The sequence below is a fragment of the Plantactinospora soyae genome (assembly GCF_014874095.1).
In the GTDB taxonomy this organism is placed as follows: domain Bacteria; phylum Actinomycetota; class Actinomycetes; order Mycobacteriales; family Micromonosporaceae; genus Plantactinospora; species Plantactinospora soyae.
In genome coordinates, this window is the sequence record NZ_JADBEB010000001.1 from 1,839,023 (window position 1) to 2,069,708 (window position 230,686).

Annotated in this window: 202 protein-coding genes, 3 tRNA genes and 7 pseudogenes (1 of these 212 only partly in view); 122 read left to right on the plus strand and 90 right to left on the minus strand. The window is 70.6% G+C overall.

The window, feature by feature from the left end:
- Positions 1-179 precede the first annotated feature (179 nt).
- From H4W31_RS08175 to pheA, 4 genes are all read left to right on the plus strand, one after another.
- Complete coding sequence (locus H4W31_RS08175) at positions 180-671, plus strand: hypothetical protein (RefSeq protein ID WP_192766106.1); 492 nt, start codon at positions 180-182, stop codon at positions 669-671.
- Between the two features lie 112 nt (positions 672-783).
- Positions 784-1,173 carry an ACT domain-containing protein gene (locus tag H4W31_RS08180; protein WP_192766107.1) on the plus strand — a complete coding sequence of 130 codons (390 nt, stop codon included), beginning with the start codon at positions 784-786 and terminating at the stop codon, positions 1,171-1,173.
- A gap of 89 nt (positions 1,174-1,262) precedes the next feature.
- On the plus strand, positions 1,263-1,811 hold the full coding sequence (locus H4W31_RS08185; RefSeq protein WP_318783087.1) for a hypothetical protein: 549 nt from the start codon (positions 1,263-1,265) through the stop codon (positions 1,809-1,811).
- A 10-nt stretch (positions 1,812-1,821) separates the two neighbouring features.
- On the plus strand, positions 1,822-2,778 hold the full coding sequence (pheA, locus tag H4W31_RS08190; RefSeq protein WP_192766108.1) for a prephenate dehydratase: 957 nt from the start codon (positions 1,822-1,824) through the stop codon (positions 2,776-2,778).
- Between the two features lie 76 nt (positions 2,779-2,854).
- Here pheA and H4W31_RS08195 read toward each other — a convergent pair whose 3' ends face one another.
- From H4W31_RS08195 to H4W31_RS08205, 3 genes are all read right to left on the minus strand, one after another.
- A complete protein-coding gene (locus H4W31_RS08195) occupies positions 2,855-3,580 on the minus strand; it encodes an AIM24 family protein (protein ID WP_192766109.1) in 726 nt (241 codons plus the stop codon).
- 79 nt (positions 3,581-3,659) lie between these two features.
- Positions 3,660-4,022: a metallopeptidase family protein gene (locus H4W31_RS08200; protein WP_192766110.1), complete on the minus strand. Its 363-nt coding sequence runs from the start codon at positions 4,020-4,022 to the stop codon at positions 3,660-3,662.
- 188 nt (positions 4,023-4,210) lie between these two features.
- Positions 4,211-4,642 carry an OsmC family protein gene (locus H4W31_RS08205; protein WP_192766111.1) on the minus strand — a complete coding sequence of 144 codons (432 nt, stop codon included), beginning with the start codon at positions 4,640-4,642 and terminating at the stop codon, positions 4,211-4,213.
- Between the two features lie 162 nt (positions 4,643-4,804).
- On the opposite strand from H4W31_RS08205, the gene H4W31_RS08210 reads away from it, so the two are divergent.
- The 4 genes from H4W31_RS08210 to H4W31_RS08225 all read left to right on the plus strand — a co-directional run bounded on the left by H4W31_RS08210 (position 4,805) and on the right by H4W31_RS08225 (position 8,762).
- Entirely contained in the window at positions 4,805-5,623 is an 819-nt protein-coding gene (locus tag H4W31_RS08210) for a hypothetical protein (RefSeq protein ID WP_192766112.1), read from the plus strand.
- Between the two features lie 69 nt (positions 5,624-5,692).
- Positions 5,693-6,949, plus strand: a complete 1,257-nt coding sequence (gene serS, locus H4W31_RS08215) for a serine--tRNA ligase (protein ID WP_192766113.1) — start codon at positions 5,693-5,695, stop codon at positions 6,947-6,949.
- A 149-nt stretch (positions 6,950-7,098) separates the two neighbouring features.
- Positions 7,099-7,920: an HAD-IIB family hydrolase gene (locus tag H4W31_RS08220; protein ID WP_192766114.1), complete on the plus strand. Its 822-nt coding sequence runs from the start codon at positions 7,099-7,101 to the stop codon at positions 7,918-7,920.
- Positions 7,920-8,762: an HAD family hydrolase gene (locus tag H4W31_RS08225; RefSeq protein ID WP_192766115.1), complete on the plus strand. Its 843-nt coding sequence runs from the start codon at positions 7,920-7,922 to the stop codon at positions 8,760-8,762. The genes H4W31_RS08220 and H4W31_RS08225 overlap by 1 nt, the downstream gene beginning before the upstream one ends.
- A 22-nt stretch (positions 8,763-8,784) precedes the next feature.
- Here the strand turns inward: H4W31_RS08225 and H4W31_RS08230 are convergent, their stop codons facing one another.
- The gene (locus H4W31_RS08230; RefSeq protein ID WP_192766116.1) at positions 8,785-9,390 is read right to left on the minus strand and encodes a bacterial proteasome activator family protein; all 606 of its coding nucleotides are present in this window, start codon (positions 9,388-9,390) and stop codon (positions 8,785-8,787) included.
- 87 nt (positions 9,391-9,477) lie between these two features.
- Between H4W31_RS08230 and H4W31_RS08235 the strand changes: the two genes are divergently transcribed.
- Positions 9,478-10,386 carry an alpha/beta hydrolase family protein gene (locus tag H4W31_RS08235; protein WP_192766117.1) on the plus strand — a complete coding sequence of 303 codons (909 nt, stop codon included), beginning with the start codon at positions 9,478-9,480 and terminating at the stop codon, positions 10,384-10,386.
- Positions 10,387-10,469: 83 nt separating this feature from the next.
- Positions 10,470-11,675, plus strand: coding sequence for an ABC transporter substrate-binding protein (locus H4W31_RS08240; RefSeq protein ID WP_192766118.1), 1,206 nt, complete (start codon positions 10,470-10,472; stop codon positions 11,673-11,675).
- A gap of 114 nt (positions 11,676-11,789) precedes the next feature.
- Here H4W31_RS08240 and ddaH read toward each other — a convergent pair whose 3' ends face one another.
- Positions 11,790-12,614 carry a dimethylargininase gene (gene ddaH / locus H4W31_RS08245; protein WP_404825567.1) on the minus strand — a complete coding sequence of 275 codons (825 nt, stop codon included), beginning with the start codon at positions 12,612-12,614 and terminating at the stop codon, positions 11,790-11,792.
- Positions 12,615-12,681: 67 nt separating this feature from the next.
- Between ddaH and H4W31_RS08250 the strand changes: the two genes are divergently transcribed.
- From H4W31_RS08250 to H4W31_RS08260, 3 genes are all read left to right on the plus strand, one after another.
- On the plus strand, positions 12,682-13,140 hold the full coding sequence (locus tag H4W31_RS08250; protein WP_192766119.1) for an Lrp/AsnC family transcriptional regulator: 459 nt from the start codon (positions 12,682-12,684) through the stop codon (positions 13,138-13,140).
- 409 nt (positions 13,141-13,549) lie between these two features.
- Positions 13,550-14,914 carry a glycoside hydrolase family 6 protein gene (locus tag H4W31_RS08255; RefSeq protein ID WP_192766120.1) on the plus strand — a complete coding sequence of 455 codons (1,365 nt, stop codon included), beginning with the start codon at positions 13,550-13,552 and terminating at the stop codon, positions 14,912-14,914.
- A gap of 253 nt (positions 14,915-15,167) precedes the next feature.
- The gene (locus H4W31_RS08260) at positions 15,168-17,198 is read left to right on the plus strand and encodes a beta-propeller domain-containing protein (protein WP_192766121.1); all 2,031 of its coding nucleotides are present in this window, start codon (positions 15,168-15,170) and stop codon (positions 17,196-17,198) included.
- 35 nt (positions 17,199-17,233) lie between these two features.
- Here H4W31_RS08260 and H4W31_RS08265 read toward each other — a convergent pair whose 3' ends face one another.
- Together H4W31_RS08265 and H4W31_RS08270 are read right to left on the minus strand one after the other, a co-directional pair.
- The gene (locus tag H4W31_RS08265; RefSeq protein ID WP_192766122.1) at positions 17,234-18,340 is read right to left on the minus strand and encodes a T3SS (YopN, CesT) and YbjN peptide-binding chaperone 1; all 1,107 of its coding nucleotides are present in this window, start codon (positions 18,338-18,340) and stop codon (positions 17,234-17,236) included.
- A 98-nt stretch (positions 18,341-18,438) separates the two neighbouring features.
- The gene (locus H4W31_RS08270; RefSeq protein WP_192766123.1) at positions 18,439-19,329 is read right to left on the minus strand and encodes an extracellular catalytic domain type 1 short-chain-length polyhydroxyalkanoate depolymerase; all 891 of its coding nucleotides are present in this window, start codon (positions 19,327-19,329) and stop codon (positions 18,439-18,441) included.
- A gap of 93 nt (positions 19,330-19,422) precedes the next feature.
- Between H4W31_RS08270 and H4W31_RS08275 the strand changes: the two genes are divergently transcribed.
- Entirely contained in the window at positions 19,423-20,016 is a 594-nt protein-coding gene (locus H4W31_RS08275; protein WP_192766124.1) for a PadR family transcriptional regulator, read from the plus strand.
- 90 nt (positions 20,017-20,106) lie between these two features.
- On the opposite strand, the gene H4W31_RS08280 is transcribed toward H4W31_RS08275, so the two are convergent.
- On the minus strand, positions 20,107-20,352 hold the full coding sequence (locus H4W31_RS08280; protein ID WP_192766125.1) for a DUF6457 domain-containing protein: 246 nt from the start codon (positions 20,350-20,352) through the stop codon (positions 20,107-20,109).
- Positions 20,349-21,038: a molybdenum cofactor guanylyltransferase gene (gene mobA, locus H4W31_RS08285; protein ID WP_192771933.1), complete on the minus strand. Its 690-nt coding sequence runs from the start codon at positions 21,036-21,038 to the stop codon at positions 20,349-20,351. Before mobA ends, H4W31_RS08280 begins: the two co-directional genes overlap by 4 nt.
- A gap of 222 nt (positions 21,039-21,260) precedes the next feature.
- Here mobA and fdhD point away from each other — a divergent pair, with 222 nt between their 5' ends.
- From fdhD to H4W31_RS08300, 3 genes are all read left to right on the plus strand, one after another.
- On the plus strand, positions 21,261-22,118 hold the full coding sequence (fdhD, locus tag H4W31_RS08290; RefSeq protein ID WP_192766126.1) for a formate dehydrogenase accessory sulfurtransferase FdhD: 858 nt from the start codon (positions 21,261-21,263) through the stop codon (positions 22,116-22,118).
- A gap of 112 nt (positions 22,119-22,230) precedes the next feature.
- On the plus strand, positions 22,231-22,662 hold the full coding sequence (locus tag H4W31_RS08295) for a nuclear transport factor 2 family protein (RefSeq protein WP_192766127.1): 432 nt from the start codon (positions 22,231-22,233) through the stop codon (positions 22,660-22,662).
- A gap of 59 nt (positions 22,663-22,721) precedes the next feature.
- Positions 22,722-24,362: an amidase gene (locus H4W31_RS08300; protein ID WP_192766128.1), complete on the plus strand. Its 1,641-nt coding sequence runs from the start codon at positions 22,722-22,724 to the stop codon at positions 24,360-24,362.
- A 62-nt stretch (positions 24,363-24,424) separates the two neighbouring features.
- On the opposite strand, the gene H4W31_RS08305 is transcribed toward H4W31_RS08300, so the two are convergent.
- The gene (locus tag H4W31_RS08305; protein ID WP_404825568.1) at positions 24,425-25,504 is read right to left on the minus strand and encodes a DUF4192 domain-containing protein; all 1,080 of its coding nucleotides are present in this window, start codon (positions 25,502-25,504) and stop codon (positions 24,425-24,427) included.
- Positions 25,505-25,991: 487 nt separating this feature from the next.
- Here H4W31_RS08305 and H4W31_RS08310 point away from each other — a divergent pair, with 487 nt between their 5' ends.
- Both H4W31_RS08310 and H4W31_RS08315 read left to right on the plus strand, forming a co-directional pair.
- On the plus strand, positions 25,992-26,771 hold the full coding sequence (locus H4W31_RS08310; RefSeq protein ID WP_192766129.1) for a helix-turn-helix domain-containing protein: 780 nt from the start codon (positions 25,992-25,994) through the stop codon (positions 26,769-26,771).
- Positions 26,768-26,953: a DUF397 domain-containing protein gene (locus tag H4W31_RS08315; RefSeq protein ID WP_192771935.1), complete on the plus strand. Its 186-nt coding sequence runs from the start codon at positions 26,768-26,770 to the stop codon at positions 26,951-26,953. Before H4W31_RS08310 ends, H4W31_RS08315 begins: the two co-directional genes overlap by 4 nt.
- 28 nt (positions 26,954-26,981) lie before the next feature.
- Here H4W31_RS08315 and H4W31_RS08320 read toward each other — a convergent pair whose 3' ends face one another.
- The 3 genes from H4W31_RS08320 to H4W31_RS08330 all read right to left on the minus strand — a co-directional run bounded on the left by H4W31_RS08320 (position 26,982) and on the right by H4W31_RS08330 (position 28,396).
- Positions 26,982-27,383 carry a hypothetical protein gene (locus H4W31_RS08320; RefSeq protein ID WP_192766130.1) on the minus strand — a complete coding sequence of 134 codons (402 nt, stop codon included), beginning with the start codon at positions 27,381-27,383 and terminating at the stop codon, positions 26,982-26,984.
- A 60-nt stretch (positions 27,384-27,443) separates the two neighbouring features.
- The gene (locus tag H4W31_RS08325; RefSeq protein ID WP_192766131.1) at positions 27,444-27,818 is read right to left on the minus strand and encodes a hypothetical protein; all 375 of its coding nucleotides are present in this window, start codon (positions 27,816-27,818) and stop codon (positions 27,444-27,446) included.
- 68 nt (positions 27,819-27,886) lie between these two features.
- Positions 27,887-28,396 carry a GNAT family N-acetyltransferase gene (locus tag H4W31_RS08330; protein ID WP_225945440.1) on the minus strand — a complete coding sequence of 170 codons (510 nt, stop codon included), beginning with the start codon at positions 28,394-28,396 and terminating at the stop codon, positions 27,887-27,889.
- 68 nt (positions 28,397-28,464) lie between these two features.
- Between H4W31_RS08330 and H4W31_RS08335 the strand changes: the two genes are divergently transcribed.
- The 6 genes and pseudogenes from H4W31_RS08335 to H4W31_RS08355 all read left to right on the plus strand — a co-directional run bounded on the left by H4W31_RS08335 (position 28,465) and on the right by H4W31_RS08355 (position 35,470).
- Positions 28,465-29,355 carry a fructosamine kinase family protein gene (locus H4W31_RS08335; protein WP_192766132.1) on the plus strand — a complete coding sequence of 297 codons (891 nt, stop codon included), beginning with the start codon at positions 28,465-28,467 and terminating at the stop codon, positions 29,353-29,355.
- 23 nt (positions 29,356-29,378) lie between these two features.
- Positions 29,379-30,410 (plus strand): GTP 3',8-cyclase MoaA, encoded by a 1,032-nt coding sequence (gene moaA, locus H4W31_RS08340; protein WP_192771937.1) that lies wholly within the window; start codon positions 29,379-29,381, stop codon positions 30,408-30,410.
- 1 nt (position 30,411) lies between these two features.
- Positions 30,412-30,678: a MoaD/ThiS family protein gene (locus tag H4W31_RS08345; protein WP_192766133.1), complete on the plus strand. Its 267-nt coding sequence runs from the start codon at positions 30,412-30,414 to the stop codon at positions 30,676-30,678.
- An 11-nt stretch (positions 30,679-30,689) separates the two neighbouring features.
- Positions 30,690-31,007, plus strand: a pseudogene (locus tag H4W31_RS44705) (metallophosphoesterase); the annotation flags it as partial.
- A 198-nt stretch (positions 31,008-31,205) separates the two neighbouring features.
- Positions 31,206-32,099, plus strand: a pseudogene (locus tag H4W31_RS44710) (metallophosphoesterase); the annotation flags it as partial.
- Positions 32,100-32,227: 128 nt separating this feature from the next.
- Positions 32,228-35,470 (plus strand): UvrD-helicase domain-containing protein, encoded by a 3,243-nt coding sequence (locus H4W31_RS08355; protein WP_404825569.1) that lies wholly within the window; start codon positions 32,228-32,230, stop codon positions 35,468-35,470.
- A gap of 52 nt (positions 35,471-35,522) precedes the next feature.
- Here the strand turns inward: H4W31_RS08355 and H4W31_RS08360 are convergent, their stop codons facing one another.
- Positions 35,523-36,533 carry an EamA family transporter gene (locus H4W31_RS08360; protein ID WP_192766136.1) on the minus strand — a complete coding sequence of 337 codons (1,011 nt, stop codon included), beginning with the start codon at positions 36,531-36,533 and terminating at the stop codon, positions 35,523-35,525.
- 85 nt (positions 36,534-36,618) lie between these two features.
- Between H4W31_RS08360 and H4W31_RS42585 the strand changes: the two genes are divergently transcribed.
- The 3 genes from H4W31_RS42585 (at position 36,619) to H4W31_RS08375 (ending at position 40,151) form a co-directional block, all read left to right on the plus strand.
- Positions 36,619-37,425, plus strand: a complete 807-nt coding sequence (locus H4W31_RS42585) for an LppU/SCO3897 family protein (RefSeq protein ID WP_225945442.1) — start codon at positions 36,619-36,621, stop codon at positions 37,423-37,425.
- A 152-nt stretch (positions 37,426-37,577) separates the two neighbouring features.
- Positions 37,578-38,639, plus strand: a complete 1,062-nt coding sequence (locus H4W31_RS42590) for an LppU/SCO3897 family protein (RefSeq protein ID WP_225945443.1) — start codon at positions 37,578-37,580, stop codon at positions 38,637-38,639.
- A 240-nt stretch (positions 38,640-38,879) separates the two neighbouring features.
- On the plus strand, positions 38,880-40,151 hold the full coding sequence (locus H4W31_RS08375; RefSeq protein WP_192766137.1) for an ATP-binding protein: 1,272 nt from the start codon (positions 38,880-38,882) through the stop codon (positions 40,149-40,151).
- A gap of 26 nt (positions 40,152-40,177) precedes the next feature.
- Here H4W31_RS08375 and H4W31_RS08380 read toward each other — a convergent pair whose 3' ends face one another.
- Positions 40,178-40,729 carry a GNAT family N-acetyltransferase gene (locus H4W31_RS08380; protein ID WP_192766138.1) on the minus strand — a complete coding sequence of 184 codons (552 nt, stop codon included), beginning with the start codon at positions 40,727-40,729 and terminating at the stop codon, positions 40,178-40,180.
- Between the two features lie 83 nt (positions 40,730-40,812).
- Between H4W31_RS08380 and H4W31_RS08385 the strand changes: the two genes are divergently transcribed.
- Both H4W31_RS08385 and H4W31_RS08390 read left to right on the plus strand, forming a co-directional pair.
- A complete protein-coding gene (locus tag H4W31_RS08385; RefSeq protein WP_192766139.1) occupies positions 40,813-41,358 on the plus strand; it encodes a DoxX family protein in 546 nt (181 codons plus the stop codon).
- Positions 41,359-41,621: 263 nt separating this feature from the next.
- Entirely contained in the window at positions 41,622-43,070 is a 1,449-nt protein-coding gene (locus H4W31_RS08390) for a glycosyltransferase 87 family protein (RefSeq protein ID WP_192766140.1), read from the plus strand.
- Positions 43,071-43,095: 25 nt separating this feature from the next.
- Here the strand turns inward: H4W31_RS08390 and H4W31_RS08395 are convergent, their stop codons facing one another.
- From H4W31_RS08395 to H4W31_RS08415, 5 genes are all read right to left on the minus strand, one after another.
- On the minus strand, positions 43,096-43,563 hold the full coding sequence (locus tag H4W31_RS08395) for a molybdenum cofactor biosynthesis protein MoaE (RefSeq protein ID WP_192766141.1): 468 nt from the start codon (positions 43,561-43,563) through the stop codon (positions 43,096-43,098).
- Positions 43,560-44,780 (minus strand): molybdopterin molybdotransferase MoeA, encoded by a 1,221-nt coding sequence (locus H4W31_RS08400; protein WP_192771939.1) that lies wholly within the window; start codon positions 44,778-44,780, stop codon positions 43,560-43,562. Before H4W31_RS08400 ends, H4W31_RS08395 begins: the two co-directional genes overlap by 4 nt.
- A gap of 156 nt (positions 44,781-44,936) precedes the next feature.
- A complete protein-coding gene (locus tag H4W31_RS08405; protein WP_192766142.1) occupies positions 44,937-45,419 on the minus strand; it encodes a MogA/MoaB family molybdenum cofactor biosynthesis protein in 483 nt (160 codons plus the stop codon).
- A complete protein-coding gene (gene moaC, locus H4W31_RS08410) occupies positions 45,416-45,907 on the minus strand; it encodes a cyclic pyranopterin monophosphate synthase MoaC (RefSeq protein WP_192766143.1) in 492 nt (163 codons plus the stop codon). Before moaC ends, H4W31_RS08405 begins: the two co-directional genes overlap by 4 nt.
- A gap of 76 nt (positions 45,908-45,983) precedes the next feature.
- A complete protein-coding gene (locus tag H4W31_RS08415; RefSeq protein ID WP_192766144.1) occupies positions 45,984-46,163 on the minus strand; it encodes a hypothetical protein in 180 nt (59 codons plus the stop codon).
- A gap of 238 nt (positions 46,164-46,401) precedes the next feature.
- On the opposite strand from H4W31_RS08415, the gene H4W31_RS08420 reads away from it, so the two are divergent.
- A complete protein-coding gene (locus H4W31_RS08420; protein WP_192766145.1) occupies positions 46,402-47,370 on the plus strand; it encodes a hypothetical protein in 969 nt (322 codons plus the stop codon).
- Between the two features lie 891 nt (positions 47,371-48,261).
- On the opposite strand, the gene H4W31_RS08425 is transcribed toward H4W31_RS08420, so the two are convergent.
- Positions 48,262-51,390 (minus strand): AfsR/SARP family transcriptional regulator, encoded by a 3,129-nt coding sequence (locus H4W31_RS08425; RefSeq protein WP_192766146.1) that lies wholly within the window; start codon positions 51,388-51,390, stop codon positions 48,262-48,264.
- A gap of 730 nt (positions 51,391-52,120) precedes the next feature.
- Between H4W31_RS08425 and H4W31_RS08430 the strand changes: the two genes are divergently transcribed.
- The 7 genes from H4W31_RS08430 (at position 52,121) to H4W31_RS08460 (ending at position 59,072) form a co-directional block, all read left to right on the plus strand.
- The gene (locus tag H4W31_RS08430; protein ID WP_192766147.1) at positions 52,121-54,640 is read left to right on the plus strand and encodes a putative bifunctional diguanylate cyclase/phosphodiesterase; all 2,520 of its coding nucleotides are present in this window, start codon (positions 52,121-52,123) and stop codon (positions 54,638-54,640) included.
- The gene (locus H4W31_RS08435) at positions 54,637-56,064 is read left to right on the plus strand and encodes a glycosyltransferase 87 family protein (RefSeq protein WP_192766148.1); all 1,428 of its coding nucleotides are present in this window, start codon (positions 54,637-54,639) and stop codon (positions 56,062-56,064) included. Before H4W31_RS08430 ends, H4W31_RS08435 begins: the two co-directional genes overlap by 4 nt.
- The gene (locus H4W31_RS08440) at positions 56,061-56,558 is read left to right on the plus strand and encodes a fluoride efflux transporter FluC (protein WP_192766149.1); all 498 of its coding nucleotides are present in this window, start codon (positions 56,061-56,063) and stop codon (positions 56,556-56,558) included. Before H4W31_RS08435 ends, H4W31_RS08440 begins: the two co-directional genes overlap by 4 nt.
- 22 nt (positions 56,559-56,580) lie before the next feature.
- Positions 56,581-56,946 carry a fluoride efflux transporter FluC gene (locus H4W31_RS08445; protein WP_192771940.1) on the plus strand — a complete coding sequence of 122 codons (366 nt, stop codon included), beginning with the start codon at positions 56,581-56,583 and terminating at the stop codon, positions 56,944-56,946.
- 125 nt (positions 56,947-57,071) lie between these two features.
- Positions 57,072-57,707: a phosphoribosyltransferase gene (locus H4W31_RS08450; protein WP_192766150.1), complete on the plus strand. Its 636-nt coding sequence runs from the start codon at positions 57,072-57,074 to the stop codon at positions 57,705-57,707.
- A 19-nt stretch (positions 57,708-57,726) separates the two neighbouring features.
- Complete coding sequence (locus H4W31_RS08455; protein ID WP_192766151.1) at positions 57,727-58,119, plus strand: TFIIB-type zinc ribbon-containing protein; 393 nt, start codon at positions 57,727-57,729, stop codon at positions 58,117-58,119.
- 236 nt (positions 58,120-58,355) lie between these two features.
- The gene (locus H4W31_RS08460; RefSeq protein WP_318783091.1) at positions 58,356-59,072 is read left to right on the plus strand and encodes a maleylpyruvate isomerase N-terminal domain-containing protein; all 717 of its coding nucleotides are present in this window, start codon (positions 58,356-58,358) and stop codon (positions 59,070-59,072) included.
- A 30-nt stretch (positions 59,073-59,102) separates the two neighbouring features.
- Here H4W31_RS08460 and dnaB read toward each other — a convergent pair whose 3' ends face one another.
- Complete coding sequence (gene dnaB / locus H4W31_RS08465; protein ID WP_225945447.1) at positions 59,103-60,470, minus strand: replicative DNA helicase; 1,368 nt, start codon at positions 60,468-60,470, stop codon at positions 59,103-59,105.
- A 480-nt stretch (positions 60,471-60,950) separates the two neighbouring features.
- On the opposite strand from dnaB, the gene H4W31_RS08470 reads away from it, so the two are divergent.
- Positions 60,951-63,497 carry a hypothetical protein gene (locus H4W31_RS08470; RefSeq protein ID WP_192766152.1) on the plus strand — a complete coding sequence of 849 codons (2,547 nt, stop codon included), beginning with the start codon at positions 60,951-60,953 and terminating at the stop codon, positions 63,495-63,497.
- Positions 63,498-63,762: 265 nt separating this feature from the next.
- On the opposite strand, the gene rplI is transcribed toward H4W31_RS08470, so the two are convergent.
- From rplI to H4W31_RS08495, 5 genes are all read right to left on the minus strand, one after another.
- Complete coding sequence (gene rplI, locus H4W31_RS08475; protein WP_192766153.1) at positions 63,763-64,212, minus strand: 50S ribosomal protein L9; 450 nt, start codon at positions 64,210-64,212, stop codon at positions 63,763-63,765.
- A 14-nt stretch (positions 64,213-64,226) separates the two neighbouring features.
- Complete coding sequence (rpsR, locus tag H4W31_RS08480; RefSeq protein ID WP_007073789.1) at positions 64,227-64,466, minus strand: 30S ribosomal protein S18; 240 nt, start codon at positions 64,464-64,466, stop codon at positions 64,227-64,229.
- Positions 64,467-64,511: 45 nt separating this feature from the next.
- Positions 64,512-65,072 carry a single-stranded DNA-binding protein gene (locus tag H4W31_RS08485; RefSeq protein ID WP_192766154.1) on the minus strand — a complete coding sequence of 187 codons (561 nt, stop codon included), beginning with the start codon at positions 65,070-65,072 and terminating at the stop codon, positions 64,512-64,514.
- A gap of 82 nt (positions 65,073-65,154) precedes the next feature.
- Positions 65,155-65,445 (minus strand): 30S ribosomal protein S6, encoded by a 291-nt coding sequence (gene rpsF / locus H4W31_RS08490; protein WP_192766155.1) that lies wholly within the window; start codon positions 65,443-65,445, stop codon positions 65,155-65,157.
- A gap of 337 nt (positions 65,446-65,782) precedes the next feature.
- Positions 65,783-66,442, minus strand: a complete 660-nt coding sequence (locus H4W31_RS08495; RefSeq protein ID WP_192766156.1) for a hypothetical protein — start codon at positions 66,440-66,442, stop codon at positions 65,783-65,785.
- A gap of 186 nt (positions 66,443-66,628) precedes the next feature.
- Here H4W31_RS08495 and H4W31_RS08500 point away from each other — a divergent pair, with 186 nt between their 5' ends.
- Positions 66,629-67,405, plus strand: coding sequence for a deoxyribonuclease IV (locus H4W31_RS08500; protein ID WP_192766157.1), 777 nt, complete (start codon positions 66,629-66,631; stop codon positions 67,403-67,405).
- 9 nt (positions 67,406-67,414) lie between these two features.
- Positions 67,415-69,883 carry a hypothetical protein gene (locus H4W31_RS08505; protein WP_225945449.1) on the plus strand — a complete coding sequence of 823 codons (2,469 nt, stop codon included), beginning with the start codon at positions 67,415-67,417 and terminating at the stop codon, positions 69,881-69,883.
- 124 nt (positions 69,884-70,007) lie between these two features.
- On the opposite strand, the gene H4W31_RS08510 is transcribed toward H4W31_RS08505, so the two are convergent.
- The 3 genes from H4W31_RS08510 to H4W31_RS08520 all read right to left on the minus strand — a co-directional run bounded on the left by H4W31_RS08510 (position 70,008) and on the right by H4W31_RS08520 (position 75,339).
- Positions 70,008-71,507 (minus strand): glycosyltransferase family 87 protein, encoded by a 1,500-nt coding sequence (locus H4W31_RS08510; RefSeq protein ID WP_192766158.1) that lies wholly within the window; start codon positions 71,505-71,507, stop codon positions 70,008-70,010.
- Positions 71,508-71,695: 188 nt separating this feature from the next.
- Entirely contained in the window at positions 71,696-74,659 is a 2,964-nt protein-coding gene (locus H4W31_RS08515; RefSeq protein WP_192766159.1) for a transglycosylase domain-containing protein, read from the minus strand.
- Between the two features lie 200 nt (positions 74,660-74,859).
- A complete protein-coding gene (locus tag H4W31_RS08520) occupies positions 74,860-75,339 on the minus strand; it encodes a DUF5318 domain-containing protein (RefSeq protein WP_192766160.1) in 480 nt (159 codons plus the stop codon).
- Positions 75,340-75,536: 197 nt separating this feature from the next.
- On the opposite strand from H4W31_RS08520, the gene H4W31_RS08525 reads away from it, so the two are divergent.
- Together H4W31_RS08525 and H4W31_RS08530 are read left to right on the plus strand one after the other, a co-directional pair.
- Positions 75,537-76,187: a PadR family transcriptional regulator gene (locus H4W31_RS08525; protein WP_192766161.1), complete on the plus strand. Its 651-nt coding sequence runs from the start codon at positions 75,537-75,539 to the stop codon at positions 76,185-76,187.
- A 40-nt stretch (positions 76,188-76,227) separates the two neighbouring features.
- Complete coding sequence (locus H4W31_RS08530) at positions 76,228-77,307, plus strand: inositol-3-phosphate synthase (RefSeq protein ID WP_192766162.1); 1,080 nt, start codon at positions 76,228-76,230, stop codon at positions 77,305-77,307.
- Positions 77,308-77,445: 138 nt separating this feature from the next.
- Here H4W31_RS08530 and H4W31_RS08535 read toward each other — a convergent pair whose 3' ends face one another.
- Complete coding sequence (locus H4W31_RS08535) at positions 77,446-77,922, minus strand: methylated-DNA--[protein]-cysteine S-methyltransferase (RefSeq protein WP_192766163.1); 477 nt, start codon at positions 77,920-77,922, stop codon at positions 77,446-77,448.
- 103 nt (positions 77,923-78,025) lie between these two features.
- Between H4W31_RS08535 and H4W31_RS08540 the strand changes: the two genes are divergently transcribed.
- From H4W31_RS08540 to H4W31_RS08565, 6 genes are all read left to right on the plus strand, one after another.
- Positions 78,026-78,379 (plus strand): ArsR/SmtB family transcription factor, encoded by a 354-nt coding sequence (locus H4W31_RS08540; RefSeq protein ID WP_192766164.1) that lies wholly within the window; start codon positions 78,026-78,028, stop codon positions 78,377-78,379.
- Positions 78,376-78,645, plus strand: coding sequence for a hypothetical protein (locus H4W31_RS08545; RefSeq protein ID WP_192766165.1), 270 nt, complete (start codon positions 78,376-78,378; stop codon positions 78,643-78,645). The genes H4W31_RS08540 and H4W31_RS08545 overlap by 4 nt, the downstream gene beginning before the upstream one ends.
- A 209-nt stretch (positions 78,646-78,854) precedes the next feature.
- On the plus strand, positions 78,855-80,366 hold the full coding sequence (locus tag H4W31_RS08550) for an alpha/beta fold hydrolase (protein ID WP_192766166.1): 1,512 nt from the start codon (positions 78,855-78,857) through the stop codon (positions 80,364-80,366).
- Positions 80,367-80,588: 222 nt separating this feature from the next.
- Positions 80,589-81,125 (plus strand): TetR/AcrR family transcriptional regulator, encoded by a 537-nt coding sequence (locus tag H4W31_RS08555; RefSeq protein WP_192766167.1) that lies wholly within the window; start codon positions 80,589-80,591, stop codon positions 81,123-81,125.
- Positions 81,126-81,251: 126 nt separating this feature from the next.
- The gene (locus tag H4W31_RS08560; RefSeq protein WP_192766168.1) at positions 81,252-83,459 is read left to right on the plus strand and encodes an MMPL family transporter; all 2,208 of its coding nucleotides are present in this window, start codon (positions 81,252-81,254) and stop codon (positions 83,457-83,459) included.
- Between the two features lie 124 nt (positions 83,460-83,583).
- Positions 83,584-84,510 (plus strand): aminoglycoside phosphotransferase family protein, encoded by a 927-nt coding sequence (locus tag H4W31_RS08565; protein ID WP_192766169.1) that lies wholly within the window; start codon positions 83,584-83,586, stop codon positions 84,508-84,510.
- Positions 84,511-84,556: 46 nt separating this feature from the next.
- Here the strand turns inward: H4W31_RS08565 and H4W31_RS08570 are convergent, their stop codons facing one another.
- Positions 84,557-85,483: a CPBP family intramembrane glutamic endopeptidase gene (locus tag H4W31_RS08570; protein ID WP_192766170.1), complete on the minus strand. Its 927-nt coding sequence runs from the start codon at positions 85,481-85,483 to the stop codon at positions 84,557-84,559.
- A gap of 99 nt (positions 85,484-85,582) precedes the next feature.
- Positions 85,583-86,554, minus strand: coding sequence for an alpha/beta hydrolase (locus H4W31_RS08575; RefSeq protein WP_192766171.1), 972 nt, complete (start codon positions 86,552-86,554; stop codon positions 85,583-85,585).
- Between the two features lie 77 nt (positions 86,555-86,631).
- Between H4W31_RS08575 and H4W31_RS08580 the strand changes: the two genes are divergently transcribed.
- Positions 86,632-87,186 (plus strand): helix-turn-helix domain-containing protein, encoded by a 555-nt coding sequence (locus H4W31_RS08580; RefSeq protein ID WP_192766172.1) that lies wholly within the window; start codon positions 86,632-86,634, stop codon positions 87,184-87,186.
- 75 nt (positions 87,187-87,261) lie between these two features.
- Here the strand turns inward: H4W31_RS08580 and H4W31_RS08585 are convergent, their stop codons facing one another.
- On the minus strand, positions 87,262-88,263 hold the full coding sequence (locus H4W31_RS08585) for a phosphotransferase (RefSeq protein WP_192766173.1): 1,002 nt from the start codon (positions 88,261-88,263) through the stop codon (positions 87,262-87,264).
- Between the two features lie 213 nt (positions 88,264-88,476).
- Between H4W31_RS08585 and H4W31_RS08590 the strand changes: the two genes are divergently transcribed.
- The 4 genes from H4W31_RS08590 (at position 88,477) to H4W31_RS08605 (ending at position 92,479) form a co-directional block, all read left to right on the plus strand.
- Entirely contained in the window at positions 88,477-89,001 is a 525-nt protein-coding gene (locus H4W31_RS08590; RefSeq protein ID WP_192766174.1) for a SigE family RNA polymerase sigma factor, read from the plus strand.
- Entirely contained in the window at positions 88,998-90,176 is a 1,179-nt protein-coding gene (locus H4W31_RS08595) for a TolB-like translocation protein (RefSeq protein WP_192766175.1), read from the plus strand. Before H4W31_RS08590 ends, H4W31_RS08595 begins: the two co-directional genes overlap by 4 nt.
- A gap of 192 nt (positions 90,177-90,368) precedes the next feature.
- Positions 90,369-90,881 (plus strand): hypothetical protein, encoded by a 513-nt coding sequence (locus H4W31_RS08600; RefSeq protein ID WP_318783093.1) that lies wholly within the window; start codon positions 90,369-90,371, stop codon positions 90,879-90,881.
- Between the two features lie 68 nt (positions 90,882-90,949).
- The gene (locus H4W31_RS08605) at positions 90,950-92,479 is read left to right on the plus strand and encodes a flotillin family protein (protein WP_192766177.1); all 1,530 of its coding nucleotides are present in this window, start codon (positions 90,950-90,952) and stop codon (positions 92,477-92,479) included.
- A 57-nt stretch (positions 92,480-92,536) separates the two neighbouring features.
- Here the strand turns inward: H4W31_RS08605 and H4W31_RS08610 are convergent, their stop codons facing one another.
- The 3 genes from H4W31_RS08610 to H4W31_RS08620 all read right to left on the minus strand — a co-directional run bounded on the left by H4W31_RS08610 (position 92,537) and on the right by H4W31_RS08620 (position 95,858).
- On the minus strand, positions 92,537-93,655 hold the full coding sequence (locus H4W31_RS08610; protein ID WP_192766178.1) for a hypothetical protein: 1,119 nt from the start codon (positions 93,653-93,655) through the stop codon (positions 92,537-92,539).
- Between the two features lie 12 nt (positions 93,656-93,667).
- Positions 93,668-94,273 (minus strand): hypothetical protein, encoded by a 606-nt coding sequence (locus tag H4W31_RS08615; protein ID WP_192766179.1) that lies wholly within the window; start codon positions 94,271-94,273, stop codon positions 93,668-93,670.
- A 157-nt stretch (positions 94,274-94,430) separates the two neighbouring features.
- Positions 94,431-95,858 (minus strand): CCA tRNA nucleotidyltransferase, encoded by a 1,428-nt coding sequence (locus tag H4W31_RS08620; RefSeq protein ID WP_192766180.1) that lies wholly within the window; start codon positions 95,856-95,858, stop codon positions 94,431-94,433.
- Positions 95,859-96,192: 334 nt separating this feature from the next.
- On the opposite strand from H4W31_RS08620, the gene murJ reads away from it, so the two are divergent.
- The 7 genes from murJ (at position 96,193) to H4W31_RS08655 (ending at position 105,227) form a co-directional block, all read left to right on the plus strand.
- Positions 96,193-97,911 (plus strand): murein biosynthesis integral membrane protein MurJ, encoded by a 1,719-nt coding sequence (murJ, locus tag H4W31_RS08625; protein ID WP_192766181.1) that lies wholly within the window; start codon positions 96,193-96,195, stop codon positions 97,909-97,911.
- Positions 97,912-98,414: 503 nt separating this feature from the next.
- Positions 98,415-100,034: a protein kinase family protein gene (locus H4W31_RS08630; RefSeq protein WP_192766182.1), complete on the plus strand. Its 1,620-nt coding sequence runs from the start codon at positions 98,415-98,417 to the stop codon at positions 100,032-100,034.
- 223 nt (positions 100,035-100,257) lie between these two features.
- The gene (gene sigM, locus H4W31_RS08635; RefSeq protein WP_404825699.1) at positions 100,258-101,058 is read left to right on the plus strand and encodes an RNA polymerase sigma factor SigM; all 801 of its coding nucleotides are present in this window, start codon (positions 100,258-100,260) and stop codon (positions 101,056-101,058) included.
- A complete protein-coding gene (locus tag H4W31_RS08640; protein WP_192766183.1) occupies positions 101,055-102,140 on the plus strand; it encodes a hypothetical protein in 1,086 nt (361 codons plus the stop codon). The genes sigM and H4W31_RS08640 overlap by 4 nt, the downstream gene beginning before the upstream one ends.
- Before the next feature lie 183 nt (positions 102,141-102,323).
- Complete coding sequence (trxB, locus tag H4W31_RS08645) at positions 102,324-103,280, plus strand: thioredoxin-disulfide reductase (protein ID WP_192766184.1); 957 nt, start codon at positions 102,324-102,326, stop codon at positions 103,278-103,280.
- A 36-nt stretch (positions 103,281-103,316) separates the two neighbouring features.
- A complete protein-coding gene (trxA, locus tag H4W31_RS08650; RefSeq protein ID WP_192766185.1) occupies positions 103,317-103,640 on the plus strand; it encodes a thioredoxin in 324 nt (107 codons plus the stop codon).
- A 420-nt stretch (positions 103,641-104,060) separates the two neighbouring features.
- A complete protein-coding gene (locus H4W31_RS08655; RefSeq protein WP_192766186.1) occupies positions 104,061-105,227 on the plus strand; it encodes an N-acetylmuramoyl-L-alanine amidase in 1,167 nt (388 codons plus the stop codon).
- A gap of 32 nt (positions 105,228-105,259) precedes the next feature.
- On the opposite strand, the gene H4W31_RS08660 is transcribed toward H4W31_RS08655, so the two are convergent.
- On the minus strand, positions 105,260-105,919 hold the full coding sequence (locus tag H4W31_RS08660) for a GNAT family N-acetyltransferase (RefSeq protein ID WP_192766187.1): 660 nt from the start codon (positions 105,917-105,919) through the stop codon (positions 105,260-105,262).
- A 420-nt stretch (positions 105,920-106,339) separates the two neighbouring features.
- On the opposite strand from H4W31_RS08660, the gene H4W31_RS08665 reads away from it, so the two are divergent.
- A complete protein-coding gene (locus tag H4W31_RS08665; protein WP_192766188.1) occupies positions 106,340-107,656 on the plus strand; it encodes an aminotransferase-like domain-containing protein in 1,317 nt (438 codons plus the stop codon).
- An 8-nt stretch (positions 107,657-107,664) separates the two neighbouring features.
- The gene (locus H4W31_RS08670; protein WP_192766189.1) at positions 107,665-108,696 is read left to right on the plus strand and encodes a D-alanine--D-alanine ligase family protein; all 1,032 of its coding nucleotides are present in this window, start codon (positions 107,665-107,667) and stop codon (positions 108,694-108,696) included.
- A 93-nt stretch (positions 108,697-108,789) separates the two neighbouring features.
- Here H4W31_RS08670 and H4W31_RS42595 read toward each other — a convergent pair whose 3' ends face one another.
- The 9 genes from H4W31_RS42595 to rpmH all read right to left on the minus strand — a co-directional run bounded on the left by H4W31_RS42595 (position 108,790) and on the right by rpmH (position 117,860).
- Positions 108,790-109,635, minus strand: coding sequence for a hypothetical protein (locus tag H4W31_RS42595; protein ID WP_318783095.1), 846 nt, complete (start codon positions 109,633-109,635; stop codon positions 108,790-108,792).
- A 1,230-nt stretch (positions 109,636-110,865) separates the two neighbouring features.
- Positions 110,866-111,903 carry a ParB/RepB/Spo0J family partition protein gene (locus tag H4W31_RS08680; RefSeq protein ID WP_192766190.1) on the minus strand — a complete coding sequence of 346 codons (1,038 nt, stop codon included), beginning with the start codon at positions 111,901-111,903 and terminating at the stop codon, positions 110,866-110,868.
- Between the two features lie 27 nt (positions 111,904-111,930).
- Positions 111,931-113,004, minus strand: a complete 1,074-nt coding sequence (locus H4W31_RS08685; protein WP_404825570.1) for a ParA family protein — start codon at positions 113,002-113,004, stop codon at positions 111,931-111,933.
- Positions 113,005-113,944: 940 nt separating this feature from the next.
- Positions 113,945-114,916, minus strand: coding sequence for a 16S rRNA (guanine(527)-N(7))-methyltransferase RsmG (locus H4W31_RS08690; protein WP_192766191.1), 972 nt, complete (start codon positions 114,914-114,916; stop codon positions 113,945-113,947).
- An 8-nt stretch (positions 114,917-114,924) separates the two neighbouring features.
- Complete coding sequence (locus tag H4W31_RS08695; protein ID WP_404825571.1) at positions 114,925-115,698, minus strand: Jag family protein; 774 nt, start codon at positions 115,696-115,698, stop codon at positions 114,925-114,927.
- A gap of 221 nt (positions 115,699-115,919) precedes the next feature.
- Positions 115,920-116,966 (minus strand): membrane protein insertase YidC, encoded by a 1,047-nt coding sequence (gene yidC, locus H4W31_RS08700; RefSeq protein WP_192766192.1) that lies wholly within the window; start codon positions 116,964-116,966, stop codon positions 115,920-115,922.
- Positions 116,963-117,226 carry a membrane protein insertion efficiency factor YidD gene (yidD, locus tag H4W31_RS08705; RefSeq protein WP_192771946.1) on the minus strand — a complete coding sequence of 88 codons (264 nt, stop codon included), beginning with the start codon at positions 117,224-117,226 and terminating at the stop codon, positions 116,963-116,965. The genes yidC and yidD overlap by 4 nt, the downstream gene beginning before the upstream one ends.
- 26 nt (positions 117,227-117,252) lie before the next feature.
- The gene (rnpA, locus tag H4W31_RS08710; RefSeq protein WP_192766193.1) at positions 117,253-117,687 is read right to left on the minus strand and encodes a ribonuclease P protein component; all 435 of its coding nucleotides are present in this window, start codon (positions 117,685-117,687) and stop codon (positions 117,253-117,255) included.
- 35 nt (positions 117,688-117,722) lie between these two features.
- Complete coding sequence (rpmH, locus tag H4W31_RS08715; protein WP_192766194.1) at positions 117,723-117,860, minus strand: 50S ribosomal protein L34; 138 nt, start codon at positions 117,858-117,860, stop codon at positions 117,723-117,725.
- 875 nt (positions 117,861-118,735) lie between these two features.
- Between rpmH and dnaA the strand changes: the two genes are divergently transcribed.
- The 5 genes from dnaA (at position 118,736) to H4W31_RS08740 (ending at position 125,424) form a co-directional block, all read left to right on the plus strand.
- Entirely contained in the window at positions 118,736-120,787 is a 2,052-nt protein-coding gene (gene dnaA, locus H4W31_RS08720) for a chromosomal replication initiator protein DnaA (protein WP_264084144.1), read from the plus strand.
- Between the two features lie 739 nt (positions 120,788-121,526).
- Positions 121,527-122,660: a DNA polymerase III subunit beta gene (dnaN, locus tag H4W31_RS08725; RefSeq protein WP_192766196.1), complete on the plus strand. Its 1,134-nt coding sequence runs from the start codon at positions 121,527-121,529 to the stop codon at positions 122,658-122,660.
- Between the two features lie 25 nt (positions 122,661-122,685).
- Positions 122,686-123,558, plus strand: a complete 873-nt coding sequence (gnd, locus tag H4W31_RS08730) for a phosphogluconate dehydrogenase (NAD(+)-dependent, decarboxylating) (RefSeq protein WP_192766197.1) — start codon at positions 122,686-122,688, stop codon at positions 123,556-123,558.
- 5 nt (positions 123,559-123,563) lie between these two features.
- Positions 123,564-124,739 carry a DNA replication/repair protein RecF gene (gene recF, locus H4W31_RS08735; protein WP_192766198.1) on the plus strand — a complete coding sequence of 392 codons (1,176 nt, stop codon included), beginning with the start codon at positions 123,564-123,566 and terminating at the stop codon, positions 124,737-124,739.
- Between the two features lie 7 nt (positions 124,740-124,746).
- Positions 124,747-125,424: a DUF721 domain-containing protein gene (locus H4W31_RS08740; protein WP_450091431.1), complete on the plus strand. Its 678-nt coding sequence runs from the start codon at positions 124,747-124,749 to the stop codon at positions 125,422-125,424.
- A 178-nt stretch (positions 125,425-125,602) separates the two neighbouring features.
- Here the strand turns inward: H4W31_RS08740 and H4W31_RS08745 are convergent.
- A pseudogene (locus H4W31_RS08745) lies at positions 125,603-126,826 on the minus strand (MFS transporter); the annotation flags it as partial.
- Positions 126,827-127,178: 352 nt separating this feature from the next.
- Entirely contained in the window at positions 127,179-127,733 is a 555-nt protein-coding gene (locus tag H4W31_RS08750; RefSeq protein ID WP_192766199.1) for a hypothetical protein, read from the minus strand.
- 585 nt (positions 127,734-128,318) lie between these two features.
- Between H4W31_RS08750 and gyrB the strand changes: the two genes are divergently transcribed.
- The 9 genes and pseudogenes from gyrB to H4W31_RS08790 all read left to right on the plus strand — a co-directional run bounded on the left by gyrB (position 128,319) and on the right by H4W31_RS08790 (position 136,354).
- Entirely contained in the window at positions 128,319-130,262 is a 1,944-nt protein-coding gene (gene gyrB / locus H4W31_RS08755) for a DNA topoisomerase (ATP-hydrolyzing) subunit B (RefSeq protein WP_192766200.1), read from the plus strand.
- A 170-nt stretch (positions 130,263-130,432) separates the two neighbouring features.
- Positions 130,433-132,961, plus strand: a complete 2,529-nt coding sequence (gene gyrA / locus H4W31_RS08760) for a DNA gyrase subunit A (RefSeq protein WP_192766201.1) — start codon at positions 130,433-130,435, stop codon at positions 132,959-132,961.
- Positions 132,962-132,964: 3 nt separating this feature from the next.
- A complete protein-coding gene (locus H4W31_RS08765; protein ID WP_192766202.1) occupies positions 132,965-134,065 on the plus strand; it encodes a DUF3566 domain-containing protein in 1,101 nt (366 codons plus the stop codon).
- A 171-nt stretch (positions 134,066-134,236) separates the two neighbouring features.
- A tRNA-Ile gene (locus tag H4W31_RS08770) sits at positions 134,237-134,310 on the plus strand.
- A 42-nt stretch (positions 134,311-134,352) separates the two neighbouring features.
- Entirely contained in the window at positions 134,353-134,481 is a 129-nt protein-coding gene (locus H4W31_RS42600) for a DLW-39 family protein (protein ID WP_225945452.1), read from the plus strand.
- A 42-nt stretch (positions 134,482-134,523) separates the two neighbouring features.
- Positions 134,524-134,599: transfer RNA gene (locus tag H4W31_RS08775), tRNA-Ala, on the plus strand.
- 242 nt (positions 134,600-134,841) lie between these two features.
- On the plus strand, positions 134,842-135,252 hold the full coding sequence (locus tag H4W31_RS08780) for a VOC family protein (RefSeq protein ID WP_192766203.1): 411 nt from the start codon (positions 134,842-134,844) through the stop codon (positions 135,250-135,252).
- A 140-nt stretch (positions 135,253-135,392) separates the two neighbouring features.
- A pseudogene (locus H4W31_RS08785) lies at positions 135,393-135,638 on the plus strand (AraC family transcriptional regulator); the annotation flags it as partial.
- Between the two features lie 89 nt (positions 135,639-135,727).
- Positions 135,728-136,354 (plus strand): VOC family protein, encoded by a 627-nt coding sequence (locus tag H4W31_RS08790; RefSeq protein ID WP_192766205.1) that lies wholly within the window; start codon positions 135,728-135,730, stop codon positions 136,352-136,354.
- Between the two features lie 85 nt (positions 136,355-136,439).
- On the opposite strand, the gene H4W31_RS08795 is transcribed toward H4W31_RS08790, so the two are convergent.
- Both H4W31_RS08795 and H4W31_RS08800 read right to left on the minus strand, forming a co-directional pair.
- Positions 136,440-136,898 (minus strand): hypothetical protein, encoded by a 459-nt coding sequence (locus H4W31_RS08795; RefSeq protein WP_192766206.1) that lies wholly within the window; start codon positions 136,896-136,898, stop codon positions 136,440-136,442.
- 43 nt (positions 136,899-136,941) lie between these two features.
- Positions 136,942-138,231 carry a D-alanyl-D-alanine carboxypeptidase family protein gene (locus H4W31_RS08800; RefSeq protein ID WP_192766207.1) on the minus strand — a complete coding sequence of 430 codons (1,290 nt, stop codon included), beginning with the start codon at positions 138,229-138,231 and terminating at the stop codon, positions 136,942-136,944.
- Positions 138,232-138,424: 193 nt separating this feature from the next.
- Here H4W31_RS08800 and H4W31_RS08805 point away from each other — a divergent pair, with 193 nt between their 5' ends.
- Positions 138,425-138,997, plus strand: a complete 573-nt coding sequence (locus tag H4W31_RS08805; protein ID WP_192766208.1) for a YcxB family protein — start codon at positions 138,425-138,427, stop codon at positions 138,995-138,997.
- Positions 138,998-139,968: 971 nt separating this feature from the next.
- Here the strand turns inward: H4W31_RS08805 and H4W31_RS45005 are convergent.
- The 3 genes and pseudogenes from H4W31_RS45005 to H4W31_RS08820 form a co-directional block, all read right to left on the minus strand.
- Positions 139,969-140,823: pseudogene (locus H4W31_RS45005) on the minus strand (serine/threonine-protein kinase); the annotation flags it as partial.
- 72 nt (positions 140,824-140,895) lie between these two features.
- Complete coding sequence (locus H4W31_RS08815; RefSeq protein WP_192766210.1) at positions 140,896-141,873, minus strand: aldo/keto reductase; 978 nt, start codon at positions 141,871-141,873, stop codon at positions 140,896-140,898.
- Between the two features lie 173 nt (positions 141,874-142,046).
- Entirely contained in the window at positions 142,047-143,954 is a 1,908-nt protein-coding gene (locus H4W31_RS08820) for a PPC domain-containing protein (protein WP_192766211.1), read from the minus strand.
- A gap of 190 nt (positions 143,955-144,144) precedes the next feature.
- Here H4W31_RS08820 and H4W31_RS08825 point away from each other — a divergent pair, with 190 nt between their 5' ends.
- On the plus strand, positions 144,145-144,705 hold the full coding sequence (locus H4W31_RS08825; RefSeq protein ID WP_318783096.1) for a SigE family RNA polymerase sigma factor: 561 nt from the start codon (positions 144,145-144,147) through the stop codon (positions 144,703-144,705).
- Positions 144,677-145,888 (plus strand): TolB family protein, encoded by a 1,212-nt coding sequence (locus H4W31_RS08830; protein ID WP_192766212.1) that lies wholly within the window; start codon positions 144,677-144,679, stop codon positions 145,886-145,888. Before H4W31_RS08825 ends, H4W31_RS08830 begins: the two co-directional genes overlap by 29 nt.
- 72 nt (positions 145,889-145,960) lie before the next feature.
- On the opposite strand, the gene H4W31_RS08835 is transcribed toward H4W31_RS08830, so the two are convergent.
- The 3 genes and pseudogenes from H4W31_RS08835 to H4W31_RS08845 form a co-directional block, all read right to left on the minus strand.
- Complete coding sequence (locus tag H4W31_RS08835) at positions 145,961-150,478, minus strand: cation-translocating P-type ATPase (RefSeq protein WP_192766213.1); 4,518 nt, start codon at positions 150,476-150,478, stop codon at positions 145,961-145,963.
- A 276-nt stretch (positions 150,479-150,754) separates the two neighbouring features.
- A pseudogene (soxR, locus tag H4W31_RS08840) lies at positions 150,755-151,192 on the minus strand (redox-sensitive transcriptional activator SoxR); the annotation flags it as partial.
- 190 nt (positions 151,193-151,382) lie between these two features.
- Positions 151,383-152,207 carry an alpha/beta fold hydrolase gene (locus H4W31_RS08845; RefSeq protein ID WP_192766215.1) on the minus strand — a complete coding sequence of 275 codons (825 nt, stop codon included), beginning with the start codon at positions 152,205-152,207 and terminating at the stop codon, positions 151,383-151,385.
- A gap of 247 nt (positions 152,208-152,454) precedes the next feature.
- Between H4W31_RS08845 and H4W31_RS08850 the strand changes: the two genes are divergently transcribed.
- The 3 genes from H4W31_RS08850 (at position 152,455) to H4W31_RS08860 (ending at position 155,262) form a co-directional block, all read left to right on the plus strand.
- Positions 152,455-152,649: a hypothetical protein gene (locus H4W31_RS08850; protein WP_192766216.1), complete on the plus strand. Its 195-nt coding sequence runs from the start codon at positions 152,455-152,457 to the stop codon at positions 152,647-152,649.
- Between the two features lie 122 nt (positions 152,650-152,771).
- Entirely contained in the window at positions 152,772-153,326 is a 555-nt protein-coding gene (locus tag H4W31_RS08855) for a YbaK/EbsC family protein (protein ID WP_192771949.1), read from the plus strand.
- An 853-nt stretch (positions 153,327-154,179) separates the two neighbouring features.
- On the plus strand, positions 154,180-155,262 hold the full coding sequence (locus tag H4W31_RS08860) for a helix-turn-helix domain-containing protein (protein ID WP_192766217.1): 1,083 nt from the start codon (positions 154,180-154,182) through the stop codon (positions 155,260-155,262).
- 40 nt (positions 155,263-155,302) lie between these two features.
- Here H4W31_RS08860 and H4W31_RS08865 read toward each other — a convergent pair whose 3' ends face one another.
- The 4 genes from H4W31_RS08865 to H4W31_RS08880 all read right to left on the minus strand — a co-directional run bounded on the left by H4W31_RS08865 (position 155,303) and on the right by H4W31_RS08880 (position 159,419).
- Positions 155,303-156,682, minus strand: a complete 1,380-nt coding sequence (locus tag H4W31_RS08865) for a serine hydrolase domain-containing protein (RefSeq protein WP_192766218.1) — start codon at positions 156,680-156,682, stop codon at positions 155,303-155,305.
- A gap of 47 nt (positions 156,683-156,729) precedes the next feature.
- Positions 156,730-158,268, minus strand: coding sequence for an MFS transporter (locus H4W31_RS08870; RefSeq protein ID WP_192766219.1), 1,539 nt, complete (start codon positions 158,266-158,268; stop codon positions 156,730-156,732).
- A gap of 195 nt (positions 158,269-158,463) precedes the next feature.
- Entirely contained in the window at positions 158,464-158,883 is a 420-nt protein-coding gene (locus H4W31_RS08875; protein ID WP_377425216.1) for a SufE family protein, read from the minus strand.
- A gap of 110 nt (positions 158,884-158,993) precedes the next feature.
- Positions 158,994-159,419: a CBS domain-containing protein gene (locus H4W31_RS08880; RefSeq protein WP_192766221.1), complete on the minus strand. Its 426-nt coding sequence runs from the start codon at positions 159,417-159,419 to the stop codon at positions 158,994-158,996.
- Positions 159,420-159,595: 176 nt separating this feature from the next.
- Between H4W31_RS08880 and H4W31_RS08885 the strand changes: the two genes are divergently transcribed.
- Positions 159,596-160,216: a dTDP-4-dehydrorhamnose 3,5-epimerase family protein gene (locus H4W31_RS08885; protein ID WP_192766222.1), complete on the plus strand. Its 621-nt coding sequence runs from the start codon at positions 159,596-159,598 to the stop codon at positions 160,214-160,216.
- A 57-nt stretch (positions 160,217-160,273) separates the two neighbouring features.
- Here H4W31_RS08885 and H4W31_RS08890 read toward each other — a convergent pair whose 3' ends face one another.
- Positions 160,274-162,016 carry a proline--tRNA ligase gene (locus H4W31_RS08890; RefSeq protein WP_192766223.1) on the minus strand — a complete coding sequence of 581 codons (1,743 nt, stop codon included), beginning with the start codon at positions 162,014-162,016 and terminating at the stop codon, positions 160,274-160,276.
- A gap of 205 nt (positions 162,017-162,221) precedes the next feature.
- On the opposite strand from H4W31_RS08890, the gene H4W31_RS08895 reads away from it, so the two are divergent.
- Entirely contained in the window at positions 162,222-163,004 is a 783-nt protein-coding gene (locus tag H4W31_RS08895) for an SGNH/GDSL hydrolase family protein (protein ID WP_192766224.1), read from the plus strand.
- 146 nt (positions 163,005-163,150) lie between these two features.
- On the opposite strand, the gene H4W31_RS08900 is transcribed toward H4W31_RS08895, so the two are convergent.
- Complete coding sequence (locus H4W31_RS08900; RefSeq protein WP_192766225.1) at positions 163,151-163,774, minus strand: pentapeptide repeat-containing protein; 624 nt, start codon at positions 163,772-163,774, stop codon at positions 163,151-163,153.
- A 63-nt stretch (positions 163,775-163,837) separates the two neighbouring features.
- Here H4W31_RS08900 and H4W31_RS08905 point away from each other — a divergent pair, with 63 nt between their 5' ends.
- Positions 163,838-164,743, plus strand: a complete 906-nt coding sequence (locus tag H4W31_RS08905; protein ID WP_192766226.1) for a sulfurtransferase — start codon at positions 163,838-163,840, stop codon at positions 164,741-164,743.
- A 37-nt stretch (positions 164,744-164,780) separates the two neighbouring features.
- Here the strand turns inward: H4W31_RS08905 and H4W31_RS08910 are convergent, their stop codons facing one another.
- The 3 genes from H4W31_RS08910 to H4W31_RS08920 form a co-directional block, all read right to left on the minus strand.
- Positions 164,781-165,269: an isochorismatase family protein gene (locus tag H4W31_RS08910; RefSeq protein WP_192766227.1), complete on the minus strand. Its 489-nt coding sequence runs from the start codon at positions 165,267-165,269 to the stop codon at positions 164,781-164,783.
- 30 nt (positions 165,270-165,299) lie between these two features.
- Positions 165,300-166,661 carry a YncE family protein gene (locus H4W31_RS08915; protein WP_192766228.1) on the minus strand — a complete coding sequence of 454 codons (1,362 nt, stop codon included), beginning with the start codon at positions 166,659-166,661 and terminating at the stop codon, positions 165,300-165,302.
- A gap of 138 nt (positions 166,662-166,799) precedes the next feature.
- On the minus strand, positions 166,800-167,054 hold the full coding sequence (locus H4W31_RS08920; protein WP_192766229.1) for a hypothetical protein: 255 nt from the start codon (positions 167,052-167,054) through the stop codon (positions 166,800-166,802).
- A 572-nt stretch (positions 167,055-167,626) separates the two neighbouring features.
- Between H4W31_RS08920 and H4W31_RS08925 the strand changes: the two genes are divergently transcribed.
- The 3 genes from H4W31_RS08925 to H4W31_RS08935 are packed head-to-tail and all read left to right on the plus strand — an operon-like array spanning position 167,627 to position 168,803.
- Positions 167,627-168,415, plus strand: a complete 789-nt coding sequence (locus H4W31_RS08925; protein WP_192766230.1) for a helix-turn-helix domain-containing protein — start codon at positions 167,627-167,629, stop codon at positions 168,413-168,415.
- Positions 168,406-168,594 (plus strand): DUF397 domain-containing protein, encoded by a 189-nt coding sequence (locus H4W31_RS08930; protein ID WP_192766231.1) that lies wholly within the window; start codon positions 168,406-168,408, stop codon positions 168,592-168,594. The genes H4W31_RS08925 and H4W31_RS08930 overlap by 10 nt, the downstream gene beginning before the upstream one ends.
- 20 nt (positions 168,595-168,614) lie before the next feature.
- Complete coding sequence (locus H4W31_RS08935) at positions 168,615-168,803, plus strand: DUF397 domain-containing protein (protein WP_192766232.1); 189 nt, start codon at positions 168,615-168,617, stop codon at positions 168,801-168,803.
- 20 nt (positions 168,804-168,823) lie between these two features.
- On the opposite strand, the gene H4W31_RS08940 is transcribed toward H4W31_RS08935, so the two are convergent.
- On the minus strand, positions 168,824-169,393 hold the full coding sequence (locus H4W31_RS08940; RefSeq protein ID WP_192766233.1) for an NUDIX hydrolase: 570 nt from the start codon (positions 169,391-169,393) through the stop codon (positions 168,824-168,826).
- 156 nt (positions 169,394-169,549) lie between these two features.
- Positions 169,550-170,854 carry an MFS transporter gene (locus H4W31_RS08945; protein WP_192766234.1) on the minus strand — a complete coding sequence of 435 codons (1,305 nt, stop codon included), beginning with the start codon at positions 170,852-170,854 and terminating at the stop codon, positions 169,550-169,552.
- A gap of 233 nt (positions 170,855-171,087) precedes the next feature.
- On the opposite strand from H4W31_RS08945, the gene H4W31_RS08950 reads away from it, so the two are divergent.
- From H4W31_RS08950 to H4W31_RS08970, 5 genes are all read left to right on the plus strand, one after another.
- On the plus strand, positions 171,088-172,881 hold the full coding sequence (locus H4W31_RS08950; protein ID WP_192766235.1) for an HSP90 family protein: 1,794 nt from the start codon (positions 171,088-171,090) through the stop codon (positions 172,879-172,881).
- Positions 172,882-172,886: 5 nt separating this feature from the next.
- The gene (locus H4W31_RS08955) at positions 172,887-175,946 is read left to right on the plus strand and encodes a hypothetical protein (RefSeq protein WP_192766236.1); all 3,060 of its coding nucleotides are present in this window, start codon (positions 172,887-172,889) and stop codon (positions 175,944-175,946) included.
- A 261-nt stretch (positions 175,947-176,207) separates the two neighbouring features.
- Positions 176,208-176,816 (plus strand): TetR/AcrR family transcriptional regulator, encoded by a 609-nt coding sequence (locus H4W31_RS08960; protein WP_192771950.1) that lies wholly within the window; start codon positions 176,208-176,210, stop codon positions 176,814-176,816.
- Between the two features lie 128 nt (positions 176,817-176,944).
- Positions 176,945-178,291 (plus strand): acetyl-CoA carboxylase biotin carboxylase subunit, encoded by a 1,347-nt coding sequence (locus tag H4W31_RS08965; protein WP_192766237.1) that lies wholly within the window; start codon positions 176,945-176,947, stop codon positions 178,289-178,291.
- A gap of 14 nt (positions 178,292-178,305) precedes the next feature.
- On the plus strand, positions 178,306-179,211 hold the full coding sequence (locus tag H4W31_RS08970) for a hydroxymethylglutaryl-CoA lyase (RefSeq protein WP_192771951.1): 906 nt from the start codon (positions 178,306-178,308) through the stop codon (positions 179,209-179,211).
- 141 nt (positions 179,212-179,352) lie between these two features.
- On the opposite strand, the gene H4W31_RS08975 is transcribed toward H4W31_RS08970, so the two are convergent.
- Positions 179,353-179,925, minus strand: a complete 573-nt coding sequence (locus H4W31_RS08975; RefSeq protein WP_192766238.1) for a snapalysin family zinc-dependent metalloprotease — start codon at positions 179,923-179,925, stop codon at positions 179,353-179,355.
- Between the two features lie 243 nt (positions 179,926-180,168).
- Between H4W31_RS08975 and H4W31_RS08980 the strand changes: the two genes are divergently transcribed.
- Both H4W31_RS08980 and H4W31_RS08985 read left to right on the plus strand, forming a co-directional pair.
- Positions 180,169-181,725, plus strand: coding sequence for an acyl-CoA carboxylase subunit beta (locus tag H4W31_RS08980; RefSeq protein ID WP_404825573.1), 1,557 nt, complete (start codon positions 180,169-180,171; stop codon positions 181,723-181,725).
- Between the two features lie 93 nt (positions 181,726-181,818).
- On the plus strand, positions 181,819-182,967 hold the full coding sequence (locus tag H4W31_RS08985; protein ID WP_192766239.1) for an acyl-CoA dehydrogenase family protein: 1,149 nt from the start codon (positions 181,819-181,821) through the stop codon (positions 182,965-182,967).
- 48 nt (positions 182,968-183,015) lie between these two features.
- Here the strand turns inward: H4W31_RS08985 and H4W31_RS08990 are convergent, their stop codons facing one another.
- The 4 genes from H4W31_RS08990 to H4W31_RS09005 all read right to left on the minus strand — a co-directional run bounded on the left by H4W31_RS08990 (position 183,016) and on the right by H4W31_RS09005 (position 185,556).
- Positions 183,016-183,576, minus strand: coding sequence for a DUF1697 domain-containing protein (locus tag H4W31_RS08990; protein WP_192766240.1), 561 nt, complete (start codon positions 183,574-183,576; stop codon positions 183,016-183,018).
- Between the two features lie 10 nt (positions 183,577-183,586).
- Positions 183,587-183,796 (minus strand): DUF5708 family protein, encoded by a 210-nt coding sequence (locus tag H4W31_RS08995; protein WP_192766241.1) that lies wholly within the window; start codon positions 183,794-183,796, stop codon positions 183,587-183,589.
- Between the two features lie 127 nt (positions 183,797-183,923).
- Positions 183,924-185,195 (minus strand): D-alanyl-D-alanine carboxypeptidase family protein, encoded by a 1,272-nt coding sequence (locus H4W31_RS09000; protein WP_192766242.1) that lies wholly within the window; start codon positions 185,193-185,195, stop codon positions 183,924-183,926.
- A 91-nt stretch (positions 185,196-185,286) separates the two neighbouring features.
- Entirely contained in the window at positions 185,287-185,556 is a 270-nt protein-coding gene (locus H4W31_RS09005; protein WP_192766243.1) for a hypothetical protein, read from the minus strand.
- 451 nt (positions 185,557-186,007) lie between these two features.
- Between H4W31_RS09005 and H4W31_RS09010 the strand changes: the two genes are divergently transcribed.
- The 6 genes from H4W31_RS09010 to H4W31_RS09035 are packed head-to-tail and all read left to right on the plus strand — an operon-like array spanning position 186,008 to position 189,977.
- Positions 186,008-186,805: a helix-turn-helix domain-containing protein gene (locus H4W31_RS09010; RefSeq protein WP_318783097.1), complete on the plus strand. Its 798-nt coding sequence runs from the start codon at positions 186,008-186,010 to the stop codon at positions 186,803-186,805.
- Positions 186,802-186,990: a DUF397 domain-containing protein gene (locus tag H4W31_RS09015; RefSeq protein WP_192766244.1), complete on the plus strand. Its 189-nt coding sequence runs from the start codon at positions 186,802-186,804 to the stop codon at positions 186,988-186,990. The genes H4W31_RS09010 and H4W31_RS09015 overlap by 4 nt, the downstream gene beginning before the upstream one ends.
- Before the next feature lie 58 nt (positions 186,991-187,048).
- A complete protein-coding gene (locus H4W31_RS09020) occupies positions 187,049-187,507 on the plus strand; it encodes an AraC family transcriptional regulator (RefSeq protein WP_318783099.1) in 459 nt (152 codons plus the stop codon).
- Between the two features lie 9 nt (positions 187,508-187,516).
- On the plus strand, positions 187,517-187,951 hold the full coding sequence (locus H4W31_RS09025) for a VOC family protein (protein WP_192766245.1): 435 nt from the start codon (positions 187,517-187,519) through the stop codon (positions 187,949-187,951).
- Positions 187,948-189,447 carry an MFS transporter gene (locus H4W31_RS09030; protein ID WP_318783100.1) on the plus strand — a complete coding sequence of 500 codons (1,500 nt, stop codon included), beginning with the start codon at positions 187,948-187,950 and terminating at the stop codon, positions 189,445-189,447. Before H4W31_RS09025 ends, H4W31_RS09030 begins: the two co-directional genes overlap by 4 nt.
- 11 nt (positions 189,448-189,458) lie before the next feature.
- Positions 189,459-189,977 (plus strand): YfbM family protein, encoded by a 519-nt coding sequence (locus H4W31_RS09035; protein ID WP_192766246.1) that lies wholly within the window; start codon positions 189,459-189,461, stop codon positions 189,975-189,977.
- Positions 189,978-190,007: 30 nt separating this feature from the next.
- Here H4W31_RS09035 and H4W31_RS09040 read toward each other — a convergent pair whose 3' ends face one another.
- Positions 190,008-190,469 carry a GNAT family N-acetyltransferase gene (locus H4W31_RS09040; protein WP_318783101.1) on the minus strand — a complete coding sequence of 154 codons (462 nt, stop codon included), beginning with the start codon at positions 190,467-190,469 and terminating at the stop codon, positions 190,008-190,010.
- 172 nt (positions 190,470-190,641) lie between these two features.
- Between H4W31_RS09040 and H4W31_RS09045 the strand changes: the two genes are divergently transcribed.
- On the plus strand, positions 190,642-191,019 hold the full coding sequence (locus H4W31_RS09045) for a VOC family protein (RefSeq protein WP_192766248.1): 378 nt from the start codon (positions 190,642-190,644) through the stop codon (positions 191,017-191,019).
- A gap of 30 nt (positions 191,020-191,049) precedes the next feature.
- Positions 191,050-191,688, plus strand: coding sequence for an HAD family hydrolase (locus H4W31_RS09050; protein WP_318783722.1), 639 nt, complete (start codon positions 191,050-191,052; stop codon positions 191,686-191,688).
- Positions 191,689-191,769: 81 nt separating this feature from the next.
- Here the strand turns inward: H4W31_RS09050 and H4W31_RS09055 are convergent, their stop codons facing one another.
- Positions 191,770-192,672 (minus strand): MerR family transcriptional regulator, encoded by a 903-nt coding sequence (locus tag H4W31_RS09055; protein WP_192766250.1) that lies wholly within the window; start codon positions 192,670-192,672, stop codon positions 191,770-191,772.
- Positions 192,673-192,760: 88 nt separating this feature from the next.
- Positions 192,761-194,146: a multidrug effflux MFS transporter gene (locus H4W31_RS09060; RefSeq protein WP_318783102.1), complete on the minus strand. Its 1,386-nt coding sequence runs from the start codon at positions 194,144-194,146 to the stop codon at positions 192,761-192,763.
- 51 nt (positions 194,147-194,197) lie between these two features.
- On the opposite strand from H4W31_RS09060, the gene H4W31_RS09065 reads away from it, so the two are divergent.
- The 3 genes from H4W31_RS09065 to H4W31_RS09075 all read left to right on the plus strand — a co-directional run bounded on the left by H4W31_RS09065 (position 194,198) and on the right by H4W31_RS09075 (position 199,892).
- Entirely contained in the window at positions 194,198-194,683 is a 486-nt protein-coding gene (locus H4W31_RS09065) for a MarR family winged helix-turn-helix transcriptional regulator (RefSeq protein WP_318783103.1), read from the plus strand.
- A gap of 87 nt (positions 194,684-194,770) precedes the next feature.
- On the plus strand, positions 194,771-197,065 hold the full coding sequence (locus tag H4W31_RS09070; protein WP_225945454.1) for an MMPL family transporter: 2,295 nt from the start codon (positions 194,771-194,773) through the stop codon (positions 197,063-197,065).
- 154 nt (positions 197,066-197,219) lie between these two features.
- Complete coding sequence (locus H4W31_RS09075; RefSeq protein WP_192766251.1) at positions 197,220-199,892, plus strand: ATP-binding protein; 2,673 nt, start codon at positions 197,220-197,222, stop codon at positions 199,890-199,892.
- Positions 199,893-200,163: 271 nt separating this feature from the next.
- Here H4W31_RS09075 and H4W31_RS09080 read toward each other — a convergent pair whose 3' ends face one another.
- Complete coding sequence (locus H4W31_RS09080; protein ID WP_225946333.1) at positions 200,164-200,613, minus strand: MarR family winged helix-turn-helix transcriptional regulator; 450 nt, start codon at positions 200,611-200,613, stop codon at positions 200,164-200,166.
- A gap of 141 nt (positions 200,614-200,754) precedes the next feature.
- Here H4W31_RS09080 and H4W31_RS09085 point away from each other — a divergent pair, with 141 nt between their 5' ends.
- Both H4W31_RS09085 and H4W31_RS09090 read left to right on the plus strand, forming a co-directional pair.
- Positions 200,755-201,336, plus strand: coding sequence for a YceI family protein (locus H4W31_RS09085; protein WP_192766253.1), 582 nt, complete (start codon positions 200,755-200,757; stop codon positions 201,334-201,336).
- Between the two features lie 291 nt (positions 201,337-201,627).
- On the plus strand, positions 201,628-203,109 hold the full coding sequence (locus tag H4W31_RS09090) for a glutamate-cysteine ligase family protein (protein ID WP_192766254.1): 1,482 nt from the start codon (positions 201,628-201,630) through the stop codon (positions 203,107-203,109).
- A gap of 9 nt (positions 203,110-203,118) precedes the next feature.
- Here H4W31_RS09090 and H4W31_RS43680 read toward each other — a convergent pair whose 3' ends face one another.
- A complete protein-coding gene (locus tag H4W31_RS43680) occupies positions 203,119-204,525 on the minus strand; it encodes a hypothetical protein (protein WP_192766255.1) in 1,407 nt (468 codons plus the stop codon).
- 180 nt (positions 204,526-204,705) lie between these two features.
- Here H4W31_RS43680 and H4W31_RS09100 point away from each other — a divergent pair, with 180 nt between their 5' ends.
- Positions 204,706-205,389: a PASTA domain-containing protein gene (locus tag H4W31_RS09100; RefSeq protein ID WP_192766256.1), complete on the plus strand. Its 684-nt coding sequence runs from the start codon at positions 204,706-204,708 to the stop codon at positions 205,387-205,389.
- A gap of 129 nt (positions 205,390-205,518) precedes the next feature.
- Positions 205,519-206,199, plus strand: coding sequence for a Stk1 family PASTA domain-containing Ser/Thr kinase (locus H4W31_RS09105; RefSeq protein ID WP_192766257.1), 681 nt, complete (start codon positions 205,519-205,521; stop codon positions 206,197-206,199).
- Positions 206,200-206,288: 89 nt separating this feature from the next.
- On the opposite strand, the gene H4W31_RS09110 is transcribed toward H4W31_RS09105, so the two are convergent.
- Positions 206,289-206,891, minus strand: a complete 603-nt coding sequence (locus H4W31_RS09110) for a hypothetical protein (RefSeq protein WP_192766258.1) — start codon at positions 206,889-206,891, stop codon at positions 206,289-206,291.
- Between the two features lie 116 nt (positions 206,892-207,007).
- Positions 207,008-207,307: a hypothetical protein gene (locus H4W31_RS09115; RefSeq protein ID WP_318783106.1), complete on the minus strand. Its 300-nt coding sequence runs from the start codon at positions 207,305-207,307 to the stop codon at positions 207,008-207,010.
- Positions 207,308-207,896: 589 nt separating this feature from the next.
- Here H4W31_RS09115 and H4W31_RS09120 point away from each other — a divergent pair.
- The 3 genes from H4W31_RS09120 (at position 207,897) to H4W31_RS09130 (ending at position 209,702) form a co-directional block, all read left to right on the plus strand.
- Positions 207,897-208,778, plus strand: coding sequence for a helix-turn-helix domain-containing protein (locus H4W31_RS09120; protein WP_192766259.1), 882 nt, complete (start codon positions 207,897-207,899; stop codon positions 208,776-208,778).
- Positions 208,748-208,969, plus strand: coding sequence for a DUF397 domain-containing protein (locus H4W31_RS09125; RefSeq protein WP_192771959.1), 222 nt, complete (start codon positions 208,748-208,750; stop codon positions 208,967-208,969). Before H4W31_RS09120 ends, H4W31_RS09125 begins: the two co-directional genes overlap by 31 nt.
- 280 nt (positions 208,970-209,249) lie before the next feature.
- Positions 209,250-209,702 (plus strand): hypothetical protein, encoded by a 453-nt coding sequence (locus H4W31_RS09130; protein WP_192766260.1) that lies wholly within the window; start codon positions 209,250-209,252, stop codon positions 209,700-209,702.
- On the opposite strand, the gene H4W31_RS09135 is transcribed toward H4W31_RS09130, so the two are convergent.
- Positions 209,670-210,269: a hypothetical protein gene (locus H4W31_RS09135; RefSeq protein ID WP_192766261.1), complete on the minus strand. Its 600-nt coding sequence runs from the start codon at positions 210,267-210,269 to the stop codon at positions 209,670-209,672. The two genes, H4W31_RS09130 and H4W31_RS09135, sit on opposite strands and share 33 nt — an antisense overlap.
- Positions 210,270-210,488: 219 nt before the next feature.
- On the opposite strand from H4W31_RS09135, the gene H4W31_RS44160 reads away from it, so the two are divergent.
- The gene (locus tag H4W31_RS44160; protein WP_192766262.1) at positions 210,489-212,372 is read left to right on the plus strand and encodes a S8 family peptidase; all 1,884 of its coding nucleotides are present in this window, start codon (positions 210,489-210,491) and stop codon (positions 212,370-212,372) included.
- A 68-nt stretch (positions 212,373-212,440) separates the two neighbouring features.
- Here H4W31_RS44160 and H4W31_RS09145 read toward each other — a convergent pair whose 3' ends face one another.
- The 6 genes from H4W31_RS09145 to H4W31_RS09170 form a co-directional block, all read right to left on the minus strand.
- Positions 212,441-213,232: a 3-ketoacyl-ACP reductase gene (locus tag H4W31_RS09145; protein ID WP_192766263.1), complete on the minus strand. Its 792-nt coding sequence runs from the start codon at positions 213,230-213,232 to the stop codon at positions 212,441-212,443.
- Positions 213,229-214,629 (minus strand): glycosyl hydrolase, encoded by a 1,401-nt coding sequence (locus H4W31_RS09150; protein ID WP_192766264.1) that lies wholly within the window; start codon positions 214,627-214,629, stop codon positions 213,229-213,231. Before H4W31_RS09150 ends, H4W31_RS09145 begins: the two co-directional genes overlap by 4 nt.
- A gap of 112 nt (positions 214,630-214,741) precedes the next feature.
- Positions 214,742-217,231: an ABC transporter permease gene (locus H4W31_RS09155; protein ID WP_192766265.1), complete on the minus strand. Its 2,490-nt coding sequence runs from the start codon at positions 217,229-217,231 to the stop codon at positions 214,742-214,744.
- Between the two features lie 154 nt (positions 217,232-217,385).
- Positions 217,386-218,192: a WecB/TagA/CpsF family glycosyltransferase gene (locus tag H4W31_RS09160; RefSeq protein WP_192766266.1), complete on the minus strand. Its 807-nt coding sequence runs from the start codon at positions 218,190-218,192 to the stop codon at positions 217,386-217,388.
- Positions 218,193-218,333: 141 nt separating this feature from the next.
- The gene (locus H4W31_RS09165) at positions 218,334-219,407 is read right to left on the minus strand and encodes an NAD-dependent epimerase/dehydratase family protein (protein ID WP_192766267.1); all 1,074 of its coding nucleotides are present in this window, start codon (positions 219,405-219,407) and stop codon (positions 218,334-218,336) included.
- A gap of 112 nt (positions 219,408-219,519) precedes the next feature.
- Positions 219,520-219,602, minus strand: a tRNA-Leu gene (locus H4W31_RS09170).
- 269 nt (positions 219,603-219,871) lie between these two features.
- Here H4W31_RS09170 and H4W31_RS09175 point away from each other — a divergent pair.
- From H4W31_RS09175 to pknB, 7 genes and pseudogenes are all read left to right on the plus strand, one after another.
- Positions 219,872-220,675: an FhaA domain-containing protein gene (locus H4W31_RS09175; protein WP_192766268.1), complete on the plus strand. Its 804-nt coding sequence runs from the start codon at positions 219,872-219,874 to the stop codon at positions 220,673-220,675.
- A 4-nt stretch (positions 220,676-220,679) separates the two neighbouring features.
- Positions 220,680-221,162, plus strand: coding sequence for an FHA domain-containing protein FhaB/FipA (locus H4W31_RS09180; protein ID WP_192766269.1), 483 nt, complete (start codon positions 220,680-220,682; stop codon positions 221,160-221,162).
- Positions 221,159-222,577 carry a PP2C family protein-serine/threonine phosphatase gene (locus tag H4W31_RS09185; RefSeq protein ID WP_192766270.1) on the plus strand — a complete coding sequence of 473 codons (1,419 nt, stop codon included), beginning with the start codon at positions 221,159-221,161 and terminating at the stop codon, positions 222,575-222,577. Before H4W31_RS09180 ends, H4W31_RS09185 begins: the two co-directional genes overlap by 4 nt.
- A 79-nt stretch (positions 222,578-222,656) precedes the next feature.
- Entirely contained in the window at positions 222,657-224,114 is a 1,458-nt protein-coding gene (locus H4W31_RS09190; protein ID WP_192771960.1) for an FtsW/RodA/SpoVE family cell cycle protein, read from the plus strand.
- Complete coding sequence (locus tag H4W31_RS09195) at positions 224,111-225,616, plus strand: peptidoglycan D,D-transpeptidase FtsI family protein (protein ID WP_192766271.1); 1,506 nt, start codon at positions 224,111-224,113, stop codon at positions 225,614-225,616. The genes H4W31_RS09190 and H4W31_RS09195 overlap by 4 nt, the downstream gene beginning before the upstream one ends.
- A gap of 1 nt (position 225,617) precedes the next feature.
- Positions 225,618-226,993: pseudogene (locus H4W31_RS09200) on the plus strand (protein kinase domain-containing protein).
- Positions 226,990-228,789, plus strand: coding sequence for a Stk1 family PASTA domain-containing Ser/Thr kinase (gene pknB, locus H4W31_RS09205; RefSeq protein WP_192766273.1), 1,800 nt, complete (start codon positions 226,990-226,992; stop codon positions 228,787-228,789). Before H4W31_RS09200 ends, pknB begins: the two are co-directional and overlap by 4 nt.
- 208 nt (positions 228,790-228,997) lie before the next feature.
- On the opposite strand, the gene H4W31_RS09210 is transcribed toward pknB, so the two are convergent.
- The 3 genes in view from H4W31_RS09210 to H4W31_RS09220 are tightly spaced (at most 6 nt apart) and all read right to left on the minus strand, a layout consistent with a single transcriptional unit that may run on beyond the window.
- On the minus strand, positions 228,998-229,648 hold the full coding sequence (locus H4W31_RS09210) for an aminodeoxychorismate/anthranilate synthase component II (protein ID WP_192766274.1): 651 nt from the start codon (positions 229,646-229,648) through the stop codon (positions 228,998-229,000).
- Between the two features lie 5 nt (positions 229,649-229,653).
- Complete coding sequence (locus H4W31_RS09215; protein WP_192766275.1) at positions 229,654-229,950, minus strand: hypothetical protein; 297 nt, start codon at positions 229,948-229,950, stop codon at positions 229,654-229,656.
- Positions 229,951-229,956: 6 nt separating this feature from the next.
- Positions 229,957-230,686, minus strand: the final stretch of a protein-coding gene (locus H4W31_RS09220; protein ID WP_318783107.1) for a class E sortase. The gene runs 1,073 nt beyond the window's last position; only the last 730 of its 1,803 coding nucleotides appear in the window; its start codon lies off the right edge, out of view; its stop codon occupies positions 229,957-229,959.

The following is a 230,686-nucleotide window of genomic DNA, read 5'->3' on the forward strand; positions in this document are numbered from 1 at the left end:
GTCACCAGCCGACGCCACCCGCTCCGGCGGCGCCCGGCCATCGCCCTCCGGGGCGGGGGTGCGGGGTGCACCGGCGGGGGGCTGCGGGATGGCCCAACTGGCCGGTGGTGTCCCGGGGGTCGCGGCTCCCGGGTGACACCGGCTAGCGTGGGCAAGTGGTGAGGTAAATAGGAGGCGCGGTGGCCCACGTCGAGCTCTCGATCTCGGAGGCGTTCGTGTCGCCAGCGACCTCGTCGCTGGATCAGGAGTCCGAGGGCTTCGCCGACGCCGATCGCCGGATCGACCCGGACGGCTTCGCCCGATGGTCGGACACGGTGTCGACCGCCGCGGAACCATGCCTGCTCATCGATCGCAGCACCACCATCGCGGCCGTCTCGTCCTCCTGCTGCCATCTGCTCGGGCTCGGCACCCCGCTCGACGCCATCGGCCGGGCGCTGCTGGACAGCGAGTTGCGGCTGCTCGACTTCACGGCCGCGCGCGGCGAGCTGACGGAGCAGGACGTCGAGAAGATCCCGCCGCTGCTCGCCCTCGCCTCGGGCCGGCTCGCCCGCGGCCTACTGCGGGTGCGCTGCGGCGCGGAGGGCTCGGACACCACCTTCGACGCGATCACCACCCCGATCCTGGCGCACGGCGCCGTGGCCGGCTCATTGACCTTCTTCGCCGAGGTCTGAGCCTCGACCCGCCCGGCCGCCACCGGCCCCCTCCGCCGGGTCGCCACGCCGACGCGCTGGTCAATGGGCCGGCGGTGTTGGGCTGATGTCCGACTCACCGTAAGGTCTCCTCATGCTGGATATCGCTCTGCTGCCGGAGGAGTACGCCGTGTGCCGGCTGCCCGCCGACTCACCGGTACCCGCCGGCCTGCTGAGCGACCCGGCGTCCTCCGGGCTCCTCTCCGTCACCTGGACCGCGGACGAGGTGTCGATCATCTGCCGGACCGACCGGGTGCCGGACGCCGCCACGGTCGAGACCCCGTGGCGCTGCCTGCGCGTGGTGGGGCCGCTCGACCTGGCGTTGACCGGGATCCTCGCCTCCCTGGTGGTGCCCATGGCCGACGCCCGGGTCAACATCGTGGCGTTCTCGACGTACGACACCGACTACCTGCTGGTGCCCTCGGTACGCCTCGCCGAGGCGCTCGCCGCGCTCACCCAGTTCGGACACCGGGTCGCCACCTGAGGGGCGGCCGGCCGGTACCACGGCCTAGCATTGGCCGGGCCACCCCGCCGAATGCACCATGGCAGCCACCTATGCCCGAGGACCCGGCCGTGTTCCGTCCCCCCTCGCCCGACTTCCCAGCGGGCCGCTCCCGTGCCGTCGGCGCCCTGATCGCCGGCAGCCTCGCCCTGATCGGCTGTGTCGCGACCGCGGCCTGTGGGGTGCCGCCCGAGTTGCAACAATCCTCCCCGTCGGCCGGGCCCACGCCCACCCCGACGGCCACCGCCACCCCGACCCCCGTCCCGACCCCGACGCCGCCGACGACGGTCTCCCCGACGAGCCCGAGCGGGCTCGTCCCCTGTGCCGGCAACCCGACCCAGGCGCAGGTGACGGCCCTGCTCCGACGCTCGGCCAACCTGCCGGGCAGCGCCCGGGTCAGCTATTCGGTGGGCCCACTGTGCGCGGCGAACTGGCAGTTCAGCGTCGTCACGGTCGCCGGCCGCGAGCCGTTGCAGGCGGTGACGACCGGTCGGGGAAGCGCCCTGCGGCTGGTCACGGCCGGGACCGAGGTCTGCACGATCCGGGTACGTACCGAGGCGCCGACCCCGATCCGCACCGCGGCCTGCGACGCGGCGCCGTCGACCGTCGGAGGTTTGTAGGCTGGGTGTCATGCCCGGAACTCCACCGACCCGCTTCGTCTACCTCGGCCCCGCGGGAACCTTCGCCGAACAGGCGCTGCGCACCATCCCCGCGGCCGAACGCGGTGCCCGTACGCCGGCACGCAGCGTTCCGGAGGCGTTGGACGCGGTCCGGACCGGGGACGCCGACTCGGCCCTGGTGCCGTTGGAGAACTCCGTCGGTGGTGCCGTCGCGATCACCCTCGACGAGATGGTCGACGGCGCTCCCCTGGTGATCACGCGTGAGGTGGTGCTGCCGGTCGAGTTCGTCCTCACCGCCCGCCCGGGGCAGCCGCTCGCCGGGGTACGCACGGTGGCGGCGCACCCGCAGGCGTCGACCCAGTGCCGGCGGTGGCTCCGGGACCACCTGCCGGACGCTGCCGTGGTGGACGTCCTGTCCAACGCCGCGGCGGCAGCGGCGGCGGCCGACGGCCAACAGGACGCCGCGATCTGCGCGCCGTTCAGCATCGGGCGGCACCGGTTGGACGTACTGGCGGACAAGATCGCCGACCATGACGACGCGGTCACCCGGTTCGTGCTGCTCAGCCGGCCCGGCCCGCCGCCGCCACGGACCGGCGACGACCTGACCTCGCTGGCCGTGTACATCGCCCATGACCGGGTCGGCGCGCTGCTCGCCGTGCTGATGGAACTCGCGGTACGCGGGGTCAACCTGACCCGCATCGAGTCCCGGCCCACCGGTGAGGCGCTCGGCCGGTACGCCTTCTTCCTGGACTGCACCGGGCACGTCGCCGAGGACCGGGTCGGTGAGGCGTTGCAGGGGCTGCGCCGGATCTGCGCCGAGGTGCGCTTCCTGGGGTCGTACCCGAGGCATCGCTGGACCGCCTCGGGGCCGGACCGGCCGGTCCCGGCGCCCGCCGGGCTCTCCGACGTCGACTACGCCGACGCGGCGGCCTGGCTGTCCCGGCTGCGCTCGGGCGAACTCTCCTGATCCCGCGGGCCGCCCCGAGCTGACGCCGGTCCCGGCCGCGAGGGAGCCCCGAGGAGGGCGCCCCGGCCCGGCTCGCTCAGTCGAGCAGACCGCCGAGCAGTCCGCCGCTCTGTTGCTCCTGCTGGCCGCTGCCCTGGATCGGCGGCTCCTCGGACGGCTGGACGACCACGAAACCCTGGCCGGCGAAGCTCATCGTGTACGCCTCCCCGGTCCGGCGCCCGAGCAGCGTGCCGAGGCCGAGCTGCTCGGCCCGGTGGTAGCCGGTCTGGAGGCTGGCCGACCAGCAGACCGCCGCCTGCGGGTCGACGTACGTCGGTTGGTCGACGTTGAGCACCACCGGAGTGCCCTTGGTGGTGACGGCGATCCGGCCGTACCCGGTGAAGACGCAGTTGAACAGGCCGGACGACGACATCATGCCGGCACCGCCGACCATCTTGATGTCGTACTGGAGGCTGGAGTCGAAGGCCAGCACGCTGGAGCCGTTGATCGACAGCGCGTCACCGGGTTCGAGGTCGATCAGGTGTACGTCCGCCGCGTAGTCGGCGAGGAAGACGTCCCCCCGACCGGTGACCTTCATCAGCGGGACACCCTCGCCGGTGAGCTTCTGCTTGAGGAACTTGCCGATCCCGCCGGAGCCCAACGCCTGGAACTGCACCTGTCCCTGGTACGCGACCATCGAGCCGACCCGGGCCATCGCCTCGCCGTTGAGTTCGATCTTCAGCATCTTGGAGTTCTGTAGCCGCATCCCTGGCTGGGCGGACTCCTTCTCCAGGTTCTCTGCGGAAAACAGCTCGCTGCGCATGACGTGCCTCCTGACGGGTGGATGACCGAGGGTAGGCAACCGGCGCAAGCCGTCCGGTCCGGCGGCCGGCAGGCCCGGGTCAGCCCCAGCCGAGTTCGTGCAGACGGTGGTCGTCGATTCCGAAGTGATGGGCGATCTCGTGTACGACCGTGATCGCCACCTCGTCGACGACGTCGTCGTCGTTGTCGCAGATCCGCAGGATCGGGTTCCGGTAGATGAGAATCCGGTCCGGCAGCACCCCGCCGTAGTCCCAGCCACGGCTGGTCAGCGCGTGCCCCTCGTAGAGGCCGAGCAGCTCCGGCCCGTCCTCGGGCGACTCGTCCTCGACCAGGATGACGACGTTGCTCATCAGGCCGAGGAGTTCCTCCGGCACCTCGTCGAGGGCCTCGGCGACCAGTTCCTCGAAGCGCTCGCGGCTCATCTCGACTGGCACGGCACCCATTGTGCCGCACCCGTTCGTCCGGCATGGGGGCTCGCGACCCGAGGGTCCGGCCGGCACCGGTCGGGTCGGGCACCGCCCGCCCGCCGGCCCGAACCTGAAAGGATCGCGATGACCAGGGACTTGTCACCCCCGCCGGAGCGTCGGCCCGGCGCGGTTGTGCCCCGATCATCGCGATCTGGCGTGTCAGGTCAGGCGGAGAGACGGGCGTTGAGCGAGATGTCGGCGCCCGGCGAGAGGAGTCGGGAGATCGGGCAGTTCGCCTTCGCCCCCTCGGCCAGCTTGGCGAACTGAGCCTCGTCGATCCCGGGTACCGCGCCGACGGTGTCGAGGTCGATCCGGGTCACGGTCATGCCGGCGTCGGTCTTGTCCAGGTGCACCTGGGCGGTGGTCTCGACCGAGGTGGGCGTGAACCCGGCGTCGGCCAGTGCCTTGGAGAACGCCATCGAGAAGCATCCGGCGTGGGCCGCGCCGATCAGCTCCTCGGGGTTGGTGCCCTCACCCTCCTCGAAGCGGGACTTGAACGAATAGGCTCCTTCGAATCCGCCCTTGCCGGTGCGGATCGTGCCGGAACCCTCGGTGAGATTGCCCTGCCAGCGGGCGGAAGCGGTGCGGATAGGCATGGTCCCGACGCTAGCTCAAAGCGCCCGGCGGCGCGACGACCCCGTGGAAGACACCGGCCACGACCGGACGCGCGGCGGCGGATCGGCGCGGAGCGGCGGGGGTGGCACCGGCGGATGCTGTGACATCATCGACCCAAGAGCGCGCCGTGGAAGGGGCCAGCGATGTCTTCCGACCTCCCGATCCCCCGACAGGACCGGTCGGCCGGACGCCAGGAATCCGCTCCGGACGATCCTCCGCAGCCGCGTGACGAGATCGACACCACAACCGACACCCCCAGCATCGTGTCGTGGGGCGAGCGCCCCCGTGGCGGCCGGCTCGCCAACCTGGCCATCTCCCGGCTCGGCGGGGACGCCCGGCTGGTGCCGGTGGTCGGAATCCTCGGCGCGGGGGCGGTCTTCGCCTCGCTGCTCGGTGACTGGACGGTCACCATCATGCCGACCGAGGGGACCTCGTCCGACAGCCCGGTCGAACTGGCCAGCGGCGTAGGCGAGCTGGCCACGTTCGGCACCGCGTACCTGTTCGGTGTGCTCGGGATGATCGGCTGTCTCGCACTGGTCTTCTTCGGATCCCCGGGAATCCGGCACAACGCGCGGGTACTCGGCCTGACGTTCAGCGCCGTGGTGCTCGGGGTGCTGGTCGCCGTCACCGGCTCGCTGGACTCGCTGACCAACGGCTGGCAGGTGTACGGCGAGTTGGAGGGACTGACCATCGAGTACGGCCAGGGCCTCGTCATGGCGTACGTCGGCACCGGTGGACTCGGCCTGGCCCTGCTGCTCGCGGGGCGTTTCGTCCGGCGCACCGGCACCGCCACCGGGCCGGGCGACGGCGGAGGTACCCCGACCGGCCCGGCAACACCGGAGGAGAGCGACTGGCCGTGGCGCCGCCCCCGGTCGGCCTCGGAGCCGGAGCCGGACGACGGCGACGACCGCTCGGCGCCGATCGACCTGACCGTCACTCCGACCAAGCCGTTCACCCACTGACCGCACCGCGTCCCACGGAGGCGTATCTCGATACACCCTCGGCGGCGCCCACCGGTAGGCTCGGTTCCCGTGATTGACCTGCGTCTGCTCCGCGACGATCCGGAAACCGTACGACTCAGCCAGCGGGCCCGTGGCGAGTCCGAGTCCGTGGTCGACGACCTGCTCCGGGCCGATGAGCAGCGGCGCTCGGCGGTCGGTCGGTTCGAGGCGCTCCGGGCCGAGCAGAAGCAGCTCGGCAAGCGGATGCCCCGGGCCGAGGCCGACGAGAAGGCCGAGCTGCTGCGCCGGACCAAGGAACTCTCCACCGAGGTGAAGGCGGCCGAGGCGGCGGTCACCGAGGCCGACGCGACCCTGCGCCGGGCGCAGTACGCGATCCCCAACGTGGTCGAGGAAGGCGCCCCGCCCGGCGGCGAGGACGACTACGTGGTGCTGCGCGAGGTCGGCGCCAAGCCCGAGATCGAGAACCCGCGCGACCACCTGGAGCTGGGCGAGGGGCTGCGGGCGATCGACGTCGAACGGGGCGCCAAGACGTCCGGCAGCCGGTTCTACTACCTCACCGGCGTCGGCGCGCTGCTCCAGCTCGGCCTGCTGCAACTCGCCATCGCCCAGGCGGTGGAGTACGGCTTCATCCCCACCATCACGCCGGCGCTGGTCAAGCCCGAGTCGATGGAGGGCACCGGGTTCCTCGGTTCACACGCGAGCGAGGTCTACCGGCTCGAAGCCGACGACCTGTTCCTGGTCGGCACGAGTGAGGTGCCGCTTGCCGCGTACCACTCGGGGGAGATCCTGGACCTCGCCGGACCGGTCCGGTACGCCGGTTGGTCGTCGTGTTTCCGCCGCGAGGCCGGGTCGTACGGCCGGGACACCCGGGGCATCATGCGGGTACACCAGTTCGACAAGGTCGAGATGTTCTCCTACTGCCGGCCCGAGGAGGCGCACGCCGAGCACCTCCGGCTGTTGGCCTGGGAGGAGGAGATGCTGGCCAAGGTCGAGGTGCCGTACCGGGTGATCGACGTGGCAGCCGGCGACCTGGGCACCAGCGCGGCCCGCAAGTACGACTGCGAGGCCTGGGTGCCGTCGCAGGGCCGCTACCGCGAGGTCACCTCCACCTCCAACTGCACCACCTTCCAGGGCCGCCGGCTGAACGTGCGGTACCGGGACGAGCAGGGCCGGCCGCAGGTGGCCGCCACCCTCAACGGCACCCTGGCCACCACCCGCTGGCTGGTGCCGATCCTGGAGAACCACCAGCAGCCGGACGGCTCGGTACGGGTCCCCAAGGCCCTCCAGCCGTACCTCGGCGGCCGGGACGTACTCGAACCGAACTGATCTCCAATAGGTGAGGATCACTTCACACAAAAGTCATGGAGCGACCCCACAAGGTGAGATACGGTTGCTGCCCCGTCACCGCCGGCTGACCCGGTAGGAGCGCGTTCCGGCAGTTCACCGGGGCCGGCGGGCGGGGCGAAGGAGGAGTCATGCCCCGACCCGGACTGCCGAAGCTGATCGCCACCGATCTCGACGGAACGCTGGTACGCACCGACGAGACAGTGTCGGCGTACACCCACGAGGTGCTGGACCGGGTGCGTTCCGCCGGCATCCCGGTGGTGGGTGCGACCGGCCGCGGACCGCGGCTGGCCGAGCTGACCCGCAACGACATCCGGGCGGCCGACTTCCTGGTGATGGCGGGCGGCGGTCGGGTGGTCGACCAGACCGATCCGGCCGGACCGGTGGTGCTCCGGGACGTACGCCTGCCCGGCGCCGACCTGGCCGAGCTGCTGCTCGCGATCGAGGCCGAGGTGGGCCCGATGACCGTGATGGTCGAGGCGCTGGACGGTCCGGACGACCCGCTCTGGGGCGACTTCGACCCGGCCTGGCCGTACCAGGACCGGTTCGAGGTACGGACCCGGCTCGACTGCCTGAACACGGACGTGATCAAGGCGTTCGCCCGTACCCCGGACCATGACGTGGACGCCCTGCTCGACACGGCACGCCGGGTCGTACCGCCGGAGCAGGCGTCGATCACCCAGGCCGGGCTCGGGTTCATCGAGATCTGCCCGCCCGGCGTGGACAAGGCCAGTGGGCTCGCCGTGGTCGCCCAGACGCTCGGGGTCGACCCCGCCGAGGTCCTGGTTTTCGGCGACATGCCCAACGACCTGCCGATGTTCGAGTGGGCCGGCTGGGGCCGGGTGGCCGTCTCGAACGCCCACCCACTGGTACGACGGGCCGCCGACGAGGTCACGCTCCGCAACGACGACGACGGGGTAGCGGTCTACCTCGATCGACTACTCTCCCGTTGATGGGACGACTACCCCGGCTGGTGGCCACGGATCTGGACGGCACGCTGCTGCACAAGGACAAGACGCTCAGCGCGCGTACCGTCGAGACGCTCTCCCGGATCTGTGCCGAGGGCATCGGGGTGGTCCTGGTCACCGGCCGCCCCATCCGCTGGCTGCACCTCGTGTACGAGCAGCTCGGCGCACCGCTGCCGACGATCTGCGCCAACGGCGCGGTGGTGTACGACCCGATCGCCGACCGGGTGCTCCGGGCCGACCCGCTCGCCCCCGACCTGCTCGCCGAGGTGGTACGACGGCTCCGGGCCGAGGTGCCGGGGGTGAACTTCGCCGTGGAGGTCACCGACGGGCGGGAGCTGCGGCACGAGGCCGAGTACCTGTTGAACTGGGACCGGGGCTACCCCGGAATCCAGGCCATCGAGACGGCGGAGGACCTGCTCTCGGCCCCGGCGGTGAAGCTGCTGGCCCGGGCCGGTACCCAGGATCCGGACGTCTTCGTGAAGGTGGTGGCCGGCGCGCTGGCCGGGCTGGCCGAGGCGACCCACTCGTCGTACACCGGGTTGATCGAGATCTCGGCGGCCGGAGTCACCAAGGCGGCCGGACTGGCCTGGTACTGCGCCCAGCTGGGGGTGGACGCCGATGACGTGATCGCCTTCGGGGACATGCCGAACGACGTACCGATGCTCACCTGGGTCGGCCGGGCGGTCGCGGTGGCCAACGCCCATCCGGCGGTACTGGAGATCGCCGGGGAGGTGACGGCGAGCAACGAGGAGGACGGCGTCGCCGCGTACCTGGAGGCGCTGCTCGCGACCGCCGACCAGCCGGATCCCGCCCCGGAGAACGCCTGAGCGGGATCCCGCCGGGCGCCGGTCAGAGGTACTGGCCGGGGCCCGGGACGTCGCCGGGCTGACCCGGGCCGGGAGCGCCGCCGGGCATGCCGGGGATCGCCGAACCGGGGCCCACCGGTAGCGCCGGGCGCCCGCCGGAGCGCATCTGCTCCAACTGCATCCTGGCCGCCATCTGCTGGGCGACCAGCGCGGCCTGGATGCCGTGGAACAGCCCCTCCAGCCAGCCGACCAGCTGCGCCTGGGCGACCCGCAGCTCCGCCTCGCTCGGCGTGCCCTCACCGAACGGCAGGGACAGCCGCTCCAGCTCGTCGCGGAGTTCCGGCGCGAGCCCGTCCTCGAGCTCGACGATCGAGCGCTGGTGGATCTCGCGGAGCCGCTGCCGGCTGGCGTCGTCCAGCGGGGCGGCCTTGACCTCCTCCAGCAACTGCTTGATCATGCTGCCGATCCGCATCACCTTGGCCGGCTGCTCGATCAGCCGCGCGGGGTCCTCGTCGGCCGATTCGCCGTCGGTCGCGACGGTGCCGACGGGACGGCCGTCCGGGCCGACCACCAGCACGGTGCTGCCGGGTCGGTTCTCCGCCGTGGCCGACTCGTCGCTGTCTTTCTGGGAACGTGGCACGTCGGTCATGCTCCCATCTTCGCGCAAGCCACCCACCCGGCGTGCGCCGGGACCACGGCGGCCCCCGCCGGAGCCGGGCCCGGTACGGTCACCGCCATGGCCGAGAGCTTCCGCACCAGGTCACCGGGTCCGGACCGCCCCGGGGGCGAGGGCCCGACGGACCCGATCGCGGGTCCGTCGGTCGTGCCGTCGACCGAAGCCGCCGGGTCGACCGGTGATCCGCGCGCGGTGCTCGACCGGCCGGCGCCGCCACCGGACGCCCGGGTCGGGTACGGGCCGGATCCGGAGCAGATCGCCGACCTGAGGTGGCCCGGCACCGCCGCCGGGCCGCCCCGCCCGCTGGTGGTGGTCGTACACGGAGGCTTCTGGCGGGCCGAGTACGACCGCCGGCACACCGGACCGCTCGCCGCCGACCTCGCCGCCCGGGGCTATCCGGTGGCCCAGTTGGAGTACCGCCGGACCGGCCAGCCGGGCGGCGGATGGCCGGGCACCTTCGACGACGTCGCCGCCGGAGTGGACGCCGTCCCGGCGTTGGCCGAGGCCGCGATGCCGACCGGTCGGATGGCACCGGGCCCGCCGATCCTGCTCGGGCACTCCGCGGGCGGGCACCTCGCACTCTGGTACGCCCTGCGGAACCCGGCCGGCGTACGCGGGGTGCTCGCCCTCGCGCCCGTCGTCGACCTCGGGCAGGCGTACCGGCTCGACCTGGACGGTGGGGCGGTCGGCGCCCTGCTCGGCGGCGGTCCCGACGACGTCCCGGAGCGGTACGCCGCTACGGACCCGGCGCGGAACGCTCCGCCGCAGGTCCGTACGGTGATCCTGCACGGAACACTGGACCGGCAGGTACCCGTGGAGATGAGCCGCCGGTACGCTGCCGAGGCCCGTCGATGCGGCGCGGAGTTACGAATGGTCGAGTTGCCGGACTCCGAGCATTTCGGGCTCGTAGATCCGGAATCGGGCGTCTGGTCTGCGGTGATAGCCGGGTTACATTCGATGCCAGGATGATCAGATTCCATTGACGCAGCTTCCCGTAGCCGGTAGAACCCCGGAGGGGCTGCGAACCCTAGCGCCGCTCTGGGAGGAAATCCGTGTCGCAAATGGACCGCCGACAAGCGCTCAAACTTCTGGGCGCGCTAGGCGCTACGGGACTGGCTGCCGCATGCAGCCGGCCGGCCACCACCAACGAGTCGGGCGAAGTGGTCAGCGACGTACCCGTTCGAATCGGCATGATTACCGCACAGTCCGGTAGCTACAAGCCGGTTGGCGACGAAATGGTGCGAGGGTTCCAGCTCTATCTCGACCTGAACGACCAGCGGCTGGGCGGCCACCCCGTCGAGCTGGTCATCGCCGACGAGGGCGAGACGGTCGCGACCGCCAACGCCGCGCTGGACGGACTGCTCAAACAGCGCGTCCTCGCCCTCACCGGCGTGGTCAACTCCTCGGTCATGCTGGGCCTGCGGGATGCGGTGGAACAGGCCAAGGTGCCCCTGATCGGGTCCAACGCCTCGCCGTCGACCCTGCAGAGCGTCGTATACATCTGGCGTACCTCGTACGTTAACGACGAGGCGGGCCGGGCGCTGGCGCCGTACATGAAGGACCGGATTCCGGCTGGCGGCCGGGTGGCGATCATCGCTCCGCAGTACGACGCCGGGCAGGACGCCGTCCAGGGCTTCCGGCAGAGCTTCGGGGAGTCCGACGACCGGATCGCCGACCCCGTCATCTGGGCCCGGCACATCGCCGGCAAGCCGGCCCGGAACGCGTACGCCAACGAAATCGACCAGTTGATGGACCGGAATCCCGACGCGATCTACTGCTACTTCTACGGCGACTCCGCCGTCGAGTTCCTCAAGCGGCTGTACGGGGCGGGCTACCGCAAGGAGATCTACGGCCCGGGCTTCCTCACCGAGGGAACGGTGCTCGGCCAGTTGAAGGAGAACGAGGCCAGGAACATCATGACCTCGCTCAACTACTCGGCCGACCTCAACAACGCCGCCAACCGGCGGTTCGCCTCGGCCTTCCGCAAGGCGCACGGCTCGCCGCCGACGACGTACGCGATGGCCTCGTACGACGCCGCGCAGGTGTTGGACAAGGGGATCCGGATCGCCGGATCCGACCTCGACCCGCTACAGCTCAACCTGGCGCTCGGCAAGGTGGGGCAGGTCGCCAGCCCGCGCGGCCCGTGGCAGTTCAACCAGCCGCGTACGCCACAGCAGAAGTGGTACCTGCGTCGGGTGCAGCTCGACGGGCGGGTGCTCTCCAACGTCATGATCAACGAGCTGGCGACGCTCGGCTGACGCGCGATCCGCGGAGTCCGGGCCCGACGCGATGTCGGGCCCGGCTTCGAAGAGGGAGAGCCGGGCCCACCTCAGGGGGGCGGAGGCAGGCCCGGCTCGGGAACAGAGTTCGGGTCAGGGGCGGAGTTCGGCGACGCAGCACTTGACGCTGCCGCCGCCCTTCTTCAGCTCGGAGAGTTCGACCTGTACGGGCGTGTAGCCGGCCGCCGCGACCTTGGCCGCCATCCCGGTTGCCTCGCTGTTGAGGATCACGTGCCGGCCGTCGCTGACCAGGTTCAGGCCGAAGGCGAAGGCGTCGGTCTCGTCGGCCAGGATCGCGTCCGGAAAGAGCTGGGCCAGCACCCGCTGGGCGGCGACCGAGAACGCCCCCGGGAAGTAGGCGATGTTCCGGTCGTCCAGCGGGGCCAGCGCGGTGTCCAGGTGGTAGAAGCGCGGGTCCACCAGCCGTAGTGAGACGACCGGACGGCCGAGCACCTCCTGCGCCTCGGCGTGCGCGGTGGACTCGGTCCGGAAGCCGTACCCGGCCAGGATCAGTCCGCCGTACGCGTCCGGCAGGTACGTGAAGTCGCCCTCGCCCTCGTTGGTCTCGGCGGGCGCGACGAACCGCCAGCCGTACGCGTCGTAGAACGCCCGGTGTGCCGTCGCCTCGGCGGCCCGCTGCCGGTGCCGGAACCGGGCGCCGTAGCTGGTGCCGTCCACCACGAAGGCGCCGTTGGCCGCGTAGACCATGTCGGGCAGGCCGGGTTCCGGAGTCAGTTCGTGCACCGTGTGGCCGAGGTCCAGGAGCGTCTCCCGCAGTTGGTGCCACTGCTTGCCCGCCAGCTCCGGGTCGACCGGCGTGGCGGTGTCCATCCACGGGTTGATCGCGTACTCCACGGTGAAGTACTCCGGCGGACACAGGAGATATGTCCGCTTTCTTGGGATCCTCGGCTGGTTCACGAATCCAAGGGTAGGTACGGTACAGGTTAACTAACAGCCGAATTTGTTGTCTACGAGAGGCAGAACGTTGCAGATCGACGAGGTAGACCAGCGAATCATTGCGTCACTGGTGGCCGACGCCCGGTCGTCGTACGCGGAGATCGGTTCCCGGGTCTCGCTCTCGGCCCCGGCCGTGAAGCGGCGGGTCGATCGGTTGCGGGCGGCCGGGGTCATCCGGGGATTCACCACCGTCATCGACCCGGCGGCGGTCGGCTGGAACACCGAGGCGTTCGTGGAGCTCTTCTGCACCGGCCGGACCACCCCGACCCAGATCACCGTGGCGACCCGGCGGCATCCGGAGGTGGTCGCCGCCTACACCGTCTCGGGCGAGGCCGACGCGCTGGTCCACCTCCGGGCGGCCGACATCGCACATCTGGAGCAGGCGCTGGAGCGGCTCCGCGCCGAGCCCTTCGTCACCTCGTCCCGCAGCATGATCGTGCTGTCCCGGCTGGTCGACTCACCGACCGTAGTTCCCGCGCCGTCCTGACCGCCGCCCCGCACCGCCACCGCCGGTACGCCACCACCGCCGTCTTCAGGGCCGCCGCGACGCGGCTTTGAGCGGACTTGATCCCTATCGATTTGGGCTCCGCCACTTTGGGCCTGACCGGCGTAGATGCGGCATTCGATCACGATGATATTTCTGTCCCGTTTCCCACTGGTTGCAGTGGGAGCGTTCCCATGTAATGATGGGCATCAATTGGTACTTGTAGTCGCGGAGCCGGGCAAGAACATTACGTCGCCCAGGGCAACCGATATCCGGAAATGGGCGACCGCGACGCCGAATCCCGCCGACCGCGGACGCGGGTGATCGGCCAGCGCAGAACCGACCTGAAAAGTCCGTCGCGTGGTCCCGACCGGACCGCGACGGCGGTCGAGACCGTCACAAGGAGTATTCGATGGAAACCAATCCCTTACCTCGGGGTAAGTGGACACCGGTACGTCGAGGACTAGCCGCCGCCGCGGCCCTGACCCTCGTCTCCGGCATGCTCGCCGGCAACGCCGGTCCGGCCAGCGCGGCGCCCCGGGTGGACAACCCGTACGAGGGCGCCACGGTCTACGTGAACCCGGACTGGGCCGCGAAGGCCACCGCCAGCGGTGGTGCCGCGATCGCCGACCAGCCCACCGGCGTCTGGATGGACCGCCGCGCCGCGATCGAGGGCACCCAGGGCGCCCGCGGCCTGCGGGAGCACCTGGACGGTGCCGTCGAGCAGGGTGCCGACCTGATCCAGGTCGTCATCTACAACCTGCCCGGCCGGGACTGCGCCGCACTGGCCAGCAACGGCGAACTGGGCCCGGAAGAAATCGACATCTACCAGTCCGAGTACATCGACCCGATCGTCGACATCATGAGCGATCCGGCCTATGCCAGCCTGCGGATCGTCAACATCATCGAGATCGACTCGCTGCCCAACCTGATCACCAACGTCGGATCCCGGGAAACCGCGACCCCCGAGTGCGACGTAATGCTCGCCAACGGCAACTACGTGGCCGGAGTCGGTTACGCGCTGGCCCAGCTCGGTGCGCTGGAGAACACCTACAACTACATCGACATCGGGCACCACGGCTGGCTCGGCTGGGACGACAACTTCGGCCCGGCCGCGGAACTGTTCCACGAGGCGGCGACCGCCAACGGCAGCAGCGTCGACAACGTACACGGCTTCATCAGCAACACCGCCAACTACGGCGTGCTGCGCGAGGAGTTCTTCGACGCCAACACCGTCGTCGGCGGACGGCCGGTCCGGGAGAGCACCACCTGGGTCGACTGGAACAACTACGTCGACGAACTGTCGTACGCCCAGGCGTACCGGGACGAACTCGTCTCGGTCGGCTTCAACTCCGACATCGGCATGCTGATCGACACCTCCCGCAACGGCTGGGGTGGCTCGGAGCGGCCGACCAGCGCCAGCACCTCGTCCGACCCGAACACCTTCGTCAACGACTCCCGCATCGACCGCCGGATCCACCTCGGCAACTGGTGCAACCAGTCCGGTGCCGGCATCGGCGAACGGCCGACCGCCGCCCCGGAGGACGGCATCGACGCGTACGTCTGGATCAAGCCCCCGGGCGAGTCGGACGGCGCCAGCCGGGAGATCGACAACGAAGAGGGCAAGGGCTTCGACCGGATGTGCGACCCGACGTACACCGGCAACCCGCGTAACCAGAACAACATGTCGGGCGCCCTGCCGGACGCCCCGCTCTCCGGGCACTGGTTCGAGGCCCAGTTCCAGGAGCTGCTCGCCAATGCCTACCCGCCGCTGTGATCCTCCCGGTCCCTGCCCAGGACTGAGGATCTATCCGGCAGCAGCACGGTAGGGGACCTGGTGCGGTCGACACCGACCGCACCAGGTCCGTGTCCGTACCCGGCACCGGCGGACCGACCGTCGACGCGGCCGGGGCGGCGCGACCGGCGGACCGACGTCGACGCGGCCGGTTCGGCGGGACCGTCGGGGCGGCCGGCCCCGAACCCGGGCATCGACCGGGAACGCGAACGCGGGGCGGCGCGTCGAACCCGGCATGAGACGCGTACGGGGAACCCGAGCCGCCAGCGTGGGTACCGCGCTGGTCGCCAGCCTGGCCCTGCTGTCCGGCACCCTGCTCGCCGGGTGCACGGCCGATCCGGAGCCGACCCCGCCACCGGCCGATCCCGGCGTACCGGCCAGCGGGTTCCGGCTCGTCGCCTTCGACTCGTGTGCGGACGCGCTGGCGCAGCTCAGGTCCGCCGCGAAGGCGTACGTCGGGCCGTACGGCTTCGGCGACGGCGGCCGGCAGCGGGGTGGCCCGGAGTTCCAGGGCAGCGATGCCGGCGGGACCGACCGGGCCGCCGCCGCCGACAGCGCCGGCGCGAAGGGCGCGGTCGCCCCCTCGTACTCGGGAACCAACACCCACGAGGCCGGGGTGGACGAGCCGGACCTGGTGAAGACGGACGGCCGGCGGATCGTCACGGTCAGCCGGGGGACGCTGCGGGTGGTCGATCCGGCGAGTCGCCAGTTGACCGGCACCCTGAAGCTGGACTCCGGCCCGGAGGGCGGATGGTCCGACGCCAACCTGCTGCTGCACGGGGACCGGGCACTGGTGCTGATCCGGGGCCAGAACATGGGCGTGTTCGACGGAATCCGCCGGGATGGCGAGGTGCCGCCGATCGACCGGGACGCGATCACCGGTCCCCGGCTGGTCCTGGTCGACCTCGCCGGCCCACCGAAGATCCTCGGCGAGTACCGCTTCGACGGCGACCTGGTCGACGCCCGGCAGGTCGGCGCGACCGCCCGGGTGGTGGTCCGGTCCGGACCCCGGCTGGAGTTCCCGCTCAACAAGAACGACGGGCCGGTCAACGAGAAGAAGAACCTGGCCGCCAACCGGAAGATCGTGGACGGGGCCGGAATCGACGCCTGGTTGCCCCGCTACCAGACCGTCACCCCCGACGGCCGAACCAGCACCGGCCGGGTCGGCTGTGACCGGCTGAGCCGGCCGGCGGTCTACTCCGGCACCTCGCTGGTCTCCATCCTCAGCTTCGATCTCGGCACGGCCAGCCTCGGGGACGGCGACCCGGTGACGGTCGCCGCCGACGGCGACACCGTCTACAGCAACGGGCCACGGCTCTACATCACCAGCGACCAACGCTGGCGGGTCCTGCCGACCCTGGACCGGAGCAATCTGGCACCCGAGGCGAAGGACGAGCAGACCGAGATCTACCAGTTCGACACCTCGGGTCCCGGCCGCCCCCGGTATATCACCGCCGCGACCGTCCGAGGCTGGGTCATCAACCAGTACGCGCTCTCCGAGTTCGACGGGCACCTGCGGGTCGCCACCACGAGCGGTCGCACCTGGGGGGACAACCCGAAGTCCAGCTCCACCGTGTACGTGCTGCGCGCGGACGGCCGGACGCTGACCGAGACGGGCCGGGTCACCGGGCTGGGCAAGGGTGAACGCATCTACAGCGTACGGTTCGCCGAGGGCATCGGTTACGTGGTGACGTTCCGGCAGACCGACCCGCTCTACACGGTGGATCTGCGGAACCCGAAGGCGCCGAAGGTCACCGGAGAACTGAAGATCACCGGGTACTCGGCGTACCTGCATCCGGTCGGCGCGGGGCGGTTGATCGGGATCGGCCAGGAGGCGAACTCCCAGGGACGCACCCAGGGCACCCAGATCTCGCTGTTCGACGTCTCGGACCTCACCAAGCCGACCCGGATCGCCCAGCACCACGTCCGGTTCGGCCACTCCGAGGCCGAGTTCGACCCGCACGCCTTCCTGTACTGGCCGGCGACGAACTCGCTGGTGGTACCGCTGAACTCGCCCGGCGCGGCGTCGACGGCCGGCAGGGCCCAACCGAATTCCGGGGCGCTGGTGCTGCGGGTGACCGACGGTGGCTTCACCGAGTCGGGCCGGGTCGACCACGCCGAGGTGCAGCCGGATCAGACCGGGCAGCGGGACGGAACGATCCGCCGTTCGCTCATGATCGACGGCGTGCTCTGGACGGTCTCCGACGGTGCCGTCAAGGCCACCGACCTCGCCACCCTGGGCACGCTCGGCGTGATCCGCATCTGATCCGGCGGGCTGCCCGCCGGATCAGATCCGACCGGCTACAGGTACATCCCGGTGCGGTGCTCGCCCGGATCGCGGTGCTGCGGCTTGTCGCCCTCGCCGAAGAACCGCCGGCCACCGAACTCACCATGCAGCCGGTCGTCCAGTTCGTCGGCGAGACCGGTCATCACCTGCACCGCGAGCATCAGGTGGGTGGCCTGGAAGTTGCGGCCGAAGACCGGGATGGAGGCCCAGACGGTGTCGTTGGTGCAGTAGAGCCGGCCGATCGGCATCCGGTTCGTCAGCTCGGAGAGCTTGACGTAGAGCTGCTCGGTCGGCTCGATCTCGGTGAGTACCGGCGAGAAGACGTCGACCAGCGGAGGATTGTCCCGGACCCGGACGAAGACCATCGCCGAGCCGGCCCGGATGCCGATGTCACCGTCCGAGTCGACCTGGAGCTGTTCCGCCGACGACTTCAGCATCGCGGAGACCACGGTCCGGACCCGGTCCTCCAGGGCCAGAGTCTCCTCCCCGCCCTGGGCGGCCCGGGCGGCGGCGAGCGCCTCGTCGAGATCGAGGTCGAGGTTCTGGTCGGCGGCGACCTCGGGCCGGGCGGTGCCGAGCGGTTCGACCGCGATCGGCTCGTCGGACTCGTCGTGGACCAGGAAGACGAGGAACGCCGGGTGCGGTGCGCCGTACACGTCACGCAGGGTTCGCGAGACGGTGGTGGCGAGGCGGGCCGCGTCGGCCGTACCGACCCGGATCCCGAAGTGGCCACCGGAACCCTCGACCACCCCGGGTGGCGACCAGCCGAGCGCGATCATGTCGGCGACCGCGGCCCGATCCAGCCGGTACCCCTGGGGCAGCGCGGCGTTACCCACCGCCCGTACGTCGATCCGATCGTCGTCGCCCACCTCGATGCTCACCGAGTAGACCGCGTCGCCGGTGCCGGACGCGGTGGGATCGAGGGTCAACGCGACCTGCGCCCCCGGCGGCAGGCTGCGGATCTGCTCGGCGAGCGCCCGAGCGAACTCCTGCCACGCCTCCGTCACCTTCACCCGCAGGTCCGCGGTGGTGGGTTCGTCGAGCAGGATCGACTCGTAATGATCGGCCGGGTTCCCCTCGGTCACGTCGTCCCCCGGCGCCTCAGGGTGGTCCGCCGCCATAATCGCCTCCGTCCGTCAGGGCACCGCACACCCTACCCAGCGGACCGGGCGGTAGGGATAGTGCGGACCCCGATCGGACACCACAGGAGTGTGGACCGTCACGAACGACGGGGATGCGACGCGAAGAATTCCCACATCGCGGAAGTGGCATCGACGGCCGCCTTGTAGCCGGTCGCGGCCGGCCAGGCGTGCCCCATCCCGTTCACCGTGTAGTCGACGACCTCGCTGCCGTCGGAGCAGTTGCTGGCCGTACGGTTCACGGTCCTGGCCTGATCGACCCAGACCGGTTTTCCGACCTCGCAGCCGAGGTTGCGCTGCCACCGGGCCAGGCCGCCGTACATCCGGGAGGAGTTGCGGTCGTTCCGGCCGATGAAGGTGATCATCGAGACGGGCCGGGACGGCTTGTAGTTCGGGTCACTCGCGGCCGGCCCTCCGGTGAAGGCCCCGCTGACCGGCGCGATCGCGGCGAAGACCTCGGCGGCCTCGACACCCAGCGAGTACGTCAGCTCGGCGCCGGAGGAGAAGCCCGTCGCGTACACCCGGGCGGGGTCGACCGACCAGGTCCGGACCAGCTGGTCGACGATGGCCCGGACGAGGTTGACGTCGTCGCCCTGCTCGGCCAGCCGGCTGAACTCCTGGTTGAGTGCCTGGGGATAGGCGACGAGGAAGCCCTCCTTGTCGGCCAGGGCGTTCAGTCCGCTGGTACTGCCCAGCCCCTCGACGCTCTGCCCGGTGCCGTGCAGGGCGACCACCAACGGCGTCGGCGTACCGGGGCGGTATCCGGGTGGGGCGTGCAGCGACCAGGTCCGCTCCTTGCCGGTCCGGTCGAGCGCCATGCTGTGGTCGCCGGGCGCCGGGGCGATCTCCGGACGGGCCGAACGTGTCGGGCTCGGGGCGGTGTCCGGGCCGGCGCCGTCGTCCGCGCCGCACCCCGTGCCGGTGCCGATGACCGCCGCCAACGCGACCGTGGCCAGGATCGATCGTCCCACTCTGCGCATCGGGTCCCCCGTCTCAACATGGACTTGTTGTCGTGGGACTATGTCAAAATTGACATAGCAATGCCGCAACCGGGAGATAACAGTTTGGCTACCGTCAGTGCGCTGGGGTACGCCCTGCTCTGCGCCCTCCACCGGGGCCCGCTCACCGGATACGACCTGGTCCAGCGGATGGCGAAGCCGATCGGCTACTACTGGACCGCACGACAGAGCCAGATCTATCCCGAGTTGGCCCGGTTGTCGGCCACCGGCCTGATCGAGCACGAGTCCGAGGACGGTCCGGGGCCGAGGCAGCGCAAGACCCACCGGCTCACCGCCGCCGGGCGGGAGACCCTCGCCGCCTGGCTGGTCGAACCACCCGCACCCCGGGCACCCCGCGACGAGGCGGTGCTCAAGACGTACGCCCTCGCGGCGGCCGATCCGGACCGGATGCGGGAGTTCTATCTCGCCGAGGCCGAGGCGTACCAGCGACGACTCGACGACTTCCGGACCCAGCACGCCGACCTGGTCAGCCGGCACGGGGACGACCCCCGGCACCCGCAGTTCGGCGCGTACGCCACCCTGGAACTGGCGCTGGTCAGCACGCCGGCCCGGATCCAGTGGTGCCGTTGGATGGCCGAACGGATGACCGAACTCGGCCGACTGCGACGCGACGGGTCGACGGGGACGGTCGACGGTTGACCCGGTAGCGGCCGAGACCGGCTGTCGTTCAGAGGGCCGGATGGATCAGGGCGTGCGCCGAACCCACCTACCTCGGCAGAATCGTCGCGTTCAGTCGGCGCTCGCGTCCGAGGGCCAGTTCTGGGCCAGGCCGGCGAGCCCGGCCGCGGCGACCGCCGGGTCCGCGCCCCGGCCGACCGCGATCCCGAGCAGGTACGCGGTGACCGGCGCACCGGGCCGGAGCACGTTGTGGGCGACGTCGCGGGCCAGATCGAGCACCTGCGACACGTCCACCTCGGCCGGATCGAGGTCGAGTTCGGCGCACGCCGCCACCAGCCAGCGGTCCATCGTCGTCATCGGATCCACTCCTCTGCCCGGTGCAGGTCGTTCTCAGTGTCGCAGTCGAACCAGGGTGGCGGCCCCACCCCGCTCCAGGCAACCTCGGCCACGGTCAGCTCCCTCATCAGTGCCCGCATCGACGTACCGGTGAGGACGCCGTCGTGTTGGACAGCCAGCCGGGCCAGCGCGGCCCGCAGGGCCGACAGCCGCCAGACCCCGCACAGCCACTGTGGGCGGCCGGTGTCGTCGACGTACACCGCGCCGTCCATGGATGCGGCGCGGGCCAGGGCGGTACGGAGGCCGTACACCGCTTCCGCCGTCAGCAGCGGAAGGTCGGCGGCGAGCAGCGCGACCGTCGACTCGGCGCGGTCGGCCGGGGCCGGGGCCGGGGCGGCGACCGCACCGGCGGCGGTCTCCCCGTCGGCGGCGGTGCCGGCGGCATCGGCGGATGTTCCGGCACCGGCTGCCGGGGCGGCGATCAGGGACAGCCCGGCTGCCGTCGCGGCGACCGGTCCACCTCCGGGTGGCTGCTCCCGGGTGCCGTGCACACCGGCCGGAAGGTCACCGGTCGCACCGACGACGATCCGGGGCGCGGCATCGACGACCGCCGCCAGCACCCGGTCCCGCATGGGGGTTCCACCGACCGGCAGCGCCGGCTTGTCCACCCCGCCCATCCGGCGCCCGGCCCCACCCGCCAGCACCACCGCCGCGAAGGCCGCCGGTACGACGGCAACGGCGCTGTCCTCGCCGGCCGCCGTCGCGGCTCCGATGGCGCCGAACTCGGTCGGGGTGTGCTCGGCCGGGATGTACTCGGGCGAGGTGCGTCCGGTCGTGGTGTGCTCGGCCGATGGTCCAGACCCGGTCATCCGGTAACGGTAGCCGGGGCTTCCACCCGTACGCCGCGCGCGGCGAGAGAGGATGGCGGAATGGGACGAGCCAGTGAGCGACGGACGGTGCTGCGGATAGACCTGGAATCCGGTGCCGCGAATGGGCGAACTGCGGTACGCCGGCCGGACAACCTGGCCGCCGAGGAACCGCTGGAGATCCGGGTGGGACCGGCCGGACCGGGCCGACGCGCTCCGCTCGCGGTCACCATGCGTACCCCGGGCGACGATCTCGACCTGGCGATCGGTTTCCTGCTCACCGAGGGTGTCATCCGGTCCACCGATGACGTGCGTACCGCCCAGTTGTGTGCCGGCACCGACACTCCGAACACCTACAACGTGGTCGACGTCGTGCTCGCCGACGACGTACCCGCGCCGGCCACCGACCCGTCCCGCAACTTCTACACCACCAGCTCGTGCGGGGTGTGTGGCAAGGCCAGCATCGACGCGATCCGGACCCGTTCCCAGTACGACGTCGCGACCGACCCGGTCACCGTGCCGGCGCGTACCCTCGCCGACCTGCCGGACCGGCTGCGTGCCGCCCAGCGTGGCTTCGACCGCACGGGCGGACTGCACGCCGCCGGGCTCTTCACCTCCGACGGGGAGCTTGTGGTGCTCCGCGAGGACGTCGGCCGGCACAACGCGGTGGACAAGGTGATCGGCTGGGCGGTCCGGGAGCGGCGGCTGCCCCTGGCCGGGCACCTGCTGCTGGTCTCCGGACGGGCCAGTTTCGAGCTGACCCAGAAGGCGTGGATGGCCGGCATTCCGCTGCTCGCCGCCGTCTCCGCACCGAGCACGCTCGCCGCCGAACTCGCGACCGAGGCCGGGATGACCCTGGTCGGCTTCCTCCGGGGCGCCACCATGAACGTCTACGCCGGAGACACCCGGATCAAGCTCTGACGCCTCCGATGTCTGACGCCTCGGGTGCCGCTTTACCCGTCGGGTAATCGCCGGATCGCATCTCGGCTGACAAGCTCGACAGGTGAACGCGACCAGCACCGGAAGGCCCGCCATGGACACCAGAGCCACCGTCGAGGAGTTTCTGCGCCGAATCGGCGAGGGAGACCCGGAGCACACCGCCGCGCTCTACGCGGAGAAGATCGACTGGCAGGTCAACTGGCCGGAGCCGCGCCACGAGGCGGTGCCGTGGATTCGTCCCCGGTCCAGCCGGGCGGACGTCGTCGACCATCACCGGACCCTCGCCGCGAGCAGCGTTCCCGGGCAGGGGTCCGCGACGATCGACAGGATCCTGGTGGACGGTCCGGACGCGGTGGTGATCGGCGAGACCGCGCAGACCGTACGCGCCACCGGCAAGCGGTTCAGCACCCGGTTCGCGCTGCACCTCACCGTCGAGAACGGGCTGATCGTCCGGCACCACGTCTACGAGGACAGTCTCTCCGTCGCACTGGCCTGTGAGGCGGTCGCCCCTACGGGATCCGATTAAGGGATCTTGTAGGGCTGGCCGGATGTTCCACGGGTCAGGACGCGACCAGGCTCGATGTCATGAACAGCTATCTCAGCGGCCGGGCCGGACGTCGTCGACTACTCCTACCGGCTCTACTCGCGTTGGGTCTGGCCACGGGTGCGATGGTGGCCCCGAGTCCCTCGTCGGCGACTCCGTACTCCGCGACCCGGCCCGGCCTCTCCGCCGACGTGGTCAACATGGGTGTCGACGAGCTGCGTCAACTGCTCCGGGACCGGCGGGTCAGCTCGACCGACCTGGTCCGGGAGTACCTGCGGCGCATCGCCGCCTACGAGAACGCGTACGGCGACCAACCCGGGATCAACGCGATCATCGCGGTCAACCCCCGGGCTCTGGAGGAGGCCGGCCGGCTCGACGCCGAACGCCGAAGCGGCCGGGTACGCGGCCCACTGCACGGCATCCCGATCCTGGTCAAGGACAACTACGACACCCACGACCTGCCGACCACCAACGCCTCCGAGGCGCTCGCCGGGCTGCGCCCACCCGACGACGCCACCCAGATCGCGAAGCTCCGCGCCGCCGGGGCGATCATCATTGCCAAGACGAACCTGCACGAGTACGCCTCCGGCCTCACCACCGTCAGCTCGCTCGGTGGCCAGACCCGCAACCCGTACGACCAGACCCGCAACCCGGGTGGCTCCAGCGGCGGTACCGGCGCCGGGATCGCGGCGAGTTTCGCCCCGGTCGGGATGGGCTCGGACACCTGTGGCTCGATCCGGATCCCCGCCGCGCACAACAGTCTGGTCGGGCTGCGGCCCAGCCTCGGCCTGTCCAGCCGGGACGGCATCGCGCCGATGTCGGCGACCCAGGACGTCGGCGGGCCGATCGGCCGGTCGGTCAGGGACGTGGCACTGGTGTTGGACGCCACCGTCGGCTACGACTACAAAGACCAGGTCACCGCCGCTTCGATCGGCCAGATTCCGGGAAGCTACACCGCCGGCCTGAGCACCACCGCACTAACCGGTAAGCGGATCGGAATCCTCACCGACACGCTGGGCACGAGCCCGGCGGAGCAGCCGGCCACAGACCTGATCCGGCAGGCCGCCACCGACCTGGCCGCGCAGGGCGCGACGATGATCGAGATAGGTCACCAGGGACGAATCCTCGAACTCGTCGCCGGGTCCGACGTGGTCAACGACGAGTTCGAGCGGGACCTGAACCGCTACCTCGCCCAGCCCGGGATCAGGTTTCCGAAGGGCCTGGCCGCGCTGGAGGAGCCGAGGAACGTCGTCACCCTGGCCGACATCGTCACCTCCGGCAAGGTCACCCCGGCCGTGCTCGACTCGCTCCGGAACCGGCTCGGCCGCAGCCAGCCCACCGACGCGTACGTCCAACGGTTGGCGACGCGTACCGAGTTGCAGAACACGATGCGTGAGCTGATCACGGGCCTCGACCTCGACGCGGTGCTCTACCCGACCGTCTCGCAACAGGCCACCAGGATCCCCGACCCCCAGCCGGGAAGCACCTGTCCACTGGCCGCCAACACCGGCTTCCCGGCGTTGACCGTGCCGGCCGGCTTCACCCCCGACGGCATGCCGATCGGCGCCGAACTACTCGGCCTGCCGTTCACCGAACCCACCCTGCTCGCGATGGGCTACGACTACGAACAGGCCACCCGACACCGCAGGCCGCCGACCAGTACCCCGCCGTTGGAGCACTGACTCCACCGGCAGCTCGACCGCCGATTTCACGGGCGAACGGGGTCGGCTTGTCCCGCTCGGGATCAGCGCCGTCGTCCTTCGCGGCGTGTCGGTCGACCGGGATCGGGCCAGTCGTCGAGCGCGGACGGCCCGATCCCGGCCTGTAACGCCTCGGTCAGGAGCAGCGCGAAGGAGTAGTCGGGCTGGGCTTCAAGGGCACGCTCCAGCGCCACGGTGGCCAGCGCGCCCTGCCCGGCCCGCCAGGCGGCGAATGCGAGCAGACTCGCCGGTGCGGGAAGCACGTCAGGTTCGGCCCGGCGCAGGACGTCCGTCCAGAGGGTGAGGTGCCAGTCCTCGCCGCCGGTCCGCTGCCAGGCGTCGTCCCGGATCGGCAGGTGCACCAGGAGCAGGCTGAGCCAGGCCAACTCGTCGTCGGTGAGCTGGCCACCCCGGCGGTACCGGTCGAACGCACCGCGTACCGCCGCGCGGCCGGCGCGTCGCAGTGCCCGGCGGCCGAGCAGATCCGTCACCGGGGCCTTGTCCAGCAACGCGCTCAGGCGTACCTCCGCTCGTCTGGTCGCCCACCGCATCGCGTCCCGGGCGGGACCCTGGACCGAGGCGATCTGCCGGACCAGGGCGTCCCGGTCCGGCAGGGCCACCTGGCCGGCGAAGGTGGCCGCCGCGGCGAGTTGGCTCGCCGAGGGGTCGAACGGGGTGCCTTCGGCCGGACAGCACTCCAGCTCGGTGCAGACGTACGACCAGTAGCGGTCGCCGGTCACCCGGATCGCGTCGACGACCGACAGGCCGACCCGGCCCAGGGCAGCGGTCACCACGTCGACGATCGGGGTGACCCGCTCCGGTGGGCCGTACCCGATGATGGTCGTGGTCTCGACGTCCTGCCGGGCGACGACCGCCGCGAGGTATTCGGCGGCCTCGCCGGTCTCCGGAACGTTCTCGGCGCCGGGCAGGTCACCCCGGGCGACGAAGACGACCCGGTTGCCGCGCATCGCGATCACCACCACGCTGTCGGCGGGGTGGAACCCCAGCAGGTACGGAACGGCGGCGAGCAGGTCTGCGGTCGAACGCACGGTCAGGGTGGCCCGGTCGTTCGAGTTCCTGCCGGTCGAGTTCATGCCGGTCGAATTCCGGTCGGTCGAGTTCATGCCGGCGAGCGTGGCCGGACGCGCCGATGATCGGAAGCGTCTCGTTACGGACTGTGGACGACACGCCGACTCATCCACAGCCACTCTCCGTAGTTCTCCTGCTCAGCCGCGACCCGCGTTCCGCCGCCTTAGCGACAGCGCGCCACCGCAGACCGCAAGCCGCAAGCCGCAAGCCGAGTGCCGGCAGAGTCGACGCCAGTCCCGACGATGGCGGAGCGCTGTCCGGCGTCGCCATTTCATGTTGCCTCCATCCGCCGTCTTGACGTGGGACGGCGCCGAGGTCGTAGACTCCCGTGCCACCCACGAACATCCGCCCGCTCATCCGCCTCCACGCATGGATCCGGGCAAATGTGCTCGACTTCCACTCTGGACTCCCGATGGTCCGCCCCGGAAGATAGGCAAGGGACGGGTAGCCCGGTCGGACCAGACGTGTCCGGAAGTAGGAAATCTGCTGCCGCACGTAGAGAGACGGAGAACGAGAATGGGGATGTCAGCGAGCGAGTTTCTGTTATGGGAGTTGCGCCGCCGACGGGAGGCTGAGGGGCTCAGCCAGGACGAGTGGGGTTCTCGCGTCTACTTCTCTCCGCAGCACGTCAGCGCCGTCGAGCGCGGCACCCGGCCAGCGAAGGCGGACTATCTCGGTGCCGTCGACAAAGAGTTCGGCACGTCGCTGGCGGTCTTCTACGAGACCTTCGTCAAGAACGAACTCGCACCAGCCTGGTTGCGCCCCTGGCTGGAGTACGAAGAGAAGGCCGTCGCCCTTCGGCTGTACGGCACCCTGGTCATCCCCGGACTGTTCCAGACCGAGCGGTACGCACGGATGGTCCTGTCGTCCGGGCCGCTCCAGCCCGACGAGGTGGAGCGCAGCGTACAACTTCGAATGAGTCGCCAGTCTATTCTTGACCGGAAAGACCCACCGCAGTTCTCGTGTCTCGTCGAGGAACTGACACTCCGGCGCGGAGAGTCGGACGTTCTGCCGGAGCAACTGCGACACCTCGTCGCGCTGGCCGAACGACCGAACATCACCATCCAGGTCATTCCGGTGGACGCCCCGGCACACCTCGGCTGGGGCGGCCCTCTGGAACTCGCGAGTTTCATCGACGGTGAGGATGTCGGCTACCTGGACAACCATCTCGAAGGGCAGACGGTGACCAGTCCGAACCAGATCGCCACGCTGGGTACGGTCTGGGACAGTGTCGGCGCGGTCGCACTGCCCGCCCGCCAATCCCTGAACCTCATCAAGGAAGTGGCAAACTCATGGAGCTGACCGACGCCGCCTGGCACAAGAGCACCCGTTCCACTCCGAATGGCGGAAGTTGTGTCGAGGTCGCGGGCAACCTGCCCGGCCGGGTGCTGGTCCGCGACACCAAGGACCGCGACGGCGGCACCCTGACCTTCACCCCCACCGCCTGGCACACCTTCGTCACCGAGATCGGACAGCGGCCGTAACACCAATCGAGGACCCGACGGGTACGAGCTACCAATCCCGCCAGTCGTCGGTGATCTCCGAGACGTGGATGCCCCGTCGAGAGGCGAGCGCGTCGACATCGACCCGGGCCTCCCGGAGCGAGGCTTCGATGTAGGCGCAGAGCATTTCCCGCTCATCGGTCTCGTACGCCGCGCCTTCGTACCTGTCGTTGACCTCGTTCAGCGCCAACACGGTCCGCTCGATGACGCCGAACACCTCCTCGTCCACCGGTGGTTCGGCCCAGCGGATCTCGGCCTCGAAGGCGGCGAGGACCTCGTCCGTCTCCGAAAGCATCGGCTCCGGGAACAGCTGGGTGGCGTACGCCTTCTCGGGATCGAGCCTCCCGGCGGCAAGCTCAGCCGCCTCCTCCGCGACTTGTTGCCGCCAGTTGTCAGATGGTCGCTCAGCCATCGGGCGATGGTAGTTCGGCCCTCCGACACCCATCCCGACGGTTGTGTAACTGAACCAGCACTAGTCGAGGCAGGGGCGGGCAAAGGCCGTGGCCTGCGGTCGTACCCGGAACAGGACGACGTGTCCGGCCGCGTCACGGAACTCCGCCTCGGTGGCCGAGACGGCCTGCATGGTGCCGATCTGATTGGGATTGCTCCAACCTGCCGGCGGGTTCCCCTGGCCGTCGGAAAGCGGCTTGAGCGCCTCGTAGTAGCGGCCCTCGAAGGTCGTCTCGTCGATTCCGCAGTGCGTGCGTAAGGAGAACGTCACGGCCTCGGATGTCCCGCCCTGGCCCGCCGTTGCCGCGGGCGCTCCGGCTGACTCGCCGGAAGGCGCGCATCCGGCCGTCGCCAACAACATCACCACGGCCGTCACCAGCGCGCTGTCTCGTCTCATCCCGCCCCCTTGGTCGAAGACCGATGGGACGCGGGCAGCCCGCCCCCGGTTCCTCCGTCTACCCGCTCTCAGGTGTGGAACTGCTGTCCGTGCAGTTCGATGGGACCCTCGCGGGTGCCGGGCGAGGACCGGAGTTCGACGGTCAACTCGATCGCGGAGAGTACGTCGTAGCCGGCGCCGCGCAGGCAGCGCAGCGCCTCCACGTTGCGGGACTGCGGCTTGACGGTGAGCCGGGCGAGGCCGCGTCGGCGGGCCTGACCCGCGACCTCGTCGAGCAGTGCCCGGCCGATCCCCTGGCCCCGGAGGCGGGCGGTGACGACCACGGGTTCGATCCGGCCGACCCGACCATCCATGATCAGCCCGATCAGCCCGACCACTCCGGCGTCTGGCTGCTCGGCGACCCAGACTCCGGAGAGGTCGAGCCGGGTCAGGTACTCCTCGAATCCGGCACCGGGATCGGCACCGCCGAAGTTCGGGTCGTCGTACAGCTCGCGGTGCTGCTCGGCCAGTTCCACCCAGAGTTGCCGGCCGGCCCGATGGTCGGACGGCCGGTACGGTCGGATCGCCGTAGCGGTCATAGGCTCATATCTACTCCGGATCGCCTCCGCGCGACACCCGCTTGCCCAAGAACAGCTACCTTGCGCAGATGGACCTGGCGTATCTCCGGGCGCATCCCGCGCAGCTCCCCCTGTTTCTCACCCATCAGCGGATCCGGGAGACGCCGGTCTCGGGCGGGAACATCTGCACCGCCAGCCGGCTGACCCTCGACGACGGCAACTCGGTGTTCGCCAAATCCTGGCCGGAAAAGGCCGCGAGCGGCGTACCCGAGAGTTTTTTCAGCACCGAGGCCGCCGGGCTGCGCTGGCTGCGGGAGGCGGACGCCGTTGCGGTCCCGGAGGTGATCGTGGCGCTGCCCGACCTGCTGGCGCTGGAGTGGGTGGAGCCGGGCGCGGCGACCCCGGAGGCGGCGCGGCGGTTCGGTACCGACCTGGCGGCGCTGCACCGGGCCGGTGCCCCGGCCTTCGGCGCGGACCGGCCGGGCTTCATCGGGATGCTGCCGCAGGACAACACCCCGTCCGACGGCCCCTGGCCGGGCTGGTTCGCGCAGCGCCGGCTCGCGCCCTACCTGCGGCGGTCGGTCGACGCCACCGCGCTCTCCGCGACCGAGGTCACCCTGGTGGAGCAGGTCATCGCCCGGATAGACGAGTACGGCGGTGCCGAGCCGCCGGCCCGGATCCACGGCGACCTGTGGCCGGGCAACGTGCTCTGGGGCGCCGACGGACGGGCCTGGCTGGTCGACCCGGCGGCACACGGCGGACACCGGGAGACCGACCTCGCCCAGCTCGCCCTCTTCGGCGGCGCACCCCACCTGGCGGAGATCCTGGCGACGTACCAGGAGGTGTGGCCGCTCGCCGACGGATGGCGGGAGCGGGTCCCGGTACACCAGTTGCACCTGCTGCTCGTGCACACCGCGTTGTTCGGCGCCGGATATCGAGATGCGGTAGGTAGGGCGGCTCGCGCCGCACTGTCGGTGTGACGCGCTACGGTCGAGCGATGACCATTCCGGCTTCCCGGCCGGACGTCGGAGGCCTGATCGACCGCTACGGTCGGGCGGCCACCGACCTCCGCGTCTCGCTCACCGACCGGTGCAACCTGCGGTGCACGTACTGCATGCCGGCCGAAGGGCTGCCCTGGCTGCCGAGTTCCGAGGTGCTCACCGACGACGAGATCGTCCGCCTGGTCGGCGTGGCGGTACGCCTGCTCGGGGTGCACGAGGTCCGGTTCACCGGCGGCGAGCCGCTGATCCGCCCCGGCCTGGTCGGGATCGTCGCCGCCGTCGCCGCACTCTCGCCACGGCCGGTGCTCTCGCTGACCACCAACGGCATCGGGCTCGACCGGCTCGCCGCGCCACTGCGGGCGGCCGGTCTGGACCGGGTCAACGTCTCGCTGGACACCCTCGATCCGACCCGGTTCACCGAGCTGACCCGGCGTCCCCGGCTGCCCGCCGTACTGGCCGGGCTCCAGGGGGCGGTGGCGGCCGGGCTCACCCCGGTCAAAATCAACTCGGTGCTGATGCGCGGGGTCAACGACGGCGAGGCACCGGCGCTGCTGCGCTTCGCGCTCGACCACGGCTACCAGCTGCGCTTCATCGAACAGATGCCGCTGGACGCCCAGCACGGCTGGGACCGGTCCACGATGATCACCGCCGAGGAGATCCTGGCCGCCCTGCAATCCGAGTTCGCCCTGCTGCCCGATCCGGTGGAGCGGGGCGGGGCGCCGGCCGAAACCTGGCTGGTGGACGGTTGGACCGATGCCGCCGGCCGGCCGGCCCGGGTCGGGGTGATCGGCAGCGTGACCCGGCCGTTCTGCGGCGACTGCGACCGGACCCGGCTCACCGCCGACGGTCAGGTCCGGGCCTGCCTGTTCGCGACGGAGGAGTCGGATCTGCGTACCGCGCTGCGGTCCGGCGCCGACGACGAGGAACTGGCCCGTCGGTGGCGGATCGCGATGTGGGGCAAGCGGGCCGGACACGGCATCGACGATCCCTCCTTCCTCCAGCCGGTACGCCCGATGTCGGCGATCGGCGGCTGACATGGACTCGACATCCACCGGAAGGCCCCTGGTCGTACGCTATTTCGCGGCCGCCCGCGCCGCCGCCGGAGTTCCCGAGGAGACGGCGCCCGGCGGGGGCAGCCTCGACCAGCTCGCCGAGGAGCTGGCCGGTCGGCACGGTGTCCGGCTGGCCACCGTGCTGGAGATGGCGAGTTTCCTGGTCGACGGCGTCGCTTGGCATGATCGTCGGGCGCCGCTGCCGCCGGGGGCGACGGTCGACGTACTGCCGCCCTTCGCCGGCGGCTGAGAGGGGCGGAGTTGTCCGGGCTGCTGGGCTTCGCTGGCACGTTGGCGCTGGTCACCGGACTGATCCATCTCTACCTCTGGAAGCGACTGGTCCGGGACACCACCCGCCCCGGGCGCTGGCGCCGGGCCGGCGGGGTGACGATCCTGGTGCTGGCCCTGCTCACCCCGGCCACCCTGGTCGGCACCCGGGAGGGCTTCTACTGGCTGGCCTGGCCGGGCTACCTCTGGCTCGCCGTCATGTTCTACCTGCTCGTCCTGATGGTGACGCTGGAGCTGCCGATGCTGGTGGTCCGGCTGACGCTCGGCCGACGGACCCGGGCGGCCGTACCCGCCGTACCCGTGTTGGCGGCCCCGACCGGCACCGAGACCAGCGGCACGGAGACCGGCGGCACGCCGGCCACGGCCGGCGAAGTGACGGGTGCGGCCGGCGAAGTGACGGGTGCGGCCGGCGAAGCGACGGTGGCGGGCCGCGACGCGACGGGTGCGGGCCGCGACGCGACGGTGGCGGCCGGCCCCGCGAGCGCGGCGGCGGCGGAGCCGCCGGTGCCGACCACGCCGGCCACGCCCGGGATGCCGGACCATGACCCCGGTCGACGGCTGCTGCTCGCCCGGGGAGCGGCGATCTTCTCCGGACTCACCGCCACCGGGCTCGTCGGGTACGGGGTCCGGACCGCGCTCGGCCCGCCACAGATCGACCGGGTCCAGATCCCGCTGGCCAAGCTCCCCCGGAGCATGGACGGGCTGCGGATCGCCACCGTCTCGGACATCCACATCGGACCACTGGCCGGTCGGGCGCACACCGAGCGGGTCGTGGCGACCATCAACCGGCTCGACGCCGACGTGGTGGCGGTGGTCGGTGACCTCGTCGACGGCACGGTGGGCGAACTCGGCGACGCCGCCGCACCCCTGCGCGACCTGCGCGCCCGGTACGGCAGTTTCTTCGTCACCGGCAACCACGAGTACTACTCCGGGGTCGAGGAGTGGGTGGTCGAGATCGACCGGCTCGGGCTGCGGGTGCTCCAGAACCGGCGCCAGGAGATCCTGGCCCGGGGCGGCGTCCTCGACCTGGCCGGCGTGAACGACCCGGCCGGCGAGGGCCTCGGCGTCGCGGCCGGCCCCGACTTCGACGCGGCGCTGGGCGGCCGGGATCCGGGGCGGCCGGTAGTGCTTCTCGCGCACCAGCCGATCAACGTGTACGAGGCGGCGAAGCACGGCGTCGACCTCCAGCTCTCCGGGCACACCCACGGCGGGCAGATCGTGCCGTTCAGTTACCTGGTCGGATTGCAGCAGCCGGTCGTCTCCGGGCACGCCACCATCGACGGCACCCAGCTCTACGTCACCAACGGCGCCGGCTTCTGGGGCCCACCGGTCCGGGTCGGCGCACCACCGCAGGTGACCCTGGTCGAGCTGCGCTCGGGGTAAGGAAGGGCCCCTTCCTATCGCTTTCCGTATAGGAAGGGCCCCCTGTTAACACCCCAGGCCGGCGGGTGCGGAATCACACTCTCGCGTGGCGACACGCGCTCGCGTACCGGCCCATGACAGGATGCGGCGTGTCTCCGTTGCGCGCCGCACCCGCTGACGGCTCCCTTTCCGGCGCCGTGCCCTTCGTCGCGGACCTGCACATCCACTCGAAATACTCGCGAGCCTGCAGCCGTGACCTCACGATGCCGAACCTCGCCTGGTGGGCCCGGCGCAAGGGGATCAGCCTGCTCGGTACCGGTGACTTCACCCATCCCGCCTGGTACGAGCACCTGCGCGAGTCGCTGCGTCCGGCCGAGCCCGGCCTGTACCGGCTCGATCCGGAGGTCGAGCGGGACATCGCCCGCCGGCTGCCACCCCGGCTGGCCAGCGTGGCCGAGGCCAATCCGGTGCGGTACGCGCTCAGTGTGGAAATCTCCACCATCTACAAGCGAGACGACCGGACCCGCAAGGTGCACCACCTGATCTACCTACCCGACCTGGACGCGGTGGCCCGGTTCAACGCCGTACTCGGCCGGATCGGCAACATCGGTTCCGACGGCCGGCCGATCCTCGGACTGGATTCCCGGGACCTGCTGGAAATCGTCCTGGAGGCGAGCCCGGACGGCTACCTGGTGCCGGCGCACATCTGGACCCCGTGGTTCTCCGCGCTCGGCTCGAAGTCCGGCTTCGACGCGATCGCGGACTGCTACGCCGACCTCGCCGAGCACATCTTCGCGGTCGAGACCGGGCTCTCCTCCGACCCCGCGATGAACTGGCGGGTATCCAGCCTGGACCGCTACCGGCTGGTCTCCAACTCCGACGCACACTCGCCGCCGGCACTGGCCCGGGAGGCGACGGTCTTCGCCACCGAACTGGACTACTTCGCGGTACGGGAGGCGCTGCGTACCGGGGACGGGCTGCGGGGCACGATCGAGTTCTTCCCGGAGGAGGGCAAGTACCACGCCGACGGGCACCGGCTGTGCGGCGTCAACTGGGCGCCGGAGCGTACCCGGCAGGCGGGCGGGCGCTGCCCCGAGTGCGGCAAGCCGCTCACGGTCGGCGTACTGAGTCGGGTCGAGGACCTGGCCGACCGGCCGGACGGGCACGTGCCGACCGGCGCCCCCGGGGTGACCCACCTGATCCAGCTCGCCGAGATCCTGGGCGAGATCAACAGCGTCGGGCCGAAGTCGAAGACGGTCGAGGGACAGCTCAACACCCTGGTCGCCGGGCTCGGCTCCGAGCTGGACATCCTCACCGTCACCCCGGTCGACGAGATCCGGCGGGTCGGCGGCGAACTGATCGCCGAGGCGGTCGAGCGGCTGCGTCGGGGACAGGTCCGCCGGACACCCGGCTACGACGGCGAGTACGGCGTGATCACCCTCTTCGAGCCCGGTGAGCTTCCCGGCTCGGGGGGCGGGCACCAGGCCGACACGCTCTTCGCCGACGCGCTGTTCGACGTACCGGTGCCCCGGCCGCGCGCGTCGACGGAGCCGAAGACGCCCGCGAAGGCGCGTACCGCCCCGGCGCCGGCCACCCCGCCGGAGCCTCGCCGCCGGTCCCGGGCCAGTGCACCGGCGGCCGAGCCCGCGCCGCCGCTCGCCCCGCCACCGTCGCCGCACGAGCCGTTCGAGCCGATGCTCGCCGGGATGGAGGAGGTCGGCACCGGGCTGCTCGACCGGCTCGACGCGATGCAGCGGGTCGCCGCCTCCGCGCCGGGCGGGCCGCTGCTGATCGTCGCCGGCCCGGGTACGGGCAAGACCCGCACCCTGACCCACCGGATCGCGTACCTCTGCGCCGAGCTGAACGTCTATCCGGAGCACTGCCTCGCGATTACCTTCACCCGGCGGGCCGCCGAGGAGCTGCGTACCCGGTTGGACGGGCTGCTCGGGCCGGTCGCCGAGGACGTCACGGTCGGCACCTTCCACTCGCTCGGCCTTGGCATCCTGCGGGAGAACACCCGCGCCGCCGGCCTGCCGGACGACTTCCGGATCGCCGACGACCTCGAACGGGCGACCGCCCGGGCGGAGGCCGGCGACGACGACGCGACGTACGTCAAGCTGCTCCGCGCCGCCGACCTGGTCGACCTGGACGAGTTGGTGACCCTGCCGGTGGCGCTGCTGCGCGACGATCCGGCGCTGGTCGAGCGGTACCGGGACCGCTGGCGGTGGATCTTCGTCGACGAGTACCAGGACGTGGACGCCACCCAGTACGAACTGCTCCGGCTGCTCAGCCCGGCGGACGGCAACCTCTGCGCGATCGGCGACCCGGACCAGGCGATCTACTCGTTCCGGGGCGCCGACGTCGCGTACTTCCTGCGCTTCTCGGCGGACTTCGTCGACGCCCGGCTGGTCCGACTGACCCGCAACTACCGGTCGTCCGCGCCGATCCTGGCCGCCGCCGTGCAGGCCATCGCGCCGACCACGCTGGTCCGCGGCCGGCGGCTCGACCCGGCCCGGCTGGACCCGGAGGCGCCGCTGGTCGGCCGCTATCCCGCCGCCTCCGTCGCGGACGAGGCCGACTTCGTGGTACGCACCGTCGACGAACTCGTCGGCGGGTTGTCGCACCGGTCCCTGGACTCGGGGCGGATCGACGGCCGGTCGACCGAGGTGTCGTTCTCCGACATCGCGGTGCTGTACCGGACCGACGCCCAGGCGGCGCCGATCCTGGACGCGCTGGCCCGGGCGAACATCCCGGTGCAGAAGCGCTCGCACAACCGGCTGCGGGACCGGCCCGGCGTATCGGTGATCACCCGGGAGCTCCGGCACGCCGACGGGCTCGGTGGCTCGGTCGCCGCCCGGGTACGGCTGGCCGGGCAGGTACTCGCCGAGCGGCACGCCGCGCCCACCCTGGACGCGACCGGCGGCGTCGGCCCGGACGACATCTGGGCGGCGGCGGAGGTGCTCACCCCGCTGGCCTGGCGCTGCGGCGACGACCTGACGCTGTTCCTCTCCCAGGTGTCGACCGGGGCCGAGGTCGACGCGCTCGACCCCCGGGCGGAGGCGGTCACCCTGCTCACCCTGCACGCCGCCAAGGGCCTGGAGTTCCCGGTGGTCTTCCTGCCGGGGTGCGAGGACGGGCTGCTGCCACTGCGGTTCCCCGGCTCGACCCCGAGCGAGGACGACGTGGCGGAGGAGCGCCGGCTGTTCTTCGTGGGGCTGACCCGGGCGCAGGACCGGCTCTATCTCAGCCACGTGGGCCGACGACTGCGGTACGGCCAGGAGCGGGACTGCGTACCGTCGCCGTTCCTGACCTCGATCGACGCCGGGCTGTTCGAGCGGCTCGGCGACACCGCCCCACGCCGTCCGAAGGACCGCCAGCTACGGCTGATGTGACCGGCCGGCTGCCGGTCGCTCGTTCATGACCGCCCGGCTACCGGTCGCTCGTTCATGACCGGGCGGCTCGCGGTCGCTCGGTCGACACGACCAGCGCCACGCCGACCACGATCACCGCTCCGCCGAGCAGCACCTGCCCGGAGACCGGCTCGGCGAGCAGCAACGCGCCGAGCGTGACCGCGACCACGGGGTTCACGTAGGCGTACGTCGCCACCAGCGAGATCGGCGCATGGTGCAGCAGCCAGACGTACGCGGTGAAGGCGACGAGTGAGCCGGCCACGGTGAGGTAGCCGAGCGCCAGCCACGATCGGGTGGAGACGCCGGCCAGGTCGAGGCCGCGCGACTCGCCCCGGGCCACACCGAGTACGGCCAGCGCGGCGGAGCCGGCGAGCATCTCGTACACGGTGGCGACGAACGGGTCCGCCGGCATGCTGAGCCGGCCGGAGAGGAACGACCCGACGGACCAGGAGACGGACCCGCCGACCACGATCAGCGCCCCGACGATCGGCGCCGCACCGTCGCCACCGGTCGGCAGCACCAGCAGGACCAGCCCGACGAAGCCCACGCTGACGCCGAGCAGGGTGGGCAGGCGCGGCCGGTCGCCGGTGCCCGCCCGGAGCAGCACCACCAGGAGGGGCACGATGGCGACGAAGAGGGCCGCCACCCCGGAGGAGACCGCGATCGAGGGCGGTAGCGATTCGGCCAGCACCACTCCGCCGTTACCACCGGCGAGCAGGAGGACTCCGACCAGCGCGGCCGAACCCAACTGGCGCCGGTTCACCCGCAGCCCGCCCGGACCACGCCGGAGTCGGAGCACCAGCGCGAGCAGCGCGGCGGCGACCGCGAACCGGGCCGCCGCCGAGAGCAGCGACGGAAGGGTCTCCACCGTGATCCGGATTCCGAGGTAGGTGGAGCCCCAGACGACGTACACGATGGCCAGGGCGACCCAGATCAGCGCCGCCCGGTTCGGCGCCCCGGCGACGGAACCGGTCGACCCCGCCGGCTGGCCGACCGGGGCGGCGCGAGCAGGCAGGATTGGCGCGGTTCCGGGAGGTGAGCTCATTGGGGGCTCAGGCTACGGTGGCCAGAGCAACCCCGTCGAAGGCGAGTGGCGAGCCTCTCACCGCTCTGTACCAGGAGGACAGTCGATGGCCAACTACGGACCGCCCGGCGGGCCGTATCCCGGCCCTGGGTCGGAGCCGTGGCCGGACCGGAACCGACAGGCCGATGACGAGTACGGCCAGCCGGCCGACCCCTGGGGCGAGCACGACCAGCCTGGCGGCCACGGCCAGTGGGGTGGTGGGCAGCCGTCGGCACCGCCGGCAGGCTCCGGGTCCCCGGTCGGCTACCCCGCCGATCCGGCGGCACCGCACCATCCGGGTGGGTCCATCCCCTTCGCCGCGCCACCGGCGGGCTGGACGCCGCCGGTCGGTTCCGACCCGGTCTGGGCGCCCCCGGCTGGGGATCCGAACTGGTCCACCTCCGCGCCCGAACCGCCCCCCAAGGGTCGGGGAGGCCGGGTGTTCGTCGGAGTCGTCGTCGCGCTGGCCCTGCTGGTGGTCGGTGGCGCGGCCATCGGCGTCTACCTGTTCGGACCGGACCAGCCGACTCCGGCCGCCGAGCCGACCAGCGGGCCGACCGCCGGACCGGCCGACCCGCCCACTGCGGCGACCCAGCCGGTACCGACCAGCGCGGCACCCAATCCGTCCACCGACGCCCGGTTCGTCAAGGCCGGGCAGTGTGTGGCGAACGAGGGCACCGAGGCCGCGCCCAAGCTGGCCATCACCATCTGCGCGCCGCAGACCTTCGAGGTGCTGGCCCGGTACAACGGCGCCACGACCGGCGCCACGGATGCCAAGGCCAAGTGCGCGAAGGTGCAGAACTACACGAACTTCTACTTCTTCAACAGCGAGTTGGACGAACTGGACTTCGTGCTCTGCCTCAGGAAGCGATAGCTTTCGAGGCGGTTCCGTCCGTTATCCCGAGAATGCAGCGGAGGTTCCACCACCCGCCGCCGAGTACGACTCCGCGCCCACCCCGCGGCTGTGCCGGCCATCCCAGGTTCCGTACGACCACCCGGAACGCGCGGCCCCGACCCTGGAGAACGATGTCGATCTACGGATCACCTGCTCCCCGTCAGCCCGACGAGCCCGACGAGACCCCCTCGTCCAGCCCACCCGCCAGCGGCTACCCGCCACCACCGGGGAGCCATCCACCGCCGCCGGATCCCGGCTATCCACCGTCGCCGGATCCCGGCTATCCACCGTCGCCGGATCCCGGCTATCCACCGCCGCCGGATCCCGGCTACTCACCGCCGCCCAACACCGGCTATCCGCCGCCACCGCCGAACCCGGAGTGGGCCCAGCAGCAGCCGCCGCCGAACCCGTCGCCGAACCCCGAGTGGGGCCAGCCACAGCCACCACCGAATCCGCAGTGGGGCCAACAGCCGCAGTCATCGCCCCCGAGTCCGGAGTGGGGCCAGCAGCCGCAGTCATCGCCGCCGAATCCGGCCTGGGGCCAGCAGCCGCCACCGCCGAACCCCGAGTGGGGTCAGCCGCCGTCCAGTGGCGGACCGCAGCAGCCCGGGTACCCGGGCGTGCAGGACCAACCGCAGTCCGGTGCGCCGGGCGCGCCGTACGGGCCGTACGGCACCCCGCAGGCGCAGTACGGTCCGCCCGGTGCCCCGTACGGCCCGCCGGGCGCTCCGCTCGGACCGCCGAGCGCCGCACCGAAGAAGAAGGGCGGCCTGAAGCTCGCTCTGATCATCGGCGGCGTGGTGCTGCTGCTGCTCTGCGCCTGCGTCGGTGGTGGCATCTGGTGGCTGGTCGACCAGGGGTCCGACGACTCCGGCACGACTCCGGTCGGCGGCGCGCCGAGTTCGACCGCCGGCCCGACGACGTCCAGCCCGCGTACCACTCCGTCGTCGAGTACGGACCGGTACGCCAAGGGCGACTGCCTGGTCAACGACGGTACGGACAGCGCGCCGAAGCTGCGCAAGGTGACCTGCGGGCCGGACACCTTCGAGGTGTTGTCCCGGATTCCGTTCACCACCGACCCGAAGCAGTGCAAGGAGGACGTCATCTTCGGCGCACCGGAGGCGGACGCCCACTACGTGCAGGACGACCCGCTGGATCTCGGGGACTTCGTGCTCTGCCTGAAGTCGCGCTGACCCGACGCCGCGTCGACCCGCACCGGGGCCGTTGGAACGACCGGCGACAGCACCGATAGCGCCGACAGCGGCGACAGCATCGATAGCGCCGATAGCCAAAACTAGGACCGTCTAGCACACACGCTAGACGGTCCTAGTTTTTCCTCGACCGCGCCGACGGCCGGTACGACGGCGCGACACGCCTACCCCGATCTACGTATGTCTAGCGGTGCGGCTAGACGGCCCGATACCGTGCGATACGTGGATCCGGTCCGCAACCCGTACGCGCCGGGCGCCGGCCAGCGCCCGCCCGAACTCGCCGGGCGGGGTCGGGAGCTCGAGGTCTTCGACATCGTGCTGGAACGCATAGCCCGAGGTCGCCCCGAACGCAGCCTGATGCTCACCGGCCTGCGTGGGGTCGGCAAGACCGTGCTGCTCAACACGCTCCGGTCCCAGGCCATCAACCGGCTGTGGGGCACCGGCAAGATCGAGGCACGACCGGACCAGTCGATTCGCCGACCGGTGGCCGCCGCACTGCACATGGCGATCCGGGAACTGGCCCCCCGGCACCGTGCCCCGGACCGGATCGACGCGTTCCTCGGCGTACTCAAGGCCTTCGCGCTGCGCTCCGCACCCGCCGGACCGGGTACGGCCGCCCGGGGCGCCGCCGGCAGCCGGCTCCGTGACCGCTGGCAGCCGGGCATCGACGTACCGGCGACGAGTGGCCGGGCCGACTCCGGCGACATCGAGATCGACCTGGTCGAACTCTTCACCGACGCGGCCGACGTCGCCGCCGACGTCGGCACCGGCGTCGCGGTCTTCATCGACGAGATGCAGGACCTCGGTCCCGAGGACGTCTCTGGGCTCTGCGCCGCCTGCCACGAGCTGTCCCAACTCGGCGCCCCGCTGATCGTGGTCGGCGCCGGGCTGCCGCACCTGCCGGCGGTGCTCTCCGCGGCGAAGTCCTACTCGGAACGCCTCTTCCGGTACCAGCGGATCGACCGGCTCGACCGGATCGCCGCCGACCAGGCGCTCTGCGCACCGGCCGCCCGGGAGGAGGTCGAGTACGAGCAGAAGGCGCTCGACCTGCTCTACGAGAAGTCCGGCGGCTACCCGTACTTCGTCCAGGCGTACGGCAAGGCCACCTGGGACCACGCGCCCCGTACCCCGGTGACGGCGGCCGACGTCCGGGTCGCCGCCCCCGAGGCGGAGGCCGAACTCGCGGTCGGGTTCTTCGGCTCCCGGTTCGAGCGGGCGACTCCGGCGGAGCGCGAGTACATGCGGGCGATGGCCGGGCTCTCCCTGGTCGAGGGCGCGACCCCGCCCGACGTCGCCGACGGTGGACCCCGCGACGACATGGACGCCGCCGTCTCGACCGCCGAGATCGCCCGGTCACTGGGGCGTAAGCCGGCCAGCCTGTCACCGGCCCGGGACGCTCTGATCAAGAAGGGGCTGATCTACTCCGGTGAGCGCGGCACGGTGGCGTTCACGGTGCCGCACTTCGGCCGCTACCTGCGTACCCAGCCGGCCTGACGCCGCCGGCCAGGCCGGGTGGCGGGCTAGACCTGGGACCAGGGTGCCGGGAAGGTCACCTCGCCGCTGGGCACCGGCAACTGCGTCGACCCCGTCGCGCCGTCCATCGACGGCAGCACCAGTACCTGCCACGGATCGCCGAGCCCGGACCACGGACTGGTCAGCTTGAACCGGGCCGCCGGCTCGAATCCGAACCGGCGGTAGTAGGCCGGGTTCCCGAGGACCAGCACGAGTCGCTCGCCAAGTTCGGCGGCGGCGTCGAGCGCGGCCTGTACGACGTCCCGTCCGTAGCCCCGGCGCTGCCGGTCCGGGCGGACGGCCACCGGGCCGAGGGCCAGCGCGGGGGTGCCGCCCGGTTGCACCAGGACCCGGGTCAGCAGGGCGTAGCCGACCAGCTCCCCGTCGACCTCGGCCACCATGGACAGCTCGGGCAGCCAGGCGTCGCTGTCCCGCAACGCCTCCACGAGTTGCACCTCGGGGGGCCGTCGGGTGTCCGGGCTCGCGAACGCCTGGGCGACCAGTCGGCGGATCGGCGCGATGTCAGCCAGATCCTCGGGGCGCAGCCGCACAGTCGTCACAGCTCGCGACGGTACCGCCACAGCGCCGTCCAGTCTCCCACTTCGGCGGGTGAAACTCGGAGGGAACGGGTAAGACTTGACGCATGAGACCCGTACGCACCGTGGCCCGTACCCTGTTGAGCACGATCTTCGTGGTCAGCGGCGCCCGCGCCGTGGCCAACCCCGGACCGCACCTGGACCGGGCGAAGACCGTGACGGACCGGGTGGCCCCGGTGCTGCGCGGCGTGCATCCGGGTATCCCGACCGATCCGACGAGCATGGTCCGGGCCAACGGCGCCGCCCAGGTCGTCGGCGGACTGCTGCTCGCCACCGGGCACCTCACCCGGCCGGCCGCCGCGCTGCTGGCCGGCACGCTGGTGCCGACCACGATCGCCGGGCACCCGTTCTGGAACCACGACGACCCGGCGGAACGACGGCTCCACCAGGTCCAGTTCATGAAGAACCTCGGCCTGTTCGGCGGGCTGCTGCTCGCGATGGCCGACACCCAGGGCCGGCCTGGCCTCGGCTGGCGGACCAGCCACGCCGTGGACGACGGGCGTCGACGGGTACGCCGCGCGGTGCGTACGGCACGCCGGGACGCCCGGATCGCGGTACGGTCAGCGGCGGCGGCCCGAAGGTTCCCGGGCTGACCCGCGCCCTCGTCATCGGGATGCGGTCTGGTTGGATTGGCGATCGAGCCACGGTCCATGCCGGACATATGCTAGTTTCACCTGACTGAGCGGCCGTGAATCACCTGAACCGCACTCCCTGCGTTAACGCGGTGGAAATGTCGCGAACCAGTGTGGGATCGGACACGGTCGCATAACGCAGGAGGCATTCCAGTGACTCACCGTTCTAGGCTCCCTGGAGGACCTGGGCGGAACACCGACATCGGTACGGGGGTGGCCACGCCATGCCGGCGACCGTCGAAAGACGGCTAAGCCGCCTCGCCCCAGTCCGCCGCTTGGCTCGTGGAATCGACCGTCGGGCAGTCGTACGGATCGGCATCGTCGCCGTCGTCTGCTACGCCGCGTGGCTCGCCATTGTCACGTTCGGACGGTCGTACAACTTCTTCGACATGAAGATTTACCACGGCGCGGTGGTCTGGTGGGCGGGCGGCAATGAGCTCTACGACTTCATCGCACCCAGGACCACCCTCGGCTTCACCTATCCACCCTTCGCGGGCCTGGTCATGCTGCCGATGGCGAAGATCCCACTCGGCCTGGCCGGCTGGCTCAACATCCTCGCCAGCGTCGGCACGCTCACGGTCGTGCTGGCCGCGCTGCTCAAGCCGATCGTGGACCGGCTGGGCTGGTCGCTCTGGTTCACCCTCGGCATCGCCGTACCGCTCGCGGTGGCGATCGAGCCGACCCGGGAGACGCTGGGATTCGGGCAGGTCAACCTGCTGCTGTTCGGCCTCATCATGGCCGACCTGGTGGCGCTGCGCTGGCGGGCCCGGCGCGGGGCCCGGGTCAACCCGACCGACGGCCCGATGCGCCGGCTGTGGTTCAGCGGCGTCTGGGCCGGCGTCGGCATCGGGCTGGCCACCTCGATCAAGCTCACCCCGGCGCTGTTCATCGTCTACCTGCTGTTGACCCGGCAGTGGCGGGCCGCGATGACCGCCGTCGGCACCGCCATCGCCGTCACCGTCGGCACCTTCGCGGTCGCGGGCCGCGAGTCGACCAGCTACTGGATGTCGGTGCTCTGGCAGACCGAGCGGGTCGGCGCGGCGGACATGACGCCGAACCAGTCCCTGGCCGGGGTTCTGGCCCGGCTCTACGACTCGATCGAGACGCCGACCCTGCTCTGGCTCTCGTTCGCGCTGCTGGTCCTCGCGCTCGGCCTCTCCCGTGCCTCCAACTCGCACGCCGACGGTGACGAGCTGACCGCCTTCACCCTGATCGGGCTCACCACCAACGTGATCAGCCCGATCTCCTGGTCGCACCACCTGGTCTGGGTCATCCCGGCGATGGTGGTACTCGGCGACGCCGCGATCCGGCGCCGGGCCGCCAGCCGGGGCCCGGCGTACCGGAGCACCCTGGCAGTGGCGGGTTCCGGACCGGCCGGGATGAACGGGCTGCGGTCACCGATCTGGTTCCCCACCCTGACCGGACTCCGGCACGGGGTCGCCGCGCTCGGCCTCTACCTGCTGTTCCTGATCGCGCCCATCTGGCCGTACGAGCACCAGCTGCCCGAGGTCTCGCACTACCACGACGGCTTCTTCGGCGCCCTGATGGAGAACTCGCTGGCCCTCGCGTTGATCGTGCTCGTCGCGGCGCTGCCGTGGCGGCCGGGCGCGGAGCCCGCCTTCTACCCGGAGCACAGCCGGTTCGACCGGCGATCCACCACCAGCCACCGCTGACCGCCACCGGTGGAGGGGAATCAGGTCACGGACAGTTGACCCATTCCTCGGTACCGTCGGCGAACACCTGCCGCTTCCACACCGGCAGCCGGGACTTGACCTCGTCGACCAGCCGGGCGCAGGCCGCGAACGCCGCCGCCCGGTGCGCGGTGCTGACCGCCGCCACCAGGGCCACGTCGCCGATCGCCAACGGCCCGAGCCGGTGCGAGACCGCGATCGCGTGTACGGCCGGATCGGCGGCGATCTCGGCGGCCACCTCCCGCAACACGTCGGCGGCGCTCGGATGGCCCTCGTACTCCAGCCGGACGACCGCACGCCCGTGATCGTGGTCGCGTACCACGCCCTGGAAGCAGACCACCGCTCCGGCGCCGGAGTCGGCGACCACGGCCTCGTGGAAGGCCGTGTCCAGCGGCTCCGCCCCGACCGAGGTGTGCACCGTCGGGCCGGGCGTCGCCGGCACCGTGTCGATGGCCGGCTCACTCGAAACGCTCATGCCGTTCCTCCCAGAACACGTTCGCCCGGCAGCAGCGGTAGCGGTACGACCGGCACCCGGTCTCCCGGCTCGCCCCGGGTGCCGGGTGCGATCACGGCGAAGCCGTCCGCCTGGGCCAGCCCGCGCAGCATCGCCGAACCGACGTGCCGGACCGGATGGGCGGTGTTCCGGGCGGGGTCGACCCGGACCAGCGCCAGATGGGTGTGGTCGCCCCGGCCGGTTACCGGCTCGGCCAGGGTCACCTGGGGCAGCGTCGGCATGGCCCGGCCCTGGAGCCCGGCAAGCAGCGGTGCGACCAGCGACACGGTCGCGACGATCGCCGACTGTGGATTGCCGGGCAGCCCGGCGACGAACCTGGCCCGGCCGTCCGCCCCGACGACCCGGGCGAGCAGCATCGGAAACCCGGGGCGTACGGCCACGGTGTTGACGACGTACTCCGCGCCGAGTTCACGCAGTGCCGGGTGCAGGTGGTCGACCGGCCCGTTCATGGTGCCGCCGGTGGTGCAGACCAGGTCGGCTTCGGCCAGACCCCGGCGGAGCGCGTCGACGTGCGCCTCCAGGGTGTCGGCCACCGGTCCGACGAGGTCGGTGGCGGTGATGGCGCAGCCGTACCGGCGTAGCCAGCCGGGGACGGCCGGACCGAGCGAGTCGCGTACCCGTCCGGCGCCCGGCCGTCCGGAGGTCAGCAGCTCGTCGCCGAAGATGATCAGAGCGGCCCGGGGTGCGCGGCGGACCGGCAGAGTGTCGTAGCCGCACGAGGCGGCCAGGCCGATCACCCCGGGGTCGACCGGGGTACCGGCCGGCAGGAGTTCCTCCCCGGCCCGCGCCTCCTCGCCCGGGGCGCGCCACTCCGGCGCCGGCCGTAACGTGCCGGCGACCAACCCCTCGGCGGTACGCGTCGACTCCTCGATCCGGAGCACCCCGGCCGCACCGTCCGGCAGCATCGCGCCGGTGGCGATCTCCACTGCGGTGTCGTCCCCGGTCAACGGCGGCGGCGTACCGCCGGCGAGGACCCGTCCGACGATCCGCCACGGCCCGGCACCGCGTACCGCCCAGCCGTCCACGCTCGACGTCGGAAAGGCCGGCAGGTCGGTGAGGGTACTCAGTGGTGCGGCGAGAGTCTGTCCGTCCGCCTCGGCCAACGGCAGGTCAACCGGCTCGGGCATGGCGGCCCGCCCAGCCTCGTAGACCCGGGAGCGCGCCTGCGCCCAGTCCAGCGTGGGCAGCGCGACAGCGGCCTCGGCGCTCACTCGGCCCTCTCCCGCCCGGTCTTCACGGTCACCCGGTCCTCACGTTCACCGTCCGAGCCTATCGCCGCCCGGTGACCGACCGCCGGAGAGTTCAGTCGGGCGTTGCGATCGATCGTCGGAAAGTCAGTCGGTACGCGGGTGGTCGCCGCCCCGGAGCTGGTCGACCGCGTGCGCCAGGATCGGCCCGAGTACGGCGAGCCCGTCCCGGGCCCCACCGGTCGAGCCGGGCAGGTTGACCACGAGCATCCGGCCGATCACTCCGGCAAGCCCCCGGGACAGCGCCGCCGTCGGCACCTTGTCCCGGCTGTGTGCCCGGATCGCCTCGGCGATGCCGGGAATCTCGTAGTCGAGCATCGCCCGGGTCACGTCCGGGGTCCGGTCGGTCGGGTTGATTCCGGTACCGCCACTGGTCAGTACCACGTCGACCCCGTCCGCAGCCGCGCGGCGCAACTCCTCGGCCACCGGATCGCCGTCCGGCACCACGATCGGCTCGTCAACCTGGGCGCCGAGTTCGGTCAGGCCGTTGGCCAGCAGCGGGCCGCTGGTGTCCGCGTACACCCCGGAGGCCGCACGGTTGGAGGCGACCACGACCCGGGCCCGGATCACGGCCGGTCCACCGGTCGGGTCCAGTCGCCGGTCTTGCCGCCCTCCTTGCGCAGCACCCGTACCCCCTCGATCGAGGCGGCCGGGTCGACGGCCTTGACCATGTCGATCAGCGCGAGCCCGGCGGTGGCGACGGCGGTCAGCGCCTCCATCTCGACGCCGGTCCGGTCCGCGGTCCGGACCGTGGCGGTGATCTCCACGGTCTCCTCGCCGGGCTCCAGGTCGACCGTCACGCCGTGCAGCGCGATCGGATGGCAGAGCGGAATCAGGTCCGGGGTGCGCTTCGCGCCCATGATGCCGGCCAGCCGGCCGACCGCCAGCGCGTCGCCCTTGGGCAGGCCGTCCCGGCGCAGCAACTCGATCACCTCGGCGGTGGTACGCAACCGGCCGGCGGCGACGGCACGGCGTACCGACACGTCCTTGGCGGAGACGTCGACCATCCGGGCCGCCCCGGCAGAGTCGACGTGGGTCAGGTGCACGGGCTCGGTCACGTCCGCGAGCCTACCGAGGCGCGGCTCTCGATCAGGGCGCGGCTCTCGTTCAGCAGGCATGGGCGCCGCGGGGTGGTCAACTGGCCTCGCGCCCCTTCCGCCGCGACGAGATCACCCAGTCAGCGACCGCGATGGGAAGCATCGCAAGTACGCCGATAAGCAACCCGGTCCAGACCGGGATTTTAAACGCCAACCCGATTCCCAGCATCACGAAATATACGACGAGGTAGGCAATACGTAGCAACCTGGTAGCCATATAGATGATCGTAGACGCGAGTGGCGCACATGTCGACCCTGGCAATCGAGCTCGCCCAGCCACACCTGGCACGGCCCCGGCGGAAGTGACTTGATCACCACACTCAATTCCTCGATCATCATTTCGCTCATCGACGCCGTATCGAAATCTTGTCGACCAGGGCCTTAGGCTGCCGAATAGAGCCCAATCGATGAGCCCGGATAGATATCGGGCAAGTAGCGCCCCTAGGAGAGGATGTATGAAAAGAACAACGGCAAGCCAGCAGCTCATACGTAGCGCCACAGTTGCCGTGGCTGCGGTCGCCATGTTGTCCACCATGAATGCGAGCGCAACTGCTACCGAATCGGCGTCGCCTACGGAGCGAGTCGACCAGGCGTTAGCTCAGGCGGGGGTCTCTCGGGAAACTCCCGGTGCTCTCGTCAGCAGCGACGGGGCCATCGACATCAACCACGATCACCCGTCCGCGTCGATCGCGATCGGAGGCCGCCTCGCAGGTATCAGTCTAATAAAAGCTGGCGTCCACGTCACTAAAACTGAACATGCGCGATCAAACGACTCAGAACGTTCGTACGGTGACGTTGGGCCTAGTACCGATGCGCTCGTCCGCGCCAACGATGGAGGGGTCCAGATAATCACGGTTATGCGCGGACCCAGGGCATCAAATATACAGCGATACGACCTCGAGCTGCCGGACGGCGCTCGACTGGTGCCCAATGGACGTGGATTTGCGCTGGTCGAATCAGACGGAGCAGTCAGTGGCGCCATCGACGCTCCTTGGGCCAAAGATGCGACCGGACGAGAGCTACCTACTCGATACACCCTTGACGACAATGTTTTGATGCAGGAAACAGACATGACCGGCGCGCAATACCCTGTCGTGGCGGACCCGAGGATCACTTTTGGCCTCGGTGTTTACCTCAACATGTGGGGTTGGGAGGTGAGATCCACGGCAGTCGCCGTCATCGCCTTATTTGGGACAGGAGTCGTGGTTTCGTGCACCCAAACAGGCAGCATCCCCAACGCGGCGCTGAGGACGCTTGCCGTACTTGTATGTGGAGCTGCAGCAGTCAACCTTCGATCCATTTTCCAGGCGGTTGTTGACGTTTATCGCAACGGAGTAAGCGATGGTCAATGTTACCAGGACAAGATCTTCGGTCCAGGCAATGCTGGCGGCTTCAGAACTGTCAGCGCCACAAATTGCGGCTAACTCCATGCTCCCGATGAGATCTCATTTGGGCGGGGCGCAAGCTAATCAGTAAAAGGCCGGACTTCCACCCTGAGGTGACGAACTAAGTTCGGACCTCACTGGTTCATCATGTAAGGAAGTTGACGGGGCAGGCCGAAAAGGCCTGCCCCGTCCTGTCGGGCTTAGTCAATATTGGATCGTTGGTTCGCGCTAACCGGTAGTGCGGCCGGAAGGATTCCAACCTTGCCTGTCCCTACTCAACAAGCCCCGACATAATAGACTGGATTCTCGACCGGGGAAACATCCGCCGCAGGTTCGCCGCACAGCTGCGCAGGTTCGCTACCGCCGACGGGCGAGCCACCCGTGGTTCAGCTAGGCGGCTACGACACCCATCGAGCGAGCAACCGGCAGCCAGATAAACCCAGAGACCGAGCGCGTACCCGTCTTACTAACGGCGGAATCGGACGAGCCAGCCGTCCATAAGGTATCCCCGAGGATGTCCTGAGGGTTCCCACAAGCGGCGGTGGGCGGTGGGCGCTTGTGGCTGGTAGGGGATCCTGTCGCAGAGCAATGCGAAGTAGCCGCCGCAGTGGCGGCGGACGAGGCAGGGGCTGAGTCCACCAACGATATTGGAGTTCGACGCGGGTGGGTGAGGAAGCGGTCGTCAAGTCCGTACGCCTTATCGTGGGTGCTGCACGATAGTTGTACGACGCCGCCCGCTTCCTCACCCCTGTCCCGTTGGCGATGATCGGGGGACGGTCATCGCCAACGGCCCCCTGCCAACCGATCGAGCGATCCCCCCGTAGCTGACGAAGAGAACCTACGCCGACGAGCGATAAGAGACCGATACGCGGTCGATATTTGTCGAACCCGCCAAGGCCGCGATCCCGATCAGTCGCGGATACCGGCGGATCAGCGATCACCAACGGAGAACGTTCTCGCGGCTCTCGTGCCGTCATCCACCGATGGAGTGACCAACCTGGCCAGGCGACGCTCGACCTCGAAGCGCTCGGGCACGCCCATCCTGCGAAAGATGGCCAGCGCCCGCTCCCAGTGCCGATGGGCCTCGATCAGGTCAGTCGGCTCCAGGTGGCTGGCCATCGCAGCCAATGCCCGACCCTGCTCGTATGGGTGACTGATTCGGGTTGCCAACTCAAGAGCTTGCCGATGCATCTCCATTGCGGATTTGTGATCTTCAAGCAGGTTCAGGGTGAGACCTAGACCGTTGAGGGCCCCCGATTCGGCGTGTCGCTCTCCTGCTTCCACGGCGAGACGCAACGCGACTCGGTCCTGCCCCTCAGCGTTATGCAGCTCGCCAAGTCGTCGGTAGGCCGTAGCCAGATCACTGCATACCTCCGCTTCACCGTAGTGAGTTCCTATCCGCTTTCTGAGCATGATTGACGCCTTGAGTAACCGAATCGCCTCTCGTTCGTACCCCATACGCAAACGGGCCCCGCCAATCATCCCCAACGAGTTTGCGATCTGAAACTGTTCCTTGTCTTCACATGCCTGCTGCAAGCCTAGCCGGTGAATTCGCAATGCCTCCGCGTACCGGCCAAGACGGATAAGAAATAGGCCATGATTGAAAGAGGCCGTGGTTATCGGTTTTTCGTCGGGACGCCCGAGGGAAATTGCCTGACGATTTTCATCGATTGCCTCATCTAGCCTGCCAAGCAACCAGTAGGCCACGGCAAGGTTACTCTTACTAACGGCTACGCCACCGGTGTCGCCTATCGTGTGGCGGATCTTGATCGCCATCTTTAGCTGCGCGACCGCCTTATGATAACTGCCAGTTCGCACGTAAGCAGACGCCAGATAGTTGTACATGGTGGCGATAGCCGAGGTGTCCTTCAGTCGCTCCGCCGCACGGAGCCCGTGTCCGTGAGTTTCTAGGATGTCGTCAAAATATCCACGCGTGTAGTAGAAGCGCCAGGCTGACCGGGCAAGCCGCCACGCATATCCGTCGTGACCCGAATCCTCAGCAAGGCGTACGAGCGATCGGATATTTGATCGCTGCTTTTCTATCCAACTGCCGTCTATGGGCCGGAGTACGGCAATCAGATCTGAACGAAGCGCTTGTCGCAGCTTGACCGCGGTTGCCAACGAGATGGCCTCGAGGGGATCGGTCACGGACGACGTGGCGTGGAGGTAGTGGTCCAGGACCCCATCGATCGCCGCCTGCCGTTGATCTGGAGGGTCGATGGTGGCGGCCAGACCGCCGGCGTACTGGCGTAGCAGGTCGTGGAGGCGAAACCTGTCCGCGACCGGCTCCTCGACCAGATGGGAGTCGACCAGCTCCCGGATGGCCATCTCGGCCTCTGACAGCGGTAGGCCGGTCAGCGCCGCAGCGGTGGTCCCCTGGAAGAACTCGCCCGGATAGAGGCCGAGCAGTCGGAAGACTCGCTGCACTGACTTTCTGAGCGGCTTGTACGACAGGGCGAAGGCGCTGGCGATGTTCTGGTCCTCGGCGGAGATTTCGCCGAGCACCGTCGTGTCCCGGCCGAGCCGCCGGGCCAAATCCGCCACCCGCCAGCCGGTTCTGTGCGCGAGGCGGGCACCGACCAGCCGGATCGCTAGCGGAAGGTAGCCGCACCGCTCTACCACCGCGGCGGCGGCCTCCGGCTCGGCATACACCCTGTCCCGGCCAGCAACCGTCGCCAGCATGTCGATCGCCTCGTCCCGGCCGAGGCCCGATAAGGAGTTGGGCGGGATGCCATCGCCAGCGAGCAGCCGACGACGGCTGGTCACCAGAACGAGCGTGCCCGGCGCGGACGGCAGCAATGGGCCTACCTGCTCACTACTGCCCGCGTTGTCCAGCAACAGGATCGACCGCCGGGCAGCGAGTTCCGAGCGCCACAGGGCAACTCGATGGTCGAACTCGGGTGGAATCCGGCCCGCCGGTACTCCGAGTTGCCGGAGGAGTGTCACCAATGCCGTGGACGGCTCCACCTGGCCGTTCACGCTGTGGCCCCGCAAGTCGATGAATAGCTGCGCGTCGGGGTAACGGCTGGCCAGCCGGGTTGCCATGTGCACCGCCAGCGCGGTCTTTCCGATTCCGGCCATTCCGTCGATGACCTGCACCACCGCCGTGGTTGCCTCCACACCTTCCACTGCCTCTACTAACCGACGTACGGTCTCCGCGCGGCCTGTGAAGTCGGCGAGCGGTCGGGGCAGCCAGCATGGCGGAACCGATGCCGCTTCACCGCGACCGTCCGGATGGGCGGGTGCAACGGCCGACGGCAACGGCCGGTCGGAAGCCTGCGGCCGGTCGGACTGATCAGCATTGTCCAGCGCGGGGTCGCGGTGGAGTATCGCCTGGTGTAGCCGCTGCAGCTCGGCACCGGGCTCAATCCCAAGATGCTTGACCAATGCCGACCGGGCGGTGGTGAAGGCGGTCAAAGCGCCGGACACGTCCCCTTTCTGGTACAGGGCTCGCATCAGTAGCGTGTGGCCGTGCTCCCGCAGTGGGTAGGTCCGAAGGTGCTCACGGAGGAGCGCGATGACGGGCTGAGGCTGCCGCAAGGCCAGGTACACCTCGGCCCGTTGATCGACCAGCCCGAGCCGTTGCTCCGCTACGGCGTCACGACGTGCCGAGAGCACTGGTCCGAGTGGCGCCCCAGCCAGCATCGGCCCCCGCCACAGCCCTTCCGTTCGGGCAAGCAGATCCTCGGCGGCGGGTAGGTCCCCACGCGCAAGCGCCTCGCCCGTGTGCCGGCAGCCGTCCGCGAACCGGATCAGATCGACATCATCCGGTCGGATCCGAAACTCGTACCCGGATCCACGGCGGACGAGAAGTCCCCTGGTCGTGCCGATCCCGTCAAGCATCCGCCGCAGGTTCGCCGCGTAGCTGCGCGTGTTCGCGACCGCAGACGCCGGCGGGTCCTCGGGCCACAACTCGTCGACCAACTCCTCCAGTGCGACCAACCGACCCGGTCGTACCGCCAACGTTGCCAGCACCGTCTGCTGCTTCGGCGTGCCGAGCGGCAGGGACACACCGTCGGCGACCACCTCCAACGGTCCGAGAAGCCGAACCTCGATCATCGCAGCCCCAAGTCAGGCAAAAAGGACGAGGTGAGTTGTCACCCGGTGCAGCCTATCGAACACCAGGGTCATACATTCACTAGCATCATTTTCTTCACACGAGTGCTGGGCGTCGCTGATTTGCATGCATTGAGGGCATCCTCCGGAATAACGTATTTTGCCTCGCCATCCGCAGACACAGGGTCAGCGAGTGGACACGAAGCGAGTTCTACCAGGTCACCCGATGGAGGACGGCCCTCGCCGCGACGACACTCGACGCCAACCGAGTGGAGTCCACGACACCACAAGTCCCACCGCCACCCTAGGTATGGATCGAGCCGGAATCCTGTGACTCCGGCTTAGATCTTCCAATGCACCGGCAGAGCGGGTATCCCGGAGGGAAGCACCGGGCTACTCCCAGGCGGTAGCACAAGCAGGGCCGATCGGGCGCGCTGAGTTCCCATATATGGACAGAGCGTGACGAATGTGGTGCCACTTGACTAATACTGAGCATAGCGACATTTATTGTCGCTAACTATGCCCTACTCCCTTAAGCTTCGCTCATTGCTTGAGGACGTCTGCAACAGGGACCATTTCCGGCAATTCGGGGGTAGACGGATACCTTCCAACGAGGGGAGAAGCGGCCATGCGCGCGAACGACTGGCTGTAAGCACGACACGATCCGTCACAGGAGACGTTCGAGTTGCTACCGTTACAGACCACAAGGGTTCGGTGACGTTCAGGAACCGGTGTGAGTCGAGGACAGCGAAACGACAACGGGACCGATCAGCGGCTGCTGCCGCTCCTCGGTCTCGTCGCTGTTTCCGCAGGTCTAGCGACGGTCCTGTCTCTGTTGGCTGCCCCCACGCCCCCCAGGTCCGTCAACGATCTGGTGATGGTTCTGGCGCTCATCCTAACGATCACGGTAAGCGCCAGCGTGAAGGCACCAGTTCGGATTCGCTCCACCACCCATGCCATCACCTGGAACGAAACAGCGATCGTGATCGGCGTCGCCGTAGCCCCAACCTCATGGGTGGTGCTGTGCACCGGAGTCAGCCTGATCATCTCAAGTCGCATTCATCGTTCACCCTTGGTTAAGGCGATTTTCAACATCAGTAAGAACATGCTCGTAGCCGCCGCGGCCGGCACGACCCTGGCACTGATCCACTGGGAATGGTCCTCCACCGGTTTGGACCAGATGATCGTTCCGGTGGCTCTGGCGTACGCCGTCGCGGCACTCGTCGACGAGATTGTCGCCATGCCGGTGATCGCGCTCGCGACCCGGCGGAAGATCCTTCGGCAGTTCACCGCGAATTGGGATCTCAGACTCGTCGGCTACGCGGTGCGCTTCGTGGTCGCCCTGCTGACGCTGATACTCCTTCGGGCCGACGTTCGGCTGCTCGTCGCGGTACCACCGCTGGCCCTCAGTCTGCACCTCGCCTATTCGACGCGGGTTCGGTCCCGAGCCGAACGCCAGGCCTGGCAGCGGCTGGCCCATACCACCGACGCACTCAACGTGGTCGACATCAACGCCGTACTGCACACCGCCGTCGCACAGGCCGCCAACCTCTTCTCCGCCGACGAGGTGGAGGTGGAGCTGCAGGCCGATCAACGCACGGTACGGGGCAACAACGAGACGATCACGTACGACGGCTTCGGCACCCAGCCCTCGTTCATCAACGGGTCAGTCATCCCGATGGAGATGAAGGGGTACGACGGCAGCGCGGTCGGGATGCTGCGGCTGCGGTTCCACGGGCCGGTGAAGCTCTCCGAGCGGGAGCAGTACACCCTCCGTACCTTCGCCTCCGCGCTCTGCACGGCGGTACGCAACGCCTCGGCGTACGCCGAACTGAACCGGGTGGCCGAGGAGCACGCGCACGCAGCCGCCCACGACGCGCTGACCGGCCTGGCCAACCGCCGGCACCTGCTCGACCGTGGCGCGGAACAACTCGGCCAGCGCCGCTCCGAGGGGGTCATCGCGCTCCTGCTGATCGACCTGAACCACTTCAAGGAGGTCAACGACACGCTCGGGCACGCCGCCGGGGACCGGGTGTTGATCCAGGTCGCCGAGCGGTTGCGTACCGCCGTCCAGGGTGACGACCTGGTCGCCCGGCTGGGTGGGGACGAGTTCGCCGTACTCTTCCACGGCCTGCCCGCCCCGGCGGTCGCCGCGCACCGGGCCGAGTCCCTGCTCACCGCGCTGCACGAGCCGATCGAGCTGGACGGGATGCGGATCAGTGTCGAGGCCAGCGGCGGCATCGCGGTCGCACCCAGCACCGGCGGGATGACCGAACTGCTGCGCCGCGCCGACGTGGCGATGTACCAGGCCAAGCGGGCCGGGCGACGAATCTCCACGTACGCCCCGGCCCGGGACACCGCCGACCTCGGCCGGCTCGCACTCGGCGGCGACCTGCCCCGGGCGGTGGCCGACCACGAGTTCACCGTCAACTTCCAGCCGATCGTCGACCTCGGCAGCGGCGAGGTGGTGGCCGCCGAGGCGCTCGCCCGGTGGCGGCACCCGGCCCGGGGCACCATCGACCCGCTCCGGTTCCTGGAGACGGTGGAACGCTCCGGCCTGCTGCCGGCGTTCGCCGAAGCGGTCCTCGACCAGTCCCTGATCGCCGCCCAGTCCTGGCGGGAGGCCGGCTTCGACCTACCGGTGGCGGTCAACGTCTCGCCGCGCAGCCTGCTCGACGCCCGGTTCCCCGGCGCCGTGCTGGCCCGGCTACGGGCCCACGACCTGCCGCCCGACCGGCTGGTGCTGGAACTGACCGAGACGCTGACGCTCAGTCAACTGGAGGTGGTCGACCAGGTCCTCGGCCAGCTCCGGGACGCCGGGATCCGGCTCGCCCTCGACGACTTCGGCACCGGCTACTCCTCACTGTCGATGCTGTCCCGGATCCCGGTGCACGAGTTGAAGATCGACCGCGCGTTCGTCACCGCGATGGAGACCTCGGCCGAGGCCACCGCGGTGATCCGGTCCACCGTCGACCTCGGCCGCAGCCTCAATCTGGTGGTTGTGGCGGAGGGCGTGGAGAGCGAGCCGCAACGGATGGCGCTCTGGGAACTGGGCTGCTCCGCCGGGCAGGGCCACCTCTTCGCCCGACCGATGCCGGCCGCCCGACTCCTCGCCGCCCTGCACCAGGGCGCGGGTGGTCGCCCCGGCACGCTCGCGCCCGCGCTGCACGACGAGGGTGCCGTGGTCCGGCTGTCACCCGGCCGGCGATCCGGTCCACGCCGAGTGGAGCGTCTGCCACACTTGCCGGCGTGAAAGCAGCGGACCATCAGGCGGACGGAACGGAGCTCCCGCCGCCGTCGTCGGACGGCCGCCGGTACTGGAACCGGGCCGACCGGGCTGCCGGAGGGCTCGCCGCCGACCTGGTGCTCTACGCCCTCTCGGCCGCCTTCGCCGCCGTCACCGCCGCCACCTCCACGCTGCTGCCGCACCGGGCCTGGGGCGCCGTGGCCGGGTTCGGCTACCTCGCCGCCACGCTCGCCGTCCTCGGCCAACTCCTGGCCCGGCACCGGCATCCCGGCTCCCGGCTCGCCGGTACCGCCGCCAGGGGCGTACTGACCACGGTCGTCTGGACGGCGACCGCGCTGGTGCCGATGGTCTGGCAGGCCGTCGAGCGGGCCGGTGGTCGGCCGGGCCGGGCCCAGGAGGAGGTGCTGGTGATCGAGCGCTCCGGCGCGCGGCTGCTCGACCACGGCACCCCGTACCTCGGGCGGGACGCGATCGCCGCGCTGCCGGGCGGGGACCAGCTACTCGGCTACACCCCGTACCAGCCCGGGATGGCGATCTTCGGCCTGCCCCGGGCTCTCGCCGGCGCCGCCTGGTGGACCGACGCGCGGATCTGGTTCGCCGTCGCCACCGCCGCCGCGCTCGGCGTCGCCGTGGCACTGCTGCGCCGCAAGGTCCGGACCATCGCCGCCGGACCGTCCGAGGCGTCGAGGACGGCGCATCCGGCCCGGTCCGCCGCCGCACCGGTACGCGCCGGGCTCCGCGATTCCGCCCTCGTCCGGGCGGTGCAGCTCGCGACCGTACTGCCGGTCTGCGCGTTGACCCTGGCGACCGGGGGCGACGACCTTCCGGTACTCGCGCTCTGCCTGCTCGCCCTGGCCTGTGCCGCCCGGGACCGGTACCTGGGCGCCGGGCTCGCGGTGGGGCTGGCCGCGGCGCTGAAGCTCTTCGCCTGGCCGGTCGCGCTGGTCCTGCTCGTGCACGCCGTGATCCGGAGCCGCCGGGCCGGTGCCCGGCTGGCGCTCGGCGCGATCGGGCTGCCGATCGCCGCACTCGTCCCGGCCCAACTGGTCGACTCGGCGGCGCTGGTCGAGAACGTCCTGCGGTTTCCGCTCGGCCACGGCCTGGTGACCAGCCCCGCCCAGTCGCCCTTCCCCGGTTACCTGATCGCCGAGGCGCTGCCCGGCGGCCGGGTGATCGCGGCCGGGCTGCTCGTCGGGGCCGGGCTGCTGATCGCCGTCCTGCTCGTCCGCCGCCCGCCCCGCACCGCCGCCTCCACCGCCCTGTTCTGCGGGTACGGCCTGCTCGCCGCGATCCTGCTGATGCCCTCGACCCGGTTCGGGTACCTGCTCTACCCGGTCGCCTTCCTGGCCTGGGTACCCGCGCTCCGGCTGGCCGCAACGCCGGCCGAGGCGTCCTCCGCCCCGACCCCCGTGGCGGCGTCCACGTCGTGAGTCCGTCCCGTCCCCGTCCCACCGAACCGACCGGAGCGACCGGAGCGGCCGAGCCCGACGTCCCGGACGAGCCGGTCCCGCCGCGCCGGCCCAGTCCACCGGTGGGTCGGCCCCGCTGGGACGTGATCGCCGTGGTCGCGCTCGGCGGGGCGCTGGGTTCGGCCGGCCGGTACGGGCTTCTCCTGCTCTGGCCGCACACCCCCGACGGCTTCCCCTGGGCGACCCTGGGTACCAACCTCTCCGGCTGCGCGCTGATCGGACTGCTGATGCGGCTGGTCAGCACCCAACTCGCCGCGCACCGGCTGGTTCAGCCGTTCTTCGTCACCGGGCTGCTCGGCGGGTTCACCACCTTCTCCACGTACGCGGTCGAGACTCGCGGCCTGTTCGCCGCGGACCGGCCCGGCCTCGCCCTCGGCTACCTGGTCGGAACGCTGGCCGGAGCGCTCGTCGCCGTACGCGTCGGAATCTGGGCGGCGGACCGGGTGCGGTCATGAGCGGGCGGGTGGGGCGCCCGTGCTGACCTGGGCGGCGGTGCTGCTCGGCGGCGCGGTCGGCGCGGTCGCCCGGTTCGGCGTCAACTGGCTGGCCGCGCGGGCGTCCCGACCGCCGCCCTGGGCCACCTTCACCGTCAACGTCGTCGGCTCGCTGGTGCTGGGCCTGCTGGCCGGTGTCGGAACCGCCCTTCCGGGCTGGGTCGGCGCACTCGTCGGCACCGGCTTCTGCGGCGCCCTGACCACCTACTCGACCTTCGGCTACGAGACGGTGCAACTTGCCGGCAGCGGACCGGCCGGCCGGGGTCGGGCCCTGCTGAACGTGGTGGCCACCCTCACGGTGGGACTCGGCGTCGCCGCCCTTGGCTGGTACCTCGGAAGCCGGCTCTGACCCGTCCGGACCTGGGGCTGCCGGGCTGGACGGTCGACGGCCACTGGATCGACGATCGGCGCCCGGGGCCGGACTTTCTGTGCCGTCCGCCGGCAGGGCGCGCCGACGGGGCGTAGACCTGAGACATGAACGCGACCTATCGGGATCGGACGGCCGCCGGGACGGTACTGGCCGACCTGCTGGCCCCGGTCGCCGGCCAGCCGGACGTCGTCGTCCTCGGCCTGGTCCGGGGCGGCGTGCCGGTGGCGGCCGCCGTGGCGGAACGCCTCCGGGCGCCGCTCGACGTCCTGGTGGTCCGGAAGCTCGGGCTGCCGCAGGCGCCGGAGGTGGCCTTCGGCGCCGTCGGCCCAGGCGGGCTGCGGGTGCTCAACGAGGAGATCGCCGGCCGGCTGGACCCGGCGGAGATCGACACGGTGGTCCGGGTGGAGACGGCGGAACTGGAACGTCGCGAGCGGCGTTACCGGGCCGGCCGGCCCCCGCTGCGCCTCGACGACCGGATCGCGGTGATCGTCGACGACGGCCTGGCCACCGGCGCCACCGCCCGGGCGGCCGTGGGGGTGGCCCGGCAGCTCGGCGCCCGCCGGGTGGTGCTGGCGGTCCCGGTCGGCGCCCCGGAGGCGTACGCGGTGCTGAGCCGAACCGCCGACGAGCTGGTCTGCCCGGCACGCCCGGCGGACTTCGGCGCGGTCAGCCGCTATTACGCGGACTTTCACGAAGTGTCGGACGAGGAAGTGGTGGCGCTGCTGACGGGCTCTGGGTGATTCGACCGGGTACCGTCGAGTGATGCAGATGACCTGTCCGAAGTGTCGTGGCGACATGCGTCAGTACGAGCGCAGCGGCGTCACGGTCGACCAGTGCACCGAATGTCGTGGACTCTTCCTTGACCGGGGCGAGTTGGAGAAGCTGTTCGAGGCCGAGGCCAACTGGAGCCAGAAGCAGGCGCCGGCGCCGCAGCAGCCGTCACACGCCCCTGGTGGTGCGTACCCGCCGCCGGCACCGCACCAGCCGGGTTACGCGGTGCCGAGCCACGTACCGCCGCCACCACCGCCGGCTCACGGCTACCCGCAGGCCCCCGCTCCGGCCTACGGGCAGCACCAGCAGCAGCACCACGGCTACCACGGCCACTACAAGCACAAGAAGCGTAAGGGCTTCCTCGACGACTTCTTCGGCTGACCGGCCCGCCGGCCGGCCGGATCCGATCCGGTCCCGCCGGCTGGCAGCCTCTGGGGATCCCCGTGCTCAGGTGTCAACTCCCGCGCGTCGCCGACGGGTGGGTGCACATCCCTGAGCATGGGGGTCTTGTGCTTTAGGTCCGGTTCCGCGTCAGCGGCACCGTGATTGGCTAGGCTCGACGGTTGACCGGGGCGGGCGGACCGGTCGGCCCTCCACCGAGGGAGAAACCGGGCGGGGTGAGCGCGCTGGACGGGTTGGCTGAGGGAGATACTTCGCGGTCGGCGGTTCCGGTGCCGAGCTGGTTCGCGCTCGCGACGGCGTACGACGGGATCACCGCGACGGTCGACGGCCTCGCCGACCCGGACCTGCTCCGGCCGACACGCTGCCGGGGTTGGTTCGCCGTCGATCTGCTCTTCCATCTCGTCTGCGACGCCCAGCGGGCGCTGGTCGCGCTGGCGAGCCCGGCGGACGGACCGGCCGACGTCGACGGTGTCAGCTACTGGCGGTCCCCGGATGATCCGGACGAGGGCCGGCACGCCTCCTGGGTACGCCGGTGCGCCGCCGCGTTCGACCGACCACGCGGAGTGGTCCGGCTCTGGACGGACACCGCGCCGGCGGCGGTCCGGGCCGCCCGAGCTGCCGACCCGCGCGGGTACGTCGCCACCCAGGGACACGTGCTGGCGGTCCCGGAGTTCCTCGCCACCCTGGTCACCGAGGCGGTGGTGCACCACCTCGACCTGATACTGGATCTTCCTGACGCTCCGGAGCCGGATCCGGGCAGCGTCGCCGTCGCGGTCACGACCCTGGACGGACTGCTCAGCGACGAGGCCGTACGCCCCGCCGACTGGTCCGACGTCGACTACGTCCTGAAGGCGACGGGGCGGGTTCCGCTCAGCGAGCACGACCGGTTGTTGCTGGGCGAGGCGGCCGGCTGGATTCCGCTGCTCGGCTGAGCCCGGCACGTCGCCCGGTGGACCGGCGGCTCAGACGATCGCCATGTCCACGAAACGCGAGAGGTGGAGCTGCGCCGCGACGGTGACGGTGTCGGTGGGCCCGTTCCGGTGCTTGGCGACGATGAAGTCGGCCTCGCCGGCCCGGGGCGACTCCTTGTCGTAGTAGTCGTCCCGGTGCAGCAGGATGACAACGTCGGCATCTTGCTCAATTGACCCAGATTCTCGCAAATCGGACAACTGCGGACGCTTGTCGGTACGCTGCTCCGGCCCACGGTTCAGCTGGCTGACCGCGATCACCGGGCACTCGACCTCCTTGGCCAGCAGCTTCAGTCCTCGGGACAGCTCCGCGACCTCCTGCTGACGACTCTCGGTGCGCTTGGGCGAACTCATCAGCTGGAGATAGTCGACCACGATCATCTTGAGGTCGTTCCGCTGCTTGAGCCGCCGCGCCTTTGCCCGGATCTCCATCAGGTTCATGTTCGGGGTGTCGTCGACGAAGAGCGGCGCCTCGCTGATCTCGCCCATCCGGCGGGCCAGCTTGGTCCAGTCGTCGTCCGAGAGCTGCCCGCTCCGCAGTACGTGCAGCGGCACCCGCGCCTCGGCCGAGAGGAGTCGCATGACGATCTCGACCTTGCTCATTTCCAGCGAGAAGATGGCGCTGGCGCAGTTATGACGGATCGCCGCATTTCGGGCAAAATCCATCGAAGCGGTACTTTTGCCCAAGCCTGGACGGCCGGCCACAATGATCAACTGGCCGGGGTGCAACCCGTTGAGCAGCCGGTCAAGGTCGGTGAAGCCGGTCGGCACCCCGGTCATCACGCCGCCCTGCGCACCGACCGCCTCGATCTCGTCGAGCGTCGGCTGGAGCATGTCGGCGAGCACCGCGAAGTCCTCGTTCACCCGCCGCTCGGTCACGTCGTAGACCGCCTGCTGGGCCAGGTCGACCACGTCGTCGACGTCGCGTCCGCCGCCGTTGGCGGACCCGTAGCCGAGCTGGACGATCCGGGTGCCGGCCTCGACCAGGCGCCGCAGCACCGCCCGCTCGCCGACGATCCGGGCGTAGTAGGCCGCGTTGGCGGCGGTCGGCACGCTGGCGATCAGCGTGTGCAGGTACGGGGCTCCGCCAACCCGGCCCAGGTCACCTGCGTCGGCGAGGGCGGCGGCAACCGTGATCGCGTCGGCCGGCTCACCACGGCCGTAGAGGTCCAGGACCGCGTCGAAGATGGTCGCGTGCACCGGTCGGTAGAAGTCGTTGGACTTGAGGATCTCGACGACGTCGGCGATGGCGTCCTTGGACAGCAGCATGCCGCCCAGTACGCACTGCTCGGCGGCGATGTCCTGCGGCGGTGTCTTGTCGAACTGCCCGTCGCGGGGGGCGGGACCGTCGGTCGACGGCATGGAGGACCTCGCCTCTCCACGCACGTCGTCGGTGACCGACACTGGCATCCCCCTCCGCCACCCCGGCTGTCCTAGCGAACCGCCGACGTACGACAGTTTTCCGACCGACCCGTGGATCGGCCCCGCCTGTCCGGGCCGGTCCGGCCAGCCGGCACGACCGGGGGAAGTCGGTACGACGTGGCGAGGTCAGGGCGCAACCATACGGAAGACGAGCTCAACGGCTCAACCACGTCGGTGGACGGACCTCGGGACAACCTGTGGACGGCTGGCTGCGGGGTGTGCGCAGCCCTGTGCACAGGCTGTGGAAACTGACTGGGGAAGATAACCTGTACCGGCTCTGACCTGCACAGACTCGGTCCCCACCTTGTGGAGGAAAGAAACAGGTCGAATTAGGGTCAGCGGGACGGCGTATCATCGGGCGACGGCAATCTTGTGTACGACTCCTCGCGATCGATCTACCAGAAAGGTCACGCTCCGGCCGTGGACCATCGGGACCGGGGGCGGGGTGAGCTCGCCCCACACGAGCGGCAAGACAGCGACGGCTGGGGCGACCCAGCGAGCCCTTGGCCGGGGGATCCGTACTCGCGTCCGGACGGCAGCCACCGCACCCCCAGCCGTCGGCGCGCCCGCCACCGTGGCGCACCGGATCCCGTCGACAGCTACACGCCGCCGTGGGCGCTGGAGTCCACCCCGCCTAGTCAGGCGGACGCCGCAGCCGGCGGCGGGGACGGCGGACGGCACCATCAGCCGGATCCGGCGGGCGAACGCGGCGCCGGGCGGCGACGCGCCGAGCCGGACGTCGGCTGGGAGGGCATGGACGAGTACTGGCGTGCCCCGCGCCGTACGAGCGACGAGCCGGTCGCCGACGGCGCCACGGACAACCGCTGGCGCGGTACCGGCGAAACCGTCGGTTGGCGACGGGCGCCCGACACCGGGGCCGACGATGCCGGGACCGGCGACGTCGGGGCCACCGGCAGGCACGGTAGGAATCGCGAGGACGCCGGACGGCACGCGGACGACACGACCGGCGGCTGGCCAAGGTCCGCCCCGGTCTCCGGTGCCGCCCCGATCTCCGGAGCCGGCGAGCGCGGCAGTTATCCCGGTGAGTCCCCCGAGCGACCCGGCCGCGGCCGGCGGCGCCGGGCCGACCCGGAGGTGGACGGATCCGTCGCGCCCACGTCGGGCTGGGGCGGCGGGGCATCCGCCGGCTCCTGGACCGAACGTGGCGGCCTGGACGATTCGGTACGGAGCGACGACGGTCCCCGACGGCACCGGACCGGTACCCCCGGTGCTGGTTGGCGGGACAGCCCCGAGACCGACACCCGGGGCAGTTGGCACGGCCGCACGGGTGAGCCCGACGGTGGTTGGCGGGACCACACGATGGAACTCGGCGCGGGGAGCCGGGGGCGGGTCGAGCCGGATCGGACGGACGGCCGCCCTGCGGTAGGCCGGCGGCGGGCCCGACCCGAGAGCTGGGACCGCGACGACCCGAGCCTGCCGGACCGTCCCGCCGCCAGCGGCACCTATCCGCGCGACCGGGCCGGTGAGGATGCGCCCACGGCCGCCCCGCGTCCGGGCACCGCCGCGTCGGCCGAACCACCTCCGGCGGATCCGGCCCCGGAAGACGGCATGACGAAGCCGACCGCCCGCTGGGTGCGGTCGGCGACCGAGGCCGATCCCCGGGCCGGCACCGACGTCCCGCCCCGGCGCTCCGAACGTCGAGCGGGCCGGGCCGACGGCGGCGCCCGCCCGTGGGAGCGGGAGCCGGACGCCGAGCCGGTACGCCGGGATCGGGACACCGGGCCGGTACGCCGGGGCCGGGACACCGGTGCCGCACGCCGGTCGGACGACGACCCCGGGGTAGCGGGTCGGCCGGGCGACGAGCGTGGCCTACCCCGGTGGCAGGGGCCGGCCGACAGCGGTGGTGGCTCGGGTCGGCACGCCAATCCCGCCCCGGATCGCCGCCGCCTCGACACCACCCGCCGGAGCCGGCACACCGACCCCGGTCCCTGGGACCAGTTCACCGACACCGGCATGCTGGAACCGGTGACCGACGCCGGACCGGTGAGCAGCCCCAGCGTCGGCCGACGACGCGACCGGAGCACCGACAGCAGCCGGTGGGACCAGCTCACCGACACCGGCATGCTGGAACCGGTGACCGACGCCGGACCGGTGAGCAGCCCCAGCGTCGGCCGACGACGCGACCGGAGCACCGAGACCAGCCGGTGGGACCGGTTCACCGACACGACCGAATGGCGAAACGGCGAGCTCGCCGGACTGGCCGGCGACGCCCAGGCCGAGGAGGCCGGGCGTACCGGAGTCGATCGAGACGACGCCTTCTGGTCCGGTACCAGACTGGCCGGCGACGACCCGCGCTGGATGGGCATCCCCGACTCGGCGCCCCGGTCCCCGGCCGTCGCCTATCCTCCGCCGGCCCGGCCCGCGGCGCCGGCACGGCGGCGGCAGGACGAAGCCACGACACCGACACGGCGGCGGTCCGAGCCGGTGAGTAGTCGGGCCCGCGCCGGTACGGCAACCTCCCCGCGTCGCGCCGGTGGGCCAGACCCGGTGTCGACCGGGCGACGTTCGGCCACTGGCCGCCGGCCGACGTCGAGCAGCGCTCGGCGTCAGGCCAGCCCGTTGAGTCGACGGCTCGAGGATGACCTGCTCGACCCTCGACCCAGCGGCCCACTGACCGCCGTCCTCTACACCGCCGCCTGGTATGGCGTAGCGGTGCTGGCCGTGTTCGTCTGGGTGCTGACGCTCGACGCCAGCGTTCCGGTGGACTGCGTGCCCGGCGCGGTGGGCGGGTGTGAGTCCGAGCGGGGGCAGGCGACGGCCGCGCTGCTGGACGGGGTGCCCCGGTTCGCCGCCGCGCTGGCCACCGGTCTCGTGGTCGCCGCCCTGATGCGCTGGTTGAACCGCACCTGGCGGGCCGTGACCGTGGGCCTCGCCGCCTCGGTCGTCGGCGGAGGTCTCTCCACGGTGCTGTTCAGCGTGATCAGCGGACGGCCCCTCGGCGGCTGAGTTGCCCCTCGGCGGCTGAGTTCGCCTCCGGCCATCGCCGGAACCCTCCGGCCATCGCCCCCAGACCCCTCGGGCCAACGCCCGGAACCCTCGGGTCACCGCCCGGCGGGGCCCCTGTTCGACTAAACCGGCACGCCCACCGTCCCAGCCAGCAGCCGGACCTCGCCCGGCCGGAACCGCGGATGGCGGCGGCCGGGCCGTCACCGGGCCGTGGAAACGGTTCAGGGGGTGCCGTCCGATCGGACGGCACCCCCTGAACGTGTCGTTACTTGCCCGGTACGACCTTCAGGTCGAATCGAGCGGTCACCTCGGGGTGCAGTTTGACCCGCACCTGGTGGCTACCGATCGCCTTGATGGCGCCCGGCAACTCCAGCCGACGCCGGTCGAGGGACGGCCCACCGGCCGCCTTGACCGCGTCCACCACGTCGCCGGGGGTCACCGAACCGAAGAGCCGCCCGCCGTTGCCGGCACGCGCGGTCAGGTTGACCTTGAGGCCCTCAAGCTGGGCCTTGACCTCGTTGGCGTGGCCGAGGTCCCGGATCTCCCGAGCCGCGCGGGCCCGCTGAATAACCGTGACCTGCTTTTCCGCGCCCTTGGTCCAGGCGATCGCGAAGCCCTGCGGCAGCAGGTAGTTACGGCCGTAGCCGTCCTTAACCTCGACGATGTCGCCCGGGGCACCGAGACCGGATACCTCCTGGGTAAGGATGATCTTCATATCGGCGCCTCCTCTCAGCGGGCCGTGGCCGTGTACGGCAGGAGCGCCATCTCGCGGGCGTTCTTGACCGCACGGGCGATCTGCCGCTGCTGCTGCGAGGTAACCCCGGTCACCCGCCGAGCGCGGATCTTGCCGCGGTCGGAGATGAACTTGCGCAGCAGCGCGGTGTCCTTGTAGTCGATGTAGGTGATCCCGTCCTTGTCGAGCGGGTTCACCTTCTTCTTTGGCTTGCGCAGTGCCGCAGCCTTCGCCATTGCTCTTGCTCCTGGTTTGCGATCTCGAGTGTTAGGCACCCGATATCAGAACGGGGGCTCGTCGTCGAAGTTTCCGCCGCCGCCCGAACCAGCAGGGCGCGAGGCAGAAGCAGCTGGTGCCGCCGTGGCCCACGGGTCGTCGAAGTTTCCTCCGCCGCCCTGGCCACCACCAGCACCGCCGCCACCACCGCCGCCGGAGGCGCCGAAGCCACCACCGCCGGAGCGCGACATCTTCTGCACCTTCGCCGTGGCGTACCGCAGCGACGGGCCGATCTCGTCGACCTCCAGCTCGATGACGGTGCGCTTCTCACCCTCGCGGGTCTCGTAGGACCGCTGCCGCAGCCGGCCCGACACGATCACGCGAGCGCCACGCTGCAACGACTCGGCTACGTGCTCGGCGGCCTGCCGCCAGACGGTGCACGCAAGGAACAGCGGCTCGCCGTCCTTCCACTCACCGGATGCCTTGTCCATGAACCGGGGCGTCGAGGCGACCCGGAACTTGGCAACCGCGGCACCAGACGGGGTGAAACGCAACTCGGGGTCGTCGGTCAGGTTGCCGATGACCGTGATGGTGGTATCTCCTGCCATGACCATCTCCTCGCGCACTCATCAGTCTCCGCCAGTGAAAGGCTGCCAGAGCAGTACGACAGGACTGATGAGGCTGATCCGGGCGTGCCGGGAAAACGCGTCAGCGCGTTTCCGGCCGGATGACCTTGGTGCGTAGCACGGACTCGTTGAGTCGCAGCTGCCGATCCAGCTCGGCCACCGCCGCAGGCGACGCCTGCAGATCGATGACGGCGTAGATCCCCTCGGCCTTCTTGTCGATCTCGAACGCGAGGCGCCTACGGCCCCACACGTCGAGCTTCTCCACCGAGCCACCCGCGGTCCGGATCACGTTCAGGTACGTGTCGAGCGACGGGGCGACGGTGCGCTCCTCGAGGCTTGGATCGAGGATGACCATGATTTCGTAATGACGCAAGACGTTCCTACCTCCTCTGGGCTAGCGGCCACGGTCCATCCGTGGCAGGAGGTCATGCGTTTGTTGCCGCACGTGTCGGGAGGGATCCCGGAGCGTCACGGACAACCTGAGCAGAATACCCGGTGTGCCGGTACCGGGCACCGCCGGTACCCCCGGTGGTCAGTGCCACCAGGGCGGCAGCAGGAACCCCTCCCGGTCGTGGTGACCCGGGAAGGGCTCTTCCGTGCAAAGCCGCGGGGCGCATCCCGTCCGCATTCTTTGGGTGGGACCTGGGGAGGAACGACCACACCGATGAGTTGGACGAGAGGCGCCCCGCGGAGCCTATTCTATTGTCATCTTACGCGACAACAGTCCGTGTTGCACGTTGAGCGAGAATAGCCCGAATTGCGCCTGCTGAGACGCCGACCACACAGACGGTCGCGATGAGCGCCAGCAGGCCGACCGGCCCGGCTGGCCGTACCGGATCGACCGGGCGGACCAGTTCGGCCGGAGCCCCGCCGAGTCGGTCGGGCGGTGGGTGAGCGCCGGGCATCGCGTTCAGCGGCGCATCGGTGCTCATGAGGCCGGCCGCATCGGGACCATGCGACGGCGACCCCACCTCGACCCGTACGGCCGACTCGGCGGGGAAGACACAGATCGGTCGCAGCGCCAGCGACACCGGACCGTGGTGGAAGAGCAGATCCGCCGACGATCCGGCGGGCAGTTCCCCACGCGCCACGCCGTCCAGCAGCAGCCGGGCACGCCGGCCCGTGTCGTTGACGACCCGCACCGTGCTCTCCGGCGGAACGGTGATGCTGGTCGCCTCCGACGAGGAGACGCAGCGCAGCGCACCCGGGCCCGAACTGCCGAACGTGACCACCCGATCGGTCTCCCGTACGCCCATGCCGGGCGGCGGGGCCGGTTCGGCCATCGCGACGCCAGACACCAGCGGTGGCGTACCCGCGACGAGCGCGGCGACCGCGACGGAGGCACGACGACGTCGGAGCGACAGGGTCACGTCTTTCCTTTCTCGGCAACACGACCCGACCCGGCCGGAGTGCCGGGCGCATGGATCTCACCTGGAGAAACGATCCACCGATCGATAGGTGACGCGGGTTACGCCCTGCTTTTGGCAGACCCTGGCGAGGGGTGGTGGGGCCTGCCCCTCCCCGCCAGGTCACCGGCGCGACGTAGGCTCGCCTTCATGCGTATCGGAGCCCATGTCGATGCCACGGATCCGTTGGACGAGGCGGCCCTCAGGAAGGCGGACGCGGTCCAGTTCTTCCTCGCCGATCCGCAGGGCTGGAAAGCCCCACAACCACGGGCGGACGCGGCACTGCTGCGCGGCTCCGAGGTGGACGTCTACATCCACGCGCCGTACGTCATCAACCTCGCCACCACCAACAACCGGATCCGGATCCCGAGCCGCAAGCTCCTGCTCGGCCACGCCGGTGCCGCCGCGGAGGTCGGCGCCAAGGGCCTGATCGTGCACGGCGGACACGTGAACGCCGGCGACGACCTCACGGTCGGGTTCGACAACTGGCGCAAGGCGTTCGCCCAGGTCGCGGAGTCCGGTGGACACGGCGTACCGGTGTTCATCGAGAACACCGCCGGTGGCGACAACGCCTGTGCCCGACGGTTCGACAACCTGGCCCGGCTCTGGGACGCCGTCGGCGAGTACGGCGTCGGTTTCTGCCTGGACACCTGCCACGCCCATGCCGGCGGGGAGGACCTGCTCGACATCGTCGACCGGGTCAAGGCCATCACCGGCCGGATCGACCTGATCCACGCCAACGGTTCGAAGGACTCCTTCGACTCCGGCCGGGACCGGCACGACAATCTCGCCAACGGCACGATCGACCCCGACCTGGTGGTCGAGGTGGTCCGCACTGCCGGTGCCCCGGTCATCGTCGAGACGCCGGGCGGGGTCGACGGCCAGGCCACCGACATCGCCTACCTGCGCGACCGCGTGGGCCGGTAGGGCGGGCCGATGTCGACGGACCAGTCCAACGTCGCCGACGGGACAACCGAGTCCACCGAGTTGCGCGGCACGGCCGGAGCCGGCACCGCCAGCGCCGGGACCTCGGCAGACAGCGCCACCACCTCCGGTATCGCCGAGACCCCGACCGAAGCCGGTACCGCCAAGGCCGCAGCCGCGCCCGGTACCACCGCCGAGGCATCGAACGCGGAGCCCGGCACGGACCCGGACGAGAAGCCCGGCACGGACCCCGACAGGAAGTCGGACCCGGACAAGAAGACGGAGCCGGGCGAGAAGACGGCGCCGGACGAGACCGAGCCAGGCGAGAAGGACGAGACCGAGCCAGGCGAGAAGGACGAGACCGAGCCAGGCGAGAAGGACGAGACCGAGCCAGGCGAGAAGGACGAGACCGAGCCAGGCGAGAAGGACGAGACCGAGCCAGGCGAGAAGGCCGAGACCGAGCCAGGCGAGAAGGCCGAGACCGAGCCAGGCGAGAAGGCCGAGACCGAGCCGGGCGAGAAGGCCGGGGCGGAAGCGGCGGAGAAGTCCGAGAAGGACGCCGGCACCCCGGCCGCCGAAACCGGGAAGAGCGCCGAGAAGGAGAAGTCGAGCAGCCCGGAGGAGAAGAAGCCGGAGGAGAAGAAGGACGGGAAGGCGGAGGAGAAGGACGGGACGAAGGCCGAGTCGGACAAGCCGGATAAGCCTGACGACCCGTTCACCGCGTTCGCGCCGGCCCCCGAGCTGGTACCGGGCCGGCTCCGACGGATCGGCCGTGGCATCGGCCGCCGACTCGTACACGAGTGGACCCTCGCCGGGCTCGGCGGACTGGCCCTGGCCGTCCTGATGACCTGGCCCACCCTGCGCTACCCGCGACACACCCTGCCGCAGGACTACTGGGATCCCACCCTGCAGGCGTGGCAGGTCGCCTGGTCCGGACACATCCTGCTGACCAAACCAGCGCAGCTCTGGCAGAGCAACAGCTTCTTCCCGGAAAACTGGACCTTCGCCTTCTCGGACACCCTGCTCGGCTACGCGCCGGCCGGCATGATCGGCCAGGGTCCGGAGGCGGCGATCCTCCGCTACAACATCCTGTTCGTACTCGCCCACGCGCTCGCGGTGGTCGGGGCGTACGCGCTCGTCCGGCAGCTCGGCTCGGGACGGATCGGCGCCGCGGTGGCGGGCGTCGGTTTCGCGTACGCGCCCTGGCTGCTGTCGCAGGCCGGTCACCTGCACGTCATCTCCAACGGAGGAATCCCGCTGGCCCTGGCGATGCTGGCCCGGGGACACGGCTGGTCGCTGCGGCACGGTTACCGGCCCGAGCGTCGACGTTCCGGCTGGGCCTTCGCGGGTTGGCTGGTCGCCGCCTGGCAGCTCAGCCTCGGTTTCGGCATCGGCCTCGTCTTCGCGTACGTCCTGGGGCTGATCGCAGCCGTGGTGTTGCTGAGCTGGCTGGTACGCCGGGTCATGCGCCGGCCACGGCAGCCGTTCGGGTTCCGGATGCTGCTGGCCGACTTCTGGGGTGGCGCGATCTTCGCCGCTACCGGTGCCCTGCTGGCGATCCCGTACTTCAAGGTTGCGCAGGAGCACCCGAACGCCCGGCGGACCGCCGAGGAACTGCACAACTACTCCCCGCCGCCGGGCGGGTTCCTGACCTCCCCGACCGAGTCCCTCGTCTGGGGTGACCTGCACGAGCGGGCCCGCGACGGGCTGCCCGGGCTTCCGGAAACCACCCTGCTGCCGGGGTACGTGCTCCTCGCGCTCGCCATCGCCGGCCTGTTCTTCTCGATCTGGACGGTACGGCAGCGACTGCTGCTGCTGGCCGCCCTGCTCGGCAGCGCGGTGCTGACGATGGGCAGCCGGTTCTTCGGCGGTACCTATACCTACCTGCCCCTCTTCGAGCACCTGCCCGGCTGGGACGGCCTGCGTACGCCCGGTCGGCTGATGATCTGGACCACCCTGGTGCTGGGCGTCCTCGCGGCCGGCTCGGTCGGCGCCTTCGCCGAACGGGCACGGCAGATCTCGGCCGTGGAGCGGGTACCACCCCGACCCGGCCCGTTCCTGCGCCTGGTCACCCTGCTACCGCTGCTGCTCGTACTGGTCGAGGGGCTCAACGTCACGCCGCACCCGATCGTGCCGCAGCAGCCGGCGGCGATGCGGGTGTCGAACGGGCCGATCCTGGTGCTGCCGTCCGACCAGAAGACCGACCAGCACGTCATGCTCTGGTCGACCAGCCGGTTCCAGGACATCGTGAACGGCGGAAGCGGCTTCACCCCGGGCCGGCTGGAGGAGGTCCGCAAGGTGACGGCCAACTTCCCGGACTCGGCCAGCATCGACTATCTGCGTGAGCTGGGTGTGCGGACCGTCGTGGTACTGAAGGACCGGGTGGCCGGCACTCCGTTGCAGACGACGATCGACCTACCGGTCGACACCCTCGGCATCAGCCGGGAGGACGTCGGGGAGACCGTGGTCTACCGGCTCTGACGGTGCACGCCGAGGCCGGTTCCGGAGGCGACGCCCGTACACCGGCGGGGTTCTCTCGAAGACGCTCCCCACCGATTCCGGTGGGGAGCGTCGCCGGTCTCCGGGGGTCGGCCCGGCGGTGTCGTCAGGCCGGGGCCGGTTCGCGTTCCGGTTCGGGGACGCGGCGCAGCCGGCGCAGCCATCCCGCATCCGGTGCGCCGTCGTAGTCGCCGCCGTCGGGGTCGTCCGGATACGTGGCCCGGACCGGGTCGTGCTCCGGGTGCAGGATGTCCCGGATGATCAGTCCGCAGAGCACGGCGACGGTGGTCAGCCGGAACGTGGCGGCGAGCACGAAGACGCCCTCCGGAAAGACCTGCTTGCCGGCGGCGCCGAGCAGTTCGCCGTAGAACGCGAGGAAGTAGCCGACCTCGGCAAGCTGCCACGCGAGGAAGGCTCCCCAACGCGGCCGGGCCAGCACCGCCAACGGCAGCAGCCAGAGCGTGAACTGCTGGGACCACACCTTGCTGAAGATCAGGAACGCCGCCACCATCAGGAAGACCAGGGCTGCCAGCCGAGGACGCCGGGGCGCGAACAGCGCCAACGCGCCGATGCCCAGGAAGGCCAGGGTGATCAGGGCGTACGACAGGGTGTTCAGCGTCGGTATGTGTTCGCTGAGCCACTGGAAGGGACCCTGGTCGCCGGGGCTGCCGCTGTTCCACTTGCCGTCGAGGTAGCGACCGATGTACCACAGCGTGCCCCAGTCGATGGCACGCTCACTGTTCAACTGGAAGAAGCGGCTCCAGCCGTCGTGGTAGAGGACCGCCACCGGCAGGTTCACCGCCACGATGGTCGTGATCGCCGAGCCGATCGTCACCACCATCGCCCGGACCCGTGCCGTACGCAGGGCGAAGAGGAACAGTGGCCAGAGTATGAACAGTGGCCAGAGCTTCGCGGAGGTGGCCAGGCCGAGCAGGATGCCGGCGGCCAGGGGTTGTCGTCTGGCCCAGGCGTACAGGCCGATGGCGGCGAGCCCGATCGCGAGCAGGTCCCAGTTCACGGTAGCGGTGACCAGTAACGCGGGGGAGAGCGCGAACATCGCGGCGTCCCAGGGCCGGCGCCGTCGTAGCGCGAGGATCATCGCAACGGTGGCCACCCCGAGGGCACCGAGCACCAGGGCGTTCAGGTTGTAGAACCACTCCGCCTGGTTGATCTCGGGCCGGTTCTCGCCGATGCTGTGCACCGGGAGGCCGAGCGCCCCCATGAAGAACCCGGTGACGACCGGGTACTCGACCGGGTGGTCCCGGTAGGGCACCTTGCCCTCGTTGAGGCCCTCGGCGTAGTAGAGCGCGAGCACGTCGGTGTAGCAGAACTTGGTGTACTGCGAGTTGTTCTGCCAGGCGCCGGTCTGGCAGGGCGATTTCTGTACCCAGTGCAGGGCCAGGGTCAGGCAGGTCAACGCCAGCACGATCCGGGCCGCGGTCCAGAACCGGCCGCTCCACTGGGTGCCCCGCCGGTCGACGCCGCTCGCGTGCTCTCCGATCGGGCCACCGATGGCCTCGGAGAGCCCGCGGACGAACCCGTCGGACCGGGACGGGTGGTCAGCCTTTTCAGGTTCGTCGATGCCAGCCGGCGACTGCGCGCTCATGGGTAAGCATCCTGCCGTATCGGAGCCGCCGCCACGAGCAGGAGGGGCGTACGGAACCGAGCCGGCGAGGCGGGATGGGCGGCCATCGACAGATTCATCCGAATCGATGTGGAGAAAGGCGGACGGCCCCGACCACCTCGGCAGGTGGTCGGGGCCGTCATCGTGATTGCCGGCGCGGTTCTTCGAACTCAGTCGCGCAGACCGGTCGTCGTGTTGGGCAGGACCGCGACCCCGCCGCCACCGCCGCCGCCACCGCGACCGTCGTCAGGATCGTCGCCATCGCCCGGATCGTCGCCGGGACCCGGAGGGTTACCAGGGTTCGGGTTGGTCGGGAAGAAGGGCGGGTTGGTGTTGTCGGGGTTCTGGTTCTGGTTCTGCGGCGGGCAGACCCCGTTCACCGGATTCGAGCACGGTGGTGGCGGCGGCGGTTTGACGCCGTTGCCCCGGTCAGGATCGCCGATGCCCTTGGAATCCGGTAGCGGCTTCTTGGGATCGCCCTTGAGTGCGTCGCTCATGTACTGCTGCCAGATCTCGCCCGGCAGGCTGGCGCCGCTGACAGGGTTATTGTCAGATTTGCGAATCTGAGGTTTCCTCGGATTGTCGCTGCCGACCCAGACCGCCGTGGCCAACTGCGGGGTGTAGCCGACCATCCAGGCGTGCGCGTTGTCCTTCGTGTTGCCGTACTGCCACGTGCCGGTCTTGCCGGCCGCGGCCCGGCCACCCTCCAGACTTCGACTGTTCGCGCCCGGGATCTTCTTCAGCACCGAGGTGACCTCGTCGGCGACCTCCGGCTTGATCCGCTGCGAAGACTTGAGCTGCTCGCTGCCGGCGCTGATCTTCTTCCACGCGCCGGTCTGCTTGTCCTGCTGCTCGATCGTCAGGATGAAGTGCGGCTTGTTGTACTTGCCCCGGTTGGCGAGGGTCGCCAGCCCGGTCGCGTGGTCGAGAACGGTGATCGGGTACTGCCCGTACGCGGCGACGTGGAAGAACGGCTCGGTGTCCTTGTCATCGATCTGCGTCTTGGCCAGGTTGATCGGCTTCGACGCACCCTTGGGAGGAGTGGTCCACATCGTGGTGATGCCGGCCTGCTTCGCCATGTTGACGATCTTGCCCGGGCCGATCTCCTCGCTGATGTGGTAGAAGGGCACGTTGTAGGACCTCACCGTCGATTGTTCGAGGGTGCAGTACTTGTGGCAGGTGGTCTTCTCCGCGCCGGCGTTGCCGATCTCGTCCTTGATGCCCTCGGCCTTGAACGGCTCGGAATTCCAGTGCGACTCGAGTGAGATGCCCGCGTCGATCGCGGCGGCCAGGGTGTAGACCTTGAACGACGAGCCCGGCGGGTGACCGCCGACCAGTTCGCCACCGAGGGTGTTCTTTCCGGCGTAGTCGATCCCGGTGCCGTCGTTGCCGCCGTAGTAGGCGAGCACCCGGCCGGTTGCCGGCTCGATCGAGACCAGCGCCGCCTGGAGGTTCTTCGGCTGGTCGTTCAGCGGGGATTCCTTCTTCTCCTGCTGAGCCGCCAACTCCGCCGCATTCTGCATCTTCATGTTGATGCTGGTCTTGATCTTGTAGCCATCCATGGCCAGCGTCGCCTGACAGGTCGGCTTCGTGCTGCCCGCCGGCACCGGGCCGTCGTGGCAGATCCCCTTCTCCGCCATCTCGGCCCGGACGTAGTTGACGACGTTGCCCTTGGGCGTCTTCACACCGCTGGACGCGCTGGCGTCTGTCCTATCCTTCACCGCCGGGTACTCGGTCGGTCGCTCGGCCTCGGTGATCCACTTCTCCTCGAGCATGCCGTTGATCACGTAGGTCCAGCGATCCTTGGCAAGCTCCGGGTTGTCCTCGGGATCGAAGCCCTTAACCCCGGTCTGGGGATCGTTGACCGGCTGCTTGATCACCCCGGCCAGCACCGCGGACTCGGCCACGGTCAGTTTGTCCGCGCCCTTGCCGAAGTACGTCCGCGCCGCCATCTCGATGCCGTACGCGCCCCGGCCGAAGTAGATGGTGTTCAGGTAGTGCTGCATGATCTCGGCTTTGGTGAACTCGTCGTTCAGCTTCGAGGCGAGGATCGCTTCCTTGACCTTGCGCTGGTAGCTGTCGTCGTTCAGGTTCTCGTAGGCGTTCCGGGCGTACTGCTGGGTGATCGTGGACGCACCCTGCTTCGTGCCGCCGGTGAAGTTGTTCCAGGCGGCACGGGCGATGCCGAGGTAGTCGACGCCCTTGTGCTTGTAGAACTTCCGGTCCTCGGCGGCGGCCACCGCCTTCTGCACGTAGTCCGGGATCTTGTCGAGCGACACGATCACCCGGGCCTCTTCGCCCAGCTTCACGATCTGGGACCGGTTGTCGTCCGCGAAGATGGTGGTCCCGACCGGCAGCGGAATCTCGTCCGGCAGCACCACGTTGGTGGAGTAGTAGGTCACTCCGACCACGCCGCCGCCGGTCAGCATGATCAGCACGGCGAAGGCGGCGATGACCAGGTTCATCCGCTTGCGCTTCTTGGCCCGCTTCAGCGCCGCAGCGTCCGGCTCACCACCCCTGCGGCCACGACGGCCACCGGAACCCCCCGCGCCGCCGGGCCCGTCCGGATCGTCGGGTCCACCGGGACCCGCCGGAGAGACCGGAACGACCGCCCGGCCGACCCGGGCCCGACCGGCGGTGCCGTTCGCCCCCGCACCACTCACGGACGCGGCTCCGACACTCGCCCGTCCCGCGGACGCTCGGCCGGCCGCGGGGGCGTCGCCGTATCCGCCACCCGAGCCGGGTGCGCCGGGGACCGCCGCGCTGCCGACTCCGGCCCGGCCGACCCGGGCCCGACCCGGCGAGGCCGAACCGACGGACGCCGAACCGACGGACGCCGAACCGGAGGCCGGTGAGACCGGTGCGGCCCAGCCGCCGCCGGCCGGAGGCCGACCCGGTGGCGCGGCCCGGCCGGACGGGGCCCGCCCGCTGACGCTCGCCCGGGCCGACGCACCGTCGGCCCGGCCGTTCGCGGGCCAGCCGCCGCGATCGCCCTCCGCCGAGCGCCGATCGGCGTCGGCCTGGTCGTCGCGGGACGTGCGGCGGTATGGATCGTCCGCTGGTCCGTGGTCGCCGTTCGCGCCCGGGAACTGCGCCCGACCGCGCGCGGAACTAGGATCGCCGTACGAGTTCATTCGTCACACCCTGCCGGTCGCGGTGATGGGCGTTCGCGCCACCACCGGGTTGCCGTGAGCTGGAACACGCCGCATCCAGAGTCGGACGCGCCGAGCTACAGATGCCGCAACATGGGAAATAACCGGACTTATCCGGTTTGCTGAGTGATACTCGCCCCGCCAATGTCGGAAGATCCCCGAATCGGGAAGACGAGTCACGATCACCGCCGCGCCTCGCGCCTTCGTCTGACCGCGGTGCCGTTCGCGGTCGCCGTCGCGGCCACCGCCGCTCCGCCGGACGACACGCCCGCACCATTGGCGGCATCGTCGCCGGACACGCCATCCCGGCCGAGCAGGTACTGCTCGACGAGATGGTTCCAGTCGCAAGCGCGGCACACCTCCACCACGTACACCTGGAACTCACGCAGGGTCATCGCCAGCACCGACAACTCCGCCTGGGTGCGGGCCTGTCCGGCCGACTGCTTGAGTTCATCGCCGTAAATGTAGTGGACGTGGGTCAGATTTTCCCGCCGGCAGACCGGACAGAGTGCCTCGGTCGGCTCGCCGTGGAAGCGGGCGGCGTTCTTCAGGTAGGGCGAGGCGTCGCAGACCTCATAGGTGCCGACCCGACCCGAATGCACCTCACGCAGCACCGCTCGCTTCTGAAGCGAGTAGTCGACGACCTGGCGCTGCGAACGCATGCGCAAGAGAGTACGCGGTCCGGCCGGACGAGGCGACCACCGTCACTGAGCGTAGTGGAATCTGTGCTCAGCGGGGGTTTGCCACGCCGAGCCGGAGGGTCTACGGTGCGATGTATCGGCCCGATACATCGAGTCGGTCACGGGCTCCTGACAGGGAGGCCACGCCGGTCCTGACGGAGACGCGGAGAGGGGTGCTCATGTTCGAGCTCGCCATCCTCGGCCTTCTTCAGGAGTCCCCGATGCACGGCTACGAGCTCCGCAAGGAACTCACGGCCAAGCTCGGGGCGATCCGGGCGGCGATCAGTTACGGCTCGCTCTATCCGACCCTGCGTCGGCTACAGGCGGCCGGCTGGATCACCGAGGCGGCCGAGACCCCGGCCACCGCCGAGGAGATCCCGGCCCTGACCAGCCGTCGCGGCCGAGTCGTCTACAAAATCACCGCCGAGGGCAAGGAACGATTCGCCGAGCTGATCGCCCAGACCGGTCCGGAGACCTACGAGGACGCCGGGTTCGGTGTCCACTTCGCGTTCTTCTCCCGTACCGACCGGGCCACCCGGCTCCGGATCCTGGAGGGCCGCCGGCGCAAGGTCGAGGAGCGTCGCGAGGGTCTGCGCGACGTGTTGAGCCGGGCAGCCGTTCGCCTCGACGCCTACACGCTCGAACTTCAACGCCATGGCCTGGACGCCTGCGAGCGCGAAGTCCGCTGGCTGGAGGAGCTCATCGCCAACGAGCGCTCCGGCCGGACCCCGGCGGGGTCCACCCCGGGCACCGTCCCGGACACCCCGGGCACCGCCCAGGGGCAGTCAGAAGAACACATTCCGCCTCCGCCTGGGCAAGTCCAGGAATGAGACCGGAGCGGCCGTGATGAACACAAAGGAGGCAAACGCGATGGGCTCCGTCCGCGTCGCCATCGTCGGTGTGGGTAACTGCGCCTCGTCCCTGATCCAGGGCGTCGAGTACTACCGCAATGCCGACCCCAACGACCGCGTCCCGGGTCTCATGCACGTCACCTTCGGCGATTACCACGTCTCCGACGTGGAGTTCGTCGCGGCGTTCGACGTCGACGCCAAAAAGGTGGGCATGGACCTCGCAGAGGCGATCGTCGCCAGCGAGAACAACACCATCAAGCTGTGCGACGTGGCGCCGACCGGCGTACTCGTGCAGCGCGGTCCGACCATGGACGGGTTGGGTCAGTACTACCGGGAGATCGTCGAGGAATCCGACCGCCAGCCGGCCGACGTCGTCGCGGCGCTGCGCGAGGCTCGGGTCGACGTGGTCGTCTGCTACCTCCCGGTCGGTTCCGAGCAGGCCGCCAAGTTCTACGCCACCGCGGCGATCGAGGCCGGTTGCGGCTTTGTGAACGCGCTGCCGGTCTTCATCGCCTCCGACCCGGAGTGGGCGCAGAAGTTCACCGACGCGGGGCTGCCGATCGTCGGCGACGACATCAAGAGCCAGGTCGGCGCGACCATCGTGCACCGGGCGCTGGCCAAGCTCTTCGAGGACCGCGGTGTCGAGCTGCTGCGCACGTACCAGCTCAACTTCGGCGGCAACATGGACTTCATGAACATGTTGGAGCGCACCCGACTGGTCTCGAAGAAGATCTCGAAGACCCAGTCGGTCACCTCCCAGATCCCGCACGAGATGACCAAGGGCGACGTGCACATCGGGCCGTCGGACCACGTGCCGTGGTTGGACGACCGCAAGTGGGCGTACATCCGGCTGGAGGGTCGCTCGTTCGGCGACACCCCGCTCAACGCCGAGCTGAAGCTCGAGGTCTGGGACTCGCCCAACTCGGCCGGCGTCATCATCGACGCGCTCCGGGCCGCGAAGATCGCCCTCGACCGGGGCATCGGTGGCCCGATCCTCTCCGCGTCGAGTTACTTCATGAAGTCTCCGCCCCAGCAGTACGCCGACCACGACGCCCACCAGGCCGTCGAGGACTTCATCGCCGGCACGATCGAGCGCTGAGTGTGACGTACGACAGGAGCGGGGTCGGACCGAACATGGTCCGGCCCCGCTCCTTATTCTCTCCTGTTGCCGTACCCGGCTCCTGAGGACGTACGGGTCGACACGGGTACCGCGGTCCACGGATCGAGCGGTCGAGGATCAGGCCCAGGCGCGCTGGAACGCGACTCCGGCCTCCAGTTCGAGCAGGTGGCGCTTGCGCGGCAGGCCGCCACCGAACCCGACCAGCTTGCCGCCGGCCCCGATGATCCGGTGGCAGGGCACGATCACCGGGATGGAATTCCGGTTGCAGGCCACCCCGACCGCGCGGGCCGCCCCGGGGTCGCCGACCGTCGCCGCCACCTCGCCGTAGGTTCGGGTCTCGCCGTACGGGATCTTCGACATCTCGGCCCAGACGGCGCGCTCGAACTCCGACCCCCGGCGTACGTGCAGCGGCACCGTGAACTGGGTCAGTTCCCCGGCGAAGTACGCCCGCAGCTCGGCCACGGCCGGCGCCAGCCCCGGGTCGGGTGCCTCGGCAACCCCCTCGACCGGCCCGAAGCGCACGCCGCAGATGCCGACGTCGTCGATTCCGACGGACAGCTCACCGATCGGGGTGTCGAGCACGGTCCAGCGCATCCGCCCATTGTTCACCCGGCCGCTGCGGTCGGTCCCGGACGAACCGACTGGCAAAGGATTGCCGGCACCTGCTAACTTCTGTTGGCATGTGCAGGGTTTCGTTATGAGCAGGCCCGGCCCGACCGGCGACGAGCTGGTCCGGGTGCTGGCCACGCTGGCCAACCCACACCGGTTCCGGGTCGTCGCGGCACTGGTCCGGGAACGCAACTACGTCAGCCGGCTCGCCCGCCAGTTGGGGATCAGCCGGGCACTGCTCCAGGTCCATCTACGGAAGCTGGAGGCGGCCGGCCTGGTGTCGGCGCAACTAGAGGTGTCAGAGGACGGGAAGGCAATGAAGTTCTACGAGGTCAACCAGTTCGACTTCCGGCTGACGCCGGACGCCGTCGAGGCGGCGGCGCAGACGCTGAGCCTCCCGGACCCGGGCGACCAGGACGTCGAGAAGGGATCACGGTCATGAGCGAGCACGACTGGACCGAAGTTGTCGGAGCCTTTGGGGTCTTCGTCCTGCTCACCACGGTGGTCACGACGATCATCGTGCAGCTGGCCCGGACCTTGCGGGCCAGGGCGATCCTCGCCCGCGAGGACAAGTACAAGACGCTCGCCGAGACGGCGGTGCGGACCCAGGAGGGCACCGAGCGCCAACTGGCCGAGCTTGGCAGCCGCCTCGCGGCGATGGAAACCAGGATGACGTCCCTGGAGCGGGTGCTCAAGGACGTCGAATAGCCGACCGCGCGGACCCGGGCGAACCACGGACCGAGCGACCACGGATCGCGCAGACCCGGGGCAAACCTCCGACCGCACGAACCGCAAACCGGGCAGAACCGGACCCTGGGCCGCCGAGCGCCAACTCGGCGGCCCAGGAAGAAGCAGCACCACCTCGCCCATGGGCGAGTCCTCGACGCGACGCTCCTCCATCGAAAGGACAGCACTCCATGCTATGGAAAGGCAACTCGACCTGGCGTCGAGTCACCACCTGGGGTACGGCCATCGCCGGCGCCACCGCGCTGCTCGGGGCCGGCGCCACCGGGCCGAGCGGGGCGGCGCCGCAGCGCACGGCGCCGACGATCATCTGGAGTTCGTGCGCCGAGGACGCCACGGCGCAGTGCGGCACCCTGTCGGTGCCGGTCGACTGGAACCACCCGACCGGACCGAGATTCGAACTGGCGCTGGCCCGGCGTACCGCCACCGAACCCGCCGCCCGGGTGGGCACGCTCGTGTTCGGTCCCGGCGGCCCCGGGGACTCCGGGGTGGAGCGGGTGGTGGAGGGCATCAGCCGATTCAGCGCCGACCTCCGGCGCCGGTTCGACATCGTCAGTTTCGACCCGCGGGGCGTGGGGCAGAGCAGCCCGGTGCGGTGCTCGACGGACCTGCTCAACCAGCGGCCCGCACCGGTGTTGACCAGCCAGGCCGACTTCGACGCCACGGTGGCGTACAACCGGCGGCTGTGGGCGGACTGCCGGAAGCAGACCGGACCGGTCTTCGACCACGCCGACACGCCCAGCATGGCCCGGGACCTGGACGCGATCCGGGCCGCGCTCGGCGAGGCGACGCTGACGTACCACGGCAGTTCGTACGGCACCCTGCTCGGTCAGGAGTACGCCGAGCAGTTCCCGCACCGGGTCCGGGCGATGGTGCTGGAGAGCGTCATGGACCACAGCCTGGACACCCGGGCCTTCCTGAACACCCAGACCGCCGCCGCCCAGGACTCGTTCGACGCGTTCGTGGCGTGGTGCGACCGTACCGAGAGTTGCGCCCTGCACGGGCAGGACGTCAGGGCGGTCTGGGCCGACCTGCTCGACCGGGCCGGTCGTGGGGAGGTGCCGGACCCGGAGAACCCGTCGGCGACGCTGAGCCCGTACGCCCTCAGCGGTTTCCTCGCACCACGGGCGTTCTACGAGCCCGACTACGCGACGTTCGCCCAGACGATCAGCGCGCTGAGCACGCGGACTCCCGGCAAGGCGGCCCCGGCGAAGGCCGGCGCGACCGAGGAGGCGGCGCCGACCAGCTCGAACTACCTGGCGATCTTCTGCCAGGACTGGAGTCTGCCGGTCCGGGACTACCGGGAGTACGCCGCCCGGATCCGCCAGATGGCCCGGATCGGCACCGACCTGCCGTACCCGCAGGCGCTGGCGGTGCTGGAGTCCTGCCTCGGTACGCCACCGGTCGACAGCCCGCAGCACCGGTTGCGGGTAGGCACCGACCGGCCGCTCCTGCTGATCAACGCGCTGCACGATCCCGCCGCCGGCCACAACTGGGCCAGCAACGTGGCTCGGCAGCTCGGTGAGGATGGTGTGCTGCTCACCTACGAGGGCGCGGGGCACGGCAGCTACAACGCCGGTCCGTGCATGACCGGAGCCGTCGACCGGTACCTGATCTCGCTGACCCCGCCGGCCCGGGGCTCCCGTTGCCCGGCCGTCGACCCGGCACCGGCCGACGCCGGGTAGTCAACGGACGCCGAAGCTGGTCGGGGCCTGAGCGCCCCGGCCAGCTTCTGGCGTTTCCGGGCGGCGCATCGACCCGCTCGGCCCGGCGCCGCCCGAACACGATGTTGGCCAGGACCTTCCGCAGTCCGGCACCACCTCACGTTAGCCAGCTCACATCCTGACCGATCGGCCAGCTTCTGACCGATCGGTCAGGCATGCTGGGTGGCCGGAGGTGATGGGGCGATGGCGCGCAGCAAGACCCGGGACGAGATCCTGGCAGCGGCTGCCCGGCAGTTCGCCCGGGTGGGCTTCAAGGGCACGTCCCTGCACGACATCGCGGTCGAGGTGGGCTGTTCCAAGGCCACCCTGCTCTACCACTTCGACAGCAAGGAAGCGATCCTCCTGGCGCTGGTCGCCCCCGCCGCGCGGGACCTGGTCGACCTCGACGGCCGGATCGCCGGGCTCGACGCCGCCGCCGCCCAGGAAGCCGCGATCGAGGGCTTCGTCGACCTGGTCCTCGCGTACCGCCGGGAGATCGCGCTGATCTACGACGACCTTCCGCACCTGCTCGAACAGCCGGCGTTCGCGAGCCTGCAACCCGTCACCGCCCGGTTGATCGACACCTTCGCCGGGCGGTCGACGGACCCGGCGGCCCGGATCGCCGCCGAGGTGATGCTCGGCGGAATCGCCGCGATCGCCATCGACCACACCGAGGACAACGCCGCCGACCTCCGGCCGGCCCTGGTCCGGGTGGCCCGACGCGCCCTCCTGCCCGACTGAGCAGACCCGCACCTGAACAACCCCCGCACCTGCACGACCCGCACCTGAACAACCCCCGCACCTGCACGACCCTGCACCCGAACAACCCGGAAACGAACGCCCCACCCCTCGACCGAAGGAAGCGACATGGCGACCCTCCTCTACCGACTAGGCCGGGCCTCGTTCCGGCGCCGCCGGCTCGTGGTGGTCATCTGGCTCGTCCTGCTGGCCGCACTCGGCGGGGCGGCGGTGGCCTTCATGGGCCCGTCGTCGTCGAACTTCTCCATCCCCGGCACCGAATCGCAGCGCGCGATCGACGCGCTGGCCCGGGAGTTCCCCGAGGCTAGCGGCGCGACCGGCACCATCGTGGTGGCCGCCCCCGAGGGCCAGCAGCTCATCGCGCCGGACCGGCAGCCGGTCGTCGCCGACCTGGTACGGGAGGCGTCGGCGCTGCCCGGGGCGATCGGCGCACTGGACCCGTTCGCCACCGGCGCGGTGTCCCCGGACCGTCGGTACGCGCTGATCCAGGTCCAGTTCGCCGCGCAGGCTGACGACATCACCGAGGCGCAGCGGCACGCGTACGAGAACAGTGGCTCGGCCGCGACGGCCGCCGGCCTACAGGTGGAGCACGGCGGCGAGGTGATGTCCGGCGTACCCGAGTTCGGCGGCACCGAGGCGATCGGCGTGGTCATCGCCCTGGTCGTGCTGATCGTGACGTTGGGTTCACTGGTCGCCGCCGGAATGACGATGCTCAACGCGCTGATCGGAGTCGGCGCCGGCATGGCCGGGCTGTACGCGCTGAGCAGCACCGTCGAGCTGACCAGCACCGCACCGGTACTCGCGCTGATGCTCGGACTGGCGGTCGGGATCGACTACTCGCTCTTCATCACCTCGCGCCACCGGCAGAACCTGTTGGAGGGGCTGGCACCCGAGGAGGCGGCCGGCCGGGCGATCGGTACCGCCGGTTCCGCCGTCCTGTTCGCCGGGGTCACCGTCGTCATCGCGCTGGCCGGACTGGCCGTGGTCGACATCCCGTTCCTGACCGCCATGGGTCTGGCCGCCGCCGGCACCGTCGCGGTCGCCGTACTCGTGGCGTTGACGTTGCTTCCCGCGCTGCTCGGCTTCGCCGGCCGGCGCATCCTGCCGCGTCGGCTCCGCAACGCCGAGAACGGCGCCGCACAGGCCGGTACCGACGCGGTCCGGTCCGAGGGCTTCGGATTCCGCTGGGCGCGGATGGTCATCCGGCTGCGCGTACCGGTGATCCTGGTTGCCGTGCTCGGCCTGGGCGCGCTGGCGCTCCCGGCCGCCGACATGCGGGTCGCGCTCCCCGACCCCGGCGCCGGCCCGGCGGGTACGCCCGCCCGTGAGGCCGCCGACCTGATCACCGCCGGGTTCGGGCCCGGGTTCAACAACCGCCTGGTGCTGGTGGTGTCGGGCGATTCGGCGGAGCGCACCACCAACGCCGCCCAGCAGGTCACCGCGGCGGTGCAGGGTACGGAGAACCTGCTCGCGCTCAGCCCGCCGAACCCGAGCCGCGACCAGCGGACCGCCCTGCTGGCCGTCATTCCGACCACCGGGCCGACGGACCCGGCGACGGAGACCCTGGTGCACGACCTCCGGGCGAAGGTCGCCGGCATCGACGGCACGGACGGCGTCGAGGTGGCGCTCACCGGCCAGACGGCGGTCGGGATCGACGTGTCGGAGAAGCTCGCCGACGCGATGCCCTGGTACCTGCTGCTCGTGGTGGGCCTGTCGGTACTGCTGCTGATGCTGGTCTTCCGGTCCGTGCTGGTGCCGCTGAAGGCGGCGCTCGGCTTCCTGCTCACCGTCGGCGCCACCTTCGGGCTCACCGTGCTGGTCTTCCAGCAGGGCCACCTGAGCGGCCTGGTCGGGTTGGACACGGCCGGTCCGCTGGTCAGCTTCCTGCCGATCCTGCTGATCGGCATCCTGTTCGGGCTGGCGATGGACTACGAGGTGTTCCTGGTCTCCCGGATGCGGGAGGACTTCGTGCACGGCGACACCCCGACCCAGGCCACCATCAACGGCATGGGACACGGTGCCCGGGTGGTGACCGCCGCCGCGCTCATCATGACCTCGGTTTTCGCCGGCTTCGTCCTGCTCGACGATCCGGTGATCAAGTCGATGGGCTTCGCCCTGGCCATCGGGGTGGCGATCGACGCGTTCGTGGTCCGGATGACGATCGTGCCGGCGGTCATCTCGCTGCTCGGCCGCAGTGCGTGGTGGCTGCCTGGCTGGCTGTCGAAGATCCTGCCCAATGTCGACATCGAGGGCGAGCGGCTGCGCCGGCATCTGGCCGAGGAGCCGGAGCCGGAGCGGGTACCCGCCGGAGTCTGAGCAGCCCCATCCGGACGCGCCCGACCATCGTGGTCGGGCGCGTCCGGCGTTTGTCGGGTGATGCCGGCCACCCGGACCCGGTAATTTGCTGGCCGGAACCGGGCCCGGAGGTCAGGATCGCGGCATGGCATCGACTTCCGCGGACGGCCGTGCCGGCATCGACACCGCCCTGGTACGCCGGCTGCTCGCCGCGCAGTTCCCACAGTGGAGCGCCCTGCCGGTGACGCCGGTGGAGGTCGACGGTTGGGACAACCGGACGTACCGGCTGGGCGAGAAGATGACCGTACGGCTGCCCACCGCCGCCGGCTACGTCCCCGCGATAGCCAAGGAGAACGAGTGGCTGCCCCGACTCGCGCCGGCGCTGCCGGTCGCGGTGCCGCCGGTCCTGGCCATGGGCGCGCCGGACGCCGGGTACCCCTTCCCGTGGTCGGTGCGCGGCTGGTTGCCCGGCCAGCGGGCTGATCGGGGGCGCATCGACGACATGCCTGGGTTCGCGGTCTCGGTGGCCGGGTTTCTCCGTGCCCTCCAACGCTGCGACACCGCCGGTGGCCCGCCGGCCGGCGAGCACAGTTTCTACCGGGGAGCCTCGCCCGCCCACTACGACCAGGAGACTCGACGCTGCCTTGCCGCGCTGGCCGGCCGGGTCGACACCGCCCGCGCCGCCGCCGTCTGGGACGCCGCCCTGGCCGCCGAGTGGCGGGGCGAGGCCGTGTGGTTCCACGGCGACGTCGCCTCGGGGAACCTTCTGGTCCGGGACGGCGAGCTGGCGGCGGTCATCGATTTCGGCACCTCGGGCGTCGGGGATCCGGCGTGCGATCTCGTGATCGCGTGGACGATGTTCTCCGGCGACAGCCGGGACGCCTTCCGACGGGCGGTCGGCCAGGACGAGGGCACCTGGGCCCGAGCCCGAGGCTGGGCCGTGTGGAAGGAACTCCTGGTCCTGTCCGGCCGCATCGACACCGATCCGGAGCAGGCCGCCGTCAACCAGCGCGTGATCGGCGAGATCCTCGCCGACCACGACCGCTTCGGCCAGGCCACCGTTACGGCCTAGCCGAAGCGTCCCGCTCCCGGCGGCCCGGTCAGGCCGCCCGAACCGATCAACCGTGGGTTCGACCCATCCGGTACGTCGCGTCGGGGTCGACCTGGCCGGCGGGGCCGACCGGGTACGGATTGGCGTCCACCCGGTACGGGTCGGCGTCCACCTGAACCGGCAACTCCGGCCGGCGATCGCGGTACGACGCGAGCAGCGTGAGCGCGACGATGACCTGCACCGCCACGATGAATGCCAGCGTCATGGGCGACTTGACGCCCAACAGCGCGATCGTCGTGTTGACGCCGAAGTGGACCGCGATCGCCGCCAGCACCCCGGCCCGCTCGTAGGCGTACCCGATGAGCAGTGCCATCGGGATGACGTTGACCGAGAACAGCAGCCCGTTCCAGCTGATCAGACCGAACTCGGCGTGAATCGTTCCGGGGATGAAGAACAGCGGCAGGTGCCACACCGCCCAGGCGGCACCCATCAGCAGGCCGACCTGGAGGCGGCTCATCGACGCCCGCAGTCGTGGGTACGCCGTGCCACGCCAACCGGGCTCCTCGGCCAGCGGACCACCGATCAGCATGCTGATGAAGAACGGCACAGGTCCGCCGACAGTCGCGATCAGACTCTGCCCCGACGTGAGACTCAGCTCCGGACCACCCAGGAGGTACGCGAGCAGCGCGCCCGCCAGCACGGTCGCCGACGCCATCGCCAGCAGGGGCAGTACCCAGAACAGTCGCATGCCCAGCCGGAGTCTCACCGTACGGGCAGGTACGGGTTGGCGGAGCCGGGCGCGGCGTGCCCGGACCACGATCGCTCCGATCGTCGGGCCGAAGCCACCGAGCAGGAAGAAGATGGCGGTGGGGAAACTCGTCGTCGATCCGCCGAGTGCGATCGCGGTGAACCAGAAGACTCCGGTCCACGCGAACGTGACAGCGAAGAAGAGGGCAAGACCACTTTGCCGGCTGGCGGGGGTTGCGATAGTCACGCCTTTTCCCTTTCCGGGGGTGTCGCACGAAGGGACCACGATCGCCTCGTGCGGGAAGCGAGCGGAACTGCACAAAAGGGGTCGGACCAGGGGCTCTGACTAGGGGGTTGCCCGTTCCGTCCGGGGAGTTCCGTCCGCGTGCGCGGCGCGAATCTCCTGAGGCCTGTCCTGGAGTCGCTGGGCGAGCCAGCCGGCCACCTGCGCGAGCAGGTCGGCGTCGACCGGCTGGCGCAGCAGCCGGGGATAGGAGCGCACCGACGGACGGCCGGGGTCCCGGCGCAACACGTGGGTGAGGTCGGGGATCCGGTGGACCTCGACGGCGCCGGGCACCAGCCTGCTGATCTCGTCCAGGTCCGCGGGATCGACCTGGATGTCCTTGTCGCCGGTGATCGCCAGGACGGGGACCTGGATTTTCGCCAGTTCCGGGCGCGGGTCGTGGTGGAGCATCTCCCGCATCCAGCGGGCGTTCATCCGCATCCCGGCAACCCGTACGACGTCCGTGCTGCTCCTCTTGATCCGAGCCAGTTGCCGGGCGGCCAGGGTACGCAGGAGTGGCAGCAGCGGCCGTACCGGCGCAGGAAGATCACGGGCGATCATCCGGGCCTGCCAGCGCAGGGCGTCCTCGCCCAGCCGGGCGAACCCGGCCAGCAGCACCACCGCGCCGATCCCCGGGTGCGTGCCGAGGGAGATGGCGTGCAGGGCACCCTCGCTGTGCCCGACGACGCCGATGGCGTCGGCCCGGATCTCGGGTCGCCCGGCCAGGGCGCGTAGCGCGGCGGCGGCATCGTGCCGGTTCTCGGCGAATCCGGTCGCGAGCCAGTCGCCGGCCGTGGCGCCCACGCCGCGCCGGTCATAGCGCAGCGTGGCGATTCCCACCCTCGCCAGCGCGGCGGCCAGCGGCGGTCCGAGTTCCATCCGGAGCCGAGGGCCGGTGTTGGCGTCGCGGTCCAGCCGCCCCGACGCGTGCAACAGCAGGACCGCCGGGTGCGGCCCGGGGCCCGCGGGCAGGGTCAACGTGCCGACCAGGGGCAGTCGGTCATCCGCGATGACCGACATGTCGACATCCTGCATGTCCCACCTTCCATTATTCTCGATACTGCGAACATTCCCGTCTGTGGGAACATTATCGTATGTGGGAACATGGGGTCATGGCAACCGCAGACCTTTTCCTCCACCCCGTACGGATGCGCATCCTGCAAGCGCTGTTCGACGCCGACCCGCTGACCACCGCACAGCTGCGCGATCGCCTGCCCGACATCCCGGCCGCGACGATGTACCGGCAGATCGCCGTCCTGGCCGACGCGGGCGTACTGGAGGTGGTGGACGAGAAACGGGTACGCGGCACGGTGGAACGCAGCTACCGGGTACGCGACGAGCACGCGGTGATCGACCCCGCCGCACGATCGGCGATGACCCGGGAGGACCACCAGCGGGCGTTCACCACCTTCTCGGCATCGCTGATGGGTGACTTCCACCGCTACCTCGCCCATGAGGACGCCGATCCGACCTACGACGGGGTGGCCTACCGACAGGCCGCGGTATGGCTGACCAGGGAGGAGTTCGCCGCGATGGTCGAGGAGATCGAGCACGCGGTCGTCTCACGGATCGGCGGCACCCGGGACGGCGACCGGATACGTCACGTCGTCAGCCTCGTCGTCGTACCGGACAACCCCGCGCCGAAGCCGGCGCCCGGCGCCAGCTGAGCGTGCCCGCCAGGTGCACGAGGTGTTAGGAAGGGGCCCTTCTTCTACAGAAAACGATAAGAAGGGGCCCTTCCTTCACGGGGTGAACGACAGCGCGCACTCGGTGTGATGCGCCGCGATCTGCAGCATGAAGGCCCGGTCGGAGAAGTCGCCGTCGAGCAGCCGCAGCGGTCCCGCGACCAACGACAGGTGCCGGGCGAGTCGGTAGAAGCGCAGTCGCCGCTCGTCGAGTTCGTCGGCGGGCCGCAGCAGGCGGTAGTGCTCGCCGAAGCGCATCCACAGGAAGACGTGCTCCCACTCGACGTCGAAGAACATCAGCCCCTCGATGTCGATCAGCACCGGAGCACCGTCGCCGTCCACCAGCACGTGATCCGGCCCGAGCTCGCCGTGGATCAGCCCGTACGTCGTCCGGGGTGCGATCACGTCGGCCAACTGGTGGAGCAGTTCGGTCAGCCGTACCCGGTCCCGGGCGATCCGCTCGTCCCGGCCGGCGGCCTCGGCGAGGTCGGCGAGCGCCCCGTCCAGCACCAACCGCACCGACGACCGGTGCTCGGGCGCCGAATCGACCGCCCTGGCGACGGCCGCGACCTTGCCTATCCGCGACGTCCGGTGCTGACGCATCGCCGTCAGGGCCTCGCCGAGCCGGGCGACGGTGCCGGCCATCGCCGCCGGGTCGGCCGCGAGTCGCCGCTCCAGGTTCGCGCCCCGAACGTCCTCGACCAACGCCACGTCCGCCGGATACAGGTTCCGGCTCCGATCGAGGAACAGGACCGTCGGCGTACGGACTCCGATCGCGGACAACGTGTCGCTCGCCGCCTCGAACAACTCGCTGCCGGAGGCGTCCGAGAACGGGTCGTCGAGCGGGTCGCCGTCGGTCTCGCGTCCCGCCGGCCAGAAGTTCTCCTCGGCGCTCCAGACGTAGACGACCACTGTGGACCGATCGTCCAGGGTCAGTCGGTAGACGCCCTTCTTCGTACCGCCGCGCAGCCGGTCCACCGCGTCGATCCGGCGTACGGGTCCGAGGCCGGCCCGGACCACCCCGGCCAGCCGCTCCCGGTCGGCGAACTCCCGCCGCATCTCGCACCTCCCACTGACGCCGCCGGACAGTATGGCGGCCACGAGACGGATGGGTGCGGCGGGTTGGCCACCCGGGTCCGACCAGCACCTTCCCGAACCGGTACGGCTACCGTTGCGGCGGCGACCGGACCCGACGAAGTCTCCGATCGAGATGCCCGCCGACCGAGGCAAACTTTCCCCGGTCCTCGACGTCTGAGGAAGGGGAGGTGCGTTGTGGGCCGGACGTCCGAGCGGGAGTTCACCGCTTTTGTCCATGAGCGTGGCGATGTGCTGCTGCGTGTCGCCCAGGCGCTCGCCGGTGACCGGTACTCCGCCGAGGACCTGCTTCAGAACGCCCTGGCCAAGGCGTACGCCCGATGGCCACGGATCCGGGGCGACGCCGAGCCGTACGTCCGGCAGATCCTCTACCACGACCAGGTCTCGGCCTGGCGCCGTCGCGGTCGGCGCCCGGAGGTGCCGCACGCCGAGGTGCCGGAGCCACCGGCCGCCGACACCCAGCACGACCACGAGACGGCGGTACGGATTCTGCTCCGGGACGCGCTGCTGATGCTGCCACCCCGGCAACGGGCCGTACTGGTGCTCCGATATCTGGAGGACCAGTCGGTCGAGCAGACCGCCACCGCACTGGGCTGCCGACCGGGCACCGTCGCCAGCCAGGCGTCCCGGGCGCTGACCAAACTGCGGCAGTTGGTGCCGGAGTTCGCCGAGATGACGGACCGAGAGGAGGCGATCCGATGAGTGGGGACAACGCGGAGCGACTGCTGCGTGGGGCCGTACGCGATCTGGCGGGTGACCCGCACCAGACGCCGGACCTGGCCACCGTCGCGGTGAGCCGTGGTCGGCGGATCCGGCGACGCCGTCAGGTGGGTACGGTCGCCGCCGCGTTCGTCGCCGTCGCGGCCATCGCCGCGCCGTACGTGCTGCTGCGGCCGGACCCGGGGCCGCCGGGCTATCCGATCGCCGGACAGCCGGCCACCTCCGCCACGGCCGCCTCCGCCACGACCGGCACCGCCGGACCGGCGCCGACCGCGGCCCCGGAGCCCACCATCTGGCGGGACTGGGAGAGCAGCCCGGTGAAGGTGCCCGGTGGGTGGATCGTGACCGGTGCGACCACCACCGGTACCCCGGTCAGCAACTGGGCGTACGACCGCACCCGTGGCCGCTACGTCGACACCTCGCAGGACTACTCCTCGGTCTGGACGGCGCCACAGGGCAGGCTGGCGGCCGTACGCAAGACCAGCCGGCCCGGCGAGACCGGCCTGCTCGACATCCCCACCGGCAAGGTCAGGTGGATCCGGACCACCTCCGAGATTCTCACTCCACAGTGGTCGCCGGACGGAACCCGACTGTTGATGACCCTGATGGAAGGGGGCACCGGAGATTTCTCCTTCGGCGTGCTGACCGTCGCGAACAGCTCCTTCCGCCGGCACGCGGTACGGCCCGACAGGTTCGAGTGCACGGACCTGTGCCGCTTCACCTGGGTACCGAGCGGCAAGGAGGTGGCGTTGCCGATGACGGACCCCGCCGCGCCCCGCTCGGAGTCGGCACCGCACCTGCGGCGCGGGTTGCAGCTCTTCTCCGCCGCCGATGGCACGCCCACCCGGCTCCTACCGGTCCGGGGCAACGTCTCCGGTCCGTCGGCGTGGTCCCCGGACGGTCGGCTGATGGTGGTCGCGGGGCAGGAGACGACGCAGCTCGTTTCGGTCGACAAGGGGACGGTGATGCACGAGATGCCGTCGGCCGACGTCACCTGGATCGACGAAAAGCGGCTGCTCTACCTGGACCGGAAACTCAACCCCGGCAGCTCGATCGACGTCGCGGCGGTGCTCGTCGACCTGAAGGGCACCGAGATCGCGCGGACCGTACTACCGGCGGAACTCGCCGGGACCGACGTCCTGATCGCGCGACGGTGATCGGCGGGTAACGATCCGGTACGCACAACGCCGGGCCTGGTAAGTTTTCCACCCATTCGGTACCGGAAGCGGTTACTGTCGCACGGACGTCCGGCCGAGGTGGGTGTGCGGTGACCAGGCCCCGATCCGCTACCCACCGGCCGGCGTCCGAGTCCGCCCGCTGATTTGCCACTACCAGCTACCTTCCAGGTTGTGGCAACGGGGACTCTGATCTTCCTCATCATCGGCGGTTCCGGCGTCGCGCTGCTCCTGCTCGCCTTACTCGGCACGGAACTCGCCCACCTCGGTAACCCCGACATCGACGGCCCGATCAGCCTGGAGGCGATCGCCGGATTCGCCGGTGTGCTCGGCTTCGGCGGGGCGATCGCCTCCGAACTACTGAACGCCCGCAGTTTCAACCAGCTCGTCGTGGCCGGCGGCATCGGCGCGATGGCGGCGGTGCCCGCCGGGTGGCTCGCGAGCCGGCTGTCCCGGGCCGCCCGCAACATGCACACCGACGCCACCCCCACCCGCAACGACCTGGTCGGGTCGCTCGGGGTGGTGGTCACCCCCATCCCCAACGGCGGCTACGGCGAGGTGCGGGTACGCGTCAGCGGCCAGCCGGTGAAACTCAACGCCAAGTCGGAACGTCCGATCGCGATCGGCGCCCAGATCTTCGTCGTCGAGGCGTTGAGCGAGACCAGCGTCCTGGTCGAGACCTACTGACCTCGGTAAGCCCCCCGCAATTCCGCCTCCGTCACCACGCCCAATCGCGATCCGAAATGGACGGTGTCATGCTGATTCTCATCGCCATCGGCGGAGCAGTGCTCCTCGTTCTCATCCTCGTCATGTTCGTGCTCTCCCGGATCAAGGTCGCCGGCCCGAACGAGGCGTTCATCGTCACCGGCCGCAAGGGGCGTACCACCCAGACCGCCGACGGCAGCCGGTCCACCGACATGTCGGGGCAGAAGGTCGTACTCGGGGCGTCGGTCTTCGTACTGCCGGTGGTGCAGAAGTTGCAGTCGCTCGACCTGTCCAGCCGGCGCATCGACGTCAGCATCAAGGGTGCGGTCAGCAAGCAGGGCATCCGGGCCGAGCTGCACGGCGTCGCGATCGTCAAGGTCGGTGGGACCGAGGACGCGATCCGGGCCGCCGCGCAGCGGTTCCTGCACCAGCAGGACGAGATCGAGAGCTTCACCCGCGAGGTGCTCGCCGGTGCGCTGCGCTCGATCGTCGGCCGACTGACCGTCGAGGAGATCATCCGGGACCGGGCGGCGTTCGCCAGCGCGGTGGCCGAGGAGGCCGAGCACTCGATGACCAACCAGGGTCTGGTGCTCGACACGTTCCAGCTCCAGGACATCCTGGCCGAGGGCTCCTACCTCCAGGACCTCGGACGGCCGGAGGCGGCCCGGGTGCTCAAGGACGCGGCCATCGCCGAGGCCCGCGCCCGGCAGCACGCCGAGACGGAGCGGCTGCTCGCCGAGGAGGCCATCGCCGAGGCGAACCGAAACCTGTCGCTGAAGCAGGCCGGGATCCAGGCCGAGATCGACGCGGCGAAGGCCCGGTCGGCCGCCGCCGGTCCGCTCGCCCAGGCCGAACGGGACCAGGCGATCCTCTCCGAGCAGCAGAAGGTCGCCGAGCGCAACGCCGAACTCAAGCAGCGGCAGCTCGACACCGAGGTCCGCAAGCCGGCCGACGCCGCGCGGTACAAGGTGGAGCAGGAGGCCGAGGCGTCCCGCAACGCGGCGGTGCTGCACGCCGACGCCCAGCGGCAGTCCACCATCGCCGCCGCACAGGCCGTCGCCGAGCAGTCCCGGCTGACCGGTGAGGGCGAGCGGGCCCGCCGGGCGGCGCTGGCCGAGGCCAACGCGATCGAGGGTGCCAAGGAGGGTGAGGCCGAGCAGCGGCGTCGTACCGCCATCGCCGAGGCCGTCGAGCGCGAGGGGCAGGCGGAGGCAACGGCGATCCTGGCCAAGGGCCAGGCCGAGGCCGAGGCGATGTCCCGCAAGGCCGAGGCGTTCGCGACGTACGGCGAGGCGGCCGTGCTCGACCTGCTGGTGAAGGTGCTGCCGAAGGTCGTCGAGGCGGCCAGCGCGCCGGTGAGCGCGATCGACAAGATCACGGTCATCTCCACCGACGGCGCCTCGTCGCTGACCAAGGCGGTCGCGTCCAACGTCGCCCAGGGGTTGCAGCTCGGCACCGACCTGACCGGGGTCGACCTGACCGGGCTGCTGGCCCGGCTCGGCGCGGCACGGGTCGGCGACGACCAGGTCGTCGACGGCACGCTGACCAACGGCGGCAAGTCGGTCGAGTCGAAGAGCTGACCCGCGCCGTCCCACCCGCGGCCCGGTACCGGAGCACCTCCGGTACCGGGCCGGTCGCTACTGCACGTCGAGCCGGAACGGCAGGTCGGGGCAGCTCTCGCAGACGAAGATCCGCATCGCACCCCAGCGCCCGACGACTACTCCGGTCGGCATCGCCTCCGACCCCTCCAGCCCAGCCTCCTCGACCGGGCGCCACCGCTCGCGGGTACCGCCGTCGTACTCGGACGAATCGATCACCAGCGCCAGGGTGGTCGGGCCGGCACAGCTGCGACAGGGAGTCGGAGACAGGTCGGTGACGTTCCACTTGGCGTACCCGCCGACCTTCCAGCCGGGCACCATGAAGGTGGTGACGTAGTCGACGCCGTGGTCGCCATCGCCATCGCCATCGGCGTCGTCGTCGCCGTCGCCGTCGCCGTCGTCGTCGTCATCGTCGTCGTCGGACTCCCACTCGTCGATCCGCTCGGCCAGCTCGGCCGGCAGCTCCTCCGGGTACGGGTACTCGACGACCTGCTCCGGATGCAGCCGGCACGGCCGGGGCAGGTAGCCCTTGTTCCCGACGTCGCCCCGGGGCGGCGGGGCGTCGGGTCCGGTCACGTCCGCCTCCCGCCGCCACCGCAGCCGTACCGCCGGACCCCACAGGTTCGCCTGGACGTGCTCGAAGGGACACCACAGCACCTGCAACAGGTCCGCGCCGCCGGGCCGGAGCAGATCCGGGATGTCCTCGGCCCGCAACTGCGCCACCGCCACCATCGGATTGGGCCGGGGATGTGGACGGGGAACGTACCGGTAGCCGACCACCGGTCCGTCGTTCACCGACCCGAAGCCGGTGTAGCCGGGACCGACCAGACGCGCGATCTCGTCGTACAGCTCCGTCTCGCCCTCGGCCATCACGTGCCGCGGCCGGGTACGGCGGGACCCGACCGCCCGGAGCCGGTCCAGCAGTTCGAGTGGAATCGGCACCTCCTCCCGGACCTGGTGTGGCAGCTCGCAGGTGGGCCAGGGCTCGTCCGCCGGCCAGCGCAGCGGCCCGCCGACATGGCTCTGGGTCGCCTCGACCGGACCCGGACGGGGATGCAGCCGGGTGGTGGTCCGGCCGAACCTCTCCAGCCCGGGAAGGCGGGTCAGCGCGTCCGCCGGCGGTGGTGGGGTGCTCAGCACGTCGTCGGGTTCTCCCATCAAGCGTTCTGGTCAGCCTGACCGGACGTACGACGTGTCGAAGATCAGAGACTTCTGCGTCAGTGAGTTCCCGGCACAGGTGTAGCTGGACGGTTCGGTGGAGGCGGTGAAATCCTGCCACGGTCCCGGCGTACCACCGCCGACCAGGAGCCGGACGTTGGCCTGGGAGCGTACGTCCGACAGCTCGATCCGATCGGCGGCGAGCAGGTAGCGGTAGCTGACCGTACCCCGCAACTCCAGGACGACGTCCTGCCCCGCGTAGTCGCCCCGGTAGACGGTGCCGGTGCCGTAGTCGACGATCCCGCTTCCCTCGGCGCTGAGCGAGAGCGTGGAACCGACCCCGCCGGTGAATCTCAACCGGCCCACCCCGGGTACGTCGACCTGTTCGCTGTGCGAGGTCACCCGCCAGGCCCCGACCAGACAGTCGACCCCGCCGCCGGGTGCGGCGGCCACGGTCGGGGTGGGCGGGGGTGATCCGGTGCCGTCCGCGCCGCCGTCCGCGCCGTGCCGGAGCACGAGTACGACCACGATCGCGACCACCAGGCCGACCAGCGTCGACGCCAACGCCACCATCGGAACCAGGAAGGACCGGTTGCCCGGCCCGCCCGAGACCGCCACGGTCACCTCCCCGGCCGTTGCACGTCATCGGGAACGGTAGCGGATATTTCGGACGGTCGATGACCCGGGTGTGCCGGCACCCTTGTGGCAGGGAAGGCGTCCGCACTGCGCGGAACCGGCCCGCTCGGCCGCTGGAAGTGGTACGACAGTTCGGGCGTCAGCCGGTGACGCCCTGGTCGCGGGCCCAGCGCTGCAACTCGGCCTCCGCCTCGTCCCGGGTCAGCGGCCCGCGTTCCATGCGCTGCTCCTTCAGGTGCCGCCAGGCCCGACCGACGATCGGCCCCGGGGGTACGCCGAGCAGTTCCATGATCGCGTTGCCGTCGAGGTCGGGGCGTACCCGGGCCAGGTCCTCCTCCGCCGCGAGCCGGGAGATCCGGTCCTCCAGGGCGTCGTAGTCGGCGGCCAGCGCGGCAGCCTTGCGGCGGTTCCGGGTGGTGCAGTCGGACCGGGTCAACTTGTGCAGCCGGGGCAGCAGGGCACCGGCGTCGGTGACGTACCGCCGGACCGCGGAGTCGGTCCACTCGCCCCGGCCGTACCCGTAGAACCGCAGGTGCAGCCCGACCAGCCCGACCACCTGGCTGATCACGTCCTTGGGATAGCGCAGCGCCTTCATCCGCTGCTTGGTCAGCCGGGCCCCGACCACCTCGTGGTGGTGGAAGCTGACCCGACTGTCCGGGCCGACCGCCTTGGTCGCCGGCTTGCCCACGTCGTGCATGAGCGCGGCCATCCGCAGCACGAAGTCGCAGCCGTCCTCCTCCAGCCCGACGGCGTTGCTCACCACGGTCAGGGTGTGCTCGTAGACGTCCTTGTGCTGGGCGTGCTCGTCGATCTCCAGCTTCAGCCCGGACAGCTCCGGCAGGAACCGGTCGGCCAGGCCGGTGTCGACAAGCAACCGCAGCCCGGTGATCGGGTCCGCCCCGCAGAGCAGCTTGGTGAACTCGTCCCGGATCCGCTCGGCGGTGATCCGGTCCAGGTCCGTCGCCATCGCCCGCATCGCCGCCCGGACCGGCGGATGCACGGCGAACCGGAGCTGCGCGGCGAACCGGGCGGCCCGGAGCATCCGCAGCGGATCGTCGCCGAACGACTCCTCGGGGGTACCCGGGGTCCGGATCACCTGGTCGGCGAGGTCGTCCAGTCCGCCGTGCGGGTCGGTGAACTCGTGGTCGGGCAGGCTGACCGCCATCGCGTTGATGGTGAAGTCGCGCCGCCGCAGGTCGTCGCCGAGGTTGGTGCCGTACTCGACGACGGGGTTCCGGCTCACCTGGTCGTACGACTCGGCCCGGAAGGTGGTGATCTCCAGGCGCAGTCCGTCGCGCTGCGCGCCGATCGTGCCGAACTCGCGCCCGGTCTCCCAGGTCGCCTCGGCCCAGCCCTTCAGCAGCCGCAGCGTCTCGTCCGGATGCGCGTCGGTAGCGAAGTCGAGGTCCTCGCCGAGCCGGCCGAGCAACGCGTCCCGGACCGACCCGCCAACCAGGTGCAGTTCGTGGCCGGCGGCGGCGAACCTGCGGCCCACTTCGTCGGCGACGGGAGACACCCGCAACAGCTCCGCGACGGCGTTGCGCTGGGCGGTGGTCAACCGGGTCATTCGGGGCGCCGATCCTGCGGAGTCCGGCCCGGGGACGACCGACTCCGTACCCTCCGGACCGGGTGGCCGGGTCGACTCCGGTCCGCCGGACCGGAAACCGGTCGGGGCGGACGCGCCGGGACCGGGCGACCTGGTGCGCGACGGTGTGGAACGGTCAGCGTTCGGGGCGGATGTTTCGGACATGGGATCGCCAGCGTAGCGGGCCGACCGGTGCCGCGTGGCGGCGGGCACACCGGGCGGAAGCGACGCGCCCCGGCAGAACGGTGACCGGGTTGACTAAGGTTCCAACAGTGCCGGCGGGTGCCCTGCCCGCCGTACCCCTTGGGAGGCTGACATGGCTGGCGGGCTGTACCGCAGCGCGAATGCCATGCCGGAGGGGGTTCCGCCGCCCCCGGACGGAGCGACGCTGATCTCGGCCACCCCGGCGATCGAGGGCACCAACCCGCCGCCCGAACCGGGCGGCAACGCCGCCGGCAACAGCGCGATGATGGCGGCCTTCAGTCTGATCAGCCGGGGTACGGGCTTCCTCCGGCAACTGATGATCGTGGCGACGCTGGGCCTGAGCCTGGTAGGCAACGCCTACACCACCGCCCAGATCATTCCCGGCATGGTCTACGAGTTCCTGCTCGGCGGCATCCTGAGCAGCGTCCTGATCCCGGTGCTGGTACGCCGCCGCAAGGCCGATCCGGACGGCGGGCAGGCGTACACCCAGCGACTGCTCAGCCTGGCGGTGCTCATCCTCGGTGGCGCCGCGCTGCTGGCGGTGCTCGGCGCCTCGGTGCTGACGACCATCTACGCCGGACGGCAGGGCCAGGACTACCGGGAGCTGGTCACCAACCTGTCCCGGCTGCTGTTGCCTATCCTCTTCTTCTCCGGAGTGAGCGCCCTGCTCACCGCGGTGCTCAACACCCGGGGCCACTTCGCCGCGCCGGCGTGGGCGCCGATCCTGAACAACGTGGTGGTGATCGCCACCTGCGGCCTCTACATCGCCATCTTCGGCGCCAAGACCGTCCAGCCGGAGGAGATGGGCCTCGGCCGGGTACTGGTGCTCGGCGGGGGCACCCTGCTGGGCCTCGTGGTGCAGACCGCCGGCATGCTGCCGGCGCTGCGCAAGGTCGGGTTCCGCTGGCGCTGGCGGTTCGACTTCCGGGCGCTCGGGCTGCGCGAGCTGGGCCGGCTCGGCGGCTGGATGTTCTGCTACGTCGCGGTGAACTCGTTCGGCCTGATCGTGCTCTTCAACCTGCTCAACGAGGTGAAGGACAAATCCGCCGGCCCGCTGGTCTACAACAACGTCTTCCTGCTGCTGATGATGGCGCACGGCATCATCGCCGTCTCGATCATCACCGCGCTGCTGCCGAGGATGAGCGCCGCCGCCGCCGACGGCCGGTACGCCGACATAGCGGCCGACCTGAGCCGGGGCACCCGTACGGTGACCGCGGCGCTCGCCCCGATCGCGGTCTGCTACGCGGTTCTCGCCGACCCGATCGCGAAGGCCCTGTTCGACTACGGCGCCGCCCAGGGCGGGTCCGGCACCACCGGTCCGGTACTGCTGGTCGCCGCGCTCGCGCTGATCCCGTTCGCGGTCAGCCAGCTCTTCACGTTCGCCTTCTGGGCGATGCCCGACACCCGGATGCCGGCGCTGATCAACGTGCCGGTGGTGGCCGTACGGGTGCTGGTCCAGGTGATCGTCTTCGCCGCCTTCTCCACCTCGTTCCTGGCCGCCGGGATGATGATCGGGAACGCCGTCTCGTACATCGCGGCGGCGGCGATCTCCGCCTGGTTCCTGCGCCCCCACATCGGTCAGATCGGAGTCGCCGCGATCATGCGGACGTTCGGCCGGGTCCTGATCGCCGCCGTCGGCGCGACCCTGGTCGGGCTGCTCGTGGTGGCGTTGCTGCCCGGCGAGGCCGCGTCGAACCGGTGGCTGGCGTTCGTCGAGGTGGCCGTCGGCGGTGCGGTGATCGGCGGGACGTACCTCGGGCTCGCGATGCTGCTGCGAATCCGGGAGATAACGGACCTGGTCACCATGGTCCGGCGCCGACTCGGCCGGTGAAAGGGGTCGGTTGGGCTCCGGGGCGTACCTGGGGAAGCGGTTGTGGATAACTCGTCCTATCCGGGCCGCAGCAAGGTGAATCGCCTGTGGATAACGGCGGGTCAGGATCGACTCACTCGGCGTCAACCTATTGGTGGCGGACCCGGATACCCCGGCCCCGCTCGATCCGGCATACTTCCGGCGCGCGGGGGAAGGTGCCGGGTGCACGGCGGTACTCCGGACGACCGGAGTGCCGGGACCGACTGCGACCGGCACACCGACCCGGTAGCAAACTGTTGAAATTAACCTATAGATTGCTAAACGCACGAGCCATCAGGCGGACCCAGCGGGCGATCCGGCGCGCTTCCCGACACTTCCGGCAGCTGGTCGGCCTACGGCCGCAAGATGACGTGTCGGGGATTAGTCAGACCCGGGTAAGGTCGCTCTCGACGGGTGCGGCTAGCGCCTAGGCTAGGAGAGCCGGTGGCCGTCCGATTCCTTCGAAGGCGGAGCGGGAAAGCCAGATGCCTAGCAGCACGGGTCCATCGATCGACACGATCACCGAGGGAGGACGGGTGACCCAGGTCGGCGAAGGTCAGGAGGCGGACGAGGTAGCTCCCTCTGTGATGACCTTCGGTGCGCCCGCCGTCGGTGAGGTCCTGGCCGAGCGGTACGAGCTTGCGGAGCACATCAACGACGACAGCGCCGGCCGCCAGGTGTGGCGTGGCGTGGACGTGATCCTGCGGCGGCCGGTGGCCGTCGTACTGCGCTACCCCGGCGGCGACTCCGCGAAGGAGATGCTCCAGGCCGCCGTGGCGGCGAGCCGGGTGATCCACCCCAACCTCGTCGGCGTCTACGACGCGATCGACGAGGAGGACCGGGCGTACGTCGTCCGCGAGTGGGTGGACGGGCACTCGTTGCGCGAACTGGTCGCCGACGGAGTCCTCGACCCGGCCCGGGCCACCAGCATCGCCCACGCCATCGCCGGTGCGATCTCGGCCATCCACGCCACCGGCATGGTGCACGGCAACCTGCACCCCGGCACCGTGATGGTCGGCGACGACGGTCGGGTGGTGCTCGCCGACGCCCGCACCGACGGCGCAGACACTCCCGAGACCGACGTACGCGCGGTCGGCGGCGTCCTCTACTACGCGCTCACCGGCCATTGGCCGCACGCCGAGGCGTCCCTGACCAGTGGCGAGGGCCGCCGGGCCCGCACCGCCCTGGCGGACGCCGTCCGCGACGCCAGCGGCACCATCGCGGCGCCCCGACAGGTCCGTGCCGGCGTACCCGCGTACCTCGACGACCTCACCATGGACCTGCTCGACTCCCAGCTTCCGGTGCCGTCCTCCGACATCCTGGCCGCCGAGTTGAGCCGGCTGGACGCCGCCGCGGAGGAGCAGTACCTCGACAGCGGCCCGCTGCGTTTCACCTCCGGCGACGACGGCGGCCCCGACCTACCGGCGACCGGTGGCCGGAGAATGCTGATCGGCGTGGCCGCGCTGTTGGTGGTCGCCCTGGTCGGCCTGATCCTCGGCATCAACGCGCTGGTCGGCGGGAGCCCGGCCGACGACCAGGCTGGGCCGACGCCGACCGCCGGGACCAGCAACGAGCCCGCCGCCGCGGGTGATCCGGATCCGCCGCTGGCCAAGCCGCAGAAGGTCGCCCTCAAGGGCAGCCAGGTACGGGTCATCGACCCGGGCGGCACCCGCACCGAGCTGGACGGTGTGGAGAAGGTGGTCGACGGCAATCCCAACGAGGCGTGGGAGACCGAGACCTACAAGACCGACTCCAAGTTCGGTAGGAACAAGCCCGGCATGGGGATCCTGATCGACCTCGGCGAGCTCCGGTCGGTCACCAGCGTGCAGGTGCAGCTCTCCGAGGGTGGCGCCTCCGCCGAGCTGCGCTCGGGAGACAAGAACTACGACGCCAACAGCGCCGGAGACAAGGACCTCGTCGAGGCGTACAAGAGGGTCGGTCTTCCGATCGACAAGTCCGACGGCTCCGGTGCCACCATGACCTTCAGCTCGTTCGAGCCGGACCAGAAGTACCGCTACCTGCTGCTCTGGATCACCGACCTGCCGGAAATCGACGCCGGCAAGTACAAGCTCGGCGTGCAGGAGATCACGGTCAATAGCCGGTGACGGGGCGGTCACCCCGACGACTGATGCGCCCTTCGGTTATCGTGCGGCCATGACCGGTGCGTTGGGTTCCGACGCCGCCGGCCAGACCAGCTCGCCGTCCGCCCATCCGTGGCCGTCGACCGAGCCGGTCCGGCCGGCAGGTCAGGCCGTCGACCATCTGGACGACGGTGACCCGCCCGGCCGGCCCGAGACGTACCCGCCGCACGCCCATCCCGCACGCGAGCTGCCCACCCAGCCGGCGCACGACCTTCCGGTCCAGCCGGACGGCTCAGAGCCTCCGGCCGGCACGGTGTACCCGGATGACGCGGGACGCAGCGACGTCGAACTGCTCCAGGCTCACGTGGCCGGCGACCGGGACGCGTTCGCGGTGCTGTTCCACCGGCACCGGGACCGGCTCTGGGCGGTCGCACTGCGCACCGTCGCCGATCGGGAGGAGGCGGCGGACGCCCTCCAGGACGCGCTGCTCTCCGCACACCGGGCGGCGGCCCGCTTCCGTGGCGAGGCCGCCGTCACCACCTGGCTGCACCGGATCGTCGTCAACGCCTGCCTGGACCGGATCCGACGACGCCAGGCCCATCCGACCGTGCCGCTGCCCGACAGCACCCGGCCGACCGGTACCAGCCGCTGGGCCGGCGGCGTGGAACCGGCCGCGCCGGCCACCGATCACGACACCACGCTCGTCGTACGGCAGGCGCTCGCGGAACTGCCGATGGAGCAGCGGGCCGCCCTCGTCCTGGTCGACCTACAGGGCTATCCGGTCGCCGAGGTCGCCGAAATCCTCGGCGTCGCCGAGGGCACCGTGAAGAGCCGCTGTGCGCGCGGCCGGGCCCGGCTCGCCGTACTCCTCGGTCATCTGCGGTCCGGAGGTGACCCTGAGCCCGACGCCGGGGTGCCGTCGGTCACCAGCGGGAACCTCGGACCCGGCAACCGCGTCCGATCGGGGCCGAGCCGGCTCGGGGCGGACCGGCGGCAGGCGCAGGACCGGAGCCAGCGCCAGCGCGACCAGGACCAGGAGGAATCGTGACCGGGGGCCCGTTCAGGGAGGTCGATCCCGACCTGCTGGCCGACTATGTCGGCGGCGCGCTGGACGGCACCCCGGAGGAGGCTGAACTCGCCTGGCTGATCGACGAGGACCCCATCTGGGCGGAGGCGTACGCCAGCCTGAGCGCCGGCATCGACGCGGTACGACTCGACCTGGGCGCCTGGGCCACTGAGCCGATCTCGATGCCGTCCGCGGTGACCGAGCGGCTCGCCGCCGTGATCACCCGGGCATCGCTGCCTACCGAAACCAGGCCAGCCGCGCCCGAAACCGGATCAGCCGCGCCCGACACCTCGGCCGGGCCGACCGATGCCCCGGACGAGGACGACGCCGATCCGGACGATTCGGTACCCGTCGTCCGCCGGCCCCGGCGCTCCGGCGTACCGGTTCAGGCTGGTGGCGCCGCTCCGCACGGTTCCCGGGGACCCGGCCGGCAGCGGCGGTGGATGCGACGGATCGCCGGTCCGATCCTGGTCGCCACCGTCGTGGCCGGCTTCGCCGGGTTCGCGGTCAGTCGTCTCCTCCTCGACAGCGGCGCCCAGGACGGCGCCACGAGTACGGCGCTGAGTTCGGCGGACAACGGAGCCGAGCAACCCGCCCCGGCGCTGGGCTCGGGCCCGCCCCGGGCGGTAACCGAACCGTCCGCCGAACGGGTGCTGACCACCGGAACCGACTACAACCCCACCTCGCTCCCCGACACCGCCTCCGCGTTGACCAAGCGGGTCACCTCGAACGAGCGGGCCGGCGCGACCACACCGGTCACCGAAGCGCCGGGAACGATGATTGACGGCGGACCGACCTCCGCCACGCCGTCGCGGAGCGTCTCCGGGCTGGAGCGGTTGACGGACCGGACCGTCCTCGCCGCCTGCCTGGACGCGATCGCGGCGAGACACGCACAGGGACCGATCGCGGTCGAGTTCGTGGACTACGCCACGTTCCAGGGCACGGCCGCCCTGGTCGTCGTCTTCACCGACCGGTCCGGGGCCCGCTATACCTGGGCCACCGGGCCGAACTGTGGAACGTCGGCCTCTGGCGCGGACGTCACATATCAGACCCGGGTAGGCTGAAACAACGCCTCATCGGCCGTTTCGTCGACGCAGTGACATGACCCACCGGATGACCGGCTCGGGAATCCCCGGTTAATACGATGACGTTCAGGCTTGCAGGTGCCGGTGCAGTTCAGGGCCGGCGCTCGGACAGCCGTCGGCGCCAGGCGCCGGTGGCGCAGAGACATACATCGGGAGACGGCAGTGGACGAGGTCCGCAACCTGATCATCATCGGCTCTGGGCCGGCCGGCTACACGGCTGCGGTCTACGCCGCGCGCGCCAACTTGAAACCGCTGGTCATCGAGGGTGTGCAGTCGGGCGGTGCCCTGATGACCACCACCGAGGTGGAGAACTTCCCCGGCTTCGCGGACGGCATCATGGGCCCGGAGCTGATGGACTCGATGCGCAAGCAGGCCGAGCGGTTCGGCGCCGAGTTCCTCACCGACGACGTCACCCGGGTCGAACTTGTCGACACGGGCGTTCCCGGTTCCGGGGCGGTGAGCACGGCGTACGTCGGCGAGACGGCGTACCGGGCGAAGGCGATCATCCTGACCACCGGCTCCGCGTGGCGCCCGCTGGGTGTGCGGGGTGAGCAGGAGTACCTCGGACACGGTGTCTCCTCCTGTGCGACGTGTGACGGGTTCTTCTTCCGTGGCCAGGAGATCGTGGTCGTCGGCGGCGGCGACTCGGCGATGGAGGAGGCGACGTTCCTCACCAAGTTCGCCAGCAAGGTGACGATCATCCACCGCCGTGACGAGTTCCGGGCCAGCAAGATCATGGCCGACCGCGCCCTGGCCAACGACAAGATCCGGGTCGAGTGGAACAGCGTGGTCGAAGAGGTGCTCGGCGACGACGGCAAGGTCTCCGGAGTCCGGCTGCGCAACGCGCACACCGGCGAGGCCAAGACGCTGGACGTCAGCGGGGTGTTCGTGGCGATCGGTCACGACCCGCGCAGCGAGCTCTTCCGGGACCAGGTGGAGCTGGACGCGGAGGGCTACGTGCAGGTCCAGGCCCCGACCACCCGGACGAACATCCCGGGCGTCTTCGCGGCCGGTGACCTCGTCGACCACACCTACCGCCAGGCGATCACCGCAGCGGGTACCGGATGCGCCGCCGCGCTCGACGCGGAGCGGTTCCTCTCGACGTTGGAAGAAGACTGAACTCACCGCAGGAAGCAACACCCCGAGGAGGGTCTAGTGGGAGCAACAAGCGCCGTCACCGACGCCAACTTCGCCAGTGACGTGCTGCAGTCCGACACGCCGGTACTGGTGGACTTCTGGGCCGAGTGGTGCGGACCGTGCCGCAAGGTCGACATGATGCTGGAGGAGATCGCCAGCGAACTGGGGGACAAGGTCCGGATCGTCAAGCTCAACATTGACGAGAACCCGGAGACCGCCCGGGCCTACCGGGTGCTCTCCGTACCGACCCTCACGATGTTCAAGGGTGGCGAGCCGGTCCAGTCCGTCGCCGGCGCCCGCCCCAAGGGCGACCTGATCAAGCTCATCGAAACGGCGATGTAAGGCCGCTCAGCCCGGCTCTCGTTCCGCGCCCGCATCCGGATCCCGGATGCGGGCGCGTTCGTTTCCAGGGCCGGGACCGCACCGGGCCGGGACACCCCTTCCGGTACGTCCGGCGCACCCAGCCGCGCCATGGCACGTCCGGCGCCCAGCCGCCTTCCGGTACGCATTTCCGCAGCTCGGCGGTGGTGTAGTCGGCATCGCGTACCGTCAACGACGGGCGCTGACCAGGGCGCCACGGTACGCTCCGGAAGCGTTCTTTCGCCCGAGGGTGACCGGCAGCGTGGGTCGGACCCCTTGGCGATCGGTCCGCCGATCTCGGCGGAGGGAACGCCAGCCGTCCACCGGACCGGTCGGCAGGATCGGCCCGGCACTGCCCCGTAGGCGGGCAACCAGCCACCGGCACGCAGAGGGAGGTCGTCTGTGCGTCCAATCCGACGTGGTGATCGCGGACCCGCGGTGACCGAGATCCGTGCCGTCCTGGTCGGTCTGAGCCTGCTCCCCGCCGGTGGCCCGCCCGGGGCCGACGAGTTCGAGGCGGAGACCGAACGCGCGGTCCGGACCTTCCAGCAGGACCGTGGCCTGAGCGTCGACGGACAGGTCGGCCCGGAGACCTGGCGGGCCCTGGACGCGGCCCGCTGGCGGCTCGGTGCGCGCACGCTCTACCAGGCGATTCCCGATCCACTCATCGGCGAGGACGTCCGGACGCTCCAGGAACGCCTGCTGGAGATGGGGTACGACGTCGGGCGCGCGGACGGCGTGTACGGCGCCCGTACGTCCCGTGCGGTCGCCCAGTTCCAACGCGAGGTCGGCCTGGGACCGGACGGCGCCTGTGGACCGCAGACCATGAACGCGCTGCGGCGGCTGGGCCGGAAGGTGGTCGGTGGCCGCCCGCAGTGGCTACGTGAGTCCGACGCGTTCCGGCAGTCCGGCCCGAACCTGGTCGGCAAGGTCATCGTGATCGACCCGGGACACGATCCCTTCGATCCGGGATTCGTCGTCCAGGAGGGTCCGCTGCGCTGGACCGAGGCGGATCTCGCCTACGACCTCGCCGCCCGGCTGGAGGGCCGGCTCGCCGCCGCCGGCATGCGGGTCCACCTCACCCGGGGTCCCGCGCCGGCCGCGCCGCTGACCGACCTGACCCGTGCCGACCTGGCGAACGAACTCGGCGGTGACCTGCTGATCTCGCTGCACATCGACGGGCACGCCAACCCGGAGGCGGACGGGGTCGCGACCTACCACTACGGCACCTCCAACGGCGTGACCTCGACCGTCGGGGAGCGGCTCGCCGGCCTGGTCCAGCGGGAGATCGTGGCCCGGACCGGCCTGCGCGACTGCCACACCCACGCGAAGACCTGGGAGCTGCTCCGGCTGACCCGGATGCCGGCCGTACGGGTCGACGTCGGCTACCTCACCTCGCCCGGCGACCTGGCCAAGCTGACCGATCCCCGCTTCCGGGACGGGGCCGTGGACGCCATCGTCGCGGCGGTACAGCGGATGTACTTCCCGGTCGAGGAGGACGTGCCGACCGGCTCGATCGACGTCAGCGAACTGCGTGCGGTGGTCGCCGCGGGAGCCGCGCTCGACTGATCCGGTACCCGTCGTCCTCCGTCCGCGTCCGGTCAGCCGGCGGCCGAGCGGGTGGCCGGTCGTACGGGGCGGAGCAGGCCCTCGGGGCTCATCGAGCCGAGCAGCTTCTCCAGCGCGTACTCGACGTCGGACTTCCAGGAGAGTGCCGTCCGCAGTTCCAGGCGCAGCCGGGGAAAGCGCGGATGTGGACGTACCGTCTTGAACCCGACGGAGAGGAAGTAGTCGGCCGGAGCGACGCATCCGCCGGCACCCTCACCGGCGTCGCCGAACTTCGCGTCGCCGAAGGCCTCGATCGCCTTGATCCCCCGCTTCGTCAGGTCCCGCGCGACGCCCTGGACGAGCATCCGGCCCAGTCCGCCACCCGCGAAGGCGGTCACGATGTGGGCCGTGGTCAGCAGCGCGGCGTCGGCGGAGACCGGTGAGGTCGGGAACGCCATCGACCGGGGAACGTAGGCCGGTGGGGCATACATCACGAATCCGGCGGGCATACCGTCGACGTATGCCAACTTTCCGCAGGAACCCCACTCCAGCAGGGTCTGCGAGACCCAGGCCTCCTTCTCCAGACCCGGATCACCCGCCTCGCGGGCTCGCTCGGCCGCCACCGGGTCCAGCTCCCAGTAGACGCACTGGCGACAGGGCCGGGGCAGGTCTTCAAGTGTGTCGAGGGTCAGACTGACCAGACGTCGCGACATCGGCGCATCCCCAAAAGTCCTACTCGGGGGCCCAAAGGCCGCAAATATCGCCATCTCCGGTCCCTACCCCCAACGAGCGATCGTACGCCGGAACGCTCCGACTCGGGAGAGGATCGGGGCAGTGATGCCCGGACCGCCCGGTCAGGTACCGCGAAGGGCAGCTCAACCGGTCCGACATGTGGACCAGCCGCTGGGGCGAGGGCCAGATCCGGCCGATCGGATTAGGATCGACCGACGAGCGCCGACCGGCGGAGCTGCCGGCCGACCCACCCGAACCGTCCCCGGCCCACCGGGGCTCCGGAAGACGGACACGTGGCGGGCGCGGCGATCGAGGTGCCGACGGCGCACTGTTGGGGATGCGTTCGGTGACCGACCCGGCCATCATGAGCCACGATGGGGCGAACGCGGCGAGGAGATGTCATGACCGGCACGACGCTCGACGACTACACGGATCGCTATGCCCGGCGGGTACGCGGGATGACAGCGTCGGAGATCCGCGCGCTGTTCGCCGTGGCCAGCCGGCCCGAGGTCGTCTCGCTCGCCGGAGGTGCACCCTACATCGCCGCACTGCCGCTCGACGCGGTCGGCGAGATGCTCAACAAGCTCGCCGCCGAGCAGGGGACCACGACCCTCCAGTACGGCATCGGTCAGGGCACGCTGGAGCTGCGTGAACGGATCTGCGAGGTGATGGCGCTCTCCGGCATCGACGTCGGCTGCGGCGCCTCCCCGGAGGACGTGGTGGTCACCGTCGGCGGCCAGCAGGCGCTGGACCTGATCGCCCGGCTGTTCCTCGATCCCGGCGACGTCGTCCTGGCCGAGGGACCGACCTACGTGGGCGCGCTCGGCGTCTTCCAGAGTGCGCAGGCGCAGGTGGTGCACGTACCGATGGACGCCGACGGCCTGATCCCCGAGGCGCTGGAGCTGGCCATCGCCGACGTCGCCCGGTCGGGTCGACGGGCCAAGTTCCTCTACACCATCCCGACCTTCCAGAACCCGGCCGGCGTGACGCTGAGCGAGGAGCGGCGGGAACGGGTACTCGACATCTGCGAACGTGCCGGCCTGCTGGTGGTCGAGGACGACCCGTACGGCCAGCTCGGGTTCGACTGCGAGGCGCCGGCACCGCTGCGGGCGCGTCGCCGGGACGGCGTCTTCTATCTCAGCACCTTCTCCAAGACCTTCGCCCCAGGGCTACGGGTGGGTTGGATCCTGGCCCCGCACGCCGTACGGGACAAGCTGGTCATCGCCAGCGAGGCGCAGATCCTCTGCCCCAGTGCCTTCGCCCAGGCCGCCGTCACCACGTACCTCTCCACGATGCCCTGGCGCCAGCAGCTCAAGATCTACCGCGAGGTCTACCGGGAACGCCGCGACGCGCTGCTCGACGCGCTCGCGGACTACATGCCGGCCGGCACCAGCTGGACGGAGCCGGGCGGTGGCCTCTTCGTCTGGACGACGCTGCCGGAGGGCCTCGACGCCAAGGCCATGATGCCGCGGGCCATCGCGGCCCGGGTCGCCTACGTGCCCGGAACCGGCTTCTACGCCGACGGCACCGGCGCCGGGCACATGCGGCTCAACTTCTCCTTCCCCCCGCCGGAGCGGATCCGCGAGGGTGTCCGCCGGTTGGCGACCGTGATGGAGCAGGAGACCGCCATGCGCGAGGTGTTCGGCACGGTGGTCGGACCGGCCCGGGGCCGTCGGGGGCAGGCCGGCTCGGACGTGCCGGGTCCCGACTTGGCATGATCTCCGGCATGGGTACGAACTCCCCCGCCGAACCTTCCCGTTCCGCCGACTGGCCCCTCCCGCTGCCTCGGGAGGCAACCGCCGATCTACGGGTACTCGTGCTCGCCGGCGGGCTGTCGTACGAGCGGGACGTGTCGTTGAAGTCCGGTCGCCGGGTACTCGACGCGCTCCGTTCAGCGGGGGTGGAGGCCGATCTCCGGGACGCCGACGTCGCCCTCCTTCCGCTCCTACGGGACGATCCGCCGGACGCGGTCGTGGTCGCACTGCACGGGGCGACCGGCGAGGACGGCTCGCTCCGAGGCGTACTCGACCTCTGCGACGTGCCGTACGTCGGTTGCGACGCCCGCTCGTCCAGGCTGGCCTGGGACAAGCCGTCGGCGAAGGCGGTGCTTCGGGAGGCGGGCATCCCGACACCGGACTGGGTGGCTCTGCCGCACGACCGGTTCTCCGAGCTCGGGGCGGTGGCCGTACTGGACCGGATCGTCGAGCGGCTCGGGCTGCCACTGATGATCAAGCCGACCCAGGGCGGCTCGGGCCTCGGTGCCGCGGTCGTCCGGGACCCGGCCGCGCTACCGGCGGCGATGGTCGGCTGCTTCGCCTACGACAGCACCGCCCTCGTCGAGCGCTACGTTCCCGGCATGGACGTGGCGGTCTCCGTGGTGGACCTGGGCAACGGCCCGCAGGCGCTGCCCGCCGTCGAGATCGTCCCCCGCAACGGCGTGTACGACTACGCCGCCCGGTACACCGCCGGCCTGACCACCTGGCACGCCCCGGCGCGGCTGTCGGCCGTCGCGGCGGCCAGGGTCGCGGAAACCGCTCTCGCGGCCCACGCCGCGCTCGGGCTCCGGGACCTGTCCCGGGTGGACCTGATCGTCGACGAGGACAACCGCCCGCACGTGCTGGAAGTGAACGTCTCACCCGGGATGACGGAGACCTCGCTGATGCCGCTCGCCGTCGCGGCCGCCGGACTCGACTTCGGCGAGCTGTTGCGTACCCTCGTGGTCCGCGCCTCCCAGCGCCGGAGCCTCGGCCAATCCTGACGGCAGTCGCCCTCGGCCCCCCGCGACCGCACAGCCCCGCCCCGCCCTGCCGCCCCTCGCCCCGCTGACGCCCTTCCGGTACGCCGGGGTCGTCTAGTACGCCCTGGTCGCCGGATCACCGGAGGATTGGCGCTCAGGGGCGGGCCGGAGGGGTTGCGCCGGCACCTCTGCCGTCTTCGCCTCCGCTGCCGCTGCCGCCTCCGCTGCCGCTGCCCCCTTCGTGGTCTCTGCCGCCACCGGTCCATCCGGTGCATCCGATGCCGGTACCGCCGATGGCGCGGCAGGCGTCACCGACGACCTCTCGGCCGCCAGCGCGGCCTCACGTCCCGAAGCCGCCTGCTGCGTCAGGTTCGACGGCGCCTGCCACTGGATGCGGGGTGGCTCGGCCAGGGGACGTCCACCGAACTCGGCGAGCCAGGCGGCCACCATCGCCAGGTTCTCCCGCCACTGCGACTCGGGAATCGCCGGCAGGATGTCGTCCCAGAGGGACAGGAACGTGCCGCGCAACTGGAGTCGGCCGTACGGCCGGGCGAGGAACCACAGATGCAGGTGCTCCGCGCCGTCACCCCAGCGGTTGACGTGCACCCGGGCCACCCCGTCGAGTGAACGGACCGCGCGTTCCAGCCGTACCGTCATCACGCCGAGTTCGGCGGCGAGCAGGTTGGGCAGGTCGCCCAGGTCCAGATGAGAGCGGGATTCGAGGATCAGCACCATCGGCAGGCCGGTGGGCCGGTCCATGGCACGCACCCGCCAACGCTCACTGACCCAGATGTACGCATCGTCGGGCGCGTTGCAGGAATGACACTCACCGGAGCCTTCGCCCTTGCGCGGGGGTTCGACCGCGACCGGCTCGTCGAGTTGCTTGACCCGGAAGTCGCCTTCGAAGGGAAAGGAGGGCCACCTGGTGAAGTCCGGTACGGCAGGAGGGGTGTGGGACACGAGGCTGACCCTAACCGAGTTTGACACCGCTGTCCCTACCCCGTTTCGGCTGCCGACGATCGGGACTCCGGGGAGCCTTCCGGGCGGCGGAAGTTGGCGGCACGCGAGGCTCCGGAAGCGTCGGCAACGACCCCGAAACGGCACGATCGGCGTCGGTTGGGCTCCGTTGTCCACAGGCCGGTACCCCGTTCCACGCGCGGTTTCACGTGAAACGGGGGCAGCCTGTGGACAACGCCTGTGGATGACCGCGCACCGTCCTCGGTCGACGTCGTCGCGGCCAAACCGGAGACCAGCCGGCCTACCCCGTTGAGCGGATGTCGGCCACCTCCCAGCGTCGGTCTCCGTCGCTCGATGACCCGGCGCGCAGCCGTTCCGATCGTGAATGCCGACCGGGCACAGGTGTCCGGCATCCGGCCGGTAATCGCTCGCAGCGTGCGCACGGGCGGGACGACGACGGACGACGGCGGTCCGATCCGTCGCAGCGCCAGGTCGAGCCTGGGGAACTGCCTGGATGTATACGGGGGATGGATGTCCCCACGCGCCGGAGAGGCTCGACGTCGCGGCCCGATGATTTCCCGAGGGCAGCCTCGGCGAGCACGCCCCAAGGTCACTGTCGGAGTACGACCACGCCCGTGCCCCGGCGGGTTGTGGCCGGCGTGGAAGGTCCGGTCCTTCGGATCGCCGTCCCCGGGTATCAGGCGGTGGCGGAGCGGGCTGGTTTCACGTGAAACGCGACGCCGTCCCCTCGGCGGGGCGCGTGGTGGATTGGGTCCACCCTGGCGATCACCCTGGACCGGCGCAGGGAACACCCGGACGGACCGGCGCACGGGGACGCCCGGACGGACCGGCACCGAGGTAGACCGGGCGGCGGGTGGTCGCCGGTCTCCATCGGACGGGGGGCCGCACGGACAGACCTATGAGAAACCGAATCTACGGACGGCTGGGCAGGCGGTCGATCGGATTCAGGAAGGGGCGGTGGGACGGGGCGGCGTGGACGGGCCGGATCCAAGAGAGGACGGACGACCAAGGACCCACGGCTGGACGACCGGTCGGACGCGGAGGCGGTCGGCCAACCCGGCTGCTCGATCGGAGACACACGGATGGCGACGTTCCCGGGTGAGGGATCGTGGCCATCTCAGCGTCGATACGTCGGCTCCGAAGGCCGGGGCGACACCGACCCCGGCTCGGGGTGTACGCCGGGAGCCCCCGGCGTACACGGGGCAGCAGCAGTCAGTCCGAGTCGTCGTCGTTCTGGCCCTCGGCGTCCACCATGCCGATGACACCGACGATTCGCTCAAGGTCGTCGACCGTGGCGAACTCGATCGTAATCTTGCCTTTGTTCCGACCGATGTCGACCTTGACCCTGGTGTCGAACCGATCCGACAGCCGATCCGCCAGATCGGTCAGGCCCGGGGCGTGCACCTTGGCGCGCCGCTTCGCCGGGCTGGGCCGGGTAGGCGAAATCTCGGCCAGCTTCACGACCTCCTCCGTGGCCCGTACGGAGAGCCCTTCGGCCACGATCCGACGCGCCAACTCCTCCTGCGCGGTCGAATCCTCCAGACCCAGCAGCGCACGGGCGTGGCCTGCGGAGAGCACCCCGGCAGCCACCCGCTTCTGCACCTCGGGCGGAAGGTTCAGCAGCCGGATGGTGTTGGAGATCTGCGGCCGGCTCCGGCCGATCCGTCGGGCCAGCTCCTCGTGCGTCGCGCCGAACTCCTCCAGCAGCTGCTGGTACGCCGCCGCCTCTTCCAGCGGGTTCAGGTTGGCGCGGTGGATGTTCTCCAGCAGCGCGTCCCGGAGCATCGCGTCGTCGCGGGTGTCCCGGACGATGGCCGGAATGGACTCCCGGCCGACAGCCTGCGCCGCTCGCCAGCGCCGCTCGCCCATGACGAGTTCGAACTGATCGTCCGGGAGCTGCCGCACCACGATCGGCTGGAGGAACCCGACCTCCTGGATCGAGAGCTTGAGTTCCTCGAGAGCGTCCTCGTCGAAAATCTGCCGAGGCTGCTTGGGGTTGGGCACGATCGAATCCAGCGGGATCTCGGCGAACCGAGCTCCGGGGACCGGCGCCAGCTCCGGACCGGCCGGCTGTGCCGGGGCGACGGGCGCCGGCGCCACCCAGGTGGTCTCGCCGGCGGCCGCCGGCGCTACGGCCTCAGGCCGATCGGCTGGAGGCTCGGCCGTCACCACTCCGGAGACTGGTTCCGCTGTGGTGGGAATCAGCGCGCCCAGACCTCGACCGAGCCCGCCCCGCGGACGGTTCTTCATGCCACGCCTCCCGACGAATCAACCGAGCTACACATTGCGGCCAACAGACTCTTTGACCCCTCGCATCGCAATCTCCTGAGCGGCCTCGAAGTAACTGGTGGCGCCCCGCGATCCGGGATCGTAGGTCATGACGGACTGGCCGTAGCTCGGAGCCTCCGATACCCGCACGTTCCGCGGGATCACGGACTGCAGGACCTTGTCGCCGAAGTGGTTCCGGACGTCCTGCTCGACCGCGTCCGCCAGTCGGGTGCGCCGGTCGTACATGGTGAGCAGGATGGTCGAGACCTCGAGGGTGGGGTTCAGGTGCTGCCGTACCAGGTTGATGTTGTTGATCAGCTGGTTGAGCCCCTCCAGCGCGTAGTACTCGCACTGGATGGGGATCAGTACCTCCTGCGCGGCGCAGAGGGCGTTGACCGTGAGCAGCCCGAGGGAGGGCGGGCAGTCGATGAAGACGTAGTCGAACTCGGCGGGGTGGCCGGCGATCGCTCGGGCCAGCCGTGACTCCCGGGCCACCACCGAGACGAGTTCGATCTCCGCGCCGGCCAGGTCGATGGTGGCGGGTACGCACCAGAGATCGGGGATCCCCTCGACGCTCTGGGCCACCTCGGCGAGGGGGACGTTGTCGATCAGGCAGTCGTAGACGTCCGGGACACCGGCGTGGTGGGGCACGTTGAGTCCGGTGGAGGCGTTCCCCTGCGGATCAAGGTCAACGACGAGGACACGATTTCCGTGCAGCGCCAGGGCTACGGCCAGGTTGACCGTCGTGGTGGTCTTGCCAACCCCTCCCTTCTGGTTCGCAACACACATGATCCGTGGCCGGTCCGGACGCGGCATCGTCACCTCGCCGCTCGGGTTCAGGATTTGCACAGCGCGCATTGCCTCCATTGCCAACGGGGGATCGTCCTGGTCACGCGACGGCGTTTCACGTGAAACGTACGCGTCGGGCGCGGCTTCCTCGGTCAGGGGTTGCGGTACAACTGTCGACGAATCGGCTCTCGGGCCGGAATCGGCGATCGGGTGGAGATCGGGGCCTTGGCCGTCCGCCGTCGGTACCGGAGTACCGGCCGGCCCCGACGACTGCGGCTCGAAGTGCTGGGTCACCGGCTGGACCGGAACTGGTGGTCCGGTTGGCGTCGGGTCGGGGAGGCGCGCCGACCGCCGTCCCGGCTCCGCAGCCCGACGCCCCGCCGGCCGCTGCGGCTCCGGAGCACGCTCCCGTCGCCGAGGCGGTTCCGGCGTACGCCCGGCAGGCCGTACCGGAGCCGGCACCGACGCCGAGGCGGAGGCGGCCGCCGGATAGGACACCTCCGGCACTGGCACCGAGGCGGAGGCAACCGCCGGATAGGGCGCCTCCGGGCGCGGAACCGGATACCCCGGCTCCGGTGGCGAGTCGTGCCCCGGCGGCGTCACCCGCGCGGTACCGCGGCTCGGCCCCGGGGGTGCCGCAGAGTCGTACCCGTCGGACTCGTCAGGCCCGCCAGCTCGGGCCGGCGGCCGAGCCCGCCCGCTGGCAGACCAGCCCTCGTAGTCGGTTTCACGTGAAACATCGGCGTCGCCGGAGTGGTATCCCCCGGAGTCCGTCATCTCTGAATCGTCATACCTACCGTTGTCATGCACCGTGTCATCCCTGCCAGCTTCGGATGGTGTCGGCCCCGTGAGCGCTCATGCCCGCGCCTTCGGGCGTAGCGTGCGGTCCGGCAAGAAGCAGCGAAGGCCTGAGGCGCCACCCGCTGCCCGGTCTACACTATCGACGCGCGGTCAGCCTACGGCCGCTGGGCAAAATGAGCCACGGCTGTCCGCAGGGTGAATCGTCGTGGCGTGGATAACGGAGCCCCGCCAAGCGGATCCGGCACTCACTCGGGGTTCCCCGCCCGCCACCGGACCCGTGCTCCCCGGCGTGCTCCGTACGGAGCGGTACCGCCAGGCGCGCTCCCTACGGACCGGGTTACCGCCAGGTGCGCCCCCTACCGGCCGGCGCGGATCCACGGTCGGCTCGGTCCGACCATCCATTGAGGACCTGATCTGGGCCGGAGTCGATGCGCTAGCGGCGCGGCTTGGAACGACGGCCGGCTGCCGAGCGTGCTGCCGACTCCCGCGCCGCTCCGATTACCCGCTCCCGGACGATCTCGACCACGGTCGTCGACGGCTCGACGATCCCCGTCCCGCACTGCTGGACAACCGGGTGCGCACCACCCAGCCGCCGTACCGCCGCCGCGGTGTTCGCCACCTCTTCCTCGGCCGTGGCGCCCTTGAGTGCGAGAACTCGCCCGCCCGGTGCGGTGAGCGGAAGACACCAGCCGGCCAGCCGATCAAGCGGTGCGACGGCCCGAGCCGTCACGATGTCCGCCGGCCCGCTCAGCTCGGCCGGAAGATCGGACAGCTCGATCAGACCCCTCTCCGACCCGCCGGAACTCTCCGGGGAGCCCGACTCGGACCGGAGCGGAGCGGACGCCTGACGGTCCGACGCCGTACGCCGGTCCAAACTCCGGCCGGTGCGGCGCCAGGCCGAGGGAATCTCCTCCGCCCGGGCCCGGAGCACGGTGACCGAGTCCCCGAGGGCGAGTGCCGTGACCACCTCGGCCAGAAACACGGCGCGCCGGGCCAGCGGTTCGACCAACATGATCGACAGGTCGGGCCGGGCGATCGCGAGCACGATACCGGGCAGGCCCGCTCCGGAGCCGACGTCCACCACCGAGGAACCGGCCGGGATCAGCTCCGCCACCACGGCGCAGTTGAGCAGGTGGCGGTCCCAGATTCGCGGCGTCTCGCGAGGACCGATCAGCCCACGCACCACACCCGGACCGGCGAGGAGTTCCGCGTACGCCGCCGCGAGCGGCAGCCGATCGCCGAACAGCGTACGGGCGGGGCCGGCCAGTTCGGTGGGCAGTGGTGCCGCCGGAACGGCGCCCGCACCGGCCTCCGCGTCGCGGCCGGCTCCGCTGTCCGACGGGGGCACAGGGAACGGCCCGGGCGGCGGTTCGCCACCCGGGCCGGAAATCGGACGGTACGTCATTGATTCGCTCAGTCGACCGGACGTACGACGATCCGGCGGTTCGGCTCGACGCCCTCCGACTCGCTCTCCACCCCGGCGATGGCGTTGACCACGTCGTGGACGCACTTGCGCTCGAAGGCGGACATCGGCTCCAGCCGGACGGCCTCGCCGTGCTGCTTGACCTTCTCCACGGCGTTCTTGGCGACCGCCGAGAGTTCCTTGCGCCGGGTCGCCCGGTAACCGCCCACGTCGAGCAGGAGCCGGCTGGGCGAGCCCGTCTGCCGGAACACGGCGAGCCGGGTCAGCTCCTGCAACGCCTCCAGTGTCGCGCCGCGCTGGCCCACCAGCGCCTGCAACCGGCCACCCACGACCTCGACGACCGGGCGGCCGGCCGAGACCAGCTCGTCGATGTCGCCGTCGTAGTCGAGGATGTCCAGCAGTCCTTCGACGTAGTCCGCGGCGATCTCGCTCTGCCGGAACAGGTCCGCGTCGGTGGTCGGCGCCGCCGGCTTCGCACCGTTGTTGCTCGCGGCGACGTCCCCCTCGGCGGCGTCCTCGTCGTCCGCCTCTTCGTCGTCCTCCGCGTCTTCTTCCTCCGCGTCCTCTTCGTCCGCGTCGTCGTCATCCGCGTCGGCTTCGCGATCCGGACCACCCCGGCCGTCGGCCACCTCGTCGACGTCCGCGCTGTCCCCGGCTACCGAAACGGCCTCGGTGGTTTCGGCCTGCGTGGCCGAGGCTCCTGCCACAACAGGATCGGTGTCGCCGATGGGCTCGTCAGCGCGCGGAATACTGGTGTCGGTCACGGTTCATCTCCGTACTCTCTCGGCCGGACCGTACGGTCGGCGCTGGTTTCCCGGGTCCGGCGGGAGATCGCCGAATGCCACGGGCACGTCTGTCGCGGGCAGCACTGCCCGTCCGCGCGCGGGGAGCGGCGGACTTCGGGCCGGCGCCAGCGCTGGCGGCAGCACGGCCCAGAGTCCTACCGGGCCGCCGGCGCGACTGACGCTGCCGGCGGCCCGTCGCGTCAACCCTGACGCTTAGCCGGACGCCCCTTCTTGGGGTTGACCGGCTTGGCGCCCGGCTTCGGGGCCAGCGCCTTGGTATCCACCACCGGCTTGCTCTCCGGCTGCGCGCCGTTGGCCTTCGACCGACCGAACCGACCGGCCGGCTTGGCCGGCTTGGCCGGCTGCACCGGGTTACGGGAATCGGTGGTGGTCCGACGAGGCCCGGTCGTACGCCGAGGAGCCGACTCGCCCGGCTTGGGCAGCCGGGCGGCGGTGGGCGGCGGCGGGTACTTGCGGAGCACCCACTGCTGCTGGCCGAGGGTGAAGAGGTTGTTCGTGACCCAGTAGATGACCACACCGATCGGGAAGATCGCACCGGAGACCAGCAGCGAGGCCGGGATGCCGTACAGCATCAGCCGCTGGATCATCCGCTGCTGCGGGTCCTCGGCCCAACCGGTCTTCAGGATCATCTGACGGCTGGTCAGGTACGTGGTGGCGATCATGATGGCGACCAGTACGCCGGCCAGGACCTTGACCGAGGCGCCGCTGGCGTTCAACCGGGCCAGCTCGGCCGCGCTGGAGCCGAACTTACCGGCGATCGGTACGTCGAAGAGCCGGGCGTGGGTGGCGCTCTCGAACTGGTCGACGGTCCAGCCGTACTTGGTCTTGCCCTGGTTGATCGGGTCGAGCCGGCGCAGGACGTGGAAGAGGCCGATGAAGACGGGAGCCTGGAGGAAGATCGGAAGGCAGCCCATCAGCGGGTTGGCCTTCTCCTTCCGGTAGAGCTCCATCATCTCTTTCTGGAGCGTCTCCCGGTCACCCTTGTGCTTCTCCTGCAATGCCTTCAGCTGGGGCTGGATCGCCTGCATCGCCCGCTGCGACTTGATCTGCTTGACGAAGATCGGGAAGAGGATCACCCGGAGGGTGACCACCAGGAAGATGATCGCCAGGATCCAGGACCAGTTCGTGCCCAGGACTGCGCCCGTCGACACTCCGATGGCGTCCCAGGCGGAGTGCCACAGCAGCAGGATCCACGAGATCGCCCAGTAGATCCAGTCGAGACTCAATTCGGGGCTCCAGTCACATCGGCATGGCGGCGTCCGCCCGGCTCCGGTACCGGGTCATATCCACCGGGGTGGAAGGGGTGGCAGCGCAACAGCCGTCGGACCGCCAGGAAGGCTCCCCGAAGCGCGCCATGTCCCGCGACCGCCTCCAGGGCGTACGCGCTGCACGACGGGTGGAACCGACAGCGGGCCGGCAGCGCCGGGCTTATCCAACGACGGTACGCGACGATGGGTCCCGCCAGCACTCGGGCACCGAGTGTCATCCCGGACGACGTGTCGATCGGGTTGCTCACCGGGACCGCCGAGCGGATTTTCTGGGCGCCCGGGCCGCGGCGAGGGCGGCGTCGAGGTCGGCTCCGAGCCGGGCGTACGAGGCCTCGGCGGCGTCGGGTAGCGCACGTACCACGAGGGTGGTGCCGGCCGGCAGCCCGGCGAGCCGCTCCCGGACGAGGTGCCGGAGCCGACGGCGGACCCGGTTTCGGATCACGGCGCCGCCCACGGCCTTGGAAACGACGAAGCCGGCCCGGACCGGCGCGGATTCCTGCTCCGCGCCGGCATTCCGGGCCGGCTTCGACGCTGTTCTGGTCAATGGGGATCGGGACGGTTCCGGGGTGCCGGTCGGATGGAGATGGACGACAAGGACGCCACGATTGGCTCGTCGCCCACCCCGGATCGCTGCGGCGAAGTCACTGCTGCGCCGCAGTCGCTGTGCGGCCGCCAGCACGACTGCCTACATCCCCGGACCGGCCTTGCCAGCCGTCAGGCCGACAGGCGGGTACGACCCTTGCCACGGCGGGCAGAGAGGATGGCGCGGCCCGCCCGGGTGCGCATGCGCAGCCGGAAGCCGTGGGTCTTCGCGCGGCGGCGGGTGTTCGGCTGGTAGGTGCGCTTGCTCACGTCAGGCTCTCCGTCGTCGTACGCCCCGGCCGTGTGACATCGGGGTCGTGTGATGGTCTGGCGTTGGCCGCCTGGGCGGCCGGGTTCGATGCCGTCCGGGTTCGATGCCGTCTGGCGATTCGATGCCGTCCGGCGGTTCAATGCCGTCTGGCATCGGCCGCTGCCCACAGCACGGGCGGCGGTCAGGCAGTCTTCCATCACCCTAGCAGAGGGCGACAGAGCAACCGTTGGAGCCTACGCAGGCCGGCAGTGAGCGTCAAACAGGAGTGGGCGGGTGCTGATCCTCCTGGTCCGGCCGATCCGCCGAGCCGGTCCGGCCGGTTCGGAAACCCGGACCGGAACCCCCGGCCGAAGCATCCCCGCGGGCACCGGCACCCGGTTCGAACCGTCGGGCGAGGCAATCCGGCCGAGTCGGGCCGATCGCCGTAGAGCGGGAGGAACCGGGTGGCTAGGCTGGGCCGACCGACCGGGGTTTTTCGCTGATGTTGCCAAGGTGGCGACGGGGTCGACGGTTGATGGCGTGTGGACAACGCTGTTAGCGTGCCCGATTGCACGTCGGCGTCAGAGGGTGGGGGTGCCGCTGACGGGCAAAACCGGACAAGCTCGTCGATCGTTCGACAGATGAACCCGCGTCAACGCCATTTGGAGCCGGGGGCGACGGCACGGACGCCCGGCCGGGCGACAACAATCAGTCGATACACAGGTTGTGGATAACTTGTGGACGGCGTCGGCATCCGCCGGGCGCCGCGTCGTGCCTGTTCACGCACGATAGCAAGCCTGGAACGGTCGACTGGGACGGCAGCGGCGGCCGGAGACGCAGAGGCGATGGGGGTGGCGCGACGGTGGCCGACACGATCGACCTTGCCGCAGTGTGGATGGCGACGACCGAGGAACTGGCTGACGAGATCATCTCAGCTCAGCAGCGCGCCTACCTACGGCTGACCCGACTGCGCGCGATCGTCGAGGACACCGCACTGCTCTCCGTACCGGACGCCTTCACCCGGGATGTGATCGAGTCCCGGCTCCGTCCGGCGATCACCGAGGCGCTGTCGCGCCGACTGGGCCGGGCGGTCCAGGTCGCCGTCACGGTACGACCGCCGGACGACGCGCAGACCCGGCCGACCGGCACCGGCTACCCGAGCGCCTCCGAACCGTCCGGTCGCACCTCAGGCACGGGGTACCAGTCCGTCGGCACCGCCGCGGGCTATCCCGGCGCCGCCGACCCGACCGGTGGATACGGCGGCCCGAACCCTGCCAGTGGATACGGGCCGAACCCGCCCAGCGGGTACGGCCCGGACCCGGCCCCCGGGTACGGCGGCCAGGACCAGAGCGGCGGGTACGGCGGCCAGCAGCCGGGCGGCGGGTACGGCGACCCCGGCCCCGGTAGCGGATACGGACCCGAGCCGCTGCGCTATCCCGGTAATCCGGGGCAGGAGGAGCAGGGCCACCGGAACCCCGATCCCGGACCCGACCAGGGTGGCCGGGAATCCGGTCCGTTCTCCGGCTCCGCGCAGCAGCCGATCGTCGGTTCGGCGCGCCCGCCGGGGCGACCCGCGGACGGCGGACGCCCCAACCTGATCCCGGCCAGCCGGGACGGCCAGGAGACACTCTTTTCCGCCCCCTATCCGGAGCCGTACCGACCGACCGCCCCGCACCAGGACCGACGCGGTTTCGACGAACGGGTCAACAACGCCGGTGACTCCGGCCAGTTCGGCGTCGACCACCGTCCGCCGGACCGCCGCTACCACGACGGCCGGGACGGAGCCGGACGACTCGGCCCCGGCCGGGACAGTGGTACGGACAACGGGCCGGGTCGGGGCGGCGCCTTCGCCGACCATCGGCAGGGTGGCCGGGACGACCGCCGGCCGGGCGGAGTCGGCGGGGCCGGAGATGTCGGCGGCAACCGGCTGAACCCGAAGTACATGTTCGAGACCTTCGTCATCGGCTCGTCCAACCGGTTCGCCCATGCCGCCTCGGTGGCCGTCGCCGAGTCGCCCGCGAAGGCGTACAACCCGCTGTTCATCTACGGCAGTTCGGGACTGGGCAAGACCCACCTGCTGCACGCCATCGGCCACTACGCCACCACCCTCGGCAACGCCCGCTCGGTCCGCTACGTCTCGACCGAGGAGTTCACCAACGACTTCATCAACTCGCTCCGGGACGACAAGACGAGCGCGTTCCAGCGCCGCTACCGGGACGTCGACATCCTCCTGATCGACGACATCCAGTTCCTGGAGAACCGGGAACGGACCCAGGAGGAGTTCTTCCACACCTTCAACACCCTGCACAACGCCAACAAGCAGATCGTGATCACCTCGGACCGGAAGCCGAAGGATCTCGCGACGCTGGAGGACCGGCTGCGTACCCGCTTCGAGTGGGGACTGCTGGCCGATATCCAGCCGCCCGACCTGGAGACCCGGATCGCGATCCTGCAGAAGAAGGCGGCCCAGGAGCGGTTGTTCGCCCCGCCGGACGTACTGGAGTTCATCGCCTCGCGGATCTCCAACTCGATCCGGGAGTTGGAGGGCGCGCTCATCCGGGTCACCGCGTTCGCGTCGCTGACCCGGTCGCCCGTGGAGCTGTCCCTGGCCGAGGAGGTGCTCCGGGACTTCATTCCGGACGGCTCCGGGCCGGAGATCACCGCGGACCAGATCATGGTCGCCACCGCCGACTACTTCGGTGTCAGCCTGGAGGACCTGCGCGGCCAGTCGAGGTCCCGGGTACTGGTGAACGCCCGCCAGGTGGCGATGTACCTGTGCCGCGAGCTGACCGACCTGTCCCTGCCCCGGATCGGGCAGGCGTTCGGCGGCCGCGACCACACCACGGTGATGCACGCCGACCGGAAGATCAGGCAGCAGATGGCGGAACGGCGCTCGCTCTACAACCAGATCGCCGAGCTGACCAACCGGATCAAACAGATCACCTGACCCCACCCACGCCGGCCGAGGCCGGGTTCGGACCCTTCCGGTCCGGGCCCGGCCTTCGTCGTACCCGGTCCGGGCTTCCTCCTACCCGGGTCCGGGCTTCGTCGTACACAGCTCGTCCACAGCCGGTTGTCCACCATCGGTGGATAACCGGGGGGTGCCTTCGGTGAGCGAACCCACAAGCTGTGGACAAGTGTTGGGGATAGTGATGTGGACAGTCACCCAGAGTCACCGACTTGTCCACCGGGTTCGGCCGCCTGTGCACGGGCTGTTGAAGGTTCTGGGGACAGTGCTCGTCGATGTCCGACCGGCTGTGCCCACAGATGGGGAAAAGGCGGTGGGTAACCCGGTGGACAACCGGTGGACAACCGTGGATAACCTCGGCGGCCCGACCGGCTGTGGATGGGCGACCCCGTTTTCGGGCCGGTTGTCCACACCCCGCACACCGGTGGATAAGCTTCTGACCTGCGTAGACCCCGCCTCTCCACAGTTTGCACAGCACCGATGAAGACGATTTAGATATCTCTTCTAAAGAACAAAAACCAATCACCAGCGTTGGGCATGCTGTGGATCGGTTTGACTTGTCGTACCGATCGGCCAAGATCTGCCGAAGTACCGGGGTCGGACGCACAGCCGATGAGGCAGGGCCCTAAGGTGCGATGAAGACCCGCACGGTTGGCGGGGCCGGAAGGCTGCCGCCGGCATGAGACAGTTGTCGCTGACGTCGATCCGGAGGCATGGCATGAAGTTCCGCGTGGAGCGCGACGCGCTCGCCGACGCCGTGGCGTGGACCGCGAAGAGTCTGCCCAACCGTCCCTCGGTCCCGGTGCTCGCCGGAGTGCTGCTCCGGGTCGCCGAGGGTGGCCTGCACGTCTCCGGGTTCGACTACGAGGTCTCCAGCCAGGTGACCGTCGACGTCCAGAGCGAGGCCGAGGGTGCCGCGCTGGTCTCCGGCCGGCTGCTGGCCGAGATCACCAAGGCGCTGCCGGCGAAGCCGGTGGACATCGCCGCCGCCGGCGCCCACCTGGAGCTGGTCTGCGGCAGCGCCCGGTTCACCCTGCCGACGATGCCGGTCGAGGACTACCCGACGCTTCCCGAGATGCCCGGCAGCGCCGGCACGATCGACGCGGCGACCTTCGCCGCCGCGGTCGGTCAGGTCGCGATCGCCGCCGGCCGGGACGAGACGCTGCCGATGATGACCGGGGTACGCATCGAGCTGAACGGCTCGATGCTGTCGATGCTGGCGACCGACCGCTACCGCCTCGCCCTGCGGGAGATCGAGTGGCGCCCGGACGACCCCGAGGTGAGCATCAACGCGCTGGTGCCGGCCCGGACCCTGCACGACACCGCCAAGGCCCTCGGCCCGATCGGCGGCGACGTCACGATGGCCCTGGCCCAGGGCGCCGCCGGAGAGGGGCTGATCGGCTTCGCCGGTGGCACCCGCCGGACCACCAGCCGGCTGCTGGACGGCGCCAACTACCCGCCGGTGCGGTCGCTCTTCCCCGCCAGCCACAACGCCGAGGCCCGGGTGTCGGTCGCCGCGCTCACCGAGGTCGTCAAGCGGGTGTCGCTGGTCGGCGGTCGGACCACGCCGGTGCTGCTGAACTTCAGCTCCGACGGCCTGGTCGTCGAGGCCGGCAGCACCGAGGAGGCGCGGGCGAGCGAGGCGATGGACGCCACCTTCACCGGAGAGCCGCTGACCATCGGCTTCAACCCTCAGTACCTGATCGACGGTTTGCAGAATCTCGGATCCGCGCTGGCGGTCTTCTCCTTCGTCGACGCGTTCAAGCCCGCCGTCATCTCGCCCTCCGGCGAGGACGGCGAGGTCATTCCTGGCTATCGATACCTGATTATGCCGATCCGGGTCACCCGCTGATCGCACGGTTCCGAAGGGAAAGTTCATGCAGCTCGGCCTCGTAGGCCTCGGCCGGATGGGCGGCAACATGCGCGAACGACTGCGCGCCGCCGGACACGAGGTGATCGGCTTCGATCGGAATCCGGGAGTCAGCGACACTGCCAGCCTGGCGGAGCTGGCGGAGAAGCTGGCCGCCCCCCGGGCCGTCTGGCTGATGGTCCCGGCGCAGTACACCGAAGCCACGGTGGACGGGCTGATCGAGGTGCTCTCGCCCGGCGACATCGTCATCGACGGCGGCAACTCGCGGTTCAGCGACGACCTGCCCCGGGCGGAAAAGCTCGACCAGCACGGCATCGGCTACATCGACGTCGGGGTCTCCGGCGGGATCTGGGGTCGGGAGAACGGTTACGGCCTGATGGTCGGCGGGGACGAGCAGCACGTCGAGCGGTTGATGCCGATCTTCGATGCGCTCAAGCCGGCGGGCGAGTTCGGCTTCGTGCACGCCGGGCCGGTCGGCGCCGGGCACTACGCCAAGATGGTGCACAACGGCATCGAGTACGGCCTGATGCACGCCTACGCCGAGGGCTACGAACTGCTGACCGCCTCCGAACTGGTGACCAACGTGCCAGGCGTCTTCAAGTCCTGGCGCGAGGGCACCGTGGTCCGCTCCTGGCTACTCGACCTGCTTGACCGGGCACTCGACGAGGACCCGGAGCTGGCCGACCTGAGCGGCTACACCGAGGACACCGGCGAGGGCCGCTGGACGGTCGACGAGGCGGTCCGGCTCGGAGTGCCGCTGAACGTCATCACCGCCTCGCTCTTCGCCCGGTTCGTCTCCCGACAGGACGACTCGCCCGCGATGAAGGCCGTCTCCGCGCTGCGCCAGCAGTTCGGCGGGCACGCCGTCCGCAAGAACTAAGCGCGGTGTACGTCCGCCGGCTCGAACTGGTCGACTTCCGCTCGTACGAGCGGGTCGGGGTCGATCTGGAGCCGGGCGGGAACGTGCTCGTCGGCCCCAACGGGGTCGGCAAGACGAATCTCGTCGAGGCGCTCGGCTACGTGGCGACGCTGGCCAGCCACCGGGTCGCCACCGACGCCCCACTGGTCCGGGCCGGAGCGGCGACCGCGGTGATCCGGTGCGCGATCGTGCACGACCAACGGGAGCTGCTGGTCGAGCTGGAGATCGCTCCCGGTCGGGCGAACCGGGCCCGGCTGAACCGCTCACCGGCCCGACGGGCCCGGGACGTGCTCGGCGCGCTGCGGCTGGTGCTCTTCGCACCGGAGGACCTGGAACTGGTCCGGGGCGATCCGGCCGAGCGGCGGCGCTATCTCGACGACCTCCTGGTCACCCGGATGCCCCGGTACGCCGCCGTACGGTCGGACTACGAGCGGGTGGTGAAACAGCGCAACGCGCTGCTGCGTACCGCCTATCTGGCCCGGAAGACCTCCGGTGGGCGGGGACGGCGTACCCGGACCGAGACCGATCAACCGGCCGACTCCGGGACGGAGCTGTCGACGCTGACGGTCTGGGACACCCACCTGATCCGGCACGGGGCGGAACTTCTGGCCGGCCGATTGGAGTTGGTCGCGGCGCTGAGCCCGCACGTGTCGAAGGCGTACGACGCGGTGGCGCCGGGACGGGGTGCGGCGGCGATCACGTACCGCTCCTCGCTCGATCTCGTCGATCCGGCGCCGGACCGGTCCGCGCTGGAGGCGGCGATGGCGACCGCGCTGGCCGAGTCCCGGACGTCCGAGATCGAGCGAGGCGTGACGCTGGTCGGGCCGCACCGCGACGAGTTGACCCTCACCCTCGGCCCACTGCCGGCCCGTGGCTACGCGAGCCACGGCGAGTCCTGGTCGTTCGCCCTGGCGCTCCGGCTGGCCGCGTACGACCTGCTCCGCGCCGACGGGGTGGAGCCGGTACTCGTCCTTGACGACGTCTTCGCCGAGCTGGACAGTGGACGCCGGGAACGGCTGGCCGAGCTGGTCGCCGGCGCCAGTCAGCTGGTGGTCACCTGCGCGGTCGCCGACGACGTACCGCAGGCCCTCCGGGGTGCCCGCTTCGAGGCGTCCGACGGGGAGGTACGCCGTGCCGAATGACCCGGAAGTGCGGCGGGGCGCCGGCTCGGCCGAGTCGAACCCCGGTCCGGCCGGATCGGGTTCCGGGACCGCCGGACCGGCCGCGTCGGATCCGGTGCCCGCCGACGGTACGGAGCTGACCGGGCCGGCGTTGGCCCGCGCCGTGCTGGACGCCGCGATGGCTCGCCGGAAGGCGGGCGGGTCGGGTCGACGTACCTGGGCAAGGGGTGAGGTCACCGGCGATTCGACCGTCGGCGACGGCCCCGGCGAGGCCGGTGGCGCTCCGGCGACCGGTCGGGGCGGGAAGCCCCGGCGTCGGCCCCGGGGCTATTCCGGGCCGGGACCGGACCCCCGGGATCCGCAGCTCTTCGGTGCCGTGCTGGCCCGGATGGTGAAGGCGCGTGGCTGGCAGCAGCCGGCGGCCGAGGCGACCGTCTTCGGCGCATGGGAGCGGGTGGTCGGGCCGGACATCGCCGAGCACAGCCGTCCGATCAAGCTGGAGGACGGCGAACTCACGGTCGAGGCGGAGTCGACGGCGTGGGCGACCCAGCTTCGGCTGCTGGCCGGCTCGCTGCTTCGGCGTATTGCCGCTGAGGTGGGACATAACGTGGTTCGGCGGCTGCACGTGCACGGCCCGACCGCCCCGTCCTGGGTCCGTGGTCCACGGCGGGTACGAGGACGTGGTCCCCGGGATACGTACGGCTGAGCCGACGGAGGCGGACGGCCGGCATCCGGCCGATGGATCCGCCTCCCGCGACGCGTAGCCGACCGGCGCGGGAGCGCGCCATGGCAGGCACCCTCCCCGCTGTGGCGGGCAGCGTTCCGGCTGTCGTCGGCAGGGGAAGGCCCGGCGCGACGGCGGTGCGCTGCCGACGGGCCAACGCCAGCCCGGCCCCGGCCGAGGCGAACAGACCGACGCAGCCGGCGAGTACCAACGTCTGCCGGGGACCGGCGTGCTCGGACAGCCAGCCGAGGCCGGGCGCACCGACGGCGGCCGCGACCGAGCCGGTCACCGCGACGGCGGCCAGCACCCGGCCGCGCATTGCCCCGTCGGTGTCGAGCTGTGCCCGGGTGCCGACGGTGGTATCGATGATCACGGCGGCGGCGGCGATCGGCAGGATCGCCAGTGCGAAGCTCCAGACGCCGGGTGCCAGACCGGCGACGGCCTGCAGGACGCTGGCGACCACTCCGGCGCCGATCAGGAGGCCGTAGCTGAGGTGGCGCCTGCGGGCGGCGGCCAGTGCGCCGAGCACCGTACCGACCGCGAAGACCGTGGAGAGCAGGCCGTAGACCGCGGCCCCGCCACCGAACGGGCCGGCGCTCATCGCGGCCATTGTGACCTGGTAGTTGCGGCCCAGGCTGCCCAGTACGAAGGCGAGCGCGAGGGCGGTCAGGATGACCGGCTGCCGACGGAGGTAGCTCAGCCCGGCCCGGATTCCGTGCCGGACCTCGGGATGCCCCTCGGGATCGGGTTCCGGCTGGTACAGATCCCGCTGTCGTACGGAGAAGAGCGCGGCCACCACGGCGGCGAAACTGACCGCGTTGACCACGAACAGCAGGGCCGGTCCGGTGGCGGCGACCACGACCGCACCGAGGCTCATCCCGAGGATCCGGCCGGCGGAGTTGGTCAGTGAGCCCAGCGCCAGGGCGTTGCCGAGGGTCTCCCGGTCGACCATCGTCGAGCCGTACCGGCCCATGACCGGGCCCTCGATCGCGGTGAGCGCCCCGCTGACCAGTGAGATCGCGTAGATCATCGACATCTGGGGCGCGTCCGACCAGGCCAGCATGGCCAGCCCGGCGGCGAGTGCGGCGTGCCCGACCTGGGTACTGATCAGCAGCGGCCGGGCCGGCAGCCGGTCCGCGAGCGCACCGCCCCAACTGCTGAGCAGGAGGGTGGGGAGAGCCTGGAGCAGCACCGCGAAGCCCATCGAGGTGGCCGAGCCGGTCTGCTGCAGGACGTACCAGTTGACCCCGAGCACCTGCATCCAGGTGCCGATCACGGACACGAATCCGGCGCCCGCCCAGATCCGGTAGTTGCGATGGCGCAGGGCGCCAAACGTGGTGCGCAAAGCCGCGAACCCTTCCCGCTCGTTGGCGGGCGTACGCATCGAACGTCCCCACCGGATGGCTGTCCGTCACCGATTCGCCACACTCCGGGAGGACGCGCAAGTCTGGCTGCTGCTCCCCGGGTTCGTTCAGGGGCGGTGGGAAAAGTCACGCGTACCGTCGCGCAACCGGCGATTCGGACTAAGCCGTACGTGGCCGTTCGGCCGACCGGTCACCGTTCGACAGGTCGACAGCCCGGCGTCGACAGCTCGACGTGGCGGCTCGGGGGGCAGGCGCGAGCGGCTCGGGTCAGGAGTCGGCGGTTCGAGTGCGCGGATCGGTGGTTCGGGTGCGCGGATCGGTGGTTCGAGTGCGTGAGTCGGCGGCTCGGGTCAGCCGCCAGCGGCCCGAGGGTCAGGAGTCGGCGTAGACAGCGAAGCCGCGCTCCGCGCAGCGCCGGTAGAAGCCCGCGAGGACACCCAGCTCGGAACGGGAGAAGCTCCACTGCGGCGCCGCCCCGGACTCGTCGCGGAGCGCGTCCAGCCGGCCGTCCAGCCACCGCAGTTGCTGCTCGGCCAGCCGGCCGTCGGCGAGTGCGGCCTGCAGCACGGCGCTCACCGTGTCGAAGGTCACCGACTCGCCGAAACTCCGGTGTCCGTCGACGAACCGCTCCAGCCCGCCCGCGATCCAGGCGCACCCGTCCGGATCGATCACCGGGTCCTCGTCCTCGGCGGCCGCCTCGGTGGCGTACAGCACGCCGTCGAGGCCGAGCAGCAGATCGACCAGCTCGGTGTACGCGGTCGCCCGGACCGAACCGGTCTTGGCGATGTATCCGGCGAGGGCCGCAGTCGGTGCGGCGACCTCCGGCACGTCGGCCAACTCGCCGAAGTCCACGAACTCGGCCGGGGCCACCGGGTCGTAGAAGCGGCCGGTCCGCGGCCAGCGCACCGCGACATTGTCCAGCCCCATCGAGCGTCACCTCTCTTGGCACCTGACGAAACCGGTCGGTAGGACCGTCCGATGCGCTTTCCGGGCATCTTGGCCACGGAGCTTACTCACGGCGTCGCTGTCGCAAAGTTACGGCACCGCCCGGGTTCGCGCGACCCCCCGCTCCGGTCGTCCGGCGGAGGCCGCGGGGAGGTCGGCCGGAGTGGATCCGCCCGTCCGTGGTCGACGCGGCGATGCCGGAAACCGCCCCCGATCCGACCCCATGCGTGTGGGGGGAGTCGTAGGAGTGGGGGTTCGGGCGCCTACGACTGTCTCAGGGCGCCGCGCAGGGTGCCGGATAACCAATATGTCATCTGGGCACAGTAAGATTGACAGCGAGACGACGACACGGTGTGGAGCGATGACCCGGACCTCAAGGATTCGGGCCGGGACCGCGCCGGGTCCGAGCCGATCGCGATCCGTGGGCAACCGCGGCGACCGGCGCGTTCGACCGTACCCCGGAACTTGTCGTGGTGTCGGCCCGCGCGCCCGCCGTCGTGGCCGTCCACCAAACCCGCGCCTCTCCGCGCCTGACCCGGCGTGGAGCGACGCGAGAAAGTGGCCAAGGTGGCAGCGCAGAAGAAGCAGGAGTACGGCGCCGAGTCGATCACCGTTCTGGAGGGCCTGGAGGCCGTCCGGAAGCGGCCTGGTATGTACATCGGATCGACCGGTGAGCGCGGTCTGCACCACCTTGTCCAGGAAGTTGTGGACAACGCGGTGGACGAGGCGATGGCCGGCTACTGCGACACGATCGAGGTGGTCCTGCTCGCCGACGGCGGCGTACAGGTCACCGACAACGGTCGTGGGTTCCCCGTCGACCTGCACCCGAAGCTGAAGAAGCCCGGTGTCGAGGTCGCGTTGACCGTGCTGCACGCCGGCGGCAAGTTCGACGGCAAGGCGTACCAGGTCTCCGGTGGCCTGCACGGCGTCGGCGTCTCGGTGGTCAACGCGCTCTCCACCCGGATGTTCGTGGAGATCCACAAGTCCGGGCACGTCTGGCGGCAGCACTACAACAACTCGAAGCCCTCCCCGCTGGAGAAGGGCGAGACCACCAACACGACCGGTTCGGCGGTCTCCTTCTGGCCGGACCCGGACGTCTTCGAGACGACCGACTTCTCCTTCGAGACGATCTACCGTCGGCTCCAGGAGATGGCCTTCCTGAACCGTGGCCTGACCATCCAGCTCCGCGACGAGCGGGTGCGGGAGGAGGACGGCAAGGCTCGTGAGGTGACGTTCTGCTACAAGGGCGGCATCGCCGACTTCGTCCGGCACCTGAACAACTCGAAGAACCCGATCCACAAGACCGTGGTGGAGTTCGGGGCCGAGGAGGAGGGCATGTCGGTCGAGATCGCCATGCAGTGGAACGAGTCGTACGGCGAGTCGGTCTACACCTTCGCGAACACCATCAACACGCACGAGGGTGGTACCCACGAGGAGGGCTTCCGGGCCGCGCTGACCAGCGTGGTCAACCGGTACGGCGCGGAGAAGAAGCTGCTCAAGGGCGACGAGAAGCTCTCCGGCGAGGACATCCGGGAGGGGCTCGCGGCGATCATCTCGGTCAAGCTGGCCAACCCGCAGTTCGAGGGTCAGACCAAGACCAAGCTCGGCAACACCCCGGTGAAGAGCTTCGTGCAGCGGGCCTGCAACGAGTGGCTGGTCGACTGGTTCGACCGGAACCCCGCCGAGGTCAAGCTGATCATCACCAAGGCGACCCAGGCCGCTCGGGCCCGGATCGCCGCGCAGCAGGCCCGGAAGCTGGCCCGGCGCAAGTCGCTGCTGGAGTCCGGCTCGATGCCGGGCAAGCTGGCCGACTGCCAGTCCACCGACCCGCGTGAGTCCGAGGTGTTCATCGTCGAGGGTGACTCGGCGGGCGGCTCGGCCAAGCAGGGCCGGGATCCGCGTACCCAGGCGATCCTGCCGATCCGAGGCAAGATCCTCAACGTGGAGAAGGCCCGGATCGACCGGGTGCTGAAGAACAACGAGGTCCAGGCGCTGATCACCGCGCTGGGCACCGGCATCCACGACGACTTCGACATGGAGAAGCTGCGCTACCACAAGGTGGTGCTGATGGCCGACGCCGACGTCGACGGTCAGCACATCCAGACGCTGCTGCTCACCCTGCTGTTCCGCTTCATGCGGCCGTTGGTCGAGATGGGGCACGTCTACCTCGCGGCCCCGCCGCTCTACAAGATCAAGTGGAACCGCAAGGGCGACGACGCCCAGTACGCCTACTCCGACCGGGAGCGGGACGGACTGATCGCGCTACGTCAGCAGAAGAAGGCGAACGCCAAGCCGGACGACATCCAGCGGTTCAAGGGTCTGGGCGAGATGAACTACCCCGAACTGTGGGAAACCACGATGAACCCAGCGACCCGTACCCTCCGGCAGGTCACCCTCGACGACGCGGCAACCGCCGACGAGCTGTTCAGCGTGCTGATGGGCGAGGACGTGGAAGCACGCCGCTCGTTCATCCAGCGCAACGCCAAGGACGTTCGCTTCCTCGACATCTAGTGCCGGTACGGCGATCCCGCACGGCCGGCCCTGACCGGCGGTGCGGTGTTGCCGGGCCTGGACGAATGGCCCGGCAACATCGTCGTTCCACACAGTTATCCACAGCTTCCACGGTTTCCACAGCCGTTATCCACAGCGGAATGCGGCTTTGAGTCTGATAAGGGTTGACAGTGACGGATACTCCCGAGTCCTCCGCGAACGAGCCAGAGCAGGAGACCGCTGCCGGCGGCGCGGTCGCTCAGCACGATCGGATCGAACCGGTCGGGCTCGAGGTGGAGATGCAGCGCTCCTACCTCGACTACGCGATGAGCGTGATCGTCGGGCGGGCACTGCCGGACGTGCGGGACGGGCTCAAGCCCGTACACCGCAAGATTCTCTACGCCATGTTCGACTCCGGCTACCGGCCGGACCGGGGGTACGTGAAGTGCTCCCGGGTGGTCGGCGACGTGATGGGTCAGTTCCACCCGCACGGCGACTCCTCCATCTACGACGCCCTGGTCCGGATGGCCCAGACCTGGTCCCTGCGCTACCCGCTGGTCGACGGCAACGGCAACTTCGGCTCTCCGGGTAACGACCCGGCAGCCGCCATGCGCTACACCGAGTGCAAGCTCGACCCGTTGGCGATGGAGATGCTCCGGGACATCGACGAGGACACCGTCGACTTCCAGGACAACTACGACGGCCGGGCCAAGGAGCCGACGATCCTGCCGTCGCGCGTGCCCAACCTGCTGCTCAACGGCTCCGAGGGCATCGCGGTCGGAATGGCGACCAAGATCCCGCCGCACAACCTGCGGGAGATCGGCGCGGCGGTGCAGTGGTGCCTGGAGAACCCGGACGCCGACGAGGCGACCACCCTCGACGAGCTGATCGGGATCGTCAAGGGGCCGGACTTCCCGACGCACGGCCTGATCGTCGGGACGACCCCGATCCAGGACGCGTACCGGACCGGGCGTGGCTCGATCCGGATGCGCGCGGTGGTCGAGGTCGAGGAGGACAAGAAGGGCCGGACCTGCCTGGTCGTCACCGAGCTGCCGTACCAGGTCAACCCCGACAACCTGGCCGAGCGGATCGCCGAGCTGATCAAGGAGGGGAAGCTCGCCGGGATCGCCGACATCCGGGACGAGTCCTCCGGGCGTACGGGCATGCGGATCGTGCTGGTGCTCAAGCGCGACGCGGTGGCGAAGGTGGTGCTGAACAACCTCTACAAGCACACCCAGCTCCAGGAGACCTTCGGCGCCAACATGCTGGCCCTGGTCGACGGGGTGCCCCGGACGCTCAACCTGGCACAGTTCATCCGCTACTACGTCGAGCACCAGATCAACGTGATCCGCCGGCGTACCGCGTACCGGTTGCGGAAGGCCGAGGAGCGGGCGCATATCCTCCGGGGTCTGGTCAAGGCGCTGGACGCGCTCGACGACGTCATCGCGTTGATCCGTCGCTCGCCCACGGTGGACGAGGCCCGGCAGGGTCTGATCCAGCTGCTGGAGATCGACGAGGTACAGGCCACGGCGATCCTGGACATGCAGCTGCGCCGGCTCGCCGCGCTGGAACGTCAGAAGATCATCGACGAGTTGGCCAAGATCGAGATCGAGATCGCGGACCTCAAGGACATCCTGGCCAAGCCGGAGCGGCAGCGGAAGATCGTTTCCGAGGAGCTCGGCGAGATCGTGGCCAAGTGGGGCGACGAGCGCCGGACCAAGATCGTGCCCTTCGAGGGCGAGGTCTCGATGGAGGACCTGATCGCCCGCGAGGACGTGGTGGTCACCATCACCCGGACCGGCTACGCCAAGCGGACCAAGGTCGACCTCTACCGCTCGCAGCGGCGCGGCGGCAAGGGGGTCAGTGGCGCCACGCTTCGGCAGGACGATATCGTCAGCCACTTCTTTGTCTGCTCGACGCACGACTGGATGCTCTTCTTCACCAATAAGGGGAGGGTCTACCGGGCCAAGGCGTACGAGTTGCCAGAGGCCAGTAGGGTGGCGAAAGGTCAGCACGTGGCCAATCTGCTCGCCTTCCAGCCGGACGAGCAGATCGCCCAGGTCATCGAGATCCCGGACTACCAGGTCGCGCCCTACCTGGTGCTGGCCACCAGGAACGGCCTGGTGAAGAAGACGAAGTTGGAGGAGTTCGATTCCAACCGTTCCGGCGGCGTGATCGCGATCAACCTCCGGGACGAGGACGAGCTGGTAGGAGCGGCGCTGGCGGGACCCGGGGACGATCTCCTGCTGGTGTCCAAGCAGGCGCAGGCGATTCGGTTCAACGCCACGGACGAGGCGCTCCGGCCGATGGGCCGGGCCACGTCGGGGGTGATCGGGATGCGGTTCACCGACGACGACGTGCTGTTGGCGATGGAGGTAGTCCGCGAGGGCATGAACCTGGATGTCCTGGTGGCGACGAACGGGGGATACGCAAAACGTACCCCGATCGAGGTGTACCCCGTGCAGGGTAGGGGAGGTAAAGGGGTGCTGACCGCGAAGATCACCGAACGCCGTGGTGGTCTGGTCGGTGCGGTCGTGATCAGCCCGGACGACGAGCTGTTTGCCATCACCAGCAACGGCGGTGTGATCCGGACTCCCGTGAAGCCTGTACGCCGAACGCGTGATCGGAACACAATGGGGGTCAAACTGATGGACCTACCAGACGGCGTGACTATTGTGGCGATTGCTCGCAATGCCGACGAGCCTGACGAACAGGACTAGTTGATGACGGAGACACAGGCGAAGTCGGGGGCTGCGGGGGCCTCGACCAACCCGGTCGACGAGGAGGCCGGCGGTGCCGGCGCACCAGCGACCGGCCGCACGGCAGTCGGCCGGGCGGTAGTCCCCGCTGACGCGCCGTCCCCCAAGTTCACCCGGGCGCCGGGCATGCCGCCGCCACCCGAGCAGCTTCCCGAGGAGTCGGCCAGCACGTCGGCCCAGGCCGACGGCAGCCTCGAGGAGACGGCGCCGGTCGCGAAGGACGCCGAGGAGACCGTGACCTACCCGGTCGCATCCTCCCCGGCCCCGAGGGTCACCGTCGGAGCCGGTCGGGTAGAGCCGGCCGATAGAGCCGAGCAGTCCGCCCCGACCGGCCGGTTGGAGCAACCGGGCTCGTCCAGCCGTACCGAACGCATCCCGAACCGGACCGAACGGCCGGCCGTCCCCACGGCGAGCGGTGCCGAGTCGACCCAGCCGATCTCCAGCGCCCAGCAGGGTGCCTTCCGGCCCGGGCGGGCCGGTGGAACGCCCCAACCCCAGACCCCGACGAGTCGGTTCGGGTTCGGCGGTCCCGCCGCGCGGCCGGCCACCGGAGTCGGCGCCGCCGGGGCGACCGGCGGCCCGGGTGCCGGCGGCGGCGGTGGTGCGGCCGCCGGTGGTGCCGGAGCGGTCGGTGCCGCGCGGGTGACCGAGGCCGTTCGCGCCGCCCGCAGCACGGTCAGCTCGGCGGCCTCGCGGGGTCCACGTCGGGCCCGGCTGAACCTGAAGCGGATCGACCCCTGGTCCGTCATGAAGTTCTCGTTCGCGGTCTCGCTGGTGCTCTTCATCGTGGTGATCGTCGCAACGTCCGTGCTCTATCTCGCGCTCGACGCGATGGGCGTCTTCGACAGCGTGAACGGCACGCTCACCGACATGCTCAGCGCGACCGGCGGTCAGGGCGGCAGCACCTTCAAGATCACCGCCAAGGGTGTCATCCTCACCTCGGGTCTCATCGGCCTGGTGAACGTGGTGCTCTTCACCGCGTTGGCCACGCTCGCGGCCTTCATCTACAACGTCTGCGCCGACCTGGTCGGCGGCGTCGAGCTGACGCTCGCCGAGCGGGACTGAGCGGACGACAGCGGTTTCGGCACACGCCGGGGCACGCCGCAAAGCGGTGGCCCCGGCGTTCGTCGTTCCGGTACCGTCTCGTCGTACCGGGTAGGGCAGTGCAGGTTTCGCCAGCGGCGGCCCCGAGTTGGGATCGGCGCCGGGGGTACGGTAACCTTGCTCGGCGCACGGGGGGCTATAGCTCAGTCGGTTAGAGCGCAGAGCTGATAACTCTGAGGTCGATGGTTCGATTCCATCTAGCCCCACTTCACACCGTCCGACGACTGGTCGAGCGTGAGGATACATCCATGTTGAAGAAGATCCTGCTCGTCGTCGGCGTGGTAGGCGTCGCGGCACTCGTCTACAAGAAGGTCAAGGAATCCAACGACGAGCGGGCCCTCTGGCATGAGGCCACCACCGCGCCGGACCTTCGGTAGTCTTCCGATCGGACCGCCGTCCCCGGGGACGTGGTCCAGCCCGGGGCCGTAGCTCAACTGGCAGAGCACTGCCTTTGCAAGGCAGGGGTTAGGGGTTCGAGTCCCCTCGGCTCCACCATTCAACGCCTTGAACGGGCAATGCCTGACGCAAGATCATCGAGTGGACCACCGGTACGAGCTAGGTGACCTCTGGACGGCCCGTCGGGGTTCGACCGGGTCGAAGCGGAGAACTGTCCCGCTGGCGTAGCGGGGACGTGCCGCGTGCCACCGCAGAGGATGCGCTCGCGTGTGACGAAGCCTGCGGGCCGATCGGTCAGGAATCAAGAAGCACGGGTCATCGAGGCGCATAGCCTGATCATCATGGACATCACCATTCACACGACCGTCCTTCCGCACGACGACCCGGACGCGTCCCTGGCCTTCTACCGAGATGCCCTCGACTTCGAGGTTCGCAGCGACGTCGGGAAGGGCAAGATGCGCTGGATCACGGTCGGCCCCGTCGGCCAGCCCGGCACATCCATTCTTCTGGCGCCGCCGGCCGTCGACCCCGGGATCACCGAGGACGAGCGCCGCACCATCGCCGAGATGATGGCCAAGGGCACCTACGGCTGGATCCTGCTGGCCACCCGGGACCTCGACGGCACCTTCGAGAAGGTCCAGGCCGGCGACGCCGAGGTCGTACAGGAACCGACCGAGCAGCCGTACGGCGTCCGTGACTGCGCCTTCCGCGATCCGGCCGGCAACTTGATTCGGATCCAGGAGCTCCGCTGACCGGTCCGATCATCCGGCTCGGCCCGTTCAACCGGCCCGTCGACTACCGGCGAGCCGGTGATCATCGCGATCGAGCACCTCGCCGCCCACCTCGACCGGCGATCCAGGCGCTCACGGACATCGACGGAAGGAGTTCTCTCATGTGTCACCCCTCGTGGGGGCGTGCCCGCAGCACGGCGTACCGGCTGGACGAACTCGTACGACTGCGCCGGGTCCGGGATCGGATCGACCGGGGGTACGCGGAGCCGCTCGACGTCGAGGCGCTCGCCCGTGACGTGGACATGTCGGCCGGGCAGCTCAGCCGCCAGTTCCGGCTGGCCTACGGCGAGTCGCCGTACGGGTACCTGATGAGGCGTCGTATCGAGCGCGTGGCGGCGCTGGGTCGACTCCGGGTGCAGAGCCCTCGGGCGGACCCGACAAGACCGGTCAGGAATCGAGAAGCGCTGGTCACCGAGCCGGAACTAGCGTGATGACCATGACATTCATCGAATCCGTCACCCTCGACGTGGCCGACCCTACCGCCGCCGAACGCTTCTACCGCACCGCCTTCGGTCTGGACAGCCAGGTACGCCTGCGGGCGTCGCAGGCCGCCAGCACCGGTTTCCGTGGGTTCACGCTGTCGCTCACGGTGTCCCAGCCCGGCACCGTCGACAGCCTCGTCAACGCCGCCCTCGGTGCCGGCGCCACGTCGCTCAAGCCTGCCGCGAAATCGCTCTGGGGCTACGGCGGCGTCGTGCAGGCCCCGGACGGGACAATCTGGAAGGTCGCCACCTCGGCGAAGAAGGACACCGGCCCCGCCACCCGCCAGATCGACGACATCGTGCTCCTGCTGGGAACCGCGGACGTCGCCGCGAGCAAGCGGTTCTACGTCGACCACGGCCTTGTCGTGGCGAAGAGCTTCGGCCGCATGTACGTCGAGTTCGCCACCGGGTCGGGCCCGATCAAGCTGGCGCTGTACCGGCGCCGCGCCCTCGCCAAGGACGCCGGTGTCTCTCCCGACGGCACCGGATCGCACCGGCTCACGATCGGCGGCGATGCCGGCTCCTTCAGCGACCCGGACGGCTTCGCCTGGGAGGCCGCGTCACCGGTACCCACGCCCTGACGTGTCACCGCGAACAGCGGTGCGAAGCAGGTCGCCGGTCGACGTGTCCAGGAACGGCGGGGCGGGGCGACAGCATCGCCCCGCCTCAACCGATCTGCAGTAGCAGGACCTCGTCCTCCCGGAGGTGGGCGATGGTGTCGCGCAGCAGCCGCAGTCCATCCAGCCCGGCCATCACGCTCTCCTCGGAGGAGTCGAACCCCATCTCCGCGAAGTGGGCGGCCAACTCCTTCGTGCTGTGCCCGGCCGGATCGAGCCGGCCCAGGAGTCCTTCGTCCGCCGGCGGGATGAGCAGGCTCATGCCGCACGACCCGTTGATCGCGGCGGACTCCGGCTGGAACTCCGACCGCTCGAGGTCGACGTCGCGCTCCTGGAGATAGGTGAGGACGTACAGCATGCAGTAGCCGGACCAGTCGTACTCTTCCGGCGGCCTGCGCCCGTGCTCGGCGAGGTAGGTGTGCAGCGACGACGGCGACGTCTGCGCCAGCCGGGCCAGTTCCGGGACCCCGCTCCTGTCGAGCAGCGTCAGCGATGCGATGGCGGACAACAGGAACCTCTTCTCGTACGACCTCGGCGGTGGGTCACGCGGGTCAGCGGCGTTCGCGGATGCGGTCCCAGTTGCTCGGCGGCTCCAGCCGTACGCCGGTGTGCAGCGGGGCGCCGACCGGGGCGTTGTCCCCGGCGACCGCACTGATCTGGCCGTGTTCGGCGTCGGCCAGCAGCCGCGTCGGTACGGCCGGGATGTCGACGTCCAGCCGTACCTCCATGCCGGGCCAACCCACCACGGCCAGGTCCTTCCCGGCGTTGATCGTCGTGCCGGTGCCGAGCGGTCCCTGCACGGTGGCGACCTGGTCGCCGGCCCGGACGATCGGATGCACGACGATCGCCGCGGCGGCGGTGCGGACCAGCGGTCGGGTCGCCTTGAACACCCGGTCCAGCTGCACCGGGGTGTTGGCGCCGGGCTGCCCGAAGACGGCGCCCACGATGGTGATTCGCCGGCCGCCGACCTTGACGACGGCGGCGAAGACCAGGCAGCCGCCGGCCTCGTCGGTGGACCCGGTCTTGATCCCCACGACGCCGTCCCGGCCGACCAGGGAGTTGTAGTTCTTCACCGTGCCGGCGACCGGGAGGGTGGCCTTCTTCTGCGCCACGATCTCCGCGAACGCCGGCAGCTTCATCGCCTTGCGGGCCAGGATCACCTGGTCCACGGCGGTGCTCACGCTGCCCGCGTCGAGCCCGGACGGATCGGTGTAGCGGGTGTCGGCCATGCCCAGTTTGGCGGCCGTGTCGTTCATCTTGGCGACGAACGCCTCGATGCTGCCGGCGTCCCAGGCCGCGAGGATCCGCGCCATGTTGTTCGCCGACGGGAGCAGCACCGCCTGCAACGCCTGCCGCTCGGTGAAGACCGCGCCCGCTCGGACCGCCACCAGGGACTCGCCACGGGCCAGCTCCGCCGGGTACGCGGCGGCCTGCGCGGCGCTGACCGTGAGCTTCGGTCCGTGCTCGCCCCGTTTGAGGGGGTGCTCGGTCAGGATGACGTACGCCGTCATCACCTTGGCCACGCTCGCGATCGGTATCGGCTCGCTGCCGCCCGAGGTGCCGAGCGAGCCGAGCCCCTCGACCGAGAGGGCCGCCTGCCCGGACCTCGGCCACGGCACCGTCGGGGCCTCGCCGGGGATGACCATCGACGCGGGGAGGGTCCGCGTGACGGCCGGCGCGGGCAGCGGTTGCCGCAGCGGGTGGATCACGACCAGCGCGGTACCGGCAAGGAGCAGGGTCAGCAGACCACTGATCAGCAGCCAGAGGCGGCCGTTACGACGCCGGGCCGGCGGTGGTGGCGGGACCGGTGTAATCACCTGGGTCGTCGCAGAGTCGAACATTTCGATGTCTCCCCGTGTCGCACGCCGGCCTGCCCACGGGGGCGCGGCCGGTGCGCTGATCTGGCTGTCACTGACGTGGCCGTCGCCGGTGAACCCGTACCGGTACCGCGCACGCTGCCGAGTAGTGCATTGTCGCACCGCTCGTCAATCGCTCGGCCGGTCGAGCGCTCCAATCCCGGTAAGCTGCCCGGCTATGCCAGCCGAGCAGATCACGACCGATCCGATCGTGCTCCGTTACACCCTCACCCCGGACGACCTGCGCGACGGGTTCGCCGCCCAGCAGCGTCGGATCTGGCGTCCCTGGCTGGTTCCCCTGCTGACGGCCGCCGCGCTGATCGGGCTCGCCAAGGCCCTCGTCTCATCCGGGGTCGGGGAGCTGCCGGCGCTGGCCATCGCGATCGTCGGGGCCATCTCCGTCGTGCTGGTGCTCCTCATCATCGGGCTGAGCCTGCTGCTGCTCCGGCTCCTGTTCGCCCTGATCTACCGGGGGCAGGTCCGCCTCATCGTGCGCGGGAATCCCTGGCTGTCCCAGCCGATCCGGGCGACGGTGTCCGACGCCGGAGTGCAGCTCAGCAACGCGGCCGGGGAGACGACGAGCCGCTGGCCCCAGTACCCGCTGTACGTCGAGACGGCCCGGTCGTTCGTCCTGCTGGCCTCGGAGAAGCGTGCCGCGATGGTGCTCGTGCTGCCGAAACGGGGACTGGTCGGGGCCGATCCGGCGCGGCTGGCGGCGGTGCTCGCCACCCACTCCCGACAGCGCACCTGAGCAGGGCGGGCGACAGCCTCCGACGATCAGTCGCAGTGCTCGAACGGGCTGCCGTAACTGGCCCCGGCGGCCGAGCCACCCCAGCGCACGCAGACCCCGGCGGCCTTCGCCCGTACCGGACCGGCGTAGTACGCGAAGGAACCGCCGTCGGTACTCCGGGTCCGGCCCTGCACCTCCAGGTACGTCGAGACCGCCGTCGCCTTGCCGATCGAGGTGGACTTGAGGGCGACCGTGCAGTTGTAGCCGTTGCCGGCGTTGTACAGCAGGTACACCTTGCCCCGCTGTACGCCGTCCGATCCGGTCAGCGTGGCCGAATCGATCACCTTGTACCCGCTGCCGCAGACCTTGCCAGGGGTGTGCGGATTGCTCGCCGGGGGCTTGCCCGGCGTCGTACCCGGTTTCGGGCCGCCGGTGGTGTCCGGGTCGGTGCCCCGGGAGGGGACCGAGGGATTCGTCGTGCCGGGGGCCTTGGCCGACTGGCTCGGCCGGGCGGTCGCCGTCGCGCGGGCCGCCGGTCCGGCGCCGCCATCGCCAGGGTCCGCACTGGCAGAGGTCCCAACCCACGCCTTCGTCAGCTCCTCCGGCGAGGGTTCCTCGTCGTCGGGTCGCAGGCCCACGAAGGCGGCGACGCTGGCGAGCGCGAGGACGACCGCCCCGGCCACGCTGGCGAGCAGAACGTGGCGGCGCCGGTTGCTGCGGACGGTCGGCGGGAAATACAGCGGGCCCGCCTCGGAGTGTGACCGGTCGGGATGCGGGCCCGCACCGGGGTCATTCCGTGGCCGAGGCGGGATGGACCGCAGCTCCGGACGGGTGTTCGGCACCAGCCCGCCGGTCGTGGCGCCTGAGCCGAGCCCACCGGTCGTGGCGCCTGAGCCGAGCCCACCGGTCGTGGCGCCGACCGAGTGACCGCCGGTCGTGGCGCCGCCGAGGCCGATGCCGGACCCACCGCCGTGGGCGAAGCTCGGGCCGGGCGGCGGTGGTGGCGGCGGAATCGACCCGGCGTGTTGGGCGGCGCGGGCGGCGTCGGCGAACGCCGCGGCGCTCGGGTACCGCCCGGCGGGGTCCTTGGCCAGGGCCCGGCTCACCAGTGCCGCCACCGACGCGGGTACGTCGAGCGGCAGCGTGGGCGGGTCGTCCTGGAGGTGCTGGGTCACCACGTGCAGTGGATTGGCGCCGGGGAACGGCGGTCGGCCGGTCAGGCAGGAGTACGCGACCGCGCCGAGCGCGTAGACGTCGGTGGCCGCCGAGACGGGCCGACCGGCGATCTGCTCGGGCGCCATGTACTGCACCGTGCCGAGTACGACGTTCGTGCCGGTGATGCTGGTGACGTTCCCGGACCGGGCCACGCCGAAGTCGACGAGTACGACGCTGCCGTCCGGCTGGATCAGCAGGTTGCTCGGCTTGACGTCCCGGTGGACGATGTTGGCGTTGTGCGCGACGTGCAACGCCTGCGCGGCCTGGGCCAGGATGGAGACGGTCTCGGCGACACCGAGCCGGCCGGCGGCCCTGATCCGCTTCGACAGCGGAATGCCCTCGATGTACTCCATGACGAGGTAGTCCACCCGGCGGTCATCGACCATCGCGTCCTCGCCGTAGTCGTGGACCGCGACGATGCCGGGATGGCGGAGCGCGGCGAGCATCCGTGCCTCGGTGCGGAACCGGGTGATGAACTCGGTGTCCGAGACCAGCGCCGGCAGCAGCACCTTGACCGCGACCCTGCGTCCCAGCAGCTTGTCGGTGGCCGACCAGACCTCGCCCATGCCGCCGGTCGCGATCCGATCGTCGAGCAGATAGCGATCGTTGAGTACGACTCCCCGGGTCAGCACCCGACCACGGTACCCGGCACCCGGGCGGCGCTCCGGAGTGGCCGTCGCGCTGACGACGGCCACCCCGGTTGCTCAGAACCCTTCCGCAGCGTGCGGTACGTAGTGCTCGCCGAGCCGGCGCAGCTCGTCCTCGCCGAGCGCCAACTCGACCGCGGCGACCGCGTCGGCGATGTGCTCCGGCTTCGTGGCACCGACGATCGGTGCGGTCACCGCCGGCTGGTGCCACAGCCAGGCCAGCGCGACCTGGGCCCGGGACACGCCGAGTTCACCGGCCACCGCCGCGACCGTGTCGACGACCGCGCGGTCGGCCTCCTCAGCCTGCCGGTAGAGGGTGCCGCCGAACCGGTCGGTCTCGCTGCGCCGCGTCCCGGCGTCCCAGTCCCGGGTCAGCCGGCCCCGGGCGAGCGGGCTCCACGGCAGCACCCCGACGCCCTGGTCGAGGCAGTACGGCAGCATCTCCCGTTCCTCCTCGCGCATGATCAGGTTGTACTGGTCCTGCATCGAGACGAACCGGGTCCAGCCGTTCAGGTCGGCGGCGTGCTGCGCCTGCGCGAACTGCCAGGTCCACATCGAGGAGGCGCCGAGGTAGCGGACCTTGCCGGCCCGGACCACGTCGTGCAGCGCCTCCATCGTCTCCTCGATCGGCACGTTCGGGTCGTACCGGTGGATCTGGTAGAGGTCGATGTAGTCGGTGCCGAGCCGGCGCAGGCTCTCGTCGACCTGGCTGAGGATCGCCGCCCGGGAGAGTCCGCCGCCCTTCGGTCCCGGAGCCATCCGGCCGTGCACCTTGGTGGCGATCACCACCTCGTCGCGCTTCGCGAACTCGCCGAGCAGCCTGCCGGTGATCTCCTCGCTGGTGCCGGCCGAGTAGACGTTGGCGGTGTCGAAGGTGGTGATCCCGGCCTCGATCGCCTGCCGGACGAACGGCCGCGACTCGTCGAGGCCGACCGACCACTCGTGGGTGCCGCGCTGCGGATCGCCGAAGCTCATGCAGCCGAGGACGACACTCGACACTTCCAGTCCCGAGTTGCCCAACCGTACGTAGCGCATCAGCTCTCCTCGCCTCGATCTCCTCGCGGTGCCCTGTCCTGCCGTGCCCGCCCCGTTTCCGGCACGCCCCGGCCAGCAAACGTACCGGCCCGGGAACCGTCGCCTCGACGACGGCTCCCGGGCCGGAGAGCCTTGCTTTGCGGGGTCGGGACCGGCGGACCGGTCCCGACCGGCTACCTCGTGACCGTGAGGGCGATCCGGCTGAGGGTGTCCTCGATGCCGGTGAAGCCCTCGTTCGGGTTCAACTCGTCCTCGCCGAAGTCGACGTCCGGGTCGTCAGCGGTGCCGCCGACGCCGTCCGGGCCGACCGCGAACATCAGCGCGAAGTTGCCGCCCTGGTCCATGATGTTGGCCTGCTCGTTGAACTGGTCGACGTGCCAGTCGCCGAGGAAGTGCCCGGCCTCGTGCGCGGTGACGTTACCCACCGCCCGGCCGACGAAGCCGATCCGGTCGCTGGCTCCGGTCAGGTACGTGTTCAGCGACGTCTCCTCGCCGGCCGGGTCGCTCAGCACGTCGAGCAGCACCAGCGCGGAGTCCTCCGTGCCGAAGTTGCCCGGGTCGATCGACTGGGCGATGCCGATGGTCGGGATTCCGGACTCGACGATGGTGCCGCCGATGATCACCCGGCTGACGTTCGCCTCCCCGAACGGGTCGGCATGGTCGCGGCTGTTCCGGATCCGGAGGTCGAACCGCTGGTTGAGACCGCTGGCGACCATGTCCGCGCGGAGGTTCTCCTCCACCTCGGCGATGATCGCGTCGATCACGGCGTCCTCGTCGTCGACGCTGAGCCCCCACCTGCCGAGGAAGGCCCGGAACGGGCTGAGCGTACGCACGCCCGGACCACCGAAGATCGCCGTGTTGATCCGCTCCCCGTCGAAGTCGAGGAAGATCGTCTGGCGGGGACGCTCGCCCTCCAGGCCGGGCCGGTACGCCTCGACCGTGATGTCGTAGTTCCCGTCGCCCGCGCTGACCCCGACGTAGTGCCAGCCCGCCTTGTCGGCGACGTGCTCGGTGACCGCGTTGCCACCGCCCGGCAGTGGGCTGTTCGCCGGGTAGATGCCGCTGGCGTCCTGGTCGGAGCCGTGCACCTCACGCCGATCGGTGTCGTAGACCGTCACCTTGGTGGCCGCACCCTTGACCGAGGCACCGAGCACATCACCCGGACGCAGCCGTACGGCGAAGAAGTCGACGTCCTGCTCGCCGGTGTGGATGGTGACCTGGTACGGCCCCTCGGTGCCGACGCCCAGCCCGCTGCCGGAGTCGAACGGGTCGACCGGCACGGACGGATAGCCGACGACCGCGACGTAGTAGCTGCCGTCCTCGGTGAACTCGTGGACCAGCAGGCTGTCGAAACCGTCCGCGCTGTCGTCGTTGGCGGCCACCACCTCGCCCTCGGAGTCGAAGAGGGCGACGATCGAGTCCAGGTCGTCGGTCGGGGTGTCGATGTCGATCGTCACGGTCTGGCCAGCGACCCCGGTGACCTCGTAGAAGTCGAAGTCACCCGTGCCGTCACCGGCGCTGCCGTGCGGACCGTCGCCGATCTCGGCGGACGTGGTGACTGCCTTGCGGGTGTCGCCGACGCCGGTCTCACCGGCCAGCGGGATCGCCCCGTCGTCCTCCGGATTCGGCGCGATCTCCTCCGGGTCCAGCTCTTCCGGCGAGAGCGCACCGAGGATCCGGAGCTGGAAGTTCTCCTTGGCGCCGGTGCCGAAGCCGGTGATTCGCTGCGCGGTCGCCGGGGTGTCGTTGCCGTTCCGGATGCCGGCCGGCTCCTCCTCGTCGGCCAGCAGCGGCGCGGCGAGCGCCGCCCGCTGTCGGGCCCGCAGGTCGGCACGCTGGTCGCCCTTTGCGGCCAGCCAGTTCCGCCAGCCGGCGTAGTCCGCCTTGCTGGGATCCGGCAGCAGCGCGAGGAACGGATTCGGTCCCGACGGTGCCCGGGCCGCGATGCCGGGCCCGGACTTGGCGGTGGCCGTGCCCTTCGCGCCGGCGTCCTCGGGGCCCGGCCGGGCCTGGGCGCTGCTCGGCGTGAGCACGGCGGCCACCAGTGTCCCGGCAGCCAGTATGGCGATTGGTCGACGCATGTATCCCCCTCCGTCGTGCCATCGTCGGTGGCCCCCGCCACCGATGGCTACCGTGACGCTACTGATCAGTCAGGAGAATTAATAGAAGTAACGAGATATTTGGATTCGCCGCCCGACTCCGTGTCGCCAACTTTGTTGGGGGTTCCAACCTCCGGCGCCCCGCAGGCATGTATTCGGCAATGGAAGAGTCGTGGGAGGACTTGTGGACGACGACGCGGGGTTCCGGGAGTTCGTCGAGGCGCGACTGGTGCGACTGTCCCGGGTGGCCTATCTGCTCACCGGACAGCATCACGACGCCGAGGACCTGCTCCAGGCGGCGCTGGTGAAGGTTGCGGCACGGTGGCGACGGGTGTCCGGGACCGGTGACCCCGAGGCGTACGTCCGCAAGGTGATGTACAACGAGCGGATTCTGTCCTGGCGGAGATGGCGTCGCCAGGTCGTTCAGCCGGCCGGAGGCGTACCCGAATTCGACCGGGCACCGGACGGCGCCGACGCGGTGGTCCGGCGGCTCCTGCTGGAACGCGCGCTTGCCCGGCTCACCTGGCGGCAGCGGGCGGTGCTGGTGCTGCGCTACTTCGAGGATCTCTCCACCGCCGAGACCGCTGCGGTGCTGGGCTGCTCGGTCGGCACCGTGAAGAGCCAGACCAGTCATGCGCTCGGCCGGCTCCGGACGCTCGCCCCCGAACTCGCCGAACTGATGAGGGAACCGATGGAGGTGGAACGTGGACGGGTTGAGGAACGGACTCGATGAGCTGGCCGAGCAGGCCAAGGTGTACGACGTCACCGGGCGCGCGCTCCAGGTGGCCCGGCGGCGTCGCCGCGCCGCCCGGCTCGCCCCGGTCGCCGCCGCGACGGCGGTGGTGCTGGTCGGACTGGTCGCGGTGGCGGGACTGCGACCGGGTCCGTCCGGCGACCTGGATGTCGCGGCGCCGCCGAGGATCGACTGGCTACCGGAGCGGCTCGAACTGCCGGCGACCGACCCGGAACCGTTGCCGGCCAGCGGCAAGGTCGGCCAGGGCGTGTTGATCTACGGCACGACGGCGCCCGGAGCACGCCCGCTGGTGCTGCTCACCGCCGACGGCCGGCAGCACCGACTCGCGGATGGGGTCACCAGCAAGGACGGCGTCTCCTACACCCGACCCGGACTGTCTCCGGACGGTCGGTGGCTGGGCGAGCAGCGGGCCGGCCGGTACGTGGTCCGCGACCTCCTCGGGACCGCACGGTTCGAGCTGACGGACGGGCACGCGCCGGTCGCCTGGTCCCCGGACAGCCGCTGGCTGCTGCTCACCGACAACCTGAACGAGACCGCGCCGCCGATCCGGCTCGACCTGAGCAGCGGAGCGCAGCAGCCGGTTCCGGTCGGCGACCGGCAGCGGTGGCGGGCGGAGGCGGTGCTGCCCGGCGGCGACGTACTGGTCAACCAGACGTGGCTCGACAACACCCGGCAGCGGAACCTCGACGCCCGGGTCGTCGATCCGGTGACCGGCCTCGACCGGTCCCGGATCCAGGTCGACCTGAATCCGTACCTCGGAGCGAAGGAGAGCCGGACCTACGATCCGCCGAGGCTCGCTCCGGACGGGCGGACGGTGTGGCTGGGCGTGGTGCACGCCGAGCGACCGGAGGACGGCATGCCGGGGCTGGACATGGGCGGTGACCTGCTACTGGTCGACCTGACCGCTGGCGGGATACGTCGGGCGAACCTGCCCCGCCCGACAATCACCACGAAGACCGGACCCGGACCGACGCCGCCGCCGACCGGCACCGGTCGGATGGAACCGATCGGGTACCTGCCGGAGGGTGTGCTGCTGCGGACGACCGACGAGCGGGGGGACGCACTGCGGATCATGGACCTCGCATCCGGCGCGACCACTCTCGTGACCGAGCTCACTGCTGCCCAGGGGGAGATGGACCAGGTGCAGGTACGGGGAAGCTGACCCCACGCCTCGGCACCGTACGGCCACCGTCCGGAACCCCGGTCGGTGGCCGTACCGGCTGTCCCGGGTACGTCAGGCCGGGCTGGCGGCCGTCGTGCCCTCGTCGTCCCTATCGGTCGGCCTGCCGTCACCGTCCGGCGAGGTGCCGATCAGGCGGTCCACGGCGGTGTTCGTCAGGGTGGCGCTGATGGCGCTGCCGGCGGCGATGCCCCAGCCCACCGGCCCGAGCGGTGTGCACCCGAAGAACTGGCTCAGCCCCGGTGTCTGGATCACCGCGGCGAGCAGGGCCACGGAGGCGGCGGTCGACACCAGCACGCTCGGACTCAACCCGCCGTCGATCAGGGTCTGGCCGAGCTGCGTTCCGACGAGGGAGGCCAGCGCGACCGTACCGGCCCGGCGTCGGGTCCCGGTGTAGCGGGCGAGCGTCCAACCGGTGGTCGCACCGAGGGTTGTGGTGCCGGCCCGCAGCGCGATCTCGCGGGTGAGGGTGGCCCCGAGCGAGGTCTCCGGTCCCTCGGTGAGCAGGCTGTCCATGCTGTCCTCGCGGGGGGCCCGGATCGCGATGGCCATCGCCGGTGCGAGGTCGGTGAGCAGGTTGACCAGCAGCATCTGTCGACCGTTCAACGCGGATCGGCCGGTCAGCGCGGCGGTGAGGACGCTGAACGCGATTTCGCCGAGGTTGCCGCCGACCAGGATGCTGAGCGCGTGCCGGACCGAGGACCACATCGCCCGCCCCTCGATCAGGGTCGCGATGATCGTTTCGAGCCGGTCGTCGGTGACCACGAGGTCGGCGGCGGCCCGAGCGGCCGGGGTACCCCGTTGGCCGAGCGCGATGCCGACGTCGGCCAGCCGGATCGCGGGGGCGTCGTTGGCGCCGTCCCCGGTCATCGCCACCGTACGGCCGCACTTCTGCAACGCCCGGATGATCCGTACCTTGTGTGTCGGCGTACACCGGGCGACCACGTCGGTCCGGGCCAGCCGCTCGGCGAGCGCGTCGTCGTCGAGTTGGTCGAGTTCGGTCGCGGTGACGACGCGTTGCGCCACACCGTCGGTGCTGATGATCGCCGCGATCGCCTCGGCGGTGGCCGGATGGTCCCCGGTGATCATGATGGTGTGCACGCCGGCCTGCCGGATCCGGCGTACCGCCGGTGCCGCGCTCGCCCGGACCCCGTCGGACAGGGCCAGGAAGCCGACGAACGTCAGGTCCCCGATGTCGTCCTCGCCGACCGTGTCGGTGGGCAGCTCCCGTTCGGCCACCGCCAACACCCGCTGGCCCGCGCCCGCGTGCCGGTCCAGGGTCTCCTGTAGTGCCCGGCCGCCGGCCTCGTCCAACTCCCGGTCACCGCCCGGGTCGCGTCGTCGGGTACACCGGGGCAGGATCGTCTCGGGTGCGCCCTTGACGCTGAGCAGGAACTTTCCCCGGTACCGGCCGACGGTGGCGTGGTAGCCCCGGGACGCCTCGAACGGCAGCGCGTCGGCCTGGTGCCAGGCGTGGGTCCGGGTTCCGGTGTCCACCCCGGCCTGCCGGGCACCCGTCAGCACCGCCCGGTCGGTCTGCTGGCTGACCTCCTCGGGCCGGTCGGCCGCCGGGGTGGCCCGGAGCGCCGCCGCGAGGATCGGCCGCAGTCCCTTGTCCAGCGCGTCGAGTTCGGCGTACCGCTCGCCGTCGCCGAGGCCGGCCAGCATCAGCCGACCCTCGGTCAGGGTGCCGGTCTTGTCGAAGCAGAGCACGTCGACCCGGCCGAGCGCCTCGATGGTGCGCGGGTTCCGGACCAGCGCACCGTGTTCGGCCAGTCGGCGGGCGGCGGCCAACTGGGCGGCGCTGACCAGGAACGGCAACCCCTCCGGTACGGACGCGACGGCGAGGTTGGCAGCGGTACCGGCCGACTCGACGAGCGGTACGCCGCGCAGCAGGCCGGCTCCGGCGACCGCCACGGCGGAACTGGCGGCCAGTGGAATGGACATCCTGGTGAGCCGGCCGAGTCGGGCCTCGACCCCGCTGGTGGGGGTGGCCTCGCCGGCCAGCGCCATGCCCCGGCCGATCTCGGTGTCCACACCGGTCGCCACCACCACCGCGACGCCTCGTCCGGCGGCCACGGTCGTACCCTCGTAGAGCATCGACCGTCGGTCGGCCACCGCGGCGGCCACCACCGGATGGCTGGTCTTCGCCACCGGCAGCGACTCCCCGGTCACCGAGGACTCGTCGGTCTCCAGGCCGACCGCCTCGATCACCCGGCAGTCCGCCGGGATCGCGTCGCCCGGTTCGAACGCCACGACGTCCCCCGGCACGAGTTCGTCGGCCGCGACCACCCTCTCGGTTCCGTCCCGACGGACCCGTGCCGTCACCGCCGACCGGGACAGCAGCTCGGCGAGCGAACGTTCGGTGGAGACGCGGTGTCCGGCGCCGATCAGCGCGGTCAGCCCGATCACCCCGCCGACGAGTGCGGCGTCGGCCACCGAACCCACTGCGGCGGAAAGGCCCGCGCCGGCCGCCAGCACCGGGGTGAGCGGGTTCGCCAGCTCCTCGACGAACGCCCGGGGCAGGTCGAGACCGTCGACGCCGCCACCCGCCGGACGTCGCCCACGCCGGTCGATCTTCTCGGTGGACAGGCCCGCCTGGTCGGTGTCGAGCCGGGCCAGCACGGTTTCGACCGGCATCAGGTGCCAGGGGGTCGGCGGCGCGGTGTGCGAGGTCCGTCGTTCGGGCAGCCGGCCGGCCCGCCAGACCCCGTGACCAAGGGCGAGTCCGGCGGCGGCGTTGACCGCCGCCATCGTCCGGGCGGGCAACTGGGCCGGCGGGGCGGTGAAGGCCGCCAACGCGCCCAGTCCGCTGCCGGCGGTGGCGAGCGCGATGCTCTGCCGGGCCACCGTCCGGGCCATTCCGGCGGCCTCGATCACCAGCGCCGGCACCGACAGGTCCGCACCGACCAGCAGGTGGGCTCCCCAGGGCGCCGGATCCTCGGGACGCCAGACGCCGAGCCCGCAGTCGGCGGCGGCAAGGGCACGCGGATCGCCGGAGACCAGGGCGACCATCGCACCCTCGGACTGCAACGACCGGATCGACCCGGCCAGCCGGGACCCACCCGGTACGTGGCCGTCGGCGAAGTCGTACCGCTGGCTGTCCTCCTCCTCGCCCGCGACCAGTAGCCGCAGTCCGGCGCGGCGGGCCGCGGCCGGCAGCGCGTCGATTCCCGGGGCGGGCTCGGCGGCCACCCGGACCACCGCCGCGAGGGAGCCGTCCGTGGCCAGACCGAGCAGCGTGCCACCAGCGGAACGCAGCCGCTCGACCTCCTCGGTACCGGAGCCGTCGGACGCCGGCATCGCGTCGAGCGGTCCGAGGCGCCAGCTGTCCGAGTTCTGGACCTGGTCCGGGCGATCCGGATCGAACAGGCTGAAGGCCTGTACGGCGACCCGTTCGGCGTCGCTGCCCGGTAGTGGCACCAGGTCGGTGAGGACCCCCCGGGCGGACCGGAGAGCGGCGGCGTCCAGCACCAGGACGTCGAGTCGTTCCAGTTCACGCAGGACGCCGCGGTCCATCGCGATCACTCCCCGGCGGGCGAGCAGCCAACCGAGCCGTGCGGCGTACCCCTCCCGGCCGGCGACGGCCGCGCTCGGCAGGCTGGCCAGGGCCAGTGCGGCGGCACGCTTGCGGCCGGCCAGAGAGAGCGTCGCGGCCCCGGCGATGGTGCCCGACTCCAGCACCCGGGCGAGGTACCGCTCGACCGGCCCGTCCGGCTTCCCCCGGGGACGCTCGTCCGGTGGTGGCGGTGCCGAGGCCCGCTCCGGCGTACCGGCGAGGAGGGGTTCGGCTTCTTCCCAGGCGGCGAGTTGGGCACGCGCCTCGCCCCATTGCAGAACCCGCTGCGCGCCGTCGAGCAGGATGCCGGCCCAACCGCCGGTCAGTCCCTGGGCCAGCACCGCCGCCAGCGGCAGCACCGAGTCCGCCCGGTGGTCGCCGCGCAGCCCCCGGCCGGCCAGCGAGTGCAGCCTCGGATGCAGGTCCACCGCCCGGACGAAGCCGGCGAGTTCTCCCGGCGCCCGGGTGAACGGCAGGATCCGTACCGCCGCCGACAGGCCGAGGCCGAACGCGTCGGTGGCGATCCTGGTCATGGCGCTTCGGGTCCGTGGGCCCTCCTCCGGCGGATGCGGTTCCGGGCAGTCCGGGTCCGGTTCGAGACCGTCGGTACGCTCCACGGCGGCGATCGCCGCGACCAGTTCCCGCAGCCGGGGCTCGGGTGGGCCCACCGCCACCACCACCCGCCCGGAGGGCGCGTTGACCCGGGCCCACAGCACGCCGGGCATCCCGTCCAACGCCCGTTCGACCTGCGCGGCGAGTCGTTCACCGCCCGGCTGGGCGACCCCGTGCACCTCGATGTGGTGCCGGCCGGGGCGGGACCAGACAGCACGGCGCTTCAGCCCGGCGGCCTGCGCCGCCCGGAACACCACCGACTCGGCGCCCCGGGAGAACCCGGCGACGAGGTCCGGCACGGCGCCGGGCGAGACCGCGGCCGGCAGGTTGGGCAGGTGCAGCCGGGGCAGGTTGATGCCGGGCAGGTGTACCCGGGGAAGCCTGTGCCCCAGAGACGTCATCGACCGGAGCCGCCGGCTGGCCGGCCGACCCGCCACGGGACGGTACCGCTGTCGCTGGCCGCACTCGGGTACCGCATGTCGCCCTCCCAGAGCCTGTGGACCGGCGATGCCTTCCCCTCCACCGCTGCCTTATGCGCTCTGGACCAGCGGTTTTCCTGGCTGCGGAGGCGGCGCGGAGCAGTCCCCGACCACCGGCGCGCACCCGGGCTGCGGGCCGCACGCCTGAGCGCTCCCGGCCTCGGGTACTGGCGTCTGTGTCGAGCCGGCGAGTCCGGCGAGCAGGCGACGCGGGCCCGTACCCGTGCTTCCCAGCACGTCGTCGGGGTTGGACAACGCGCAGCGGTCCAGCGAGAGGCAGCCGCAGCCGATGCAGTCCGACAGGTCGTCGCGGAGCCGCTGCATCGCGGTGATCCGGTCGTCGAGTTGGGCACGCCAGTTCTCGGACAGCTGGGCCCAGTCGGCACGGGTGGGTGTGCGCTGCTCGGGCAGGCTGGCGAGCGCGGCACGGATCTCGGCGAGCGGCACACCGACCCGCTGCGCGAACCGGATGAAGGCGACCCGTCGGAGCGTGTCGCGGCCGTACCGGCGCTGGTTGCCACTGGTACGGGTACTGGTGATCAGGCCCTTGGCCTCGTAGAAATGCAGGGCCGAGACGGCGACGCCGCTGCGCTCGGCGAGCTGACCGACGGTGAGGGCGTACGGAGACGAGGTCACCCGACCCACGGTATCGCGTACCTGGATATTAGTTGAGGTAGCCGGCTGGTGGTCGCGATCACGGCGCAAGAACCGCCGGCCGGCTGCCCCGGCTACGACCACCGTCCAGCAAAGGGGCACCGGTAGGCGCTGACAGGTGCCGCTAGGTGCTGGTAGGCGCTGGCAGCGGAGGCGGACCGGTGGATGCTGCTCAGGACACCGGCGCCGAAGCGGTGACCCGGTCGACGAACCGGACCAGCGTCGGGTTGACCACCTCCGGGTACTCGGCCATCGGGTAGTGCCCGGCGTCCGGCACCAGCAGCAGGTCGGCGCGCAGCTGGGCGGCGGCGTACCGGCCCTCGGCCGGCGGGTCGGGGAAGTCGGCGTCCTTCTCACCCATTACCACCAGGGTCGGCGTGCGGAGTTCGGTCAGCCGGCGGGCCGCTGCCCGGTCCCGCATGGCGGTGCGGGCGGTGCGGACGAACGACCGCCAGTGATCGCCGGTGCCGAGGCTCCGCCGGATCCGGGCCTGGTGCTCGGCCAGATCGGTGGGCGGGCGGCCGGGATGGAACCGGCGGTAGTAGCCGGCCCAGACGGCCGGACCCCAGGGGCGGAGCAGCATCAGCCGGTACGCCAGCCGGGCGAGCGGGCTGAAGTCCGGTTCGCGGACGAAGGGGCCGATCAGGGCCAGCCCGGCGATCCGGCCGGGCTCGGCCAGCGCGGCGAGGATTCCGGCTCCGGTGCCGAGGGAGTGCCCGACCACCACGGCCGGGCCGCCGCCGAGGTGGTCGACCAGTGCCAGCAGGTCGGTCGCGATCGCGGCGTCGTCGTACCGGTCGAAGCCGTCGCTGCTGTCGCCGTGCCCGCGCAGGTCCATGGTGGCGACCCGGTAGCCGGCGTCGCGCAGCGCGGGGACGGTGAACCGGAAGACCGACCGGACGTCGCCCATCCCGGGTACGCAGACCACGAGCGGTCCCTCGCCCTGGACGTCGTACCCGATCCGGCCCTGTCCCCGATCAAGGTGAAGAATGTTCATAGCTAAAAAGCTAACATGCTTAGCCAACCTTCGGGAAGCCCCGCCGGCACAACAGCCCCGCCGGCAGGACAGCCCGGTCAGCACGACAGCCCGGTCAGCACGACAGCCCGGTCAGCACGACAGCCCGGTCAGCACGACAGCCCGGTCAGCACGACAGCCCGGTCAGCACGACAGCCCCGCCGACACGACCGGGCGACGGCGCGTCGAACGAGAAACATTTTCCCGATTCGGCGCCTAGCCTTACGTCATGATCTATATAGCTTTGGCCGCGATTATGTACGTCTGCGGCTTCGTCTTCCTGTACGGCGTGGTCCGGCTGGCCGTCCGGCACGGCATCGAGGACGTCGACATCCGGCGGGCCCGTGCGGCCGACGCGCCGGACCGGGCGAGGCTCCGGGACCGGACCCTGCTCCGGGACAACGCCTTCCTCGCCGGCAGTTGACGATCCCGGCACGTGACCGCTGACCGGAAGGCAACCGCCGACCGGAAGGCAACCGCCGACCGGCACGCGACCGCTGACCGGTGCAGCGGCCCGGGGCCTGCGGTGCGAGGATCACGGTTGTGATCGGAACCCTGAAGACAGAGCCGGCCCGTACCCGCGCCGACCTGCTCGCACCGCCGGTGACCGCCGCTCTCGCACAGTGGCCGGCCGACGCGCCGGTGGACGTCGACGACGTACTGGTCGCGCCGATCGACGCGACGCTCGCGGACACCGCCGCCTTCTGCGAGGCCTACGAGGTGGGACTGGACGTCTCGGCGAACTGCGTGGTGGTCGCCGGCAAGCGGGAGGGGACGGTCCGGTACGCGGCCTGCGTCGTACTGGCCACCACCCGGGCCGACGTGAACGGGGTGGTACGCCGCCACCTCAACGTACGCAAGGCGAGTTTCGCCCCGATGGACGACGCGGTCGAACTGTCCGGGATGGAGTACGGCGGGATCACCCCGATCGGACTGCCCGGGTCATGGCCGATCCTGGTCGACTCGCGGGTGGTCGAGATGCCGTACGTGATCGTCGGATCCGGCGTCCGGCGTAGCAAGATCGCCCTACCCGGCTCCGCCCTCGGCCTCCTGCCCGGCGCCGAGGTGGTCGACGGACTGGCCCGACCCGTCGTCGGCTGAGCGGTCCGGCCAGCAGACCGGGCAGCCGCAGACCACCACCCGGACCTGCCCGGTGCCGGCGACCAGGCGTACCTGTCCGGGACAGCCGTGCGGCGGTGAGGTGACCGGCGGTCGCATGGCGAGCGCGCACGGCAGACACAGTGTCGTCTCGCTCATCCGGCTAGCTCCCCTTCGCCCCCGTCAACCGGCTCCCCACCGGTCGCCCCCATCGCTGAAAGGGTGGCACGGCTGTCGATGTGTACCACATCGACAGCGAGCCGCGCGGGTACAAATGGGTCGTTGACCACGTCCAAATATGCGGATGCCGTTGCCAGCGCCCAACAGTCCGGAAGTTTGCAGATCGGGCAGTTCCCGTCCGTTCCCGGCCAGTGCTCGACCACGATGAGCCGGGCGGAGAGGATCAGCCGGTTACGCGTCCGACGTGCGGCCGGGGCGGTCATCGCCCATCGCCGCGCCCCCCCGCGACCGAGCCGTGTGCCGCGCACAAGTCGCCTCCTGAGCTGGCGGGGAGGTGCGGCGGCCGCCGGCACGGCCGCCGCACCCGGTGGAGCGCGACCCGCCTCCCAGGGGGGAAGACGGCGGGTCTGCGCCCCGGCCCGCGCGGACAGATCACGCCACGACCTCGGAGGCCATTGAGGTCGGATCGTGTCGTACCCGCGGGTCGCGGAGCTGACTGCCTCCGCACCGATCTCCGGTCACTCCAGGCTTACGTTCCGGACCTGGAAGCGGTAGAACATTGACCGGTGCCACATCGAGCAGAAGCGATCCACATCCCCACATTCCCGTAACGAGAGAACTACCGATAGTAGGCGCGGTTTTCAGGTGTTTTCCGGAGCGCACAGGCGGTAGACGGATGGATCACGTCGGCGCAAGGCTGAGGGTGGCGCGTACGGACGCCGCGGTCACCCTGACCCAGATGGCGGCCCGTACCAACTACAGCAAGAGTCATCTGTGCAACGTCGAGCTCGGCAAACGGCCGGCCACACCGGACCTGGTGTTGGCCTACGAGCGGGTGTTGGGAGACAGCGTGAACCGCAGAGGTGCCCTCGCACTCGCCGCGGCCGTGGTCGTGCCCACGGCGGTCGCCGAGCTGATCCAGCACGGGTTCGCCGCCGCCATCGCCCCGCGTCGGCACGTCGACGACTGGATGGCGCAGGCCGAGGCGTACGGCCAGGACTACATGTCGCTCGGTGCGGCGGAACTCCAGGGCCGGCTCGCCGCCGACCTGGTCGTCCTGCAACAGGAGCTGGACAGCCCACACCTGTGGGGCGTGGCGGCCCGGCTGATGACGGTGCACGGCAAGACCCTGCCCTCCAACGACGGCGGCCGGGGCGCGATCCGGTCGTACGAGATGGCCGCGATCGCGGCGGACCGGGCCGGTGACCTGGACACCCGGGTCTGGGTACGCGGCCGCGCCGCCCTCGCCCTGGCGTACGAGGGGGCGCACCTGCCGGTCGCCGCCCGGCTCGCCGGCCAGGCCGTCGGGCTCTCCGAGCGACCGAGCCTGGGCCGGCTGAACGCGCTCACCGCGCAGGCCCACGTTGCGGCGTTCCGGGGCGACACCGTCGCCAGCCTGTCCAAACTGGACGACGCGCGGCGGGTCTTCGACACGGTCGGCAGCGCGGAGCAGATCTCCGACTTCGCGGTGCCGCAATGGCGGTTCCACACCTTCGAATCCATGCTGCTGTCCCGGCTCGGGCATCCGGGCGCGGTCGCCGCGCAGGAGGCGGCGGACCGCGCCCGGCCGGTCACCCTGCCCCGGTTCGCGACCCACATCGAGCTGCACCGGGGCCTGATGATGGCCTCCGCCGGAGACGCGGCCGGCGGACTCGGGTACGCCCGCCGGGCGCTGGACCGGTTGCCGCCGGAGCGGCACAGCCTGTCGCTGCGGCTGATGCTGAACGAGGTGGAACGGGTGGCCGGCGCGGCGACCTGAACCGTGGCGCCGTCACCCACCATTGCCGGCACCCTAACGGTCAGCGGATCTTCGGCGCGGCGCGCATGCCGACGTACACGCACTCGGTGCCGTTGGCCAGGGTGGCGAAGACCACCGGCATGTAGTCCTCGCTGAACGAGGGCCCGGCCCCGGAGGCGGCGAAGACGTTCTCCGACACCGGCGTCAGCTCCATCTCCAGCGGCGGCGAGAGGTCCCGCATGCCGTCGACGAACTCGTACCGCAGGTGCGCGGCGCCGTCGGCCTGCCGGCTGACCGTGATGACGACACCCTCCCGCCGGTACGTGCCGAGCAGTGGCGTGACGTCCACCGTGGGCGGTTGCGCGGCCGGCCCGAACGCCTCCGGCATGCGTACTCCGGCGAACTCGGCCAGCAGTTCGCGGAACAGCGCGGCGTACAGCTGTCGGGCGCCGCCGCCGTTGGTCAGCAGGACGACCGCGACCCCGGCGTGCGGAACGATCCGCAGGTAGGCGTACTGGCCGATCGCGGCGCCGTCGTGGCCGTAGCCGGCGATGCCGTCCCAGTCGTACAGGGTCCAGCCCAGGCCCCAGCCGTCCGCGCTGACGGTCCACTTGTCCGGTACGTCCACCTCGCGGCGCTGCATCGCCGTCACGCTGTCGGCGGAGAGGATCCGGGTGCCGTCCGGGGAGGTGCCCCCGGCCAGGTGCAGTTGGGCGAAGCAGGCGACGTCGGCGGCGGTGATCAGGACCCGGCCGTACGGGCCCGCCGAGCGTGGCATCAGGTCCCAGGCCGGAGCCGGATCGGGGTCCTGGCCGGGCTCGCCGAGGTGACTCATGGCCACCCGGAACCGGAGCGCCTCCTCGGGCAGCGTCATCGTGTGCGCGAGCCCGAGCGGTCCCGCGAGGTAGTCCTGAAGTGCCTGGTCCCAGGTCTTGCCGGTGAGCACCTCGATGAGGCGGCCCAGTACGACGTATCCGAGGCTGCCGTAGGAGACCGCCGTGCCGGGCGGGCAGTCCAGCGCCACCTCCTTGGCGGCCTCGACGTACCTGGCCAGACAGTCGTCGCCCCGGCCCGAGTCGTAGGTGAAGTCGTTGGTCACCCCGGCGGTGTGGCTGAGCAGTTGTCGGGTCGTGATCCGCTTCGTCGCCTCGGGGTCGGGCGTGCCGAACTCCGGCAGCACGTCCACCACCGGCGCGTCCAGGTCCAGCTTGCCGGCGTCGACCAACTGCATCACCAGGGTGGCGGTGTAGACCTTGGCGATCGAGCCGGACTGGAAGACGGAGTCGGTGGTCGTCACCACTCCGGTGCCCCGGTGCAGGACGCCGCTGGCCAGCTCGTGGATCTGTCCGTCGACGAGTACGGCCAGGGTCGCACCGGGTACGTGGTGGATCTCGCGCAGTTCGTCGAACCGGGCCTGCCAGGCGGCGTTGTCGAAAGTCATCGTGGGATCTCCGTTCGAGGGGGGTGGATGGTGGCGGCGGGGCGGGGTCAGTGGCCGACGAGTACCAGGCTCGGTTCCTCCACCGGGCCGGCGGTCGGGGTGGGCCCCGCCTTCGGGTCACGCATCACGAGCAGTGCGAGTACGGCCGCGGCCAGGACGCCGCAGGCGGCCGCCGCGAAGCTGGCGGACATCGCGGTGCCGAAGGCGTCGCGGGCGGCGGCGGCCAGTCCGGCATCGCCGGTCCGGGCGGCGATGCCGAGCGCGTCACCGATCGAGTGGCGGGCGGCCTCGGGCGCTGCTCCGGACATGGCGCCGGTGAACGCGCTCGACACGATGCTGCCGAGGATGGCCACCCCGAGGGCGGCCCCCGCCTGCTGAATGGTGTCGTTCAGCGCGGAACCGACCCCGGCCTGCTCGGCGGGCACCGTGCCCATCAGCGCCGCGATGGCCGCCGGCATCGCCAGCCCGCCGCCCGCACCGAGGACGAACAGGGCCGTTCCCAGCATCAGGAACCCGGCGTCCGGCGAGACGACCGCGAGCAGGCCGAACCCGACCGCCATCACCGTCAGCCCGACCGCGGCCAGGACGCGGTTGCCGAGCCGGTTGCCCAGGGTGGCGCCGAGGATGTTGAAGACCAGCGAGGCGACCGCCATCGGAATGAAGGCCAGGCCCGCCTCGGTCGGCGTGTAGTCGAGGACGAACTGCAGGTACTGGGTCAGCACCAGCAGCAGTCCGCCGTTACCGATCTGTACCAGGGTGAGGGAGAGGCTGCCGCCGCTGAAGTTGCGGGCCCGGAACAGTCCCAGCGGAACCATCGGAGCCGAGGTGCGGGTCTCCCAGACCACGAACCCGGCCAGGGCCAGTACGGCCACCGCGAAGGCGCCGAGGGTGCCGGGATGGGTCAGGCCGTGTGCGGGCAGCTCGATGATCGCCCAGACCAGGGCGGTCATCCCGACCACGGAGAGGATCGCGCCCAGCGGATCGGGTCGCAGCCAGGGGCCCTTGGACTCCGGCATCAGTACGAGTGCCGCGATGATCGCCAGCGCCGCGATCGGCACGTTGATCAGGAACACCGCGCCCCACCAGAACCAGGCGATCAACGCACCGCCGAGGACCGGGCCACCCACCAGGCCGACCATCGCCACGGCGCTCCAGGCGGACATCGCCTTGCGGCGCTCGGTGTCGTCGAACACCGTGATCAGGATCGACAGCGTGCTCGGCATCACCAGCGCGCCACCCACGCCCATCACGATCCGCGCGATGATCAGTTGGCCGGGGTCCGAGGCGAAGGTGGCCATCAGGGAGGCCACTCCGAACAGCGCCAGCCCGATGATCATGACCTTCCGGCGGCCGAACCGGTCCGAGAGGCTGCCGGTCGTGAGTAGCAGGCCGGCGAAAACCAGGATGTAGGAATCCAGAATCCACTGGATGTCCTGGGCGCTCGCGCCAAGATCCTTGGCCAGGGACGGGACCGCCACCGTCAACGCCATGTTGTCGATCACCAGCACCAGCGTGCTGAGGCACAGCACGACCAGGATGAGCCAACGCCCTGGGTGGCGCTCCGGCACCGCACTTCCGTTCAACATGGTCTCTCCCCCGACGAGGCGTACGGCGTTTCCGTACTGCGCACACTGTACGCACAGGGTCGGGTGAACGCAACTGCGTACGCTGTTCGCAGGAGGCGGGATCGAGGTGCGGAGGGTCGGGCGAATGAGGGCTATCGATGCTGTTGCACGTGAAACGTTGCCGGAGCGGGGTTTAGTGCCTGGTGGCGACGTACCTCAGCCGAGCTGTTCGCGTACCTGCCGCTTGAGGCGGGCCAGGATGGCGTTGCCGCCCCGGATCCGTAGCGGGCTGATCGCCTGCGCCAGGCCCATCCGCTGATAGAGATCGTCCGGTACGCCCAGCACCTCCTCGGCGCTCGCCCCGGCCAGACCCTCGGCCAGGATTCCGGCGAAGGCCCGGGTGGTGGGCGCCTCGGGCGGACAGTCGAACCAGGTGGTCACGGTCCGGTCCGGAGCCACCTCGGCGCGGAGGAAGAACGCCGTCTGACACTCCGGCACCTGCTCCATGCCGGTCCGGTCGGTCAGATGGGCCGGCAGCGGCGGAACCGCGTCGGAGAACTCCAGCAGCATTTCGAGGACCACGTCCCGGGGGGCGTCGGCGAACTCGGCCACGATCTCGGCGAGTTTCGGTGGCATCGGCTGCGGGGTGGATTGCGGCATGATCCCCAGGCTACCGAGGTCGCCGCCGGATCGGACGGTCCAGTCGGCGGCGGAAGCGGGTCGGACCCGGGCCGGCCCCGGGTCGCTCAGCTGTCGGGACTCGCCTCGCTGATCTCGCCGAGCGTGGACGACGGGTCCAGGCGAACCGCCAGGTCACCCAGGGAGACGATGCCGACCAGTTGGCGGTCCGTGTCGCACACCAGGATCCGGCGTACGGACCGCTCCCGCATCAGCATGGCCGCCTCCGTTGCGGTCGCATTCTGCTCGATCATCACGATTTCCCGGGTGGTCACCGAGCCGAGGGTGGTCTGTCGGGCGTCCCTGCCCTCGGCCACCGCGCGGACCACGATGTCCCGGTCGGTCACCATGCCGAGCAGGTTCGGCCCGTCGGTCACCACCACGTCGCCGATGTCGGCGTCCCGCATCGCCCGGGCGGCCTCGTCCAGCGGTGTACCCAGAGGCAGGTAGACGACCTGCCTGGTCATGACGTCGCGGACCCTGAGCTGCGTCACGAGAGCCTCCACACCCCGGTCTGTCGCCCCCTAGTGGTTCGATAGCACCTGCTACCCCCTGGCCGGCACGCTAACACCATGTCGGGTTTCCGATCGACCACTCTGGGTTGTCGGGCGGTATGGTGCGGTTGGCCCGGATAATCCGGCGGGACGCCAGGAAAGTCTGAGAGGTGCGAGTGAAGGCCACCGAGCTCTCCATCCCCGGCGCCTGGGAGTTCCTGCCCCAGCAGTTCTCCGACGACCGGGGCAGTTTCCTGGTCGGGTACGACGCGGAGTTGTTCGCCGACGCGCTCGGGTTCGAGTTGGCCGTCGCGCAGGTCAACCAGAGCGTGTCCCGCCGAGGCGTGATCCGGGGCGTGCACTGGGCCGACGTGCCGGTCGGGCAGGCCAAGTACGTCTACTGCTCCCGAGGAGCCGTACTCGACATCGTCGTCGACCTGCGGGTCGGCTCGCCGACGTTCGGCCAGCACGAGGTGACCCGACTCGACACCATCGACAACCGCGCGGTCTACCTGGCCGAAGGGCTCGGTCACGCCTTCGTCGCGGCGGAGGACGAGAGCGTCGTCAGTTACCTCTGCTCCACCCGGTACGCCCCCGCCCGGGAACGCATCGTGCACGTACGTGACGAGGAACTGGCGCTGCCCTGGCCGGCCGACATCGAGCCGATCCTCTCCGAGCGGGACAGGAACGCCCCCACCCTGGCCGAGCTGCGGGCCGCCGGCCTGCTCCCGGACTACCGCGAGTGCCAGCGGTCCTACCAGGCACATCGGGCCCGCCCCACTCCCCGGACCGGCTGAGCCCAGACCGCCGGGGTGCCGTCTCGGCCGTTGTCGAGGGGCCACCCCCTGGGCCGGTCAGCCGGTCAGCCGCGCCACCAGGTCCGGCACCGACAGCTCGGCCCGATCGCCGGTGGCCCGGTCGCGCAGTTCGACGTACCCCTCGGTCCAGCGGCGGCCGACCACGACGGCGCGGGGGATGCCGATCAGTTCGGCGTCGGTGAACTTGACCCCGGCCGAGACGTGCGCCCGGTCGTCGACCAGCACTCGCAGGCCGAGGTCGACGAGCTGGCTCGCGAGTTCGAGCGCCGCCTCCGTCTGCGGCCCCTTGCCGGCGGCGATCAGGTGTACGTCACACGGCGCCACCGCCGCCGGCCAGACCAGACCCTGCCCGTCGTGGTGCTGTTCCGCGATCACCGCCACCGCCCGGGACACCCCGATGCCGTACGAGCCCATCGTCAACCGGGCGGGCTTGCCGTCCCGGTCGAGGACGTCGACCCGGAAGGCGTCGGTGTAGCGCCGACCGAGCTGGAACACGTGGCCGATCTCGACGCCCCGGCGGATGGTCAACGCTCCCGGCCGGCAGGCGGGACACGGGTCGCCGGCCCGTACCTCGGCCGCCTCGATCGTTCCGTCCGGGTTGAAGTCCCGCCCGCAGACCACGCCCGTCGCGTGCCGGCCCGGCTCGTTCGCCCCGGTCAACCAGGCGGTGCCGGGCGCCACCCGGGGATCGACCAGGTAGCGGATGCCCAGCTTGGCCAGCAGCTGCGGGCCGATGTAGCCCCGGACCAGGCCACTGCCGTCGGTCCCGGTCCAGTCGAACATCGAGACGGTGGCGGGGCTCAACGACGCGGCGAGCCGCTTCAGGTCGACCTCCCGGTCGCCCGGTACGCCGACCACCAGCAGCTCCGGCTCGTCCAGTCCGGGACGGCGTACCGCCACGACCACGTTCTTGAGGATGTCGGAGCCGGTCCAGTCGGTCCGGTCGCCGAGCTGCCGGTCGTTGGCCAGCTCGACCAGGGCGTCGATGGTCGGGGTGTCCGGCGTGTCGTACACCTGGGCCGACGGCTGGGCGTGGACGTCCCCGGCCGGCGGCGCCGGAGTGGTCACCGCCTCCGTGTTGGCCGCGTAGTCGCAGGCGGTACAGCCGACGAAGGTGTCCTCGCCGGCCGGCGTCGGGGCGAGGAACTCCTCGGAGGCGGAACCGCCCATCGCACCGGAGATCGCCGCGACGATGGTGTAGTCGATGCCCAGCCGGTCGAAGATCCGCTGGTAGGCGTCGCGGTGCCGGCCGTACGCGGCCCGCAGGCCGGTCTCGTCCAGGTCGAACGAGTAGGAGTCCTTCATCAGGAACTCGCGTCCGCGCAGCAGCCCGGCCCGGGGCCGCGCCTCGTCCCGGAACTTCGTCTGCACCTGGAACAACGACACCGGAAAATCGCGGTACGAGGTGAGCGTGTCCCGGACCAGCAGCGCGAACATCTCCTCGTGGGTGGGCCCGAGCAGGTAGTCCGCGCCCCGCCGGTCGTGCAGGGTGAAGACCTCGTCGCCGTACTCGGTCCACCGGCCGGTCGTCTCGTACGGCTCCCGGGGCAGCAGGGCCGGCAGCAGCACCTCTTGGGCGCCGATCGCGAGCATCTCCTCCCGGACCACCTGGGTGACCCGGTCCAGTACCAGCCGGCCGAGCGGCAGCCACGTGTAGCCGCCCGGGGCGACCCGCCGGATGTAGCCGGCGCGGACCAGCAGCCGATGGCTCGGCACCTCCGCGTCGGCCGGGTCCTCGCGCAGCGTACGCAGAAACAGCGTGGACATCCGTAGCAGCATCCGGGCAGCGTAGTCCCGGACTTCGGGTCGGAGCAGCCGATTTGTCGGGTAGCCGCGCACGCCCTCCGGGGCTGGCGCGGTGGCGCCGATGCGGCTCCGGTCACCTTCCTCCGGCGGGCGTACGCTCGCCGCGATCCGGCTGACAGACTGGCCCGCAGGGTCGAGCGGGAGCAAGCAGAGCGGCAGTACGACGGGAGGGCGCGACGTGCGCTGGCGCAACTTCGTGGCGGTGGGGGACAGCTTCACCGAGGGACTGGACGACACCTACCCGGACGGCAGTTTCCGGGGCTGGGCCGACCTGGTGGCCGCGACGCTGGCCGCCGAGGCCGGTCCGGACTTCGGGTACGCCAACCTCGCGATCCGGGGTCGACTGTTCGGCAACGTCGTGGCGGAGCAGGTGCCCGTCGCCCTCGACATGCGACCCGACCTGATCAGTTTCGCGGCCGGCGGCAACGACGTACTGCGTCGCAACTTCGACCCGTACCCGCTGATGGAGCGGTTCGACAAGGTCGTCGCGGAACTGCGGGCCGATGGGGCCGACGTACTGCTGTTCCGGTTCGCCGACGTGATGGCCCGGCTGCCCGGTCAGCGCTTCGTCGCGCCCCGGGTGGCGACCCTGAACCAGGCCGTCGGCGAGGTGGCGGAGCGGCACGGCGCGATGCTGGTGGACCTCTTCGCCGACGAGGTCTTCCTCAACCCGGTGCTGTGGAGCCCCGACCGGCTGCACCTGTCGGCGGCCGGGCACCGCCGGGTGGCGGCCCGGGTGCTGGCCACGCTCGAATTGCCGCCGGACGAACAGTGGCTGGTGGTGCCGCCCCGGCCGGCCCCGACGCCGTGGCTGGCGGCCCGGGGCGCGGATCTGCGCTGGGCCGGACAGCACCTGGCGCCGTGGGTCAAGCGCCGGCTCACCGGCCGGTCGTCCGGGGACACGGTCAGCGCGAAACGGCCGATGCTGGGCCCGTTCCCCCACCAGCCGTTCGTGGACTGAGCATTGCCCGGGGCATCACCGCGACGATCGCCCCGGGCGTTGGTGCGAACCCGCCGGGCGTCGGTGCGAACCCGCCGGGCGTCCGTGCGGAACCCGCCCGGGTACGTCCGCTGTGGATGCCGCCGGTGCCGACCGACCTGCGGCGATCAGCGGGCTGGGCGTACCTCGAAGCCGAGCGCCTGGGCGAGCACGATCGACTGTTCGGCGGTGACGATCGCGCCGGTCCGCTCGACGAGGGTCGGGTCGAGCGCGCTCAGGTCGCTGCCGCGCAGGTCACATCCGGTGAACCGGGTGCGATTGAGCTGCGCTCCGGAGAGGTCGACGTCGGCGAGAACCGCGTCGGTGCAGTTCGCCCCGGTCAGATCCGCCTCGCGCATCCGTACCCCGTGCACGGTGATGCCGCGCAGGTCGGCGCCGGGCAGCCCGACGAACGACCAGTCCCCGCCGAGCACCTTCAACGGGCGCAGGGACGACTGGTCGAAGACGCTGCCGACGAGCTTGCAGCCGACGAACTCGGCCTCGAAGAAGTTGCAGCGGGTGAAGGTGCAGCGTACGAACGCCGAGTCGGTGTGCCGGGAGGCGTTGAACCGGACGTTGCCGAAGGTGCAGTTCGTAAAGCTGACCTGCCGGGTGGTCGCCTCGGTCAGGTCGACGTCGAAGAACTCGCAGTCGACGTACTCGCGTTCGGCCAGCTCGTCGCCGTACCAGTCCTCGCGCCGGAACGTCTCTCCCTCGTACCGGGCCGTACGGCCCTGTGTCGACTCCGTCATATGGCGACGCTAACCGAGCCGAGCCGGCCTCTGGACCGACCCGCCCGGCGTACCGTGGAGATCATGCCGATGCCGAGCGACCCCGCCCCCGAGCTGCAGGACTACGCCGACCCCCAGCGCCTGGTCACCACCGGGTGGCTGGCCGAACACCTGGGTTCGGACGGGCTGGTGGTGATCGAGTCCGACGAGGACGTGCTGTTGTACGAGACCGGGCACATTCCCGGCGCCGTGAAGGTCGACTGGCACCTGGAGCTGAACGACCAGGTGACCCGGGACTACCTCGACGCCGAGGCGTTCGCCCGGCTCTGCGCGGCGAAGGGGATCAGCCGGGACGACACGGTCGTCTTCTACGGCGACAACTTCAACTGGTGGGCGGCGTACGCGCTCTGGGTCTTCACGCTCTTCGGCCACCCCGACGTACGGCTGCTCGACGGTGGTCGGCAGAAGTGGGTCGAGCAGGGGCGGGAACTGACCCGGGACCGTACCGAGCGGGCTCCGGCGAAGTACCCGGTGCCGCAGCGCGACGACGCGCCGGTCCGGGCGTACCGGGACCAGGTGCTGGCGCACATTGCGGCGGCCCGCCCGCTGGTCGACGTACGGTCTCCGGCCGAGTACACCGGTGAGCTGACCCACATGGCGAACTACCCGCAGGAGGGTGCACTGCGCGGCGGGCACATTCCCGGCGCGGTGAACAAGCCGTGGAAGGCGGCGGCGAACGACGACGGCACGTTCAAGCGTCCCGACGAGCTGCGGTCGATCTACGCCGACCAGCTCGGGCTCTCGCCGGACGACGACGTGATCGCGTACTGCCGGATCGGCGAGCGGTCCAGCCACACCTGGTTCGTGCTGCACCACCTGCTCGGCTACCCGAGGGTGCGCAACTACGACGGCTCGTGGACCGAGTGGGGCAACCTGGTCCGGGCACCCGTGGTCCAGGGCGACAAGCCCGGCGGCCTCACCACCGGCTGAACCAGGGTGTGGGCCCTTGCTCAGGCGTGGCCCTGAGTCAGGTGTAGTCCTCGGTGTTCCGGACCTCGCCGAACCTTGGAAAGATCTTTTCGACGGTGAAATCGTGCTCGTCGGCGGCGAGGCCGGACATCGCGTCGGCGACGAACTCGACCTCGTAGCCGTGGTCGCTGGCCGCCCGCGCGGTCGACTCCACTCCCATCGTGGTGACCAGCCCGGCGAGCACGAGCGTGTCCACGCCCCGGCTCTGCAACTGGTGGTGCAGGTCGGTGGCGTGGAACGCCCCGATTGTGCGTTTGACGACCACCACGTCACCGGGCTGGACCAGACCGTCGACGAGGTCGCTGCCGGCCGGCTGCTCGGTCACGTTCGGCCGTTCCACCCGGACGAGCACGACCGGGCGGTCGTCTGCCCGGAACGCCTCGGCCAGCCGGCGGCAGCGGTCCAGGACCTCCGTGCCGGTGTGCGGTGCGAGGGGCAGGGCGACGATGCGGGGCATCAGGTCGATCAGTACCAGTGCGGAGGTCACGGGGGCTGATCTTAGGCCGACGGCCGGGGGCTATGTCGAGGCGATGACCTGCCGAAGGGCCACCAGCCCGGGTACGTCGATACGCTGCCGTACCGTCCCGGTGCCGGCATCGACCCGGAGTACGGCGTTCGGCTGCCCGACGTACAGCCGGGTGCCGTCGGGCGGGCCGGCGAGGCCGCGTACCTCGGCCGGCGTGGACCACCGCGGATCCGTGCCGCCGCCCGCGGTGACCGCCATCCCGACCACCTCGCGGCCGGCACCGACCAGCAGCATCCCGGCGCCGTCGAAGGTCGCGGCGGCCGGTACGGCGTTACCCGACCCGGCAGTACCGGCCAGCGCGTCGAACCGGACGCTGTCCATCACGGTCAGCCCTGCGGGGTCGATCGTGGCCAGCGCGCCGCTACCGGTGTCCGCCACGTAGAGCCGGCTGCCGTCCCGGTTCAGCGCGATCGTGTGTCCGGCGGCCGCGCGCTCGCCGAACGGCGCCGGCAGGTCGACGCAGAACGCCCAGCGTTCGGTCAGGTCGAGGGTGTGTACGAAGGCGTGCACGTGCGGGGCGTCGTCCCGCGCCCCGGCACCGGTCGGGTCCGTGGCGGCGGCGATCCGGTCCCGGGTGTGCACGTGGTCCGGCTGGTGCGTGTAGAGCGTGAACAGCCGATTGCGCTGCCGGTCGTACACCGCCTGCCGGCCCTCGCCGCGCATCTCCTCCTCGGTGCCCTCCGGCACCACCGCCTTGACCCGGGTCAGCAGCGGCTGCACCTGCCCGGACGCGAGGTCGACGACCCGTACCCGGTACCGGTCCGGCGCGGTCGGCGGCAGGTAGTCGAGGACGAACAGCGCCTGGCGGGACGCGTCGAACGCCTCCGGTTCGAGGTTGCCGGGCAGTTCCAGTCGACGGCGTTGCCCGGCACCGTCGGCGACCACGATGGTGGTCCGCTCCCGTGGCCCTGGCCGGTAGGGCGTGTGCCCCGGCCCGGCGTCGTCGGCGAGCGCCACCAGGTCGCCGTCCGCCGAGATGGTGCGGACCGTGAGCGCCCCGGTCAGGGTGCCGGCGCTGACCGCCGCACCGTCCGGCAGCCGGTGACTGGTCAACCGGGTACCCCCGTCGGGGCGCTCGACCCGGACCAGCCGCCGGCCGTCGCCGCTGACCACCGCCGGGGCCGGCTGGACCAGCATCCGCCCGGTCACCGCGTCGACCACCGCCAGCTTGCCGTCGGACAACTCCACCACCAGCGCCTCACGCGGAGTCGGCTTGCGGCCGGCGGCCTCCGCGTCGTCCCGGTCGCCGGACCCGAACTGGCAGCCCGCGCTGGCCGTGACCGCCCCGACTCCGGCGGTCCCGGCCAGCAGCGCGCCGGTCAGCCGCAACACGTCACGCCTCGTCGTCGTCATGCCGGGTAGAGGCGTGACGCCCGCGACAGGTTCCGCCATCGGTTCGCCCCGGCCCGGACGGTTTCAAGATCCTTGGCAATCTACGGTCCTCAGCACGCCACCGGTCGCCAAGAATCTTGGTGGGTTCCGGCTCGTCGGTCAGGGTGGTCGGGAGCGGGGGAGCCAGTAGACGATCCGGGCGGAGAGTTCGCGGGGATCGGTAGTGGGCAGGTCCTGCAACGCGTGTTGAAGTTGGCTGGCGAGATAGACCAGCAGTCCGATCCGGTTGTCGCGGTAGGCCCGCAGCAGGCCGAGCCGGGCGGGTTGGCAGGGCCAGGGCGCGCCGCAGGTACGGCATCGGAACGACGGTCGTGCGGGTGTGTGCGGGCGGAACCGCGCATGGGGGCCGTACATCGAGCTGTCCCGGTCACCGGCGCTCGATTTGCCGGCTGAGTCCCGTCCGGTGACGGTGCCCGGCTCGGCCGGCCCTGTCCCAGATCGGACGGGTGTTGGTGTGTCGGGCCCGCACCGGTGGCGGTGGCGGATCCGGCGGGACCTGGACGAGCGCCGGACGAGGGGCCGGCGGCGCTCCGGGCCTGCGCGGTGCCGGGATGGAATGTGGGCAGCGCCAGCGGCGGCCACAGGAACAGAAGATCCAGAGGAAGTACCAGGCACGGTAATGCCGAATCGGCAGGCGATGGCGTCTGGGCATTGATCATCCCTTCTTCTCGATCTCGCAATGGGAATTGGATGCGGGGTCGTTCCGATGCCGGACGGAACGGCCCCGCTCGGTTCCGCCCGTCCTATTCCGACCCCGAACGGTCCCGCTGCCTTCCACTCTGGACGGCCGCCCCCTAACCTCGATAGGTGTGCATTGCACCCGTTGTGACCTGCGTGAATGATCCGGGGCTTGGGGTGAACCGAGGCGAACTGTGGAGTGGATCCATTGACTTGCGGGAGGATTTATGACAGAGGCGCGGCAATCCATGATCGAATTCATCATCGAAGAAATCCGTCGGGCGAGGGTGACCGCCGGAATGACTCAGGACCGGTTCGGCCGGGGTGCCAACTTCTCGGCGTCACAGGTGAGCGCCGTCGAGACGGGCACCCGCGCGCTGACCCGGGAGTACGTCCGGGGCGCAGACAAGGCGTTGAAGACCGGCGGCCTCTTCGAGCGCATGGTGATCAAGCTCAAGCTCGACGGCGAGCCATCCTGGCTCCGCGAGTGGATCGAAATCGAACGCAAGGCCGAGTCGTTCCGCTGGTTCGAGAACACCGTCATTCCGGCCTTGCTTCAGACCGAGGCCTACGCGCGGGCCATCTTCGCGAGTACGGGTGTGCTGACTGCTGACGAGGTGACCACTCGTGTCGCCGCGCGGTTGGATCGACAGGCCATCCTCAATCGAGGGAAGCCCCCGCAGATGACCGCTGTCCTCGATGAAGGGGTGCTCCACCGGCCGATCGGCGGACCGGATGTGATGCGTGAGCAGTTGCGGCATCTGGCGAAAGTTGCGGGCGATATGCCCCAGGTTCGGCTCCAGGTAGTGCCGACCGGCGTTGGCGCGTACGCCGGGCTGAGCGGGCCGTTCGTCGTTGCCATGTTGTCTGCCGACGAGAATTTGGCTTTCCTTGACAACTACCTCCAAGGCATGGTGGTGCACAACGCATCGGAAGTAGCGTGGATCGTCAAGGCATGGGAGTCCATTCGAAGCGAGGCACTACCGCATCAGCAGTCCACCAAGTTGATATTGGAAGTGGCGGAGACATGGAATTGACCGGGGCGGCTTGGCGCAAGAGCAGTCGCAGCAACGGGCACAGTGGGAACTGTGTGGAGGTGGCGGACAACCTGCCGGAGGTCGTGGGGGTGCGGGACAGCAAGGATCCGTCGGGTCCGGCGCTGGTCTTCGCCCCGCACGCTTGGCGGTCGTTCGTCAGAGGTGCGGGATCGCTTTGACGTTTAGGAGTGGCGGTGACATGGATCTGACCGGGCCGGCTTGGCGCAAGAGCAGTCGCAGCAACGGAGCCAGTGGGAACTGTGTGGAGGTGGCGGACAACCTGCCGGAGGTGGTCGGGGTGCGGGACAGCAAGGATCCGTCGGGTCCGGCGCTGGTCTTCGCCCCGCACGCCTGGCGGTCGTTCGTCCGGCAGGTCCGGACGCGCTGACCGGCGGCGTCACACCCAGCTCAGAAGCGGACCCGCTGGAGCTTCCGCCAGAAGCGGGTGAAGTGCGGGTCGAAGCGGGTGGGATCGGCGTCGCGTACCTCAGCCGGCGACCACCAGCGCGCCTCCCGGAACTCGCCGCTGTCCAGCGAGAGCGGCTGCTCCCGGTCGAGCCGGAGCAGGAACCACAGGCTCACGTCGGTGTGCCCGGCGTCGATTCCGACGGTACGCGTCACGGTGACGAAGACCGGCTCCGTCTGGACGAGGCCGCTTCCGACCGGTACGCCCAACTCCTCGTACGCCTCCCGGCGGGCCGTCTCGGCGGGGTGCTCGTCCGGGTCGACGTGCCCACCCGGCGGTAGCCACAGCCCGGCGTTGACGTGGTCGACCAGCAGCACACCGCCGTCGGCCGGATCCACCGGCACCACGTACGACACCAGGTGCCGGGGCGGGACGGCCGGTTTCACCCGCCGGAACACGTCGTCGGTGCTGCGCAACCAGTGCAGCGTCTCCGTCCGGTGGCGTTCCTCCAACTCGTCGGTCGGGACGAGCCCGGAAACGAGGTCGTGCACCGCCGCGACGGAGTCCCGCATGCAGCGATCATGCCAGCACCCGCCGCAGTACCCCCGCCAGAGCGGCGTGACGTGCGGTGACGCGCACACCGATCGCCAGCATTGACAGGCCAAGGAGCTCGGTCGCGCCACTGGCGATTATCCGCCGGCTGGCGAGTCTTTTGGGCCTCGGCCTGCTCAGGGACGCCCCGATTCGACTTCAACTCCACGGTGCAGCATCGGCCACGAGACGACGGTGACCAGGGCGAAGACGGCGGTGGCGGCGTACAGCACCGAGGAGAGCCCGGCTGCGGAGCCGAGGACGCCGGCACCGATCGCACCGACCGGGGCGGCCAGCAGGGCGACCGTACGCTGCGCACTGCCGACACGGCCGAGCATCTCGACGGGCACGTTCCGCTGGCCGTACGTCGACGAGAGCGCATTCCAACTCGCGGTGCCGGCGGAGAAGACGGCGAGTGCGATGGCGCCCGGCACCGGATGACGGGCCACCGCCAGGGTGGCGATCGCCAGCGTCTCGGCTCCCAGCACCGAGCGCAGACCCGGCAGTGTGCCGAGCCGGGTGGCGATCCGGCCCGCGAGCAGCCCGCCGCCCAGTGCGCCGAAGACTGCGGCCGACATGAACAGCCCGTAGCCGGTGGCGGGGACCTTCAGCACGTCCAGCGCGTACAGCACGATGATCGCGATCAGGCCGCTGGTGGCGAGGTTGGTGACCATCGCCAGAAGGGTGATCTGCCGTAGCGTCCGGTCCCGCCAGATCCAGCGCAGCCCGTCACCGGCCGCCCGCCAGGCGACACGTCGGTGAACCGTCGGACCGGGTGGCCGGGACGAGGCCACTATCGGCCGGAGGGTCAGGGCCAGCAGCGCGGCGACGGCGAACGTGACGGCGTCGACGGCGAAGGGCAGGGCGGCGCCGACCGCGAAGAGCACTCCGGCGAGCGGGGCACCGACAAGTCCACCGGCCATCGCCGTACCCGCCTGGAGTCGGCCGTTGGCGACGGCCAGCCGGTCCGCCGGCACGAGCGCGGGCAGCACGGCGAAGGCGGCGGCGTCGAAGAAGGTGCCGAGGGTGGCGAGCAGGAAGGCGCAGCCGGCCAGCACGCCGACGTGCACCTCGCTGGTGGCGACCAGCAGCGCGAAACCGCCGACGAGGACGGCCCGGAGAGCGTCCGAGCCGGCCATCGTCCGCCGCCGGTCCCAGCGGTCCGCGTACACCCCGCCGAGCAGGCCGAAGAGCAGTGGCGGCAGTTGCCCCGCGACCACCACCGCTGCGATGGCACGCGGGTCGCGGGTGACCGATGCGGCGAGCAGGGCCAGTGCCGGGGTACGCAGCGTGTCGCCGAGCCGGGAGACCACCGCCGCCGTCCACAGTCGAGCGAACGCGCCGCCGAGCCCCGCAACGCCCGGTCGTCCATCGGTTCCGTCCGCCGGGATTGTCCGGCGGTCGGTCGCGTCCGGCGTCGACGGGATCGTCGTATCGGTCATGGTTCCTGCCGTCCTCTGCTGCTCGGGCCGGGATGTCGGACGGGGACGTTGCCGCCTCGATCGGGTCGAGGGTCAAGTCAGCCGTGCCGTCCGATCGTCCGAGCCTCGCCGTGACAGGGCTGCCCAGACGCATGAAAGGAGGAGGCGGAGCGTCACTCGGGACCGGTACGGTGAGCGCCGGCAATCGGACGCCGACCACAGGGACATCCCGGTGTCGGACGGAGTGAAGAATCGTGGACCGGACCTTCCAGGTCGACCTGCGTGGCGTGGTCGACCTGCTCAGTCACCACCTCTACGGCAGTCCCCGGGTCTACGTCCGGGAGCTGTTGCAGAACGCGGCGGACGCGATCACCGCCCGCCGGGCCACCGAGCCAGCGGCCCCGGCCATGGTGCGGATCGAGCCGCCCGAGCTGACCGGGGACGGCACGCTGCGGGTGCACGACACCGGCATCGGGCTGACCGAACCCCAGGTACACGAACTGCTCGCCACCATCGGTCGCAGCTCGAAGCGGGACGAGCTGGGCTTCGCCCGGCACGAGTTCCTCGGCCAGTTCGGCATCGGCCTGCTCTCCTGCTTCCTGGTCGCCGACGAGGTCCGGGTGCGGACCCGACACGGGGACGAGCCCACCGTGGCGTGGACCGGGTACGCCGACGGCCGCTACCGGGTCGAGTTGGCCGCCGAGGGAGAGGCGCGGGCCGAGGTCGGTACGACGGTGACCCTGGTGCCGCGCCGGGACGCCGAACAGTGGTTCCTCGGCTCGACGGTGACGGAGCTGGCCGGTTTGTTCGGATCGCTGCTGCCGATCCGGGTCTTCGTCGGCGGGATCGAGACCACCACCGGAGCGCCGCCCTGGTCGGCGTCCGCCGGCACCTCCCCCGCCGCCCGCCGGGACCGGCTCGTCCGGTACGCCCGCGAGGCGCTCGGCTTCACCCCGTTCGACGTCGTACCGCTGTCGGTGCCGGAGGCCGGGCTGACGGGTACGGCCTTCGTGCTCCCCGCACCGGTGAATCCGGCAGCCCGCGCCGGGCACCGCGTCTATCTGAAGCGGATGCTGCTCACCGAGGGCGCCGAGGGCCTGTTGCCGGACTGGGCGTTCTTCGCGCGCTGCGTCGTCGACTCCAGCGAGCTGCGGCCGACCGCCAGCCGGGAGGCGCTGTACGAGGACAACCTGTTGGAGAGCACCCGTGAGGCGCTCGGCGATCAGCTCCGGGGCTGGCTGGTCCGGCTGGCCGGCAGCGATCCCCAGCGGCTCGCCGACTTCCTCCAGGTGCATCACCTCGGGGTGAAGGCGCTGGCGCTGCACGACGACGAGATGCTCCGGCTGGTCGAGCGCTGGTGGCCGATGGAGACCAACACCGGGCAGACCACCCTGGCGGAGTTCCGCGAGCGGCACGGCCTGATCCGGTACGCGGCCACCATCGACGAGTTCCGCCAACTCGCCGCGGTGGCGGCGGCGCAGGATCTGGCGGTGGTCAACGCCGGTTACACGTACGACGCCGAGATCATCGAGCGGCTGCCGTCGGTGGACCGGTCGGTGCTGGTCGAACGGCTGGAGCCGACCGATCTGACCACCCGGTTCGACATCCTCGATCCGGGTGTGGAGCTGGCCGTCCGACCGTTCCTGAGTACGGCACAGCGGGCCCTGGACCGGTTGGGCTGTGAGGTGGTGCTGCGGTCGTACGCCCCCGCGTCGTTGCCCGCCCTCTACCTGGTGAGCCGTTCGGCGGCCTTCCACGAGCAGTTGCAGTCGACCCGGGAGCGGGCCGACGAGATGTGGGCCGGGGTGCTCGACGCGCTCGCCGCGTCCGGCCCGCCGGAGCGCCCGCAACTGGTGCTCAACCACCGCAATCCGCTGGTCCGCCGGGTCACCGCGCTCGCCGATCCGGAGCTGGTCGGTCTCGCCGTGGAGGCGCTGTACGGGCAGGCGTTGCTGCTCGGCTACCACCCGATCCGACCGGCCGACGCCGCCCTGCTCAACAGTTCGTTCCTCGGCCTGCTCGGGCGGGCCGTGCCGGGACAGGAGTGAGCACAATGGAGAACGTCAACAGGGACCTCTGGCGGGCGCTGCACCGGATCACCGAGATGCCGTACGGCGCCGGTCAGATCGCCGCCGTCGAGCAGCTGATCCGGCAGGCGGACGCGGACGGCGACGACGAGATCGCCTTCGTGGCCCGGGTGGTCGGCACCGACAGTTACGTCTTCGGCGGGGAGCCGGGCCGGTCGTTCGTCACCTTCTCGTGGTGTCTGGCCGAGTTCGACGGGCCGTCGAAGCCGTACCACCAGCGGAACGAGTACAACCTGCTCCGGCAGTTCAAATACATGATCAACAGCTTGTTGAACTTTCCCGACGTTCCGCTGGACCGGACGTACGCGGTGCTGGACGACATGGAGCGGCGCTACCGGGACGGTGGCCACAGCCTCCAGGCCGTCTACAAGCGACGGCACCGGGTGGCCCGGCACGTGGGGGCGCCGGACGAGGCGGAGGAGTGGTACAGGCGCTGGCTCACCGCCCCACGGAACCAGCTCTCCGACTGCGCCGGCTGCGATCCGACCTCCCAGATCGACTACCTCGCGTCGAGCGGGCGTCACGAGGAGGCGGTCGCGCTGGCGGAACCGGTGCTTACCGGTCGGCTCGGCTGTGCGAAGCAACCGCAGGCGGTCCTCACCGCCCTGCTGCGGCCGTACCTGCACAGCGGGCGACGGGCGGAGGCGCGGGACGCGCACCTGCGGGCGTACCGCCGGCATCGGAGCAACGTCGCCGACCTGCGGGACATCGGTGAACACCTGACGTTCTGCGCGTTGACCGGGAACGAGCCGCGCGGCCTGGAGCTGCTGGAACGGCACCTGGATTGGCTGGACCGTGCCCCGTCCCCGGGCGCCGCGATGGAGTTCGCCGTCGGCGCGGCACTTCTGCTCCGCCGGCTGGACTCAGCCGGGCACGGCACGTTGACCGTGCACCGGTCGGCGTACGGGGAGCGGTCGGCGACCGAGGTGCCGGTGACGGTACTGGCCGAGGAACTGACCACGACGGCGCACGCGTTGGCCGCTCGGTTCGATGCCCGGAACGGCACCTCCACCAAGTCGAACTGGGTCGGCGAACACCTGGCGCTGGAGCCGATCGGCCCGTACCTGCCGCTGTCCGCCACCGCCGCACGCCAGGACGTCGGCCCGGTCGGGTCCACCGGCACGTCCGGTACGTCAGCCGGCGTCGATCCCCCGCCGCCCCCGCCCCCGGCAGAGACCCCGCCGCCAACCGCGCCGCCAACCCCGCCGCCAACCGCGCCGCCAACCGCGACCCGAACCGCGACCCGAACCGACCCGGGGGCGACCTCGCCCGATCTGGCGGCCGACGTACCACCGATCCGGCTGCTCGAACTGATCGAGGAACGGTGGCTGCGTCACCGACAGGACGATCACCTGGCGACGGCGCTGCGGACCTTCGACGAACGGTTCGCGGACGTGTCCCTGGACGCGTCGGTGCTGGCCCGGCGGGCCGAGTTGCGGGCCCTGCAACGGCACACGGTCGACGATGTCACCGGCGGGGTGACGGCGAACCGGGAGGCGATCGCGCTGCACCGCCAGGTTCCGGACCCGGTCCGGGAGCAGATCGTGGCGGGACGCCTGGGCGTGCTGCTGGCGCTCGCCGACGATCCGGCCGAGGGACTGTCACTGGCCCAGGGGTCGGCCGACTACCTGGCCGAGCACGGTGACGGGGTTGCCCGGGCCGGCGGATACGACCGGCTCTCGATCGTCCTGTTCAACCAGGAGCGGACGACCGAGGCGCTGGAGGCGGTGGACCGGGCGGCGGCCGAGGCTGCCGGTGTCGGGGACCGGTACCTGCTGGCCCGGATCGCGCTGCGCCGGACCCGTTTCCTGGATCTGCTCGGCCGACGGGTCGAGGCCAACGAGGCCGTACGGCAGGCCCGGGATCTGCTCCTGGACCTCGGCGGCCCGCCGGACTACCTCGCCACGGCCTGCCTGCGGTACGCGGACTCGGTCGAGGAGCCGGCCGAGGCGGTTCCGGCCTGGGACGAGGCGGTACGGACGGCGACGGACGAAACGGTGGTGCAGGCCCGCAGTCTTCGGGCCCGGGCACTGCTGCTGGTCGACCGTCCGGCCGAGGCGGTCGACGACCTCGTGGAGGCGGTCGCCCTCAGTGTGCGGTGGGGGATCGCGGACGGCGCGGCCCACCTGCGGTGGAAGCTGGCGGAGGCGTACCAGCGGGCCGGCATGTTGACGGAGGCGGCCGAGGCGGCCGAAGAGGCGATCGGTGAACTGAAGCGGCTCGGCCGGCAGGCCGACGCGGACTGCTGCCGGCACCTGCTCGCCGCCGTATACGCCGCGCTGCACGAGTACGACCTGGCCGTGGCGTTGCTCGACGAACTCGCCGCCAACCTGGACAGCCCGGACAATCTCGTCTGGCGGGGACGGGTCCTGGAGGAAGCCGGTGACCTGCTCTACCGGCAGGACCGGGACAGTCTCGCGGCGCAGCGGTTCGCGGCGGCGGCGACGGCGTACCGGCTCGCGGAGCGGGGCATCGACGAGTTGCGCACCTGGCGCCGGGAGGTCTCCGCCCAGATCTGGGCCCGTGATCCCGACGCGGCGTTGGCGGCGCTCGGCCGTGCGGACCGGGTGGCGGCGACCCTGGATCCACCGGATGTGGCGTCGCCGACCCCGACCGCCGACCCGGCGGTGTCGCTCGGCGAGCCGGCGGAGGACGCCGTTTCGGCCGCTGCCACGCTGCGCTGGGAGCGGGCGCTGCTGGCGGAGGCGGCGGCCCGCGCTCTGCTCGCCGTCGGTCGCCCGGAGGAGGCGTTGGGCCGGCTGCCCGGTGTCGCCGACGAACTCCGGTCGTTGGAGGCGCTCGGCGAGGCGCAGCACGTCGACCTGCTGACCGGCGAGCTGCTGGTCCGGTCGGATCGGCCGGCGGAAGCGGAGCCGCTGCTGCGGACGACGCTCGGTGTCGTGACCGAGCGCCCCGACCTGGCCTCCCGGGGTGCGTTGTGGCTTGCGGAGGCGTTGACCGCGCTCGGCCGGTACGAGGAAGCCACCGCCCTGCGCGCCGAGTACGCCCTCGACCCCGACCAGTGACGGTATGCCCGTTCGGGCCGATCGCGTCCCCGACCCGGGGCCGGTACGCGTCGCGGGCGGGTAACGGTCTGGCCGCTCGCGCCGGTCACATCCTCGACGCCGAGGCGTGACGACCTGGTCGCTGTCGGCTCCGGTTACCGGTCCGACCAGCGGCAGCGCCGGGGCGGGCCGGGTGGATCGGAGGGGCCTGGGGGTAAAGGGGCAGGTCGTCGGCGATTGACACCTGGCTAGGCTGGTCGGGTGACGGTGGAGGAGCAGGTGATGGGGGCGGAGGCCGGCGTGCCCGCCAGCGGCGTACGGCGGCGGCGGTCCCGCCGCGACGAGATCCTGGAGATCGCGGTCGGCCTGTTCGCGGCCCGCGGCTACCACGGGGTGTCGATGGACGACATCGGGTCGGCGGCGGGGGTGACCGGGCCAGCGCTCTACCACCACTTTGCCGGCAAGGAGGCGATGCTCGCCGCCGCGCTGATGCCGGTGAGCGACGGGCTGCTGGCCGGCGGTCGGCAGCGGGTCGCCGATCATCCGGAGCACGCCCGCGCGGCACTGGAGTCATTGATCGATTTCCATGTCGAGTTCGCGCTCGCCAACCCGGCGGTCATCGCGTTGCACCTGCACGAGCTGGACCGACTGCCCGAGGAGCCGCGTCGGCAGATCCGTCGGCTGCAACGGCTCTACGTCGAGGAGTGGGTGGGGGTGCTGACCGCGCTGCATCCGAAGCTGTCGGCCGGCGAGGCCCGGGTGCTGGCACACGCCGCTTTCGGTCTGATGAACTCCACGCCGTTCCTCGGCGGTGAGGTCGACCGAGAGCGCCGGGCCGCGCTGCTGAGGGCCGCGACCCTCGCCGCCCTGCTGGCCGATCCGGACGACTGAGCCCGGCGGACGACTGAGCGCCGATGCGCCGATGCGGACGGTTGAGCCCGGCGGACGACTGAGCGCCGATCCGGACGATTGAGCCCGGCGGACGCCGATACCACACCTGGAGAGGGACGCAACAGAACATGATCGAGTCGCTGCTCGTCGCAAACCGTGGCGAGATCGCTCGCCGGATCATCCGTACCGCCCGGCGGCTCGGTGTACGGACGATCGCCGTCTACTCCGAGGCAGATGCCGACCTGCCGTTCGTGCGTGAGGCCGACGAGGCGGTCTGTGTCGGACCGGCCAACCCGGCGCAGAGCTACCGCAACCCGGAGGCGATCCTCGCCGCGGCCAAGTCGACCAACGCCAGGGCGATCCATCCCGGGTACGGCTTCCTGTCGGAGAACGCGGACTTCGCCCGTACCGTCGAGGCGAACGGCCTGATCTGGGTCGGGCCCGGCGCCGACGCGATCACCGCGATGGGCGACAAGATCAACGCGCGTAACCTGATGGCGGACGCCGGGGTACCGGTCGCGCCCGGCACCACCGACCCGGCCGCCGACGTGGACGCGGCGCTGGCCGCCGCCGGGACGATCGGCTTCCCGGTCATGGTCAAGGCCGCCGCCGGTGGCGGCGGAATGGGCATGGCGGTCGCCGCCGACGAGGCCGGCCTGCGGACCGAGTACGACAAGGTACGCGCCTTCGCCGAGCGGATGTTCGGGGACGGCTCGGTGCTGATCGAGCGCTACTTTCCCCGGGTACGGCACGTCGAGGTGCAGATCCTCGGCCTGGCCGACGGCCGGGTGGTGGCGCTGGGCGAGCGGGAGTGCTCGGTGCAGCGGCGCAACCAGAAACTGGTCGAGGAGTCGCCGTCACCGGCCGTGTCGGCAGAACTCCGGAAGCGGCTGTTGGCCGCCGCGGTCCGGGCCGGCGAGGCGGTCGGCTACCGCAACGCGGGCACCGTGGAGTGCCTGCTCGATCCGGCCACGGGGGAATTCTTCTTCCTGGAGATGAACACCCGGCTCCAGGTCGAGCACCCGGTGACGGAGTTGGTCTACGGCGTGGACCTGGTGGAGGAACAGCTCCGGGTGGCGGCCGGACTGGCGCCCGGCTTCGACCCGGACGCGTTGACGGCGCGCGGGCACGCCATCGAGCTGCGGATCAACGCCGAGGACCCGAAGCGGTTCCTGCCGGGACCGGGCGCGGTGACCGCGTGGACCGAGCCGACCGGGGAGGGGGTCCGGGTCGATTCCGGGTACGCCCTCGGCACCACCGTCACGCCGCACTACGACTCACTGATGGCCAAACTCATCGTGTACGGCGCGGACCGGTCCGAGGCGATCGCAAGGGCCCGGACGGCGGTGGCCGGATTCGAGATCGCCGGTCCGAAGTGCAACCTGCCGTTCTTCTCCGAGCTGTTCGACAACTCCGAGTTCCTCGGCGGCGACTACGACACCGGTATCGTCGGCCGGATGCGGGCGAAGAAGTGACCGGCCGGGCGGAGCTGCCGAGCGTGGTGTCGATCCGTGAGGTCGGTCCGCGCGACGGTCTCCAGAACGAGGATCCGGTACCCACCGACGGCAAGGTACGGCTGCTCGACGCGCTGTCCCGGACCGGCGTACGCCGGATCGAGGCGGTCTCCTTCGTCCATCCGAAGGCGATCCCGCAGATGGCCGACGCGGACGAGGTCTGGGCGCGGGCGTCCCGGGCGTCCGGGGTCCGCTACTCGGCGCTGGTGCCGAACTCCCGCGGTGCGCAGCGGGCTCTCGCGGCCGGGTTCACCGAGATCGAGGTGGTGGTGTCGGCCAGCGACACCCACAACCGGCGCAACGTCAACCGGTCCACGGCCGAGTCGCTGGACGACATCGCCGGGCTGATCGACCTGCTGCACTCCGCCGGGGCGACCGCCGAGGTGATCGTGGCGACCAGCTTCGGCTGCCCGTACGAGGGGGACGTCGATCCGGCCCGGGTCGCCGGCATCGTGGACCGGGTGGTGGCGGACGGGGCGGACCGGGTGGCGTTCGGCGACACCACCGGGATGGCGACCCCGCGTCGGGTCCGGGAACTGGTCACCGCCGTTCGGGACCGGCAGCCCGACATCCCGGTCCTGCTGCACTTCCACAACACCCGGGGTACCGCGCTGGCGAACCTGCTCACCGCCCTCGAACTCGGGATCACCGAGTACGACGCCAGCGTCGGCGGCCTGGGCGGCTGCCCGTACGCCCCGGGGGCGAGCGGGAACGTGGCGACCGAGGAGGTCGTGCACATGCTGCACGACATGGGCATCGAGACCGGGATCGACCTCGACGCGCTGCTGGAGGCGGCGGCGCTGGCCGAGGAGCTGGTCGGCCGGGAGCTGCCCTCCGGAGTGCTCCGCGCCGGCCCCCGCAGCCGCCTGACGGCGGTGTAAGGAAGGGCCCCTTCTTATCGCTTTCTGTATAGGAAGGGCCCCCTCTTAACTCCCACCACTGCGTACGACGAAGGGGCCGGCGGGTTCGCCGGCCCCTCCGTCGCTGGCGCCCGCCCCGGGGGCAGGGGCGGGCGCCCCGGCTCAGCCGATCGGGGCGAGCACGGCCGGCCAGCTGTCCGGGAACACCTGGCTTCCGGTGCCACGGGCGTCCTCACCACTGACCCGGGTACCGGCGAAGAGGTTGGTCACCCGGCTCGCCTCCGCACTGCTCGGGTTCGGGTTGGTGCAGCTGGTGCCGGCGCTGCCACCGGACATCAGCAGGGAGCAGTTCCCGTTGTAGTTGTCCGGCAGCCCGAGGATGTGGCCGATCTCGTGGCTCATGATCCGCAGTGGGCTGTACTGCGCGGCCTGCCGGGTGTCGATGTAGACCCGGCCGTTGCCGAGACTGGTCCGTTGGGCGTACGAGCCACCGCCGGTGATCGAGTAGATCCGGAGGTTGTTGCCGCAGTTCGCCGAGAGCGTCAGGTTCGACGTGGCGTTGTTCCAGATCGAGGCGGCCTGGTTGGCGACGCCGGCGAAACTGCCCGCCTGGCTGGTGTTGTAGCAGATGGTCATGGCGGCGGACGCGGGCGACGGGTTGGCGATGGTGACGCCCAGGGTCGCACCTGCCGTCGCGACGAACGCGACGACGAGCCGGCTGATCCGTGAGGTCATGACTCACACTCCGATCCGGTTTTAAGGGGGTGCCAGCAGCATAATTATCGACAATTGTCAATTTCAACATCCTTTCCACATACGTGGTCGCTCGGTATGACGGTTGCTCGGACACGCGGAGCCTGGCCGTTGCGCCGGACGATCCAGCGCGAGGTCGACAACCGGGGTGGCCCGAAGTTGCCCGGATGCCGTAACCTAACGATCGTTCAGGTCAAGTCAGGCAAGGCGGGCTAGGGGGTCGGCGTGGCACTCGACGGAGCGGCACCCGGACAACACGGCGGGGCGGAGCTGGAACAGCTCGGCAAGCGGGTCCGGTCCGGCGGCGCGGAGAAGTACCACGCGGCCAACGCCGCCAAGGGCAAACTGTTCGCCCGCGAGCGCATCGCGATGCTGGTCGACGAGGGCTCCTTCGTCGAGGACGGCATGTACGCGAACGCGCTCGCCGACGGCCTTCCCGCCGACGGCGTGATCACCGGTTCGGCCCGCATCGACGGCCGGCAGGTCTGCCTGATGGCCAACGACTCGACCGTCAAGGCCGGCAGTTGGGGCGCGCGTACGGTCGAGAAGATCATTCGGATCATCGAGCGGGCGTACGCCGCCGGACAGCCGATGGTCTACCTGGTGGACTCGGCCGGCGCCCGGATCACCGACCAGGTGGACCTCTTCCCCGGCCGGCGCGGCGCCGGAAAGATCTTCTGGAACCAGGTCCGCGCCTCCGGCTCGATACCGCAGGTCTGCGCGCTGTTCGGGCCGAGCGCGGCCGGCGGCGCGTACATTCCGGCGTTCTGCGACGTGGTGGCGATGGTGGACGGCAACGCCAGCATGTACCTCGGCTCCGACCGGATGGTCGAGATGGTCACCGGGGAGAAGACCACACTGGAGGAGATGGGCGGGGCCCGGGTGCACTGCGCCGAGTCCGGGGTCGGGCACTTCCTCTGCAAGACCGAGGCCGACGCCCTCGACGTGGTCCGCCGCTACCTGTCGTACCTGCCGGCGAACTGGACGCAGCCGCCACCGGTCGCGCCGTCCGCCGCCGCGCCGGGCAACGTCGACCTGGCCGCGCTGGTGCCGGCGAGCGAGCGGCAGGCCTTCGACATGCGCCGGTACGTCAAGGGCCTGCTCGACGCCGACTCGTTCCTGGAGATCCAGGCGCTCTGGGCGAAGGAGCTGACCATCGGCTTCGGCCGGTTGAACGGCGAGGTCGTCGGGGTGGTCGCGAACAACTCGATGTTCAAGGGCGGGGTGCTCTTCGTCGACTCGGCCGACAAGGCGACCCGGTTCGTCCAGCTCTGCGACGCGTTCAACGTGCCGCTGCTGTTCCTCTCCGACGTCCCCGGGTTCATGGTCGGTACGGCGGTGGAGAAGCAGGGCATCATCCGGCACGGCGCCAAGATGATCACGGCGATCTCCGAGGCGACCGTACCCAAGATCTGTGTGGTGGTCCGCAAGGCGTACGGCGCCGGCCTCTACGCGATGGCCGGCCCCGGCTTCGAGCCGGACGCCACGATCGCGCTGCCCACCGCGAAGATCGCGGTGATGGGTGCCGAGGCGGCGGTGAACGCGGTCTACGCGAACAAGATCGCGGCGATCGCGGACCCGGACGAGCGGGCCGCCTTCGTCGCGGAGCGGCGTGCCGCCTACGAGCAGGACATCGACATCGTCCGGCTGGCAAGCGAACTGGTCGTCGACGCGATCGTCGAACCGGGTGACCTACGGCCGGAGCTGATCCAGCGGTTCGACGCCGCCCGGGGCAAGGACCGGCAGTTCTCCCGGCGCCGGCACGGCGTCACGCCCGTTTAACGATCAGGACCCGCTGCGGGCTCTGGAGCAGCAACCTCCCGCCGGCCGCCACGAGCGCTCCCGGTGGACCGACCGATCCGTATGGAGGAACCCATGGACTTCCGGCTCACCGACGAGTACGAGGCGCTGCGATCCAGTGTGCGGGAGTTCGCCCGCGAGGTGGTCGCCCCGGTCATCGCCGACCACTACGAGCAGCACACCTTCCCGTACGAGATCGTCGCGCAGATGGGCAAGATGGGGCTGTTCGGCCTGCCGTTCCCGGAGGAGCACGGCGGAATGGGCGGGGACTACTTCGCGCTCTGCCTCGCGCTGGAGGAACTGGCCCGGATCGACTCCAGTGTCGCGATCACCCTGGAGGCGGCCGTCTCGCTCGGCGCGATGCCGATCTACCGGTTCGGCACCGACGAGCAGCGGGCCCGGTGGCTGCCGAAGCTGCTCAGTGGCGAGGCACTGGCCGGCTTCGGCCTGACCGAGCCGGGCACCGGTTCGGACGCCGGCGGTACGGCGACCCGGGCGGTCCTGGACGGCGACGAGTGGGTGATCAACGGTTCGAAGGCGTTCATCACCAACTCCGGCACCGACATCACGGCGCTGGTCACCGTGACCGCGGTGACCGGGGTGAACGCCGACGGATCCAAGGAGCTGTCGAGCATCATCGTCCCGTCCGGCACTCCGGGCTTCACCGTCGCGCCGGGGTACTCCAAGGTGGGCTGGTGCGCCTCCGACACGCACGAGCTGACCTTCGACGACTGCCGGGTGCCGGCGGAGAACCTGCTCGGCCAGCGCGGCCGGGGCTTCGCCCAGTTCCTGCGGATCCTCGACGAGGGACGGATCGCCATCGCCGCCCTGTCGGTCGGGCTCGCCCAGGGCTGCGTCGACGAGTCGATCCGGTACGCGAAGGACCGACGCGCCTTCGGCCAGCCGATCGGCAACTTCCAGGCGATCCAGTTCAAGATCGCTGACATGGAGCGGCGGGCGTACACCTCGCGGCTGGCGTACTACGACGCGGCGGCGCGGATGCTGGCCGGCGAGGACTTCAAGCGGCAGGCGGCGATCGCCAAGCTGCACTCCAGCGAGTGCGCGGTGGACAACGCCCGGGAGGCGACCCAGATCCACGGCGGCTACGGCTTCATGAACGAGTTCCCGGTGGGCCGGTTCTGGCGCGACTCGAAGATCCTGGAGATCGGTGAGGGCACCTCCGAGGTACAGCGGATGATCATCGCCCGGGACCTGGGCCTCTGACGGTTCCCGGCCGGTCGGGCACCGGCGCCACCGTGGCGGGGGCGCCGGTCAGTCGGCGGCCAGCTCGGCCAGGGCCCGGACGGTCTTCCAGTTGCGGGTGGTCGACACCGTCCCCAACTGCTTCTCCAGGTAGGCGTTGCTGAACTTGGTCCGGCCGAACCCGTCCGGGTAGTGCAGGTAGATCTCCCGACCCGCGAGGGTGAACTCGGCGGTGTCCGTACCCGGCACGGTCAGTTCGGCCGCCTTGTCCGTCGCTGGTGCCCCGGCCAGGAAGGCGACCAGCAGCTTGGTCTCGTCGCGCTCCGATTTCAGGTACGGGTTCTCGGCGGCCAACGCCGCCAGCTCCGCGCCCGACCGAACCAGCACGGGTACGTCCACGCCCAGCTCGTCGGCGACGGCCTTCCGGATGGCGGTGGCGAGCCGATCCGGGCCCGGGGCGCCGCCCTTCCCCGCCCCCGGCTCTGCGCCGAAGACCACGTTTCCGCTCTGTAGATAGGTCTTCACGTCCTCGTGCCCGAGGTCGGTGACGATCCGGCGCAGGTCGGCCATGCCGATCCGGTTGCCCGAGCCGACGTTGATGCCGCGCAGCAGTGCCACGTACTGGGTCATGCCGGTCAGGCTAGTGCGGACCGGGTGGGCTGGACATGTTGCTAAGCAGGCTCTTGTAGACGCCGTACAACGACTCCAGACCTCCAGCGACCATCATGACCACGCCGACCTTTGACGGCGTGAAGACGAGAATCTCCTCGTCCGAGCCGAACAGCCAGAGCGCCAGCCCCACTACGACGGTGAGTGAACCGGTCAGGAGCGTCTTACGGGCAGAGGCCACGGGCGTCCTTCTTCGCGGAGGGCTGGTGTACCAGGTCTGCCAAAAAACCTAGTCGGGCCCGGCCCGCGCGCCCTCCTGCCCGCCGACGAAATCGGGCTACACCCTTTGGCCCACCCGGCCCCTCTGCTCAGTCGTCGGCCAGGCGGCGCCGCCGGAGCAGGAAGAGGATCGTCAGCAGGATGCCGAGGAGGATTACCGGGGCGCCGGCCATCAGCAGCCAGTTGGGACGCCAGCGCGGATCGACCTCGGCCCGGGCCTCGGTCCCGGCGGCCTGGGACGGGATCCGCCCCCGCGAGTCGACCTGCCCCGGGGAGACGAGCTGGCCGACGCGGGCGTTGGTGGGCAGCGCGAAGCCCCAGTCGAGGAGCGCGGCGCCCTGTTGCCAGCCGGCGAGCGGCTGCGACTCCGCGCCGAGCAGGGTGACCAGCAGGGTACGGCCGTTCCGCTCGGCCGCCCCGACGAAGCTGTGCCGGGCCAGATCGGTGAAGCCGGTCTTGCCGCCCAACGCGCCGGGATAGTTGTGCAGCAGTTTGTTGTCGTTCCAGATCGGGAAGCCCTTGGTGTTCCCCGCCGTCTGGGCCGGCACCTGCGCCATCCTCGTCGCGGCGTACCGCCGGAAGTCCTCGCGGGCGAAGCAGGCGCGGGCGATCAGCGCCAGGTCGTACGCGCTGGTGAACTGCCCCGGCCCGTCCAGCCCGGACGGCGTCGCGGCATGCGTCTGGTACGCCCCGAGCCGGCGGGCCTCGGCGTTCATCGCGGCGACACCGCCGGCCATCCCACCCGTCCCGCCACCGAGCCGGGCCAGTACGTTCGCCGCGTCGTTGCCGGAGTTGAGGATGAGTCCCAGCCACAGCGTCTCGACCGAGTACCGACCGCCCCGGACCAGCCCGACGGCCGAACTGCCCGGCTCGAAGTCGAGATCCGACTCGGTCACCTCGATCAGTTGTGCCGGATCGAGCCGTGGCATCACCGTCGCGGCGAGCAGGAGCTTCTGCACGCTCGCCGGTACGCCGTACTCGTGTGGGCCGCAGCCACCGAGCACCGCGCCGGTGGTCAGGTCCGTCACCAGCCACGACGTCGCGGTGATCTTCGGCGGTGTCGGTGCGCCGGCCGGAAGGACCAGCCCGGCGGTCGCCAGTTCCGGGCCACCGACCGTGCGGTGGGCCGGATTGAGCGGTGGCGGCGCGGGTCGGGTCGGTCGGGCCACCGGCGGGGTCGGCGCGGGACACGGTATCTCCGGCGCGGCCACCCGCACCGTCGTCGGCTGCCGTGCCATCGGGGCCTGTCTCGCGGCGGCGAACTGCCGCGTCGCCGCCGTCCCGGGAGCACCCGCCATCGTCACCGACGGCAGCACCAGCACGGCGCTGGCTACTCTGAGTACCAGCAACCCTCGGGTCATACTCCGGAGAGTAACCGTCGTCCCTCGTACGGGTGGCGGTTTGCCGTATCGGCCCCGACGGCCGCAGGCGGGGCGGCGGGAATGCTCCGGATCAGCGGCGCAGGCGGGCCCAGCCGAGAAACCGGCTGAACAGGGCAGCGGGGTCGGGCCCGGGCTCGGGATTCAACCGGTACAGGTCGGCGGTGGCGGCGAAGAGCGCCGAGCCGAGGTAGACGTGCAGGGCCACCCGATCGTGCCGGTACTCGGAGAGCAGCGTCAGCCGGGCGGTGGCACACGGCCACGGATGACCGCACCGCCGGCAGATCCAGAGCGGACGGATCGGCAGGTGCGATCCGGACGGGCGGTCCCTGGGCGGGTTCATCTCGACGCGTACCAGTGACGGGGTGGGGTCAGCTGCCAGCCGGGTCCCCGGTTCGTCGGACGCTTCCGGGGACGCTCGGGCGGCAGGTTCGAGGTGATCCGGGAATCCGGGTACGGCGGGACGAGTGGCGGTGGATTGAACCGGTCCCGGCACGGCCACCGGTCACCGCAGCGGCAGTGCCGCCACCAGGGGCGCCGCCAGTCGCGTCGGTGTTGTGGGGCGTACCGGAGGGGTTCGGGTCGGTGCCGGAACGGTGACCACATCGGACCATCGACCTCCTCCTGGCTGGGCTCTGGGTGGCGAAGAGCGTGGGTACCGAATCGGGTACCGGTGCCGCCGGACGCGTTTCCCGGTTCACAGTCTGGTGATCGAGCCACTACTGTCGGAAGTGCTCGCCGGGCGACCCGAGGCGTTGTCCGGAGTCGAGAAGTCCGAGGTAAGGAGCATGTCCGTGGCCGAGCCGTCGACCCTCGCGCTCTTCGCCGGAGAGCTACGCCGGTTCCGGGGCATCGCCGGGCTGTCCCAGGACGGGCTGGCACAGCGGATCAACTTCTCGTCGGCGCTGATCGCCAAGATCGAGCTGTGCCAGCGTCGACCGACCCGCGACTTCGCCAAGCGCTGCGACGCGGTGCTGGACACCGGCGGCCTGCTGGAACGCATTCAGGCCGTGCTCGGCCCCGGCCCGATGATGCCCTGGTTCCGGCAGTGGGCGGTGCTCGAACGGGAAGCGCTCGCATTGCGCTGCTTCGAGTTGACCGTGATCCCCGGTCTGTTGCAGACCGAGGCGTACGCCCGCGCGCTGCTCAGCGGCGGAAGGTTGTTCACGAACGCCGAGGTGGAGCAGCACGTCGCCACCCGGATGGCTCGTCAGGAGATTCTGACCGGGGAGACTCTGCCGCTGTTCACCGCCGTGATCGACGAACGGGTGCTGCGTCAGCCGGTCGGCGGCGCCGAGGTCATGGGCGATCAACTCCGGCACATCGCCAAGCTCTGCGCCGAGCAGCCCAGAATCCGGGTCCAGGTCGTCCCGACCTCGGTCGGGGCCTACGTCGGAGTGAACGGTCCCTTCGTGATCGCGACACTGTCCCACGGAGACGACGTCGGTTTTCTGGACGACCAGCTTGAGGGACGGTTGATCGAGCGTGCGGACGAGGTCGCGGCGATCAACCGGATCTGGGAGACAATTCGGTGCGAGGCGCTGTCCTACCCGCAGTCGATCGAGTTGATTCAGGAGGTGGCGGAGTCATGACGTGGAGTGGCGCGACGTGGCGGAAAAGTAGCCGCAGCAACGCCAACGCCGGCAACTGTGTCGAGGTGGCCGGCGACCTGACCGGAGTGGTCGGGGTTCGGGACAGCAAGGACCCGGACGGTCCGGTGCTGGCCTTCGAGCCGGTCGCGTGGCGGTCGTTCGTGCGTACCCTGAAGGACCGTTAGCCGGGCGGGTCGGTGCTGCGGGCCGGCCCGGCGGGTCTGAGCAGCCTAGACTGGCGCGGTGAGCGCACCGCCGCGCCGAGCCCCGGGCGACATGCTGGTGCATCTACGCCGGGCTCGTGACCATGCCGACCGCCACTACACCGAGCCGCTGGATCTTGAGACGTTGGCCGCCGTGGCCGGCATCAGCAAGTACCATTTCCAGCGGTTGTTCACCGCCACGTACGGCATCTCGCCGTCGGCGTACGTGTCGCAGCGGCGGGTCGAACGCGCGCAGGATCTGCTCCGGGCCACCAACCTCACCGTCACCGAGGTCTGCCACGCCGTCGGCTTCTCCAGCCTCGGATCGTTCAGCAGCCGGTTCCGGGAACTGATCGGGGAGACGCCGAGCGAGTTCCAGCGGCGCTGGGCCGCCACTGGTGCGCCCCGCATCCCCGGATGTTTCGTGTTCATGTGGGGCCTGGCCGAACGTCGCGGCTGCGCAAACCAGGAGAAGCCGCAGGCAGACGCCGGCTCCTAGCCTGGTCCAATGATCACAAACATTTCGATCACCGCCGTTTTCGTGAAGGACATCGACGCCTCCAAGGCGTTCTACATCGACGTCCTCGGGTTCGCCGAGCACACCGACATCACCCTCGGCGACGGGTCCTACCGGTGGTGCACGGTGAAACACCCGAGCCAGCCCGAGTTGGAGGTCCACCTGACCCCGCCCGGCCCGCCGTACTCGCCGGAGATGGTGGACTCGATCAAGCGCGCGATGGACGAGGGCGGCATGTTCAGCCTCGGTCTGCGGGTGGACGACTGCCGGAAGACGTACGACGAGTTGCGGGCCAAGGGCGTCGAGTTCATCCAGCCTCCGGAGGACCGCCCGTACGGCGTCGAGGCGGTCGCCCGCGACAACTCGGGCAACTGGATGGTGCTGGTCGAGTCGCGGGAGTTCAGCCCCGCGGACTTCGAGGCGTGACCACGGCTCAGTCGGTCGGGGCCTCGGTCGATGTCGAGGCCCCGGCGCAGGATCCCCGGCGCTGGTGGGTGCTCGCCCTGCTCTCCGGCCTGTCGTTCATGATCCTGCTGGACATGACCGTGGTGAACGTGGCGCTGCCCCGGATCCAGGACAGCCTGCGCTTCTCCGACTCCGGCCTGACCTGGGTGGTCAACGCGTACGTGCTGGCGGCCGGCGGCCTGCTGATCCTCGGCGGGCGGTTGGCCGACGTCTTCGGCCGGCGACGGCTGCTGCTGACCGGCGTCGTCATCTTCGCGGTCTCCTCCGCCGTCTGCGGTGCGGCCGTCTCCCCGGCGACGATGGTGGCTGGGCGGTTCGGCCAGGGCGTCGCCGAGGCGATCGCCGCTCCCGCGTCGCTCGGCCTGATCGCACTGCTCTTCACCGATCCGAAGGAACGGACGAAGGCGCTGGGGATCTGGAGCGGGCTCGTGGCGCTCGGCGGGACCTCGGGCTACGTCATCTCCGGTCTGCTGACCGACCTGACGTCGTGGCGCTGGATCTTCTTCATCAACCTGCCGGTCGCGGTGGTGGTGCTCCTGATCATGCCTCGGCTGGTCCGCGAGAGCCGGATGGTACGGGCGAAGAACGCCGGACTCGACCTCCCCGGGGCGATCACCCTGACGGCCGGCCTCGTCGCCATCGTCTACGGGCTGCTCCAGGCTGCCGAGCATCCGTGGGGATCCGCATCGGTGCTGATTCCGCTGGTGGCCGGAGTCTGTCTGCTCGCCGGGATGCTCGTGATCGAGCGTCGGGCGAAGGACCCGCTCATCCCGCTCGGCTTCTTCGCCAACCGGACCAGGACGGTCGTCAACGCCACCTCGCTGTTCTTCATGGCGGCGTTCATCTCGTACACCTTCATGCTGACCCTGTTCGAGCAGCACGTGTTGGGCTACACGCCGCTGGTCAGCGGGCTGGCCTGGCTGCCGCTCTCGGTGGCGATCGGGGCCGGCATCGGCCTCGGCGCCACGTTGACGCCCCGGCTCGGGGTCAAGGCGGTGACGTCCGCCGGCTTCGTCGGCGCCGGCATCGGGCTCCTGCTGACCAGCATGATCGATATCGACACCAGCTACCCGGGCGGGATCCTGCCGGGGATGATCGTGTTCGGGCTGTTCGCCGGGGCGACCATGCCGGCCGCGACCACCGCCGCGTTGCACGGGGTCACCGTCCAGGACTCCAGCCTGGCGTCCGGGGTGCAGAACACCATGCAACAGGTCGGTGGGGCGCTCGGCCTCGCCGTCCTGGTCACCCTCGCGCTGCGGTACAGCGGCGACGAGATTCAGCGTGGCGTGGATCCGCAGGTCGCGATGACCGAGGGGTACGCGCTGGCGCTGCGCGTCGGCGCCGCGCTGATGATCTTCGGCGGCCTGCTCGTCATGGTGCTGTTCGAGCGGGTCGACCCGGAACTGCGCGACCCGACGGCCGAGATCGTCGGGGAGACAACCGCCGGAAGGTCCTAGGCTTCCTCGGCGTGAGCATCAACGGGAACTGGTTGCGGGTGACACCGGCCGAGTTGGCGCGGGCCAAGGACGATCTCGACTGGGCGGAGGAGTTCGTCCAGGCCGCCGTGGCAGCCGAGGACGAGCGGCTGTGCGGCACCGACAAGGCGTGGCAGGCCTTCGAATTCCTGCTGGAGCGGCGCGGCTTCGACATCGAGATCGCGTACGGCGCCGAGTCGTTCGTCGAGACTCCCGACCTGGATCCGGACGACGAGGAATTCGTCGAGCCGGAGGTCGACTGGGGGTACGGGCCACCGCGTTACCTGACCCCGGAGCAGGTGGCCACGGCCGCGACGGAGTTGGCCGGTCTGACCGAGGACGATCTGATCCGTGGTGTCGATCCGGCGGAGCTGACCCGGGCGCAGATCTATCCGGATGTCTGGGACCGGCCCGACGAACTCCGCTGGGTCACCCACCACCTGCCGTACGTCCAGGACTATTTCGCCGCCGCCGCGAAGGACGGCGACGCCATCATCTGCTGGTTGGACTAGGGTCTGCTGAGCCGTTGCTGCCTTCGGGCATCAAGCCGGGCCGTTTGCGGCATAACACCGGACGGCCACCTTCTGCTCCGGGCTCCACTGCTGTTCGACTGTGGCCAGCAGCTGCCAGCCGAGCCTCTCGTACAGAGCCGCCGCCGCAGTGTCAGAAGCCACCACGTCGAGCACCGGATGCAAGCCACGATCCTGTGCTTCTCTGACAGCCTGCGCCATCAGCAGCGCACCGATCCCATGGCCGCGGGCCGACGGAGCGACGAACAGTCGGTTGACCACGGCGGTCGCGTCGATACTCACGCCTGCACGAGCGCTCCACAGCCGAGGTGCCGCGTCTCCCGCGTCGCTCCGGGACAAGCCGATATGGCCGGCTATGCGGCCATCCAGTTCCGCCACCCAGGAGGCGATGAGCGATGGCGGCGTGAGCCATGCGTCCGGGAAATCGGGCCAGTTCACCGGATAACCGTCGCGCTCATGGACCTCTGCCAACACCCGCACACAGTCACCGAGGTCGCGATCAGTCCGCTGTCGGACACTCGGGGGTACGTCCGCGCCGGACACGTTCTCGCTCTTCACTGCGGCATGGAAACACAGCCCAAGGCCCGTGACCAGCGACTTTCCTAGGCCGACGAGCCGCATCCTGGCTGGCGCCTAGGATCGGCTCATGATCGCTGACCTCCAGTGCGTCGTGCTGGACTGCCCCCACCCGATGGAACTTGCCGAGTTCTACCAGGCGCTCCTCGGCGGTGCCGTCAACCAACGGGATCAGCGATGGGCGCTCAGCAACGACTGGGCGACGTTACACACGTCGTCTGGTCTCGTCCTGGCCTTCCAACGCGCATTGAATTACCAGCCACCGCAGTGGCCCGACCCGGCCCGGCCCCAGCAATTCCACCTGGACTTCGGCGTTACGGACCTGGACCGCGCCCAAGAGCAGGTGCTGGCCCTGGGAGCAACGGTGTTGGACGAAGGAGTAGATAGACGCGGTTGGCGTATCTATGCCGACCCCGCAGGGCATCCGTTCTGCCTGGTCCGCCACTAACGGAACACGGCCTACGCTGTGCAGCGGTTGGTGCTCTTCGACCTGGACAACACGCTGGTGGACCGGGCGGCCGGTCTCCGGCTCTGGGCGCAGGAGTTCTGCGTACGGCGTGGTCTCGGCCAGGCCGACGTCGAGTGGATGGTGGAGGCGGACGGAGACGGACTGGTGCCGAAGGAGATCTTCTTCGGCGAGCTACGCGACCGGTTCCGGCTGCCGGACTCGGTGTCGAGCCTGTGGGCGCAGTACCGGGTACGTCATCCCGCCCTGATTCCGGTCTTTCCCGGTGTCCCCGCCGGCCTTACCCGGCTGAGGGCCGAGGGCTGGAAGGTCGGCCTGGTCACCAACGGCTTCGCCGACGTACAACTGCGCACGATCACCGGTAGCGGGATGGGCGCGTACCTGGATGGTTGGGCGATCTCCGGCGCCGAGGACGTACGCAAGCCGGACCGGCGGTTGTTCGAGATCGCCGCGCGGCGGTGTGGCACCACCTTGTCCGATGGTGGCTGGATGATCGGTGACAGCGCGACATCGGATGTCGGCGGCGGCCAGGCGGCCGGGCTGCGAACCGTTTGGGTCGACCGGGGTGGTGCCTGGCCGAGCGGCTTGCCCGTGCCCGACCACGTCACGCCCAGCGTGGTGGAGGCGTTCGCGGTCCTGCTCGCCGGATAGCCGGCCCAGACACCGACGCCCGCCACCCGAGCCTCCAGGTCCGCCAGGTCATGCCCGCGACCGGCGGGTCCAGGCCGTGTTTTAGGTAGCGGGTGAGTCTTGGGCGGATAGCTCTATGGCCAGTTCCTCACAGCGCAGGCGGGCTGGGGAGAAGTCGTAGGGCATCTTGCCGACGGCTTCAAGTACGCTCATCTCCCGCCTGCCAGAGCTGAAGTCGGCCTCGTCCTCGCCGTGATCGGCGGTAGCAGGGTGCAAAGTGTCCCAGGCGTCGAAGAGGGCATCGTCGTCCCTATCCAGGCCGGACTCCTCGATGACGGCCTGCAGGGCGCTTTCGAAGGCGTGCCGCTCGGCGGCCACTTGCGCCACCCGTGGATCATCGACGGCGACGCTGTCATCGAGTGCCTCCTCGGCGGCATCGATGCGGTCGGAATCCTCCCGCAGAGTGGGATGCGTGGCCAGGGCGACGAAGCGGGTGGCCTGGACGGCCGCGCCGAGCGGGCCGAAGATCCGCTCAGTGACCAGCAGAGCGTCCAGGTCCGCCTGACGCAGGGAGCCTTCGGGCAGGCTCTTGAGGCGTTCGGTGACGAAGTCGGAGAGCAGGCCCATCCGGCTGCCTTCGGTGCGCATCCGCTGCACGGCGGTCCGTTGCCGCCGCAATTCCGCCTCCTGCTCGGCGAGGGTTTCCTCCAAGCGCTCCAGGATGCCCGCGATACCGTCTCCGCTGTCCGCACCGGCGGAAGCCGTGCCGGTGGTAAAGGCGTCACGGATGTCGTCCAGGGCGATCCCGGCGTCGGCCATCTTGCGAATCCACAGCAGGCGGATCATGTCCTCGTACCCGTAGCGGCGGCGGTTGTCACCGCCCCGCTCAGGCTCGGGGAGCAGGCCGATCTCGTGGTAATGGCGAATCGCCCGTGGCGTGCTGCCGGCGAAGGCCGCCGCGTCACCGATCTTGACCTGGCGGGGTGGCATGAAAGACGAATGCATGAGGAGCGACCTTTCCTCAAGGGATCGGGACGTAAGTCCACTGGACCACATGCCGCTACGGAAGGTGCAACCCCGTACACACCACGGTCTAGCCGGCTACCGCCGGGCGTCGGGTGAACCGCAGGGCAAGGCAGGCGAGCCCGACGCAGACGGTCATGCCGAGGAAGAGCGGTTCGGCGACGTCCCGTCCACCGAGGCCCATCAGCGGTGCGACGGTCGCGGCGAGAACGGCCTGCAACGTGCCGAGCACCGCCGATCCGGTCCCGGCGGCGTGCGGAACCCGTTGGATCGCCAGCGCGGTCGCGTTCCCCATCATCATGCCCAGCCCGACGAAGAAGAGCAGCAGCGGTCCGAGTACGACGATCCGGTCGAGCTGCCCGGCCAGCGTGACGCCCAGCAGGGCGGCGCTGCTGGTGAGCATCGCGGCCAGGCCGGTCCGGAGCAGGGTCACCGGGGAGATCCGGCCGACTATCTTGGCGTTCACCGCGCTGCTCAGGGTGGCGACGAGTGCTCCGGCGGCGAACGCCACGGAGGCCTGTCCGACGGTGAGGCGCAGGACGTACTGGAGGAAGAAGGGCGAGGCGGCGATGTAGCAGAACAGGGCCGCGAAACCGAAACCGAACGCGAACGTGTAGCCGAGATAGATCCGGTCGCGCAGCAGCGACCGCGCGGTGGCCAGGGTGGATCGCAGGCCGCCGGCATGCCGCCGCTCCGGCGGCAGACTCTCCGGTACGGCGACCAGCGTGATCAGGAAGGTCAGCAGCGAACCGGCGGCGAGGACCCCGAACACCGCCCGCCAACCGGCGGCGCTGATCACGGCACCACCGATCAGGGGTGCGACGATCGGGGCGATCCCGCCGAGCGCCATCAGGATGCCGAACATCCGGGCGGCGGCAGGACCCTTGGCGGTGTCGGAGACGACGGCGCGACCGACGACCACTCCGGCCGCCCCGCTGAATCCCATCAGGAACCGCAGTACGGTCAGCGACTCCAGCGAGGGAGCGATCGCGCACGCGGCGGCGGATGCCGCGCACAGGGCCGTACCGGTGAGGATCAGGATCCGCCGGCCGTACCGGTCGGAGAGCGGGCCGAGCACGAGCTGCCCGAGTGCCAGGCCGACCAGGAAAGCGGTGAGGGTGAGCTGGATGCCGGACGGGTCGGTCCGGAACTCCTCGGCCATCAGCGGGAACGCCGGCAGGTACATGTCGATGCCCATCGGGGGCACGAAGGCCAGCAGCACCAGCGCGACGGTGAGCAGCACCGGCAGTCCGGCGGGCCGTACCGGGCTCGGCTCCGCTGGCGACGGCTCCGGTGGCGAGGGCTCCGCCGGCGGCGGCTCCGATGGAAGCTGCTGCGCCGGGTTCGGGTGCGCCGGGATCGACTGGGACGGAAGTGGCTCCGGCGAAAGCGGCTGCGGGGGAATCGAGGGAATCGGCGGACTCGACTGCTCGCTTCGCGAGGGGGTGGAAGTCACGGCAGGAAATTACTATAACTATATAAGTATGTCTACCGGTACCCTCGTGAAGTGAAACGAGTGATGGACGCGGACGAGACGGTTCTCCGGGAGGCGAGGGCACTCGTACCAGTCCTGTACCAACTGGGCCGGGTGATGCGGCTCCAGGGCGTCGACGAGGCCGGGCTGGGCCAGTTGCCACCCTCGGAACTCGAGGTGCTCCGGTACGTCCTCGAAACTCCCGGCGTCTCCGTGAGCACCCTGGCCCGCGACCTTGGCCTGCACGCCAGCAACGTGAGCGCGACCGTCCGCGCCCTGGTGGCCCGGGAACTGATCCGCCGCGAGCCCGACCCGAACGACCGACGCGCCGTACGGCTCCAGCCGACGGTCGACGCCGCGCACGGCTCGGCCCGGATCGAGGACTCCTGGGCCCGGATCTTCGCCGCCGCCCTGGACGACCTCACCGACGAGCAGCGTACGGCCGTCGCCAGCGCCGCTCCGGCGCTCGGTGCGCTCGCCGAACGCCTTCGGGTCCGGCGCGTCGCCGAGCGGGGCTGACGCGCACCTCCGCACGGCGCTTTTGGTCCGGTTGGCAGCCCGGACTGCCGGAAAGGGGGCTGACGTCCGACTCCCCAGAGTGTTTGCATGTGCGCCGAGGGCGACGAGCGGGCGTCGGCCCGGGGGAGGTCGACGATGTTCCCGGTACTCGGGCGCGCGATGTGGCGGTGGCGCTGGCCGGTCCTGATCGGCTGGCTCGGACTGGTGCTGGCCGGGGCGACCCTCGGCGGCCAGGTCTTCGACCGGCTGTCCAGCACCGACAACCTGCGACCCGACGCCGAGTCGGAGCAGGCAGAGCGGCGGGTGGACGAACTCCTGCCCGAGGGGCCGATCGTGGTCGCGGTGGTCCGCGACCGGGACCCGTACGACCCCGCGCTGGTGGCCAGCGTCGGACAGGTCCGCGACGAACTGCTGGCCGTACCCGGGGTGAAGGCCGTCGAGGACCTCTACAACGCGGCGGGCGGACGGATCGGCGCCGACAACCGCAGCACCCTGGTCCAGGTCGAGTTGGCCGAAGGACTGGCCCCGGAGCAGCGGGAGCGGGCCGAGGACCGGGTCAGTGTCCTGCTCCGGCAGATCGACGCGCCCGAGGTGCTGGTCGGCGGGGAGAAGTTGGCCGAGCGCGCCTTCGCCGAGCAGGCGATCGAGGACGCGGCCGTCGGGGAGTCGATCGCGCTCGGCGTACTCCTGATCGCCCTCGTGGTGATCCTCGGCGGCCTGCTGGCCGGGCTGCTGCCGATGCTGGCCGCGCTCGCCGCCGTCGCGGTGACCCTGCTCGGCCTGTACGGGCTCAGCACCGTGACCGGGATCAGCGAGTTCACCCTCAACGTGGTCACGCTGCTGGGCATCGGCCTGACCGTGGACTACGCGCTGCTGCTGGTGGCCAGGTTCCGGGAGGAACGGGCCGCAGCCGTTGCCGCCGCCCGGGGGGACGGCGTCGTGGATCCGGGGATCCTGCTGGCCCGGACGATGGCGACCGCCGGCCGGGCCGTACTCGTCTCCGGCCTCGCGGTGGCGGTGGCGATGATCGGCCTGTACGCGTTCGCCGAACCGCTGCTCTCCGCGATGGCGCTCGGCGGCGCGGTCGCGGTGCTGCTCTCCACCCTGGCCGGACTGACCCTGCTGCCGGCGCTGATCGCGGTCGCCCACCGGCACATCCCCGCCCCCGGGTCCGACACCTGGGTACGCCGCGCGCTGGCCGCGACCCGCCGGCGGAAGAACCCCGTCGACGGCCCGGGGCTGCTCGGACGCCTGGCCGGGTACGCCCAGCGGAAACCGGGACCGGTGGCGTTCACCGTCACGGCCGGTCTGCTGCTGCTCTCCCTGCCGTTCCTGTTCGGCGCCAACCTGGCCAACTCCGACGCCCGCGCACTGCCCCGGTCGATGGAGGCCCGGCAGGTGCACGACGTGCTGCTCCGGGACTTCGAGGCGGGTCGGGCGGCGCCGGTGACCGTGGTGGTGGAGGCCGATCCGGCCAGTGCCGAGGTCCGTGACCTGATGAACCAGCTCAACGTCCTGCCCCAGGTGATCAGGATGCAGCCCCGACCCGACGTGCCGGGCGCCGCCGTGGTGATCGACCTGACTCCGAAGGGCAGCACCGGCGGGCCGGAGTCGCGGGAACTGGTCCGCGCGGTACGCGCCCTGGAGCAGCCCCTTCCGTTGCTGGTCGGAGGGCCGGCCGCCGAGTTGGTGGACTACCGGTCGTCGGTGTCGGCGCGACTGCCGTTCGCCGTACTGGTGCTGTTGCTGGTCACCACCGTGCTGCTGTTCGCGCTCACCGGTTCGCTGGTCATCCCGGTGAAGGCCCTGGTGATGAACGCGCTGACCCTGCTCGCCACGCTCGGCGTGCTGGTCGTGGTGTTCCAGTGGGGTGTCGGCTCGGCCCTGCTCGGGGTGGAGTCCTGGGGAGCGATCGACCTCACCACCCCGGTGCTGCTGTTCGTCTTCGTCTTCGGCCTGTCGATGGACTACGAGGTGTTCCTGCTCGCCCGGATCCGGGAGGAGTGGGATCGCTGGTCGGACCTGCGTACGCCGGCCGCCCGGATCCGGGCCAGCCAGCGGGCGGTGCTGGCGGGGATCACCCGGACCGGTCCGGTGGTGACGGCGGCGGCGGTCTGCATCACCATCGTCTTCCTCGGATTCCTGCTCGGTGACCTGACCGCGGTCAAGGAGATCGGGTTCGGAATGGCGGTGGCGGTGCTGCTCGACGTGACGGTGGTCCGGGGTCTGCTGCTGCCGGCGGTGATGAGCCTGCTCGGGAAGTGGAACTGGTGGGCACCCGGGCCGCTGCGCCGGCTGCACCGACGATTCCTCGGCGGCGGACGACCGACGACACCCGCGCCCGTACCGACCCCACCGGAGCCGGTCCGGGCCGGACCGTGACCCCGGTTTCATCGACGTACGGTAATGGTGTCGGCTCGCTCCGCTGCATCGTGGGAGCGTGCTCGGGGAAGCTGTCGGATATCTATGTCTTCCTCGGTCGGTAGCGCGACGCATCGCTGCCGGCGTCGATCGAGGGTGCGTACTCTTCCTGGCCATGACTCCGGATCATGGCTCCGACCGGATCCCGATCGGCTTCGACGAGTTGCTTCGCCGGTGCCGGTTGGCGGCCGGCCTGACCCAGGTCGAACTCGCCCAGCGGGCCGGGGTCGGGGTCCGTACGGTCCGGGACCTCGAACGGGGCCGCTCGTCCCGTCCGCAGCGTACGACCGTCGAACTGCTGGCGACGGCACTGGCGCTCGCCGGCCAGGACCGGACCGACTTCGTCGCCTCGGCCCGTGGCCAGGCAGGACCGGTTCCCGAGACGGTCGCCGGTACGCCGATCCGCCGACTTCCCGCCCGTGGCCTGGGCCTGCCCGATCCGGGTGAGTTGATCGGACGGGATCGGGACGTCGCCGAGTTGGCCGCGATGCTGACCGAGCGACCACAGTTGACACCCGGGGTGGTGAGCCTGGTCGGCCTGGCCGGGGTCGGGAAAACCGGCCTGGCCCTCAAGGTCGCCCAGCGGGTGGCCGGCGAGTTTCCCGGCGGGGTCAGCGGGATCGTGATGATCGAGGGTTCCACCGAGGGTGACGTACTGGCCGCCGTCGCCATGGTGTTCGGGGTCGGCCGGGCGAGCGAGCTGGCCGGCCGCTTCTCCGACGTACCCTCGTTGCTGCTCGTCGATGCCGTCGAACGGGCCCCGGGAGCGGCGGTCGAGGCGCTGAACCGGCTTGCCGGGACCGCGCCGATGCTCCGGATCCTGGCCACCGGCCGGCATCCGGTCGGGTTGCCCGGCGAGCGGGTCCGGCCGGTGACCCCCCTGGAGGTGCCGCCTGTCGACGCCCCGGCCGAGTTGGCGGCGCTGACCGAGTACCCGGCGGTCGCGCTGCTGCTCGCCCGGCTGCGCCAGATCCGCCCCGAGCCGCCGCGCCCGGACGAGGTGCTCGCGCTCGTCGAACTGGTACGCCGACTCGGCGGGCTGCCGCTGGCGATCGAGCTGGCCTCGGCGCACGGCCGGGTGCTCGATCTCAACGAGATTCTCGACCGGTACGGAAATCGGGTGCTCGACCTCGGCAGCCCACCCGTCGCCCGCGAGGCGGCGGTGACCCTGCGGGACGCCGTGGCGGCGAGTTACCGGTTGCTCGGAGCCGGCGAGCGGTCCGCGCTGCGCCGGCTGTCGATGCTCCGCAACCGGTGGTCGGTGGAGCTGGCGGAGGCCATGCTCGACGACGATCCGTCCTCGACGGGTCGCATCCTCCCCGCCCCGGGCGCTCACTCAGCCCCGGGCGCTCACTCAGCCCTGGGCGATCACTCGGCCCCGGCTGGAAACCCGGCCCCGGCCGGGCCGGACAGCGGCGGGGACCCGGTCCGGGTGCTCGACCGCCTGCTGGCGCTGGGGCTGATCAGTTCCCGGGGTACCGGGCCGCTCCGGTTCCGACTGCTCGACGTCGTACGCGACTTCGCCGCCGAGCGGGCGGCGGCCGACGGCGAACTGGCGGCGATCCGGGGTCGGCACGCGGCCGTGTTCGCCCGGTTGGCCGGTCGGGTCGCACCGGACCTGGCCGGCGGGAAGCTCGTCGAGGCGGTCGGCCTGCTGGACGAGGTGGCCGGCGACCTCTGGACCGCGCTGGCACACTCGGCCAACGACGATCCGCACACGGCGCTCCGGCTGGCCGCGAACCTTGCCCGCTGGTGGCGCTACCGGGGGCGGGACGTCGCCGGTCGGCAGTGGCTGCGCCGGCTGCTGGACGATCCCCGTACCGCCGATGCGGATCCCACGGCACGGGCCTGGGCGCAGGTGGGTGTGGCGCAGCTCGCCCAGGAACACGGCGCCGGGCCGCAGGAGATGCCGGCCGTGGAGGCGGCGTTGACGGCGTTCCAACGGTTGCGGGACGTCCCCGGCGAACTCGCCGCCCGCAGTGTGCTCTGTGGACTCTGGACCGCCGTCGGCGGGCACGACGAGGCCCGGCGGCACGGCGAGGCGGCGTTGGAGCTGGCCACCCGTACCGGTCGGATCCGGGACATGGCGGTGTCGCAGAACAACCTGACCTGGCACGAGATCCGGATCGGTGACCTGCGTGCGGCTCGGCGGCGGTTGGCGGCGGTGGACCGGCTGGCCGGCGAGTGCGGCGAGGAGCGGCTCCGGGTACTGGCCCGGGCGAACCTCACCGAGGTGACCCGGCTGGAGGGCCGGTACGCGGACGCGGTCCGGCAGGGGCGCCGGGTGATGGCGGCGCTGGTCGCGCTCGGGGATCCCGGCCACCGTCGACGGGTTCTCGGCACGGTCGGGCTCGCGCTCGCCCAGGACGGACGGCTCGACGAGGCGGCGGCGGTACTCGCCGAGCTTCGGGCGCGTAGGACGGTGGGTTCTGGCGGCCGGGCGGCCGAGCCGGAGTCGGGTCGCGCGGCGGTCGACGAGGCCGTACCCCGGGAGGACGGGATCTGTGCGCTCATCGAGGCGAGCCTGGCGATGCAGCGGGGTGACCGGGAGTGGGCGGCCGAGTGGTTCGCGGCGGCGGCCCAGGCCAGCGCCGGGTCCAGGGATCAGCGGGACGTCGCCGAGGCGTTGGTCGGCCTGGTGGCCAGCACCGACGATCCGGCGGCGCGGGCGGTGGCGGTCAAAAGCCTTGATCAGGTTTGCCGGGAGGGCGGGATCGTCCTGTTGCCCCGGGAGCGGGCCATGATCAACCTCGCTGGGCTCGACCAGGGCACCTTCGGTGACGACTGATCCGGCACCTGGGGCCGTGGCGCGAGTGGAACTGCCCCCCGACAGAGCCCCTCACCGGTCCCCCTCGCGCCACGTCCCCAGAGCCCCCCGGTTGTTCGAAGATTAACCAGCAGTGGCATCCGTTTTTTCCGATTAATGGGTCATGTTGCGATGTGTACGTGACTTCTGCCGGTCTTTCTGCCGGTGCCCCTCGGACGGCCTCGCCGACCGGCTGCGCCATTCGGCCAGCGGGCCGCGATATTCGGCCACGGAGCCAGAAAACGGGCAGAATTCAGCAGTCGCCGGCCCGGCCCGCGCTTCCGGCGGTGGCACCCGGGTGAACCGCGTCCCGGACGATCCGGAGGGAATCGAGCAGGTTGTCCAGTGCGGCGGAGTCGAGCTGACTGATGAACCAGTCCTCGATGAGCTGGATGTGTCCGGGGAGCGTCTCGTCGAGCCTCGTCATGCCGGACTCCGTCACGACCGCGTACGCGCTGCGCCGGTCGGAGGGGCAGGCGCGCCGGCAGAGCAGCCCGTCGCGCTCCATCCGGTCGACGACCCGGGTCACCCCACTGGTGGAGAGGGAGGTCTGTGCGGCAAGGTCGGTCATCCGGAGTTCGTGCTGGGGCGATCGGGCCAGCCGCATCAGGACCTCGAACTCCACGGACGAGAGGTCGTGCTCCTCGAACTGGGCGGCGAATCTGGCCGCGAGCCCGGCGTGCACCTCCATGACCAGGCCCATGGCCGTCAGGCGGGAGTCATCGTAGAGGTTCTCGGTCACGATCCCATCCTAGCAGTACTTGACACGGGGAATATTGCTGCATCTATAGTTGCTGCGTCAGTCATCGGTCCACACAAACTATTTTCCTGGGAAGGCAGCACCATGAGCAGCAGCACCGAATCCGCCACCCGTTCGTGGGAAGGGCTGACGATCCCGGCCCCGGGTACGTACCTGCTCGACCAGGCGCACAAGCGCGTCGGGTTCGTGGCTCGACACATGATGGTGAGCAAGGTGCGCGGCCAGTTCCGTGAGGCCGAGGCGACCATCACGGTAACGGAGAACCCGCTCGAGTCCGCGGTGTCCGCCACCATCTCGACCGGCAGCATCGACACCGGCGCGACTGACCGCGACAACCACCTGCGCAGCGGTGACTTCCTCGAGGTGGAGCAGTTCCCGACGCTGGAGTACCGCAGCACCGGCGTCAAGTCGCACAGCGGCAACGAGTTCGTGCTCACCGGCGATCTCACGATCAAGGGCGTGACCCGCCAGGTCGACCTTGAGGTCGAGTTCGAGGGCGCCGGACGTAGCCCGTTCGGCCAGGACCTCTTCGGCTTCACCGCCACCACCGAGATCGACCGGGAAGAGTTCGGCCTGACCTGGAACGTCGCGCTGGAGACCGGCGGCGTGCTGGTCAGCAAGAAGATCAAGATCGAGATCGAGGGCGAGGCCATTCGCCAGGCATGACGAATGCCGCCCGATCGGCTTCCGGTCGGGCCGGTACGGACGACGGCGTTACGCCCCGGGCACCGATTGACTGGTGACCGGGGCGTCCCGTTGGGTAATGCGCCCGGTGGAAGGGGTATGTCGATCGTGTGCGAAGGTGGACGCAGCGCCGCCGGTCGCTCACTCTCGGCCGGCGGGCGCTGTGGTTGTGGCCGCGTGCGCTCGGCGCTCCTACGGTGACAGTTCGAACATGCGTCCGGCAGGTACGGCCAGCCGGACCGCGGCGACAGCGCCTCGCGGCGGGGAGGGCACATGGGCCAGGACGTCTCGGAGGTGCTCCCCTTCTCCCGGGAGGACCGGATTCGTTACCGGCAGAAGGTACGGCGGTGCCTGGACGTCTTCGCCCTGATGCTCGACGACTTCGGCTTTGACGCCGACCGGCCGACCACCGGCCTGGAGATCGAGCTGAACCTGGTCGACGATGACGCCGAGCCCGCGATGCGCAACGCCGAGGTGCTGGACAACCTCGGCGATCCCACCTTCCAGACCGAACTGGGCCAGTTCAACCTCGAACTCAACGCCCGGCCCCGGCTGATCGAGGGTGCCGGCTTCGCCGACTACGAGCAGGACCTGCGGGAGAGCCTCGGCCGCGCCGAGGAACTCGCGGTGAAGTCCGACGCCACGATCATCCTGATCGGCATCCTGCCCACCCTGACCCCCCGGCACCTGGTGCTCGACAACCTGTCCAGGAACAAGCGCTACCGGGTGCTCAACGACCAGATCGTGGCCGCCCGGGGCGAGGACATCGAGCTGGACATCCGGGGCGTGGAGCGGTTGCAGACCCACACCGACTCGATCGCCTCCGAGGCCGCCTGCACCAGCCTCCAGTTCCACCTCCAGGTGGCGCCGGACAGCTTCGCCAACTACTGGAACGCCTCCCAGGCCATCGCCGGGGTACAGGTCGCACTCGGCGCCAACTCGCCGTTCCTGCACGGGCGCCAGCTCTGGGCCGAGACCCGCGTCGCCCTCTTCGAACAGGCCACCGACACCCGGCCCGACGAGCTGAAAGCCCAGGGCGTACGGCCCCGGGTCTGGTTCGGCGAACGGTGGATCACCTCGATCTTCGACCTCTTCGAGGAGAACGTCCGCTACTTCCCGCCGCTGTTGCCGATCTGCGACGACGAGGACCCGGTCGAGGTCCTGCACAACGGCGGTACGCCCAAGCTGGCGGAACTCCGGCTGCACAACGGCACCGTCTACCGCTGGAACCGGCCGGTCTACGACATCATGAACGGCCGCCCGCACCTGCGGGTGGAGAACCGGGTCCTGCCGGCCGGGCCGACCGTGGTCGACATGCTCGCCAACGCCGCCTTCTACTTCGGGCTGGCCCGGGACATGGCGGAGGGTGACCGGCCGATCTGGAGTCAACTGACGTTCAGCGCGGCCGAGGAGAACTTCCACGCGGCGGCCCGGCGGGGCATCGACGCCGTCGTCGCCTGGCCCCGGCTGGGTCAGGTACGCGTGACCGACCTGGTGCTCGACGTACTGCTGCCCCGGGCGGCTGCCGGACTCGACCGGTTCGGTGTCGGCGCCACGCACCGGGACCGGTTGCTCGGGATCATCGAGCAGCGCTGCCGTACCGGACGCAACGGCGCGGTGTGGCAGGTCGAGGCCGTACGGGCGGCCGAACGTGGCCGGGGCATGAACCGTCCCCAGGCACTCCGGCACATGCTCCAGCGGTACGGCGAACTCCAGCGGACCGACGAGCCCGTGCACACCTGGCCGGTGGACTGAGGCGTCCGGTCACCGCGACCGGCGGCCGAATCGGCCCAGCCTGCCCTTCGACTTACCGTCTCCGCTGCCCGGGGACGCCCCGTCGGCGGGCTCGTCGGTGCGCTCCCCGGCACCGCCGCTGCCACCCGCCCCGTCGGACGTCGACCCCGACCGGTCGAGCCCGTCCGAGCCGGCGGGATCGGTGGACCCGTCGGTGTGCCGGGACGGGACCGGGTCGGCGTCGTCGGAGGTACGCCAGGATCCGCCGGTCGGCTGGGCCGGCAACCGGGGCGCAGGTCCGGAACCATCCGGAACACCATCGGCGGGTTCGGCACCGGCATCGGCCGGCCCGGCGTCGGCGCCTATCGGTCGGCCGGATTCGTTCCGGGAGTCCCCGGCCGCCTCGGAGCCGCCGTACGGCCGCCCCGCCGATTCGGCTTCGGTCGCGGGTGCCTCGGCTGCGGGTACCAGCGGTTCGGGCCGGGGAGCCTGCGACTCCGCGTGTTGGGCGCGCGCCTCCGCTCGTTGTGCCAGCGCCGCCACCAGGGCGGATCCGGCGAGCCCCGCGACCACCGCGTACGGCGCCATCAGGTGTGCCGACACCTGCTCGGGGCGGATGCCGACCAGCCGGGGCGCGGCGAAGAAGTAGGCGACGGCCACCAGCAGCGGACCGCTGATGCCCGAGATGGCGGCCCCGACCCGGGCCGCCGGTCGCCGGGCCGCGGCTCGGGCGGCGAACATGCCGATCAGCAGTGCGGAGCCGAGCGACAGCGCGGCTCCGGGCCAGTAGAAGTACTCGCGGAACCAGAAGCGTTCGCTGTCCGACGTCAGCTGCCAGACCCCGAGTTGAGCGCTGGCCAGCCCACGGCCGGACAGCACCCCGTCGATGACCGCGACCACCGCGAGGGTCCAGAGCCAGCCGACGGTGGCCAGCACGTTGGTGGCGACGGCCGGCGACGAGGTCGCCCAGATCGCCATCAGCAGCCCGATCATGACGCCGACGACTGCGTAGCCCGCGGCGACGGTCTGCGGTGACGAGGTGTCCGCGCGTACCGCCGCCCGGGCGGGTACGGCGACGAGCACCACGGTGACCAGTCCGCCGATCGCGGCGGAGACCGCGAGCACGGCCCGCCACAACCCGCTGGCCAGGGTCGGGGGCGGTTCGGTGGCCGGGCCGCCGCTGGGGGCGGTCGACTTCCGGGTCCGGCCGGCACCACTGAGCCGGTGCGCGCAGATCGCCCCGGCGACGGTGGAGGTGGCGGCTATCCATGCCGCCCAGGTGAGACTGGCCACCCAGGCGGCCTCGCTGGTGCCGTCGCCGGAGGGCAGCCAGGCGATGATGCCGAGCCCGTAACCGAGACCCAGTTGAGCGGCGCCGGCGCCGGCAGCAACGCCGATCGCCGTCGCGACTGATCCTCCCCAGCCTCGTGCGGCCATGCGGGGCAGCGTAGCGTCCACCCGGCGGCGGGGCGAGGGGCGACCGGGTACCCGCGGCAAACCTCGACCGGTGCCGGTTGCGCTCCGGGGGCCGGGCCACCGATGCTGGCGTGCGGCACACTTCGGATGTGGAATATCGGCGTGGAACCCCCGTACGCCGGATGGTGAGGCGGATTCGGCATGTCGGATGAGTACGTGGCGGGACAACCGGACGCGGGCGGCCGGTCTGGTTCCTCGAATCGGACCGGGCTGGTGGCCGGTGCGGCCGTCGGCCTGGTCATCTGTGCCGTCGTCGGTGCCCTCGGCGGCTTCCTGTTGGCCGGCGGCGGTGAGGAACCGACCGACCAGCAGGCCGGCTCCGGTGCGACCGCCACCAACGTGGTGCCGAGCACCCCGCGCGTCACGCCCAGCCGGACGCCGAGCCGGCGGCCGACCGCAGCCTCGCCGCCACAGATTGGCGAGATGCGGCTGCCGGACCTGGTCGGGATGGACTTCGAGGAGGCTCGGGAGGAACTGCTCCGCCGTGGCCTCGGTGCCCAGATCGTCTTCGGTAGGGCGGGCAACGACCGCAGCGTCGCGAGCACCAACCCGAAGGCCAACACCTCCGTCCGGAAGGGCATCACGGTCCGGCTGACCGTGGTCGGCGCGCCACCGGAGGTGGTCGTACCCGAGCTCGTCGGGCAGTCCTGCGCACAGGCGGCGCGGCGAGTGGTGGAGGACGGCCTCTACCCCAGCTATCCGACCGGCAAGAGCGGCGAGGTACGCAGTCAGGATCCGAAGGGGGGCGCCACGTTGCGCTGGAACGAGCGGGTGAACCTGCACTGCTCGGACTCCGCCGGTCCGACCGCCACACCGACGTTGTAGCCGGTCCGGCACGTTCCCGTACGGACACGCCGGACGCGCGCTGAGCGTGCGCGACCGGTTGGGCGACCGTCTGCCGGCTAGGTTTGACGGTGGTTGGCCCGGTCCCATCCGGTGGCGAGAGGACGTGCCATGGCCGACGACGACCCGCCTCGATCCCCCGACCTTCCGGACGTTCCGGACGCGGACGGCGACGCCGTCCCGCCGGTTCCGCCCCGGGCACCGACCTGGGCCGGACGGGCCGAGGTGCCGGTGCGCGGCCCGGGTACGACCGGCCGCCCGCCGTCGGCGGACTGGTCCTACGGCGACGGGTCCTACGCCGACGAGCCGGACGGTCGTCGTTGGTGGATGCCGATCCTGATCGGGGTGATCGCCCTGGTTCTGGTGACCGTCCTGATCGTCGCCGGGTGGGTGATCATCGACTCGGCCCGGCGGACGACGCCCGCTCCACCGCTCCCGGCGACCAGCACGCCCGCCGCGACATCCGTCCGTACCTCCGCCGCGCCGACCACCACTGCGCCGGACCCGACCCCCACGCCGACCGCCACCGCCGGTACGACCGTGGTGGTGCCACCACTCGTCGGGTTACCGGAGCAGGCGGCGGTGGACCTGCTGGAGCAGTTCGGGCTCGTCCCCCGGATCCGGTTCCGTGGCTCGGACCGACCGCCGGGCACCGTCCTGGAGACGGACCCGCCGGCCGGTGACGAGGTCGCACCCGGAGACCGGGTCACGCTGGTGATCGCCGAGTCCCGACTGGATCCGACCCCCACCGCCGTGCCCACCACCTCGGCGCCGCCGCAGGGGGACGGCTGAGACCGGCGGCGGCCCACCGGCCCCGCCGTCGTCGTTCCGGTCCGGCGGACGGCTGACCCCGGCCGGCGGCCCACCCGCCACCGGAGTGGTCACCAGCATCGGCGGCGGTAGCCGACCATCGCCAGTCCGACGGCCGAGATGACCAGGCCGAGCAGCCCCGACCAGGCCAGCGAACGCCGGTACCCCGCAGACAGCCCGTCGGTGGCCGGTGGCGATCCGGACCGCTGGTCCAGGGGTACGACCCGAGCGGGCCCCCCGGCCCGATGTTCCTGGGGTACGGCCCGGTCCCGGGGCACCTCGCCGGCACCGGGCGGGGCGGACGGGCCGGATGTCTGCGGGCTGCCCTGTGCCGGAACCTGTCGCCAGGGTGGCCAGTGGTGTTTGCGTCGTGCCGGTTCGGCGGCGGACGGATCAGCGGGAGGCGCCGCCGCGCCGCCGCCGGTCGGCTCCCCGGAGTGTGGACCGGCTTCGGCGTCCATGGACGTGGCGGGGTGCGGCTGCGCTCCGGGTTCGGCGCGGGCCGGTTCGGCGGAGGCCGCCGGACCGGTCGTCGGGTAGCGGCCGGCCGGTGGCCGGGATGCTCCGGCACCGCTCACGCAGCCGGGTACGCCAACGGTGATCAGGATCAGCAGAACGCTGACCCGCATGCTTCGGTACGTCGTTCGGGGTGGGGCGAAGGGCTCCACGGCCATGGGCGGCTCCCAGGTTCGGGGCCCTTGACGACGTGCGGGGTTGGCAACCTGCGATGGGGTGTACCCAGTCTAGGGCGGGTCACCCGGTCACCGGCGGCGTTCCGGCGGATGCGGCCTCAGCCGACCCTGACCCGCTGGGCGAGCGCGGTGGAGTTGTTCCGCATCGGTCGCTGCGCCGGCAGGTGGTTGCGTCGGGTGGTGTTGGTGTAGAGCTGACGTAGCCCGTTGACCTGTACGAATATGGATCGGCGCTCGACCGCGTCGCCGCTGCCGTCGAGTTCGTAGCCGTCGAGCCAGACCCACCCGTGATAGGTCGGCCAGTCGTGCACCCGGATTACCCGGAAGAAGATCGGGTCGGCGAACTGCACGCTCGCCGTACGGGTCACGTGGAGCACATCACCGGAGCGGGGAAGCACATCAGCTCCTGTCCGACTGGCCGGGCTGGCCGGCGGTAGTGGCGGGCGGGGGTCTGGTGGGGGGTCTGACCCGGGCATATGTCGGCAAGAACATCAGGACTCTGCATGACTGGGGCATCGGCCGGGACGATGCGTCGGGATTCCGTCACACCGTCCCGGCCGATACCTGTCGACTCCGGGACGCGCCCGCCGCCGTAGCGGCCCTGGCATACAGCGGCGGGGGCTCTTACCCCGGAGCGGGGCTTCTCGCCGTACCGTCGGTACGACCGTCGCCCCGGTCAGGCGAGAATGGGGGAGCATTGCATCGCCTGACCAGATCGGAACGCTGTGTAGCCCGAGCCATACGGACAGGGTGCATCAAGAACATGATCAATGCAAGTTGCAGTTTGCCCTTTGCTCCGGGATGGCGATAGTGGACCGTCCGGTCCTTGATGCGCCGCGCGTCGAAGCGGCAGACTGGACCCGCTTTCGGTCGCCTTGACCGACAGGGTCATCGTTCCATCCGCCGTGAACGTATCCCCGCCGATCGGCGGTCGTCCGCGCGGCGGACAATCAGACCTCTCTTATTGATCAATACGGAGGTGACCCGGTGACCGAGCGCCGGAGCCCGACCATCCGCCGCCGCCGACTCGGCGCGGAACTTCGCCAGCGCCGGGAGAAGGCCGGGGTCACGATAGAAGCCGTCGCCGACCTGCTGGAGTGTTCCGGGTCCAAGGTATCGCGCATAGAGACGGGCCACACCACGGCAACGGTCCGGGACGTCCGGGACATGCTCGGCATCTACGGCGTCACAGGCGCCGAGTGCGACGAGTTGATCCAGATCGCCCGGGAGGCCCGGCAGAAGGGCTGGTGGCATCCGTACAGCCCGGTGCTCGCCGGGGCGTACGTCGGCCTCGAGGCCGCGGCGGGTTCGATCCGCGCGTACGAGCAGCAGACCGTGCCGGGTCTGTTGCAGACGGAGGAGTACGCCCAGGCAATGATCAGGTCCGCCCGACCGGACTGGGTCGCCGAAGAAGTCAACCAGCGGGTCCGTGTCCGGTTGGGTCGCCAGTCGTTAGTGGACCAGGACGATCCGATCGATCTGTGGGTGGTGCTCGATGAGACGGTGATCAGCCGACCGGTGGGCGGCGACGCGGTCATGCGGGCCCAGTTGGAGCGGTTGGTGGAAGCCGCTGACCTACCGAACGTCACGCTTCAGGTCCTGCCGTTCGACGTCGGCGCGCATGCCGGCATGGACGGCACCTTTACCATCCTCGGCTTTCCGGAACCGGGTGATCCGGACGTGGTGTACGCCGAAAACGCCACGGGTGGGTTATTTCTGGAGAAGCGGGATGAGCTGCAGAAATACATATTCATCTTCGATCATATTCGAGCAGCGGCCATGCGCCCGGAAGAGTCCGTCGCTTTGATTGCGAAGTTGGCAGAGGAGCCATTGTGGAAGTGGAGACAAAGGGGTACCGCGTCGACCTGAGCGGGGCAGCCTGGCACAAGAGTTCGCGTAGCGGACCTAATTGTGACAACTGCGTCGAGGTGGCTTTCGCGGGCGGCGCGATCGCGGTGCGTGATTCGAAGAACCCGACCGGGCCAGCCCTGATCTTCACGCCTGACGAGTGGGACGCGTTCGTCGGCGGTGCCAGGGACGGAGAGTTCGACCTGGTCTGACGGTCACGACAACCGACGGTCAGCCGAGCGCGGTCACCCGGTCAGCGAGCAGCTGCCGGGTGGCCGCGCTACTCGTCCCGGTGCACCCCGGCGGAGCGCGGATCGGCCTGTTTCCGCCGGTAGACGGCTTGCGGCGCCGCCGGTGCCGGCGGGGCGTACCGACGATCACCCGCCGGTTCGGCCGTCGCCGCCGACCCGCCGGGTCGTTGTACCAGACGGCGCGGTGGGCCACGCCGACCCGCCGCAGGGGGGATTCAACCGAGCGAGGCAGGCGAGGCGGATGACGATGGGGTCGGAGAATCTGGGCAACGGTTCGGCAAAGCCGGAGCGGTTCACCGGTAAGTACCGCGGGGCCCGTCGAGACAGCAGCAGCACCACGGTCGCGGAGCCGTCGATGGGTGCCGACATCGGCGCCTCGGAGGGCGCCGGCTCGGAGCGGGTCGCGGACCTGCCGGGCAACATGGACCTGGCGGGCGCGATGCCCCCGCCCGACCGTGGACCGACGCTACCGTCGCTGGACATGGGCGGGCTGACCGAACCGGTCTTCCCGCCGGCCGGCTGGCCGGACGTACCGAGCGAACCGCTCGTCGACCACCCGCTGTTGCGGGGCCTGCTGCTGGAACTGCCGCCCAAGGGGACCATCCCCGGGTCGCTCTGGCTCGACCGCTGGTTCGAGGCCGCGCGGGCGATCCTCGAACTGCTATACGTGCAGGATTCCAGCCGCTCGCGATGACCTCGACCGGACGGTGATCGCCCGCTCGACCAGGCGGCTGTGCCGGAGCGCGTGGCGTACCCCGATCGTGCCGACCGCGAGTACGGCGGCGGTGAGCACCACGCCGATCATGCTCGGACTGGTCAGTGGTACCAGGCCGGCGGCGGTCACCAGTCCGGGCAGCATCACCAGCCCGGTCACCTGCACCGGCAGGGCGATCATCGGATGTGCGGCGGCGGCCCGCAGTGCGGGTGGGGCCGGGGCCTCCGGCGCCGTGGCGAACGCGCCCGCGCGAACCCGGAGCGCGCGCACCCGCCGTACGGTGATCAGGGCGACGACCACGGCGGGCACGGCCGGCAGGGCGAGCCCGACGGCGGTTCGGTCGGCGAGCGTCGGCTCCGCCTCGACCGCCCCGGCCAACAGCACCCCGGCCAGACCGGCCAGGCCGGACACGACCAGTACGAACAGGAGCCCACTGCGTCGGCGGAGCGGCCCGGCGGTACGCAGTCGCGGCAGTCCTTCGGCGACGAGACCGGCCGCCACCCAGACGACGGCGATCGCGAACAGGAGGGCGAAATCCGTAAACATGTCTGGTAGTCTTGCCCGTTTTTCGGCATACCGAATCCGGGCCCGCCCCCGCTGACCCCCGAGAAGGCACCCGTAGGGGACATCGTCCCCGATAGATAGAACGCTCGGGATCTATTGTTTTCCACCGCTGCTGACTAATCTCAGCTCGATCGGTCGTGTTGATCCTTCCCACAAAAACGGGACGGACGGCCCTGCGCCGATCGGAGGGGAGGAGGGGAGATGAGTCTCCCTCGTAGGAGGTTCTTCGTCGTCGGAGTGTCCACTCTGGCCATGCTCGCCGCGGTGGCTGCACCGGCCGCGGCGGCCCCGCCGGAGGGCACTATCCGGAAAGCCGGTGGTGCCACCGCCGTAGCGGGCAGCTACATCGTGGTGTTCAAGGACAGTGCGGTCAGTCGTGCCACCGTCGGGTCGAGGGCGTCCGGCCTGATCGGCAGGCACGGCGGCAAGGTGGCCCGCACCTACACGGCCGCGCTGCGCGGTTTCGAGATCAACACCAACGCGAAGTCGGCGGCGCGGATCGCCGCCGATCCGAACGTGGCGTACGTCGAGCAGAGCCACACGATCCAGATCAGTGGTACCCAGCCGAACCCCCCGTCCTGGGGCCTGGACCGGATCGACCAGCGGAACCTGCCGCTGAACAGCTCGTACACGTACCCGAACACGGCGACGAACGTCAACTCGTACGTGATCGACACCGGTATCCGGTTCAGTCACAGCGACTTCGGTGGCCGGGCGGTCAGCGGGTTCGACGCGATCGACGGCGGATCCGCCGACGACTGCCACGGTCACGGTACGCACGTCGCCGGCACGGTGGGCGGCTCCGCGTACGGGGTGGCCAAGGCGTCCCGGCTGTACGGCGTACGGGTGCTCAACTGCCAGGGCAGCGGTACCACCCCGCAGGTGGTGGCGGGCATCGACTGGGTCACCGCGAACGCGGTGTTCCCGGCGGTCGCCAACATGAGCCTCGGTGGCGGGGTGGACAGCGCGATCGACACGGCGGTGAGCAACTCCATCAACGCCGGCATCACGTACGTGGTCGCGGCCGGCAACGGCAACGCCCTGGGAGTCCGGCAGAACGCCTGCAACTACTCGCCGGCCCGGGTACCGAGCGCGATCACCGTCGGTGCGACCTCGAACAGCGACGCCGCGGCGAGCTTCTCCAACTTCGGCACCTGCGTGGACATCCTGGCGCCCGGCGTCGGGATCACGTCCGCCTGGTCCACCGGCGACACGGCGACCAACACCATCAGCGGTACGTCGATGGCGTCGCCGCACACCGCCGGAGTCGCGGCGATGGTGCTCTCGGCCAACCCGACCTGGTCGCCGCAGCAGGTCCGCGACTACCTGGTCAACAACTCGACCCCGAACGTGGTCAGCAACGTCGGCACCGGCACCCCCAACCAGCTGCTCCACGTGGTGAACGACACCACGCCGCCGCCGGCCAACGACTTCTCGGTGTCGGTCTCGCCGACCAGCGGGTCGACCACGGCGGGCAGTTCGGTCACGGCCACCGTCGGCACCTCGACCACGGCCGGCTCGGCACAGTCGGTGAGCTTCTCCGTGAGCGGCCTGCCGAGCGGCGCGACCGCGTCGTTCAACCCGGCCACGGTCACCTCGGGCGGGTCGTCCACGCTGACGGTCGCCACCTCGGCGACCACTCCGGCCGGAACGTACCCGTTGATCGTGACGGGGGCCGGGGCGTCGGTCAGCCGGACCGCCAGCTACACGCTGACGGTGACCGGTAGCGGTGGCACCGGCTGCTCGGGCAGCAACGGCAGCGATGTCACGATTCCGGACACCAACCTGAACGTGACGAGCAACATCGCCATCGCGGGCTGTGCCCGCAACGCCGCCACGGCGTCCACGGTGGCGGTGAACATCGTCCACACCTACCGGGGTGACCTGGTCATCCACCTGCTCGCCCCGGACGGCACCGCCTACCTGTTGAAGAACAGCAGCATCGCCGACGGCGCGGACAACGTGAACGCCACCTACACCGTCAACCTCTCCTCCGAGGCGGCGAACGGCACCTGGCGGCTGCGGGTCCGGGACGTGTACTCCGGTGACACCGGATACATCAACTCCTGGAACCTCAACCTCTGATTCCGGTTAGGAAGGGCCCCTTCTTATCGCTTTTTGGATAAGAAGGGGCCCTTCCTTGCACTTCAGCGTCAGAGCGTACGCAGGTGGAAGCCGCCGTCGACGTCGATCACCTGACCGGTGCTGAACGGCAGCAGGTCGGTGGCGACGGCCACCACCGCCCGGCCGACGTCGTCCGGCTGACCCCAGCGCCGGATCGGGGTCAGGCCCTGGTTGAAGATCAGATCGTCGTACCTGGCCTTGACCGGACCGGTCATGTCGGTCTCGATGACGCCGGGCCGGATCTCGTAGACGTTGATCCCGTGCTCGGCCAGCCGGGTGGCGTACAACTGGGTGGTCATCGCCAGCCCGGCCTTGGTCACGCAGTAGTCACCCCGGTTGACGCTCGCGGTGTACGCGCTGATCGACGAGATGACGACAATCTTCGGCCGCTCGATCAGGCCGGCGTCCAACTGCCCGATCATCGTGCGCGCGGCGAGCTGGATCAGGAAGTACGGCCCCTTGAGGTTGATCTCGACCAGCCGGTCGAACGACTCCTCACCCGCCTCCAACAGGTCCGCCCGGACGTTCGGCGCCACCCCGGCGTTGCTGACCAGCAGGTCGAGCCGGCCGAACGCGGCCATCGTCTCGTCGATCAGGTGTCGACGGTCGTCGGCCCGGGACACGTCGGCCCGGACCAGCTGGGCCCGGCCGCCCAGCGCCTCGACCTCCTTGCCGACCTCCGCCGCGGCGTCCGCGTTGCTCGCGTAGTTCACCACCACGTCGTACCCGGCGCCGGCCAGCGCCAGCACGATGCCGCGACCGATCCCCCGGGAGCCGCCGGTCACCACCGCCGCCGGCCGGCCGGTGATGGCGTCGCTCATGCGCCCACTCCGGTACGGCTCGGGCCGAAGAACGTGTAGTACGGGTCGGTACGGGCCACCCGTTGCAGATAGAGGGCCAGCTCCCGGGCGTGGTAGTCGCCCCACATGCTCGACTCGCCGTTCGGCACCCGCTGCCCGGCCGGTACGTGGTCCCAGCCGTTCGGCCGGTGGTAGACGGAGTGCAGCAGGAGTCCCTGGTGCTGCGGGTCGGTGCTGAGGTACGGCTCGCCGAAGAGGGTGTCCGCCACGGTCAGCCCGGCCTGCCAGTACCGCCGGCCCTCCTCGGTCCGGCCGGCCCGGTCGAGATGGCGCCCGAGCCGGAGCAGGCCCTGCGCGCCGATCGCCGCCGCGGACGAGTCCACCGGCTCGTGCTCGTTGTACGGGTCCGCCGGGCGGTCCAGGTAGTCGCCGAGCCGGACCAGCCCGGGTGCCCCGGTGTCCCAGTACGGCACCCCGTCGGTCGGCGTGTGCGCCAGGTAGAAGTCGGCGGTGGCGGTGGCGGCGCGGAGCAGCATCGCCTCGATCTCGGCGCGCCCGCCGTACGGGGTAAGTTCCTCGTCGGGTAGTTCGCCGAGGAACTCCAACTGCTCCGGGAAGCCGAGCATCGCCCAGGCCAGCCCCCGGGTCCAGGTGCTGAACGGCGAGTAGCCCTGCTGGGTGCTCGGGCACCGGAAGCTGCCGTCGTTCACGTTGAAGATCGACTCGTGGGAGGTCCGGCCGAGGAGGTCGTAGCTGTCCCGGCCCTCGCCGTAGAAGACGTTCCACCGGGCGGTGTTGGCGGCGTGTTCCACCAGCCGGCCGAGCAACGAGATCCGCTCGTCCCGCTCGCCCATCAGCACGTGTCCGAGCAGGTGTGACACGGCCAGCGCCCGGCAGGACCGGATGGTGTCGACGAAGAGCGACTGTGGACCGTTGAAGGAGTAGATGTAGCCGGTGCCGTCGGCGGTGCCGCGCCACCGGGCCGCCTGTACCGCACCGGTCAGCTTGAGCGCCAGTTCGTAGAAGTTCCGCTCGGCGCGGTCGTCCGGGATCCGCCCCTCGTTCATCAGCCGCCACAGGTTCCCGTACGTGCTGACGTTGTTGAACCCGTGGTCGTGTACGCCGATGTGGCTGACATGACTGGCCATCACCGCGACGGTCTGCTCCCGGCCGGAGTCGAGGAACCGCCGCTCGTCGGTCGCGTCGAACTGCAACAGCGCGGAGCCGTACTGGAAGCCCTGGGTCCACTCGGTCCAGCCCCGCGCCGTGTACTGCCCCTCGACGGTGAACACCGGTGAGGCCGCGCCCGGCGGGCAACTCTTCTCGATCGAGTCAATCTTCTGCGCGGACGCCTCCCAGAGCCGGTCGATCTTGGGTAACAGCGCGGACGGGGTCAGCTCCTGGTCGATCCTTATCATCCGACCAGCATAGGAAAGCGCTATCCCGAGCGACAGGGGGCAGCTGGTCCGGACCGGCGCAGCCCCGACGGACGGGCAGCCGGACCCGCCACCGGAGCTGCCGCCGGATGGACTACTCCGGCGCCGCGGCCAGTTGGGCGGCGGGGACACGCAGGGCGAGCGCGGCCGGAACCAGGCTCGCCAGCACGGCGGCGACCAGGCAGCACGCCGCGACCACCGTGATCGGCAACCAGGGAACGACGACCTCGGGCTGCGCCAGCACGTCGGCCAGCCGGGCCTTCAGCCCGGCCAGCATGGCGGCGGCCACCAGCGCGGCGAGCGCGGTCCCGGAGAGCCCGACGAGTACCGCCTCCAGCCCGATCATTCGGAGCACCTGACCGGGGGTGGCCCCGGTCAACCGCAGCACCGCCAGCTCCCGGCGCCGGTCGTGGGTCGCCATCACCAGCGTGTTCGCGATCGCGATGCTGGTGTAGAGCAGCGCCATCCCGAGTATCGCCAGCAGCGCCACCCGGTTCTGCTCGTACTGCTCGGCATCGCCCGCCACCAGGTGGTCGAGGGCCGGTGACACCCGACCGCCACCCGGGCCGGCGGCGTCGCCGAGCAGGGCCGGATCGCCGCCGTCCAGGTAGACGATGTCGGCGCTGCCGACGGGCTGATGCGCCCGGCCCAGTTCCCAGGGCAGCAGCAGGGTGCGGTCGAGGTCGATCGAATCGGCGAGTACGGCCACCACGCGCAGCCGTACCTCGGTCGCGTCGGCGAGCCAGACCCGGACCTGCTCGCCGACCTGCCAGCCCATCGAGTGGCTCACCGCCACGGTGTCGGTGCCGGCCAACCCGTCGATCGAACCGGCCACGGTCGGCAGTCGTAGCACCCGGTCCAGTCCGGGGCCGACGTACCGGGCCGAGTAATGCTCGGGGTAGTCGCCGCTGTCCACGTACACCTCGGTCTGTCGGCTCGGCACGGCGGCGCGTACGCCGGCCACCTCGCGAAGCGCGGCGATGGTCGGCTCGGCCAGGCCGACCGGGCTGCTCGCGGTGGCCACGGCGGTGGCGGTGACCCGGTCCCGGGCGGACCGCTGCTCGCTCTGCCACAACGTCGCGGTCAGCGCCAGGGTGGTGGCCGCCATGCCGACGGTGACCAGGATCGGCGCGGCGGTGGCGGAGGTCCGGCGCACGGCACGCAGCGCGCTGGACCGGGCGATCGTGCCGACCTGGCCGCGCAGCGGGGCGCCGAGCAGGCGGACGAGTACCCGGATCAGCACCGGCGCGAGCAGCCCGGCGGCGGTCAGGGCCAACTGGGCCACGAGCATGACCAGCGCCAGGCCGTCGGAGACCCCGATGTTCGGCAGCACCGCCAGCAGCACCACCGCACCGCCGAGGAAGAGCAGCCCGAACAGCCAGCGCCCCCAACCCATGACCCGGTTGTCCACCGACGCCTCGCGGAGGGCCTCGATCGGGCGTACCCGGGCCGCCCGCCGGGCGGCCACCCCGGCGCCGACCAGCGCGACCAGTAGACCGACCCCGGACGCGGCGAGCAGCGGCCAGAGGATGAACCGGGCGGTGAAATGCTCCGGCGCGAAGCCCGACCGGGCCAGCCAGTGCGCGTACGGCGGCGCGACGACCAGGCTCAGCGCGCTGCCGACCACCCCGGCCAGCAGGCCGACCAGCATCGCCTCGCCGAGCACCAGCCGGCGGATCTGTCGCGAGGTCGCACCGGTGGTGCGGAGCAGGGCGAACTCCCGGCGGCGCTGGGCGACGGCGAACGAGAAGGTGCCGGCGACCACGAAGATCGACACGAAGGTGGCCACCCCGGCGGTGGTGCCCAGCAGCGAGGCGGCGAGCGCCAGCGCGTCACTGTCCGTATCCGGTTCGGCTCCGCGCCGGTCGTCGCCGGTCAGCACCCGCATTCCCGGGGCGACGGCACGGACCCGGCCGGCCAGCGTGTCGGCGGGAACTCCACCGGAGGCCCGGAGCGCGACGGCGGTGATCCGGTCACCGGCCAGTCCGGCGGCGGCCCGGTCGGTGAGGTACATGACGGTCGGCAAGTTCTCGCCAGCGGCGGCGGCCGGCGTCAACACCCCGCTGACGGTCAGCGTCCGCGGACCGTCGGCGGTCTGCGTCCGTACCCGGTCGCCCATCCGGTGGTCGGTCGGCGCGGTGAGCACGACCTGGTCGTCCGCCGTCGGAGCGCCGCCGGCCAGTCCGGTGTACGCGCCGAGCGCGGCGGCCGACCACGGCCGGGCGATCCCGGCGGCTCCGGCCACCTCGATCGGTGCCTGGGTGGCCGGCACCGCCTCGGCGACCTCTGTCAACGCGGCCAGCCGGGCCGGCAGGTCGGCCGGCAGCGGAGCGGAGTACGCCGTGCCCGTCGTCGAGGTCATCCGCTCGTCGCCGGTACCGGTGCTGACCGAGACGGTGTTCGTGCCGGTGACCACCACGTCGGCGTGCCGGTACCACTGCGGGGCGCGATCCGTTCCGGCCACGCTGGCGGCCAGGGTGAGCCCGGTGGTCGCCAGGAGACAGACGCCGAGAGCGAGCGCGACGAAGGTGCCGACGAACGCGGTCCAGCGGGACCGGAAGGTCTGACCGGCGAGCGTCAGCACGGCGTGACCTTCACCAACCGCAGTGCTTCCATGGCTCCGAGTCAATCGGAGCCGGCGGTCCGGCACACTCCCGGCGACCGGCGTCTCCCGGGTAGGGGCAGCCCTACCCGGGGATGCGGCACAGTGGAGCCCGGGGGTCGCGCCGAGTACCCGCTCAGACCGCGAAGGTCTCCGGGCGCTCGCTCGCCGGGGCCGGCGGGCGAGCCTTCCAGACCCCGAGCCGCTGCGCGGTGAGCCGGGCCACGTACGCGGGATTGAGCACCATGTAGCGGTGCCAGAGCCGTTTCGGCTCCAGGCCGAACCGCCACAGCCACTCCAGGCCGACCCGCTGCATCCACGGCGGCGGCTTCTTCAGCAGTCCGGCGTGGTAGTCGAAGGCGGCTCCGACGGCCATCAGTGGCATGTCGAGCAGGGGCCGCATGGCGTAGGTGAAGACCTCCTGGCGGGGGCAGCCGAGACCGACCAGCACCAGTCGGGCGCCGGACGCCCGGATCCGGTCGGCGATCTCCGCGTCCTCGCCCGGTCGCACCGGCCGGAACTTCGACGACTCCACACCGGCGATCTTCAGCGCCGGGAACATCCGCTCCAGCTGCGGGATCAACCGCGCGAGCGTGTCGTCCGTGGACCCGTACAGGTAGACCGGCATGCCCTCGTCGGCGAACCGGGACAGGACGCTCAGCGTCAGGTCCGGGCCGTAGACCCGCTCGGCGAGGGCGGCGCGGTGTAGCAGGTTGAGTGCCCACCGGACCGGCTGTCCGTCCGGGGTGACCACGTCGAAGGCGTTGAGCCGGGCGTTGTGCGCCGGATCGAGTACCCCGGTCATCACCCCGTGTACGGCGAGCGCGGTCAGCGCCAACGACTGGCGCTCGCGCCCGGCGGTCACCACCTGCTCGGTCGCCGCCTCGTAGTCGATCGCGTCGACCAGCACGCCCAGCACATTGCGCTTACCCCGCGAGATCACGGCCTCTCCTCGCTGCGCTCGTCGACCCCGTGACCGTGATAGCGGAGCTGGCTGGTTCGCTCGCTGCGCTCGCTCACGGCCTCTCCTCGCTGCGCTCGTCGACCCCGTGATCGTGATAGCGGAGCCGACTGGTTTGGGCGCTCACGTTACAGGCACCCACTTGTCGACGTTGGCGGCGTGGATCTCCTGGAGAATCATCGGTACGTCGTAGATCTGCTTCCAGTCCGGATAGTCCCGCTGGAAGGCGGCGTTGGAGCCGATCCACCACTGGTGGTCGCCGACCCGGTTCGCCTCGTGGTACTCGGTGATCATCTCCTGGCCGGTGATCTGCTCGGCCAGGGCGAACGCCTCAAGGTGCGAGCAGTTGGAGTGCCGCCCGCCACCGAGGTTGTAGACCGCCGCCGACCGGGGCGCGCGGAAGAACGCCTCGAAGGCGCCGACCACGTCGTGGCTGTGGATCGCGTCCCGGACCATCTTGCCCTTGTAGCCGAAGATCTTGTACGTCCGCCGCTCCATGTTGCACCGCATGACGTACCCGAGGTAGCCGTGCAGTTCGGTGGCGGAGTGCGCCGGGCCGGTCAGCGTGCCGCCCCGGAAGCAGGCGGTACGCATGCCGAAGTACCGCCCGTACTCCTGCACCATCACGTCGGCGGCCACCTTCGAGGCGCCGAAGACGGAGTGCAGCGAGCCGTCGATCGACATGTCCTCCTTGATGCCGTCGAAGTAGGGGTGGTCCGCCGCCAGCTCCCAGCGGGTCTCCTGCTCGACCAGCGGAAGGCTGTTCGGCCGGTCGCCGTAGACCTTGTTCGTCGAGCAGTGGATGACGGGGGCACCGATGCAGTGTTCCCGCACGTTCTGCAGGACGTTCAGGGTGCCGCCCGCGTTGACGTCGAAGTCGGTGAACGGGTCGCGCAGGGCCCAGTCGTGTGACGGCTGCGCGGCAGTGTGGATCACCACAGCGATGTCGCGGCCGTACCGCCGGAAGATCCCCGCTAGCGCGTCCCGATCCCGGATGTCGACGTCGTGGTGCGTGTACGCGTCGCCAAGATCACTAGTCAGCCGCAGAACGTTCCAGGCTGTGGACGCCTCCGCGCCGAAGAACTGGCTGCGCATGTCGTTGTCGATACCGACCACGTCCAGCCCGAGCCCGGCAAAGTGCCGGACCGCCTCGGATCCGATCAGGCCACCGGATCCGGTCACCAACGCGACACTCACACGTCACTCCTGGTTCGCCCACGGGTCGGAAACCACCGGAGCATAGCGCGGTGGCGCCTTTGCCCCGATATGAACGAGGGGCCCCGTGTTCCCACGGAGCCCCTCGTAGCGGTGGGGAAGGGGGGAGTTGAACCCCCACGCCCTTTCGGGCACACGGACCTGAACCGTGCGCGTCTGCCATTCCGCCACTTCCCCTTGCAAGGCCGACCCGCGTCGCCCCGCGTTCACTTCAGAACGCGGACCAACCGGCCCGTCCCCGAGCGTGCCACAGGACCATAACAATTCTGTCCGGAGCCCGCTCTTCGGCATGTGCCGGGACATACTACGCTGTCCCTACTGCCACCACGGGCGTTACCGCTCGCGGCGGATGGAAGAGTAGCACGACAAAACCCGGCTGCTGATAGAGGCCGGCAGCAGGCGGCCGAGCGGCGTGCGAGCCGTACGTGCAACGGCCGGATACCATCATGTCCTCGGAACCCGAGGAGGAGCCGGTGAGCGTGCTGCAACGCTTTGAGAAGCGTCTGGAGGGCCTGGTAGAGGGGGCCTTCGCAAAGGTGTTCAAAGGGGTCGTGCACCCCGTCGAGATCCTCAACGCGATGCAGCGGGAGGCGGAGGCGCACAAGGCGATCCTCGCCGGTGGGCGCACTCTCGTACCTAACCGCTACGTGATCGATCTCTCACCATATGACCACAGTCGGCTGGCGCCGTACGCCGCCGCGCTCGCCCAGGAGCTGGCACAGTCCCAGGCCGAGTTCATCGGCGAGCAGGCGTGGACCGTCTACGGCGACGTCATCGTCGAGATCGAGCGCGGGGACGGACTGGACACCGGGATGTTCCGGGTCACCGCCGAGGTCTACACCGGTGGCGACGTGGCGCCCGTGCACCAGTCGTCGCCGTACGACCAGCCTGGCGGGCCCCAGCCCGGCTACCCGCCGTACGACCAGGGCGGCGGCTACGGTCCGCCACCCGGACACGGTGGCGGTGGGCGCAACATCCGGCTCGTCTCGGGCGACGGACGGACGTACCCGTTGCAGATGGGCTCCACGGTGCTCGGCCGGGGTGACCAGGCCAACCTGCGGCTGCCGGACGTCGGCATCTCCCGCCGGCACGCGCGGCTTGACTTCGACGGCGCCCAGGTGGTGCTGACCGATCTCGGGTCGACGAACGGCACCATGGTCAACGGCCAGCGGGTCTCGGCCGTGGCGCTGAACCCGGGCGACATGATCCAGCTCGGTACGACCACCCTGACGTTCCGCGTGGACGGTTAACACCTTGCCCCCATTCGTCATCACCGTCGCCCGGATCGGGTTCATCGTCCTGCTGTGGATCTTCGTGTTCACGGTGGTCGGAGTGATCCGCCGGGACCTCTTCGCGGGAGCGAGGTCCAGTCGCCTCGTCGCCGCGCCGCGTGGCGTGGGGGCCGTGCTGGGGAACAACAAACCGGCGAAGGTCAAGCGGGGACGGGCGGCCCATCAACTGGTCGTCACCGCCGGCCAGCTCGCCGGCACCCGGATAACACTCGGCGAGGCGCAGATCACCATCGGCCGGGCGGAGGACTCGACGCTGGTCATCACCGACGACTACGCGTCGGCCCGGCACGCCCGGCTCGTGCCCCGGTCCGGACAGTGGTTCGTCGAAGATCTCGGCTCGACTAACGGGACCTACCTCGATCGCGCTAAGGTCACCGGACCTACCCCCGTCCCCCTCGGCGTGCCGATCCGGATCGGCCGCACTTCCCTCGAATTACGGCCATGACTCTGACCATGCGTTATGCGGCGCACAGCGACCGCGGGCTGATCCGAGACGGCAATCAAGACTCCGTCTATGCCGGGCCACGGCTTCTCGCCGTGGCTGATGGCATGGGTGGTATGGCCGCCGGTGATGTCGCCAGCAACATCGTCATCGGTGCCATGGCCCCGCTCGACGAGGACGTCCCTGGTGACGCCCTTGTCGACGCGTTGCGTTCGGCCGTGGACACCGCCAACCAGCAGTTGCGCGACACCGTGGACGCCAATCCGCATCTGGAGGGGATGGGCACGACGCTCACCGCTCTGCTGTTCTCGGGCAGCAAGATCGGCATGGTGCACATCGGTGACTCCCGCGCATACCTGCTCCGAGAGGGCGAATTCGCCCAGGTCACCAAGGACGACACGTACGTCCAGATGCTGGTCGACGAGGGCCGGATCAGTCTGGAGGAGGCGAGTAGCCACCCCCAGCGGTCCCTACTCACCCGGGCCCTGGACGGTCGCGACATCGACCCCGAATACTCGGTCCGCCAAGTGCTGCGCGGCGACCGATACCTCATCTGCAGTGACGGGCTCTCCGGAGTCGTCAGCGCGGAGACCATCGGGGACACGCTGCGCAACCACCAGGATCCCCAGGCGTGCGTCGAGCGGCTGGTGCAGCTCGCGCTGCGCGGCGGTGGTCCCGACAACATCACCGTGATCATCGCGGACGCGACCGACCAGGACATCGTGGAGGCGGCGCCGATCGTCGGTGGCGCGGCGGCCCGGGATCGCGGGATGGCGACCTCGGCCGACGAGTCCACGCCGGCGGCCCGTGCGTCCGCGCTCTCCCCGCCCCGTCCGGCCAGCCCGGAGTCGACCGAGTCCGACTCGGGAGGCGACGAGGACTCCGAGCGGCCCCGGCGGCGTCCGCTGCGGACCGCGCTGCTGGTCGTGGTGCTGCTCGGCCTCGTCGGCGGCGGGCTCTGGTTCGGCTGGAGCGTCACCCAGCGGCAGTACTACGTCGGTGCCACCGACGACGGCCAGTTGGCGGTCTTCCAGGGGGTTCCGGGCCGGATCGCCGGTCTCGACCTGTCGAAGGTGCACGCGACCAGCCCCACCGAGCTGGACGACCTGACCGATGCCGCCCAGGAGCAGGTCAAGCAGGGCATCCAGGCGGAGGACCAGCCCGACGCCGAACGGCGGCTCGCCGAGCTGACCAACGACGACCCGGGCAACCCCAACCTGAAGCCGCTCTGTCCGTCGAGCGCGGCGCCGACTGTCACGCCCACGGTGAGCGCCACCACGCCACCGCCGGCCACGCCGGACACCACCCCCGACCCGACCGTGCGAGCAACCGCCACCCCGGCGGGTACGCCCGACGCGCCACCGTCCGACCCGATCCCGCCGGTCAGCGACCCTGCGGGATGCCGGTCGATCGAGTGAGCGTCAGCTCCGACGATCCGAGGGAATTCTCGTGACCGCCCCACCTGGATCGGCATCGACGCCCGCACCCACGGGCGAGATGCCGCGCGTCCGGGTGGCCGCCAAACCCAGGCGGAACGCCGAGCTGGCGCTGCTCGTACTGGCGATGGCGGTGGTGGCGGCGTACGCGGCGACGGTCGAGGCCAACCTCCTCGACACCGTCACGCTGGACTTCTGGGTGCCGATCGCGGCGGTCGGCGCGGTGTTCCTCGCCCTGCACCTGGTGGTCCGTTTCCTGGCCCCGTACGCCGATCCGGTGCTGGTGCCGGCGGTCGCCCTGGTCAACGGTCTCGGCGTGGCCTTCCTGCGACGGCTGGACCTGGCCAACGCCGTGCCGGAGGAGCGCGCCGATTTCGCGATCTTCTCCGGAACCGGTGGCCGGCAGCTCGCCTGGACGCTGGCCTCGGTGATCCTGGCCGCCGGGCTGCTGGTGCTGATGCGCGACCACCGGGCGATCTCCCGGTACGCGTACACGCTGGGCCTGGCCGGCATCGTGCTGGTGATCATTCCGGCGGTGCTACCTGCCAAGTACTCGCAGGTCAACCCGCAGTCGGACGCCAAGCTGTGGATCAGCGTCGGCGGGTTCACGATCCAGCCGGGTGAGTTCGCCAAACTGGCGCTGCTGGTCTTCTTCGCCTACTACCTGGTCCGCAAGCGCGAGGTGCTGTCGCTGGCGAGTCGGCGCTTCCTGGGCGTCGACTTCCCGCGTGGCCGGGACCTCGGCCCGGTGGTCGTGGTCTGGCTGATCAGCCTCGGCGTGCTGGTCTTCCAGAAGGACCTCGGCACCTCGCTGCTCTACTTCGGCATGTTCGTGGTCACCCTTTACATCGCCACCGAACGGGTCAGTTGGCTGATCATCGGTCTGCTGCTCTTCTTCGGCGGCGCGTTCCTCGCCTACTTCCTCGGCAGCACCATCGGCGGTCCGTTCGCCAACTTCTACACCCGGGTGGAGATCTGGCAGGACCCGTACGGCGACGCGTACGGCGCCGGCTGGCAACCGTTGCAGGGGTTGCTGGGGCTGGGCACGGGTGGCCTGTTCGGCACCGGGCCCGGCGGCGGGCAGCCGACCCAGATCCCCGAGGTGCACAACGACTTCATCTTCGCCGGGATGGGTGAGGAGATCGGCCTCTTCGGCCTCTCCGCCCTGCTGGTGATCTACCTGCTGATCATCTCGCGGGGCCTGCGGGCCGCGCTGGCGGTCCGGGACTCCTTCGGCAAGCTGCTCGCCGGTGGGCTCTCCTTCACGCTGTGCCTGCAGCTCTTCGTCATCATCGGCGGCATCAGCAGTCTCATCCCGCTCACCGGGCAGACCACGCCGTTCCTCTCCGCCGGTGGCTCGTCGCTGATGGCGAACTGGCTGCTCGTGGCGACTCTGCTGCGGATCTCCGACGCCGCGCGCCGGCCGGTCGAGTCCGGCACCGGTCCCCGGCCCAGCGGGGCGCCCGCGGGTCCACCGGCTCAGTTGCACGGCGCGACAACGGAGGTGATCAGACCGTGAACGCACCTCTGCGCCGGGTGGGCGTCGTCGTGATGGTCCTGTTCGGGCTGCTCTTCGCCAACCTGAACTGGGTACAGGCGTACAAGGCTGACGAATACCGCAACAGCGACTACAACGGCCGGGTACAGGTCGCCGAGTACGAGCGCAAGCGGGGCATCATCGAGGCGGGCGGAACACCGCTGGCGACCAGCCGGGAGACCGGCGGCGAGCTGAAGTTCCTCCGCTCCTACCCCAAGGGCGAGATGTACGCCCACGTGCTCGGCTACAAGCCGGTCAACCTGGCCGACACCGGCATCGAGAAGAGCGAGAACGAGTTCCTCGCCGGTACCAGCGACCAGCTCTTCGCCGACCGGGTCCGGGACATCTTCACCGGTAACCAGACCGCCGGTGGCAACATCCTGTTGACCCTCTCGCCGCGGGCCCAGGAGGTGGCGTTCAAGCAGCTCGCCGAGAACAGGAAGAACGTGACCAAGGGCGCCGCGGTGGCGATCGACCCGGCGACCGGGGCGATCCAGGCGCTGGTCTCGATGCCGAGCTTCGACCCGAACCCGCTGGTCGACCACGATTCCAAGAAGGCCGAGGCGGCGTACAACCAGCTCGACAACAACAAGGACGGCCCGCTGAAGAACCGGGCGCTCTCCGAGATCCTTCCGCCGGGCTCCACCTTCAAGGTCATCACCTCGGCGGCGGCGCTGGAGAACGGGTACACCCAGAACACCCAGATCCCGGCGGGGTCGAGCTACCTGGCGCCGACCGCGGGTGTGCCCATCCGCAACGCGGTGCCGAGCATCTGCCCCGAGGCGCAGGTGACCCTGAAAGAGGCGCTGACCGAGTCGTGCAACACCGGCTTCGCCCGGCTCGGCGTCACGCTCGGCGCGGAGAAGCTCAAGGCGGAGGCCCGGAAGTTCGGCTTCGAGGACGAGGACCTCACCGTGGGCCGACTCAACGACGGTGGCCAGGCGGTGGCGGCCAGTCGGACCGGATCCATGCAGACTCCGGACGGCCGGGACGACCCGCCGACGCTCGCCCAGTCCTCGATCGGTCAGAACGACGTGCGGATGACCCCGCTGCAGGGCGCGATGGTCGCCGCCGCCGTGGCGAACAACGGCCGGCAGATGCGGCCGTACCTCGTGCAGCAGCAGCTCGGTCCGGACCGCACCACCGACTACTACACCGCCGTTCCGAAGGAACTGCGGGAGCCGGTCAGTCCCCAGGTCGCCCGCGACCTCCAGGACATGATGGTCAGCGTGGTGCAGAACGGCACCGGCGAGAGTGCCCAGATCGGCGGTTACCGGGTCGGCGGCAAGACCGGTACCGCGGAGACCGGCGGCGTCAACGGCGACCAGGGCTGGTTCATCGGCTTCGCGATCAACAGCGCCGGTGTGCCGGTCTCCGCGGTCTGCGTCCTGCTCGAGGACGCCGGCTCGGGCGGCAGTGCCGAGGCGGCGCGGATCAGCAAGGAGATCATGCGCGCGGTTATCGCCGACCGGGGAGGTCGGTGAGATGCTCAAGCCCGGAGTGCTGCTAGGTAACCGGTACCGGCTCGACGAGCGGATCGCCGGTGGCGGCATGGGCGACGTGTGGCGGGGCACCGACGAGGTGCTCGGCCGTACGGTGGCGGTCAAGATCCTGCTGCCGGCGTTGCTGGACGAGCCCGGCTTCGCCGAGCGGTTCCGGGGCGAGGCCCGGACCATGGCGACCATCAACCACCCCGGCGTCGTGGACGTCTACGACTACGGCAGCGACCAGCAGATCGCCTTCCTGGTCATGGAGTACGTCGAGGGTGACGCCCTGTCCCGGACCCTGGGCCGGGTCGGCCGGCTCACCCCGGCCCGCACGATGGCACTGGTCGCGCAGGCCGCCGACGCGTTGCAGGCGGCCCACGACAAGGGCATCGTGCACCGCGACGTGAAACCCGGAAACCTCCTGGTACGCCCGAACGGCACGCTGGTGCTGACCGACTTCGGCATCGCCCGCTCGGCCATGGTGGCTCAACTCACCGCCGCCGGGTCGGTGCTCGGCACCGCCTCGTACATCTCGCCGGAGCAGGCGGCCGGGGCGGTCGCCACTCCCACCTCCGACGTCTACGCGCTCGGCGTGGTGGCGTACCAGTGTCTCGCCGGCCGGCGTCCGTTCGAGGGCAACAGCGCGATCGAGATCGCCATGAAGCACGTACGGGAGACTCCCCGGCAGTTGCCCGGGGACATCCCACCCGCGATCCGGGCGATCGTCGAGCGGTCGTTGGCCAAGGACCCCGGAGCCCGCTGGCAGAGTGCCGCCGAGTTGGCCGCGGTGTCCCGACAGGCGGCGGCCACGGTGGGCACGACGCCGGGACAGCCGGGACGACCGCTGGGCACGCTGCCCGTACCGCCCCAGCCGGCGCCGCCGCACGGTCCGGGCGGGACCCCGCCGGCGACCCGGGTACCGCAGGCCAGGGTCGCGCCGCACGCGCCGCACGCGCCGCACTCGCCGGCCGCGCCGACGGCGCGCCCGGCGGCCGGTGCCGTCGCCGGTCCGTCCGGATACAGCCGGGGGGCCGCAGCCGTGCCGCAGCCGGTCCGGCCCCGTCCGGAGGCGGCATACTCGTACCCGAGGCATCCGGTGCCGTCCTCGGCACCGCAGCCCGGGAACCGCTCATTGGTGATCGTGCTCCTCGTCGTACTGGGCCTGTTGGTACTGATCTGCTCCGGCGTGATTGCCTTTCAGTGGCGGAAGAACAACGACAGCAACAGCGCGATGCCATCGTCGAAAGTGGCGATATCGGTATTGCGGTCGGAAGACGGACGCGACGGACCGCCCGGTGCGCCGTACCGTCAGGTGGAGCGAGTCGTGTATCCCGGCGGGGTGACCAGATGAGCGAAGGACGACTGACGAGATGACGGCGCAGGCCCGCCTGCTCGGTGGCAGGTATCAGGTCGGCGAGCTGCTCGGTTACGGCGGCATGGCCGAGGTACACCGGGGGCGTGACCTCCGGCTGGGCCGTGATGTCGCGATTAAGATGCTTCGTACCGATCTGGCCCGAGACGACACGTTCCAGATGCGTTTCCGGCGCGAGGCGCAGAACGCGGCCTCGCTGAACCATCCGGCGATCGTCGCCGTCTACGACACCGGCGAGGAGATCGCGCCGACCGGCGAGACCCTGCCGTTCATCGTGATGGAGTTCGTCAACGGGCGGACCCTCAAGGAAGTGCTCGCGGCCGAGGGCCGGCTACAGCCTCGCCGGGCACTGGAGATCACCGCCGACGTCTGCGCCGCCCTGGAGTTCAGCCACCGGCACGGCATCATCCACCGGGACATCAAGCCCGGCAACGTGATGATGACCCTGAACGGCCAGGTCAAGGTCATGGACTTCGGCATCGCCCGGGCGCTGGCCAGCGGGGCGACCACGATGACACAGACCAGCGCGGTGATCGGTACCGCGCAGTATCTGTCGCCCGAGCAGGCACGCGGCGAGGCCGTCGACGCCCGCTCCGACGTGTACGCGGCCGGTTGTGTGCTCTTCGAACTGGTCTGTGGTCACCCGCCGTTCGTCGGCGACAGCCCGGTCAGCGTCGCCTACCAGCACGTCCGGGAAGATCCGCCGGCACCGAGCGACATCAACCGGGACGTCACCCCGCCGATCGACGCGATCGTGCTCAAGGCGCTGTCGAAGAACCCGCTCAACCGCTACCAGAGCGCCGGCGAGATGCGCGCCGACCTGCTCCGCGCGGCGGCCGGCCGGCCGGTGATGGCCACCCCGGTCATGCGCGAGGACGAGACGATGGCGATGTCGCAGACGGCGACCCGCCCGATGCAGGGCGGCAACCGACCGATGCCGCCGGCCCGGGTCGGCGACGCCCGGCGACGCCGCTCCTCGGCCTGGGTACTGGCCGCACTGAGCGGTCTCGGTGTGCTCGCGGTGATCGCCCTGGTCGCCGCCCTGCTGCTCAACGACGGCGGCAGCGGCACCCCGACCGCGGTCGAGGTGCCGAACGTCGTCGGCAGCACCAAGGAGGTCGCCGAGCAGAAGCTGCGGGACGTCGGTCTGACGCCGGTGCCCGGCGCCCCGGACACCAGTAAGACCTGCGACATCGGGCAGGTCACCGCGCAGAGCCAGCCGGCGGCCAGCAAGGTCCAGCCGAACACCGAGGTCGAGATCAAGGTCTGTACCGGTCCCGGCAAGGTGGAGATCCCCGCCAACCTGGTCGGCGGAAGGTTCGAGGCGGTCGAAGGCCAGCTGAAGGGCCTCGGTCTCGTGGTCACCAAGAAAGAGGTGAACAGCGCCGAGCCCAAGGGCATCGTCACGAAGGTCGACCCGTCGGCCGGACGCGAGGTCGAGAATGGCAGCACGGTCACCGTCGAGGTCTCCCGGGGCAACGTCATTCCGGTGCCGAACGTCGTCGGCCAGTCCGCGGACGACGCGCGGGAGATCCTGGACGACGCGGGCTTTGAGGTGAAGGTGGTCGAGGGCAACGAGGTGCCCCGCAACCAGGCCGGCGAGGTGTCCTCGCAGAACCCCAATGCCAACGAGAAGAAGGCGACCGGCTCCACCGTCACCATCACCGTGACGGTTCCCGAGGAAGAGCCCAACAACCCGCCGCCGACCACGCCGAGCCAGACGCCACCGTCGACCGGAACCGGCGGTGGGCTCTTTCCGCCGCTGAGTCCGCCGGCGAACCGGCCTGGGACCCGCTGAGCGAACCGACGCCGGCCGGCGCCGCGCTGATGCTCGGCGGGCCGACCGCTGCTCGGCGCGACCCGAGCGGGTCTGATGGCGTGCTCGGCGCGACCTGAGCGGATCCGATGCGTGCCTGAGTCGGTCCGGTGCGTGCCCAGCGGGCCCGGGCCGGCCCGACAGGGCCCGGGTCCGGGTCCGGGTCCGTCGAACGGTGACGAAGGCTGTGTCAGACGGTGACGAAGGCGGAGCGCCGCCGGGTGTCGACCTCGGCGGCCAGGGCGGGAGCCCGGTCGAGCGCGTCCGGCAGGCCACAGCCGGCCAGCCAGTTCGCCAGCATCAGGTGGCCGCCCTCGGTCAGCACCGACTCCGGGTGGAACTGCACGCCCTCGATCGGCAGCGTCCGGTGACGCATCGCCATCACCACGCCCGACTCCGTCCAGCCGGTCACCTCGATCTCGGCCGGCAGGGTCTCCGGCAGCACCGCCAGCGAGTGGTAGCGGGTGGCGGTGAACGGATCCGGCAACCCGGCCAGTACGCCCTCGGCACGGTGCCGAACCTCGGACGTCTTGCCGTGCAGTAGCTCGGGAGCCCGGGTGACGGTCCCGCCGAACGCGGCACCGATGGCCTGGTGGCCCAGGCAGACACCGAGGATCGGCAGCTTGCCGGCGTACTCCCGGATCACGTCGAGGCACACGCCGGCCCGGTCGGGTGTGCCGGGGCCGGGAGACAGCAGTACCCCGGCCACGTCGAGCCGGCCCACCTCGGCGAGGTCGATCTCGTCGTTGCGGCGTACCTCGCACTCGGCACCGAGTTGACCGAGGTACTGCACGAGGTTGAAGACGAACGAGTCGTAGTTGTCGATCACGAGTACGCGCATCGGGCCTACCTGGTGGGGCTCGGGGGCGGGGTGTTGTTCTGTTCCGTGTCGTACGGCAACTCGTGCTCGTCGCCGGTCGGCTCTCCGGAGACCTCGGAATCCGGTGCGTTCTCGAGCCCGGGTTCGCCGCCCGGAACACCGGAGTCCTGAGTGACCTGGACGTCGTCGAACGGCAGCAGTGGCTCGGCCCAGGGGAACACGACGTACCAGAGCAGGGCGAGCACGCTCGCGGTGATCAGTAACGAGCCGGCGAGCTTGCCCGGGAGCCCGAACGGCAACTTCCGCCAGATCCATCCGTACATCGCCGGTCAGCCGCCCAACTCGACGGGCTTGATGCCGTCCGGCGTCTTCGGCTCGGTGCGGACCAGCTTCGCGTGCACGATCAACCGCTGATAGTTGTCGAACTTGGGGTTACAGGTGGTCAGGGTCAGCATCGCGTCCTTGGCCTTGGCCCCGGGCTTGCCCGGTACGGCAGCCACCACCTCGACCTGACTCGGCCTGACGATCCGGGTCTGCGAGACCTGGTAGACGTACCAGGTGGTCTTCGACTCGACCACGATCGGGTCCCCGTCGTCGAGTTCGTCCAGTCGCCAGAAGGTGGCCCGGTTCCGGTGGCCGGCGACCGAGAAGTTCCCGACCTGACCCGGCAGCGCGCTCTCCGGGTAGTGGCCCGGCGCGTACCGGATGTCCTTCTGGGTGACCCCCTCCACCACGGTCCAGTGCTTGTCCAGCTTCGGGATGTAGAGCCCGGCGATCGCCTTGCCCTGCACCGGCTTCTCGGGTTTCGGGGTGGCGGTGGGGGTCGGCCCGACGGTCGGGTCGGGCTCCGCCCACTGCTGGGCCAGCTCTTGCCCCAGATCGTCCTGGTGGGCGTTGACGATGGTCGACTTGCCCCAGATCTCGTACCCGGCGAAGAGCAGCACCACCAGGCCGAAGGTGATCAGCACCTCTCCGGTGCCCCGGATGGTGGTACGGATCCGGGAGCCGATCGTCGGTCGGGTCAGCTCGGAGTAGACGCTCTTGTAGCCCTCGCCGGTC

Coding starts and splice junctions, on each gene's coding strand:
- H4W31_RS08660 (WP_192766187.1), bottom strand. CDS start 105,919: ATGTCGCGACGTCTGGTCAGTCTGACCCTCGACACACTTGAAGACCTG.
- H4W31_RS09015 (WP_192766244.1), top strand. CDS start 186,802: ATGACGTGGAGTGGCGCGACGTGGCGGAAAAGTAGCCGCAGCAACGCC.
- gnd (WP_192766197.1), top strand. CDS start 122,686: ATGCAGCTCGGCCTCGTAGGCCTCGGCCGGATGGGCGGCAACATGCGC.
- H4W31_RS08325 (WP_192766131.1), bottom strand. CDS start 27,818: ATGAGACGAGACAGCGCGCTGGTGACGGCCGTGGTGATGTTGTTGGCG.
- H4W31_RS08255 (WP_192766120.1), top strand. CDS start 13,550: ATGGAAACCAATCCCTTACCTCGGGGTAAGTGGACACCGGTACGTCGA.
- H4W31_RS08205 (WP_192766111.1), bottom strand. CDS start 4,642: ATGCCTATCCGCACCGCTTCCGCCCGCTGGCAGGGCAATCTCACCGAG.
- H4W31_RS08935 (WP_192766232.1), top strand. CDS start 168,615: ATGGATCTGACCGGGCCGGCTTGGCGCAAGAGCAGTCGCAGCAACGGA.
- H4W31_RS08865 (WP_192766218.1), bottom strand. CDS start 156,682: ATGACTTTCGACAACGCCGCCTGGCAGGCCCGGTTCGACGAACTGCGC.
- H4W31_RS08520 (WP_192766160.1), bottom strand. CDS start 75,339: ATGCGTTCGCAGCGCCAGGTCGTCGACTACTCGCTTCAGAAGCGAGCG.
- H4W31_RS08750 (WP_192766199.1), bottom strand. CDS start 127,733: ATGGGGCTGGACAATGTCGCGGTGCGCTGGCCGCGGACCGGCCGCTTC.
- H4W31_RS09025 (WP_192766245.1), top strand. CDS start 187,517: ATGATCACAAACATTTCGATCACCGCCGTTTTCGTGAAGGACATCGAC.
- H4W31_RS09190 (WP_192771960.1), top strand. CDS start 222,657: ATGCCGCGCGTCCGGGTGGCCGCCAAACCCAGGCGGAACGCCGAGCTG.
- H4W31_RS08230 (WP_192766116.1), bottom strand. CDS start 9,390: ATGACCGACGTGCCACGTTCCCAGAAAGACAGCGACGAGTCGGCCACG.
- H4W31_RS08780 (WP_192766203.1), top strand. CDS start 134,842: ATGGACATCACCATTCACACGACCGTCCTTCCGCACGACGACCCGGAC.
- H4W31_RS09135 (WP_192766261.1), bottom strand. CDS start 210,269: ATGTTTACGGATTTCGCCCTCCTGTTCGCGATCGCCGTCGTCTGGGTG.
- H4W31_RS09110 (WP_192766258.1), bottom strand. CDS start 206,891: ATGGCCGTGGAGCCCTTCGCCCCACCCCGAACGACGTACCGAAGCATG.
- dnaA (WP_264084144.1), top strand. CDS start 118,736: ATGGCGACGACCGAGGAACTGGCTGACGAGATCATCTCAGCTCAGCAG.
- H4W31_RS08425 (WP_192766146.1), bottom strand. CDS start 51,390: ATGATCGAGGTTCGGCTTCTCGGACCGTTGGAGGTGGTCGCCGACGGT.
- rpsR (WP_007073789.1), bottom strand. CDS start 64,466: ATGGCGAAGGCTGCGGCACTGCGCAAGCCAAAGAAGAAGGTGAACCCG.
- H4W31_RS42590 (WP_225945443.1), top strand. CDS start 37,578: ATGTCGATCTACGGATCACCTGCTCCCCGTCAGCCCGACGAGCCCGAC.
- H4W31_RS08835 (WP_192766213.1), bottom strand. CDS start 150,478: ATGACGTCTCTGGGGCACAGGCTTCCCCGGGTACACCTGCCCGGCATC.
- H4W31_RS08610 (WP_192766178.1), bottom strand. CDS start 93,655: ATGGGAGAACCCGACGACGTGCTGAGCACCCCACCACCGCCGGCGGAC.
- dnaB (WP_225945447.1), bottom strand. CDS start 60,470: ATGCCGTCGACCGACGGTCCCGCCCCCCGCGACGGGCAGTTCGACAAG.
- H4W31_RS08235 (WP_192766117.1), top strand. CDS start 9,478: ATGGCCGAGAGCTTCCGCACCAGGTCACCGGGTCCGGACCGCCCCGGG.
- H4W31_RS08530 (WP_192766162.1), top strand. CDS start 76,228: ATGGGCTCCGTCCGCGTCGCCATCGTCGGTGTGGGTAACTGCGCCTCG.
- H4W31_RS08395 (WP_192766141.1), bottom strand. CDS start 43,563: ATGAGCGTTTCGAGTGAGCCGGCCATCGACACGGTGCCGGCGACGCCC.
- H4W31_RS08560 (WP_192766168.1), top strand. CDS start 81,252: ATGGCGACCCTCCTCTACCGACTAGGCCGGGCCTCGTTCCGGCGCCGC.
- H4W31_RS09215 (WP_192766275.1), bottom strand. CDS start 229,950: ATGTACGGATGGATCTGGCGGAAGTTGCCGTTCGGGCTCCCGGGCAAG.
- H4W31_RS08890 (WP_192766223.1), bottom strand. CDS start 162,016: ATGCTGCTACGGATGTCCACGCTGTTTCTGCGTACGCTGCGCGAGGAC.
- H4W31_RS44160 (WP_192766262.1), top strand. CDS start 210,489: ATGAGTCTCCCTCGTAGGAGGTTCTTCGTCGTCGGAGTGTCCACTCTG.
- H4W31_RS08310 (WP_192766129.1), top strand. CDS start 25,992: ATGTCAGCGAGCGAGTTTCTGTTATGGGAGTTGCGCCGCCGACGGGAG.
- H4W31_RS09150 (WP_192766264.1), bottom strand. CDS start 214,629: ATGATAAGGATCGACCAGGAGCTGACCCCGTCCGCGCTGTTACCCAAG.
- H4W31_RS08670 (WP_192766189.1), top strand. CDS start 107,665: ATGGGTACGAACTCCCCCGCCGAACCTTCCCGTTCCGCCGACTGGCCC.
- H4W31_RS08500 (WP_192766157.1), top strand. CDS start 66,629: ATGCGTATCGGAGCCCATGTCGATGCCACGGATCCGTTGGACGAGGCG.
- H4W31_RS42600 (WP_225945452.1), top strand. CDS start 134,353: ATGTTGAAGAAGATCCTGCTCGTCGTCGGCGTGGTAGGCGTCGCGGCA.
- H4W31_RS08905 (WP_192766226.1), top strand. CDS start 163,838: ATGCCGATGCCGAGCGACCCCGCCCCCGAGCTGCAGGACTACGCCGAC.
- H4W31_RS08510 (WP_192766158.1), bottom strand. CDS start 71,507: ATGAGCGCGCAGTCGCCGGCTGGCATCGACGAACCTGAAAAGGCTGAC.
- H4W31_RS08300 (WP_192766128.1), top strand. CDS start 22,722: ATGAACAGCTATCTCAGCGGCCGGGCCGGACGTCGTCGACTACTCCTA.
- H4W31_RS08360 (WP_192766136.1), bottom strand. CDS start 36,533: ATGAGCTCACCTCCCGGAACCGCGCCAATCCTGCCTGCTCGCGCCGCC.
- H4W31_RS08580 (WP_192766172.1), top strand. CDS start 86,632: ATGGCAACCGCAGACCTTTTCCTCCACCCCGTACGGATGCGCATCCTG.
- H4W31_RS08605 (WP_192766177.1), top strand. CDS start 90,950: ATGCTGATTCTCATCGCCATCGGCGGAGCAGTGCTCCTCGTTCTCATC.
- H4W31_RS09000 (WP_192766242.1), bottom strand. CDS start 185,195: ATGACCCGAGGGTTGCTGGTACTCAGAGTAGCCAGCGCCGTGCTGGTG.
- H4W31_RS09005 (WP_192766243.1), bottom strand. CDS start 185,556: ATGAACCCGCCCAGGGACCGCCCGTCCGGATCGCACCTGCCGATCCGT.
- H4W31_RS08860 (WP_192766217.1), top strand. CDS start 154,180: ATGGATCACGTCGGCGCAAGGCTGAGGGTGGCGCGTACGGACGCCGCG.
- H4W31_RS08575 (WP_192766171.1), bottom strand. CDS start 86,554: ATGCAGGATGTCGACATGTCGGTCATCGCGGATGACCGACTGCCCCTG.
- H4W31_RS08585 (WP_192766173.1), bottom strand. CDS start 88,263: ATGCGGCGGGAGTTCGCCGACCGGGAGCGGCTGGCCGGGGTGGTCCGG.
- H4W31_RS09100 (WP_192766256.1), top strand. CDS start 204,706: ATGTCGGATGAGTACGTGGCGGGACAACCGGACGCGGGCGGCCGGTCT.
- H4W31_RS08985 (WP_192766239.1), top strand. CDS start 181,819: ATGGACTTCCGGCTCACCGACGAGTACGAGGCGCTGCGATCCAGTGTG.
- H4W31_RS09090 (WP_192766254.1), top strand. CDS start 201,628: ATGGGCCAGGACGTCTCGGAGGTGCTCCCCTTCTCCCGGGAGGACCGG.
- H4W31_RS08280 (WP_192766125.1), bottom strand. CDS start 20,352: ATGACGACGATGGACCGCTGGCTGGTGGCGGCGTGCGCCGAACTCGAC.
- H4W31_RS08920 (WP_192766229.1), bottom strand. CDS start 167,054: ATGTACGGCCCCCATGCGCGGTTCCGCCCGCACACACCCGCACGACCG.
- H4W31_RS08975 (WP_192766238.1), bottom strand. CDS start 179,925: ATGACCTCACGGATCAGCCGGCTCGTCGTCGCGTTCGTCGCGACGGCA.
- H4W31_RS08320 (WP_192766130.1), bottom strand. CDS start 27,383: ATGGCTGAGCGACCATCTGACAACTGGCGGCAACAAGTCGCGGAGGAG.
- fdhD (WP_192766126.1), top strand. CDS start 21,261: ATGGGACGAGCCAGTGAGCGACGGACGGTGCTGCGGATAGACCTGGAA.
- H4W31_RS08505 (WP_225945449.1), top strand. CDS start 67,415: ATGTCGACGGACCAGTCCAACGTCGCCGACGGGACAACCGAGTCCACC.
- H4W31_RS08815 (WP_192766210.1), bottom strand. CDS start 141,873: ATGCGCTACGTACGGTTGGGCAACTCGGGACTGGAAGTGTCGAGTGTC.
- H4W31_RS09075 (WP_192766251.1), top strand. CDS start 197,220: ATGACTCCGGATCATGGCTCCGACCGGATCCCGATCGGCTTCGACGAG.
- H4W31_RS08800 (WP_192766207.1), bottom strand. CDS start 138,231: ATGTTCGACTCTGCGACGACCCAGGTGATTACACCGGTCCCGCCACCA.
- H4W31_RS08565 (WP_192766169.1), top strand. CDS start 83,584: ATGGCATCGACTTCCGCGGACGGCCGTGCCGGCATCGACACCGCCCTG.
- H4W31_RS08940 (WP_192766233.1), bottom strand. CDS start 169,393: ATGCGGGACTCCGTCGCGGCGGTGCACGACCTCGTTTCCGGGCTCGTC.
- H4W31_RS08550 (WP_192766166.1), top strand. CDS start 78,855: ATGCTATGGAAAGGCAACTCGACCTGGCGTCGAGTCACCACCTGGGGT.
- H4W31_RS08555 (WP_192766167.1), top strand. CDS start 80,589: ATGGCGCGCAGCAAGACCCGGGACGAGATCCTGGCAGCGGCTGCCCGG.
- H4W31_RS08680 (WP_192766190.1), bottom strand. CDS start 111,903: ATGAAGAACCGTCCGCGGGGCGGGCTCGGTCGAGGTCTGGGCGCGCTG.
- H4W31_RS09105 (WP_192766257.1), top strand. CDS start 205,519: ATGGCCGACGACGACCCGCCTCGATCCCCCGACCTTCCGGACGTTCCG.
- H4W31_RS09210 (WP_192766274.1), bottom strand. CDS start 229,648: ATGCGCGTACTCGTGATCGACAACTACGACTCGTTCGTCTTCAACCTC.
- H4W31_RS08515 (WP_192766159.1), bottom strand. CDS start 74,659: ATGAACTCGTACGGCGATCCTAGTTCCGCGCGCGGTCGGGCGCAGTTC.
- pheA (WP_192766108.1), top strand. CDS start 1,822: ATGCCCGGAACTCCACCGACCCGCTTCGTCTACCTCGGCCCCGCGGGA.
- H4W31_RS08990 (WP_192766240.1), bottom strand. CDS start 183,576: ATGACCCAGTACGTGGCACTGCTGCGCGGCATCAACGTCGGCTCGGGC.
- H4W31_RS08665 (WP_192766188.1), top strand. CDS start 106,340: ATGACCGGCACGACGCTCGACGACTACACGGATCGCTATGCCCGGCGG.
- H4W31_RS08765 (WP_192766202.1), top strand. CDS start 132,965: ATGACGGAGACACAGGCGAAGTCGGGGGCTGCGGGGGCCTCGACCAAC.
- H4W31_RS08295 (WP_192766127.1), top strand. CDS start 22,231: ATGGACACCAGAGCCACCGTCGAGGAGTTTCTGCGCCGAATCGGCGAG.
- H4W31_RS09145 (WP_192766263.1), bottom strand. CDS start 213,232: ATGAGCGACGCCATCACCGGCCGGCCGGCGGCGGTGGTGACCGGCGGC.
- H4W31_RS08930 (WP_192766231.1), top strand. CDS start 168,406: ATGGAATTGACCGGGGCGGCTTGGCGCAAGAGCAGTCGCAGCAACGGG.
- H4W31_RS08955 (WP_192766236.1), top strand. CDS start 172,887: ATGGAGAACGTCAACAGGGACCTCTGGCGGGCGCTGCACCGGATCACC.
- H4W31_RS08870 (WP_192766219.1), bottom strand. CDS start 158,268: ATGTTGAACGGAAGTGCGGTGCCGGAGCGCCACCCAGGGCGTTGGCTC.
- H4W31_RS42585 (WP_225945442.1), top strand. CDS start 36,619: ATGGCCAACTACGGACCGCCCGGCGGGCCGTATCCCGGCCCTGGGTCG.
- H4W31_RS08265 (WP_192766122.1), bottom strand. CDS start 18,340: ATGGCGGCGGACCACCCTGAGGCGCCGGGGGACGACGTGACCGAGGGG.
- H4W31_RS08850 (WP_192766216.1), top strand. CDS start 152,455: ATGATCTATATAGCTTTGGCCGCGATTATGTACGTCTGCGGCTTCGTC.
- H4W31_RS08845 (WP_192766215.1), bottom strand. CDS start 152,207: ATGAACATTCTTCACCTTGATCGGGGACAGGGCCGGATCGGGTACGAC.
- H4W31_RS08385 (WP_192766139.1), top strand. CDS start 40,813: ATGAGACCCGTACGCACCGTGGCCCGTACCCTGTTGAGCACGATCTTC.
- H4W31_RS08195 (WP_192766109.1), bottom strand. CDS start 3,580: ATGCGCAGCGAGCTGTTTTCCGCAGAGAACCTGGAGAAGGAGTCCGCC.
- H4W31_RS08960 (WP_192771950.1), top strand. CDS start 176,208: ATGGGGGCGGAGGCCGGCGTGCCCGCCAGCGGCGTACGGCGGCGGCGG.
- H4W31_RS09080 (WP_225946333.1), bottom strand. CDS start 200,613: ATGGGCCTGGTCATGGAGGTGCACGCCGGGCTCGCGGCCAGATTCGCC.
- H4W31_RS08450 (WP_192766150.1), top strand. CDS start 57,072: ATGAACGCGACCTATCGGGATCGGACGGCCGCCGGGACGGTACTGGCC.
- H4W31_RS08945 (WP_192766234.1), bottom strand. CDS start 170,854: ATGACCGATACGACGATCCCGTCGACGCCGGACGCGACCGACCGCCGG.
- murJ (WP_192766181.1), top strand. CDS start 96,193: ATGGCTGGCGGGCTGTACCGCAGCGCGAATGCCATGCCGGAGGGGGTT.
- H4W31_RS08620 (WP_192766180.1), bottom strand. CDS start 95,858: ATGACCCGGTTGACCACCGCCCAGCGCAACGCCGTCGCGGAGCTGTTG.
- H4W31_RS08915 (WP_192766228.1), bottom strand. CDS start 166,661: ATGACGACGACGAGGCGTGACGTGTTGCGGCTGACCGGCGCGCTGCTG.
- H4W31_RS08330 (WP_225945440.1), bottom strand. CDS start 28,396: ATGACCGCTACGGCGATCCGACCGTACCGGCCGTCCGACCATCGGGCC.
- H4W31_RS08540 (WP_192766164.1), top strand. CDS start 78,026: ATGAGCAGGCCCGGCCCGACCGGCGACGAGCTGGTCCGGGTGCTGGCC.
- H4W31_RS08805 (WP_192766208.1), top strand. CDS start 138,425: ATGCCAGCCGAGCAGATCACGACCGATCCGATCGTGCTCCGTTACACC.
- H4W31_RS43680 (WP_192766255.1), bottom strand. CDS start 204,525: ATGGCCGCACGAGGCTGGGGAGGATCAGTCGCGACGGCGATCGGCGTT.
- H4W31_RS08390 (WP_192766140.1), top strand. CDS start 41,622: ATGCCGGCGACCGTCGAAAGACGGCTAAGCCGCCTCGCCCCAGTCCGC.
- H4W31_RS08260 (WP_192766121.1), top strand. CDS start 15,168: ATGAGACGCGTACGGGGAACCCGAGCCGCCAGCGTGGGTACCGCGCTG.
- yidD (WP_192771946.1), bottom strand. CDS start 117,226: ATGACACTCGGTGCCCGAGTGCTGGCGGGACCCATCGTCGCGTACCGT.
- H4W31_RS08545 (WP_192766165.1), top strand. CDS start 78,376: ATGAGCGAGCACGACTGGACCGAAGTTGTCGGAGCCTTTGGGGTCTTC.
- H4W31_RS08220 (WP_192766114.1), top strand. CDS start 7,099: ATGCCCCGACCCGGACTGCCGAAGCTGATCGCCACCGATCTCGACGGA.
- H4W31_RS08820 (WP_192766211.1), bottom strand. CDS start 143,954: ATGCGTCGACCAATCGCCATACTGGCTGCCGGGACACTGGTGGCCGCC.
- H4W31_RS08900 (WP_192766225.1), bottom strand. CDS start 163,774: ATGACGGAGTCGACACAGGGCCGTACGGCCCGGTACGAGGGAGAGACG.
- H4W31_RS08345 (WP_192766133.1), top strand. CDS start 30,412: ATGGACTCGACATCCACCGGAAGGCCCCTGGTCGTACGCTATTTCGCG.
- H4W31_RS09055 (WP_192766250.1), bottom strand. CDS start 192,672: ATGCATTCGTCTTTCATGCCACCCCGCCAGGTCAAGATCGGTGACGCG.
- H4W31_RS08415 (WP_192766144.1), bottom strand. CDS start 46,163: ATGGCTACCAGGTTGCTACGTATTGCCTACCTCGTCGTATATTTCGTG.
- H4W31_RS08180 (WP_192766107.1), top strand. CDS start 784: ATGCTGGATATCGCTCTGCTGCCGGAGGAGTACGCCGTGTGCCGGCTG.
- H4W31_RS08225 (WP_192766115.1), top strand. CDS start 7,920: ATGGGACGACTACCCCGGCTGGTGGCCACGGATCTGGACGGCACGCTG.
- H4W31_RS09085 (WP_192766253.1), top strand. CDS start 200,755: ATGAGCAGCAGCACCGAATCCGCCACCCGTTCGTGGGAAGGGCTGACG.
- pknB (WP_192766273.1), top strand. CDS start 226,990: ATGACGGCGCAGGCCCGCCTGCTCGGTGGCAGGTATCAGGTCGGCGAG.
- H4W31_RS09185 (WP_192766270.1), top strand. CDS start 221,159: ATGACTCTGACCATGCGTTATGCGGCGCACAGCGACCGCGGGCTGATC.
- H4W31_RS08790 (WP_192766205.1), top strand. CDS start 135,728: ATGACATTCATCGAATCCGTCACCCTCGACGTGGCCGACCCTACCGCC.
- H4W31_RS08420 (WP_192766145.1), top strand. CDS start 46,402: ATGAAAAGAACAACGGCAAGCCAGCAGCTCATACGTAGCGCCACAGTT.
- dnaN (WP_192766196.1), top strand. CDS start 121,527: ATGAAGTTCCGCGTGGAGCGCGACGCGCTCGCCGACGCCGTGGCGTGG.
- H4W31_RS08925 (WP_192766230.1), top strand. CDS start 167,627: ATGATCGAATTCATCATCGAAGAAATCCGTCGGGCGAGGGTGACCGCC.
- H4W31_RS08595 (WP_192766175.1), top strand. CDS start 88,998: ATGAGTGGGGACAACGCGGAGCGACTGCTGCGTGGGGCCGTACGCGAT.
- H4W31_RS08965 (WP_192766237.1), top strand. CDS start 176,945: ATGATCGAGTCGCTGCTCGTCGCAAACCGTGGCGAGATCGCTCGCCGG.
- H4W31_RS08525 (WP_192766161.1), top strand. CDS start 75,537: ATGTTCGAGCTCGCCATCCTCGGCCTTCTTCAGGAGTCCCCGATGCAC.
- H4W31_RS08305 (WP_404825568.1), bottom strand. CDS start 25,504: ATGAACTCGACCGACCGGAATTCGACCGGCATGAACTCGACCGGCAGG.
- H4W31_RS09070 (WP_225945454.1), top strand. CDS start 194,771: ATGTGCGCCGAGGGCGACGAGCGGGCGTCGGCCCGGGGGAGGTCGACG.
- H4W31_RS08200 (WP_192766110.1), bottom strand. CDS start 4,022: ATGGGTGCCGTGCCAGTCGAGATGAGCCGCGAGCGCTTCGAGGAACTG.
- H4W31_RS08335 (WP_192766132.1), top strand. CDS start 28,465: ATGGACCTGGCGTATCTCCGGGCGCATCCCGCGCAGCTCCCCCTGTTT.
- H4W31_RS09130 (WP_192766260.1), top strand. CDS start 209,250: ATGACGATGGGGTCGGAGAATCTGGGCAACGGTTCGGCAAAGCCGGAG.
- H4W31_RS09045 (WP_192766248.1), top strand. CDS start 190,642: ATGATCGCTGACCTCCAGTGCGTCGTGCTGGACTGCCCCCACCCGATG.
- rplI (WP_192766153.1), bottom strand. CDS start 64,212: ATGAAGATCATCCTTACCCAGGAGGTATCCGGTCTCGGTGCCCCGGGC.
- H4W31_RS08875 (WP_377425216.1), bottom strand. CDS start 158,883: ATGCCACCGAAACTCGCCGAGATCGTGGCCGAGTTCGCCGACGCCCCC.
- H4W31_RS09175 (WP_192766268.1), top strand. CDS start 219,872: ATGTCCTCGGAACCCGAGGAGGAGCCGGTGAGCGTGCTGCAACGCTTT.
- H4W31_RS08690 (WP_192766191.1), bottom strand. CDS start 114,916: ATGACGTACCGTCCGATTTCCGGCCCGGGTGGCGAACCGCCGCCCGGG.
- H4W31_RS08630 (WP_192766182.1), top strand. CDS start 98,415: ATGCCTAGCAGCACGGGTCCATCGATCGACACGATCACCGAGGGAGGA.
- H4W31_RS08210 (WP_192766112.1), top strand. CDS start 4,805: ATGTCTTCCGACCTCCCGATCCCCCGACAGGACCGGTCGGCCGGACGC.
- H4W31_RS08535 (WP_192766163.1), bottom strand. CDS start 77,922: ATGCGCTGGACCGTGCTCGACACCCCGATCGGTGAGCTGTCCGTCGGA.